The following is a 202589-nucleotide window of genomic DNA, read 5'->3' as shown; positions in this document are numbered from 1 at the left end:
GAATCATTTCCTCCCGTTAAAAATCTTTAGTAATTTTACCATTAAAAAAAAAAGTTTTCCACAAGCACATTTACTTGTGTATAATTGTTTCACACCCTGTTGATTTCATTTTCCACACCCTGTTGATAAGTCGATTAAAATTATCTCATTTTTTAGTTTTCCACAGAAAATTGTTAATAATCCACAGGTAAGTATAACTGATATATCAATAAAAATAAAAAGTTATGCACAACTTGTGAATAATTCTAATAACAGGCTGTTTACTTGTGGAAAACTTGTGGAAAAGCCTGTTGATTGCAAAATTTTAATCAACAAGAAAAATCTAAAAATGTGTATGAAACAAATTAAAATGTGGATAAAAAATGGATCCCTTTAGGGAAAGAATTTGATTTTTATGTTTCATCATTAATTTTTTTATGGTATTATGTTTAGGAAATGTATTTGACATAGAAAAGAAACATACAAAATATATAAGGGAGGGTTAGTAATGAAGAGAACTTACCAACCAAAGAAACGTAAGCACGCACGTACTCACGGTTTCCGTAGTCGTATGAGCACTAGCAACGGTCGTAAAGTTTTAGCTCGCCGTCGTAAAAAAGGTAGAAAGTCATTGACTGTATAGACCACTGACCATTCAGTGGTCTTTTTCATTATATTGAACAAAATTTAATGGAGATGGATTATGCGTAAGTCATATCGCGTCAAAAAAGAAGCAGAATTCCAAAATGTTTTTGAAAAACATAATTCAGTTGCTAATCGGACTTTTGTCATTTATCAAATGGAAAAGCCTGATCAACCCCATTTTAGAGTTGGTATCTCAGTTGGTAAGAAGATTGGGAATGCCGTTCACAGAAATTGGGTAAAAAGACGAGTTAGACAAAGTTTGACTGAATTAAAGCCATATCTAAGACAAGATGTTGATTTCTTGGTTATCGCTCGTCCAAGAGCAGACCAACTATCAATGGAAGAAGTTAAGAAGAATATGGTGCATGTTTTAAAATTAGCAAACTTGCTTGATTCTGATTATGTTGAGGGAGAAGACTAATGAAAAAATTTAAAAAGTATCTTTCACTTACTTCAATTTTAGGATTGGTATTTTTCTTGACTGCATGTAGTAATAAACCAATTACTTCACACAGTACCGGTCTATGGGATGGAGTTATCGTACTTAATTTCTCAAGAGCCATCATTTGGTTAGCCAAATTCTTCGGTTCTAACTATGGAATGGGTATCGTTGCTTTCACCATCATCGTTCGTATCATTATCTTGCCTTTGATGATTTATCAAACCAAGAGTATGAAGAAGACCCAAGAACTACAACCTAAGTTAAAGGAACTTCAAAAGAAGTATTCATCAAAGGATACTGAAACTGTTAAGTTACTTCGTGAAGAACAACAAAAGCTATACGCTGAAGCAGGTGTTAACCCAGTTGCTGGTTGTTTGCCACTATTAGTTCAATTACCAATCTTGTGGGCCTTATACCAAGCTATCTGGCGTACAGATGTTTTGAAGTCAGGTCATTTCCTATGGTTACAATTAGGACACAAAGACCCATACTTTATTATGCCGGTTCTAGCCGCCGTATTTACTTTCATTAGTTCATGGCTAGCAATGAAGTCACAACCTGAGCAAAATGGGATGACAAAGGGAATGATGTTCGGGATGCCCGTTATCATTTTCTTCATGGCACTAAATATTCCTGCTGCGATCTCAATTTATTGGGTAGTAACAAATGCCTTCCAAGCTGTACAAACATTGTTTATTCAAAATCCTTGGAAGATTCAAAGAGAACGAGAAGAAAAGCTACGTGCTGAAAAACAACACAAGCGTAATGTTGAAAAAGCAATTCGCAAAGCTAAAAAATCTCGTCGTAAATAATAAAAAGCGTCTGATTTTATAATCAGACGCTTTTTTTGTGTATCATTGGACCGCTAGTTTGTGATATTATTAATAATATAGTTTATTTTTAAAAGGAGTCCCAACATGTCAACATTTACTGCTAAAACAGTCAGTGAAGCGATCGAGGAAGGACTAAAGTCACTAAACGTTGATAAGAACAATGCTGATATCAACATTGTTCAAACAAACCGTAAAGGCTTTTTTGGAATCGGAAAACGTGATGCAATCGTCGAAATCGACGTTAAAAACAATGAAAATGCATCAAAATCTCAAGAAATCGCAGCATCACCAACAAAAAACATTAAGATTAACAACCAACCAGAAGAAACATCAGAAACAAAGAAACGTCATCATTCAAATGAACAAGCCATGGAAGATCTAGTGGCTTATTTGAAGCCAATTATCGAAGAATTGGGCGTTTCAGCCGAACTACAACCTAAGATTATTAACCGTAAGTTCGCGCGTATTAACTTTAAGACCGAACAAGAAGGCTTATTAATCGGTAAGCATGGTCTAACCATCAATGCTTTACAAAACTTGGCACAAATCTACTTGAACCACATCGGATACAGCCGTTTATCAATTCAACTAGATACAGCCGATTACCGTCACCGCCGTACTGAAATTTTGAAGAAGTTAGCTGAAAAAACAGCCAGAGAAGCGGTTGCAACAGGACAACCGGTATACCTAGATCCAATGCCTTCCTTCGAAAGAAAGGTTATTCATAACCAACTAGAAGACAGTCTATACGTCAACACATTCTCATCAGGTCGCGAACCTTACCGTGCTGTCGTTGTAGAACCACAAGGATAGTCATATAAATTGACAAAACCGGATAAAGTTTTTATTATATAAAGTATCATTCTTATCAGAGATAGATGAAGTAGTCAAAGTGCTTTATCCATGCTGAGTTTTTTTGGCGTGGAGTGGGCACTTTTTTTGTGCGCTAGGCCACAAAACGGATTTTGATAATTAAGAAAGGAAGAGGAACATGGCAACGACTACAGATTTTGATACAATCGCAGCGATTTCAACACCACCTGGTGAAGGGGGAATCTCCATCGTTCGAATCAGTGGGGATGACGCTTTAAAGGTGATCAGTAAAATTTATCGAGGCAAGGACTTAAACAAGGTTGCCTCACACACCATTAACTATGGACACGTCTTTGATCCAGACACTAACGAAGACGTCGACGAAGTAATGGTATCAGTAATGAGAGCACCAAAGACTTACACATGTGAAGACGTGATTGAGGTTAACTGTCACGGTGGTATCTTGGCCACTAACACTATTCTTCAATTGATTTTAAGTTATGGTGCCCGTCTTGCTGAACCGGGTGAATTTACTAAACGTGCCTTCTTGAATGGACGAATTGACCTTTCACAATCAGAAGCAGTCATGGATGTTATTGACGCTAAAACTACCCGCTCTATGAAGGCTGCTGAAAGCCAACTTGAAGGAAACCTTTCAAGACTAATTAGAACGCTTAGACAACAAATTTTGGACGTTTTAGCAAATGTCGAAGTTAACATCGATTACCCTGAATACGACGATGCCGAAGTAATGACTTCTAAGTTATTGAAGGAAAATGCGGTTAATTTAAAAGCTAAGGTTGAAAAACTACTAGAAACTGCCAAGCAAGGACAAGTTCTAAGGGATGGACTTGCTACTTCTATCGTTGGACGTCCAAATGTTGGAAAATCAAGTATCTTAAACCACTTGTTACACCAAGATAAGGCCATCGTTACAGATGTTCCAGGAACCACACGTGACGTGTTGGAAGAATACGTTAACGTTAAGGGGGTTCCTTTGAAATTAGTTGATACTGCCGGAATCCGTGAAACCGAAGATAAGGTTGAAAAAATCGGTGTGGAACGTTCAAGAAAGGCCATCGCTAGTTCTGATTTAGTGCTACTGGTATTGAACTACTCGGAAAAACTTTCTGACGAAGATCGTCAGTTAATCGAACTAACTAACGATTCCAAACGAATCGTGATCTTGAACAAGACCGACTTACCTCAACAAATCGATGTTGATGAAGTTAAGAACCTAGTCGGTGCAGAAAACGTGATTACTACTTCTGCAATTCAAGACAACGGAACTGAACCACTTGAGGAAATGATTGCTAAGCTATTCTTTACCCAAGGAATTCAAAGTTCACAAAACGACGTTATGGTTACCAACGCCAGACACGTTAGTTTGTTACACAATGCAAAAGAATCACTAAACAGCGTAATTAACGGATTGGATGAAGGTCTACCGGTTGATTTAGTTCAAATGGACATGCACGCATGTTGGGAATCACTTGGTGAAATTACCGGTGATAGCTACAACGGTGAGCTATTAGATCAACTATTTAGCCAATTCTGTCTAGGAAAATAGTCAATTGTTTCATGTGAAACATTTTTAATGGAGGAAAACAAATGAGCCAAATCGTAAGCGAAGAAAATATCCAATACGATGCCGGTGAATACGACGTTATCGTCGTTGGTGCCGGTCATGCTGGTAGTGAAGCTGCGCTTGCTTCAGCCAGAATGGGAAACAAAACAATGCTAATCACAATTAACTTAGACATGGTTGCATTTATGCCATGTAACCCATCACTTGGTGGACCAGCCAAGGGAACTGTGGTTAGAGAAATCGATGCACTAGGTGGGGAAATGGGTAGAAATATCGATAAGACCTACGTGCAAATGAGAATGCTAAATACTGGTAAGGGTCCAGCCGTTCGTGCATTACGTGCGCAAGCTGACAAGCACGCTTACCACCGTGCGATGAAGGAAACTATCGAAAACCAACCTAACTTGGATTTAAAACAAGGAATTGTTGATTCACTAATTGTTGAAGACGGTGTCTGTAAGGGTATCGTGACTTTCACAGGTGCTAAGTACTACTCAAAGACAACTGTTATTTGTGCCGGTACAGCAGCTCGTGGAAGAATCATCATTGGTGAACTAAGATATTCTTCAGGTCCAAACAACTCTCAACCTGCATTGAAGTTGTCAGAAAACCTAGAAGAATTAGGTTTCGAATTGAAACGTTTCAAGACCGGTACACCTCCACGTGTTAACGGTCGTACAATTGACTTCTCTAAGACAGAAGAACAACCAGGGGATGAAGAAGTTAACCACTTCAGTTTTGAAACTCCTGATGACAAGTACATTCCAGTTAAGGATCAACTATCATGCTGGTTAACTTACACTAACGAACACACTCACCAAATCATCCGTGACAACCTAGACCGTGCACCTATGTTTACCGGTGTTATCGAAGGGGTTGGACCTCGTTACTGTCCATCAATTGAAGATAAGATTGTTCGTTTTGCCGACAAGAACAGACACCAAGTCTTCTTGGAACCTGAAGGTCGTGAAACAAATGAATATTACTGTGATAGTCTTTCAACTTCTCTTCCAGAAGAAGTACAACAAAAGATGTTACACAGTGTTGCTGGACTAGAACACGCTGAAATGATGAGACCTGGTTACGCCATCGAATACGATGTCGTAGCACCTTACCAATTAAAGCCAACATTTGAAACTAAGATTGTGAAGAACCTATACACTGCCGGTCAAACTAACGGTACTTCAGGATACGAAGAAGCCGCTGGACAAGGACTATACGCCGGAATCAACGCTGCATTACGCGCTCAAGGCAAGGACCCAATGGTTCTAAAACGTAACGAAGCATACATCGGTGTGTTAGTTGATGATTTGGTAACTAAGGGAACTAACGAACCTTACCGTTTACTAACTAGTCGTGCTGAATACCGTCTACTTCTAAGAAACGACAATGCCGACTTCCGTCTAACTGAAAAGGGTCACGAATTAGGCCTAATCTCAGACGAAAGATACAACAAATTCTTAGAAAAGAAAGAAGCTGTTATCAAGGAATTAGACCGTCTAGATCACACTCGTATCAAACCAAGTGATGAAGTAAACGAATTCGTTGAAGCTCACGGTGATAAGCCACTGAAGGATGGTATCTTGGCATCTGTATTCCTACGTCGTCCATACGTAACTTACAACACATTGTTGAAGTTCATCGAACCATCTGAAAAGCCATTAGGTCGTCGTGTGGTAGAACAAGTTGAAATCAGAACTAAGTACGCCGGATACATCAAGAAGGCCGAAGAAAACGTTGCTCGTATGAAGAAAATGGAAGCTAAGAAGATTCCAGATGACATTGATTACGATGCAATTGACAGTTTAGCTACCGAAGCTCGTCAAAAACTAGAAAAGATTAGACCACGTACTGTGGCTCAAGCTTCTAGAATTTCAGGGGTTAACCCTTCAGATGTTGCCATCTTAGGTGTTTACATCCAACAAGGTAAAATCGCTAAAATCAAAAAATAGGTAAAACAAAAAGCCGTCTAAACATTGTTTAGGCGGCTTTTTTATTATCGAATACAGCTATTTAAAATGGTATATAGGAATGATGAAACGATTCCCGGAATCAAGACATTTTTAAGTAGTGTGAATTGATATTTAAAGTATTCTGATGATTTTTGACGCTGAATTTTAACTGATCTATGTTTTAAAATCGAGTGATTTGCTGATACTGTGAAGCAAATGATTGATATTGTCAGTAGAACCCACATAATCGCCCAAAAAATGGCGTAGAAGTAGTTTCCATCAATTATGTATACAATTACAGTAGACAAATTTAAAGCGTCGATATAGACGGTATAAATGGATAAAAATGCTAAGAAGATTCTGGTCCTTAGCATAGAAATGATTGCATATAGGATTGCAACTTCGATAAAAATTATCATTTGTGGGATTGCGGTTACAAAGTTTGCTTTTAAAATCACATGTAACGACATTGCTTCCTTATCAATGTTGAATATTCCCCATAGGACTGATAGTAAAAACCATACGAAGAAGGCCCCAAGGATGTTCTTATGTATGTTGAGATTTCCGATTTTATTGATACCCGGTCATTCCTTTTATCATGTAATTAAAATATGAACAATTAAATTATACTTATAAGTGCGAATTATCACAAGGAAATTATTTAAAACAATTTGTGAAATAATGATACAATGGGATTATCAAAATTAGGAGCAACGAAAAAATGGAAAAATCTACCAAAAATACTAAAAACAAATTTTTAAGAGAATGCCTTAGCTGGCTAATCTACCTAGTTGTATTAGGTGGTGTTTACCTAACTGTTGTCCATTTCATTACAATGGCAACCGTTGATGGTCATTCAATGGATCCAAACTTATACAATGGAGAAAAGATGTTGGTATTAAAGCAAGCCGACATTAAACGTAACGGTGTTATTATCTTTGATGCCCACGGCGAAGACCCTACCGCAACTGCCAAGGACTACTACGTAAAACGTGTTATCGGTCTACCAGGTGACACCGTTTCATACAAAGATGGTAAGTTATACGTTAACAACAAGGTTGTTGATCAAAGTTTCATCAGTAAAAAGGAACTAAGTGTTGGTACTAGATACTTCGATACTAACAATCAAATCAAAAACTGGAGCATCTCAAGCCTATCCAGCACTAAATGGGTATACAACCAAAACGTAAAGGTTGTACCAAAGGGTGAATACTTCGTATTGGGTGATAACAGAAGCATCTCAAACGACAGTCGTTACTGGGGATTCGTAAAGAAATCTAAGGTATTAGGAGTTGCTAAGTTATTCCCATGGTCAGGTACTGCTAAGCACCGTCATAACGTTAATGATTTAGCTAAGTAGAGGGGAATTTAATCCATGAAATTAACTGCCAAACAAAAAAATTTATTATCATGGGTTATCTACCTATTATTCTTGGTACTGGCCTGGTTTGCTATCAAGAGTTTTGCGACCGTAGTTAAGGTTGATGGTCATTCAATGGACCCCAACTTACATACGGGACAACGAGTCTTAGTGATGAAACAAGCAGCGATTAAACGTAATAGCGTGATTGTGTTTGACGCTTTCGGCGAGGACCCTACCAAACTCGCCACTACATATTACGTAAAGCGTGTAGTTGGGATGCCTGGCGATAAAATTGTCTATAAAAACGGCAAGATATACATCAATAACAAGCTCTACAAGCAAGACTATATTAGTAAGCAACAAGTGATCGTGGGAACACGCTACAAATTTCAAAATGATGTCATTAAGAACTGGGATATTACCAAGTTATCCAGAGAAAAATGGGTAGATGACCAAGATGAAAAGGTTGTCCCTAAAGGGATGTACTTCGTTTTAGGTGATAATCGATCAATCTCAAATGACAGCCGTTATTGGGGATTTGTTGAACAAAGAAAGGTATTAGGTGTTGTGTATTCATTCCCATGGTCTGGAAATGCCACACAGCGTTACAATATTAATGATTTACAAAATAAAAAAGCGTTGAACTAAATTCAACGCTTTTTTTTGTTGGTTATTTATTTGTTGATTGATGCGGTACTAGTTGCACCGTCACTTACTGATGAAGTGGTAGTAGCTGCTGCACTGTTATTGCTTAGAGCAGCACCTGAACCATCTGTGGTATTGTTTTGAGTTACCTTTTGATCGTTTACACGAGATTGATTCAAATCATCGTGATGATCGCTGAATGGACGACTTGATTCTTCAGGTTTTACAGCGTCTTGATTTGCTTGTTGTTTAGTAGCAGTAACGATTTGCTTTGGTTGAGCAACTGCTGAATCGTCAAGCATACGGTTGTTTAGACTGAAACCTGAAGCGCTAGTATCAGTGATAACCATGTTCTTAACTTCTTTTTTAGCTTTCTTCTTCTTTGTAGTCTTCTTATGTTTTACAACGACCTTCTTAGCTTTTTTAACCTTTTTAACGGGCTTTACAAGCTTTAATTGGTATTCAGGAACATAACCACCTAATTTTGGTAGGAATAGGAAGTTTGATCCGTTGAAACGAACGCGGTTACCCACGTGCATATGACCAATTCTCTTGAAATAACGGTATCTCATCATTGTGTGACGACCGTGATGTAACTTTCCATATTTGTAGACGTTAACGAATTCGCTTCGGTTAGTGTATGTTTGTTTAGCGGATGCATTGACGGTAGTACCGATTAAAAATACGGCACCGACAGCTGCAAATGCAGCGGCGACTTTCTTTTTCATATCGTTTCCTCCTGGGAATGTAAAAATATTCTCATATATATATAATAATTTACCAGTAAATACAGAAATATCAAGCCAAATCGACCGATTTAACTTAAATGTAACCTTCAGTTCACTTATCCACATGTTGACAACTTTAATCAGTCGGCTATAATTAATGACAATTAAATTAGAATACGATTAGAAATTAATCGTTTTCTAATAAATATATGGAATGAGGTGTTCAATATGAAAAATCAAGAAATTTTGCATGACGAAGACGAAAGTTTCGCATCAGCTTCACGTATCAAATATTTTGATATGGTAATTGAATCGGGTGAAGGTGCGATTTTAAATGACGTCGAAGGAAACGAATACATTGATTTATTAGCGAGCGCATCCTCAACCAATACTGGTCATAGCCATCCACACGTGGTTGATGCAATCACAAAACAGGCTCAAAAGTTAATCCAATATACTCCGGCATACTTTGCTAACTTATCGGCCGCCCAACTGGCCAAACGATTGACCGATTTAGCACCAATCGATGGTCCGGCTGAATTATCATGGGGAAATTCTGGATCAGACGCCAATGACGCGCTAATCAAGTTTGCCCGCGGTTACACCGGTCGCCAAGACGTTGTTAGTTTCACTGGAGCATATCACGGTTCTACATACGGTTCAATGAGTGCTTCTGGAGTTAGTTTGAACATGAATCGTAAGATGGGGCCATTAATGAGTGGATTCTACAAGGTTCCATTTCCAAGTCCATGGTACCGCGAATCATATGAAACAGAAGATGAGTTCGTAGATCGCATGTTTGAGGAATTTAAGCTACCATTTGATACATATTTACCTGCTGACGAAGTTGCGGTCATCTTGATTGAACCAATTCAAGGTGATGGTGGAATCGTTAAAGCACCAGAAAAGTACCTAAAGAAAGTATACGAATTTGCCCACGAACATGGCATCCTATTTGCGATTGATGAAGTCAATCAAGGGATGGGCCGTACCGGAAAATGGTGGTCAATTCAACAATTTGACGGCATTTATCCAGACCTTATGACCGTTGGAAAGTCACTAGCTTCCGGTTTGCCACTAAGTGCGGTCATCGGTAAAAAAGAAATTATCGAATCTCTAGATGCACCTGCAAACGTGTACACCACCGCCGGGAACCCTGTTACCACAGCGGCTGCCATGGCCACAATCGACGTCATCGAAGACGAGCATCTACTAGAACGTAGTGAGCGTTTAGGCGTTAAATCCAAAGTATTCTTTGATAGAATGAAAGAGAAGTACGATTTTGTCGGCGACGTTAGAATGTACGGACTAGACGGTGGAATTGATATCGTCGATCCTAAGACCGGAAAAGCTGACGTTAAAGTAGCGACAAAACTAATCTATCGTATGTTCGAACTTGGGGTAATCATGATTACCGTTAGGGGAAATGTGCTTAGATTCCAACCACCTTTGGTAATTACCGAAGAACAACTAGAAAAGGCCTTTGACGTTATCGACCAAGCTATGGATGACGAAGCAAACGGTCGTATTCAATTCGATAAGACTATCGGTTGGAGTACTGATTAATAAGCTAATTAGGGGTGTAATTAATGGCTCATACTAAGTTAACGCAAGCCGACTTTGACGCAATGCGCGAAAAATATGACAGCGATCCAAAAAACAAGGTATTACAACGTTCCGTTATGAAAAACGGTATTAACAATACCGCCAAAGATAACCGAGTAGTGGCCAAATTAAACCACACATACTCTGTAGAAATCGATACTGGTAAGGTATCAAACCAAAAACGTTCAGGACGTTGCTGGCTATTCTCATTGTTAAACGTTTTAAAACACGACTTTGCGAAACGCTACGACGTAAAGGACTTCGAACTATCACAAAGCTACCTATTCTTCTGGGATAAGGTAGAACGTGCCAACATCTTCTACGACCGCATTATCGATACTGCTGATAAGCCTTTCGATGATCGCGAACTTCGCTGCTATTTAGCTGCACCGGGTGCAGATGGTGGTGAATGGGGGATGGCCGTTGCATTGGTACAAAAGTACGGTGTAATGCCAACTTCTGCCTTTCCTGAAAGCAACGTAACCGAAGATACATCCGATTTAAAGGAAGTATTGAACCGTAAGTTACGCCGTGATGCAATGGTGTTACGTGACATGATTCATGCTGGAAATAGTGATGCCGAAATCGCTGAAAAGCGTAAGGAAATGCTAAAAGAAGTTTACAAAATTGCTGGTTTCGCATGTGGTGTTCCACGTGAAACATTCACCTTTGAATACCGTGATGACAAGCAAAACTACCATGTAGATGCAGACATCACACCTAAACAATTCTTCGATAAATACTTCGAAATTGATTTAGATGATTACGTTGTTTTAGGTAACTATCCTAACCGTAAAATGGAACAATTATTCCGTAACAAGGCCGGTCAAAACGTCGTTGGTGGTCGCCAAGTTGAATTCTTAAATATGCCAATGGATGTGTTAAAGGATGCTGCGATTGCGCAACTAAAAGATGGCGAAACTGTCTGGTTTGCTAACACCGTGACCGAACAATCAGACCGCCAAAACGGTCTATTAGACGACGATTTATACCGTCGTGCTGAATTGTTCGATATCGACATGAACATGGACAAGGCCCAACGTTTGGATTACTACGACAACATTCCTAACCACGCGATGACACTTACTGGTGTCGACATTGTCGACGACAAACCAACTAAGTGGAAGGTCGAAAACTCTTGGGGTGAAAAGGTCGGCGAAAAGGGTTACTTCGTAATGGCCGATAACTGGATGGACAATAATGTTTTTGAAGTTATCGTCAACAAGAAGTACCTAACCAATTCACAAAGACAATTACTAGAACAAACCCCAGTCGATTTAGACCCTTGGGCAGCGGTATAAGGAGGACGTAGATAATGACTGAAACAAAAATTACCGAACAAGATCTAAAAGAATTACGTGCGGCCTACGAAGAAAATCCTACCAATGCGATTTTGGAAAGAACCGTAACACAAAATGGAATTGGCAATGTTTCATACGATGAAACAGCCACTGAAAAACTAAATCCTGTCTTTTCTGTTGAAGTGAAGACTGGTAAGGTGTCCAACCAAAAACAATCCGGTCGTTGCTGGATGTTTGCGTTATTAAACACCTTAAAGCACCAATTTGGCACTAAGTACAACGTTAAAGACTTCGAATTATCACAAAACTATATATTCTTCTGGGATAAGATTGAACGTGCTAATATCTTTTACGATCGCATCATAAATACAGCGGACAAGCCGCTAGACGACCGTACCGTTCAATACTTCCTAGAAGTCGGACCAGGAGCAGATGGTGGCCAATGGGCAATGGCCGTAGCATTAGTTCAAAAATACGGAGTTGTGCCAACCACTGCGTTTAGTGAAACCAACGTTTCCGAAAGTACTGGTGATTTGAAATCAATTTTGAATTACAAACTAAGAAACGATGCGTTCAAACTACGTAACATGGTAAGCGACGGGGTGTCTGAAGAAGACATCCATGACGCTAGAGAACAAATGCTAGCCGAAGTTTACAAGATTGCCGCGTACTCACTTGGCGTGCCGCCAAAGACTTTTGACTTTGAATACAGGGATGATAACGACAATTACCACATTGATCGTGACTTAACCCCTAAGGCATTCTACGAAAAGTACCTATCGGATGCTGATTTAGACGATTACGTCGTCCTAAGTAACTCTCCTGACAAGGAATACGACAAGATGTATCGCTTATCAGCGCAAGAAAACGTGGTCGATGGTAGAAAGATTGAATTCTTGAACCTACCAATGGAAGACCTAAAAAATGCCGCAATTGCGCAATTAAAAGACGGTCAAGCCGTGTGGTTTGCTAACGACATTGCGCGTCAATCTGACCGTAAAAAAGGCTTCCTAGCTGAAAATCTATACCATTACGACGAACTTTTTGACGTTGATTTATCCATGAGCAAAAAAGAACGTCTACAATACCATGAAGCTAACGTTTCACACGCGACTGCATTAACCGGAGTCGATTTAGTCGATGACAAACCAACTAAATGGAAAGTTGAAAATTCATGGGGATCAAAGAATGGTGTCAATGGATACTTCATCATGGATGATGGTTGGATGAACGAATATGTATACGAAATTGTAATAAATAAAAAATATTTATCTAATGATAAAACCGCGCTACTAAGCCAATCTCCGGTCGAATTAGCCCCTTGGGATTCATTAGAATAAAATTAAAGTGTTGCAATTTTTCTAAGAAGGTATTAATATAAGTGACAATCAAATAAGACGTTGAACAGGAATTTTAATTATTGAGTGTTTCACAGGAAGCTCACGGTTATGAGAGTGGGTAGCACGGTAGTTAAATCGTACCTGAGAGTCATTTTTCGAAATGAGTAGAAAAAATCGTTGGCGGCGTTAACGCTGAAGTTATTATAACTTCTCGAGCTAGTATTCGTGAGAATGCTAGGAATTGAGGTGGCACCGCGATTTATTCGTCCTCTTGGATATCTTATCCAAGAGGATTTTTTTATACCCAAAAATAAATATTAATTTTAAAAACAGTGATTAGGAATTTTAGTTAATTCAGTCATTTACAGAGAACTTAGCAAAGCCGGGTGAGAGCTAAGGATGACATTAATTAAATCGTACCTATGAGTTTGAATTCGAAATGAGTAGAATTCACCGTTAACGCGTTATCGTTAAAGTTTGAAAGAACTTTATGAGCTGATGTTCGTGAGAATGTCAGAAACTGAGGTGGAACCACGATTAGTCGTCCTCTAGGATTTATTCCTAGGGGACTTTTTTTATATAAATATTTGCATGATGATCAAGAATTTAATCAAACAAATCATTTACAGAGAAATTAACGTTGATGAGAGTTAATAATGACATTTGATTAATCGTACTTGTGAGTGAGCTTCGAAACGAGTAGAAGCAAACGTCGGCGGCGTTAACGCGGAAGTCATTGACTTTATGAGCTAGCATTCGCGAGGGTGTTAGAAAGTGAGGTGGTACCGCGAATACATCGTCCTCTATCGAAATTAAAATTTCATTGTTTATATACAAAAAGGAGGATGTTTCACATGAAACAATCAAAGAAAATCGTTTTAGCATATTCCGGAGGATTAGATACATCAGTTTCAATCGCATGGTTAATCGAACAAGGTTTTGACGTAATTGCCTGCTGCATTAACGTAGGTGAAGATTACGGGGAACATAAAGATTTAAACCAAATTAAAGAAAAAGCATTAAAGGTTGGTGCCATCAAATCATACGTTGTTGATGCACTAGACGAATTCGCTGAAGACTTCCTACTAACTGCATTAGACGCTAACGCGATGTATGAAGGCGAATACCCATTGAGCTCAGCACTATCTCGTCCTTTAATGAGTCAAAAGCTAGTTGAAATTGCTCACCAGGAAGGTGCCGAATACATCTGTCACGGATGTACCGGTAAAGGAAACGACCAAGTTCGTTTCGATGTCGCTATCCATTCTCTAGATCCAAAATTGACAGTGGTTACTCCAGTTCGTCAATGGCATTGGAACAGAGAGGAAGAAATCGAATTTGCTAAGAAACACAACATCGATATTCCAATTGATTTAGATTCTCCATACTCAATCGACGCCAACATCTGGGGACGTGCTAATGAATGTGGTGTCCTAGAAAATCCATGGAACCAAGCTCCAGAAGATGCCTTTGATATTACTAAACCAATCGAAGAAACTCCTGACCAACCAGAATTCATGGACATTACCTTTAAACAAGGTAAGCCAGTCGCCGTTAACGGCGTTGAAATGAGCTTCGTCGACGTTATCAAAAAGGTAAATATCGCAGCCGGCGAACACGGTGTCGGTCGTATCGATCACATCGAAAACCGTTTAGTAGGAATCAAATCCAGAGAAGTTTACGAAGCACCGGGTGCTACCGTATTACTAAAGGCCCATAAGGCAATGGAAAACCTAACTATGGAAAGAGATTTAGCTCACTTCAAGCCAATGATTGAACAACAAATCGCTAACCTTACTTATAACGGTTTATGGTTCTCACCATTGATGAAGTCACTAAAGGCATTTATCCAATCATCACAAGATACAGTTAGTGGAACAGTTAAAGTGAAGTTGTTCAAGGGTAACGTTTACGTAGTCGCTTCTAAGTCAGAAGAATCACTATACGACGAAGACCTAGCTACTTACACTGCTGCTGATTCATTTGATCAAAATGCTTCAGTTGGTTTCATTAAACTATGGGGATTACCTACGCAAGTCGCATCACAAGTAAAACAAAAAAACTTACAAAAGAACTTCATGAAAGACGTTATGAAGACTCAAACAAAGGAAAAGGTACTAGTTGAAAACAAGTTAGAAGGTGAATCTGATGAGTGAGAAACTATGGGGCGGTCGTTTTAATAGCGACGCCAACGATTTATTCTTGAGGCTCGGTGCCTCAATCAATGTTGATATCAAGATGGCAAACGAAGACATCGAGGGTTCAATCGCTCATGCCACCATGTTAAGCCACGTTGGTATCATCACAGAGGCCGAAAAAGACCAAATCGTAAATGGTTTAAAAGAGATTAAGGAAGAGTTCAATGAAGGAAAACTTCATTTTAGTTACCAAAACGAAGACATTCATATGAATGTCGAAACAGTGCTAACCGAAAAAATCGGCGCGGTCGCTGGAAAACTACACACCGCTCGTTCAAGAAACGATCAAGTGGCATTAGACTTTCATTTATATCTAAAGAAACGTCTACCACAAATCATGGCACTAATTAGGAGTTTTCAAAGTGAATTGGTTAACCTAGCCGATGAAAACTTAGAAACCATCATGCCGGGATACACCCATTTACAACACGCTCAACCAATCTCATTTGCCCATTACCTAATGGCCTACTACGAAATGTTAGACAGAGACTACGACAGGTTCGAATTCAACCAAAAGCACACCAACATGTCACCAATTGGTGCTGCGGCTCTTGCGGGAACCACTTTCCCAATTGATCCTCATTTCACCGCCAACGAGTTAGGTTTAGATGCACCTTACAACAACTCCATCGATGCAGTCTCAGATAGGGATTTCGCCATTGAATTTCTAAGCAATGCTTCCATTCTAATGATGCACTTATCAAGACTATGCGAAGAAATTTGCTTATGGTCTAGCTACGAATTCAAATACGTCGAACTATCAGACGCATTCAGTACTGGAAGCTCAATCATGCCACAAAAGAAGAACCCTGATATGTGTGAACTAATTAGGGGTAAAACCGGAGTGGTATACGGTCACCTAAACGCCTTACTAGCAACTATGAAATCATTGCCGCTGGCATACAACAAGGATTTACAAGAAGACAAGGCTGGTGTGTTTGACACAGTCGAAAACATCGAACCAATCCTACAATTAATGACCGAAATGATTGCGACAATGCAGGTCAATAAGGACCTGATGCTATAAGCGGTCGAAAAGGACTTTTCAAACGCAACTGAATTAGCTGATTACCTATCAGCCAAAGGATTACCATTTAGACAAGCTCACCGTATCGCCGGTGAATTAGTCGCCAAATGCATAAACGAAAATTGTTACTTACAGGATCTATCATTAGAACAACTACATAACTATTCAGACTTGTTTGAAGAGGATATCTACGAAGATTTGAAACCACACGTAGCAATTCAAAGAAGAAAGAGTTATGGGTCAACCGGTTTTAATGAAGTCCATAAACAGATTGAAAAAGCGAAAGAAAAACTAAAGGGAGAAATGAATCATGAAGAATAAAATGAAACATTCCGTGTTAATTACCATGTTGCTAATGATTGCAACACTATTCGTGACAGCATTCACTGTTCCAAGTGTTCAAGCATCAGCTTCCGATAACTCACTACAACAAATTAAGCAAAAAGGTTACATCGTAATGGGAACCGCTCCAGATTATCCTCCATACGAATTTATTGGAAAAGATAACGGTGGTTCAAAGGTCTACGGTGCCGATATCGAATTAGGTAAGGCCATCGCCAAAGACTTAGGAGTAAAACTAAAGGTTAAATCAATGGGATTTGACTCATTACTAGTTGCGCTTCAAACCAAAAAGGTTGATATGGTTATTGCAGGGATGAACGAAACCCCTGAAAGAGCCAAGAGTGTCGACTTCAGTAAGACTTACTACTCATCTGGATTGAGTTTGGTATTAAACAGTGCCGACGACAAGAAAATCAAGTCATACAAGGACCTACAAGGTAAGACCATCGGTGCTCAAATCGGATCAGTACAATACGATGCTGTGAAGAAGGGTATCAAGAACATTAATCTAAAGGGAATGGAAAACATCAACGATTTAATTCTTGCTTTGAAGTCAGGAAAAATTGAAGCCATTCCGCTAGACACTGCCGTAGCTCAAGCCTACGCAGCCCACAACCCAGGTCTAAAGATTATTGACGCTAAGATGCCTGGTCAAGAAAGCTCAAACAAGATTGCCTTCTTCAAGGGTGCTACTAGCTTAGAAAACGCTGCTAACAAGACAATTGATAAGGTTAACAAGTATAACCTATACACCAAGAAATTCGTTCCAGCAGCTGCAAAACACATCACTAACAATAAGTCACAATCACAATTTGAAACAATGTGGCAATACAAGAACTTCTTTATCTCAGGAATCGAATACACAATGATCATCTCAGTGGTATCAGTATTCTTCGGTATCATCTTAGGAATTATCTTTGCGCTAATGAGATTAAGTCACAACTGGCTATTGCACTCAATCGCCGTTTGCTACATCGAATTCATTCGTGGAACACCTCAATTAGTACAAATTATGTTCATCTACTTTGGTCTAGGTACCATCGTTAACGTTCCAGCCTTAACTTCAGGAATTATCGCTATTTCCATCAATTCTGGAGCCTATGTCGCCGAAATCATTAGAGGGGGAATTAATTCTATCTCTGATGGTCAAAGCGAAGCCGCATTATCACTTGGTCTATCCAAGAAACAATCAATGCAATACATCGTGTTACCACAAGCCTTCAAGAACATCTGGCCTGCACTTGGTAACGAACTAGTAACCTTGATCAAGGATAGTTCACTAGCATCCGTAATTGGGGTTGGAGAACTAATGTATCAAATGAGAGCTGTTCAAGCTGATACTTACTTAGGTGTCGCACCAATTGCTGTCATTATGGTCATTTACTTTGTAATCACATTTACAATTTCTAGAATCATGAAACACTTAGAAGGGAAGATTAGCCATGGAACCAATGATTAAAATTGAAAATTTAACCAAAAAATTCAAAAATAATACCATCTTTTCTGACATCAACGCTGAAGTCCACAAGGGTGAAGTAATCTCACTTTTAGGTCCTTCTGGTGCCGGTAAGAGTACTTTCCTTCGTTGCATTAACATGCTAGGTGAACCAACTTCTGGAAAGATTCTATTGGATGGTAAAGACCTAGTAAGCAGTTCTGAAAAGGAACTAATTCAATTAAGAACCCACATCGGAATGGTGTTCCAAAGCTTTAACTTGTTTGAAAACAAGACAGTTATCGATAACATCACACTAGCACCCATCAAGGTGAAAGGCATGAGTAAGGAAGACGCCGAAGCAAAGGCGCACGAATTACTTAAGACCGTTGGCCTAGATGACAAGGCAAACGTTTACCCAGACAGCCTATCTGGTGGACAAGCCCAACGTATCGCAATCGTACGTGCACTAGCCATGGATCCAGAAGTAATTCTATTCGATGAACCAACTTCAGCATTGGACCCTGAAAAAGTCGGTGAAGTACTAAGTGTTATGCAAGACTTAGCTAAGAAGGACATGACCATGATTATTGTTACTCATGAAATGGAATTCGCTAAGAATGTTTCAGACGAAATTTGGTTTATGGATGAAGGAAAGATTCAAGAAAAACAAGCACCTAAAGACTTTTTTGAAAATCCAAAAACCCCTAACGCCCAACGTTTTTTAAGTAAAATGATTTAATCTGTTTATAAATACGTCAAAAGACCAACATAAATGTTGGTCTTTTTGATTATTCTCATTTTATTTTGTACAATAAAGCTAAACATGACACATTTTGAATTAATCCGAGGAGGAAATCAATTGTCTAAACGTTTTAAACTAGTAGAAGAATCATTTACAGGAGTATCCATTTACATCGATCAAAGAACCGGTGTTGAATACGGTGGATACGGCAGTACATTAACTCCACTACGCAACCCTGACGGAACTTTGTTTGTTGATGAATCTGAAATTGATCAAGATTACGAACACAAAGAAAAATAAACGGGGGAATATGAAACCATGTTTTTATGGATTCACTTAATTTTTGCGGTACTACTAATCGCTTTGGTGATTACCGCGCTATGCAAAAAGAATAACTTTAAGCCTTACATGATGGCCACTAGAGTGTCTTATCTAGTCTTCATCGTGACGGGAATTGTACTATTTAGCAAAGCCTTTGAACGCGATGCCATGTTCACGATTTTGAAGGTTTTATCAGCCATCTTCTTAATTGGCTTGATTGAAATGGCCTATGCCCAAAAGACTAAAAAGTCGTTAACTGTTGGATTGGTGATGAGCCTCATCCTAGTTTTCGCATTAGTGATTGTGATTGGATTAATCGTCGCTGGCGGTCGTCCTTTCATTCATTTTATTTAAATATTATTATCGCAGATTCTGCGTATCTAAAAAGAGAGTGAACAAATATGTTCACTCTCTTTTTTATTGATTGTCGCTGCCAGATAGGGATGGATGTTGGAGTTGATAGCTGGTTGCTTCAAATAAGGAATGGGTTGCTTCCCAAATCTTTTTAGCGACGTAGGTGTTATTCATGGTGTATAGGTGAATGCCATCGACGCCATTGGCGACCAAATCAACGATTTGATCGACCGCATAGGCGATTCCGGCGTCACGCATTGCCTCTTTGTTGTTGGCGTATTTGTTCATGATGTCAACGAATTTTCTGGGCATTTCTAGTCCTGATAATTCTGTAATGTGTTTAATCTGATTGCAGTTAGTACAGGGCATGATGCCGACTTCGACCGGTACGTTAATTCCGGCCAGTTTCAAACGTTGACGAAAGTCATAGAACGCTTGGTTATCAAAGACCATTTGGGTGATCAAATGACCGACGCCGTTGTCTACTTTTTTCTTCAAATGAAGGGTGTCATCGACCAAATCGATAGATTCGGGATGCTTTTGAGGGTAGCAGGCGCCCGTGATGTCAAAGTTACCTTGGGTCTTGATGAATTCTGCCAATTCTGAAGCGTGGTTAAAGTCACCAACCGGTGTTTCGTCAGGATTAATGTCACCACGAAGTGCTAATACGTTATTAATGTTGTGTTGCTTTAATTGTTTTAAGAAATCGGCAACGTCTTTTTTGGAACGATAGATTCCTGGAATGTGGGCCATCGCAGGGATGTTCAAATCGTTTTGAATCATGCTGGATAGCTCCAAAGCATTGTTATTTTGTGATCCACCGGCACCTAGGGTAATGGAAATGAAATCTGGTTTGATTCGTTTAATCCCGGTAAGGGCGTTCACTAATTTTTTGGTGCCTTCCGGTGTCTTGGGTGGATAGACCTCAAGTGAGAACACCGTTTTGTTCTTAAATGTATCTTTTAAACTCATGTTATCCCAACTCTCCGCGTTTTTGTTGAACAGCGGCGATGAAGTTTTTTAGACTAGCGAATGATTCTGATTCACCACGGGTCTTTAGACCACAGTCCGGGTTGATCCAAACTTTACTTTCGTGAAGCTTAGCTAGGATGTCACTGATAACGTTATAGATTTCAGATTGACTAGGGACACGTGGAGAGTGAATATCGTAAACTCCAGGGCCGACTTCTGTTTCAAAGTTATTTGCTTTTAATTTATCGATGATTGATAAATCAGAACGTGATGCTTCGAATGAAATAACATCGGCATCCATGTTATCGATGGCTTTGATGATGTCGTTAAATTCGCTGTAGCACATATGAGTGTGGATTTGAGTAGTTGGTTGGACCTTGCTGTGAACCAATTTGAATGCTGGGATTGCCCAGTCTAGGTATTCCTTGTACCAGTCACTCTTACGTAGTGGAAGCTTTTCACGTAGGGCGGCTTCATCGATTTGAATAATCTTGATGCCGTGTTTTTCAAGATCTAGTACTTCGTCTTGGATTGCTAAGGCGATTTGGGTTACTGATTCCTTTGCAGGGATATCTTCACGTGGGAATGACCAGTTGAAGATAGTAACGGGACCTGTAAGCATTCCTTTAACCGGTTTGTCGGTCAAACTTTGGGCATAGGTAGAAGCGGCAACTGTAATTGGGTTCTTACGACTAACGTCACCCCAGATGATTGGTGGTTTAACAGCACGAGTACCGTATGATTGAACCCAAGCTTTCTTGGTAAATGCGAAACCAGCTAGGTTTTCACCGAAGTATTCCACCATGTCGTTTCGTTCGTATTCACCGTGGACTAAGACATCAAAACCAGCTTCCTCTTGCCATTCAATGATGCGCTTAATCTTATCTTTGTTGAATTGATCGTATTGATCCTTATCGATTTCATGATGCTTGTATAGTGAACGGTTCTTTCTAACATCCTTGGTTTGTGGGAATGAACCGATAGTAGTAGTTGGAAGATCTGGTAAGTGGAATTCTTCTTTTTGGATGATTTCACGTTCAGCACGCTTTGGTAATCTGGTGTAATCAGCATCTGATAAATCAGCGATACGCTTTGTTACAGCTGGATCCTTTGGATGGTTAACGTTCTTGAACAATGCTTCGTTTGCCTCCAATAGTTCAGTGTTACCGTTGAAGAAGATTTCGTCTAAATCGTGTAATTCGTCTAGCTTTTGGTATGCGAAGGCTAAGTGTTGCTTTAATTCGGGGTCTAAATCAGTTTCGTTATCAACGGTGTATGGAACATGTAGTAGAGAACAAGAAGTTGAAATTACGATGTTTTTAACCGGTAGGCTCTCTAGTAATTCGATGGTCTTCTTGTATTCGTTACGCCAGATGTTCTTACCATTAACTACCCCGGCGAATAAGACCTTGTTGTCGTCAAAACCGTGCTTAGCAATTAAATTAGCGGTTTGTTTACCTTCTAGGAAGTCTAAACCAATACCGTCGAATGGTAATTTAACTAAATCTTCATAGATATCACGAACATCACCGAAGTATGTTTGAAGATTAATCTTGAAGTCATGAGGAATAGCTAGGATGCGAGTGTATAGGTCATCGAATAGCTTCTTATCGTCAGCACTTAAATCAAATACTAGTGATGGTTCATCAATTTGAAGCCACTTGATGTCGATTTCATTTAGGCGAGCAAAGATATCCTTGTATGCTTCAACGATTGGTTCAATAAAGTCTTCGGCTGATTTTTTACCAACGTAGCGGCTTAGTTTTAGTATGGTGAACGGACCGATTAATGAAGCCTTAACGTTACTGTGCTTGGCAGCTGCCTTTTTTACATCGTCGAAGAATCTAGTTTCCACTAGTTTAATTTCTGTATCATCGTCGATTTCTGGGACGATGTAGTGGTAGTTGGTGTTGTACCATTTCTTCATTGGTAGCGCCTTAACGGAATGGTTATCGTCTTGGTAACCACGGGCTTGGGCGAAGTATTCGTCTAATTGGTTTAAACCTAAATCGGCATAACGTTTAGGAGTGATGTTCAATAGGGTAGCGGCGTCTAAGACATTATCAAAGAATGAGAAGTCACCGGCACTGATTAGGCCTAACTTGGCGTCTTCTTGAATTTGCCAATTCTTTTCTTTTAGTTCATCAGAAATCTTTAGTAGTTCGTCTTGATCGATTTCCTTCTTCCAATATTTTTCTGTAGCGCGTTTTAATTCGCGGTTTTCTCCAATTCGTGGGAATCCAATAATGCTTGTACTCATAATGTTACCTCCTCAGGTAAATAAAAATTTATTTAGCGGGTGAATAAAAAAATCCCGCAGTCTATGTAGACTACGGGACGAAATCTTCGTGTTACCACCCTGATTTTGTAATACATCGCTGCATTACACTCAATAAGTACTTCATAAGAAATACTTCTACGCGATAACGGGCGTACCCGAACATCGTTTGTCAAAGACTCACGGTGATAGATAATTCCTAGACCATTTTCAGTTTCCTTGCGTGCTTTGTCTCATCGTAATCAAAGCTCTCTGTGAACGTTTGTAAAACTTACTTATCTGCTCAATATCTACTTATTTAGATGATGTAAATTGGTTTAACCAATTGATGTAAAAGGTGGTGGCATCCGTATGCCAGGAGTTGATGGGATGATCCTGATTGTCAAAGTAGTTACTTGGTTTTTTAGTAGCCAAACCTTTTTTGACATCGCGGAAATACTCATCAGCTAAAGTTTTCGTCCCGTATTCAAGATGACCAGTGACGTAGTATGAATTAGTGTTTGAATCGAAAATTAAGGTGGCGCCGATGGTGTCGTTACCGGCTAACACGGTTGCCTTAACGTTACCTTTTGGAATCGTGAAGTAACGTGATTGAGGCATTGTAATGCCATCGGTTGTATAGACCCCGTAAATCTTTTGGTCCAACTGTTTTCCGGTTAAAATTCCGTCGATTGTTCCGGCAGCCCAGGCGGCCCAGCAGCTGAATAGGCAGGTGTCAACATGGGTCTTACGCCAGTTGATAAAATCAACGAATTCATTCCAGTAATCAACATCATTGAAGTGCTTTCTGTCTAGTGGGGCGCCAGTCACGATTAATGCGTCAAAGTGATTGTCTAAAACATCTTTGGTTGTGACGTATTTTTCGAATATTTCTGGATCAAAATGTTTGATGTGGTGACTGTCCATGCGACAAAAGTTCAAATTAATGTTTAGGTCGGTTTGTTGAAGCAAATCGATAATTTGGTGTTCAGTCTCAAGCCGATTGGGCATTAGGTTTAGCACCAAAATACTTAGGGAATCATCAATTTTTTGATGACTATTTTGTGAATAGCCAGATAGGATGTTGATACAACCCATAGGCCTTACCTCCTTTAAATTTTCGCGAAAGCTTGTTTCAAATCGTCAATAATATCGTCAGCGTTTTCAATTCCAATTGAAATTCTGATTAAATCAGGTGTAATACCGGCTTCTTTTAATTCCGCTTCGTTTAGTTGAGCATGAGTGGTTGAAGCGGGGTGAATGATTAGTGATTTGGCGTCACCAACGTTGGCTAGTAGTGAGAATAGGTTTAGGTTTTCAATTAACTTCTTAGCAGCTTCTTCGCCTCCGGTTAGACCAATTGTGAAGATTGATCCGACACCCTTAGGGAAACTCTTCTTGGCTTGTTCGTAGTACTTGCTGGATGGTAGTTCAGGGTACTTAATCCAAGCGACCTTATCGTTGTTAGATAAGAAGTCGATGACCTTACGGGTGTTTTCAACGTGTCTTGATACTCTAAGTGACAATGTTTCTAGACTTTGAATTAATAAGAATGAGTTGAATGGACTAATTGCACCACCGGTATCACGAAGAATTTCGGCTCTCACCTTGGTGGTGAATGCACCTGGTTTTAAGTCGGCAAATACTAATCCGTTGTAGTGGGTATCTGGGGTTGTGAAACCAGGATAGCGACCGCTTGTACGATAGTCGAACTTACCATTTTCAACGATAATGCCACCCATTGTGGTACCGTGACCACCGATGAACTTAGTTGCGGATTCAACGACGACGTCGGCACCGTGATCTAGTGGACGGTATAGGTAAGGGGATGCGAATGTGTTATCGACAATCAATAACAGGTCATGTTTATGAGCGATATCTGCAATTGCTTCGATATCACTTAGGTTGATATCCGGATTACCGATTGTTTCTAGGTATAACGCCTTGGTATGGTCGTTAATTTCCTTTTCGAAGTTTTCTGGATTATCAGAATCAACGAAGTGAGTGGTAATTCCTAACTTAGGTAATGTGGCGTTAAATAGGTTGTATGTTCCACCGTATAATGTTCCGGCTGAAACGATTTCGTCACCTTGGCCAGCAATGTTGGTGATGGCGGCGTGAATTGCTGCGGCACCAGATGCTAAGGCAACGGCACTAGTTCCATTTTCCAGTGCAGCCACACGTTTTTCGAAAACGTCGGTGGTTGGATTGGTTAAACGAGTGTAGATGTTACCTGGATCGGTTAAGGCAAAACGACCAGCAGCTTGATCTGCATCTTTAAAGATATATGAACTGGTTTGATAAATTGGTACCGCACTGGCACCAGTCTCATCAATGTGTTGACCTGCGTGAATCTGTAAAGTTTCAAATTTATCTGTACTCATAAAACATTCCTCCTAAATTTTGGTAACAAAAAAAGCTCTCGCTCCATGTATAGCTAAATACATGGGACGAAAGCTTCCGCGGTACCACCCAACTTCGCTTTATTATTGCTAATAAAGCCTCAACGACACTAACATGTCTGGGAAGGTATCGGTTCCTACCGGATTTCTAGCTTGCACTATCGATCATGACTCAGAGCTCATCTGTGACTCACAATCAATTGCACCTTTTCACTATCTGATGCTCACTTTGAATCGATTGTCTTGAGTTACTCTTCTCTTCAACGTCTGAACTATTTAAGTTGTTTTGAATGATAGTCCTAGTTTTTTCTAATGTCAACAGATAAATTAAAATTTTATTAGAAAAAGATTAATAAAAATATTTTTCAAAAAGTTTATATACTATCTTTTAGACCGTTTTTATGTACCAAAAATTAAAATATTTGGTTTGACAAACAAATTTTAACGAGTAAACTTCGAGACAATCAAAACAACCAAAAAACTTTGCAGAGATGAGTAAGGTTTATAAGCCTCAATAAGAGAGCCGATGAATGGTGAAATTCGGTGTGGCGGAGAATCTGAAAATGGTCTTTGATTACAGTAATTAGGCGATCTTTGGTAAGTCTAATTCGGGTGCGCCCGTTACCGCGTCAGAGTATCTTAATCATCTGACCTCTATGATTAACGTACTTGTTGAGAAGTAGCCAGTGATGGCTGCTTGAAATCAGGGTGGTAACACGTGCCGACGTCCCGTAGTCTCTTTGAGACTGCGGGATTTTTTATTTCTCAAATTTAGAAAGGATGATTGATTATGACAGGATTTAACACCAAATTAGTCTACGGAAAAGGGCTAAATAAGCTTCACGATAACTGTACGGGCGCAGTGAATGTTCCATTATACCAATCCACTACATATGCCTTTAAAGATATCGACGGGGAAAATAAATATGACTATTCACGTTCTTTGAACCCCACAAGAGAGTACTTAGAAGATCAAATTGCATGCTTGGAAGATGCCAAACATGGCTTTGCTTATGCATCCGGAAGTGCCGCCATTCATGCGGTTTTCACCTTGTTTAAACCGGGTGATCACATCGTCGTTAGCAAGAATATCTACGGTGGAACTTTCCGTTTGATTAACGACTATTTGAAAAACTTGGATATCGAATTTACCCAAGTGGATACACAGGATTTATCCGACGTCGAAAGTGCGATTAAGCCTAACACTAAGGCGATTTATTTCGAAACTATCGATAATCCATTCATGAAGGTTACCAGTGTGAAACATATTGCGGAAATTGCCCACAAACACGGCGTTTTCACCATTGTTGATAACACATTTTTAACCCCATACTTACAACAAGCATTGAATTTGGGTGCAGACATTGTCATCCATTCAGCTACTAAATATCTGGGTGGTCACTCCGACGTGATTGCCGGCCTCGTTGTTACCAATAACGATGAAGTAGCCGATAAATTATATTTTTGTCAAAACGCAGTCGGTGGCATCCTAGCACCAGAGGACTGTATGTTGGTAATTCGTGGCATTAAGACATTATCAGTTCGTTTGGACAGACACATTCAAAACGCACAAAAAGTTTTGCAATATTTAGACTCAAAAAGTGACGAAATCAAACACATTTATTACCCAGGTCGTGCCGGTGACGAAACCGATGAAATCGCTAGAAACGAACTAAAAGGATACGGTGGTGTTATCACGTTTGAACTAAACGATAACGTTGATCCAAAGTCGTTCGTCAACAGTCCAGAATTAATCTGGTTAGCCGTTAGTCTAGGTTCCGTTGAAAGCCTAATCGAACTTCCATACTACATGACCCATGCCGAATTGCCTGTCGAAGAAAGAAACAAAGTCGGCATTACTCCGCAACTAGTTCGTTTGTCAGTTGGACTAGAAGATCCAGAGGACTTGATTGCTGATTTAGAGCAAGCATTTGCTAAGGCGAAGAAATTAACCGCGGTAGAATCTGCGAAATAAGATATAATAAAGCCAAAGCAAAAAAAGGAGGCTTGCACTATGAAAATTGCAATCTTAGGTCACGGTACCGTCGGAAGTGGAGTCTTAAAGATTATTCAAGACAGCGCGTTGCATCCATTTGAAAAAGATTTATCAGTCAAATATGTATTTGTTCGTCCAGAAAAAGTTGATCAAAACGAATTATTTGTGGATGATTACGCAACGATTTTAAATGATGAAGAAGTCGATGTAGTCGTGGAAGTATTGGGTGGACTAGAACCCGCTAAGACAATGATCATCGATGCATTAAAACATGGCAAGAACGTTGTGACAGCTAACAAAGCAGTCGTGGCGAGAAACTTGAAAGAATTTGATGAAATCGCTGAAGAAAATGGTGTAAAGTTCTACTTTGAATCAGCCGTTGGTGGTGGAATTCCTTGGATTATTAATTTGGAAAGAGCACTTCGTATCGACCAAATCGATTCAATTCATGGAATCCTAAACGGAACTAGTAACTATATTTTGGATACTATGACTAAGACTGGTCAAAGTTTCAATAAGGTCCTAAAAGATGCTCAAGACTTAGGATACGCAGAAGCCGATCCGAGTGCAGATATCGATGGATACGACATCGAAAATAAATTATGTATTAGTGTGGACATTGCCTATAACACCTTTGTGAAACCAGGTGACCACCTATTAAAATTTGGAATTAGAAACATTACCGATGAGGATATTAAGTACTTTAAAAAGCACAATTTAATCGTGAAATTACTAGGTCGAAGTTTCAAGAAAAACAACAGTTTTAACTTTGTGGTTGAACCAACTTTATATACTCCCGGACAAATTGAAGCCGGAATCCATGATAACTACAATTTCGTCGGTTTACGTGGAACTACCATTGGTAAACTAACCTTTAATGGCCAAGGTGCGGGTGAATTTCCAACCGCCCACGCGTTAGTGCAAGATATCTTAGATTTAAAGGCCAACAATGTGCACTTAAAACGTGATTTTAACGAAGAATTTTCTTTGGATAATACTACCAAGAAAAAGAATTACGTCGTTAGAACCGGTGCAGATTTAGAATCAAAATTACCAGAATACGACATTCAAAAAGACGGTAATTACTACCATATTGCCGCAATTGATACACAAAAAATTCATGATGTTGTTAACGAATTATCCAGTGATGATAAGGGCATTTTCTTTGCCTGTATCAGTGGTGGAGCATACAATCCATGGATTGTAAAATAAAAAGAGCGCCTATTATATTAGGCGCTCTTATTTGTTTTCTTATTCAAAATCTTGTAATGCAAGTTCTGCATATGTTAGACGGGCGAAAGTATCATCAGTTGATACACCAGCGTTTTCAAACATGTTTGCGAATAAAACATATTTTGGTTGATCGCTGTATTCACCAGTAATTTCAATCAAACGTTGTAGTTGATTGGTACGGTTTGCTAAATCATCTATGTGGTTTAGTTCCAAATCGTTCTTAGCTGCATCGTAAATAATCTTGTAAGCTTCGGTATTAGTTAATAAATCTAATGCCTTAACTTGTTTCATAAAGTTATCAAATTGTGCATCTGATAATTGTTCTTTAACGTAATGTAAATCAACGATTTCATCGCTAAAGTCTTTTGCCCATTCGTTAATAATAGGTCTTAGTTGTATGTCTGACATTGTTAAAAAATCCTCTCCTAATTCAGATAATGCGTTTAGATTATTCTAGTACAAACATCTAAAAACGTGTGTAGTTTTTTCATTTATAATGTCATTAAATGGGGGTTACAGAAAAAATTTCATGTAACACCTATGATAGTATCTCACATAAGGGATACTAATTGCAAAAATATAGAAATATTTACGAAAAATTAGACATTTAGTTTGACAATCATTATAAAAGGATTAGAATACGATTAAAGATAAATACAAAAGCGAAGAATAGAAAGAGTAATTTCGGACCACGTTTTAAGAGAGATTCCGTTTGGTGAAAGGGATTAACAATGTTTGAAATGAAAATCATCTATGAGCTGCCAGGCAAATAAAGTAGTCTCGGCTGGGAATTCCCATTACAGAATCTGCAAATCAACGGGTTTGTTTGAGATATATCGTTTATCTTTATGAAATTAATTTTGAATCGGTATAACAAAAAGGTGGTACCGCGCGCAAGCGCCCTTTATTTCGTGTATGCGAAATTGGGGCGCTTTTTTATTTGCTCAATTTAAGGAGGTGATGGAAATGAAATCAGACATTAGTGGCATTTTAAATGCGAATCGTAACTAGTTTAAATTTTTACAATAACGCCAATATTAGGCGGTAAACATACATAGTTTTAAGAAAACTGCAGTTGCTATCTATGATTTATCCCTTGAGGCGTTAACTTTAGGAGGATTTAATCATGAAAAATAAACATAAATTATTATTAGGTTCAATGTTCTCATTACTTGCATTAGGTTTAGCTGCCTGTACTTCAGGCAAGGCCCGCACAAAGGCGTTAAAGTTCTCTGAACCAACTACTTTAATGACTTTGGATCAATCAAAATTAGTTGATCAAGTCAGCGATGTTACTTTAAATAATACTAACGAAGGACTTTTAGTAATGACTAAAAATGGAAAAGTGGTTCCAGGGGTCGCTAAGAGTTATTCAGTTTCAAAAGATGGTAAGACATATACATTTAAACTTCGTCATTCTAAATGGAGTGATGGTTCAGAAGTAACAGCTGCGGATTTTGTTAATGGTTTCCAAAGAACCGAAAATCCTAAAACTGCTGCGGCATATCAATATCTACTAGAAGATGTCAAAAATGCTGATGCTGTTGCTAAGGGGAAGAAACCAGTATCTGCATTGGGAGTTAGTGCAGAAGGTAAGTACGAATTTAAGGTCCAACTAGATAAGCCAGAATCATATTTCAAATATGTTGTTACAATGGCTCCTACATACCCTCAAAGTGCCAAAGAAGAAAAGAAGTTTGGATCAGGATATGCAACTAGCAGTGACAAGCAATTATATAACGGTCCATACAAAGTTACCGGATGGACAGGAACTAACGATACTTGGAAGCTAGTTAAAAACAATGAATACTGGAACAAAGATAACGTCAAAGTTAGACAACTAGACTTCTCTGTTTCAAAGGATCCATCAACAACGATGTATCAATTCGAACAAGGTAACTTAGATTCAATGGTATTAAGTGGCAAGAACCAAGTTAATAATTACAAGAACAGTAAGCAATACCATGCTCGTAAAGAAGCGGGAACTTACTACCTAGAAATGAACCAAACTAAGAACAAACTATTGAAGAATGTAAACGTTAGAAAGGCTCTTTCTTTAGCTGTTGATAGAAACCAATTAATCAAGAGTGTCTTGGGTAATGGTTCAGTACCTGCTAAGGGATTTGTTGCCTCAGATATGTCATCATACAAGGGTAAAGACTTTGCTGATCAAGCCGCAGTTCCAGGAGCGGTTAGCTATAACTTGACCGAAGCAAAGAAGTTATTTGCTAAAGGTTTGAAACAATTAGGTATGAAATCTGCAAGTCTATCATTACTAGCAGATGATTCATCTGATTCAAAGACTGTTACAGAATATCTTCAAAACCAATTCCAAAAACTACCAGGATTAAAGATTAGCTTAGAAAACCTACCAAGTAAGGTTGCCACTGATAGAACCGAAAAAGGTCAATTTGATGTGACATTAGATGCTTGGATTGCTGACTTCCCAGATCCAGTTAGTTTTATGAGTCTAGAAATGACAGGAAATGGATACAACCACGGTGATTGGAGCAACAAACAATATGACAGCCTAATGAACAAGGCAAACGGACAAGATGCTAATAATTTTGGTAAGAGATGGGATGATATGGTCGCTGCACATAAAGTATTGTTAAATCAACAAGGTGTAGTTCCTCTATACCAATTAGTAAGTCCACAATTACTTAGCAAGAATGTTAAGGGCCTAAGTTACTATCCAAGTGGCGGTAACTTTGACTTTAGAACTCTTAAATAACCAAACAAAAAAGACCTAAAAATCTAGGTCTTTTTTTATTGCATTAAAACTTCAATGTGATTGCAGCGTAGTCCAAGTTCATTGGCATTTGGCTCTTTGGAAGTAGTAGAACGTTTCCGGCGAAACCAATGGTAGTGATTGCTAAATCATTTAAAGTCTTGTTATAGATTTCTTCGCTAATGTATAGAGTATCAATCTTACCGGATAGTGCGTTTGAAATAATATCGCGTAAATCGGTTGCAACTAAACGGTGATCACTGGCTTTTTCGTATTTAATTTTGTTGTCGTTTGCTAACTTATCGAAGAATTGTTGGTTCAATTCATCAATCATTTCAGAAATCTTGTCGGGACCAAGATCGTCCACATCAACCTTGCTTACGATGTCCTTCGCAAATGTCTTTTGGTCAGCTAACTCGTTGAATAACTTACGGTTTTCTTCGCTGGCAACGACCACAGTTTGTAGGTAGTCATCGTCATCAAATAAATCGCTTAGGTATTCTTTAACCAACATGAAGTACTTGTTTTTATCGTTGTTTACAAGGACTGGAATTGGCTTGTTCACAAGGTTTAAGATGCTAAAGTGACCGTTATCAACTCTTAGTAGCTTAAAGTCGTTATCGCGTAGGATTAAAACGCGGTAGTGAAGTTGGCTTTCGATTTCCTTGATTAGTTGCGCCACGTTCATGGTGTCATCGATTGAGATTTGGGTCTTAACTGGTTGAGTTAAGTCAAATGAATGGATGGCTTTAAAACTAACGTATAGTGCAACACCAGAACCGTTTCCGATGTGTTTTGCGCGATCAAAGTTGAATCTTCTTAATTTTCGTTCGTATCTTGGCCAGATATTTTCGTCGTGTTTTTGAATGAATTCTTCTTTAACAGTTTCGATTAAATTTAAATAATCATTTTTGTTACTAATTTCGTTAAATGAAACAATTAGTGAGATGAATGGCCCTACTTCGTAATCCAAAGTTAGGGTATTTCTAAGCTCGATTGTCGACGTCATAGTCTAACCTCCTTAGATTTATATGTTTATAGTATATCATGATGAGCTAAAAGCGAAATATATTGTGCTATAATTATGCTATATTAAGCTTAAAGGAGGGATAATTATGCTTTTAAACATCCTGTATTACATTATTATAATTAATGAAATTTTGGCATTGATTACAGTCTTTAGAGAAGAACGTGATATTGCTGCAACATGGGCATGGTTATTAGTGCTTTCATTCCTACCTGTGCTGGGATTTTTGATTTATGCATTCGTCGGAAGAAAATTACCTAAAAAACGTTTATTCCGTTTCCAATACAAAGACAATAAATTGATGTATGACATCTTAAAAGAACAGAGCAAGATACATAACAATCCGAAAAAAATCAGGGCTGATGAGGTCTCGTACTCATACAGAACGCTTGTTAAGTTGTTCAAAACATCAGACGTTACCGATTTATCTAGAAGAAACCACGTTAAGGTCTTCACCGAAGGTAATCACTTATTTGATTGCATTATTTCTGATATTAAAAACGCCAAAAGTTCAATTAACATCGAATTTTATACCTTCTACGATGACAGAATTGGTCATCGCGTCTTAAAAGAATTAATTAAAAAGGCCAAAGAAGGAGTTAAAATCCACGTTATCTACGATAGTTGGGGTTCAATGGGAAACAAGCACCATTTCTTCGACCCATTGCGTGAAGCCGGTGGATTTGTAGAACCATTCCTACACACCCACTCAGCTGTAATGGACTTCCGTTTGAACTTTAGAGATCACAGAAAAATTGTGGTTATCGACGGTAAGTACGGATACATCGGTGGTTTTAACATCGGTGACCAATACCTAGGTCGTAAGAAGAAATTTGGTAACTGGCGTGATACTCATTTGAGAATTGCCGGGTCAGCCGTTCATCATTTACAAGCCCAATTCATCTTGGACTGGAATGTTACCGACATGGAACACAAGATTGATGTTGAAGAAACTAAGGGCTTCTACTTCCCTAAGGTATATCAAGAAGGTTCTACCAATATCCAAGTGGTCTCAAGTGGTCCTAACTCTGATTTACAACAAATTAAATTGGGTTACATCAAGATGATACAAAATGCCAAGAACTACTGCTGGATTCAATCACCATATTTGATTCCAGACGATAGTGCCTTAGACGCCATTAGAACAGCTGCTATGTCAGGTGTCGATATCAGAATCATGGTGCCATGCATGCCCGATCATCCATTTGTATACCGTGCAACTCAGTATTATGCAAAACAATTATCAAAATATGGTGTCAAAATTTACTTCTACGAAGATGGATTTATTCACGCCAAGACCGTCTTGGTCGATGGTAAAATTGCGTCCGTTGGTTCCGCCAACATGGACTTTAGAAGTTTCAAATTAAACTTCGAAATTAACGCGTTTATCTACGACGAAGGTTTGGCTGAACAATTACACTCAATCTACGTTAACGACATTAGAAGCAGTAAATTAATGACCTATGCGGACTTTGAAAAACAATCACGTTGGTTGAAATTCAAACAAGTATTCAGTCGTTTATTCTCACCAATTCTATAAACTAAAAAAATCCCACATTTCGTGGGATTTTTTGTTTACATCCAGTTCCATGGATTGTCACGCCACTTACGTAGCACGACTAATTCATCGTCTGAAATGCTGTTTTCTGCTTTGGCTTGTTCAATAATTGTGGAGTAGTTGGTTAGTGTATCGAATTCGATACCAGCTTCCTTGAAGTTCTTGGTGCTGTCGGGAAGTTCGTATGAGAAGATGGCCACGACACCAATCACGTTGTAACCTTCGTTCTTAAGTGCTTGCGCAGCGTTTAAAACGCTCTTTCCGGTAGAAAGTAAGTCATCAATTAAAACGATTGGGGCGTTTTCGTCGATGCTTCCTTCCATTTGTTTACCACGACCGTGATCCTTTGGTTTTGAACGCACATAAATCATTGGGAGGTCCATCTTGTCGGAGACGATGGCAGCATGGGGGATTCCGGCGGTTGCGACACCACCGATTACTTTGACTTCGGGAAACTTGTTGCGGATTAATTCGGCTAAACCGTCCGCGATGTGGGTACGGACTTCTGGGAAACTAATTGTGATTCTGTTGTCGGTGTAGATTGGTGCCTTGATACCAGATGCCCATGTGAATGGTTCATTGGGTGATAGGGTGACTGCGTTAATTTTTAAAAGGTCTGAAGCGATTAATTGGTTAGTATTCATTATTTGATTCCTCCATTAACTGCGTTGTAGATGTCTTTATATGTTTGAACCGGATTGTCTGATTGGGTGATGCTTCTACCCACAACGATTCCGCTGGTGTTTAATTCAAAAGCCATTGTTGGTGTCACGACTCTCTTTTGGTCATCAACACCGTTGTTGGGAAGGCGAATTCCGGGATTGATGCATTTGAAGTCTTCAGAAACCACTTGATGAATCAGGTCGTTTTCTAGTGCCGAGGAGATAACGCCGTCGGCACCGCTTTGACTGGCCATTTTAGCTAAGTGGGATACCGATTTGGCCATTGAAACGGGGACTAATTCTTCATCATGGAGTTGTTCTTCCGATGTCGATGTTAGTTGCGTCACTGCCAGTAGTTGTGGTGCGTCGACTCCGGCTTGTTTAGCACCTTCGTTTAAACCACGTCTGGCAGCCTTAATCATTTCGCTTCCGCCAAGTGAATGAACAGTAGTGAATTGAACATTCAATTGGCCGATTTGTTTGGCAGCTTGTAGTACGGTGTGTGGAATATCATGTAGTTTTAAATCCAAAAAGACATCGATATCTTGATCGCGAAGCGCTTCGATAATGCTTGAACCCTCACGGTAGAATAGCTCCATTCCTACCTTTACCGCCAATGGTTTAACGTCCTTAAATGGCTCTAAAAATTTTAAAGCAGTGGGTGCATCGACAAAATCTAGTGCAATGAATACTGGTTTCATACGTTTCCCTCCAACAAAAAAGTCGTATAGCCTTAGAGACTATACGACAAATTAGGTTTCATTTATTCCGTTCGTCGATTTACTAGCCTCTCTGGACTAATTTAAAATCATATGTTGATTACAATATACGCCTTTCTTTAAATAAAGCAACCTAAAAATGGAACTTGCATTAGAAAAAATTAAAGAGTATAGTTTTATAAAATATCTAAAACAGATATTTCAAAAAAATAAGGAACGACAGTGAGCGTTCATTTTGGAGGAATTGAATAATGGAAAACACGCAAGACCACACTTCAACGACTAAGGCTCAAAAATGGGTTTTAGCATCGACATCGATTGGACAAATGCTAGAAAGCATGGATATCTCATTCATCTCATTTGCAATGTCTTCAATCATTATCGGTTTACACATTAGTACTGCAGCTGCTGGAATGCTTTCAACAGTTACTACTTTTGGATCGTTGTTGGGTGGTATTTTATTTGGTCTTTTAGCTGACCGTTTCGGTCGAGTACGTATTTTGACCTATACCATCTTCATTTTCGCCATCTCAACTGCCGGAATTATGTTCGCCCAGAATTTTATTACTTTTGCTATTTTACGTTTTTGTGTCGGCCTAGGTGCCGGGGGTGAATATGGTTCAGGTGTTGCCATGGTGGCTGAATCATTCAAGAAAAAGCAATTAGGGAAATCAGTGTCAATCACCACAATCGGTGGTCAAGTTGGATCAATGATGGCAGCCGTATTAGCCGCAATCATGATTCCAGCATTCGGTTGGCGTTCACTTTTCCTAATCGGAATTATTCCAATCTTCTTTGCCTTCATCATTAGAAAGAACCTAAACGAAAGCCAGGATTTCATTGATACAATGGAAACAGGCAAGCGTCCTAAGGTTTCTGTAAAGAAATTATTCGCAACACCAAGATTGGCATACCAAACTATCGCATTAATCGTGATGGTAATTGTGCAAATCGCCGGATACTACGGTCTAATTAACTGGTTACCTTCAATCATGCAAAAGAAACTTGGTTTAAGTGTTGCCGGTTCATCACTATGGACAATCGTTACGATCATCGGTATGAGTGCCGGGATGTTAACTTTCGGGACCATCCTAGATAAGATTGGACCTAGAAAGGCCTTTGGATTATTCCTATTAGTTGCTTCTGTAGCGGTATACGGAATTACATTCTCATTCAATGGTTTCACATTGCTACTAGCATCAACCGTACTAGGTTTCTTCTCAAACGGTATGTATGGTGGATACGGTGCCATCATCAGTCGTCTATACCCAACCGAAGTTCGTTCCACTGCAAACAACTTCATCATGGGATTCGGACGTGCAATCGGTGGATTCTCACCAGCCATTATCGGTTTATTGATGGAAAGCCATTCATTACTAGTAATCATGGCAATGCTATCAGTACTATACCTAATCAGTTTTATCACTATGATGACTATTCCTGCATTGAAGGGTCTAGCAACGCAAGACTAAGCTTTTAGTCTGACGAATTAGGTTTTACATGTAATAATAATATATAAACTAAAAACCTCCCGTGCCGGGAGGTTTTATTGTACATAATTAAGGGGGAATTTTAATGTTATACGGACTTGGTATTTTAGCCGGATTGGTCTTACCCATTCAGACCTCGGTCAATACAAACTTGAAGAATCGAGCTGGTGGATCACCATTTCTAGCTTCAATGCTATCGTTTACGATTGGAACCATCGCGTTACTTTTCGCAACTTTGTTGAGTGGTCAATCACTATTCTTTTCTAGTCACTTGTTTACAAGCCAGCCGGCATGGATTTGGTTGGGCGGATTGTTTGGTGTCATCGGTTTAACCACTAACGTTTTAATTTTCCCTTACCTAGGGGCGGTGCAAACGGTGATTATGCCACTTACCGGTCAAATCATCATGGGGATGATTATCGATAACTTCTCATTATTTGACGCTAGCCACCATGCGTTTACCATCATTAGATTAGTGGGAGTAATCCTACTAGTTGTTGGTATCTTGATGGTTGTTCTAGATAAAAAGAGCAGTGATGGTGCCGATAAGGCCAAACAATTACCTTGGCAGATTCTAGGAATCGTGGCAGGGATGTTTCAAGCATCTCAAGCGCCGGTTAATGGTCACTTGGGAGTGGTGCTTCACTCACCAATCCATGCGGCCTTTATCTCATTTTTAGTCGGTACCATCATCTTATTTGTGATTACCGGACTAGTTGATCGTTCTTACGTTCATGCCAAAGATGCGATTGGAAAGGGCAATCCTTGGTGGATTTGGCTCGGTGGTATCTTGGGTGCCATCTTCGTTTTATCAAACGCATTCCTAAGTCCACAAATCGGAGCCGGAACTACCGTTGTTTTAGTCCTATTGGGTAACTTATTCGGAAGTGTAATGGTCGACAAATACGGCCTATTGAATTCACCGAAAAAACCGGTTGGCATTCTGAAATACATTGGTTTAGTCGTGATGTTGATTGCTGTTGCGATTATCAAATTGTATTAAAAAAAGAGACCTCCCCCGAGGTCTCTTTTTTATATGAATAAATCAATGATTATTTTCGCAATGAATATACCTACGAAAAAGGAAACTTCAAACACGAGAAGGTTTCCCTGATATTGCCAATCCGTTAATGGATAGAATTTTTTATTAGATTCGTAGAAAATGATTAGTGACAATATGACCGCAATTACACCATATATGATTTCAAATAGGTTTGCGCCTTCAGGATCAAGTAACACGTATTGGGTTAAATCACCCAGTAATAATAAAATGGCCCCAGTTTCGAAGCCGATTAAAGCCATGTTGATTAACTGAGATAAACGTTGCTTTTTCATTTAAACATAGAACTCCCATAAATTATTATTTTAGGCTATTGATAACTTGCGTCAGTATAACCTTACCCAGAGATCCGCCTATTAATATTGATACATCGTAGACTGCGAAATGTAGTAGGTAGTGAAAGTTAGATCCTAATGGGTAGACCATAATTATTCTAAGGAACATGTATATGATTAGAAGGCCAATTGCAACCATTAATATAATGGATAGGCCAAAGTATATATATGAAGATTTGATAAAATCAATCTGCCATGAATAGAGAATTGTTAAGGCTAGTTCGGACATAAAACCAAGAACAATCCCAGTGATAGCTATGTTGATTAATCGTTTCTTTGTCTTTTTATCCACTATATTCCCCCCCTTATTAGAACCTTTATGTAACGGGTCTAATTATAGTTTAAGAGAAATACATTTATATCTCATTATTTGAAAATTATATAAAATTTTAAAATAGTAAAGAGAAATTAATAAAACAAGACATTTTTGCGATGGTTATAGTCAATTATTATTATGATTGAGTGAACGTTAATATGAATAATCTGCAAAGTTCACCGCCAAATACGATCATAACGTCATACAAAATAAACGTTGTGAAATAAGCTCTAATAGGCCATTTTTCGTCATTTTTTACGATTCCTAAATAAGAAAACACAAAAATGACACAACAAATAGAAAGACCCAATAGAGAAAAGAATACGTTTATAGTAGATGATGTAATCATCTTAGTTGTCCATTGAGAAAAAATGGTTAAAAACATTTCCGATAAAAAACCTAATAATATGCCAACTAAAATTAGAGATACTAGTCGTATCTTAGTTGATTTCTTCATGAATTACATTTTCCTCCAAGTTTTTATTTAATATGTATTTTCTAACTAAAAATTATTATAACTAAAAAAAGAAAAAAAGTTATAAATGTTGTCTTATAAACGTTTTGAGCACAAAAAAAGTGCCTAAATTTAGACACAATGTATATTTTTTATCTAATTAAAATACTTATCGAGTGATTTTGCGACATCTTTTGCAACGTGTTCTTGGTAAGTAGAACTTTGAATATATGGAAGATCGTGTGAGCTATCCATGAATCCCATTTCGCATAAGATTGCCGGACGTTTGTTTTCACGTAAGACGTAGTAGTCACCAAATGAGACCCCGCGATTTGAGACGGGGAGGTTGTCTAAACCGTCTGCGACTTGGTTGGCTACCTTGACCGCATTCTTGTGGTAGTTGTAGATACCATAACCGTTGGCTTTTCCGTATCCGTTATCGGAATTGAAGTGGAAACTGACGAAGAGGTCGGCATGATAATCACTGGCCATATCTGTTCGTTTTTTCAATGTCACGTAAGTATCGTCGGTACGAGTCATAACGACATTCACGTGTTTTTTTCTCAATTCTGCTGCGACTTTTTTAGCAGTTTGTAAGGTATATGTCTTTTCCATGTACTTTTGGTTGGCTGAAAGGGTACCAGAATCGCCACCTCCGTGGCCAGGATCGATAATGATTGTCTTTTGGGCTAACTTGTCGCCGGTTTTGACGTCGTAGTCATCGACACTGACCAACCATGATGGTACCCAACCCTTTTGGCCGTTATATTTGGTGTACCACCAGTTATTTTTCGACTTGATGATACTCAAATGACGACCATGTGGAATTGTTTCGACAACTTTTGATTCGTCATTGGGTTGTTCACGTAGATATAAAGTAGTGGCATCAACCTTAGGTAATGATAAAAATCTGGCTAATTCGATTATTAAAATTACTAAGAGGATAAAAGTTACGACACCGCGGTAAATCAGCTTGCTGTTTGGTGTTTCCCTGAATCTAGTTATAAAACGATTAACCAAATTATCACCCCGATTGTATTATGTATGTTAAAATCAGTTATATAACAAAAATTAATATATATCAGATGTTTGATTGTTTTCATAATCCGACTACAATGATATATAAATAATTGAGACAGTGAGGATTAATGATGAGTACAGAATCCAATTTAATCTTATCAGTACGCGATTTAGACGTATCTGTTAAGAACCGTAAATTAATTAACGATTTGTCTTTTGATATCTTCGCCAAGACCTTAACCTGCGTTACCGGTGAAAATGGTGTTGGGAAAACAACATTAATAAAGACTATTTTAAAACAATTTAATAAAAATGAACACGTTCAATCCAAAATCAAACGATCAGATATGCAATACATTCCGCAATTGAGAAATATTGATGATGACTATCCATTGACCGTCTTTGATTTTATCGGATTAGGTTTACAACATTCAATATTGCCATGGTTGAGCAAAAAAGAAAAACAAAGTGTCCAAAAAGTTATCGAAATGACCAAGTTACAAGATTTGGCCAACACACCTTTGGGTAGCTGTTCCGGTGGGGAACAACAACGTGTCTACTTGGCTCAAGCATTGGTATCACAACCCAAGTTACTAATCTTGGATGAAAGTACTGCCAGTTTGGATAAGGAAGCCAAATTCATGCTATTAGACGTGGTTAAAAGCGTCATCAATGAAACTGGCGCTGCCGTATTATTCATCACCCACGATCCGGTTTTAGTACAACAATATGGTGACTATGACCTAAATATTGCCAATCAAACCGGCACCATTAAACCAGTGAAGGAGGCCCAATAATGTTAGAAATGTTAAGTTATCCATTCATGCAATATGCCTTCGTCGCTAGTTTCTTCATTTCCATTCTATGTGGATTGATGGGAGTATTTGTGGTTGCTAGAAAGACTGCTTTCTTCACTCACACACTTTCCGAAATTAGTTTCTCAGGGGCATCATTTGGTGTCTTCTTGGGAACCAACCCAATCTTAGGGATGCTATTATTCACCGTATTAAGTTCATTGATGATTGGTACCGTTGGTTCAAGGGTAAGCCGTCGTGAATCATCAATCAGTGTCTTCTCGGTATTCTTCATTGGGCTAGGAATTTTATTCCTATCATTGGCTGATACCCAATCCAGTTATGCTACCAACATCCTATTCGGTAGTATCGTCGGAATTAGTTACGGCAATGTACAAACCTTGGTGGGATTAAGTATCGCCATCATCGTAATCACCACTTTGATTTACAGAAAACTAAAATATAACTCATTTGATAATGTTGGTGCTAGTTTTAACTCCCGTGCCAACACCTTAGTATCAGTGATTTTCTTGATTCTACTTGCATGTACTGTCAGTGTGACAGCACAAATCGTCGGATCACTTTTAATCTTTGCGCTATTGACCATTCCAGCCTCATCAGCACGCTACTTCGTGCATAGTATCTGGTCAATGACCATTTTGACATTTATCTTTTCTTTAATTGGAACTTGGTTTGGTCTATACTTAAGCTTTGTAACGAACCTACCAGTGAGTTTCTTTATCGCTACGATTGAAACAATCATTTATATTATTGCGGTAATCTATGATAAAGTAACAAGAATTTAATACAAACTTTATTAACGTAACACTAATGTTTTGTTATACTGTTCTCAAATAGTTTTTTAAGGAGATGTCCTACATTATGAAAGCATGGAAGAAGATTTTACCTGCAGTTGCAGTTTTAGGATTAGTTTTAACTGCTTGTGGACAAAAGAAAAGCGACAATAGTGATGCATCAAGTTCAACTTCAACTACTCAAACTAGCAAGATGAGCTCATCATCATCAAGCAATGACAAAATTGCAAACAAATTAGGCAATGAAAAGCTACCACAAAGCAATGGTTTGGACTCAAACCAAAGCGTAAATGCTAAGTTGGACGGAAACAAGACCAACTTTACAATTAGCTACTTAAACAATGGGTCAACATACGCTACCTACACTAAGCATACTTATGAAAGTGATTCAGCTGCAATGCAACAAGTTGGCTACCAAGCTGCTGCAAATGTTGCTGGTCTACCATCAGTTAACTTAGGTTACAACGTTGTTGGTCACTCAGATAAGGGTGCCGGACAAGAATACATTCAAGCAAACTTTGGTAACTGGTCACTACTAACACACGGTAGTAACTTCGGTAAGTACAAGGGTGCCGCAACTACTAAGGGTAAGACCGTAGTAAACTACATCCAAAACCACAACCTACCAGTTCCAGAAAGCAAGGGTAGCATTACCGCTGAAATCGATGGTTCAGCAACTATTACTTGGCAAATGGGTAATGACGTTTACTCAATTAAAGCTAACTCTCTAAACACAGCATTAGAAATGGTAACTTCACTTAAGTAAATGCATTAAAAAAACCAGGTTATTTTGACCTGGTTTTATTGTGACAAAAAATATTCGAAATGAAGGTATTGGAAAATGTATGATTCTAAAAAAATAAAACATTTATTATTTTCCGCGGCGTTAGGATCAACAATGGCCTTATCTTTGAATGGTATCAAGTCTCACGCTGATACAACTCAATCATTTAAACCATACACACCAGTGGCCTATGATATTTCTGAATTTCAGGGGCAATTAAATGATCAACAAGTAATGAATTTAAAGAATGAAGTTAAATTCGTTGTTTTAAGAATTCAAGATGGTCAATATCATGATCAACAGGTAAATAATAATATCAGCTTGATGGACAAGTATGGCATTCCATACGGTGTATACAGCTACAGTAGATACACCAATTCCGCTCAAGCCCAAGAAGAAGCACAACGTCTACATTTACTAGCCCCAAACGCTAGATTCTATGTGAACGACTTTGAAACTGGTTTTACCAACACATCCGATCAAAATGCGGTAAGTTGGGCAAACGCAATGAAACAACTCACCAAACAACCGGTTATCTTGTACAGTTCACAATCAATCTTGGATCAATTCCAACAAAGTACTTTGAATGCTTACAGTGCGGTATGGTTGGCTAATTACACCAACTACACTCCAAATCCAAAGTACAACTATGATTTGTGGCAATACACTGACAAATACCAAAGTAAGGCGCTAGGTGAAGCCCTAGATGCCGACACTATTCCGGTTGGTGGTCGTAAGTTGGCATTCTGGACTACCGAAAAGACTGCTAACGGTCACAAGCGTACTGTTGCCAAGACAGGAACCGCTAGACACATCAAAAAACATGCTACAGCCAATGTTTTACATAAGGCCGCTAAGATACAAGTGATTACTAAGACTACCTCTGCAAAGGCTAAAAAGGTCCAATATACACCACTTGTTAATAAAGTGAGTCATCATACTAGGAAGCATGTAAAACGTGCATATCGCATAAAAAAACAAGCTACAAAGAAGATTGCAACTACTAACAATGCTTACCAATATTCCGGTGCCACTACCAAAAAGGTGAACCACAAGAAGGTTTACAAGAAGCACGCTAAAAAGCATAGTAAGTACACTTACAAGCTAAACCATGCTACAAAGAAACGTATTGCAAAAAAACATGCTAAGAAGTACAAGAAGCATACTAAGAAGAAATATACTTACAAGTTAGCTAAGAAGAAGATTCGTAAGCATGCTAAGTACACTTACGCAAAGAAGCTTAGTTACCACGTTAAGAAGAACCTAAAGCACAAGAAGCTACATCATTCTTATAAAACTAAGAAGCATAACAAGGCTAAACGACACTACAAATACAGTGTGAAGAAAATTCATCATAAACATACCAAGAAAATGGTTTATCGTGCAGCCTAAAATAAAAACGTCTGATCGAAACGATTAGGCGTTTTTTTGTTGTATTAATTTTCTTCTTCGTATACAATGATGACCAATGGTCAATTTAGAAAAAGGAGACAATCATGAATATTAAAACTGCTGATGAAAAGCTACAAAAACAAGCATTGATTGCAGAAACTGCACTCAAGATGTTTGAAGAAAATGATTTTTATGATATCTCCATCAACGCGATTGCGCAAAGAAGCCACGTCGCGAAGGGAACGGTTTTTAACTACTTCAAGACCAAGGAAAATATATTCATGCACCTACTTTTGGTGGGATATCAGGATTTCTTTTTACAAACACTAAACCAATTACAACAAGCCAAGTTAACAACCTTAGATGAACTAAAATCGTTTCTACTAACTAACACCAAGGATTTAATCGAAAACCATTTAACATTAATTAAGTTAAACGCATTGCGCGGACCCGTTTTAGAGGGGAAGGCATCTAGGGAAGAGACGATTGAAGGTCGCAAGAAGCTATATGAAGTCCATGAACAACTAGCGCAATTCATTCACGATGCATTTCCATCAATCGATGTCAAAACTGCCAATAAAATCTTCATTATTCAAAGCAGCATTGCCAGTGGATTGATTAATTTATCGAATTTGGATTCGTTCAATCAAGAACCAATTCCTGGAAATATGGATGACTTCAAGGTTAGTATCCTAAACGACTCAATGGAAACTTTCGACTTTTATCTAACAGGGTTACTTGGTAAATAAAGGAGTAACTATGATGAAACAAGCAAATATTCGCAACTTCTCGATTGTTGCCCACATCGACCATGGAAAATCGACGTTGTCAGATCAAATCATGAAGATGACTGACACCTTTAGTTTTCGTGGTAATGAAGAACAGGTCTTAGACGACATGAAGGTTGAACAAGACCACGGGGTAACCGTTCGCTCAAGAACCGTCCGTAATATTTATCGTGCCAATGACGGTCAAGAATACGAATTAAACTTAATTGATACACCGGGGCACGTCGACTTTAACTACGAGGTTGAAAAGAGTGTGTCAGCCAGTGACGGGGTTATTTTGTTGGTGGATGCGACCAAGGGTGTCCAAGCTCAGACGGTTGCCAACTATCGGATTGCTAAAAACAACAACCTAGTGATTATTCCGGTTATCAATAAGGTCGACAACCAAAGCGCCCAAGTCGATATGTGTGAACAACAACTTTACGAACTAGACGAATCATTTTTAGAACACGACATTATCCATATCTCAGCCAAAACCGGTTTGAATGTCGATCAAGTCCTAGAGGCAATCGTCAACCGCATTCCAAGCCCCAAGGGTGACGAAACCAAACCATTAAAGGCGATGATATTTGATTCTCACTACGATTCATATCAAGGAGTCGTCGCATACGTGAAAATCATTGATGGTGTGATTAAGGTAAACGATAAACTAATGTCGATGAACCAAAAGGTGAAGTTTGAAACCCCAGAATTGGGAATCTTCAGCCCACAATTACTACCATTAAAGGAATTGAAGTCGGGTGACATCGGTTATGTCATCACAGGAATCAAGGACCCAGCCGATGTGCGTGTGGGTGACACCATCACCAGTCAATCTCGTCAAACCAAGCAGGCGGTGGCTGGATATCAACCGGCTCATAGTGTTGTCTTTGCGGGAATTTATCCCAAGGATGCCGATTTTGATGATTTAAAAGTAGCGATGGAAAAGTTGAAACTAAACGATTCCTCGATTGAATTCGTTGAACACGTCTCAAATTCACTGGGTCCGGGTTATCGATGTGGATTTTTGGGGATGTTTCATCTTCAAATTGTCCGCGAACGATTAATTAATGAGTTTGGGATGTCCGTGATTATCACTTCACCAAACGTTAACTATCGCTATACTACTAATAATGATGCGACATTGAAGACGATTAATAATCCGTCTGATTTACCGGACTTTTCGGTCTTAAAGACAATTGAAGAACCCTTCAATAAGGTTGTCATTGAAACACCGAGCGAGACGGTTAACGACGTGATGACACTACTAAGTAAGAGTCGTGGAGTCCTATTGGACATGGATAACACGGATCAATTGGTGAAGATGACTTATAGTGTTCCGTTAGCCGAAATCGCGTTTAACTTCTTCAATCAATTGAAGTCAATTACCCACGGTTTTGCGACCTACGATAGTCAATTCATGGAGTATGTCGAATCTGATATCGTTAAAATCACAATTGATGTGAACTATGCGCCGGTGGATGAACTAACCTTTATCGTTCACCGCTTGAGTGCTGAAAAATTGGCTCAAGAAATCGTTCATAAACTAAAATATGTAATTCCCCGCAAACTATATCCAATGCCTGTACAGGGATATATTGAGGGAAGAGTGGTGGCCAGAGTCGATGTACCACCATTGAGAAAAAATGCGGCAGTTAGTGGCGACAAGAAGAGTGTTTCAAAGAAACAAGCGCTATTGCGTCGTCAAAGTTTGAATAAACGAAAGAGTGCTAGTGAAGCCATTCAACTACCACAATCGGTATTCGATTCCATCTTAAATATTGAATAAAAAAAGCACCCAAGCATAAGCTTGGGTGCTTTTTATGATCGAAAGATATTATTTTACAATTTGGCAAAATTCGATCTTTTCGTGATTAGGACCTTGAATGTTGAAGAAACGGATTCCGTTGTCCCAGAAAGTTGGGATTGATTGGATTTCGTCGTCTAAAACATCGAAGCCTTGTTCTTTAGCGGCTGCGAATGCTTTATCAACATCAGTACAGTTCATTGAAATATGGTTGATAGCACCATTTTCCATTGCAACTGGATCGCCTTCCCATGTTTCAACGGTTAGGTTACCGTATCTCATGAAGGCACAACGGTTTTCACCATTGTGGAATAAACCAGCTTGGTCAAAACCAAGTGATTTGTAGAATTCGATTGTTTTATCTAAGTCTTTTGATGGGATACCTACGTGTTGTAGACCATCAAAGTAATCGTATAAAGCCATAATTTAAGCCTCCAAAAAATTAGTCAGAAACTTTAACAACACACTTACCAGTTAGGTTTGAAGTACCGTTTAGGACACTTTCAACGTCTTCTAGAGAGATGATGTTGTCGATAATCTTTTCAACATTAACTTTACCACTTTGTAGTAGGGCAATAGCATCTTCGAATGAGTTAGGGTTGATGAATGCACCTTGGATAGTTAATTGTTTCTTGAATACTTCGTAAGTGTTCATGCTGAATTTTTGATCTGGAGCACCAACACCGAACATCAATACTTGAGCACCCTTAACAGTTGCTTCGATTGCTTGTTCTTGAGTAGCTGGTTGACCAACGGCTTCAATAACAACGTCGTATTCGGCTGGAATTTCTTCCTTAGTAGTGTTGATAACACGGTCGATGTTTAGCTTTTCTTTTTCAGCAGCTAATTTGTCATCATGACGACCAGTTAAGTCAACTTCTTTAACACCGTATGAACGTAGTAATTGTGCAAAGATTAGACCCATGTAACCATCACCAATAACTAGAGCTTTTTGGTAAGGCTTGATGTTTAATAAGTCCATACCGTGAACGGCACATGAGATTGGTTCACAAGTAGCAGCTGACTTCAAGTCAACGTTGTCTGGTAACTTGTAAACAACTTGAGTTGGGGCAGTGAAGTATTCTTCTAGACCACCATTTCTAGTAACACCAACGGCTGATAGGTTGTCACATAGTTCTGGACGAGCTGTACGACAGTAGTCACACTTACCACAGTAGATGTTAGGGTCAACAGTTACACGGTCACCAACTTTAAGATCAGTAACGTCTGAACCTACAGCTGAGATAACACCTGAGTTTTCGTGACCTAATACGATTGGAGGAACAGCGTCAGCTGAACCTGGTAGACCATTGTATAGTGCGTAGTCAGTACCACAGATACCAGCGTATTTTGCGTTGATAACAACTTCGTTTGCCTTTGGTTCTGGCATTTCAGTGTTTTGGATTTCTAATTGTTTCTTGCCTGTTAAAACTAATGCTTTCATAATTCAAGATCCTTTCCAAATTGAATTTTAAGTATTATTTTTTATGCAGCTGTGAATTAATTAAGACTTTCACAAACTTACAAGTATTATAATAACTCATTTTTAAAAAAATGAAAGTGTTTTGATGAAATTTAATTCTTAAGTTTATTTAAAAGTCATGAAAAAACGGCGTATAACGTTGATGTAATAACGTTTTACGCCGTGTAACTTTTTTTATAAAAATATTTGATCAATTCAATTTTAGATTGTGTAAAACTGAACTTATTTAACTTGGTGCTTAATCAAAGCATCTGCCAAAGCAAAGTTTCCGTAGGTTGCAGAGCCGTTTCCATCAAGGGTTGGAGTTGAAATGTATTCTTCTAGGTTCTTAATGTCAATATAGCCATTTAATAGCTTAGAAAATTCAAATCTAACCTTTTTGAGAAATTTTTCACTAACTACGCCACCACCAAAAATAATCTTGGCAGGTCTGAAAGTTAGTGTAGTTTGCAACGCAGCTTGTGCTACGTAGTAGGCCATGATGTCCCAAACGTGGTTAGTTTGCGCAACTTCTTGACCCTTCATACCTAGACGAGCTTCGAATGTAGGTCCACAGACTAGTCCTTCAAGACAGTCCTTGTGGTATGGACAGATTCCATCGAAATCTAGATCGTCTTCGTGACGTTTTAACTTCACGTGACCCATTTCAGGGTGACCCATGTCTCCTACAAATTGTCCATTAATGATGATTCCAGCACCGACACCGGTACCGATAGTGTAATAAACCAAAGAATCTAATCTTTGGCCGCTATTTTTTAGATTAACGTATTCTCCGAACACTGATCCGTTAACGTCAGTTGTCCAATACATTGGAATATCGAATTCTTCTTTAAATACTCCCAAAAAGTTTTCATTTGACCAACCAGGCTTGGGAGTTTCGGTAATGTAACCGTACTTGGTGGAATCTTTTCTAATTTCAATTGGGCCGAATGATGAAATACTTAGTGCGGCTAAATCTTCAAATTGCTTGAAGAAGTCGATAGCTTTGCTAAAAGTTTCAGCAGGGGTAGTGGTAGGAATTACCAAACTATCTAACACTTGGTAGTCAGTGTTACCCACAGCACAAACGAACTTTGTGCCTCCAGCCTCTATGCTTCCCAGTAACATAAAGTTATTGCTCCTTATTTATATCTTCTTATCTTATCTATAAATCGGTTTTAAAATGGTTTTAAAAATTTTTTATCTAAGATTTTAAGTTTTGTTTTTAATGTTTTTTAATTTTAGTTATCACTCTCTAATTATGATAAGTTTTCATAGACTAAATGTCAAAGTAAAAATGCTAATTGGTATAGTAAATATCTGACGTATGATAAGATTTATTATTATGAATGTTTATAAATAGAAAGGATAATTTTAGATGAGAAGAGTACTATACATATTTCTTCTAGCCTTTATTGGCGGTATTTTGCGTGGATACTTCACGCTTTTAGCTGGCGATGATCACTTTATCGCAACCATCATAATTAACTTAATTGGTGCGTTTGTCTTAGCGTTTATCACTGGTGCACTTCCTTATTTAATTGAGATATCTAATGATTTAATGACAGGACTAAGTGTTGGCTTAGTTGGTGGGTTTACCACTTTTTCAACATTTTCATTCGACAGTGTCAATTTGTTTTTGAACCATAAAATTGGTATAGGTCTTTTATACGTATTAGTGAGTCTAATCGGAGGTTTAATATTAGCTCAGATTGGAACTAAATTAGGCCAAAGCTTTGAAAATAAGGAGGATCAACTATGATTGAGAGTGTTTTAATCGTTGGTTTGGGTGCCGCAGTTGGTTCTCTAATCCGTTATGGTGTCACCAACGGACTAAAAAAGATGTTTTCTAAAAACGCCTTTCCGGTAGCGACTTTCTTCATCAATATCACCGGATCATTTCTGTTAGGATTGGTTAATGGACAACTACCTAAGAATACTTTTATTCTTGCTTTCTCCATTGCAGTTCTTGGTGGATACACCACTTTTTCTACCTATATGAACGAAACAGTACAATTAAGCACCAAGAAAAAAGAGGTTGCATGTTTTTATTATGTATTAAGTGCTTTGATTGGAATTACCATGGCATTCTTAGGATATGTTATTTAAAACATATAAGCCATAAAGCAAAAGCTTTATGGCTTTTTATGTCTTATCTATTAGTTAGTCTTTTAAGAATAAATGATAATTTGTTATATGCAAAATCATCATGTAAAGGATCCCAAGTGCATTGTAAGTTGTCGAATTGTTTCATTAAACATTGCAGTCGCATCATAAGCTCTATTTTTTCGATTTTGTTTCCATCTTTTGTTTTCCATCCGTTATTTTCCCAAGATGATAACCACCCCAAACGAATTGTTTTAGCGAGATGTTCTTCCATAATGTGAACATGTATGTGTTCATGTTGCCATCCTTTGAATAGTAGATCCTCTAAACCATCTATTATTCCGAGAAGTTCAAGTCGATTATCTGTGAGAACATCCTGTTTGGTAGAAACGTGATAGAAAGTATCGTTCTTAAGGATAAGGAATACCCACACGGCGGTACTAGTTAGTGGAGGATCTTTAATACAATCGTTATCATAGTAAACGCCATTAGCATATAACCTAATGTTGTAATCAGCTTCATTGAATTCCGACATAAAGCATCACCTCGATAGATAATAAATAACACCGATATGACATCGGTGTTATTGTTCTTATTGTTGATAAAATAGAGAGGAGTGTTCATAAATGGTGTTATATTCATAGACTTAGGGTTTGTTGTTTTATCAACAATTGAATTCTAACACCGTTACCAAGAATTAGTTCTAAATGTTATATAAACAAATTGATGAAAAGTTATACTTTTATTATATAATCAAAGTTGAAATTTCCTTATTATTAGCATTTTGGTTTTTTATTTTATAAAAAAATATAATCAAAAAAATAAATAAAAAATGAAATATATATGAAATTTATTATTTGGGTTTTGTTGATATATCAGTGTTTAGATAATTATTTCAAAATATTAAGGTTATTAAGCTTTTAATGAGTTTGTTAAATTCCCTTAAGATATGTGGATTACAATTTGCAATGTAGATGATTATTTATCTACATTATTTTTTTGAAAGAGATGATTTAATGCAAAATATTATTGATGTTCTTTCCTCGATGGAACCATATGAGCAAAACGTTGAGGATAATTATGAAAAATATAGAGATTATGTTGTTACACAAAAATATGTTCCAGATGTAAATAATCAAAGTAATTTGATTTGTTTGGCTAATGTTATTCAAAATATTTTAAAAACTATCCAAATAAAATTGCCCGATGCCGATGATGTAAAGATATATTGTCGAAATAATATCAATGTTTTAATTTCGTTTAGTTATAAAGAGGTCCAATTTGACTTTTCTTTGAATAAAACAAATGAAATTAGTTTTAGATCATACTCGCTTCCTCTTCACAAGCATCGAAGAGGTCATAAACTCTTAACAAAAGAAGTTGATTCAATTAACTCTAGTAATTTTAAAGAAATCGGATTATTTATTGGTCCTATAATAAAGTATATAAATTATCGAAATGAATTATGAATGAATATAAAAAAGAGACCTCCACAGAGGTCTCTTTTTATTTGTCTTATTATTCGTTTAATAGCCAGAAGAAGATGATGAAGATTACACCTAGCACGTACATTAGTGGGTGAACTTCTTTTCCTCGTTTAGCAGCCAACATTGAGATTGGGTATACGATGAAACCTAAAGCAATACCATCTGAGATACTGTAAGTAAGTGGCATACCTAATACAATCAAGAATGATGGAGCAGCTAATTCGAACTTGTCCCAGTGAATGTCACGTAGGGCGTTAGCCATTAGAATACCGATAACGATTAATGCAGGAGCAGTAACTTGATCGGTAATTACACCAAGAAGTGGTGAGAAGAATGTTCCTAGTAAGAAGAAGATACCAGTAACGATTACTGTGAAACCAGAACGACCACCAACGGCGATACCTGCTGATGATTCAACGAAGGCACCCATTGGAGATGAACCTAGTAGAGAACCACCAACCATGGCTAATGAGTCAGAACCTAGGGCACGACCGATACGTGGAATCTTGTTGTCTTTGATGAAACCAGCTTGTTTAGCTAAACCAACTAGAGTACCAGTGGTATCGAAGAAGGTAACTAATAAGAATGTAAATACAACAATCCATAGTTGTAATGTGTTGATGTCAGTAACGTGTGAAATTGCAGTTAAGAAGATTGGTTTGATACTTGGAACGCTTGAAACAACGTGAGTTGGTAAAGCGATTAATCCAGTAACCATACCTAAAATAGTAGTAGCAACCATACTAATGAAGATAGCCGCAGGAACGCGGGCACTCATTAAGACAACGGTTAGGATTAAACCAAAGATGGTTAACCAAGTACTACCAACGTGAAGTGATCCAAGAGTTACTAGAGTTGATTTGTCAGCAACAACTAGGCCACCTTGGTTTAAACCAAGAAAGGCAATGAATAGACCAATACCACCGGCAATGGCACTTTTTAAATCAGCAGGAATAGCATCGATGATTGTTTCTCTTAGCTTGAACGCTGTTAAAAGCATGAAAATAATAGCTGCGATAAATGTACCGGCTAGCGCTGTTTGCCAAGGAACCTTCATACCCACACAGACTGAGTAGGCGAAGAAAGCGTTAGTACCCAAACTGGTAGATAAAGCGATTGGGTAGTTAGCGATGATCCCCATTAAGAAACATCCAAGAGCAGTTGCAAGAGCAGTTGCAGTGAACATGGCACCCTTATCGATACCTGAAGCACTCATAACGTTTGGGTTTACGAATAGAATGTAAACCATTGAAACGAAGGTAGTTAAACCAGCGATGAATTCAGTACGGTAGTTAGTACCTAGTTCATCAAAATGAAAGAAATTAGCAATTCCCTTTAACATGAAACATTCTCCTTTAATGTTCGTATTTATTAATATTATACGTATATATTACCATAATTAGAACTTAAGTCCACTAAAAAGCGAACTATTTTAGACAAATTTAAACGAAAATTGACGTTTTATGATAAAAAAACTCCAATGTTGGAGTAAAATCCGAACATTGGAGTTAAAATCGATTAGATGTTTCTAAAGTCATTATCAATTTGTGCATATTCTTCGTCACTTAGTGAAACGTTCAATGCTTTTGCATTGCTTTCAACTTGTTCTGGACGCTTTGCACCAGGGATAACAACAGTAACGTCTGGGTTCTTGATGTACCATGCTAATACTAATTGAGCAGTGGTAATGCCATGCTTGTCAGCAAGTGGCTTTAGGTTGTTAACTTTTTCAACAATCTTTTCGAAACGTTCACCGGTGAAGTCAGGGTTTCCGTGTCTGATATCATTTTCAGGGAAGTCGACAACTTCTGAGTATTTACCAGTTAATAGACCAGATGCTAATGGGAAGAATGGTACGAATGAAATGTTGTTTTCGCGTAAGTAATCGAACATTTCAGTTTCGGCATCACGGTGTAATAGACTGTATTGATCTTCAACAACATCAACTAAGCCGTCTTTGTTAGCTTCCTTGATTTGATCTAGTGAGAAGTTTGAAACACCGATAGCCTTAATCTTACCTTCTTGCTTCATTTCGTTTAATGCAGCAACCGCTTCATCCTTTGGAGTTTGGTCGTCTGGGAAGTGAATGTAGAAGATATCGATGCAGTCAGTTTGTAGACGTTTCAATGCATCATCTACTGATTTCTTTAAGAATTGTGGGTTATTGTTAATTTTTACATCGCCGTCTGATGTGTCTTGAGCGGCCTTTGTAGCAATAACGAACTTGCTTCTGTCGTAGCCTTTAATTGCTTGACCAATTAGTTCTTCTGAATGACCCATACCATATGCAAATGCAGTATCTAATAGGGTGATTCCAGAATCTAGACCGGTCTTTACGATTTGAATACCAGTTTCATCTTTTAAGTTTGGGAATAAGTTGTTACCACCAACCGCATTGGTTCCTAAACCAAGTGGGGTTGATTCTACGTTTGATTTACCAATTTTTACCATGTAAAAAGGCCTCCTCAAATTTTTTATACGTACATACTAATTATGAACCCTAATCGCTGATTTTTAAACCATTTGGCGTTAACTTAGGCATTAATTTTTGATAAAATAAATTTAATGAATGAAGGAGGGTTAACCATGAAGAAGGTTTTGATTATTGGTAATTTTCATCAATTAGGTCAAAAGGTCTACGATAAATTGTCAAATCAATATGAAGTAAACTTACTAGACGGCATCGATTTCGAGGATGTTAATGCTTATGCCGACAATTTGGAAGGTGTAAACGTTATCTATACATTCTTGGGACCACTTGATGTCGATTTACAAATCGGTGCGGTCATCCAAGCATTGGACCGCGTTAACCCACCACTTGAACAGTTTATTATGTTATCAACAGCCGGTATCGATAATGAATTAACCGAAGAAGTGACTTATCCAGATGTGGATAATAATAAGGAATACTTGAATCAACAAAGATACGCCGTTAAGTTGGTGGACGAATACGAAATTCCATACACCATCCTAAGACCGGTCGAAATTGTTGATGAACAAACTGGTGAATTGGACGTAATTGATGAAGGAATCTCAATGCAATACGGTCGTGTTTCTGCCGATAATGTTGCAAACACTGCCGTGAAAGTAGTAGAATATCAACAATTTATCAATCAATCCATTGGATTAATCGAAAGATAAGTGAGGTGCTTAAAATGGCATTACAATTGAACAAAGAACAATTGAAACAAATTAAACAACAACTAACTGACACTCAAAAGGAATCACACTTGGTAATCTTCAAGAGTGTTTCACCAAAATCAGGCGGTGAAATTCACATGATTACCAACTATGGAACTTTTGAAACTCTACAAAAGCAACGTCCAGAATTAAAGATGGAAATTGTTAGAGATATCGTTCCAGTTACCGATAGTTTGGCTTACTGGGCAGTTGCACAAGACACTGCTAGTCATTTACAACCAAACGATCCAAACGCTGCTGAAGTGGCATTACAAGTGGAACAATACACTAACGATGTTTTAGCAGATAACAAGTTGCCACAAAATAAATAAAGATGTTTCACATGAAACGAAGCCACACCAATAAATGGTGTGGCTTTTTTGTATGATTCTACAAGTCGTATGTATAATGTTACAAATTCATCCAGATTTGCTTATTAAAAGGGCGATAAATGCTAGTATTATCAACAATTACATGGGATAAATTTAAATTATGAATAATGGAAAAGCCATATTGGAGGCATTTCTATGCATGATAAAAATAAGAAAAACGCCGATGGAACGGTGCGTTCACTAAGTAATCGTCATGTTCAAATGATTGCGATTGGTGGAACCATCGGAACAGGGCTATTTTTAGGTTCAGGTAGTACCATTTCAAAGACCGGTCCTTCTGTACTATTGGTATATCTAGTGATTGGTTGTCTATTCTTCTTGATGATGAGAGGAATCGGAGAAATGTTTTACTCTGATCCAAACCAACATACATTCGTTGCATTTATTACTAAATATCTAGGTCACACCGCCGGATACTTCACCGGATGGAGTTACTGGATTGGTTTGCTATTTGCCAGCATGGCCGAATTATCAGCAATCGCTACTTATGTGAACTTTTGGTTCCCACACATTCAGGCATGGTTAATCGAAGTAGTCTTTTTAGCCGTCTTAGCCACATTGAATATCATTGCCGTTAAGGTCTTCGGTGAAGCCGAATTCTGGTTTGCCATGATTAAGGTGATTGCCATTGTTGCGTTGATTGTGACCGGGATTTTCATGGCGTTCTTCCACGCCACAACTCCAGTTGGTCACGCATCATTTGGTAACATTTTTGACCACTTTACTATGTTCCCGCACGGATTCTTTAACTTCTTCGCCGCATTCCCAATGGTATTCTTTGCTTTCCAAGGAATTGAATTCGTCAGCATCACGCTTGGTGAATCCAAGGATCCAAAGACCGTCGTTAAGAAGGCCGTTAATGAAACTTTATGGAGAATTTTGATTTTCTACATTGGAGCACTATCAGTAATTATGGTGGTAATTCCATGGACAAAACTATCTCCAACTAACAGTCCATTCGTGGAGGTATTTTCAATTGCAGGGTTACCTGCCGCCGCTGCTGTTATTAACTTTGTGGTATTAACATCAGCTGCTTCTTCATTGAACAGTATTATCTTCTCAGCTGGTCGTCATTTGTACCAACTAGCTAAGGATACTCATACTGATGGATTTATTCATAAAAACCTAACTCACGTTTCAAAAAACGGGATTCCAATCTCAAGTATTGGTCTAACCGCTGCTTTAATCTTGATTAACCCAATCCTAACGGTTACTCATAGCGTTTCATTCATGTTCACCTTAGTTGCCGGTGCAACCAGTGACATGTGTATTATCGTTTACCTATTTACCATGTTTGCGCATCGTAAATACAGAAAGTCAGCCGACTTCTTGGATCATGGATTCAAGATGCCAGCTTACCAATTTACCAGTCCACTAACCATTGCATTTTTCGTCTTCATTTTCGTTAGTTTGTTCTTCATTCCAGGGGATGAAGTCGGCGCAATTAGTGCAGTAATTTGGACAGTTGCATTTTATGCAGGTATCGGTATAAAACGTCTTATTTCCCGTTCTAAAGCATAATTGAGAGCTTTTGTAAGATATTACAACCGCATTGTGACATTTACCAAAACTCCTTTAAAGCTATTGTCATCTAGAAAAATGATGATAATATTTTCAACAATCAAAGTTAAGTTGATTAGCTAATAAATCAATAAGCTTAAAAGGGGGAATCTTTATGCAAGAAAAGATAACGAAAAATGCGGATGGTACACTTCGCTCACTAAGCAACCGTCACGTTCAGATGATTGCGATTGGTGGAACCATCGGAACCGGGTTATTCTTAGGTTCCGGAAGTACCATTTCAAAGACTGGACCGTCAGTAATGCTAGTGTACCTAGTATTAGGATGTTTCTTCTTTCTAATGATGAGAGCCATCGGTGAAATGTTTTACGCCGATCCTTCTCAACACACCTTCGTATCATTTATCTCTAAATATCTCGGGCCAACTGCTGGATACTTCACCGGTTGGAGTTACTGGTTAGGACTTTTGTTTGCCAGCATGGCCGAACTAACCGCCATTGCTACATACTTTGCCTTCTGGTTCCCAAACATTCCATCGTGGATTGTCGAAGTTGCCTTCTTGGTTGTACTAGCATCAATTAACTTAATTGCCGCCAAACTATTTGGTGAAGCTGAATTCTGGTTTGCAATGATCAAAATTGTGGCAATCGTCGCATTGATTGTAACTGGAATTATCATGGTATTTTCACACACATCAACACCTTTGGGACACGCATCAATTAGCAATATTACTAATCATTTTACTTTATTCCCACATGGTTCATTTAACTTCATCTCAGCTTTCCCAATGGTATTCTTCGCATTCCAAGGTATTGAATTCGTAAGTATTACCCTAGGTGAATCAAAGAACCCACACAAAGTTGTTAAGAAGGCTGTTAACGAAACTTTATGGAGAATCATGATCTTCTACATTGGAGCACTAGCCGTTATCATGGCAGTTATTCCATGGACATCAATCACTCCAGATAAGAGTCCATTTGTTCAAGTATTTACACTTGCTGGACTACCTGCCGCCGCTGCTATTATTAACTTCGTTGTATTAACATCAGCTGCATCTTCTCTAAACAGTATTATCTTCTCTGCCGGACGTCACTTCTACCAACTAGCTACTGAAGGACGTAATGAAGGGTTCATGAACAGACACTTCGGTAAGGTTTCTAAAAACGGAATCCCTAGTGCCGCAATTCTAATCTCGGCTGCTCTAATCTTCATTACTCCAATCATGAGTGTAAGTAACAGTATCAGTTCTGTATTTACAATCGTGGCTGGATCATCAAGTGACATGTACATCATTGTTTACCTACTAACAATGGTTGCTCACAGAAAGTACCGCGCATCAAACGACTTCCTAAGCGATGGTTTCAAGATGCCTGGATACACAATTACCAGTCCTTTAACAATCCTATTCTTCTTCGTCATTTTCGCGATTCTATTCTTTATCCCAGGTGACGTGGTTGGAGCAATTGGTGCGATTATTTGGTCAATCGTCTTCTGTGGATTGCTTTACTTAAAGGAAAGAAACTCAAAAGCATAAATCTAAATAAAAAAGAGTTAACCATTTTGGTTAGCTCTTTTTTTAGTGGTTATTTAAATATTCCTCGTATAGTTTATTTTCTTTACTTAACAAGTCAAAAGCAGTTATAGTATCTAATTTTATTAAATTATTTTTTTCTTGTATTTCACTTTCAAAAGTTTGTTGATACCTTTCTTCATCTAAAACGATGTGATTCTTGTCATATGCGATTATGTTTCCTTTATGGAAGTTTTCATCAACACTTGTACAAAGTGATATAACTTTTCTGTTACTCAAGAAAGTTTGGATCATATCATCCAGGTTTTTATTACGGATACTGCTCATTTCTTTTTTTAATTCAAAAGGATCGTATATATTATTCTTTTTATTAATATTGACGTAATGGGTAAATACGTTTGTATAGTTGGTGTCTGAAGATATTTTAGAAATATCGCTTTTTAGTAGTAATGTATATGAATCTAAGAGTCCGGAATCATCTATTGTTTCAATCAATAGGTAATTATCTTTTTCTGACACAATAAATCCCAGAATAAAATCTTCAAACTCAAAGTTATCTCTTGATTTTGAGTATATCTCTAAAACATTATTATTATCGATATACTTGTTTATATTGCTATCAATCAAAAAATTAGCCCTCCTTAATGGTGAATTAAGTATAATTTGGTAGCCATTCTGAGTTGTTCACTATCTGAAACATCGTTTAGGCTCATGTTAAGTAATTTTTCTAGCTTCTTTAATCGATACACGGCGGTATTTCTATGAATAAATAGATCGTTGGCCGCCATTGAAATCGATTGATTATCAGCATAGTAGTAGGAAAGCAATTCGATTAGTTCATCTTTTTCGTCATCCTTTAAGTTTAAAACGGGACCTAAGATGGCGTCGACAAACATGTCGGCTTCTTTCTTTGGTACTAGGCTCAAAATATCTTCAACTTGTTGCGGGATGAACTTATTTGGCTTCAATATGTTTTCACGTTTAGCTACATCCAAGGCTTCATCGGCTTCACGAAGTAACTTCTTGAATTGAATCAGTGGTTTGGCATCGTCGGTGTATCCGATTTGCGTCTTTGATCCAACAAAGTTTTCGTGGATAAACATACTTAGTTCGTTTAATAATGTCAATAAACTCTTTTTAGTTTCGACCAAAATGAATGGCTTGAAATGCCATGATATCAATATAATTGGAATTTGTAGTTTTTCAAAATACCAGTAGATATAGTCGTTAACACGGTGCATATCTTCTTGGTGGTGTCCGGTGTCGACGGAATTGATTTCATCGATTTCAAACGCCTTATACATTGAATTGGAGTCTAGTCCGTTTAGCTTCAAAGTATCTTCGAAAGCATTTTCCGGTAGATTTTGTGCCAAAATGGTGTCGAACAATTCGTTGCGACGTTGTCTAACTTGGTTTACGTTAATGCTGACCTGCATGCTTTCTAGACTTAGGAGGTTGACCATGTTTTCAATCAATAATTGAGAACTTAAATCTTCTGGCATTTTCATCGAAAAGACCACAAATCTGCGGGTCAACTTGTCCATTGTCTTTAGTGGATAGATGCTGTACTTGTCTAAAAGAGTGACCGGTTCGGTTAGTTCGATGAGTTTTAGATCATGAGTTACGGATTCGAAGAGGGATGCATTCATTTTTGCGTTTTCACTGTATGAACGAAGGCGACCGAAAACATCCATAATATATGCATCACAATTTATTAATTTGGCAATATGGGTAAGAATTTCGTCATCGTCTTTGCTGGCTAATATGTATTTTGATATGTCTAAAGTATCGTTCATGATTTTCTTTAACTGTTCAGCTTCATTATTTGATGGCATGGGCATTCCTCCTGATTTACGTTTTTATTGTGCCTAATATTACCACAATGAATTTGATATTAAACAAAAGATACTCCATATTAAAGTTATTTACATAGATGTGTGAAAGTGATACGGTTAAGGCTAACATTAATTTTGGATTAGAGAGAGGTTATATAAGATGAAAAAAGCAGTTCTCATAATTGTGGCAGCGATTGGCGTCTTGGTAGTGGCAGTTCTTGCCTTTAATATTTACAAGCAATCTGATTTCAGTGTGCAAAATGAATATTACGGTATCGTTCAAAACGATAAAAGTTTGAAGAAATATTGTAAGGAACCAGCAGTTATTAAGTTCATTCAAAAACATCGTAAAGAACATCCGGAATTTACTGATAACCAGGGGTCGGGAAACCTTTTATACTACGTTGTTACATATAGAAACAAATCTTTATCAATCGGTGTTGACGGAAGAGTCGATGGTAGCGGAACAAAAATCACTAAAATTTTTAATGATAATGATTTAAGCAAATAAACAAAAGACACTCCTAAACAGGAGTGCCTTTTTGATCTATCTAATAAAGTTAACGATTGATTGAATAATGTGGGGAAGCTTCAAAAAGATGTCTGAAGGTTCAATATGTAATAGGGTTAAGTGAAAAGCGATTGAGTTTGAAATCATTTCGGCGATTCCATGAAGTAAAGCGAAAATAAATTGCACGACAAACACTCCTATGAATTTTATTAATATAATTCTAATTCTATTATGAAAAAATAACAAGTTAAGAAAATATAAAAAAACTCCAACCGAAGTTGGAGTTTTTGTTTGGATTAATAAGTTTAATTGTCGTATTTCGAAAATTGTAGGATAAAAGACAGAAATTAGCCTTGGTCGTTGTGTAGACGAGGGTCAGCTGGTTTAACTTCTGGAATACCACCCATAGCTTCTGGGTTTTCTTGGAAGGTGAACTTTTGACCGTCTTTAGCAACTTGGCCATCGAATGCACGTGAGCCGTCACCATCAGAGAAGTTCATTAGAACGTGAGCGTATTCGCTGTGTTCGATATCGTGCATGTTACCAGGAACGATAACACCGTATTTTTCTTCTAGTTCTTCTTGAGCCTTCATGAATTGTAGTTGGTGTTGAGTTTCACGAGCTAATAGGAACTTCAACATGTCACGAACACCTTCGTCATCAGTCATGTCGTATAGACGGCTAACTTGTAGACGAGCTTGTGATTCACGAACAACGTTGAAACGCATGTCAGCAACTAGGTTACCTGATGAAGTAACGTAACCAGCGTTCCATGCAGCACCGTTAGGGTTGTTTAGACCAGCATTTAGACCATGAACTAATGCATGTTCTGGGTCCATACCTGAAAGTAGGGCAGCCTTAGCTGGGTCATTCTTCATTTCTTCAGTAGTCATAGTAGTTGGTGCACCTTCTAATAGGTAACCAATCATAGTTGAAATCATTTCAACGTGACCAATTTCTTCAGTACCAGTGTCTAATAGTAAGTCTTTGTACTTTTCATCACCAGTTGATGACCAACCTTGTGATAGGTATGACATCATACCAGTAGTTTCACCCCATTGACCACCTAGGGCTTCTTGTAGACGACGAGCCATAATTGGATCTGGACGATCTGGCTTAGCGTTGTATTGTAATTTACGAGTATGTCTGAACATAAACTGTACCTCTTTCTTTGATGCTCAAGGCGGTAGACGATTTTTAAAACCCAAGTTAGGGCTTTATCCCAATAAATAAAAAATCGATCCTATATTACATCATAATTATTTTTTATTTGCCAAAATATCCATACGTTTTGTATTAATATTTTGTGTACGATTTAATATACCACAACCAAATAACTGCACCAAAGATTATGACTCGAAAAATCCAAATTTTTTTCGATTAAAAAATTATCGTTTGCATAAACGCCGACTTAATCATCTTTTGGGAGAATAATTAAATGTTTGAAAAGTCTGACACATGTTTTCACGTATTATATAATTAGACTATTAATTCATGAAAAAGGGGTAATGAAATGTCTTTACAATTTATTTTGGGAACCGCCAGCTATGATCATGAAGCAGTCATCGTTGATTCGCTAAAAGAATCAATCAATAATCACCCTAACGATGAATTCTTCTATCTAGTTCCTAACCACATTAAGTTCGAATCCGAAGTGCAAGCTTTAAAGGATTTAAACACCGACAACGAACCAATTTATGCCGAAAGTAAGTTCCAGACTTTCTCCATTACCCGACTTGTCTGGTATTACATGAAGAATAACCAAGAATACCAAAAGACAAGACTAAGCGACTCCGGTATCAGTATGCTAATCTACCAAATCTTAATCGACCACCAGGATGAATTGACCGTCTTTAGGGGTGAAACCGGCCAACCGGGGTTTATTCAAAAATTAGCTCAACAAATCAGTGAAATGCAAGCCGGCCAAATTTCTGCCGACAATCTTGAAAAAATTGTCGACAATAACGATAAACTAAACGCTGGATTACGCGATAAAATGCATGACTTCATCATCATTTACCGCGCTTTTGAGGAACAAACTCAAGGAATCTACCTATATAAATCAGACGTTTTAAACCTTTTCTGTCGTTTTATCGAAAATGACGAACTAGACCTATCCCACAGTTATTTTTACTTCAATGGATTTAACCAATTTACCGCTCAAGAAGCCAAGCTAGTCGAATTACTAATCAAGCGTTCCGCTGGTGTTACCATTGGTCTGAACTTGGATCGTAAGTACCCCGACGAACTACCACAAGGACCAAACTTATTCTTCCAATCAGCCAAGTGGTACAACCGTTTTTACAACATTGCTCGTTCCAATAACGTTCCCGTGTTGGTCGATAAAATGGCCAAGAATCTTCGCGTGTCAGATGATTTACACAAACTAGATACATATTGGGCGCAATCGACAGGACTAGGCAATATCGACAAGAGTGCACTAAGCAATCCTGACAGCATTCAGGTATATCGTGCCGACAGTCCGTTTGCTGAAGTGGAAAATATCGCGGTCAAGATTCGCCAAATGGTTGCTCATGGTGGTTACAAATACTCCGACTTCTTAATTTTGACTCGTCACTTGGACAAGTACCAAAACGTGATCAAACCGGTGTTTAAACTACTCGATATTCCCGCATTTAACGACGTTACCAAATCAATGGAAGACCATCCATTGGTGGAATTAATCGATGCGCTTTTCAGTCTAGAAAACGGCTCTCGTAAGTATCAATACCAAGACGTCATGCGTTTACTAAAGACCGAATTAATGGTCCCAGGTGATGGTAATGGTAACTTTATTGAAGGTGATGATTACCGTCAATACGTGGCCTTAACCGAAAACTTGGTACTAAAGAATGGGTATGAAGGCTCTCGATGGACTCAAAAGGAAGACTGGCAATACGCATGGTTATCCGACAGTGATTTTGGTGTTCAAGCAGATAGAATGCGTAACATTTCCGGTAAAATTAATGTGATTAGACACTTTATTGGTGATAACTTCCCACCATTCTTCAAGAAGATGCGAAACGCCAAGACCGGTCAAGAAGCCGCTGCCATATTATTCCAATTCCTAGTGGACATGGGAGTGGTTAGAAGACTAAAAGAATGGCGTAACGAATCCATCTTAAAGGACAACCTATTGGATGCGGCGCAACCAGAACAGGTATGGCAAACATTCTGTAATTTGTTAGATGACTACGTTTCAATCTTGGGGAACCGTGAATTTGTTGCGGACGACTTTTTGAGTCTTCTTCAAAGTGGATTCTCAGGTGCCAACTACTCACAAATTCCATCAACATTGGACCAAGTTGCCATTTCTGAAAGTGGAATCGTTCAAATGAACAACCGTAAAGTGGTCTTCATGATGGGTGCAACCGACGAAGTAATGCCAGACAAGATTACCAACGAAGCATTATTTAGTGACGCTGACCGTGATGATTTGCGTGACTTCTTTGACGATGATCAATACTTGCGTGAAACATCTGAAAACCAAATGGCTAACGATCCATTTCTAAACTATCTAGCATTCCTATCAGGTAGTGAAAAGCTAATCTTTTCTTACAGTTTAGGCGATAGTGACGAATCATCAGTCGCCATTTCACCATACGTTTCCAGAATTGCGGAACACTTCGGCATTGATATCCAACATATTTCAAGTCATCCAACCGCTGATGCCAAGGATATCTACGAATATGTTGGAACTTATCGTTCCACTCTTCGTCACCTGGTTCAAGCCAGCCAAGACGCCAAACTAAACAACTCTAATTTGGCCCCAGCATGGCAATATGTATATAACAAACTAGATCAAAACCTAAACTACCGTGACTTAACCAACAAACTATTGGGTGGTTTGGACTACAACAACACACCAACGCAATTGTTGCCAGAAATCGTTACTGGTTTATACGGTGATAAAATCAACACTTCCATCTCTAAGTTAGAACAATTCTACAGCAACCCATACGAATACTTCTTGCGCTATGGTTTGAAGCTAAAAGAACGTGATGTCTTTGACCTATCTCCAGCAAGTACCGGTCAGTTCTACCACGAATCAATGGACCACTTGATGCGCATCGTGAACTCAGAACATATCGACTTGGAAAACTTGGACAAACAAGCAATCAACGAATTGGTTGATACCGTTGTGGCCAAGATGTTAGAAGATCCAAACGACTTCCAATACACCATTTTGAGCAGTTCTAGTCGAATGAATTACATCAAGAACCAATTGATTAAGACCGTTAAACACACAATCGAAACCATTCAAAAACAAAGCAAATACACACCAATGCGTGCGAAAAAGACCGAAATCTCATTCGGTCAAGTTGGTCACAAGGATGACTTAAAACCACTTAGTTTTGAATTGCCTAAGAGCAATGAACTAACCACCGCAAAGTTAGTTAACGTCCGTGGTCGAATCGATAGAATCGATTCAATGAACGTCGACGGCAAGAATTACCTAGGAATTGTCGACTACAAGTCCAGTGAACGTAAGTTGGACTTCTCCCGTGTATACGACGGCACTTCCATGCAAATGATGACCTACATTGACGTGTTAGCGCACAACCTAGGCATCATTGACGAAGAAGAAAAGGCTGCCTTGGCCGGTGCCGTATACATGCACATCTACAATCCTAAGTACACCAAGGATGATTTGAAGAAATCATTCGAAGAAGCGGTATTAAGCAAACAAAAATACCAAGGAATTCTAGTCAACGATGGTGAACTACTGGATAAGATTGATAAGACCATCGCCGATGACAAGTACGGTTCATCCAATGTTTACCCATTGAGAAAGAAAAAGGACGGTAGTTTCTACAAGTCCAGTCCAATCGTGCAACCGGAAGACTTAGACCTATTGCTATCTCACAATGAGGACCTAATCAAGAAGGCCGGATTGGAAATCTTTACTGGAAACATCGATTTGAAACCAGCACGCTTTGGTCAAAACCAAGACGCAATGCAATTTACACCTTATCGTTCAATCATGCAGTTCGATCCGCTATTGAATGAAAACAACTACAGAGACGTACCTAACTATTCGTTAGAAGATGTCTTGAAAATGCTAAGGGGGGACAATCAATAATGGAATATACAAAGCCACAAAAAGAAGCCGTTACGGGACATTTTGATGAAAACGTCCTCGTTTCCGCCTCAGCCGGTTCTGGTAAGACCCGTGTCTTGGTTGACCGTGTTATCAACAAGTTATTAAAAGACCGCGTCAACATTGATGAAATGCTAATTGTTACCTTTACCAAGGCCGCTGCCAAAGAAATGCGTGACCGTATTCAAAAGGCGTTACAACAAGAATTGAAAAAAGCCACTGACTCTGACGTTAAGGCGTTTTTAGTACGACAATTACGTCGTTTGCCAGTCGCTGATATTTCAACAATGGACTCATTTTGTCAAAAAATCGTCCAAAGTTACTACTACATTATTGATTTGGATCCTAACTTCAGACTGTTAGCGGACCAAACTGAAAGCCAAATGCTAAAGGAACAGGTATGGGATTCAGTTCGAGAAGACCTATATGCCAACGATAGTGATGGGCTATTTGCGCAATTGACTGAAAACTTCTCCAATGACCGTTCCGACGATGGCCTAACCGATTTAGTATTTAGAATTTACGATTACGCCAACGTAAACCGTGACCCGGTTGATTGGTTGAAGAACACTACCAATATTTACGACATCGATGGGGATGACCTGGTTCATTCCGACTTTTACCAAAATAACCTTTTACCATTCATTCAAAATGATTTGACCCAACAACGTCTATCTTTTGAATCTGCTAAACGCATTGCTGACGAAAACTTGATGGAAAAAGAAGCAGCTGCCGTTCAAGTTGATATCGATAATATCAATGGACTATATGACATGTTGCCTGATTCTGATTGGAACGACATCAAGCAAGCCTTTGAAGACGTTAAGTTCAAGGCATTCCCACGTGTTACCAAGGACTATGACGACATTGCCAAGGGACTTCATGACCGAATCAAAGACATTCGTGATAACGCCAAGAAGGCGGTTCAAAAACTACCCGATAAGTACTTTGCTTTAAACGAAGAAGAAAACCTTTCAGTGATGAAGGCTTCTAAACAATTAATCGAAAAATTGATTCAAGTTGTCCTAGCATTCACCGATAGCTATCAAAAGGCTAAATTAAAACGTCACTGTCTAGAATTCATTGATGTGGAACATTATGCCTACGATATTCTATCTGGCTCAGACGGCGAATCTAAGGCTGTCAGAGTGAACCTCCAAAATCAATATAATGAAATCATGGTCGATGAATACCAAGATAATAACCGTCTACAAGACGCAATTTTATCGACATTGGCTAATCCAGAACACAGCAACATGTTCATGGTGGGAGATGTTAAGCAATCCATCTACCGTTTCCGTTTAGCCGATCCATCTATGTTTATCGAGCGTATGGATAGCGATGATGGCCACACCATCGTTTTACCCGATAACTTCCGTTCCGCAGAAAACATCGATGACTTCATCAACTTAGTTTTCACCCAAACAATGGACAAACGAGTTGGTGAAATTGATTACACTGGTGATGCCAAACTAAAGGCAGGTGCGAAATACTATCCAGATGAATTACAATCCAATGTCGATGTGATGATTTACGAAAGTAAGGACGATGAAGAAGAACCAATCGATGACAAATTCCAAGTCCAAGACAGTGCTCATGGCCAAGTGGAAATGGTTGCCCAAAAGATTAACGAAATGGTTGAAAAGCAGTTACCAGTATTTGACCGTGATAAACAAGTGATGCGTCCAATTCAATATTCTGATATCTCAATTATTTCCTCGACTAGAAATAACAACTTAATCATTTCCGATATCTTTGGTTCATACAACATTCCAGTCCTAATCAATGGAGCGCAAAGTTACTTTAAGACCACTGAAATTCAAATTATGATGTCGATGTTATCAATCATTGATAATCCATACCAAGACATTCCATTGGTTGCGGTATTGCGTTCACCAATGGTAGGTCTAAACGAAAACCAATTGGCATACTTGAGAATTAACCAAAAGACCGGTGATTACTTCAATGCCGTGATTAACTTCTACGATAATTACGAAAACATGGATCATTCCGAATTTGGTGACCAAGTATTCTCACGTGTAAAGACATTTGTTGAACAATTAAAACACTTCAGAGACGTTGCCCAACAGCATGCGATTGTTGATTTAATCTGGGACATCTACGAAACCACCGGATTCTTGGATTACGTCGGAGGGATGCCTGCCGGAAGACAACGCCAAGCTAACCTACATGCCCTATACGAACGTGCATATGACTACGAACAAACTAGTTTTAAAGGATTATTCCAATTCGTTCGTTTCGTGCGTCGCATGCAAGAAAGAAACGAAGACTTGGATGAAGCCAACGCTGATGACAACCAAGATGCAGTATCAGTAATGACCATTCACGGAAGTAAGGGACTGGAATTCCCTGTCGTCTTCCTAATGGATGCCTCACATGGTTTTAATAGACAAGACAGCAATAAGGCCTACATCCTAAATGACCACCTAGGATTAGGAATTACCTACACCGACCCAGAAACTAGAATCAAACAGGATTCATTGCAACGCCAAGTGGTTGGTGCAATCGAAAACCAAGGCTTATTGGCCGAAGAAATGCGTAAGCTATACGTTGCGCTAACCCGTGCCGAACAACAACTATTCATCGTTGGTGCCAGCAAGAACGAAAACGACAGAACCAAGGTCATCGATGCCTGGAACAAGGCTGCCAGTGGTGACACCTTGCTAGTCAATGCCGCCTTAAGAAGTGGTGCCAAGAGTTACCTAGACTGGATTGGTCCTGCATTGGTTCGTCATCCTAACTTTAGAAACAAGTTCGGTGACGACGTTACCTACAAAGGTTTAGATGATGATCAGACTAACTTTGATGTCGAATTCGTGAATGCCAACGACTTAGCTCAACATAGTCCATCAGGCGACGGTGCAGTTAGTGCCAAGTGGTTAAATCACATCGTTGAAAGTGCCAAGAAGATGGTGCCAAAAGACATCAATGTTGATGATGTTGACCAAGTCTTGGACTTCACTTATCAAAATCAAGTTGCGACTCATACCACTGCTTATCAATCAGTTTCTGAAATAAAACGACTATTTGAAGATCCAGATAGCATTCAATTGGGTAACTACGATGAGCATTGGCAAGAAAATAATAAGCAAAAGAACATGTATGTCAGCTCTAACTTCACGGTGCCTAAGTTCATGCAATCAGTTGTGAAACCAAGTGCCGCCGAAGTTGGTACTGCCACCCACTTGTTGCTACAAGAGGTGCCATTGGACCACAAGCCAGAAGTAGGTGACGTGGTAGGGATGCTACAACGTTTAGTTGCCGATAAGGTCGTTACTCCAGAAATCGCTAACTTAATTCAAACTCAAGAAGTTATCAATGTGTTTGATAGTGAATTAGGACTACAAATGCTGGCTCATCCAGAACGAATTCATCGTGAAGCACCATTCTCGATGCTAATGGATGCCAACCTTGTATTCCCAGGTTTTAATGCGGATTCACCAGAAAAAATCCTAATTCATGGGATTTTTGATGGTTATATCGAACTAGACGATGAAGTTATCTTGTTTGATTACAAGACTGACTATGTGCCAAATGATAGTGATAAAAGTATTGAAAAGGCCGTTAAGAAGTACAAGGGTCAAATTAACCTATATGCCAAGGCATTGGAAAACATCTTGCATAAACCGGTTACCGATAAATTTATCTACCTACTATCAATTAATAAACCAGTCAAAATTAAGTAAAAAAATAACCCTGAACATAATCGTTCAGGGTTATTTTTTATGGGTTTATTTATTGTTTAAAGCTGATTTAATTCGTTTGAAGAAGCTTCCTTCTTCACTGTTTAGCATGAATAGCTTGTAAACATTTGAGAACTTGTAAGTCACGAAGGCAATGAAGGCAATCGCAATCAATAGTGAAATGATTCCTTCAAAGAAGTTTGCATTATGATTAATTAATCTAATTGGCATCAAGAATGATGAGAATAGTGGGATATATGATCCAACTTGTGAAAAGATTGAATCGGAAGCGCCATTATTAACAAAATTAAATGAAAGTACGAAGATAAATAAAATCAAGAATACAAGTGGTTGTGATGATTTTGATGCTCCCTCAACATTGGCTGAAAGAGAACCACAAATCGCCGCAAGCACAATTGCGATTACAAAGCCAACGAAGATGAATAGCAGGTTAATACTAAAGATATTACCGATAAATGTACTAATTAATACGTGTTGGGATGAGAATAATGAGTTGAAGAATGGATACATATTCAAGATGAAGTATGCAACCACTCCGACACCGCTATAAATTACCATTTGAGTTGCCATTAAAGCAATCACTGCGCCAACTTTACCACTGAAGTAAGTGCTAGGTGAAACACTACTGAAGATAACTTCTGAAATCTTGGTGCCTTTTTCCTTGGCAATAGTGGTGGACATGATGGAAGCATAAATTAAGGTAAAGAAGTAGGAAATAAAGATTAATACGTAAATTGATGCTGTATTAGCATTGGATGTTTGCTCAGATTTTTGCTTCTTTTCCTTATCAGTGATTGATGACTTAAACGCTGGTTTTACAGACAATTGCTTGTATTGTTCACTAGTAACGTTACTGGTCTTAACGTTAATGGCAGCTTGCTTTTGGTTCACAATTGATAATAAATCGGCCTTAACGTCGCTATCCAAAGAGCTACTTCCGACAAAGTTAACCTTGTATTGATTGTTTTCCTTGGAAACCTTGATATAACCATCAATATTGTCCTTCTTAAGTTCCTTTTTGGCGGTACTTTCGGATTTGATGCTGGTATCAATGGAATCTTTATCCTTGAATACTAGTTCGCTTTTAACGTTTGAATCCCCGACAACGGCGACTTGATAGTTGTCAAAGTTGCTGGTTGAACTGGCAACTAATCCACCGATTCCAGCACTAATTAAGACTGAAATAATTGGTGTGACTAGCAAAGCGATGAAACTCTTTGATTTTAAGTGGAGTAGGTAGTTTCTCATGAAGACAATATTGAACTTATGCATGTTTTGCCACCGCCTTTTCTCTAAAGATTTCATCTAATGTAGGTGGTTGTTGGCTGAATTCTTCGATGTATTCACCACGACTCACGGCGTTGAAGAGGGCCTTACCATATTCTTCATCGGTAAGGGTAATCTTGTAACGGTTATGACCACGTGCAACCACTTCACTGACACCATCAAGTGCAGCTAGTTCGTTTACGGACATGTCGGTTGTCACAAAGACGTGCTTCTTGCCAAATTGGTTTCTGATTTCGTCAACGCTACCGTTTAAAACGACGTTTCCGTTTCTAAGCATGACGACGTGATCACAAAGTTCTTCAACGTTGTTCATGTCGTGACTTGAGAAGATGATGGCAGCGCCATTTTCCTTAGTTTTGATGATTTCTTTCTTTAAAAGATCGGCATTAACTGGGTCCAAACCACTAAATGGTTCATCTAAGATTACCAACTTTGGTTCATGAATTAAGGTACAGATTAATTGGACCTTTTGTTGGTTACCTTTAGATAGTGATTTGATTTTGTCCTTTGCTTCTCCCTTAACCTCGAAACGTTTTAACCATGAGTCGATACGTTCTTTGACCCATTTTTTATCGCGGCCCTTTAGTTCCGCAAAATATGTAATTTGACTTTCAATTGTTAGGTCTTCGAATAGACTCCGTTCTTCTGGAAGATATCCCACTTCGTTGAAGTCCTTAACAGTGATTTCGTGATTGTTTAATGTAATTTTCCCATCAAATTCGATAAAACGAAGAATGCTATGAAAAGTTGTTGATTTACCAGCTCCGTTTTGTCCGATTAGACCTAGAATTTGGCCATCTTTCGCCTCAAATGAAACGTTGTTTAAAGCTTGGACTTTGGAAAATGATTTCGAAATATTCTCAATCTTTAAGATAAGCTCATCTCCTCTACTTTGATAAGCCTAATAATATCATAATGATATTCAAATTAAAATTTAATTTTTAACGAGTAAAACTATACATTGAGTATGGATACCATTACCGGATTTACGGAAATGGAAACACTTAATTATAGTGCTTTTGGTTTGTGATTAGGTGAACAAAGTTGACCTATTTTTTAATTAAAAATTGATATTTTATGTAAAAAAACATAGTGAAAATTAATTATTTTCTAGCTGCCAATGGGTTGAAACCCTTTATTGACACTGATACAATCGAATTGGAAACGTTAATAGTATCTAAATTAAAGGAGGGCGTTTTTGATGGTTCAAGTTGATGAAATGATTAACAATTTAGTAAGTAATGCACATACTGCATTAACTGAATTAGAAGGTTTAGATCAATCACAGGTAGACTCAATTGTAGATGCAATGGTCCAAGCTGGTTTGGATAACAGTGCGGAATTGGCAAAATTGGCTCATGAAGAAACTGGTCGTGGAAACACTCATGACAAGACTATGAAGAACATTTTTGCCAGTGGTCAAATTGGTAACTTCGTTAAGAATCATAAGACTGTTGGAATTATCGATGAAGACGATGAAGCCAAAACAGTTACAATTGCAGAACCATTAGGGGTTCTAGCTGGTGTTACTCCAGTTACCAACCCAACTTCAACTACTTTATTTAAGGCAATCATAGCGATGAAGACTAGAAACCCAATTGTATTTAGTTTCCATCCACAAGCTTTGAAGTCCTCAATAAAAGCAGCTGAAATTGTATTAGATGCAGCCGTTAAAGCAGGGGCACCAATGAATTCAATTCAATGGATTAGTGAACCAAGTATTGACGCAACCAATGCTTTGATTCACCACCCTGGTGTTGCAACGATTTTAGCGACTGGTGGACCTGCCATGGTCAAAGCCGCTTACTCAAGTGGTAAACCCGCATTAGGTGTGGGTCCTGGTAACGCACCATTATATGTTGAAAAGTCCGCAGATTTAGATGCAGCAGTTAAAGACATCGTATTATCAAAGACCTTTGATAATGGTATGATTTGTGCCACTGAAAACAGTCTGGTAATCGATTCATCCATCTATGATGACATGAAGAAACGCCTAAGTGACGCTGGTGTATACTTCATTGCTGAATCAGATCAAGACAAGTTAGCACAAACTATGTTTAACCCTGAAACTGGTGGCGTTAACGGACCAATCGCTGGTCGTTCAGCTAAGCAAATTGCTGACATGGCCGGAATTGAAGTTCCAGAAGGTACTAAGGTATTGGCCGCAGAACTAACTGAAGTTGGTCTTGACCACTTACTTTCAGGTGAAAAGCTTTCACCAGTTGTATCAGTATACAAGGTAGCTGATTCAGACCATGCATACGATACTCTAGAATCAATCCTAAACTATGGTGGATTAGGTCACACTGCCGGAATTAGATCAAATGATTCTGATGTGATTACCCAATTCGGTATCAAGATGAAAGCCTGCCGTATCCTAGTCAATACTCCTTGCTGTCTAGGTGGTGTTGGTAGCATCGTTAATGGATTGGAACCTTCACTAACCCTAGGGACTGGTTCATGGGGATTTAACTCTATTTCACATAACGTTACAGACTTTGATTTACTCAACCTTAAGAAAATTGCTTACCCACGTAAGAATAGTAACTTTGAAGAACTTATTAAAAAGTATATTTAATTAAAAAAGACTAGGCATTTGCCTAGTCTTTTTATTATGCGTGAATTAATAGTTTGATTAAGATTAGTGCCACGATGGTTTGAATTAGCCCAACTGAAACACTGTAGATAGCAAAACGCTTTCCGGCTTTTAGGAACGCTTTTAAGTTTAAACGTAAACCGATAGCGGCTAGCGCGATGATTTCACACCATGAGCTCAATAGGTGAGCGGTGTTTCCGATGAAAGCTGGAAGGTGGAAGAAACTATTTAGGATACAGAAGATTAAGAACCATAGAACGTACCATGGTAGGAAATCAATCTTACCTTTCTTCACTTCTGCCTCAACTTCTTTTTCGGCGTTAGCTAATGCTTCGTTTTTAGCATGAATGCGTGCAAACACAGTTACCACAACTACTAACATGATGATTCGCATAATCTTGAATAGAGTTGCGAATTGGACGGTAGTTTGGTTAACCATTGTGGCACTGGCGATAACTTGTCCAACTGATTGAACGGTACCACCAATCAAGGCACCACGTAGCATGTCAACGTGACCAAATACCATGGTACCGATGACTGGAAGAGCTAGCATCATTACTGTTCCCATTAGGTTAACCAGTGTGATACTCATACCGGCATCTTCATCAGAAGCGTTAATGACTGGCTTGATGGAAGCAATTGCGGATGATCCACAAACCGCGTTACCACCGGCCATGCAAAGGTAAATTCCTTCACCGAAGTGAAGCCACTTACCAATCATGATGGCTGCGATAATGGTGATGGCCATTTGGATGATGATGAATAGTAATCCAGACCAGTGTAACTGAATAATGGTTTGGAAAGTGATGGTAAGACCAAGTAGCATTACAGAGTATTCTAGTAATCGTTTTTCAGCAAACTTGGTACCAGCACTTAGAACTGGTTGCTTTAAAACGGTGTTACCCAACACAATTCCAATTAGGATTGCGATGGTGGCTCCACCGATGTTTGGAATAATAGCTGTAAGAAATTGACTAATAATTGCAATAATAGTTGCAGCTAGAAATCCAATGGTACGTTTTTTAATCGTATCAATCATATGAATTTCTCCTTTATTTATAATATTTAAATTATATCACGTGAGGCAAGGCTTCTAAACCGTTGAATTATTAAGCTTTAGTTAACATGATTTTGATAATATCGACATATCACGTATAATTATAAGTAATAGGAGTGATAATTTAATATATGGGTACTATAATTTCGATTCTTATTTTACTTATCGTTACAGTTTATGATGTGGTTAGAAACATTAGAAACAATCGTGTCATTAGAGATACCTTGAACAATTATGACAACGTTGTGAAAGTACGTGCCATGATTGAAGAATATGATGAAGATAGCGAGATTGTTAAAGCTATCAAGGATGAATTCAATGTTAGTTTTTATCCTGCAACTAAAATTTTTATTAGCGTCAAAAAAATGAAGTAAAACAAAAAGCCTAACGTTTTAAACGTTAGGCTTTTTTATTTTTTATTTGCGTTTTACAACGGCGTTTAAGATTAGACTAGCAATCACGATTAATACTAGTAATAAAATCAACGCGTGAAGTGATCCAACAGCAGTTCCGGTTTCTTCATTACCGCTACTCAATTGACTGATAGTAATGATAGCTGACACGATTGAAGTGGCAATGGCACCTGAGATTTGTTGGATGGTGTTGAAGACCGCGTTTCCATCGGTTCTTTGTTCACCATTTAGTTGGCTTAATCCACTTGTCATGATGTTACCAAATGATAATCCCATGCATAGCATGTAGATTACGTAGAAGATTAAAATCATGGCGTTACTCAAGTGAGTACCAAAGATAGTGAATAATACCAAACCAATTAGTCCGAATAACATTCCCAATGCTAGTGGCTTGAAAGCACCGAAGCGGTCGTACAAACTACCGGATAGTGGGGCGAAGATTGCACCAATTGCTGCACCAGGTAATACCAATAAACCAGCGATGAATGCTGATGAGTGGTTTACGATTTGCACGTAGTTAGGCAAGATGAATGATAAACCTAGTGTAATGAATTGTAGGATAAAGAATCCAGCAATGTGACCAGCGAACTTGTGGTTTTGAAGAACTGAAAGATCCAAGATGGCATTCTTACTTCTAATGCAGTGAATGTAAAGGGTAATTAAAGCAATCACGCCAATGATGATTGGAAGAATGACAACGGCACTTAGGATATTGCCAGCACCCATGTTTGAGAAACCATAAACTAGGCCGGTGAAGGTAATCACGATTAGGATTAGGCCGACAAAGTCTAAGCTAGTCTTTTCAATTACACGTTTTTGTTCGATGTTCAAAACACCCAAGATTAAAGAAATCACTAGGATTGGTAATAGGATGGCGAAGATGTAACGCCAACCGATTGAAGATACCACAATTCCACCGAAAGTAGGACCAACGGCAGGGGCAATGGCGGTAATCAAGTTACCAACCCCCATCATCACACCGATTTTTTCGGCAGGAACTTGATCCAAGATGATGTTAAACATCAATGGTAGTGCAATCCCGGTTCCAAAACCTTGGATCACACGACCTAGTAATAATACTGAAAATGTTGGGGCGCATAGGTCGCACATAACCCCTAGAATAAATAGTAAATTGGCAACGATAAATAATTGCTTGGTTTTAAAATTACGGTTCAATATTGCGGAAAGTGGTACAACGATTGAAACGATTAGTAAATAGATTGTAGTCATCCATTGAACAGTACTGGTTCCGACGTTAAAGTCGTGCATCAAAGTCGGAAATGTGATGTTCATTGAAGTTTCAATGACAACACCACTAAAGGACATGATTCCAGCTGCGATGACTGATAGTAATGTCTTTAATGAAATTTTGCTATCCATTATTAATCCCCCATGTGTTTAATGATTTTATCTAAGCTACTCTCTAGGGCATCGTACTCTTCATCAGACAAGAAACTATGGATTTGTTGTTGCGTTTCAACCATGAACTTTTGAATGTCGTCCTCATATTGAACGGCTAAATCGGTTAGGATAACCTGTTTTTGACGAGCGTCCTTGTTCGATTCAACACGTCGCACTAATCCCTTATCTTCCATTCGCTTCAATAGCGTTGAAGCGGTGGAACGACGGATGTTGAATTCGTGTTCGATGTCCTTTTGAAACATTTCTTGATCGTAAAACAGGGTCAAGAAGTCGATTACGGACATCTGCATACTTGTTAAATCGTATTGAATCGCAAACTTATCAAATTGCTTGGTAAGTTGGGTCGATGCAATCTTTAGTTGTCTTCCAATATTTTCTGTCATGAGTATCACTTCCTAGATTTTGTTAGCGTGCTAACAATTATAAAAGGGAAAAAATAAAAATGCAAGCAAAAAATGCACAAAAAAAGAACCCCGCATAAGCGAGGTTCTTTAAGACTAGACTTCCAAAATCTTTGATAAGAATGATTTTAGACGATCGTTCTTAGGGTGGTTGAAGATTTCATCTGGAGTACCTTCTTCTTGGATGATACCGTCATCAACGAATACCACACGGTCAGCAACTTCTTTAGCAAAGCCCATTTCGTGGGTAACAACAACCATTGTCATACCTTTTTCCTTAGCTAACTTCTTCATAACGTTTAAAACGTCACCGACCATTTCAGGGTCAAGGGCAGAAGTAGGTTCATCGAATAGCATGATGTCTGGGTTCATTGCTAAAGCACGGGCGATAGCAACACGTTGTTTTTGACCACCGGATAGTGAACTTACTGAAGCGTCAAATTTGTTTTCCAAACCAACAACTTCTAGTAACTTCTTAGCTTGTTTTACAGCATCTTCTTTTGATAGCTTACCTAATTCAACAGGGGCTAACATGATGTTTTTACCAACAGATAGGTTGTTAAATAGGTTAAAGTGTTGGAACACCATTCCGATTTGTTCACGAACCTTATCAATGTTTACGCCCTTTTTGGCGATATCAGTGCCGTGAACGACAACTGAACCTGAAGTTGGTTCTTCTAACTTGTTTAATGTTCTTAATAAAGTTGACTTACCAGAACCAGAAGGGCCGATAATAACAACTACTTCGTTATCTTTAACTTCAAGATCTACACCACGTAAGACATGATTGTCAGCGTATTGCTTGTGTAAATCAGTTACTTTAATTTTGCTCATATCTTAGCTCTCCTTTTTACCCAGTTTGATAGCCAAGTTAATAGGGTAATTACAACTAGGTAGATAATTGCAACCATTGCCCAAACTTTGAATCCTTCAAGGTTTCTAGCGATAATAATCTTACCAGTTTGAGTAAGTTCTAGAATCCCGATGATTGATAAGATTGAAGTATCCTTCAATGTAATGATGAATTGGTTAATGAATGATGGAACCATTAACTTCACACCTTGAGGTAGGATAACCTTTCTCATTGACTTACCGAATGGCAAACCAAGTGATCGAGCGGCTTCCATTTGACCCTTATCAACTGATTCGATACCACCCTTAACGAAGGCAGCAATGTATGCACCTTCGTCTAGCATCAATGTGATAACTCCAGCGACGAAAGCAGGAATTCTAGTACCAGTTAATGTGGGAATACCAGTGTAAATGAATAATGCTAGAACCAATAGAGGCATACCTCTAAATAGGTAGATAACAGTTGCTGATAACCAACGGAAGAATCGGATTGGTAGAACTCCGAATAGTCCAAAGATTACACCAAAGATAGTAGCAAAGATGATTGAAACGATGGTTAACCATAGTGTTTGTAGAAAACCTTGCCATAGGAAAGTCTTGTTTTGCTTCAAGATACCAAAGAATGAATGAGTATCTTCAGTATTCTTTTTAGCGTTTAAGTACTTGTCCATAATCTTTTTGTATTCGCCAGTTTTCTTTAAGTGAGTAAGACCAGCGTTGAATTTCTTTAGTAGTTCTTGGTTAGTACCTTTTTTAACACCAAAGGCAATTGGAGTACCAGCTGCCGGTTTAGTAACGATCTTTAGCTTAGTACCTTGGTTGATACCATATCTTAATACTGGTTCGTCATCAAAACATGCAACAGAGTTACCAGTCAAAACATCTTCGTAAACGTTACTGGAGTCATCGAAAGTACTGATTTTAAATCCATATTTCTTTTGGATTGATTGTGCGTATTGAGCACCGGTTGTACCAGTCTTAACGGCAATTGTTTTACCTTTAAGATCCTTTAGGCTTTTAATATCTTTGTTGTTTTGAGATACAGCCATAACAACACCTGAGTTGTAGTATGGTGTAGAGAAATCAAAAGTTCCTTTACGTTCTGGAGTAACAGACATACCAGCAATCATACCATTTAATTGACCAGATTGAACGGCTTGAATTGCACCGTTAAAGCTAGTTGGCTTAAGGTTAATCTTAAATCCTTGATCTTTGGCAATTGCTTTCATTAAGTCAATGTCAATTCCGACGTATTTATTGTTGTCATTTGCATATTCAAATGGAGGGAAGGTAACGTCCGTACCAATTTGATAAGTTTTTTCAGCAGCATGTGACTTGGCAGGTGCTGCGAATAAACCAAATGCAACGACGAATCCAACAGTTAATGCCATTAACCATCGGATCACTGATGAATGTCGCTTCATTAGTAAAACCCCTTTTCAAGTAAATTCTTTTCCACGTTATGTTTCATAACATTGTATGTTCTTATCATATCAGAAGCGGTAAGGATTGTATATCTGAAAACAATATTTTTTTAAAAAAGTTAAGTTTTGATGTCATAAGATATAACATATTGATGGATGTATAAGTCAAAAGTCAAAACTTTATAAAAATTTTACCTTTGATCAAATTCATATGTATCAAGGGTTTTCGGATGTTATGTAAGAAAAAGGTCAAAAAAGGTCAAATTTAGTATTGAATTATGTAATTTAGGTGGTATTATATTCTTTAGATAAGGAAATAGGAGAATAACTAAAAGCCTTATCTAATACATGCCGTGTTTGGCTAATGTATTTTAAAATAAAATATTATATGAAATGTGAGGGATGTACTATGGCAAGAAGTCCATTTGATCCATTTAACGATGATTTTGACAGAATTTTTAACCAATTTTTAGGCGACTCAGGTAACTCAAATGCCCAACGTCGATACATGATTAATGGTCAAGAAGTTACCCCAGAACAATTAGAAGAACTAAGAAGAAGTGGCCAATTACAAGGTGGCCAACCTAATACCCAACAAAAAGCTGCATCTAATAAGGGAGGAATTCTTGAAAAGCTAGGTCGAAACTTAACTCAAGAAGCAAGAGATAATAAGTTAGACCCAGTAATTGGAAGAGACAAGGAAATCCAAGAAACTGCTGAAGTATTATCAAGAAGAATCAAGAATAACCCAGTATTAGTTGGTGACGCCGGTGTCGGTAAGACTGCCGTTGTTGAAGGTTTAGCTCAAGCAATTGTTAAGGGTGACGTACCTGCATCAATTAAGAATAAGGAAGTTATTAGTATTGATATCTCTGGTCTAGAAGCCGGAACTCAATACCGTGGTAGTTTTGAAGAAAACATTCAAAACTTAATCAAGGAAGTTCAAGAAAAGGGTAATGTTATCCTATTCTTCGACGAAATCCACCAAATTCTAGGTGCTGGTAATGCCGGCGACGAAAGTGGATCCAAGGGATTAGCAGACATTATCAAGCCTGCATTATCTCGTGGTGAAATTACCGTTATCGGTGCTACTACCCAAGATGAATACAGAAACACAATTCTAAAGGACGCTGCTTTGTCACGTCGTTTCAACGAAGTGCAAATTAAGGCGCCAAGTGAAGAAACTACTTTAGAAATCTTGAAGGGTATTCGTCCATTATACGAAGAACACCACAATGTGATTTTACCTGACGAAGTATTGAAGGCTGCAGTTGACTACTCAGTTCAATACATTCCACAAAGAAGTCTACCTGATAAGGCCATCGACTTAGTAGATATGACTGCTGCGCACTTGGCTGCGCAACACCCAGTCTTAGATCAAAAGCAAATCGAAGACGAAATTGAAGCTGAAAAGAAAGCTCAAGAAGATGCTGCAGCTAAGGAAGATTACGAATCAGCTTTAAACCACAAGAACAAGATTGAAGAACTACAAAAGCAAATTGATAACAAGAGTGACGAAAAGAAAGTCACTGCTACTGTCAACGATGTTGCTAAGTCAGTTGAAAGATTGACTGGTGTTCCTGTTGCTAAGATGAGCAGCACTGACATCGAAAGATTAAAGACTATGGGTGACCGTCTAAAGGGCAAGGTAATTGGCCAAGACGAAGCTGTTGCCGCAGTCGCTCGTGCTATTCGTAGAAACCGTGCTGGTTTTGACGAAGGTAACCGTCCAATTGGTTCATTCTTATTCGTAGGTCCTACTGGTGTAGGTAAGACTGAACTTGCTAAGCAATTAGCTAAGGACATGTTTGGTAACAAGAACAACATTATCCGTCTAGATATGTCAGAATACTCCGACCCAACTGCTGTTTCCAAGTTAATCGGTGCTTCAGCTGGATACGTTGGATACAACGACAACAACAATACTTTGACTGAAAAGGTTCGTAGAAACCCATACTCAATCGTATTACTAGATGAAATCGAAAAGGCTAACCCACAAGTGCTAACACTTCTATTACAAGTATTAGACGATGGTCGTTTAACAGACGGTCAAGGAAATGTGGTTAACTTCAAGAACACCGTTGTAATTGCTACTTCAAATGCCGGATTCGGTAACGAAGCGCTTACTGGTGATGACGACAAGGACAAGAAGTTAATGGATCGTTTAGCTCCATACTTCCGCCCAGAATTCTTAAACAGATTCAATGCAATCGTTGAATTCTCCCACTTAACAAAGGATGACTTGAAGGAAATTGTCGACTTAATGTTAGCAGACGTAAATGCTACATTAGCTAAGAAAGACATGGATGTTGTCGTATCAGATGACGTTAAGAATCACTTAATCGAACAAGGATACGACGAAGCCATGGGAGCTCGTCCACTACGTCGTGTAGTTGAACAAGAAATTAGAGACAAGATTACTGACTTCTACCTAGACCATGAAGACATTAAGCACTTAAAGGCTGAAATGGAAGATGGTACTGTCGTAATTAGTGAAAACAAGTAATCTGAATAATAAAAAAGAGACCGTTTTGTAGGAACGGCCTCTTTTTTTGTACATTAAAGCTCCCGGTGAAAATATTATTAATTTTCTAACAATGATATAATTAAATAAATTAAAGATATGATTTTAGGGATTGGGAGGAATTATAACATTGAATAATAAATTTTTATCTTTTTTATCAATTTTATTAATCATTTTTACGGGATCAATATTGATCATCAGTCATGATTATCAATCAAAGGTTAATAACGCTGAAAAATCATTTGATATAAGTTCTAAATTTACTCCTTTTAACGTTCCGGTGGAAATGAATTCTGATAAGAAATACAACGAAGTGATAAGCTCTGTTAATTCTACCGCCAAAGAGCTTAATTTAAACTACTTAAAAAGAGTTAGGTATTCAGGATATTTGAAATCTAACGGCAAACTAAATTATTCTAAACCAATTCAATCTGTTGTCTTTCAAACTTATACAACCCATCCTACATCTTTATGGGAAAATTTTGGTTTAAAACCCAAAATCGTAAGTAAAAAATCTGATAATTTTAATAATGGCCTTAGTCAATATTCGGTACATATTGCTCCAATATCATTTTCAGAAAAATACCCTCAAAATAGAGAAGGAACTTTTTTCCTAGAGACAAAAAAAGCAAAAAAGTTTAGTGAATTTAGAAAAATATTGTCTAAAAAATTAAGTGCAATAAATAAAACAAAAATCTCTTCTGATGATTTATTGATTAATGATTCTGATAGCATACCATCGATAAGTTTCGATTCTCCGGAACGGTTAAATGATGTCTTTCAAACTTCGTTATTATTTTTATTTTTATTTGTAGTTATATTTATAATTTCGAATTCAAAATCATTTTCGATATATAAATTAAATGGATTCACAACGTTTAAAATAATTAAAATTAGTATGGGGAAAATATTTATTTTTAGTGCATTAGGCCTCAGTGTAGTAGATGGGCTGGCTTATTATGTATTTAATTTAAATATTGACCAAATAATAATTATTAAAGAATTATTGATGATGATTATTTTTTACATTATTTCTACTATTTTGGTATCGTTCTTTCAATATTTCAATTTTAGCAATCAAATAAATGGAAAGAATTACAACCGGTTAAATTTTATTGCTTTATATCTAGCCAAGGGTGTTTCCATAACAATTTGCCTGTTCACACTAGTTCCATTAGCTGAGGTTTCTATTTCATCATACATTAGTATTAATCATCCCAATCAATATGATAGGCAAAAAGACTTTGGCGTATTCTATCCAGTTATTACTGGAAACAATCCTAATGAGTTTTCGTTAGAACAAGGTAAAGTTTTAGATGATAATATGTATAGTTATCTAAACTCACGTGGAGCTATCATTTATGACGATAGTTATTTAAAACAACCAATTGCAGATTACCTTAAGTTCATAAAAGTAAATCCAAATTATTTAAATAAATTTCCTCTGTATGATACCAGTGGTTATTCTATCCACTTGGATAATAATTCAAGAGACGTATTGCTCGCCATACCTGTAAGCAAAGCTAAATCAACAAAAGCTCTAGTATCTGATATTAAACAAATATCCAAGGAAGAAATAGGAAGGATTCCTAAAATTAAAATAGTTTATATCTCTAACAGATATAATAATAGATTTAAAAGCATAAATAATGGTGAAAATATAAGTAAGTATGTTGTATTTGTAACCACAAAAAACAACTCATCCTTTGTGGAAAGAAACATAATGGATGGCGGTGGTTTTAGCGATGGATTAAAGATGTCAATTGGTTCATCAGTAGAATCAACATACAATCGAGTTAAAAAGAGGCTTATACAATATAACTATTATGATAACTATCCTCAGTTAATAAAACTGAGTGATTATTATCATGAAGATCTGTTAATAAGTATTGGAGATGTTATCTCCCAATCATTAACAGTTTTAGTTGGATTTATAATTACGCTAATTCTCGTTATTTATGTTGCTTTCTTATACTTTAAAAACTTCAAAAGAAGTATATTTATAAAGAAATTAAACGGATATAGCAATATGAAAGCATATTTATATTTTTGGATACTAATGGCAATGCAATATCTTTTAATAGCCTTAATAATGTACTTAAATGATTTATTTAGCATGATAACGGTAATGACAGTATCTATTGTTTTGATAATAGAATTATTGATTAGTCTATGCGTTGTTAAAAAGCTTAATTCTGGAAGCTGGGGAGATGTAATTAATGAACAATGAGATTGCAATAAAAGTTGATAATTTAAATAAAAAATTCAAAGACCACGTAATTTTTGAAAACTTTTCATTAAGCATACCCAAAGATAAGATAACTACAATATTTGGAACTAGTGGAAGTGGAAAGTCGACTCTTCTTAATATAATTGGTCTCTTAGAAAAATATGATTCTGGAAAAATAAAAATTTTTGGAAAAGAAACCCCTAAAATGAATAGTCGTAAAGCGATGAAAATAAGAAGAAGTACAATTAGTTATTTGTTCCAAAACTTCGGTTTAATCGAAAGTGGAACCATATATGATAATTTAGCGATTGCACTTGAATATGTAAAACCTGAAGATAAAATATTGGAAATGGAAAAATCACTAAGTGAAGTAGGACTTCATAAGCCATTGAATATTAAAGTATATAATCTTTCGGGTGGAGAAAAACAAAGGCTAGCAATTGCTATGATTATGTTAAAACAGTCTGACATCATCTTAGCCGATGAACCTACGGGATCGCTTGATCATGAAAATAGAGATTATATAATGAGTAAGTTAGTAGAGTTAAATAAAAAGGGAAAAACAATTGTTATTGTTTCTCATGATTTAAAATTTAAAGAGATTAGTGATAAGTGCGTAGAGATAAAAAACTAAATACGTGCGTATAATAAAAAGAGACCGTTTGGTAGGAACGGCCTCTTTTTTATTTGAATACCCATAGTTTACTTAGTATAAAGTTAACTGGAACGGTCACAATTAATGTTAATACTGGGACAATTTGTTCGTTAATAGATGTATAGACAGACAATAGGTATGTTAATAGTACTGTTAAACACCAAGTGAACACGTAGGTAGAATAATATTTAATCGCGGTTTTAGTAACGTTTCCGCTAGTTTTGAATACCCACTTTTTATTAATGGTTAAACCAATTAAAGTAGTTGTCCCATACCCGATTGCCATGGCAATGGTAGGAGATGTAATCTTCCATAGGCATGTATAAATTAAATAGGTTAGTATTGTGTTAATGAATCCAACGATACCAAATTTGAAAAATTGCTTAATTATATTAATCATTTATCTTCTCCGTGTGAAATCATTTGAACTTATATAGTAGTATATACCAAAATTATTTTCGGTTATTGGAATCTTTGATGTTGAATATATAAATAAAAATTATCTGTTATTCCTTGTTCTCCTTTATTTTTTCTACCATTTCTTTTAAATCATCAATACTATTAAAAGAATATCCTTCATAAGGGTCAACGGGCATTTCTTTAATACTGTGTATGTTAAATTCTTTCGGAATGTCAATTTTTTCCTTAATATAATGAAGATTTCCTTTTGGATCCCTAAGCCATCTTTTTCCTCTGCTATCCTTGAAATAAATTAACGCTTCAGGTCTTACTCCTCCCATGCTTGGTCCATCAGTTCCAATTATTTTATAGATTATTTGAGGGGTAAGTATGCGTAAAAATAAATATTTATAATTTTCTTCATCAAACTGAATTTTACTTTCTCTAAATGAGTACCTATTTATAGCTGATATAATCCAAACTTGATAAATAGGTTCAGATGATGAATTGCCAATCATTATTGGGCGATATATTGTATGATTGTTAATTGGTTTTAGAGGCAGATTATCATTCAATGTGTGAACATAGATTTTTGATGCTTGATCAGACATTTGCTTTATTTGCTCATCTTCCTGGATTTTAAGTGCCTTGTTTGATATGGAAAATGATTCATAAAGCAAGAAAATATTCATTAAGGTTGTCACTACTGTAAATAAAGTGCTTTGATTATAAAATAAGATAAAGAATATTGATACGATAATTACTAATGCAATAATTATCATTTTAATTGAAATTTTCTTAAGTAATTTTACAACAAATTTAATTGTCACCATCTCCCATAAAATGATTGTGATATGATATATAATATCATATAGAACAAAAGGAGATTCGCATGCCCTTACAATATTCTTTTGAGATTACACCCAACATTGATCAAGTTAACCTGGATGGTTTATTAAAACTACATCCAGAATTCATCTCGATTACTGATAGAAATCATGACATGGATAACCTGCTACAAAGCATTCAAATCGCTGACTACATCCATGCTAATTCATCTGTTGATGTCGTCATTCATCTGACCGGAATCGACAAGGATGAAAAGGGAGTTCAAGAGATGGTTGATTTGATGCAACAACACAATATCCACAGTGTGCTGGCGTTGCGTGGTGATAAGTTGTCTCAAAATGATACGGCGGAGACATTTCCACATGCGGATCGACTAATTGAATTTATCAAACAACAATATCCACATGTGAATATCTCTGGAACTTGCTATCTAAATAGTAGTGACGAAGAAATGAAATGGTTGAGACAAAAGATTGAAAAGGGATGCACGAATCTAATTTCACAATTTAGCTTTGACGCGAATGATTACGTTGATTATTTAAATCAAAACCAAATTGATACGCCAATCTGGTTTGGGATTATGCCACTGATTTCGAGATCTCAAGCAGAAAAGATGCTGAGTTTAACCCATTCGACTGCTCCAGATGAACTAAATGCTTTGATGAATCAATATAAAGATGAGTTCGGCGAAGGTGGTGTTCGATACACTGCTAGGATGATTAATAAAATCAAACAAGCCGGTGCTAACCACATTCATTTGTATTCATTAAATAATGCGGAAAATACTGAAAAGATTATTAATATAATTTAGCGCACAAAAAAAGACGCCCTTCGGCGTCTTTTTTATACACACATCATCTAAAAGAGAGATTAATACTTAGGTTCCCACTTAGTGTCTTCGATAGCTTTGTCAACATCTTTGATGTCTTCACGTGTAAGACCACGTTTTACAGCGCTATCGGCAACGGCCTTAGCTACAGTAGTTGAGAATTGATCCAACTTAGAAACTGGAGGTAAGACAGCAGCACCTGGTTTGTCAGTGTCGACAATACCACCAAGTGAGTGGGCAGCTGCGGAAATCATTTCGTCATCTAGAACAGTTGCTGTAGCAGCAATTGCACCTAGACCTAGACCTGGGTATACAAGGGCGTTGTTAGCTTGACCGATTTGGTAAGTAGTACCGTTGTATTCAATATCGTTAACTGGGATACCAGTACCGATAAGAGCTTTACCGTCAGTCCATTTTAGTAGGTCTTCAGCCTTAGCTTCAGCCAACTTAGTTGGGTTTGAAATAGGGAAGATAATTGGACGTTCAGTGTGAGCAGCCATTTCCTTAACGATTTCTTCAGTGAAAGTGTTTGGTTGAGTTGAAGTACCAACTAAAATAGTTGGGTGAACTTCTTTAACAACTGCTTCTAGACTAGTTAGTGAATCTGCGTTATCAAATTCGCTACGGCTTCTAGCAAATGGTTTTTGTTGAGGAGTCAAAGTATCGTCGTCATCGAACAATAGACCTTGCTTATCAACTAGGTAGAAGTGTTTCTTAGCTTCTTCTGGGTCCATACCTTGTTGTACGAACTCATCGTATACACGAGAAACGATACCAGTACCAGCTGAACCTGCACCAAATGATACGTAAGTTTGGTCCTTCATTTCTTCACCAGAAATGTTTAAAGCACCTAAGATACCTGCTAGAACGATGATACCAGTACCTTGGATATCATCATTGAATACAGTGTACTTGTCTTTGTATCTGTCTAGAATTTCAGCAGCGTTGCTACGACCGAAGTCTTCGAAATGTAAGTACATTTCTGGGAACATTTCTTCAGCATCTTCTACGAAAGTATCAACGAACTTGTGGTATTTTTCACCGTAAACACGTTCGTGTCTGTTACCTAAGTACATTGGGTCCTTAAGTAATTCTTCGTTGTTAGTACCAGCATCTAGCACAACAGGTAGAACTTGACTAGGATCGATACCAGCAGCGGCAGTGTAAACCATTAGTTTACCAACAGCAATATCAACACCGTTAGTAGCCCAGTCACCAATACCTAAGATACCTTCAGCATCAGTAACTACGATTAGACGGATGTCTCTGCCTTCAGCAGCATTCTTTAATGAAGTCTTGATTGAATCTAAATCATCATCGATTGATAAGAACGTAGCGTTTTGTGGTTGAACAAATAGTTCACTGTAGTTTTCAATAGTTTCAGCGATTGTTGGATCGTATACGATTGGCATAAATTCAACAACGTGTTGTGAAAATAACTTGTAGAATAGAACACGGTTTTCGTTAAATAGAGTCATTAAGAAAACACGTTTTTCTAAATCTGATGGTTTGCTTTGGAATTGAGCGTAAGCTTGATCCACTTGTTCTTGTAAAGTTTGAACGTATGGTGGAAGCATTCCTTCTAAACCAAGTTCTTTTCTTTCTTCTTTAGTAAATGCAGTACCCTTATTCTTGAAAGGATTGTTTAAAATATCATATCCAAAAGACATAGTACTTACCTCTTTTCATAATTTATATATAGATAATAATACATGGGTATTTAGATAGTCAAAACTTAGTGTTATAATAAATATAATTTATATCTAAAAAATAAACCTTTTTATATCAACGCTGGGAGGCGTTTTTTATGAACACCAGAGACCTTGAATATTTTATAAGCTTAACAGAATTAAAAGTTTTTTCGAAAGTTGCTGAAGAATTTAAAGTAAGTCAACCTACCATTACTTTTGCTCTGCAACGATTAGAAAAAGAGATGGACGCTAAGTTGATTATCAGACATCGTACCCATGGCGAACTCATTGTAACCGATAGTGGGAAACAATTGTTAAATCATGCTCGCGCAATCATCCGTCATTTTGACGTTGCCAAGCGAAACATCGCCAACTTGAAAGCTAAAAAAGTTTCAATTGGGCTACCACCAATTATTGAAACGAGATACTTTCCTACAATTGCTCAACATTTGAAGGAAAGAAAATTATTAAATAGTATTATTACCTATGAATATGGATCAGAAACGACCAAATCTGCATTGAAAAATGGTGAGTTAGATTTAGCTTTGCTAGGTTCTAACAATCCGTTGGACGACCCCGACATCGAAACAGAAGAAATCGAAAGAATTCCATTCTGTGCGTACGTTTCAAAGGACCATCCACTAGCTAATGAAGGTAAGATTCATTTTGCTGACCTAGCCAAGGAAGACTTTGTGCTATTTAAACAAGGTTTTACCCAAAACGAATCCTTTAACCAATTGGCTAAACGAAATTCATTCCATCCAAACGTGATTTTTAGATCGAATGAAACCAACAATATTATGAGTTTGATTTCTAACAACGTTGGTGTCGGATTCTTTAACTCATTGGTGCAAGTACCCGACGGGGTAGTCAAATTGGACTTCTTAGATGAAGACATGCCAATGTTTGTTACCAATCTGGTTTACTTAAAGTCCCATTACTTCAATGATTTCCAAAAGGAAGTCTTGGATGTTATCAGGGATTCACTTAAGAGATAAATAAAAAAAGCCCAAGCGAAAGCTTAGGCTTTTTTGCATGTTATTTTTATTTAAATGTATAATATATACATGCAATAATTGATGCTAATAATCCTATATCGACCATAGCAAATGACCAATAAATCATTTTTTGATAATCTTTATATATATTTGGATTAATCCCTTTTTTTCTACCAAATATCATATATAGATATTCATTAATAATTGCGGATGTTGTTATTAATATCATTATTATAAAAGTTTTTTTAGATATTAGAATCATATTTAATAATGCTAACAGCAATAGCGCAAAATTAATCTTGAAGTAAATATTATTATATTTCTCTTTTATCTTTTCTCCTTTTGAAGACATATTATCTTCATAATTAAGTTTCTGTTTAAAGGATTTTCTACTTTTTACAAATTTAACTGTTGGGAATATGCATATAATACAGAGTATAAGTTCAATTAGATTAAAAATAAAACGAATATTTCCAGCTCCTATCCTTATAATTAATTATGTAGTAATTGTTATTTTAACATAATTTATTATTATGAAAAAGGCCGAATAGCCGGTGGAATGCTCTTTTGGAGTGCTTGGGTATTCACTCACAATGCATCAAAAAAAGACACAATTAAAACTTTTTACCCAATTTAATTTTTATTCAATTCCAGTAATTAGATAAATTTTTTGAAATACGGCCATTTTGAACATAAAATCTTTCTATACTTATTCTTTGTAAAAAAATTTTTTTATTTCTTAAAAATGTTGCTATGACAGTGATTCTAGACTTTTGCACATTGACTTGATTAATTCGTTTATTGCAAAAATTTTAATAAGATAAGATAATAGATATTGTGGTATTGAGGAGAACAGAAATGTTTCCTATACTACATCTTGAAAATAAAATAAAAAAGCCTTGAACTAATTGGCGTTAGATCAAGACTCGTTAATATTTAGTTTGATATTGTTTTTTTAAATATGGGCATATTTAGGCAATTCCAAACTAATTCTCTATGGAATTAATCAAGGGGTAAAGTGTATACTTTTTATTCAAAATATCTTAACTTTATTCAACTTGACTAATTCCTTACAATTTTTATTATAGTATCTTAAATTCAGTATTACAAACAAATTTGTTATTTTTTTGTGCCATTTGTTGTAATTTCGGAACGCCTTATAGCGTAAAAACCTATATTTATAGGGGATATTGTATACATTTCGGAACTCTGAAAAAATTGTATTTTTTATCACATTAGGGACGAGTCTAGCTAATTTCAGTTATTCTCGTCTTTTTTATTTCGTTAAATTTTTAGTGAAAGGAATGTGATACATGATGATTACAAAATTTAAATTGATTTGCACTATTATTTTATGTTGATTTTGATCAACTATATAAATCATATTTTTGTTATTAATTTTAAGAGGTGACGTTATGGATATTAAAGTATTAGAGGTTCAACAATGGTTGAACAAGACATATTCTGATGTATCAGGATATGAAAGAATTCGTGAAAATGGTCAAAGTAATTGGGAAACCATTTATGGACTAACTATGGGATTACAACATGAGTTAGGAATTAGTCCAGTTAGTGAAGGATTTGGAAATAAAACCAAATCAGCATTGTCTAATGTTGTTGATGAATTAGCTCCAGGGTATAAAGGAAATATTGCTAAGCTAATTCAAGGTGCATTCTGGTGTAAGGGAATCTCCCCAGTAACTTTTGATGATAAATTTAGTGATAATACTAGAACTGCATTTAAAAAGCTAGAACGTAATGCAGGTTTAGATGGTGACGGTAAAGTTTCCGTTATGTTAATGGCTGCATTGTTTGATATGAGTGCTTTTACATTAATCCCTACTGAGAATTGGGAGGATGAATCAGTAAGGAATTATCATGAAAAAATTAGGGAAATGCAACAAGATTTAAACAGAAGATTTGCAGTAGAAAGAGAGCTATTGTTACCGTGTGATGGCATCTACCAAAGAGACACTAACGAGGAATTAATTTATTATTTGCAAAAAGCTGAAGGGCTATCAAATGCTAACGGTGTTTACGGTCCATATACAATGCAAAATACTCCTACATTATCAATTGGTAGCAGTGGTGATATTGTAAAGATTATTTGTTAATAGTTTTTATGATGGTGACTTTACCGGAGTATTTGATGATAACCTTGCAGAAGGTATCGTTAAATTTAGGAAATTTATGAAATTAGATCCACAGTCTAGCAATTTAGCAGATAAATCATTAATTAAAAGTTTATTAACAAGCAACGGTGATACCGAAAGAGATTCTATAGCTGCTGACACATCAGCTCAATTAACAGAGCATGATGTTTATTTATTAAAAAAATATGGTTTCAGTGTCGTAGGGCGTTATTTAACAGGTAGCGTAGGTGTTGGTAGTAATAAAAAAGATAAGAATTTAACTACTGAAGAAATCAATTTAATTACCAAAGAAGGTATTAAAATTTTCCCAATTTATCAAGATGGTGGATGGGATGAGGACTATTTTACCTACGAACAAGGCGTAATGGATGCTAAAAAAGCTAAAAGTGCTGCTTTGGAATTAGGTTTTCCTAAAGGGACTAATATTTATTTTGCAGTTGATGTAGATATTCAAGACGGTGACATTAATAGTACAGTTGTTAGATACTTTAAAGGTATTAATAATCAAATGTCATTCTATAATACCTGTGTTTATGGAACTAGAAATGTTGCCTTGCATGTTATTAATCATAACTATGCAAAATATGCATTTGTTTCAGATATGTCTAGTGGTTATAGCGGAAATTTAGCTTTTCCTATGCCTAAAGAATGGTCTTTTGATCAATTTGTTGAATATTCAATTGGTAACTTAGACATTGATCAAGTAGCATCTTCAGGTAAAGACGAAGCTGTATCTAAATTTGGAATTACTGAAGAAGAGTATGCTACTGATTGGGCAGCGAATATTTGTAATATTTTTGCACCGTTCAAGTATGGAAACGTTAGTTTATCAAGTGACGTGTCAAAAGACTTGCAATTAAACGAAAACGTAGAAATGATTTTAAAGTTAGCTTATGGCGCATCCGTGGGAAATACAAAAGGAATCAATATCTTTAAACTTGGCGTTAAAGACGGAAAAATTAATAGTACCGAAGAAATTTTTGATAAAGCTAACGATATAATCATTGGAAGTATGAATGAAAAAATTAGTTCAGCTTTAAACTATTTTGCTAGCAAAATAGAGAATGGTTATATAAAAGTTTTACTTGCTACTAAAGGAGAAAAAGTAGGATTAACTTTATCTTTAGCAAATAGTGTAAATTTAAATTCTCAAGAAGATTTTAATATGGGGCTAGATATAACTTTTCTTATCGATCCGATGAATTTGGCCAAAGAAATTTTGGATAGAATTTTTGAGAGTGTAAGCACGTCTGCGGTAACTATATTGCGTGGAGTATCTAGTACGCTTGATGGAATTATTTCAGGGGCTGTAGATGGAATTGAAAGTGGTGGTCTATACGGGATTATTTTTGGAATTGTTGTTATTTCAATTATTATTGCGACTTGTTTACCTCTAACTGTGTGATTTTTCCACATAATAAAATAATTAATCATTAAAAAAGTGCACCTTCAAATTTACTTAATTGAAGGTGCACTTTTTTATATTATTTTAAATTAGATGTCCTACATATATGCAATAATTATCATTAGCAATTCTATATCAACCATAGCAAAAAACCAGTAAAATATTTTTTTATAATCTATATATATATTTGGATCAATACCTCTTTTTTTCATAAATATCATATATAGGCACTCATCTATAATTGCAGATATTGCTATTAATATTATCATTACAAAATTTTTATCATATTCGACAACAACATTAAACATAGTAAACAGTATTAATGCGAAAAATGCTCCTAAAAGCATGTAGGAAAAATTGGTAAATTCTGTTTCCGTCTTTGTTTTGTGAGAAAATGTATTATTTTTGTCTTTAATTTTCTTAAGTTGTTTTGAACCCTTTACAGTTTTGTACGCCGTGAAAAGAAATGAAATTAATAGTATAAGTTCAGTTAGATTTAAAATAAAACGAATAGTTTTCAGCTCCTATCCTTATAATTAATTATGTAGTAATTGTTATTTTAACATAATTTTTTGTTATGAAAAAGGATGAATAGCCGGTGGAATGCTCTTTTGGAGTGCTTGGATATTCACTCACAACGCATCAACAAAACAATTAAAACTTTTTACCCAATTGAATTCTTATCCAATATTTTTCAATTTAAAAATTGTCAACGTCGTCACCTGATTGAACATAGAGTCTACCATAATTTTCACAAACTTATTGCATAAAGTGCATTAATAAACATATTGGAATTGTTATATAATATCTTATTTTAAAGAAAATCATACATAATAAAAAAATACCAATCTATAAATGATGCCAATTTTTTATATTTTAGTGACAAATAGTTTAAAATAATCAAAAAATAATTAAACATTTCAATAAATACTTAAATTTATCATAGCTAATTTAATCTTATAAATACTGTTTTCACAATCCTTTTGTCCTAAAATACATTATGAATTTTAGAAAAAAGGAGTGAATATTATGAACAAAGAAGTAAAAGCAAAAAAGATCTTACACAAGGTTAAAAAGAACTGGGTCGTAATTGGAATGACCTCAGTTGCTTTATTAGGTACCGGATTTGTGGTATCTCAAACTTCAAACGTACTACCAACTGGAATTGTTGCGCATGCGGATGAATCTAACGGAGCAAGTGATGCACCATCATCAGCAAGCACAACCAGTTCAGCTGCGGATAACAACAATAGTTCATCAGCTTCACAAAGCAATGACTCAAGCCAATCAAGCAGTGCAAGCCAAACTACAAACAATAATTCAGATAAATCAGGTGACTACACAGCACCACAAAGTGCCGTAAGTGCCACTATTAGTAACTTGGGTTCACAAACTACCAACATTAAGAAGAACTCATCAATCAACTATGGTATTGCATTGAATAACAATGACAATCTAGGACGAGTTGTTCCTAAGGGAACTCAAATCAAGATTAATGTGAATACCCCAGAACAAACTAGTTTGAAAGGTGTATTCTCATACTCAGTATATTCAAAGTATTCAAGTCAAAATAACTTTGATGACAGTGTCTCAGGTAATACCATCACATTAACTACTAAGAAGGATTTCTATCCTGGAACAGTTAATATGAACCTTTCATTTGTAGTAGATGGTCCTAAGTACAACTGGGATGGTGATACTGAAGAACATGAAACTAACCCAGATTTAGTTAACGTAAATATCACCTCAACACTTCAACTACCAGGTCAAAGTGATCAAAGCGTTTCTGTTGAAGGTGGCCAATTATCCATCCTTCCAAATACCAAGAAGGAAGACGAAGAGGTTACCTATAATACTGCTGAAACTCCAGGATACGTTCAACCATATCTTTCAAAAGATTATCCAGATGATGTAGCTGATTATCCAAAGAGCAACACTAAGGGTAACTATTTTACTACTGATAATAACAACGTGGCTCACTACGCACCTGTATACACTAACGCAGAAGGTAAACCATACTTCGTAGCAACTGGTGAATTCAACAAGGGTAACATTCCTGGATACTCCGGTGCTAGAATTTCATTTACCGATGGAAATAGCTTTGACTTTAAGAGCTTAAGACTATATGCATCAAAGGATGGTAAGACTTTCGAAGATGTTTCTGAAAAACCAGGGGTATCATTCGGTATTGACGGCAATGGAGCTGTATTCGCAGACTTCTCTAAGTCAGCATATAATAGAGACTTTGTTGATTTTGTAGCATACAGACCATACACTGATTTATCATCAAAATACTTCGTTAGAGGTTACGGTAGCTACTATAAGGAAGGTACTTACGAAGAACTAAGTTTACCAATCGGTGACTTGAACTACCAAATCGTTCCTGTAACTGGTGACATTGGTAGTTCATGGGTAGTTGCTCCAAACCAAACAGTTTACACTCAACCAGATGGAAACTATGTATACTCAGCAAACAACTTAAAAGATGGTGTTAATGTTTACAAAACTGTTGATGGACAACCAGCTGGATACGAAAAAGTAGACAACGCTACTGTTAATATTACAAACGATGGTAATGTTAGCGAAGGTGGAATTATCAATGTTGCTCAACAATCATCAAAGCAACTACGCCTAACTTATACATCTGCTGATTCACACAGTGCACAAGCAACACTAACTGTGATTAACCCTTACGTTTCAGTACCTGACCAAAAGGTTACTAGAACCGCAACAGTTAACTATGTAGATGCAACCAATAACAGAGTATTAAAAACTGACAGTAGTTCAGTTGAATTTACTTCAACTGGTGTGAAGGATACCAGAGATAACTCAATCATCTGGGACCCATGGAAAGTTACAAGTGGGGATGCTTCATATAAATTCACAGTTCCTACTATTGATGGATACGTTGCAGAAGATAAAAGTGATATCACGGGTACCCTAAAACCCCTTGGTGATGACTTCGTTAAGACTGTCTACATGGATCCAGCAGAAAATGTTACTCGTAGTGAAAACGTAGTGGTAACTGTCGTGGCTAAGGACTCAACCAAACAAGTTAAAATTGAAACACCTACGGGAACTTACTCTGGAACAGCTAAGATTGAAGGATATGACCAATTAATTAATGTTCCATTTACTCAAAATGGTGTTAAAAACTTGAAGACTGGCGAAATCCAATGGAATAATTTTGAACCTGCTAAGCAAACTATTGTTGCCAAGGCAATCGAAATTCCAAATTACACATTAGTTAGCAAGCCATCTAGAAGTGTAAATATTACCGCACCTGACAATTCTGGTAAAACTAGATATTTTGAAGTTCCTTTCTCCTATACCCCAGATTCAATGTCTGATGTTACTCGTAGTACTAAGAATAATGTAAAAATCAATTACATTGATGAAGATACTAAACAAGCAGTGCATGCTCCATACTCACAAGATTTTGAATATATTCAAACTGGTAAGAAGAATGACAAGACAGGTGTAGTAACTTGGACAGATGGATATACTCCAAGTTCTCAATCATACTCCGTAGAAAGCCCAGTGGTTGAAGGATATGAACTTGTATACCCATCACAAGCAACTGTTAAGAATGACATTGATGCTGATGATGATGGAATTGTTGAAACTGTTCTATACAAGAAAGTTGCAACTCCTAGTTCAAGTGCCGCTGAAAGCAGTGCAGCGAGTTCAGCTGAAAGTAGCGCAGTAAGTTCTGCCGAAAGTTCAGCTCAAAGTAGCAGTGCGCAAAGCAGTGCCCAAAGCTCAACTGAAAGTAGTGCAGCAAGTTCTGCATCAAGCTCAGTACCAGCAAGTCATGGTAACAATGGTGGAACACCACAAAGCAGCGTAGAAAGCTCAGCTCCAAGTTCATCAGCTAGCTCAAGTCAAAGCTTTGCACCAAGTTCTGCTACCCCAGAACATGTTAACAATGCCGGTAAGCCATCAAATGATCATCATGATACTCCAGTAGTTCCAACTCATGTAAACAACGCTGGACATCCATCCTCAAATGATCAAAAACGTTTACCACAAACAGGTGATCAAACTCACGAAAACATTCTTGTAGCAATTGGTATGGCCTTAGTCGCAATGGCATTAGGACTATTCTTCATGGCAACAAGAAGAAAACGTAAATAATTAATTAAAAAGAACCTCGGGTTAACCGAGGTTCTTTTTTTGTTTTTATTTAGATGATATTTAAATAACTTTAAAAAAACTTAAACAAATACATACGGAATAAAATTTATTTTTATTTTAGAATACTTGTATAAATATAATTAGGGGGGAATAAATATGAACAAAGAAGTAAAGGAAAGAAAGATTTTACATAAGGTTAAGAAAAATTGGGTCGTTATTGGAATGGCAACTATATCTTTGTTAGGTACAGGTTATGTCGTTTCTCAAGGAATTGACGTAGCACCTACAGCAGTTGTCGCACATGCTGATGAATCATCCAGCAATTACAGTGCACCAGAAAGTGCAGTTACTGCAAGCATCAGTAATTTAGGATCACAAACCAGTAACGTTAAAAAGAATGACACTATCAACTATGGCATTTCTTTAACCAATAACGATAATTTGGGAAGAGTAATTCCTAGAGGGACTCAAATCAAGATTAACATTAACACACCATCACAAACTAGTTTCAGTGATGTGTTTAACTATTCCATCTATTCTAAGTATAGTAACCAAAATGTTTTTGATTCCAGCGTAAGTGGGAATACTATCACATTAACTACCAATAGTGATGTTTACCCAGGAACTGTTAATGCTAACCTATCACTAGTTGTTAAAGGACCTAAATACAACTGGGATGGCGATAATGCTAATCACGAAACTAATCCAAGTTTAGTAAACGTTTCATTATCATCAACAGTTTCTCTACCAAATGGAAATGAACAAACTGTTAATACAGATGGTACTCAAATCTCTGTATTACCAAATACTAAGGCAGAAGATGAAAATACTAATAACCATGATGATATTGGTATTCCAGGATACTTAACTCCAAAGTTGTCCAAGAATTATCCTGATGATGTTCCTGGATATAGTACAGATAATACCAAGGGCAACTATGTTAGTGATGGCAATGGAAATGCTAATTATGCCCCTGTGTACACTAATAAAGATGGTAAGCCATACTATGTAGTAACAGGTGAATTTAACCGTGGGAACATTCCTGGATACTATGGAACTAGAATTTCATTTAGTGATGGAAAAAACTACGACTTAAATAATTTAAAGTTGTACGCTTCTAAAGATGGTAATAATTTCGAAGATATTTCCAACAAACCCGGAGTAACCTTTGGTATCGATTCAAACGGATTTGTATACGCCGATTTTTCTAAATCAGCATACTCAAGATACTATGTTGACTTTGTGGCCTACCGACCATACACCGACTTAACAGCTCAATACTACGTTGTAGGATATGGTGGTTTCTACAGAGAAGATACAGGCCAAGAAGGTTCTCAATTAATCGGACAATACAGCTACAAAATTGTTCCAGCTGAAAGTAACATTGGTAAGTCATGGATTATTGCCCCAGACACAACTGTTTATACTGACAAAGATGGTAACTACACTTATAATTTAGCATCATTAACTAATGACGTTAGTGTATACAAGGCGGTTAATGGAACACCTTCTAAGTATGAAACTGTTGATAACCCACGCTTAAATGTTACTAATGACGACAATGTAAACGATGGTCAAGTTATCAACGTTGCTCAACAATCAACAAAGGATGTTAACTTAACTTACAGTGCTGACGGTGCTGTTAACAGTCAAGCTAAGTTACACGTTATCAACCCATACGTTTCAGTTCCAGATCAACAAGTAACTAGAAGCGTAAAGGTAAACTACGTTGATTCAATAACTGGTAATGTTCTAAAGACCGACACTGGTTCATCAGTATTCAAGGCCACCGGTGTTAAGGATACTAGAGATAACCTAATCACATGGGAAAACTGGTCAAACGTAAGCGGTGATGGTACTTATAACTTCACTGTTCCAACTATAAACGGTTATGTCCCAGAAGACAGCAGCAACGTTTCCGGAACACTAGCTCCATTAGGTAACGATGTAACTAGAACTGTTTTAATGGATCCAACTGAACAAGTGACAAGCACTAACACTGTGCCAGTTACTGCTGTTCCAAGAGATCAAACTAAGAAGGTTACTACAACTGGAAACGTTGGAACTGTTACTGAATCAGCTCCAATTGATGGATACCAAGAAAATAAGAGTGTGACATTTACTAGAACTGGTACTAAGAACCAAAAGACCGGTGATGTCACATGGGGTAAATTCACTCCAGATACTCAAACAGTTTCATTTACAGCTCCAAATATTCCAGGTTACTACCTAACAAGTAAGGGTCAAAAAGACGTTAAAGTTACTGCTCCAATAAATGATGGACCAAGATTACTTACTTTATCATTCTTATACAAGCCAATGTCAGATGTAACCAGAACCACTAAGGGTAACGTTACAATTAACTACATCGACGAAGATACTAAGCAAGCAATTCATGATCCATACAGTAATGACTTTGAATTCACCCAAGCTGGTAAGAAGAATGACCAAACTGGTGAAACTGTTTGGGATGACAATGGATACACACCAGCTTCTCAATCATATTCAGTAGACAGTCCAAATATTGATGGATATGAACTAGTAAACCCATCTCAATCAACTGTTTCTGGAACAATTGATGGTGGTGATGATGGTATCGTGGATAATGTTGCATACAAGAAGATTGCTACATCAAGCTCAAGTGCTTCCGATAGCTCTGCAGCTTCAAGTGAAGCATCACAAAGCAGTAGTGCTGCAAGTTCAGCCCAAAGCAGCAGTGCAGAGAGCTCAGCTTCAAGCCATGTAGTTGTACCAAGTTCATCATCAAGTCATGGTAACAACAATGGTAATCCATCTGCTGATAAGCATGAAACTTCAACACCAACTGCTGGAAAACACAAGAATAACAGTGGAAGTGCTTCAGAAGGAAACAAAGAAGTAAGCCGTTTGCCACAAACTGGTGATCAAACACATGAAAATATCCTTGTTGCCGTTGGTACAGCACTAATTGCAATGGCACTAGGATTGGTACTCTTCGGATCAAGAAGAAGACGCAAGTAATAAAAAAAGACTCCGCTAGGCGGGGACTTTTTTATTGCCTTAAAACATTTAAACCAATAAAAAAGCACTCAATAGTGAGTGCTTTTTTCGTATCTATATTAAGACTAGTTGTTCTTAGTAGTGATGTCTGAACCGAAGTACTTCATTGAAAGTTTCTTCATAGTACCATCTTTACGTAGTTCAGCTAGTGCTTGGTTAATCTTCTTAGTTAGAGCTTTTGAGTTCTTGTTTAACATGATTGAAGTTTCAGCTGGAGCTTGTAGCTTAGTTGGAACATCAATTTCTTTTAGACCCTTAGTTGAGTTGTGCTTTGCAAAGTACTTCCATGCAGGAACTGAGTTAACAGTACCATCAGCACGACCTTGTTGGATTAATTGGTAACCTGTTGAGTTGTCAGGAGTTGATGAAACCATTGCACCAAACTTCTTAGCAACAACAGCATTATCAGTACCAGCACCGTCAACAATGTTCATACCCTTAATGTCTTTGATGCTCATCATCTTGCTGTCACTCTTAGTGATCAATGTGTAGTATGAGTAAGCGTATGGGTCAGAGAATGAGTATAACTTTTCTCTTTGTGGAGTAACAGTCATGTTGTTCATAACAGCATCGTATCTGTTACTACCTAGACCAGCAATTAAACTATCCCACTTAGTTTCAACAAAGTTAGCTTTTAGACCTAATTTCTTAGCAACATCTTTAGCTAAATCAACTTCGAAACCTTGTAGCTTACCATCTTTTCTGTATGAGTAAGGTGCGTAAGTACCTTCTAGACCGATAGTTAACTTACCACTGTTAGTTACTTCTGATTTGTAGTTCTTTGAGCTTGAGCTGTTACCACATGAAGCTAAGATAGCACCAGTACCGAATACGGCTAAAGTAACTGCTAGAGACTTGAATAATTTGTTAAATTTCATGATATTGAATCTCCTTAAATGTTTTGTAGGGTCATTGCTGCAAGAAAATCTTTGATTCTTTGATCATCTGATTCAAAGAATTCCTTTGTGTCACCATCGAAACCGACTTTACCATCTTCAATGAAGACAATCTTGTCGGCAACGCGTTGAGCAAAAGTAAGATTATGGGTAACAATAACTAATGATTGTTTTTCTTTGGCTAAATCTAATAACACTTTTAAAACTTCTAGTTCAATTTCAGGATCCAAGGCGCTGGTTGGTTCATCCAATAGGATGTATTCGGGATGCATTGCTAACGATCTAGCAATCGCAACACGTTGAGCTTGTCCACCTGATAGTTGACTTGGGTATGAGTCGGCTTTGTCTAGCATTCCAACCTTATCCAAAAGTTTTTCGGCAACTTCCTTGGCTTCTTCTTTACTCTTGTTTAGAACTTGTACTTGTCCTTCCATAACGTTTTTTAGAACTGTTAGGTGAGGGAATAGGTTAAAGCTTTGGAACACCATACTAGTCTTTCTACGAATGTTTAGAATGGTTTTTGAACTTAATTTCTTTGAGAAATCAATCTTTTCATCATTGAATTCGTATTCACCAGTTTCTGGTGTTTCCAAAAGGTTTAAAGATCTAAGTAGAGTTGATTTACCAGAACCAGAAGGTCCGACAATCACTGATGTCTTGTTCTTAGGAAATTGAAGGGAGATATTATCTAATGCATGTTGTTTGCCAAATGTTTTAGATACGTTTTTTAAATTAATCATTAACGTACTCCTTTCTAGTTGCTTACAGAATAACGAGAAACTCGTTTTTCTAGGTAACTTTGTAAGATTGTAAGAACACTACAGATGACTGCATAGATTGCAGCTACCAGAATGTACATAATTAATGGTTGATAGTTTTCAGCCGCAATTTGTTGACTGACTTCAAACATTTCAACGATAGTAATTGAAGCAGCTAGTGAAGTATCCTTAACCAAACCAATAAACTCATTGGATAAAGGTGGTAGTGACACACGACTAGCTTGTGGCAAGATAATTCTCCATAATACCTTGCGTTTGGTCATGCCTAGTGAATAGGCAGCTTCCCATTGACCATCTGGAATTGATAGGATGGCACCACGAATGGTTTCTGAAGCGTAAGCACCAGTGTTCAATGAGAAAGTAATAATACCAGCAACAACTGGTGTTAATCTGATCCCATCTGGTAGAATTCCAGCGATTCTTAGGTATGGAAGACCAAAGAATACGATGAATAATTGAACCAATAGTGGTGTACTTCTGAATAGCCATACGTAGAAGTAAAAGAATGCTTTTACAATATTGAATAGGCCACCACGATGTGAGATTTTAACTAAAGCAGTAATAACGGCAATAGTTAAACCGATGATAAATGATACGATTGCAATTGGAATCGTGTAAGCAATACATGCCGAGACCAATTGAGGAGTCGCATCACGAATGATATCCCATGCGCTCATATCTCTTCTCCTTTATTTTTTAACTATAATTATGGAAATACGTAATTTAATCCAACCACCATTTTACACTATTTACATTTAGTTACAAATAATTAGTACACAAATTAATCTAAAATAGGTATGTTTTATAAAAAAATTAAAAAACGTACCTATATAGTGACTATTTTTGTGGAATTGGGGTGATTAATTTGTTGTTTGGAAGAATGATTCCAGCGTCTTTAATTGCCTCAAGATATAATTGTAGGAACTTGAATTGAACGTTGAATTTTTCGGTATCGGTACATGGAATCCATTCCTTTACGGCGATGGTTCCGTCACCTAGATCGACAGTTCCTAGTAATTGAGGTTCGTCGATAATTCCTTGGGTGTTTGGAATGTTCTTAGCGTTGACATCCTTTACAATATCGATGATTTGTTGAATTGGACTGTCAGGGTTAACACGAATGTTAATTTCAGCCTTTAGACGATCCTTGGACATGTTACAGATGTTAGTGATGTATCTGTTAGGAACGAAGTTAAGTGAGTCATCGACACCACGAATTTGAGTTGAACGAAGGCCGATTTCAGATACTGTACCTGTGATGGTGTCTAATACGACGAAGTCGCCGATATCAATTTGGTGTTCGAATAGGATGAAGAAACCGGTGATGATATCGTTTGCTAATCCTTGGGCGCCCAAACCTAAAGCAACGGTTACCAGACCAGCACCGGCTAGAAGTGAACCAACAGGGATGCCGATGATACTTAGAATTGAGTATAACCAGAAGAAAATTAGGATGTAGTTGTATGTGTTGGATGAAATAGATTTCAAAGTACCTTCACGTTTGGGACTAATCTTCTTTTGTTTTTGTAGGTATCGACCAAATAAACGATTGATGATGATTTGACCGATAATCTTAATAATAAGGAAGAAAATAGAAATTAAAAGAATATCAATAACGGCAAAAGTTAGATTATGAAGCATGTCGCTCCACTTAAAACTATCTACATATTGCTTTAGAATACTTGGATTTTTTGCAGCTAAACTAAACATAATAATGACTTCCTTTCGTATTTATATATGATAGTAAAAAACGCCCCGAAACGGGCGTTGAAACTCTATTTTGAAATGTCGGCGATTACCTTGTTGTTTGGTAACTTAATACCAGCTGCGGTAATGGCTTCAAGGTATAGCTGTAAGAACTTGAATTGAACATCAAATCTTGCTTCATCCGTGGTTGGGATGAATTCCTTAACGGCAATGGTTCCATCACCCATATCAACAGTACCTAGGATATCTGGATCACCAATGATTCCTTCAGTACTTGGAATGTTCTTAGCATTAATGTCTTTCATAATGTTAATAACTTCAGTGATAGGGGTATCTGGGTTCACGCGGATGTCGATATCAGCCTTCATGCGTTCCTTAGACATGTTACAGATGTTAGTAATATATCTGTTAGGGATGAAGTTTAAAGCATCGTTGTTACTTCTAATCTTAGTGGTTCTAAGACCGATTTCAGATACTGTACCGGTGACGTCTCCGATGGTAACATAGTCTCCAATGCTAATTTGTTTTTCAAATAGAATGAAGAAACCATTGATGATATCACTGGCTAATCCTTGGGCACCTAAACCAATGGCAACTGAGAATAGACCAGCACCAGCAAGTAGTGTTCCGATTGGTACACCGATAAAAGTTAGCACAGAATAGATCCAGAAGAATACCAGGATGTACATGTATGAGTTAACTGATAATGAGTGTAAAGTCTTCAATCTATTTTCAGGGATACCACGTTCTCTCTTAGCGTAGTTCTTAAATAGATGGTTAATGATTCTTTTACCAATTCCCTTTAAGATTAAGAAAAAGATTGAAATCAATACGATATCGATCACAATGTTTGTTAAATTATGTAGGATTTCGTCCCAATTAAAGCTTTGAAAATATCTGGCTATGAAACTAGGGTTGGTTGCAACCTTTAGCATATAGTTCACTCCTTAAACAATTATCACATATAATATCGTAACATCAGATTTATTAAGATGACAGTTAAACCGTCTAACTTAAGAAAATGTTAACCTATTGCGGCTTACATCGGTGTTAGAATAAAATTGATGAACGATTTGTCCATGTCGTATGTGGCGATGCTAACCACAAGAGCCAAGATGAAAAATAACAGGTTTATTTTGATTGTTCTGTGCAAATAAACTTTGCGACCGATAACAAATACGAGTGTGATAGCAGCCAATACAGCTATCAAGAAGACAATAAGTCCACTCATTAGACCAAATTTGTACATATTATGCATCTCTTTTCTATTTAATAAGTTAATCATAACACCAACCATACATATTTAAGTGAACAATAACTTTATGGAGGAATTAACAGTGAAATATGAACACAAGCGCCAACTTACCAGAGATAAAATTGAGGGCGCGTTAATCAAAGTCGCAAAGACCAAGGGAATCGCTGACGTAACGGTGAGTGATATCATCAAGGCCGCAAACATTAATAGAAGTACTTTTTATCGTCATTATATTGATAAACCAGATTTGATTGAGAAAATGGAAGATCGCGTTATTAATGATATCAGGGAGGCTAATGTTAGTTTAAAGAATAGCGATGCTAAATATATCGATACAGCGGCGGGAAAATTCGTTTATCAATTTTTAACTGTTATTGAGGATAATCAACCTATCCTAGAATTGTTATTAAGTGGAAAAGGTGATATTCAATTTACGATGAAATTGATTGTCTTTTTTAACGAATTAGTTGATTCAACTACTGAGGTTTTCACCGAGTCAATGGATGAAAAAAAGCGCAAACTATTTGCCGCTTATAATTCATCAACAGCACTAGGAATAGTAGCTTTTTGGGTTCATCATTTTGATGAGTACGATAAGGAATATGTCTATGATTTCTTAATGCATCGACAATACTAAAAAAACACGCTATGAATTTCATAGCGTGTTTTTTGTTAGGGGGGAAGGATAATTACTAGCTATTCAGCACTTAAACTTTCGATTGGATCTAGTTTAGCACCCTTGTTTGAAGGAAGAATTGAAGCTAGTAGGTTGATGATAACGGCAACTACGATACCGAAGATGGCGTTACCAACAGAAATTTGGATGATTGAGTAGTCAATCATTCCGTGAACAGCTGAGTTAATTCCTAATTGAATTAGGTATGAAATAACGACAGCTGATACTGATGAGAAAATTCCTAGGAATAGTGCTTGGCTAACGAATAGCATTCTGATGTTACCCTTAGTAGCACCTAGGGCACGTAGAATACCAATTTCCTTAGTTCTTTCAGCAACACTAATGTATAGGACAACGATAATCATGATTGCTGATACTAATAGTGAAATACCAGCAATGGCAGCTAATACGTATACAGCAAGGTTAATGTAAGTGTTTAGAGTTGATACAATCGCACCTGCACCTTGAATGCTGTATGCTTTCTTACCATTAACTTCGATGGTCTTGATTCTGTTTTGAACAGGATCAACATTGTTTACGCCACCTTTGATGTTTACGTTTAAGAAGTTTGGTTCAATCTTGATGCCGTTGTCGGATAGAACTTCTTTAACAGTAGCGTAGTTAATGATAGTAAGTGGGCTTTGTGAGTCGATAATTCCAGAAATCTTGAGTTTCTTGGTTACTGGGTATGGAGTGCCGTTCTTCATGGCAGTGAATGAAACTTGAATTTCTTTTCCTACCATTGAGTTAGGGTTCTTCTTGTTTAATGCTTTAGCAGCGGCAGTGTTAATTAGGATTTCGCCATCCTTAGGAGTATTACCGTGCTTGATGTTTTCCTTGTTGATAGTAGCCAAACTAGTAGTCATATATGAAGATTGGGCAGTCTTATTGCCATCCTTCATTTGAATGCCAGTTGAAGCGTAAGCTTTTTCAACTGATTTAACACCCTTAACGTTTTCTAAACGGCTAACGTCAGCATCCTTAAATGATGAATGATCATTAGTGTTTTTATGGGAAACTTGGACACTGTTTGGATTTACTTGAGAGTAAATTTCATGGTTAATGTATCCTCTAACACCATTTCCAAGTCCTAGCATGAATACAACTGAGAAGATACCAATCAATCCACCAAAGATAATTAGTAGATTACGTTTGGAGTTGTACTTGATGTTATCCCAAGTCATCTTAACGATTGATTTTAATGATAGAGATTTTGATTCTAGTGCTGGTTCATCACTTTCGGAGTACTTGTCACGAAGAGTTCTGTCTTCGTCGATACGACCGTCAGTCATGTGAACGATACGAGTACCGTAATCAGCAACCTTTTGAGAGTGGGTAACAGTTAGGACTAGTTTTCCTTCCTTAGCAATGTTATCCAATATTTGTAGGATTTCAGTTGTGTTTTCTGGGTCCAATGCACCGGTTGGTTCATCGGCAATTAGCATTTCTGGGTCACCAGCCAGAGCACGGGCGATAGAAACACGTTGCTTTTGACCACCAGATAATTGGTTAGGGTACTTGTTGATGTGATCGCTTAGTCCAACTTTAGCAAGTAATTCCTTAGCACGGGCAACTTGTTCCTTCTTTGAAAGGGTAGTCATTTCAAGTGGAACCAATACATTATCTAAAATAGTTAAATGACTAATTAGATTAAAACTTTGGAAGATAAAACCAATGGTTTTACGACGGTATTCATCTAATTGCTTATCGGTATCATGCTTTAATGAGCTACCGTTTAATAAAACGTCACCTTCATATTTACTGTCCAATCCACCAATGATGTTCATTAGTGTAGATTTACCACCACCGGATTCACCAAGGATTGATACCATTTCGCCTTTTTCAAATGATAAATCAATTCCTTTTAAGACTTTGAATTCGTCTTTGCCTAGGTAGTATGATTTTTGAATGTTTTTTAATTCTAAGAATGACATTATTTTCACTCCTTGTTGTTATTTAATTTGTAATGACTATTATAGGCGGAAATTTATGCAAAACAATCATCAAAATGAAAGAAAGTGTTGCATTTTGAGAGGGAAATTGCAAAAAAATGAAAAATTGTCACATTTTGTAATATTACTATATCATTCCTGCAATATTCGGCGTCTATAATGCAAGTCAAAGATTCATTTAGAGAAATAGGAGTGAGTATATTGATTAAGTTCAGATTTAAATCAATATTGATGACAATGGTCGCTTCTCTTGCTTTAACAACGGGGGTTGGAGCAATTGGAAGCTTTAATACACATGCAAACGCAAGTAGTAAAACTGTATATGACTTGTCGGAATGGCAAGGCCGTTTAACTAATAAGAAGGCAAAGAACTTAAGTAAAGAAGTTCCATTCGCAATTCTTAGAGTGCAATACGGATCAAGTTACAGCGATAAAACATTTAAACACAATAAAGCGCTATTAGATAAGTACCAAGTACCATATGGTGTGTACTCATTTAGTAGATATAATTCTTCAGCTGCGGCTGCTAGAGAAGCTCGTGACTTATACAACAGAGCACCAAATGCTAAGTTCTATGTAAACGACTTCGAATCAGCTTCAATCAGTCGTCGTCATTCAAACGATGCGACTGCAAAATGGGTAGATACTTTACGTCCACTAGTAGGATCTCGAAAGATTCTATTCTACTCATACTTAAGTTTTATGAAGACTTACGCTTCTCAAGCATTGAGTAAGTACGATGGATACTGGTTAGCTTCATACACTAAGAACGAACCATCAATTGCCCATGTATTATGGCAATACACTGATCGTCACTACTCATCTGCACTACACAAAAAGGTAGATGCAAGTAAGTTACGTGAACAAAAATCTTGGTTTTTAGGTACTGTTGCCAAGACAGTAAACAATAATGACGCCAACAAGGGTCAAAAGGTGGCAAACAAGCAAGGTAACACTGAAGTGAAATCAGCCGCTGCATCAAGTGCCAAGACTGCTAAAGTTGTTAAACTAGCTGCTAAGAAGGCGAAGGCCAAGAAAGCAACTGTTAAGAAGACAACAGCTAAAAAGCACGTTAAAAAAGCCAAGAAACATGTTAAAAAGGTGACTCACCACAAAAAGAAACATGTAAAAAAGTCAGTTAAGAAACACCACAAGAAGAAACATCATAAGAAACATGTAGCATAAAGAAAAAGGCGATAGTCAAATGACTATCGCCTTTTTTGAATCTGGAAACAAATAAAAAAACCTAGTCAAAGGGCTAAGTCTTCTTATTATGTGGAATTATAGATAATTATGAATAAAAATATGGAAAAGCAATTTGCTTTATTAGTTAACATTGGGATAAAGCTAACTTGGGATTTCTCCCAACTGCTCCGGCTGGACTCGAACCAGCAACCATCGCATTAACAGTGCGCTATTCTACCATTGAACCACGGAGCAAAAATGAGGTGAAAAATTATCTTTTTAATGAGTAGGGTTCCACTCAACTGCTCTAACTGGACTCGAACCAGTAACCTTCGCATTAACAGTGCGCCGTTCTACCATTGAACCATAGAGCAATAATATGTAGTTTGATAAAAGATCTAAGTCTTTTTGATGAGTAGGGATGCTACTCGACTGCTCTAACTGGACTCGAACCAGTAACCTTCGCATTAACAGTGCGCCGTTCTACCATTGAACCATAGAGCAAGAATGAAATATGTGCTTGGAATTTAATCCAACTACTCAAACGAGCATAAATATGTCTGCATGTGATATTTAAATGAGAGAAAAATGTGAAAGATTTTTCTATTAAATATATCCAATAACGACGATAATTTTTAACCTAAACACCTTACAAACCCAATAAAGACGGTAATCTTATGTTTTGTTTATGTAGTTATCATATCTCTGTCGTTGTTTATAATAATACACCATTATTAAGAGAATGCAACTGTTTTTTCATTGAAAATTAATATAAAGAAAAAGCCACCAGTAAAATGTTGATACAACAGCGTTTTTTTATCGGTGGCTTTTTAATTATTCTAACATTTGGTCTAATTCTTTGACGAAAATAGGGGTCCAACCGTAACGGTATCCGGCGCAGGTTGGATGGGTGTCGTCTAGCATAAAACAAGGGTTTTCTTCGTTCATTTTCTTTAGTGCCTTGTTGTTCCAAATGTCGATAATGGCAAAATGCCATTTTCTTTGTAATTCGAATAGCTTTTCTCTTAGGAATTCATACTCAGGTTCTGGCTTTCTTAGACAAGTATAAAATACCAATGGACAATCCCAAGTATCTTGAACGGTAGCGGCTATGTATTCAATCGCACCGATAGTAGTTTGGGTATCAAAATCTTCAGCATCGTATGACTTACTGATTCTGCCCATTTCGACACCGTTTCTTTGATCGTTAGTAGATAGTTGGCAAGCAAACAAATCATAATGAGAATCAAAGTTTAAATTCTTCTTCATTCTACTAATGTAGGATTTTTCATTAATATCTGCCAATGTGGTTCCACTAACTGCTTCCTTGATGGCATGAACACCATGTTCCACTCTTAAGAAGTCGACAAATGAGATGCCCTTAGCAGCAAGACCTGCTGTGACAGAGGAGCCAAGGAAGACGATTTTTTTACCGTTTAGGTTGTCATCTACAAAGAAATCTCTAGATGGTTGATATATTTCGCTGTTAGCTCTTCTAATATCAATGCTTTTCTTTGATAACTTTACAAGCGCAGCGCCGGCTGCAGTAAATAGTGCAGTTTTAATCAACCCGTATTTCATTGTAATTAACCCCTCATAGTATTTTTATTATTGTCTTTAATTTTACTAGCATTTAATGATCACTACAATTAATAGCGGGAAACTTAATCAATATTTAAACATTTGTACAGATACTTTGTGATGAAAATATCATGTGTTTAACTAAATGATCGTCATTTTTTTCATTAATATTAGAGAAAACATTAAAGAGTGGCTATTTTAAAGTGATTAGGTTCACGAATGTGATTAATTCTTAATTTTTATCAAAGTTATTTCATCTTTTTTTCACTTTTTTACTAATATTGCTTGCTATATAATCGCACAAAAGGTAAAATAACTCTTGTAAATTAAATGTGATATTTATCACAAAGTAAAGTTATAAAAATATTAATTAAAAATTATTAGGAGGCCACACACTAATGAAAGTTATCGTAGTTGGTTCTTCACACGGTGGATATGAAGCCGTTCGTGGAATGCTTTTAGAAAACCCTGACGCAGAAATCCAATGGTATGAAAGAGGAAACTTCATCTCATTTTTATCATGTGGTATGGAATTATACCTAGAAGGTACTGTTAAGGATGTAAACACAGTTGCTTACGAAACTGTAGACAACGCTGAAAAAGATGGTGTACATGTATTTGTACAACAAGAAATCGCAAGTATTGATGAAAAGAACAAGTCAGTTCATGTTAAGAACTTAGCTGATGGTTCAGAACGTGATGAAAGCTACGATAAGCTAATCTTAGCTATTGGTGCTACTCCTCGTCGTTTAGACGTTCCTGGTAAGGACTTAGAAAACCTATACGCAATGCGTGGCCGTGACTGGGCAATCAAACTAAAACAAAAAATGGTAGATCCTGACCTAAAACATGTTTTTGTTATCGGTTCAGGTTACATTGGAATCGAAGCTGCTGAAGCATTTGCTAAAGCAGGTAAGGAAGTTACTATCGTAGACCACAACCCTCGTCTATTAGGTAACTACCTAGATTCAGAATTCACTGAAAAATTAACTCAAGAATTCAAGGAAAACGGCGTTAACTTCGTTGGTAGCGTAAACGTTGCTGAATTCGTTGGAAAAGACGGTAAGGTTTCGGGCGTTAAGACTGATCAAGGTACTTTCGATGCTGAATTAGTTGTTGAAACTGCCGGTGTTATTCCAAACACTTCATTAGTAGATGGTCTATTAGACCTAGACGAACGTGGCCGTATCAAGATTGACGAACACCAAGAAACTAGCGTTAAAGATATTTACGCAGTAGGTGACGCAACTAAGGTTCCATACGCACCAACTGGTGAATTATCATCAATCGCTTTAGCATCAAACGCTCGTCGTCAAGGACGTACTGCCGCTGCTAACGCTGCTGGAAGAGAATTAAAGATGACTGCCGTTTCAGGTTCATCAGCACTATCAGTATTCAACTACCACTTTGCTTCAACTGGTGTTAAACAAGACACCCAAGAAAAATGTGGTGTTAATGGTGCTGAATCAGTACTAATTGAAGACTGGGCAGTTCCTCCATTCGTATCAGAAGAAGCTGGAAACGCTAAGGTTTACTTCAAGATTACTTTTGACCCAACTGATGGTCGTATCTTAGGTGGCCAAATCATGTCAACTAGAGATGTTACTGCAAACATCAACACTATCTCATTTGCTATTCAACAACATGCAACTGTATACGACTTAGCTTACGCTGACTTCTTCTTCCAACCTGGATTTGATCGTCCTTGGAACATCATGAACGAAGCTGCACAAGCTGCTGTAAGAAAGATCAACAAGTAACAATAAAAAAGACGCTGAAATTTTTCAGTGTTTTTTAATACTAATTAGTTGACACGGTGTCACTATAAAAGTAATATATTCAAAAATGACACAATGTCACCATAAAAAAGGAGTAGTTACAAATGCCTACACAAACTTTTTTAAATTTAAATGAAGACAAGCAAAACCAAATTTTTAATGCATTGATTAACGAATTCTCAAATCATCGTTTAATGGATGCACAAGTAGCGAGAATTATTAAAGATTGTTCAATCGCGCGCGGTTCTTTCTACAAGTACTTCGATGATATTAATGATAGTTATCAATACGCTTTAAAGAGAGTTTTAAGAGAAATTCATTTTGATGTATTCGCACAGTTGAAGGCAGAACCAACTGATTCACTTCATGCTTTTTATGTGGCAACTGAGTCTTTTATCAATGAATTGGAAAATTCTGATTACGAACAGTTTTATCGTCAATACGTCCTATTTAACCAATACGAATTAAAGCACGTCGAATATGATTACAATAATCTACCTGATGACAAACTAATTTTGATGGTTAACGGTCAAAAGATTGCTGATAGAAAAACAATCGTTTTGACATACAAGTGGGCGAGTCGAGCAGCTCATCAAACCATTCGAACTGTATTGAACGGTGGCGACGATAAACAAGCGCTATCAGATTTTTCCGATTTGTTAAAACTAATTAATAAGGGTTTAGTTAACTAGGAGGGACCATCGTGTTTTTATCACTTCGCGAAATTAAGAAGAGCAAATTTAGATACAGTCTAATTTGTTTAGTAATCGTGATGATTGCATACTTGATTTTCATTTTAACCGCATTAGCTAACGGTCTAAGCGAAGCTAATCGTCAAGCAATCGATTCATGGAATGCTGAAAAAATTGTTTTAAATTCTGATGCCAATGGTTCATTGGATCAATCTACCATTACCGCACAACAAGCCAAGAAGGCCAGTGCGGACAAGCGCGCCGACATCACTCAAATGCGTGCCAACGTGCAAACTGTTTCCGAAGGCGACAAGGTGGGCTCACAAGTAATTGGTTTGAATAAGAATCAATTCATCTACCGTGACTTAAAAATCGTCAGTGGTCACAAGTTGACCAAGGATAATGAAGTCGTAGTCGACCAAAGTCTATTAGAAACAGACGGCTATCACTTGGGTGAAAAGGTGAAGTTCAGCAGAAACGGTCACGTCTTTAAGATTGTCGGAACCGTTAAGAATAACCAATTGAATGTGGCACCTGTAATTTATGCTACTAACGATGCCGTGCAAACCGAAAAATTTGGTACTGACGTGAACCATACCATTAGTGCCATGATTTATCGAAGCGACGTCAAAAAGGCGGTTGCTGGAACTCAAATCATGAACATCGAAGACTTTATCCAAGATATTCCTGGATACAGTGCCCAAAACAGCACCTTTGAATTCATGATTGCGTTTCTACTATTAATTACCTTAGTGGTAATCTCAATCTTCTTATACGTCTTAACCATGCAAAAGATTCCATACTTTGCCGTATTAAAGGTGCAAGGGGTATCAAATGGATATCTAGCCATGAACGTGGTTTCGAACGCGTTAATCCTAGCGATTGTCGGAGTGGCAGTCAGTGGATTATTAACTTTCTTAACTGCCATTTCAATGCCGGCAGCAGTACCAATGACCTTCGATATGACATTGATGGGTGCGGTTGCTGTGATGGTAATTGTGATGTCGATTATTGGTGGATTAATTCCAATGCGCACAGTCGCAAAGATTGATCCAGCCAAAGCAATGGGAGGTTCATAATGGGAAAAATTGAATTAACTAACATCAACAAAGTTTTTGGCGACAAGATGGCCGCCACTACTGCTCTTGAAGATATCAATTTCGCCGCCAACTCAGGTGAAGTGATTGCCATTACCGGACCTTCTGGTTCAGGGAAGAGTACCTTCATGAAGATTTTGGGTGGCATTCTTTCAGCCACATCCGGAGATATTAATATCGACGGTAGTGACTACGGTAATATGAGTAAAAAAGAACAAAGTAAGTTTAGATTGGAACACATCGGTTTCATTCTTCAAGCCTATAATCTATTACCTTACCTAAAGGTATCAGATCAGTTCAGACTAGCCGATAAGGTGAAGAAGAGTGCAAATATTGACACACAAACATTCTCAAAGTGGGCTCAAGCACTAAAAATTGATGACCTAATGAATAACTATCCTGATGAATTATCTGGTGGACAACAACAACGTGTCGCAATTTTGCGTGCGCTATACACCAATCCAGATATCATCTTGGCAGATGAACCAACCGCTGCCTTGGATGGAAACATGGCCGTTAAGTCGATGCAAATGCTACAAGACTTAGCACACCGTGAAAACAAGACGGTTATCATCATTACCCACGATGCCAGACTATTGAAGTATGTAGATAAGAACTATCGCATCGTCGATGGTAAGGGTCAATTTATTGATGTAAATAATGCAGAATTAGTATAGAAAAAAGCAGCTAAGAAATATTCTTAGCTGCTTTTTTGATTATTTTTGATGTTTCTTTTCAACGTGGTTAGTGATGTCGCTGTAGAAACGTTGTTCTAGTTTGGAAGAACCAGAACTCTTGAATGCTTGCCAACTACCGACTAAATCGATACTAAACAAGCTAATCTTGTCTTCGATTAAGAATTCTTTTTCAAGGGTTTGCTTTAAGTCTTTCACAATTTCCTTGGTACGATCTAGAACTTCGAATTCCTTTTCGTTGATGAATGATGATTCGAATTCCTTTTGGTACTTGTTCAAGAAGTTGCTCATCACTTCTTGTAATTCTTCGTCATATTTGGGAATGAATTTGCGCTTACCATCTTCGAACTTGTGGTAACCGTCATCCACTAGAAATGATAATTTAAACCATTCAGTGTATCCATCTCTGGAATCCTTGTAACTTAAGTCAGGATCGTTAAATTCGTTAAACATTTCATTTACTAGTGCAATTGCCATAATGGTTCAAACTCCTTCGTCCAAATATATTTTCTAACTATATTATATACTAATATTTTCTGTTTTTTACTTCAAATTATTTAGTTTTTTGGATTGCTTGAATTTCTTTGTATTGGTTTTGCATCCATGAAATGTAGTTAGGTTCATTACTTGGCTTAGTTTCAGTCACGTAGACGATTGGTAGGTTGTTTTCCTTAGCTAGTTTTACAAGGTTGTTAACGGTCTTGCTGTTAACTTGCTTGTTAACAACGAAGAATGAAAGCTTGTGGTTCTTGATGTCTTCTTGAAGTGAACGAATTGATTTTGGACTTGGATCGTTGTCCTTTTCAGTTGCTTCTTCAAATGAAGTGTCAGATACCTTGTAACCCATGTTTGCTAGTGAGTAATCGAAAACGGGTTCTGAAACTGCGACTGGTTTGCTCATCTTGTTCTTCTTGATGTCATCAAGTTGATTGTTTAAAACCTTTAGTTTTGCAATGTATGCCTTAGCGTTAGCTTCGAATTGTTTCTTGTGTTTTGGTTGTAGTTTTGAGAACTTGTCAGCTAGGGTGTTAGCTAGTTTTTCCATTGTGGCAACGTTGTACCAGATGTGTGGATTGTCACCAGTCTTTTTACCCATTAGGCTACCGACGTTGATTGAATCAACATCGTTGTTGCTGCTGGCTAGTTTTTGTGCCCATGAATCGTAACCTAGACCGTTGTAAATTACTAGGTTAGCCTTATAAACGTTTTTGGCATCTGAACTAGAAGGGTTGAAATCATGTGGATCAATATTTGGGTTGTTGATAATTGATGTTACCTTACCGTATTTACCTAATACGTTCTTAGCTACTTCACCGTAGAAGTTGACTGAAGAAGTAACGTTGATGCTTTTCTTGGGGTCGTTTGCCTTGGTAGAAGAACAACCAGCAAGAACAACCAAGAACATGCTGATAAAAGCAATTAGACCGACTACTTTAAATTTTTTCATTGTTTGCCTCCAAATAAAAATATACCGAATTCTGTTATATAACAAATATAGTTATATATCTAAATTCGGCATATGTCAAGAATGATGTTTTTTAATCATTAATATGGGTTTTCAAAGTTCCTAATAGTTGAGAAACGTGGTTATCGCTTAATTGATAGATTCTTTCCTGGCCATCCTTTTCACTGTAGACTAGGTTAGCATCCGCTAATATCTTCAAATGACGAGAGATGTTTGGTTGGGAAGTTTCAAAGTAATTCATTAAGTTGGACACATTACTTTGGTTGTTGGCTTCTAAATAATACAAAATCTTAATTCGAAGTGAATTATCCAAAGCTTTGGTAATCATATGTAGTTTTTTGTCGTTTATGATCATAATTTCCTCCGCGAGTTGTGATATTTAAATTATAACGTTAAATGGCATAAAAACAAAACGACATCAAGCAATTATTGCTTTTTTAGTCGATTAATTTTGGCCCCGATTTTTTCCTTACGATCGTCGGATACGCGATACATGACTTGTGCATATCCAACGATGATAATAAGCAGTGATAAAAGGATGAAGACTGGAATTGATAGGTGCCATCTAAAAGCATCGAATAGTGTCTTAATCGAAACAATCGAGTCTAGCATGCAGGCAAATGAGATATAGGCCCAGGCAGTCGATTGGTTGGAAACGTTGTAAAACGCCCTGAATTTTTTGATGTCTGTATCTGATTTCGCGTTTAACAAAATCTTTTTTAAACGGTTGCGTTCCAGCATGATTTTGAGCGGTGGAATCATCCATAGACCGGCTCTCATCGGATGATATTTTTTCGCAGAGTGTTCTGCTTTATGTAGTTCGTTAATTTGGCCGGACATGTCTAAAACGCCTTGAAATAGGCAAAAGACAAACATTATGTAACTGGCTGAGAAACTGATGATTGCGTAAATCATGGCACACCTCTTATCTTTGGATAAGTTTATTGTAACATTTATATAAACTTTGGTTGCAAAATAAAAAAATAGCATTATTATTGATTAGGGAAAAGAAAAATGAGGGGGGCTTTCAAATGAAAACTATAATTTATGGTCATCGTGGTGTACCAGATTTATATCCAGAAAATTCGCTTCAAGGATTTCGTTATGCACTGCATAACCATATTGAAGGGTTAGAATTTGATGTTCATTTAACCAAGGATAATGTCCCCGTCGTGATTCATGATGAACGAATTGATCGCACAACTGATGGTAGAGGATATGTAAAGGATTATACATATGAAGAATTATCACGTTTTTCATTGTCTAATTACGAACCAATTCCAAAGCTACAGGAGGTCTTAGAATTAATCGAGGGCAGAGACGTCTACGTTAATTTAGAATTCAAGACCAATAAGATTCACTACAAGAATATTGAAGAAATCGTTATTAAGATGGTGGATGAATACGAACTACTTCATCCAATCATTTACTCGTCTTTTAATTTGTCCTCAATTAAGATTGCTCAAACCATTACCCATGATGCCAAGTTTGCATTCTTGACCGGTAATCGGATCGACAATCCAAGGGAATTCATGGCTGCTAATCACCTAGATGCATTACACCTTCGTTTTTACCAACCAGATATTGAAGACGTTGAACGAATCTGGACCGTTAACGGCAATCTTCGATTACGTTTCATTATTAAACGTAACGTCGCTGGTGTGTTCACCAATAATTTTGAACGAGCGATTAAGATTAGAAACGAAGTCGAAAGAAAAAAAGGTAACAAAAAAGACAAATAAGTGTTAGAATACTTTTATTCTACTCATGGAGGCTATATTATGGCACTTACAACTGCTGAAATGTATTTTTTAATTACTAGTAAGTCCAAAGATAGCCGCGTAATGCTAAAAAATGTTCGTCTACGTGCTTATTTAGTAGACAGCTGTTTGTTAGACTTAGCGGCTGCAGGTGTAATTAAATTAGGTGAAGATAAACGAATCGAGATAATCGACAATTTACCACACAAGTTATACTTCTTGAACTCTTTTATGGATTTAATCATCCGTAACAAGAACGAAGACGTGGATACAATCATGGCAAAACTTTTGCAAAACATCGATGTAATGAAACACACTTACATGGCGTTAGGCGAACAGTTCTATGAAGGTGGCCATGTCTTGGAAAAAAAGAAGGGCTTAGTGCACAAGGTGAGAACCTTTGTACCAAAGAACCAAACTAACCAAGAAATCATCGATGCCATTTATGATCAAATGATGGGTTCAGCTCCAATGACAGTTAACGTATACTGCTTAGCCAAGATGCTAACAGTTAGCCGTCAATTAAAGCTATGCTTTAAGAGTCGTGAACGTCGTGTGATTTGCACAAGACTAAAGCGACTATCTGAACATCCTGAATATAATCATATTCAAGAATTAATCGATACCTTTGGTGAACATATGAGAAACGTTGCTGCTTTGGTAGCCAAAGAACAACCAGCCTCATACATGACCAAGACCAAGACAAGCACAATCTAAAAAAGACTCAGCACTTGCTGAGCCTTTTTTTATTATCATTTGAAGTCTAAAATGAATTGTTTATTGTTAGTTTGTTTGATTTTGATGTTCCAAAGCGGTGTAAATACGATACCGTCATCATATTCAACTGTTAATTGGGCATCATCGTAGGCCCTGCCACCATCGTTTTCAGCCAAATATTTTACAAATAAGATGGCGTCTCTTTTTTGATCGAAGAAGGGTAGCATATGGTCTTGGTAGAAAAAGGTGTAATCATGAAAAGTTATTTGAGGCATTGCAGTCTCCTATTTTAAAAGTCAGATTTTAGTTCATAGTGGGTAGCATCGATTTCTTCAATTGAAACGTAGTCGCCACCATTGGGATGAAACGTTAATTGGTCGCTATCGACATCAACGACTAGTAATAGGTCTCTTCCGGCAGTAAATGCCAGTCTTTCGTTATTTTCGTCGAAATAACCGTCGATTTGATTGTCGTCGTATCTCAGATGATACTGTCTGATTTGAACTTCTCTCATTTAAATCTCCTTGCCCTATACGGGTTGGTATTCGTTGGCGATGATGCGGTAGGTCTTATCATCGACTTTTTTAATGGTAACGCCTAATTGTGGTAGCAATACTAGGCGTTCTTTTTTGAATCTGATCTTGATTCTGACTTCACCATCTAAATTAAAAAAGGTTAACCCTTCTTCGTTGTTGGTGTAAGTAGAATGGTCAGGATTAAACATGAAAGTGTAATCCATAAATTGCAATTTATCCATTGTAATTTCCTTTCTATGTATTAGACAGAATGTTAGCATTTAATGTCTAATTACTCAACAGCGACTAGGTTAACCTTGTTTGTGCCATCAATTGCACTGATGTCTGCGATTAATTCATCGATTGTGCCATCCATTTGACTCAAGTCCAGTGAAATCACGACACTGGCTGAATCGTTGATGGGAATGTTTTGGTTGATTGTTAAGATATTGGCATCGCGGTTTGAAATGGAATTCAAAACCTTAGATAAGATACCACTTTTATGACTTAGTAAAAATGAAATAACGGCTTTTCGTTGCCATGATGATTGTTGGGCTTCGTAAACGTAGTCCTTGTACTTGTAGTAGCTAGCACGACTGATGCCGACTTTTTTCACGGCTTCACTGACGTTTTTAACTTCCCCGTTATCAATCATTTTTCTTGCTTCAATGACCTTCCCGAATGCTTCTGGTAGAAGCGAGTCATCGACAATATAATACTTACTGATTGTTCTCACCACCGTTAGTTCATAATTTCAACATTTTTGATGCTGAATTTTTCGAATCGTTTTTGCAACGCTTCTATTATTTTATCACGTCTATCAGATGAATTACTAATGATTATTAGTGTCGATCCACTTCCACTGATATATACGACGGAATCGTTTGCTTCAACGATTTTTTTGACCTCATCAAAGCCATTGATTAGTTTTTTACGGTAGGGTTCATGCAAACGGTCGTCGATGGCGTCTTTTAGTTGTTTAATGTCACCCGTTGATAGGGCGTTTAACATCGCTAAACAATGTGATAGTTGATGGGCTACCGTTGTTGTTTTGACTTCCTTTGGAACAATCTTTCTGGCTTCGTTGGTTGAGACCTTGAAGTCCGGAATGACGGCAGTGAAGTAGTAAGAATCATCTACCGGGTACTTGATGACGTCGTAGTGACCATTACTATCTTCAAAGGCCATACATAATCCACCGTAGATGGCAGGAGAGACGTTGTCGGGATGACCTTCCATGGCAGTGGCAATTTGAAGGATGACATCCTTATCGACGTCTTCTTTGAAGTATTCAAACGCACCGATGATTCCAGCGATGATACAAGCGGATGAACTACCGAGACCGCGGGATTCAGGAATTTCACTTTGAACATCGATTGAGATGGTAGGAACTTCTCGTTTTAAATGGTTACATCCTTGGATGAAACCTTGATAGACCAGATTGTCTTCATTTTGAAAGGCTTCGTCACAACCGGTGATGCTAAATTTGTCAGAATTTTCAATTTTGACAGATGTAAACAGGTTGACGGCCATACCCAGACAGTCGTAACCCATCGCGATATTGGCGCTAGTTGCGGGCACTATTACTTTTATCATTTTCAAACACATCCTTTATTGTGTCGACTACCAAGTCTTCCATTTCGTTAGGATTGATTTTGGCAGGGGCAACAGCTTCATCATGCCAGATTTGTCTTAGTTGTTCGGGCATTTCAATACCAGTCTTTTCAACTAATAAATCACTAGTTTCAATTGGGCTTTGACGATGTTCGCCGATGATGGCATCGGCAACTGCATCGACAAACTTGTATGGACTAGCGGTACTTAGCATTACGACAGGAGTATCTGGATACTTGACTTGTGTTTCACGTGTAACACGGTATCCAGAAGCAGTATGCGGATCCATTAGGTAATGATATTTTTCAAAGACTTCCTTGATGGATGCTTTGATTTCATCGTCATCGCTGTAGCCACAAATGAAGTCTTCTTTGATTGATTCTAGAATTTCAGGAAGGACTTCGTATTTACCGTCGTGTTCCAAATCATCCATTAATGATTTGACGTAGTCGACGTTTTCACCGCTCTTGTAGTACAAAAGACGTTCGAAGTTACTTGAAATTTGGATATCCATACTTGGTGCAATTGTCTTAAAGAATGGACGGTTTCTGTCATAGACGCCGTTTTTGAAAAAGTCTGCTAACACCTTGTTGGAGTTACATGCAATCACTAGCTTCTTCACTGGTAGGCCTAATAATTTAGCGTAGTATCCGGCTAAAACATCACCGAAGTTTCCGGTAGGGACAGTGAAGATGATTTCATCGCCGACGTTAATTTTGCCGTTTTTCACCATTTGCTTATAAGCATCGAAGTAGTAAACGATTTGTGGCACCAAACGACCAATGTTAATCGAGTTGGCACTTGATAGTGAGTTGTCGTTACCTAGTTTTGCTTTTAATGCTCGGTTATTAAAGATTTTTTTGACGTTAGTTTGCGCGTCGTCGAAATTACCATTGATAGCAGCAACTTTAGTGTTGTAACCCTTAGTAGTTAGCATTTGTTGTTGTTGCACCATGCTGACCCCGTTTTGAGGGTAGAAGACCATTGCACCCATCTTATCGACATCTTTGAAACCAGCAAGGGCAGCGGTACCGGTATCACCACTGGTAGCCGCTAGCACCATCACGTGCTTGTTTTCAGGGAGACATTGTTGCATTAGCTTTGGTAATAATTGAAGACCGACGTCTTTGAATGCACAGGTAGGGCCATGGAATAATTCTAGAACTGAGAAATTATCGACATCTTTGATGGGTGTGACTTCGTAATCATCGAAACCATCATCATATGCTTCATGGATGCTGTTAGCGATTTGGAAATCCGAGAAATCAGGTAGCAATGTTTTAACAACATCGAAAGCAATTTCTTGATAACTTTGGTCGATAACTTTATCGATATTAATATTATGATCAGCTAAATCTGGTAAAACGAATAAGCCGCCGTCGTCTGAAAATCCTTTGATGATCGCATCAAATGAACTAATTTCGACGTCTTTATCTCTTGTACTAGTATATTTTTCCATAATTTATATCCTCCTGTGTGGTTGAAAAAGATTTGATTACATGATAATCTGTTTAGTAATAAAAAACAAGTGTTTATTATATACATACAAAAAGAAAAGATGTGATCAGATTGGATATCGCAATTTTAGGACTTGGAACTGTCGGTGGTGGGGTCAAAGACATCATCGATGAAAGTCCACGCCTAAAGGAAAAGTTAAACGTAGCAGCCATCTGGGTGAGAAAAGAAAAGGTGGACGCAACACAAAATAAGACGAATGATTATCAAACAATTTTGGATAATGATGACATTAAGGTCATTGTCGAAACCTTGGGTGGCATTCATCCAGCCTACGAGATGATTATGGATGCATTTAAGGCGGGTAAGAATGTGGTTACTGCCAATAAGGCGGTCGTCGCAAAATATATGGAAGAATTTATCCATGAGTCCAAACAAAATCACGTGTCATTCCGTTTTGAACCCAGCGTTGCTGGTGGCATTCCATGGATTCAAAACCTAAAACGGGTTCTTAGAATTGACGATGTTCAATCAATCGGTGGAATCTTAAACGGGACCAGTAACTTCATTATCGATGCGATTGTAAACCAACACGTCAGTTTTGCCGAAGCACTGAAACAGGCGCAAGATTTAGGATACGCCGAAGCTGATCCGACAGCCGATATCGATGGTTATGATGTTGAAAATAAGTTATGTATTTCGACTGATTTAGCGTTTAATACACTTGTTAAACCGGGGGATGCAATTAATAAGGTCGGTATCAGAAACCTATTAAAGGAAGATGTAGATTTCTTCTTGGGTCGTAACATGAACATTAAGTTGATTGGTCAGGCTAGATTGTACAATCAAGACAAACTTGCGATTTCAATCGAGCCAACATTATTACCGGTCGATAACACCATTGCGACCGTCAACGGTAACTTAAACTACGTCCAACTAACCGGGGATACCATCGGACCACTTGGTTTTCTAGGTCAGGGGGCCGGAAGAAAGCCGACTGCCAACGCCTTGTTACAAGACGTCGTCGATATTTTAGAAAACAATCCGTACTACGACATTGATGGTAGTCATCGTTTAGTAATCGATAATCATAACTTTGCGGCGGAATACATCCTAAGAACAGAACTTGATCTTAGTGATTTACAAGATGTTAGCAGACTAGAAGGTCGTTATTGGCACCTAGCTAACCAAACTATAGAATCCTCCCACATGATATACCAAGAAGTCCTTCAAAGAGATAATAAAGCAATCATGTATAGACAATAAAAAAGCAGCTTAGCGATTAGCTAGGCTGCTTTTTATTTTAGTACCAGTGGTGTCTTTGCCAGAATTTCTTGGCGTTAACCCATGAACCGTAACGACTAGCAACATATCTGTTGGCAGTTAATTCTTGGTTCTTCTTTGATTTGTCACCGTGTAGGTAGCTGATATCTAATTGGAACTTACCGTAACAAACACCGTTTCTTGCGTGGTATCTGTTAGTTGATTCGTGAAATGAAATCCAACGTCTTGCGGCAATGTTCTTCTTGCTTAGGTGCTTTTCAGCAACATGTTGCCAGTTAACTGAAGCATCAGCATGAACGTCGTTTTTAGCGAAGTTGATTGCAAATAAAATTAATAGTGATGTAAATGCGATTACTGTGAATTTGATAAAAGATTTTGTAACGTTATTCAAGAAACATAACTCCTTTATATAAACCTTAAAAATTTTTTCTTTCGATTTCTTATGATGTTTAATACTATATCGGAGTTATATATCAGTAACGTTATTACATGGTTACAGTTATATTATTAATTGTTACAAACTGAAACAAAACTACAAAAAACGCCGCCATGACAACAATCATAGCGACGTAATTTTTATCAATTATTCAGTAATTTCATCCATATTTAAGCCTAAAGCGTCGGCAACTCGCTTACCATAGTCATGATCTGCACGATAGAATAACTTAGTTTGACGTACTTTGGTGTCATGGCTCTTAACGCTACCTAAGTGCTTCTTGATAGCTTGGATTAAGCGGTCTTTTTCATCGTCTGAGTAGACGTGGTATAAGGCACCTGCTTGTGAGTATGGGTCTTCGTCATAGGTCTTGTAGCTGTTGGCTTCGCCTTCAACTGCAAATGGCTTAATCTTCGCATGAGGATCTTCGCGTGGAGCATCTTCATATTGGTTTGGTTCGTAGTTAACGTCACCATTTTGACCTTGTGACATGTAACCGTCACGAGCGTAGTTGTGAACTTCAGTCTTTGGACTATTAACAGGAAGGTGTTCGTAGTTGGCACCTAAACGGTATCTAGCGGCGTCCTTGTACGCAAATAAACGACCTTGTAATAGTTTATCCATTGAAGGTTCTATTCCTGGAACTAGGTTTGCAGGAGAGAATGATGCTTCTTCAACATCATTGAAGTAGTTTTCAGGATTTTCGTTTAATACGAATTCACCGATTTCTTGTAGTGGGTAGTCCTTGTGAGAAACGGTCTTGGTAACATCAAAGATATCGTACTTGTAGTTTAATCCTTCTTCGTAAGGGATTAATTGAACGCATACTTTCCACTTTGGATAGTCACCATTCTTAATGCGATCGTATAGATCTTGAATTAAGTAGTCAGTGTTTTCAGAAGCAACCTTGGCTGCTTGGTCTTCGGTCATGTTCTTAACACCTTGTTCTGAGATGAAGTGGTACTTTACCCAGTATACTTCTCCCTTGGCGTTAACCCACTTGAATGTGTGTGAACCGTAACCGTTCATGTTAGCGTAGCTAGATGGGTTACCACGGTCACCCATTAAATAGGTAACTTGGTGAAGTGATTCAGGTGAGTGTGACCAGAAGTCCCATTGCATATCTTCTGAACGAAGATGGGTAGCAGGGTCACGTTTTTGTGAGTGAATGAAGTCTGGGAACTTCAAAGGATCGTTAACAAAGAAGATAGGTGTGTTGTTACCAACAATGTCGTAGTTTCCTTCATTAGTGTAGAACTTAATTGAGAAGCCACGAACATCTCTGATGGTATCAGGGTAACCTAATTCACCAGCAACTTCTGAGAAACGAATAGTAAGTGGTGTTTGCTTACCCTTACCATTAAATAAGTCGGCTTTGGTGTAGTCGCTCATATCGCGGGTAAGAGTGAAGACACCCTTAGCACCGGCACCCTTAGCGTGAACAACTCTTTCTGGAATACGTTCACGGTTGAAGTGAGCTAATTTTTCGATTAATTGGTAGTCTTGTAATAAAACAGGGCCACGATTTCCAGCAGTTAATGAATGATTATTATCTGCCCATGGTTGACCTTCGTCAGTAGTTAATTTGGTCATGAATAATTCCCCCTTTATGTTTATACAACAACATTGTAATGCTAAATAAAAACTTATGATAATATATGCTCAAGATTTTAACAATTTTTTAAAAATTTTATCGTTCATGATGGGTCAAAAAGGGTTATAATAAGATTGATTATTAGTTTATAATCGTTATAAATAACGAAAGAAGGTACTACCATGCCATTCGATCCTACTGACGCACAAGATGTTTATAAAGATGCGGGAAAAAATGTATTATTTACAACCCTAACGATTAATAGAAGTAATGCTGACGATGACCGTGAGAAAGTCGCAGAACTAGTATCTAGAGAACAAGCCATTTTACGCTCAATGAATATCAGATACCCAGAAGAACATTTAAAGGTTGCTTTTGGTTTTTCAAACTCCATTTGGGACTACTTATTCGCTGATGCTAAGAAACCACAAGAATTAGAAGATTTTAAACCAGTGAAGGGACCTAAATACACTTCACCAGCAACTCCAGCCGATTTATTTATTCACATTCGTGCTGATTCAGAAGCCGTTGTGTATGAAGTAGCCAGTCAAATCAGAAACTACTACCGAGACTTTGCTACCGTTGAAGATGAAACTAAGGGATTCAGATACTTTGAAGGACGTGCCATCATTGGTTTCGTTGATGGGACCGAAAACCCTGAAATCCAAAAGGCTTCAGGATACGCCATTATAGGGGATGAAGACCCCGATTTTGAAAATGGTTCATACGCATTCGCGCAAAAATACATCCATAATATGGATGCTTGGAATGCATTAAAGACCGAAGACCAAGAAAAGGCAATCGGTAGAAAGAAATACTCCGACTTGGAACTAGAAGATGACGAAAAACTTGAAAACTCACACAACGTCGCTTCTCAAGATAACGACGATGGTGTGGAACACAAGATTGTCAGAATGAATGTCCCATTCTCAGATCCTAGTTCAGGCAATACTGGAACATACTTCATTGGATATGCTAGACATTGGACAGTTACTAAACGCATGTTAGAAAACATGTTTGGCCAATCAGACCGCTTACTAGATTTCTCTGATCCAGTGACTGGGAACATGTTCTTTATCCCTTCTATGACGACGTTAGACCAAATTGTGGAAGGCGAACTACCAACTAAATAACTACCATCTATTTATGAGAGCGTTGATTAAATTCAACGCTTTTTTTATATAAAATTTTACGAACGATTACTTAATTTTGTATAATAATCTTTGTGAAATTTTAATCCAAAACTTTTCACAAAGAAAAAAACATACATTCGGTGTATAACTAGAAAAAATAAAATTTTTTAGATCTATATATATGCCCGAAAAATCAACAATTATCGCTATTTTTTAGTTTTCCACCTCATGTGGATAACTCTGTGGATAACATTGTGGAAAAGAAAGTTACACGGAAAATACACTATTGTGAAACGCCTGTGTGACAGTATTTCTTGAGTGTTACACGGGTCAAAATGACATATACACAGATGTGGATAACTCGTGAAAAACCTTGACAATCTGTGGACAATATTAGTAGTAGTTAACAACATTTCCACATACTAAATATAGTGGTTCAAAATTTCAAAAAGGAGATTTCACAAATGAATATTAAACTAGTTGTGGTCGGAAAATTAAAAGAAAAATATTTTAAAGCCGGAATTGATGAGTATAGCAAGCGTTTATCACGTTTTTGTAAGTTTCGGATTATCGAAGTTCCAGATGAGAAAGCACCTGAATCCCTTAGTGAATCAGAGATGCAAGACGTTATGGATAAAGAAGGAACTAGAATTCTAGATAAGATTGCCGACAAGGAATATGTATATGCATTAGCTATTCTTGGAAAAGAACGTGCATCCGAAGAATTCGCCAAAGAAATCGATAAGTTGGCCACATATGGTCATTCAGACATTACTTTTGTGATTGGTGGATCCCTTGGTCTAGCACCAAAGGTATTAAAACGTGCCGATACCCAAATTTCCTTTGGTCGTTTTACCTTGCCACATCAATTGATTCGTTTGGTATTAACTGAACAAATTTACCGTGCTTTCATGATCAATGAAGGTAGTCCATATCATAAATAAGATACGTAAAAAGGCGCCAGAAATTGGCGCCTTTTTTATTTTAAATAATTGCTTGTTTTTTAATTCTATGTAATATATAGTTTACATATGGAATATATATATTACCTAAATTAATATAAAAATCACATGATAATCAGGGGAGTAACATTTTGGAAAATCGTGTTAGAGAAATACGCACAAAGGAAAATGTGCAACAAAAGGATTTGGCTAAATCTGTTGGTATCTCCCGCCAAACGTTAAGTTTGATTGAAAAGGGAGAATACAATCCGAGCTTGAAGCTATGTTTCAACATTGCCAAAGCGCTAAAAACAGATTTAAATACTTTATTTTGGAATGAAGGAGTGGAATAGCCGATGAAAGAATCATTGTTTATAAAACTAGTTAAATATTTTTATGGAATTAGCAAACCGTTTGATGAGTTTGCCAGGGAGGTTATTAACGACGCTGGAAATAAAATCGCGATTTGGTTGATGGAATACCTTCTTATTTCAGCATATGCATTGATGGTACTGATAAGTTGGTTCAGTCCTATGAATGTAGTAAGTGGTGTAATCATTGCTGACATCTTTGTGTATTTGATAGCAAGTGCATATATGGGTAGAATCATTAAAAAAATAAATTGGATCGCTATGAATTTGATAACGAAGAAGAACGAAAGATTTATGGTAAAAGATTTATTATCAGCAGATTATTAACGACGGTAGTGACTTTGTCACTTGCTATGTATCCAATTTCGGTTTGGTTTAGATATTTGGGAATGTCCGAAAGTATTTGGCCACCGTTTATCGGTTCTTTTATTGGTATTTTGGTGGCAATCTATACTCAGTATTGTCGTCAATTTAAAAAATGAGGTGAATGAATATGAATGAATCTTTGTTCATAAGACTAGTTAAATATTTTTACGGTATTAATAAGCCATTTGATGAATTTACCAATAAGGTAATTTCTGAGGCGGTCAACAAGGTGGCATTCGGGCTTATTATCTTTCTGTTTGCTTCGATCTTTGTATCACTTGGAATAGGGAACTTTGACGATACTTCCGATATTGCGATCGGGATGATTTTTGCAGATGCAATAGCCGTTTTAATTGCATTAACATATATGGATATCGTCGTGAAACGACATGGATTAGATGAATATGATTATAGTAACGACAGTGAACGAAAAATAGCTATCAGAAGTTTTATCATTCAAAATTTAATTACATTAGTAGCTATAATGACGCTTCTTATTTGTTTCAACTTAATTTTGGGCGGCGGATTCGACTTTATTTTCTTTGTTATATATCCAATAGGATTTGTTTTCTCAATGTATTTAGGATACCGTCGTAAATTTAAATAATAAAAAAGCTTAGAGCAATCGCTCTAAGCTTTTTTAGTCTTATCCACAATGTAATTAAATAGGTTAATCAATTGACCAACGAATAGCACTGCTAAAACAGTTCCGATACCAATTGAAGTAATGTGATGTAGGAATACTAATCCTAAAAGGATTGTGATGACGATCATTGATGCATCGAAACAAAACTTCATTTGGCCAAAAGGTTTATGTAGCTTTTCACTGATAACGTTAACGAAACCATCTGCTGGAATTAACACGAATGATGCCTTTACCATCATAAAGATACCAAGTGCGGTACATAAAATGGCTAATAAGGTGACCGGAATTCTTTCTGCGTATCCGTTTAATGGGATGCGCTTTAATCCGACAGTCAAACCGTAGAAATCAACCAGCCAGCCGAATACAAATGCAAGGACCAACTGTAGGACGATTTTTAATTCAAATCTTCTAACGATAATCAGTTGGATTAATACCAAGATGATGAAGAACATGGTCGTGGCATGACCCAGTGTGGTGTGAATAATAAATGACAATGTTTGTGGAACAGAGACTAATGAACTTACCCCGAGTTTTCCGCAAGCAAATAGTGTTGTACCAAGGGCTAAAACGTTCAGTCCAATTATGTACAAGATGATTCTAAACAACATCTTTGCTTTCAATATAAACATCTCCTAAAATAAAACAATATTAAGTAATATTTCATTTATCAGCGGATTAAGCAAGAAAAAAGCTCTTTTGTGGTAAAATTAACATCATAATATGAAACTGGGAGTGCTTATAATGAAAAAAGGACAGCTGAGTTTCTTACGTAAAAAATTACTACTTTCGATTGCGACATGCGCGGTTGTAGTAGCGACTTTATTTGGAATTGGATTGATTCTATCTATCTCTAATTCTAAGGCGGAAACTTCAGGGATTGTAAAACCAGCGTATAATCCTAACAACGACTATGCTGCTAAAAATTCGTTTTACAAGATTGATAAACAAAACATCTCCACTGTAGATGGATATTTAACGTTTAACACCTGGTATCGACCAAAGATGATTCTAAGAAACGGTCAAAAGTGGGAAAAGTCCACCGAACATGATCGTCGACCAATCTTGATGTCATGGTGGCCAAGCAAACGTTTAGAAACCCAATACATCAATTTTATGAACGAATATTTTGATTACGGCGATGATACATACGATATCACTAGTTCACAAAGTGATTTAAATGCTGCGACTCAGGTTATTCAAAAAGAAATCGAAATGCGCATTACTCAAACTAAGAGTACTAAATGGTTAAAAGCAATTATTCAAGAATTTATTCAAGATCAATCTCAATATAGTTTGGTAAAACGTGACGAAAAGAGTAATAAACTAGTCGACGGACAACATAATCATTTTAAGATTGATGATATTAAACGTCTAAATAAAATATTCTAAACAAAAAGACCTCGAAATCATTTCGAGGTCTTTTTGTTGTTATTGATTATTTGTTCTTACGACGTAATGCGAATGCAGCTAGGCCTAATGCGGTAACGATTGCTACGGCACCAAGAGAAATTAGTACGTTTTGTTCAGTTCTGTCACCAGTTTGAGGTAACTTGTTTTTGCTTTCAGTATCAGGGTGTGAGGCGTTGTTCTTGTGACCAGGAACGACAGGATCTACATTCTTGATAGTAACTTCCTTCTTTGTCTTACCAGAGTTGTTACCAGTTGATGGCTTAGTTGCTGGTGTAGTAGGAGTAGCACTGTTTTCTGAAGTAGGTGTTCCGGCATTGTTACCTTTGTTGCTTACTGCAGAAGATTGAGCGCTTGAACTTTGAGTTGGATTACTTGCGTTGTTGCTGTGTTCGTTAGTTACTGATGATTGAGCACTTGAGCTAGTAGCTTGTGAGCTTTGAGCAGAAGATTGGGTGCTTGAGCTAGCAGCTTCTGAACTTGAAGCAGAGCTTTGAGCGCTTGAGTCAGCTGGTTTTGAAGCGTTGCTGTCAGCACTTGAACTAGCAGCGACGGTCTTGTAAACAACGTTTTCAGTGATGTCACTTGAGTCGTTGCTTACGTTTCCACTTACAGTTGATTGAGCATTGTTTGCTAACTCGTATCCCTTAACTTCAGGGCTTGAGAATGAGTAACTGTTATCGCCTAAAACTTTCCAGTCGTTGTTCCAAATTTGTTGACCGGTTGCGTCGACTTTTTTACCAGTTTCAACAAAGTTGACTGTTTTAGTTTGAGGTGCGCTAATTTGCTTACCGTCTTGATCAACGTAGTTAACTGTTACCTTAACAGTCTTACTTTGGCTGTTAGCAGTTGCCCAGTTAACGTTAAGAGTGTATTGACCATCAAAGTATCCGCGTTGATCGATTCCAAAGTTGGAACCAAAGTTAAAGGATACGGTTGATGTGTTATCGCCAGTGTACTTTAATTGGATCCCTTTAATTCCGTTTGAGTGTGTGTTTTGTCCTTCTTCGTTAGGTTTTACTAATTTGAAAGGAAGACCATCATTTCCGATGATTGTTGCATTAGGATCAGAAATATTTGAAGCTTCTAGATTGGATCCTGCATTATCGTCAGCAGCAAGGTATGTCCAGTTGACACCGTCTTTTAGAGTAACGTCCTTAATAGTTACCGGAACTAGAATGCTTTGTCCGTTTTCAGGTCTCAAAATTACTTGATTATCAACAATGTTTTGACCACTTGCGCTTGAATCTGAGTTGAATTTAAATCCACTCATCCATGAAATATCATTGATGTTGTTGTTATCAACTTTGAATGTTTGTAATGCTTGATAGTTAGAAGCTTTTCCAGCTAAAGAATTAACATCTTTGATTTTGTTGTTAGAAGCAGAAATAACCCTTAGATTATGCCAATTTGTATTAGCAAATGCATTAATATTACTGATGTTGTTATTGTCAGCGATTAAAGTTTGTAGGCTTGGCCAGTTTGCAGATGAGATTACTGAGATGTCAGAAATCTTGTTACTTTCTACGTTTAGGTTTTGAAGGCTGATCCAGTTAACGTTAGCGATTGGAGAAATATCTTCAATGTCATTAAAACCAGCATTTAGGTCGGTTAACTTAGTCCAGCTTTGGGTAACTACGGGAGAAAAGTCACTGACATGGTTGTGGCTGATATCAATGCTTTGAACGTTTGGCATTGAAATGTTTTGTAAGAAGTCTATTTTTCCAATGTTGTTGTGTGAAAAGTTTAAGTTAGTTAATGCTGAATCTGACCATTGGCCCAATGATGCTACTTGACTACTGCTAATTTGGTCGCCAGATAGGTTAAGGGATGATAGGTTGTTCCATTTAGTAAATGGAGATAAATCTTTAAGGGGACTGGCATCCACATTAGTTATGGAAACTGAAGTAATGTTAGGAAGAATGTTTGTGTTAAATCCATCTAATGATGAAATTTTTTCAGATTGATTTCCATTGTAACTGATGGTAGTTAGTTTGCTTAAGTCATCATTAGTAATTTGACTAGCATCGGAGTAGTTTGTGTGTTCTTGGCTGTTAACCGAACTCAATAAAATGTTTTTAATTGTGTCATCTTTAATTGTTGCAATGTTAGTGGTAGAAGTATCAACATTGCTACTGTCGGCATGAGCTACAACAGAGTATTTATTTGGTTGATTAATTAAAGAATTAGCTTGAACTGTACCTAATACTAGGGAAGAGAATAGTACGGCGGTTTTTAATGATGTTCTTTTCATAGATGTATTCTTCTTTCTTTATATATTTGATAATAAAGATGATAAACTAACCGTATAAAAATCTCTATAAATATAAGTTTAAGTTTTTGCAAAGGATATAAAGCTTTTATAAAGAAAATCACATAAACATTAACATGTGCACAAAACCGTTTTAACTACTACAATATATTTGTAGCATTTTATATTTAGATAGCGTACAATTAAAAACTAATGAGAAAATGATGATAAAGAAGGAGTGTTATTGATGGCTGAATTAGTTAGATTATTTAATCGATTTCAACCAGATCACTACGACATCTATTTAGATGTTAGCCGTAGTGAAAAGAAATTTAGTGGAAAGACCACAATTTACGGTAATGCAAGTGAAGCAGAAATCGGCATTCACGAAAAAGACTTTGATGTTACCAGCGTTTCGGTAGACGGAACTTCCGTTGACTTTAACGTTGATAACGACAACGAAGTAATTAACGTATCTTTAGGTAAGACCGGTGAAGTGGCCGTAACTATTGAATACTCCGCCAAGTTAACAGATACTATGATGGGAATTTACCCTTCATACTACCAAGTTAATGGTGAACAAAAACAATTAGTGGGAACTCAATTTGAAACCAACTTTGCTAGACAAGCTTTCCCATGTATTGATGAACCAGAAGCAAAGGCTAAGTTTAAGCTAGCGCTTAAGTTTGACGAACAACCTGGCGAAACTGCTTTAGCAAATATGCCAGAAGTAAAAGTCGAAAATGGTGTTCATTATTTCGACGAAACTGTAAAAATGTCTACTTATCTAGTTGCATTTGCCTTTGGTGACATGCAAAGTAAGATGACTGAAACCAAGAGTGGTGTCAAAGTCGGTGTCTTCGGTACTAAAGCCCACGACGCCAAAGAACTAGATTTTGCCTTAGATATTGCTAAGCGCTCAATCGAATTCTTCGAAGACTTTTACCAAACTCCATACCCACTTCCACATTCATGGCAATTAGCGCTACCTGACTTCTCAGCAGGTGCGATGGAAAACTGGGGACTAGTAACTTATCGTGAAGCATACCTATTAATAGATCCTGACAACACTTCATTTGAAGTAAAACAACGTGTTGCAACAGTTATTGCCCATGAATTAGCTCACCAATGGTTTGGGGACTTAGTAACCATGAGATGGTGGGATGACCTATGGTTGAACGAAAGTTTTGCCAACATGATGGAATACGTTGCTATCGATGCAATCGAACCTTCATGGAACATTTGGGAAGTATTCCAAACTACTGATGTTCCCGCAGCACTAAAACGTGATGCCGTTGACGGTGTTCAATCAGTTCACGTTGAAGTTCATCACCCAGCTGAAATCGATGCTTTATTTGATGGAGCTATCGTTTACGCCAAGGGTGCCAGAATGTTAGTAATGGTTCGTGCCTTAATTGGTGACGACGCATTACGTGAAGGCCTAAAGAACTACTTTGCCGCTCACAAGTACGGTAACGCCGCTGGTGCTGACCTATGGGATGCACTTGGTAAGGCCGCCGGCATGGACCTAGGCAAGATTATGGAATCATGGCTAGAACAACCAGGTTACCCAGTTGTAAATGCATACGTTGAAGACAACCGTTTGAAGTTAGCTCAAAAGCAATTCTTCACCGGTGAAGGTAAGGATGAAGGCCGTCGTTGGCAAATTCCTCTAAATGCCAACTATGACCAAGCACCTGACATCTTCAGTGAAGAAACTGTCGATTTGGGTGACTACCAAGAATTACGTAAACTAAATGGCAAACCATTTAGAGTAAACGTTGGTAACAACTCACACTTTATCGTTAAATACGATGACACATTACAAGAAGACATTCTAAACGATGCAGATAACCTATCTCCAATCGATAAGATGCAACTACTACAAGACCTTCGTTTACTAGCCGAAGCAAAACAAGTATCATACGCTGACGTCGTTCCGGTATTAAAACAATTTGCTGATAGCGAATCTAATGTGATTAACGACTCCGTTTACACACTAGCCAACAACTTGAAGAAGTTCGTTGAACCAGGAACAGAAGACGAAGATAACTTGAAGAACCTATTCAGACAACTAAGTGACAAACAACTAGAACGTCTAGGTCTAGTAAGTGTCGATGGCGAAAGTAACAACGATAAGTTGACTCGTCCATACATCTTAGGTGCTGCACTATACGATGACAACAAGGACTTCGCAGAAGCTGCTCACGCAATCTTTCAAGATCACCAATCAAACTTGTTATCATTACCTGCTGATACCCGTGTTTATATCTTAGCTAATGAAATGAAGAACTACTCAAACGCTGAAGAATTCGATTCATTAGTTGAAGAATACAAACAATCAACTGACCCAAGTTACAAGCAAGATATCTGCGCTGCGGTAACTCTAACCAAGGATGCTAAGTTACTAGGTAAGCTAGTTGCTAACTTTGAAGATAGTAGCGTTGTAAAACCTCAAGACTTACGTGCTTGGTTCTCAGGTGTATTGAGAAACCCAGCTGGTCAACAATTCGCATGGGACTGGATCAGAAACGAATGGCAATGGCTAGAAGATACTGTCGGTGGTGACATGGAATTCGCTACATTTATTACAGTTATCGCAAACATCTTCCATACCAGAACTCGTCTAGATGAATTCAAAGCATTCTTTGAACCAAAACTAGACACTCCAGGTTTAACCCGTGAAATTAAGATGGATACTAGAGCAATCACAAGTACCGTTGAATTGGTTGAATCAGAAAAAGACGCTGTTAGATTAGTAATTAAATAACAATAAAGAAAAGGGACCTAATTATTAGGTCCTTTTTTTAATATTCATAATATAAATGTAATAATTTGTAAACTAAAATTCCTTCAAAACGTTGTAATATATAGCTATTAATTTCGTTAAGGGGGATAAATTTAAATGAGTAAAATCAAAAACATGATGGTAGCATTTCTAGCTATCTTTATGCTTGGATCATCATTTGTTACTGTGAGTGCAAGTGCCGATGCCAAAAGTAAGTACACCAAGTCCATGGATAAGTACAATAAGACAAGTAGTGCTACTTATGCGATGAACATGGATACTAATCAGGTTTACTACCAAAAGAATGCTACATCCAAACGTGCCGTTGCTTCGACCGCTAAGATTATGACATTATACTTAGCGATTCAAAAGGCACAAACTACCAAAAATGGATGGAAGCAAAAGGTTAAAATCTCACCTAGCTTGGTAAGAATGAGTAGACATCATTCTCTAGGTAGCTACGTATTAAAGGCTAACAAGAAATACACCGTTAGAAACCTATACAAAGCTTCATTGATTGCATCATCCAATAGTGCAACCATTGCGTTAGGTCAATGGGTATCTGGAACTAACAACAAGTTTATCAAGAAGATGAATAGGCAAGTTAAGGCGTGGGGGATTGCTTCTCAAGCGCGTTTCGTTTCTTCATCTGGTTTGGAAAACTCCGACTTATATCCATACTACATTCGTTATGGATCACATTATGACTACAACCGCGTATCTGCTAAGGCGTTGGCTGTGATTGCTTCACATCTATTGAAACTATATCCAGCAATCGTCAACGATGCCAAGATGTATCGTTACCACCAAAGTGGTCAAACCCTAAAGAATGCTAATGAACTATTAGCAGGTGGATTAAGATACGATGCATCATTACACGTGGATGGTCTAAAGACTGGATACACACCATTAGCAGGTAACTGTCTGGTAAGTACTAGTCAATTGCCAAACAAGAAACGTGTGATTATCGTGTCATTGCACGACAGATTTAACGCCTACGATCAATATCGCATGTACAAAATGATTTATAAGACATTTCCTGAATTTAAATAGTTAAAAATGGCCAACTTTTGCGAAGTTGGTCTTTTTTGTGCCATTATTTGTGTTTTTACGAACTATAATATATAATATTAAAATATTGTTCGTTTTCTAGTTGACGAATGTTAAATCGATTGTTATGATGAATTTAACCATTTAGAGGGGAGATTGTAAAAATGGATGTAGCAGTTATAATGGGTTCTATCTCTGATTCCCCTAAAATAAAGGGGACTATTGATGTTTTAGATAGTTTAAGTATTAGTTATGACACTAAAATTATCTCAGCTCATCGGATGCCAAACGAATTACAAGCTTTTGGTCGTTCGGCAAAATACGAACAATATAAGGTGATTATTGCTGCGGCGGGTGGTGCAGCACATTTGCCAGGGATGTTAGCGGCAAACACAACCTTACCGGTCATCGGAATTCCGGTTAAGACCAGCACCTTAAATGGAGTCGATTCACTACTATCAATCGTTCAAATGCCTTCAGGAGTACCAGTTGCGACCGTCGCAATTGGCGACGCTGGTGCTAAGAACGCTGCATTGTTAGCAGCTCAGATTCTAGCAATTAGCGATGACAAAATCGCCCAAAGCCTAGATGGCTTCCGTCAAAGACAAACAAAGGAGGCAATTGATAGTAATGAACAATTACACTAAGCCAATTTTGCCACCAGCTACCATCGGAATTTTGGGTGGTGGTCAACTAGGTCAGATGATGGCACTAGTTGCCAAGGAAATGGGCTACAAGGTTGGGGTGTTAGATCCAACACCCGACGCTCCAGCAGCACAGGTTGCTGACTTTCAAATTATCGCTGACTACGATGATGAAGCGGCCATGAAACAGTTAGCTGAAAAGTCAGATGTTTTAACCTACGAGTTTGAAAACGTCGATCAAAAAGCAATTAAAAAGGTTTCGGATACTACATATATCCCGCAGCCAATTAGTGAACTAGAAATCACTAGCAACCGAAACAAGGAAAAAGGCTTTTTACAAAGCATTGGAGCACCGGTTACTGACTACGCGCCAGTAAATAACGCCGATGATTTATTAAAGGCGTACCAACAAATCTCTACTCCTGCGATTTTAAAAACCGCTGAGGGTGGCTATGATGGCCACGGTCAATTCGACATTAATAACGAAGATAACCTAAAGGAAGCCATTAAACACTTAGACGGCATTGAGTGGATCTACGAAAGAAAGCAACCTTTTATACAGGAAGTTTCCATAATGGTAGACCGAGATGTTTCCGGCAAGGTGATTGTCTTCCCACTTAGCGAAAATATTCATAAGGACCACATCTTACACACTAGCATCGTGCCAGCCAGAACCAGTGATAGCGTTCATAAGAACGCTGAACAGATTGCTGAAAACATCGCCTCAGAAATGAAACTAATAGGTGTCTTAGGAATCGAATTCTTCTTGATGGAAGATGGCAGACTACTGGTTAACGAGCTAGCACCAAGACCACATAATTCGGGCCATTACACCGTTGAGGCCTGCAATGTTTCTCAATTTAAAGCACATATTTTAAGTATTTGTAATCTATCCTTACCAGATATCAAGTTAATTGATAACGCCGTTATGGTGAACCTATTGGGTGATAATTTAACGCTCGGTCGAAACGAGTTAGTGAATCATCCAAACTGGAACTTCCATGATTATGGTAAGGCTGAAATTAAGCATCAAAGAAAAATGGGTCACATCACAGTGACCGGTTCATCAATCGATCAATTATTGCAAGACGTTAAATTATTTAGATGAGGAGAATTAAAATGACTACATTAGTTGCATCAGGTAAGACTAAGGAACTATACACCACCGATGATTCAAGCGTATTGCTTGTTCACTACACAGACCACACCACTGCGGGGGATGGTTTGCGTAATGAATTAATCGCAAACAAGGGTGCGGTTAACAACGAAATTTCAAGTATGATTTTCACATACCTAAACGAAAATGATGTTGCTACGCACTTTATTGAACGTGTTAACGAAACAGATCAATTAAATAAAAAAGTTGAAATGATTCCGCTGGAAGTTGTGATTAGAAACTTTGCGGCCGGACATTTCCAAAAAAGATTCGGCACTGATTATCTTCAAACATTGAAAGAACCAGTTGTCGAATTTTTTTATAAAGACAATGATTTACACGATCCAATCGTTACTGAGTCTGATGCAATTGGTTTGGATTTAATCGAAGCAGACAAGTTGACTCAATTAGAAGAAGACGGTCTAAAGGTGAACCAAATCCTAAAAGAATTATTCGACAAGATGAACGTTACCTTAGTCGATTTCAAACTTGAATTCGGCATTAACGAAGACGGTGAAATCATCCTAGCTGATGAAATCTCACCTGATTCATGTCGTTTATTAGATAAAGACACTAACGAATCACTAGATAAGGATGTCTTTAGAAAAGAAGCCGGCGACATGATGCCAGGTTACCTAGAAATTCTAAAACGTTTACGAGCAGCCATTTAGGGAGGAAGAAAACATGTATTTAGCACAAATTTATGTCCATCACAAAGCATCAATTTTAGATCCTCAAGGTGAAGCAGTATTGAACGCCTTGCAACGTTTGGGTTACGACAAGGTCGACTCAGTCAAACAAGGTAAGTACTTTGAAGTTAACATCAAAGCCGACAGCGAAGATGAAGCATCAAAGGTAGTTAACGACATTGCCAAAGATTTATTGGTGAACCACAACATGGAATCATACGAATTTGAACTAAAGGAAGTGGCGAAATGAAATTTGCAGTAATTAGTTTTCCCGGCTCCAACTGTGACATGGATATGTATTATGCAGTGCGCGACTCACTAAATGAAGACGTTGACCTAGTTACTTCAGATGCTACCAACCTAGACGGATACGATGGTGTCTTAATCCCTGGTGGTTTCTCATACGGAGATTACCTAAGAAGTGGCGCCGTTGCTCGTTTTGCTCCGGTGATGGAATCAGTTAAGGAAATGGCTGCTGAAGGCAAACCAGTATTGGGTGTCTGCAATGGTTTTCAAATCCTAACAGAAGCTAACCTATTACCTGGTTCACTTCAACACAACACCAGCATGGAATTCATCTCAGATTGGTCCAAGCTACGTATCCAAAATAACGACACAATGTTTACCGACCAATACGAAGAATCAGAAGTCATCGATATTCCAATCGCCCACGGTGAAGGTAACTACTACTGTGACGACGAAACCTTAGCTCAATTAAAAGTTAACGATCAAATCGTCTTCACTTACGAAGACAACCCTAATGGTAGTTGCGACAACATCGCTGGTGTCGTGAACGAACAAGGTAATGTTTTAGGGATGATGCCTCATCCAGAACGTGCCGTTGAAAGTATTTTAGGTGGAACCGACGGCTTGAAACTATTCAAGTCATTATTAAATCACGTTAGGAGCTAACAAGATGGAAAAGCCAAAGACAATTACACCCCAAGACATTAAAGATCAAAAGATTTATCAAGACTGGGGTTTAACTGATTTTGAATATAACTTAATCTCAAATGACATTTTGCACCGCTTACCTAACTACACCGAAACTGGTTTGTACTCAGGAATGTGGAGCGAACACTGTTCATACAAGAACTCAAAGCCAGTGCTTAGAAAGTTCTGGTCAGACGGTTCTCGCGTCCTACAAGGACCTGGTGAAGGTGCCGGAGTTCTAGACATCGGTGATGGCCAAGCGGTCGTATTCAAAGCCGAAAGTCACAACCATCCAAGTTACGTTGAACCATACGAAGGTGCTGCTACCGGTGTCGGTGGAATCATCAGAGATATCTTCTCAATGGGTGCTAAACCAGTGGCTTCACTCGATAGCCTTCGTTTCGGTGAACTAACTAATGACAAGAATCGTTTCCTATTAGACAAGGTCGTTGCCGGAATCGCTGGTTACGGTAACTGTATCGGGGTGCCAACAGTCGGTGGTGAAATTAGTTTTGACCCATGCTACGACGGAAACCCATTGGTCAACGTTATGTGTGTCGGTTTGATGGATCAAGCAGACATCGAAGCCGGACGTGCCTCCGGTGCCGGAAACTCAATCATCTATGTGGGTGCTAAGACCGGACGTGACGGAATTAACGGTGCGACTTTCGCATCAAGTCAATTCAGTACCGAAGAAGAATCAGACCGTTCAGCCGTTCAAGTTGGTGATCCATTTATGGAAAAACTACTTGTCGATGCCTGTCTAGAAGTTACTCACAACCACAAGGACATCCTAGTCGGAATTCAAGACATGGGTGCCGCTGGTCTAGTATCCTCATCCGCTGAAATGGCCGACAAGGCTAACAGTGGGGTCGATTTAGACTTAGACCTAGTTCCACAAAGAGAAATTGGCATGACTCCATATGAAATCATGCTTTCAGAATCCCAAGAAAGAATGTTGCTATGTGTTAAGGCTGGCCACGAAGATGAAGTCCTAGAAGTGTTTGAAAAACATCATCTAGACGCTGTCGTAATTGGTCACGTTAATGACGACAAACAATACCGTTTATACCAACACGGTGAACTTGTTTGTGACATTCCAACTTCAAGTTTGGTTAATGACGTTCCTGAATACCAACACGATGTTATTGAACCTGACCGTTTGAAGAACGTCGACGAAGCCAAAACACCCGTTATCAGCGATGTTAACGACATGGTGAAGACAATCATCGGTCAACCTACAATCGCTTCTAAAGAGTCCGTTTACCGCCAATACGACTGCCGTGTTCAAGCCAACACCGTTGTTCAACCCGGTAGTGACTCAGGGGTAATCCGTGTTCGTGGCACTAACAAGTCACTTGCCATGACAACCGATGCTAACGGTCGTTACATCTACCTAGATCCAAAGCTAGGTGGTCAAATTGCCGTATCAGAAGCCGCTAGAAACATCGTCGCAAGTGGTGCCGTGCCTATCGGAATTACCGATTGTTTGAACTTCGGTAACCCTGACGATTCAGAAAGTTACTTTGAAATGGATCAATCAGTTGAAGGAATTTCAAAGGCCTGTGAAAAATTCGATACACCAGTTATCGCCGGAAATGTTTCCCTATACAACGAAACTGACAACAAGGCGATTTATCCAACTCCAATGATTGGAATGGTTGGTCTAATCGAAGATAACCAATACATTACTCGATCAGATATCAAGGAAGCTGGTGAATTGGTTTACGTTATCGGAGATACAAATGATGACTTTGCCGGTTCAGAAATTCAAAAACACCTAGAAGGTCAAATCTCTGGAAAAATCCATTTTGACCTAGAAGAAGAATTTAGCAACCAACGCTTGGTACTAGATTTAATTCACAACCACCTAATCGAATCAGCTCATGATGTTAGTGAAGGTGGAATTATCGTTTCAATCCTTGAATCACTATTCGAACACAACCTTGGTTTAAAGGGTGAAATCGATATTACTAAAGCACAACTATTCTCAGAAACTCAATCAAGATACGTCGTATCAGTTAGTAAAGAAGACCAAGCTGCCTTCGAAAAACTAGCCGGTAAGAAAGCGCATTTGATTGGTGTAACTGACGACAGCCAACAAATCAACTTACAACTACAAGATGGTCAATACGTTGATGACGTGACTGCTCTAAAAACCATCTGGAAGGAAAGTTTATCATGCCAAATGAAGTCAAAAGCTTAAACGATGAATGTGGTGTCTTTGGTGTCTGGGGCGTTGAAGGTCCAGCCGCTAAGGTCGCTTACAGTGGTCTCCACGCTTTACAACATCGTGGTCAAGAAGGTGCTGGAATTCTTGCCATTGATGCTAATAAACGACTAAACCGATATCGCGGACAAGGTTTACTTGGAGCCATTTTTGATGACCCGCATGCCTTTGATCGACTACATGGGAATGCTGCACTAGGTCACATTCGTTACGCAACTGCTGGAAGCCATACCATCAACAATGTGCAACCATTTATGTTTGAAAACACCGAAACTCATTTCGCACTATCACACAACGGAAACCTAACTAATGCCGACACTCTAAAAGAAATGCTTAGAAAGACTGGAACCATCTTCCAATCCGATTCAGATAGTGAAATCTTCGGTGACTTAATCGAAATCAGTAACCAAGACACCTTCCTAGGTCGTATCAAGGAAGCTGCCAACCAAATGCACGGTGGGTTTGCCTACGTCCTACTTACTCCTGACGCAATGTATGCGGTATGTGACCCCAACGGATTACGTCCGTTGGTTGTTGGAAGAAGAAAAGACGGTGCCGTGGTTATCTGTAGTGAAACCTGTGCGATGGATCAAGTCCAAGCTAAATATGTAAGGGATGTTCAACCGGGAGAAGTTGTCATTGTCGATGACTCCGGTATCAAGATTGACCATTTCACTGAAGATACTGAACTAACCATCTGTTCAATGGAATACGTCTACTTCGCTCGTCCCGACTCAGTTATTCATGGTGTTTCGGTTCATGAAGCTAGAAAACGCATGGGTGCTTTGGTTGCCCGTGAAAACCCAACTAAGGCTGACGTCGTAATCGGGGTGCCTAACTCATCACTATCTGCCGCAATGGGATATGCGATTGAAAGTGGCATTCCATACGAAATGGGCTTAATCAAGAACCAATACGTTGCCAGAACTTTTATCGAACCAACGCAGGAACGACGTGAACGTGGGGTATCAATGAAACTTTCCGTTGTGAAATCAGTGATCAAGGACAAGGACGTCATCCTAGTTGATGACTCAATCGTCCGCGGAACCACCAGTCGTTTTATCGTCAAAATGCTAAAGGATGCTGGTGCTAAATCAGTTCACGTCAGAATTGCTTCACCTGACTTAAAGTATCCATGTTTCTACGGCATTGATATTCAAAAACCAAGTGAACTAATCGGTGCCAACCACAGCATTGAAGAAATCAAAGACATCATCGAAGCAGATTCATTGAAGTACCTAAGTGTTGAAGGTTTAATCGAAGCCATCGATTTAGATTGTGACAACCAATACCACGGTCTATGTACAGCATACTTCGATGGTAAGTACCCAACACCTTTGTATGACTACCAAGAAACATATGATGCGGAAGCAAAGAGATTACACCTATACGAGGAGGACGAAGTGAATGGCTAACCAATATAAAGAAGCTGGTGTCGATGTTGAAAGCGGAGAAAAAGCGGTAAATTCAATCAAAGATATGGTCGCTTCTACCTATGACCAAAACGTTGTTGATGGTCTGGGTGGATTCGGCGCAATGTATTCACTTCAATCTCATTTTGCAAAATACGACAATCCGGTTTTAATTTCTGGAACCGATGGTGTCGGCACTAAATTGATGTTGGCTATTCAGGCGAAACGTCATACCACAATCGGTATTGATTTGGTCGCAATGTGTGCCAACGACATTCTAGCGCAAGGTGCGAAACCACTATTCTTTCTAGACTACATCGGAATCGGAAAGTTACTTCCAGAAGAAGTGAAGGAAATCGTTTCAGGTGTTGTGATGGGATGTAAGCAAGCCGGTCTTTCATTAATTGGTGGTGAAATGGCCGAAATGCCCGGCATCTACAAGCGAGACGATTACGACTTAAGTGGGTTTGCGGTTGGAATTGCTGACAAGAAACGTTTACTAGGGGCACAAAACGTTAAGGAGGGTGACAAACTAATTGGTTTGAAATCATCCGGAATTCATTCCAATGGTTACTCGTTGGTTCGAAAGATTATCAAGGATGCCAAACTTGATTTGAACGCAACATACCAAGGTTTATCACAACCATTGATTGACGAACTACTAACCTCAACGCGTTTGTACTACCACTATGTTAAGGGCATCGTCGAATCCGGTGCGCTTCATGCGATTGCCAACATTACCGGTGGTGGAATTGCCGATAACCTATCACGATTGATTCCAAACGATTTAACCGCCAAGATTGACCGTTCATCATGGACGGTGCCTAACATCTTCAAGTGCCTACAAGACTGGGGAAACTTGGACCAAAGTGATATGGATCTTGTGTTTAACCAGGGAATCGGCATGGTGTTAGTCGCTCCAGAAGAATACGTTCAAGCAGTGACCAATTACCTTTCTGATAATGGCCTAGAATATTTTGAGATTGGTGAGGTGGTAAAACGTGAGCGACAAGCAGTTGAAATCAGATAAACTCCCCGTTGCAATTTTTGCATCGGGAAAAGGAACTAACTTCGACGCGATTGCTGAAGCTGACTTACCAATCGATATTAAATTGTTGGTATGTGATCACCATGATGCGTTTGTGGTGCAAAGAGCTCAAAGAAAGAACGTTGAGGTCTTGATTGCGGAACTGCATAAGGGTGAAAAAAGAGCGATTCGTGAGGGCCGTATTCTAGAAGAACTCAAGAAAAGAGGTGTCCAAGTCATTATCTTGGCCGGCTACATGCGAATTGTTGGGGAAACGTTACTAAATGCTTATCCCAACAAGATCATCAACATCCATCCAGCGCTCTTGCCGAGTTTTCCCGGCAAACAGGGCATCCTAGATGCCTATAACGCTGGAGTTGATAAGACGGGAGTCACAATTCACTTTGTGGATTCGGGGATTGACTCCGGTCAGATTATTGCTCAAGAGGAAGTCTTTAGAAAAGAAGGTGATTCGTTAGCGGATTTGGAAAATCGAATTCATGATGTTGAACATCAGTTGTACCCACGCACGATTTTACAATTAATTGAAAAGGGAGTTATTTAAATTGAAAAAGTTAGCATTGTTAAGCGTCTCAGATAAGAATGGAATTGTTGAATTTGCCAAGCAACTAGAACAACGTGATTACGATATTGTCTCAACCGGTGGAACATTAAAGACAATATTAGACAACGGTGTTGACGCGATTGCCGTTGAAGAAATTACTAATTTCTCTGAAATGTTAGACGGTCGTGTGAAGACACTACATCCACGCATCCACGCTGGAATCCTTGCTCGTCGCGACAATGAAGAACACATGCAACAACTAAAGGAACAAAACATTGGTTTAATCGATCTAGTCTGCGTGAACCTATATCCATTTAAAGAAACCATTGAAAAGCCGGACGTTACATATGCCGATGCAATTGAAAACATTGATATCGGTGGTCCTTCAATGCTAAGAGCCGCTGCTAAAAACAGTCAAGACGTGATCGTAATTACCGATGTATCAGACTATGACGACTACATCCAAAGATACGATGCCAACGAAATCGACGCTGAATATAGAAGTGGTTTGGCAGCGAAGGTGTTTAGACATACTGCAGCTTACGACGCATTAATCGCCAACTACCTAACCAAAGAAGAATTCCCTGAAAAGCTAACTTTCACATATGAAAAGGTAGAAGCAATGCGTTACGGTGAAAACAGTCACCAAAAGGCTGCATACTACAAGGAACCAATTCCTGAAACATACTCATTAGCTAATGCCAAACAACTACATGGTAAGAAGCTATCATACAACAACGTAAGGGATGCTGACGCCGCACTTCGTATCGTTGCAGAATTCCCAGACCAAGCTACTGTCGTGGCATTAAAACACATGAACCCATGTGGTATTGGTACTGCAGACGACCTACTAACTGCTTGGAACCTAGCTTATGAATCAGATTCAACTTCAATCTTTGGCGGAATCATCGCCTTAAACCGTGAAGTTGACTTAGCAACCGCCGAAAAGATGCACGCCATCTTCTTGGAAATCGTAATCGCTCCATCATTCACCGACGAAGCTTACGACGTCTTAGCTAAGAAGAAAAACATCCGTTTACTAACAGTTGACTTCGACAAGATTAACCAAGACAAGTTGGATATAGTTTCCGTCTTAGGTGGAATGTTGGTTCAAGAACGTGACCTCCTTCATGAAGAACCAACTGAATACAAGGTTGTTTCAAAGAAACAACCAACTGAAAAACAAATGAAGGCTTTAGCGTTCGCCCAAAATGCTGTTAAACACGTTAAGAGTAATGCGATTGTTGTTACCACCGACCATCAAACATTAGGGGTTGGTTCTGGTCAACCAAACCGTATCGACTCAACTAAGATTGCTATCAAGAAGGCTGAAACTAAGTCAGACTATGCAAACGCCGTATTAGGCTCAGATGCGTACTTCCCAATGGACGACTGTGTGGAATTCGCTGCTAAACACGGTATCACAGCAATCGTTGAACCCGGTGGAAGTATCCGTGATCAAGATTCAATTGATAAAGCTGACGAATTAGGCATTGCCCTTGTATTTAGTGGCAACCGTCATTTCAAACACTAGAGTGAGGTTACGATGAAGATGGAAAAATGGTTATTGATTGGTTCAGGTGGTCGTGAATATGCGATGGCCCAAAGTTTAGCAAAGAATTTCAACCGAGAAGTTTTTGTAGCACCTGGGAATCCAATGATGAATATGATTGACATGGTTCAAACTGTCAATATCGAAGAACTGGATTTCGATGGTCTAATCGAGTTTGCCTTGGACAATCAGATTGATTGGACAGTGGTTGGTCCCGAAAAGCCCCTTAGTGACGGCATCGTTGATCGTTTTACGAATGCTGGTTTGAAGGTCTTTGGCCCTAATAAGGAAGCTGCTCAATTGGAAAGCTCCAAAGAGTTTGCCAAAGAAGTGATGCAATCAGCTAATGTTCCAACTGCCTCTTATGCTACCTTTAGCAATCACGATGACGCTCTTTCATACATGGAAGAACACGATTTTCCAATCGTTGTGAAACTAAATGGTTTGGCTGGCGGAAAAGGGGTTTTCATCATTAAATATCTAGCAGAGGCCAAGGAAACTTTGGCTAAAATCTTTGATAGTGATGCCAACCAGGAAATTCTGATTGAAGAATACCTGGACGGCCAAGAATTCTCGATGATTGTGATGGTAAACGACTTGGATGTCATAACCATGCCATTAGCGCAAGATCACAAACGCATCTATGACGGTGATAAGGGTCCCAATACCGGTGGAATGGGGGCTTACAGTCCGCTTCCTCAATTCGGTAATGACGTCTTAAACGAGGGGTTAGTGAAGGTGATTAGACCCGTGTTGGCTGAAATGCACAAACGAGGCATTTTATTCCAAGGTTTTCTATACGCTGGATTAATCCTGACTAAAGACGGTGTCAAAGTCATCGAATTCAACGTTCGAATGGGTGACCCGGAAACTCAAGTCATCTTGCCACAGTTACAAGGTGATTTGGGGGATGTGATTGTCAAACTAATGAATCATCAAGACCAAACCGTTGATTGGCAAACCGACCGATACTTCCTGGGCAACGTCCTAGCTGCTAAGGGCTATCCTGGTAACCATAAAGACGGTTTAACACTTCCTCAGTTTAGCGATGAGAAACTCTCATTGGCTTACGCGGGAGTCGAAGAACAAGACGAAAAATTAGTCAGCTCTGGTGGACGCATCATGATGGTGATTTCATCAGACAAGGACTTAAAGGCTGCTCAAGCAAACGTTAATCAAGCAATTAAAGATAACGTTAACTCAAACGACTACGCTTATCGAACCGACATCGGTGACAAGGCGTTTAGATAAAACAAGAAGCTATGGTGAATGCCATAGCTTTTTTGCTGCAAGTTTTTATCTTTGTATATTAGATTGATAAAGTATAGACTTTTGTTTATACATATTTTAGGGAGTTGAAACAATGGAAAATTACGCACAACAATATGCTGATATTAAAAAAGCGATGCGCAAAGACGAGGCGGCTTTTAACAAGATTGACCGTCGTTTAACCCAAAAAATTAACAACGAAGACTTTAAGGTAATCGATGCCGATAAGGCCCTACAAGAAAATTACACATTTGGTAAACGCCTAGCTGATAAGGTTGCCAAGGTTGGTGGATCATGGGGATTCGTAATCTCTTTCGTCGTCTTTTTGATTGGTTGGATGATTATTAACGTCATGCAACTATTTGGTTGGCATTTTGATCCATATCCATTCATTCTTTTGAACTTGGCACTTTCATGTATTTCCGCCATTCAAGCACCCATCATCATGATGAGTCAAAACCGTGCCGGTGAAAAAGATGATTTAGACCGTCGAAACGACTACCACGTTAACTTACGTTCTGAAGAAGAATTGAAGCTATTGCACGCCAAGGTTGATTTACAAACTAAGTACAACAAGCACCAAAGTCAGTTGAATCAATTACAAATGGAAATGTTAATCCGTATCGAAGCTTCCCAACGTGAGAAAAATATTGAAGATAACTTACAAAACAAAAAGGATGATTAATTAGTTAATCATCCTTTTTTGTTTCCCGAACATTATTAAGAGGAAGTAGTGTTTTTATCAGTAAATATTGACGATAAACAGAAAAATGTTGAAATTTTCTCGATGTAATAGCATAATATACGTATATTATAAAAATGAAATAAATTAATGTTCGTGATTAGACGAAAAGAGGAACTTATAGATGGATGTCATTAACGAATCAAAGCACTTTAGTTTTGATCAAAAAAAGACGCTTGCCTCCACTACGGTTGGTTTTGCACTAGAAAATATGGATAGCATGTTCTTATCGTTTGCGCTATCATCAATGATTTTGAGTTTACATATCAGTCCCGCAGCGGCAGGACTTACTTCAACAATTACCAATTTAGGAAAACTATTTGGTGGATTGTTATTCGGAATTTTGGCTGACCGATTCGGTCGTGTCAAAATCTTCTCACATACAATTTTCTTGTTCGCGATTGCGACAGGATTACTATTCTTTGCTCATAACATTTATGAAATCTACCTACTAAGATTTTTAGCCGGAGTCGGTTCTGGTGGTGAATTCGGAGCAGGGGTGTCACTTATTTCTGAACACTTCCAAGGTTTTAAGGTCGGAAAGATTATCTCCTTCTCAGCCGCCGGTGGTCAAATGGGCGGAATCATGGCTGCGATTATCGCTTCAATCGTGTTACCAATGTTTGGTTGGAACACACTATTCCTATTCGGTTTAATTCCAGTTGCCTTGGCATACTTCATTCGTCGTCATCTAAAGGAAAGTCCGGTTTACGAAGCGGAAGTAAAGAAGAACAACAAGCTTCCACATGTTTCATTCTCCGAACTATTTAAGACTCCACAATTGGCATGGCAAACCATCGTCATCACCATCATGGTGATTGTTGAAAACGCCGGTTACTACGGCCTAATGATCTGGTTACCAACCATCATGCAAAAGCAACTTCATGTCTCAATTTCAAAGTCATCGCTATGGATGATTGCCACAATCGTTGGTATCAGTTTGGGAATGATTAGCTTTGGTTACATCATGGACAAGATTGGCCCTAGGGTGGCATTCGCATTCTTCATGCTATCAGCTGCCGTTGCCATATATGGAATTGCGATTGCGCACAGTGCAATGATGTTATTGGTATTTAGTGCACTAGCAGGATTCTTTGCCGCTGGTTTCTACGGTGGCTTTGGTGCCATCATCAGTCGCCTATATCCTACCAATATTAGAACCACAGCCAACAACATGATCATGGCAATTGGTAAGTCAGTCGGTGGTTTCTCACCCGTATTGATGGGATTATTGATGGCGAAGTTCTCATTGATTCAAATCATGGTCTTCATGTCACTAATGTATCTAGTCGCTGTTATCGCAATGTTGACACTAAAGAAACTTAGAAACTTTAACCACGGCTACATGTAAAATAAATAAAAAGTGAATTTGATATAAGTAAAAATTGACCTTGTGTCTATTTTTAGTTATTATTAAGTTAAGAAATAATTATAAAATGATTAGATGTAATTATTTTCATTCATATTTAGGGGGATTTTCATAATGGATAACGGTTCGAACAACCAACAACCAGATTTTCAACAACAAAATGGTCAACCAAACAGTGGTAACCAATCAATTTACATCAACCAAGCTAAGACTAATGGTATCGGTACTGCCGGTTTCGTTCTATCATTAATCGCTTTATTGGTTACTTCATGGATTCCATTTGTTGACTTCGTAGTATGGTTACTAGGTGCCATCTTCTCAATTATTGGTTTATTCAAGCAACCTAAGGGTCTTGCTATTGCAGGTACTATCATTTCATTTATTGGTATTATCTTCATCTTATTCGTTGTAACTGTTCTATTTGGTGCAGCATTAGCTTAATACTAGTAAGATAAAGGTGCTTGATTTGATTGATGATTAAAACAAGTACATAAATAAAAAAAGCACTATCCATTAGGATAGTGCTTTTTTATTGCCGTCAACGACATCTTTGACGATATCTGCGAGGGTGATTTTGCTCATTTCGACTTCGGCTTGTTGTTGCACTTCATTGTATGCCTTATGCAAAGCGGATTGAATGTTGGCCCCGATTGGACATTGTTGATTAGTTTCTTCATCAACGTGGAACAAGTCGGGTTCTTCGATCGCCTTGTAGATATCGAGAAGGGTGATTTCATCAGTTGGTTTGCTTAATGACACTGCAGCACGGCCGGGTTCGCTCGTGATTAAGCCAGCATTTTTGAGTGACGACATTAAACGACGAACAAGGCTGGGATTGGAATTGATACTTCCGGCAATTGCACGGCTCGATAGATCATCTTCGACGATTTCGGCGGCACCAATGTAGGTCAAAATATGAACAGCATCACTCAAACGGTGTGAATACTTCATTATTTGATAACCTTCTTGATGGCGTCTTCGATTGGAGTAAGTGAATGACTAATTACGGCAGTTAAGTCATTTGTTTCTTCATCCAATTGACCATCAGCAATTAAAGCTTGAATGTCTGAAACGATTCCAACAGTGGCATCATCTAATCCAGCTTCCTTTAGACCGTTCTTGTAGTCTTCAGCAGATGCTGAGATAACGGGGAAGTCCTTGCCAGTTGCCTTCTTCAAGGCTTCTGCTAGGTCAAAGTAGGTACGACGTTCACCAGCAAATTCGTAGATTTCTTTTGGTGACTTGCTTAATAGGACACGAACTGCACCTTCAGCGTATTCTGCTTCTAGTGCCCAACCGACGTGACCGTCGCCGGCACCGTATACAAATGGTTTGCCTTCACTGGCAGGCTGTAGAACAGTGGCTTCGTTTTCTAAATACCAGTTGTTACGAACGAATGCGTGAGCAATACCACTTTCCTTGATAGCTGCTTCTGTTTTTGTGTGATCATGTGATAGGAAGTTATCAGCAGTTTCAGCGTGTGGGAAACTAGTGTAAACGATGAATTCAACGCCGGCTTTCTTAGCAGCGTCAATTACGTTTTGGTGTTGAGTCATACGAGGTAGGACAGGGCTTGGTTGTGATGAGACAAATAATAACTTGCCGATTCCTTCAAGTGATTCTGCCATTTGATCAGGGTTACCATAATCGAATGGACGAACGTCTAGACCAGCTGGAAGTTGTTTTTCAGCTTTTTCAACGTTTCTTGCTAATGCGACGATATCTGTTCTGTGGACGTTTTTCATTAAAACTTTGATTGCTTCTTTACCGAAATTACCGGTAACAGCGCTAATTGCGTATTTCATATTTTCATCAACCTTTCTAGTTGTTACTTTATAATTAACATGTTACATATAAGATAACAGGTAGTTGAAAATAATGCAACCAAAAAAGCTCCCAAATTTTTGGAAGCTTTCAAAATGTTATTCTTTTGGTTTACTGAAATCAGTAAAGTCACCATCTGTATCATTTACTGATTGAGCGCTTGATGAATCACTACTTTGTTGTGGTTCAACGTTTGCTGAAGATGGTTGATTGTTTACTGGTTGGTTGTTGATAGGTTGAGCTGGTTGTTGAGGTTGGTTGCTGTAGTTTACAAATGAGGCACCATTGAATGAAGCATAGTTAATACCACTTAATTCTTCAACTGATTTACCAGTGATTTGAGTGATTCCTTTGTATGCAGCTTTGAGACGGCTTTCCTTTATCCATGATTGGATTGAGAAGGCATCGACAATCCACCAGATCCATACGGCACTTAGAAAACCAAGACCGATAATAAAGAAGATTGTAACCCATCCAATAATTTCTAGGGTTAACATTAAAGCAGCATATGGCTTCTTAAATAGGAAACGGTGGGCACCAAATTGTCCTAAAAATACCCATAGTAACCATGCAGCAACCGGGCTAACGGCATTATTTTCGACGTAATCATTTACCATTAGTTGTTCTTGGGTAGATAATTTCTTACGTGCAGCGAAAACTTGTTGTTCTAAAATATCGACATTGTTCATATGAAAATCCCCCTAAATATCTTGTGCACTTTCAATTATACCATTATTAGATAATTCAAAGCGTTCTTAATAATTTCTTAAATTGATTTTTTGTAAGCGATTAATTAATATGTACATAGAATATGAAAAGGGGAAATATAATTATGATTAAAGCATACAAACAATTTTGGAAAAACTACATTAACTTTACTGGAGTAAGTACCAGATCAGAATTCTGGTGGGTATTCTTAATTAACTCCATTATCTACGCAGTCTTTGCACTAGCATTCGGTGGTGTAGCAGTGGCTACATCATTCGTAACTGGACATGCCGACAAGTCATTCGGTATTGCTGCATTAATTGGTATCGCAGTATGTATCCTATACTGGATTGCATCAGTAATTCCTACCATTTCACTATACTTCCGTCGTTACCGTGACGCAGGTGTAACTCCATGGTTCCTACTAATTACCTACGGTGTTCCAGCTGTATTAACTGGATCAAACTTATACGAAAAGCACGTACTAGTTCAAACCCTAGTTCTAATTATCTCAATCATTGGTTTCATTATTTTAGTAATGCCAAGCAAAGATAGAAAATAATTAAACATCAAAAAGGGCGGGTAACCGCTTTTTTTTTGTGTCAAAAATGAAAGAGTTATTGGTACAATATTTTTCGAATGTAACATTAAATAGAAATAAATTTGGATGTGATAAGATGCTAAGATTTATTGAAGGATTCTCAATGTATTGGACTCGATACTTCGATTTTAAAGGCCGTAGCACTAGATCAGAATTTTGGTGGAGTTTTTTTGGATTAACACTTATCACTGGAATTATTGCTGGGATTGAAAAAATTGATAGCAGACTTGGTCTAACAATCTATTTAATTTTTTCGATTGTCACGGTTGTTCCAAATATTTCACAATACGTAAGACGTTTTAGAGACATTGGGGTAAACCCATATTGGGTTATCATTACATTTATCATACCGTCATTACTTGTGTATACAGTTAAAAAATTACCATGGTATCTACAAGTCCTTGATATTTTATTGATATTATCTGATATTGTTTTATCAATTCTACCAAGCAAAGAAGACTAAAAAAGAGCTAGATTTTTCTAGCTCTTTTTTGATTTAATTCAATTCGTTTGGAATTAGTTTAGTCTTTAGCTCAATGTTGTCTTTATAATCAACTGGGATCTCAATAATCACGGGGCCTTGGATGTCTTTAGCGCGGTTTAAAGCACTGTTTAAATCGTCAACGCTGTTGGCACGAATACCGATAGCCCCAAAACTTTCTGCGTATTTAACGTAGTCGACGTAGCCGAATTTAACTCCGGCATCGTGACCGTATTTGGCGACTTCTTGGAACTTAACCATGTCGTAGTATCCATCGACCCAAATCAATTGAATGATGTTGAGGTTTAAACGAACGGCGGTTTCTAATTCTTGTCCTGAGAATAGGAATCCACCATCTCCTGAAATTGAGATAACCGGTTCGTTGGGATGAGTTAGGGCAGCACCGATGGCCCATGGAAGTGATACCCCAAGGGTTTGCATACCGTTACTGAATAGTAAATGACGTGGCTTATAAGTCTTGAAGTAACGGCCCATCCAGATGTAGTGGCTTCCAATATCGACAGTTACAATGGTATCTTCACTGACGAATTTTTGAAGAGATTGAATCACTGAGATAGGGTGCAAACCATTTTCGGTGGTTTCGTGCACTTCTTCGATGGTTTCGGTGAAGTGATCACGTAATTTATGAAGATGATCGGTAACTTCCTTGGAAAGTTCCATTGAATCATCGATGTATTCGGTTAATGCATCGATACTTTCGGCAATGTCGGCATTAACGATGATACTTGGTTGGTATTCAGCAGTGATTTCAGGTGAAACTGTATCGATGTTAATTACTTGGGTGTGAGATTGGTTCCAGTTTCTAGCTTCATATTCGACTGGATCGTAACCAACGGCAATTACCAAGTCACTATTTTTCAAGATGGTATCACCGATTTGGTTATCAAACAAACTGACACGACCGTAGTAATTATCAACAAGTTCTTTTGAAATCACACCAGCACCTTGGTAGGTTTCAACGACTGGAATGGAGAACTTATGTAGCAATTTGTGGAGAGCTGCACTGACTTCAGGAGTTGACGCACGCATACCTGCTAGGATAACTGGTTGTTTGGAGTTTTCAATTAAGTGAGCGATTTCTTTCATGCGAGTTTTATCAACGCTACCGTTGGTAATCTTAGGTAGTTTATCGATTACTGGACGGGATACTTCGTCGCCTAAAACATCTTGAGGAACTGAGATGAATGCAGCACCTTTCTTAGGTGATTGAGCGGTGATGTAGGCGTTTGAGAAGGTTTCTGAGATGTTGTTGGCATCTTGGACTTCTACGCTAGACTTGGAAGCGCTCTTTAGTAAGTCAGCAGAGTTAATGCTTTGGTGGGTAAGGCGCAATAAATCATCTCGTTTTACTTGGCCACCAATGGCAATAATCGGATCACCTTCAGAGGTAGCGGTGATTAATCCGGTTGCTAGGTTGGAAACTCCTGGTCCGGAAGTAACGGCAACAACGCCAGGTTCGCCTGTTAAACGACCGATGGCACCAGCAATAAACGCGGCATTTTGTTCATGGCGAGTAATGATTAGTTTAGGCGTTCTTTCGTCATCGAAATCTTGTAGGTCTTCGAATAGTTGATCGACTTTGGCGCCGGGAATACCGAAGACGTATTTGATGTTTTGATTGATCATGCTTTGAATCAAAGCTTTTGATCCGGTAGTGGGTTTATCCATAATGTCACCTCAAATATGATAAATAATTCTGACAGATTGAATGAATTCTGATACTCTAGAATAGTAAATAATATTATAGGTCAATCTAATTGACCTTTCTATAATAATAGCACTATTCTATATAAGGTCAACTTAATTGACCTAAAGGAGAATAAAATGATCGATAAAAAGAAATTAATGGTCTTTTACTTTGCGTACCAAGAAATCAATCGAATTGTCGATTTATCAAAGTATAATCTAACTTCAAATCAACAAAAAATGTTATTCTCAATTGATACAATTGATGAGATTACCATCAAACAATTACTTCAAATCTTAGATATTTCCAAACAGGCGTTAAACGTGGCGTGCCGCGATTTAAGAGAACGTAACCTCGTATATACCGGACCAGCCAAATCTGATAAGAGAAAAAAAGTCGTGTATTTAACAGATGATGGACGAAAATTAATCGAACAGATTGAAGCTGAACAGTTGAACTTTATCAACGCCATTTGTAATAGTACTAACTACAATTGGGAAGATACGATGAAGAAGTTAACCAATAGCTATCTAGAAGACATTCAAAAATAAAAAACGTTGCATATTAGCAACGTTTTTTATTTTGTCTCGATAACGACATAGTAGTTATTTGATTGGTTGGTTTGACCATTTAAAATGGTGGTATTCTTGGCAGAAACACCAATCTTTGAGATATTTCCATCGGTTAATAACTTGGTGTAGTTTGCATCGGAACTATTTGAAATGTCAGAGTAAAGAATCCAACTTAGTGAGGTTCCACGATAATTGTTTTCATCACTGAATTGCCAGTATGAAACGCTATCGGAGTTAGCTGGCACCGGAGAGTTTTCAATTGAAGTAATCTTGTTGTTGGCGTCTTTTTCCAAATCAAAGTCTAATTGAAGTGGGGCTAGTCCATTGTAACTTCTAGCGATATTAATGACCCCGATTGTATTAACCGCCATTTGATGGTTAAATGATGCGGTCTTATTCAATTGAATGGCACCATGCCAAGCGTAGCCGATTAGTTGATGATTTTGGTATAGGGCTTGGTAGATTGCTTGGAATTTCTTGCCGTGTTTGTATTTTTGCACGTGGTAACTGGTACCAACGGTCACTGGCTGATCTTGTAGTTTGTATAATCGTTTTGCATGCTTAGTAAACGTTAAGTCAGTGTATAAATATTCATAGTGCTTTGAATTGATGACCCCGACACCATGATTATTCTCGTCGGACACACTGTAGATATATGGTTTGGTATTTTTAGCCTTAGCGAAAGCTTCATAACCATTTGTCGATATTGCCAGGGTAGAGAAAATGGTTAATAACATTAAGAATTTTTTCATTGTTACACCTTCTTTGTTGATATTAGTATAGCAGTAATAATAACGAATAAATGTTAAACTAAGGTTACAAAAAGAGGTAGAAATATGAAACAAGATAAACTATTGGTAGCCGCAATGGTCGTCGTGGGAATCGTCCTGCTCGCCTGTATCGTGGCTTACGTGGCCTAAATAATAAAAAGCATCGGAAAAACCGATGCTTTTTATTATAGTTTTTCGACTACCGAAATTACAATAAACAATAAAATGATTAATAGGTTAGCCAATTTGTGTTTCATTAAAATAGCGATAAATTCTCGGATAATCGCGTTTGGTAGAAAAAATCCACTGGTCTTGGAACCAATACCGCTGATTTTCATACCGGCATTCTTAGCGTAAGCTGTGGCACGGTAAATGTGGTAGTTGTTCGAAACAAAAATACCGTTATTTGGATCCAGTTTGTATCTATCGACAATCTTCTTGGAAAAAGCGAAGTTTTGGATTGTGTTGACCGACTTATCTTCTGCGACGACATCATCTGGATTTATTCCCCTTTGTATCACGTAGTCTCTCATGGCAACACCTTCTGGAATCTTTTCGTCGCCACCTTGACCACCAGAACAGATGATTAGGGGATGCTTGTCAGAAACACTGATTTGGCTTTGATAGAAATCAATGGCGCGGTCAATTCGAGATGCAAGAAGTGGTGAGACCTCATTTCCGTTTAGCAAACCGGCCCCTAATACAATGATGAAGTCCTTATCTGGTTTGGGACGATAGAAGTTACAAATCCAGACTGAAAGGGAGAAAATCAAGAAGATACTGATCATGTAGAATGAACTCATTTCGGTGAAATGTTCAATCATTAGGTTATATGGCTTTGGAATCAGTTTGCGCAAGAATAGGAAACTCAAAAGCGGGTAAATTAACAAGAAAACACCGATAATTAGTGTTAATAAGTTAGCTAATGAATGACTTTCTCGTCTCCACACAATAATTCCATTCCAAATTAATAAAACTGCGTGTAAGGCGTAAATTAAAGTTAGGATAATCATGATTGCCAATGCAAGGACTAAGAAAACGACGTGTAAAATACTGATACTACTGATTAGTGAGAAAAACATCACGTTTCCTGTCAATGCAAAAACAGATAGTAAGAATAGGAATCCGTTCCAAAATGATGCCTTATTTTTATGAAAAGACCAACATAAAAGGCCAATACAAATTATTAATGTTAAAGGTATAAAGTACATATATATCATCCTTAATCTGTTAGGATAAAAAAGCTCACAAATCATTGTGAGCTTTTGTTTATCTCCATTTTACACTATACAAGTGCTCCGGGAACATATTTCTTATTAACTAATTTGTTATGTGGAACCATTACGAAGTGAATACCACCAAATTTATCAAATGCTACTGCAAAGTAGTTTGGTTGGTATTTCTTGTGGATGTCTAAGTTCATTAAAGCAGTGGCGTGTCCCCAATATGATGGACCGTCTTCAAATAATTGAAGAGCAATTGAGTTGTAAACGGCATGCTTTAAAGCTGCCATAGTCACAACACGCTTTTTAATCTTAGTGCTAGTTAAGGCAAATGATGGGTTATCACTGTAGTTTTCTTCAGCAACGTCTGAAATTTTGTATTTCTTAGAAGCAACTGCCTTAGTTCTCAAGTCATGACCAGTCTTTTTACCGGTGTTGTTCCAGTTATCTTTGCTGTAAACATTGGCAAATGTTTGAGCAACAGCAATGGTGTTCTTAGAAGACTTGTATTGAATTCCCTTAGCTTGTTTGATGGCTGGGTTTAAGATGCTTAGGGCAAATTTAGTAAGTTCTTTTCTTTGACTGTAAGTCATCTTGTTTAGGTTAACGTTTCGGCTTAGATCTTTCTTACTTGGTGTAAAGGAGTTCATTGCTAGACCCTTTAGACCAATCTTACCCATTGCTACTTGAACCTTGTAGTTACCGATTGATTTTTCACTAGCTGCTTTTTTCAAAGCTGCGTTAGTGTATCCTTTAGGTAACTTAATTACGTTTTTAGGGTTCTTCTTAGCTTTGTAGTTAATTTTAGTTACGAAATTAGCGTCAGAACCAGGATCGGTAACTTGGTTACCGTGAACCTTCATCGCTTGAGTAGGAATAAAGTTATTTAAGTCAGCAGTAGTTAATTTACTGATTGATTTGGTAGTTGCGATAATAGCATCATCAGTGGTTTGTTGTTTAAATTTTTTAATTAATGAAGATTCCTTTTTAGTGGAACTTGCATGAGTAGTCACAGCTGGTGCTGAAGAAGCAATCACAGAACCGATTAAAGCAGCAGCGGCAATCATTTTAATTGTTTTTTTCATATTATTTCACCTATCTACTTCCTAATAAATATACAGCTAATCCAACTAGGATTACCCCGATTACAACAATGAATAAACCAAATTTAATTAATTTTCCACCAATTCCGTCCCAAGCAGGTTGATTGGACATCGCGCGAAGCTTGAAAAAGAACCAGCCAATTCCCATACAAATGGCACCAAATAAAAATACACCGTATGAGAAAAGCATAAAGAAACTTTGAGTTTGTTGCATGGTATTTCACTCCTTATTGAAAGTTTTGTTTAAATAATATTATCACAATTGGTATTTACCTCAAATATATAGTTGTAATCTTAAAAATTACTTAATAATTACAGAAACTTTGCTTAAGTGTTATAATGCTTAATTATGTGTCAAAGAATTCAAAAAAATAAGGAGATGAGTTCACCCTTGGGTGATCGAGCGATAAACTGGAAACAAAACCTAAACGTTTTATGGTTTGGGACATTCGTAGCTGGAATCGGATTTAGTAGTATCAGTCCATTCATTGCATTATTTATAGGTCAACTGGGCGATTACAACGCCACGCAAACATCAATTTACAGTGGGATGGCATTTGCAGCGCCATTTCTTGTGAAGATGATTGTTTCACCATTGTGGGGAATCTTAGCTGATAAGTATGGTCGAAAGCCAATGTTACTTAGAGCATCCTTGGGGATGGCCGTCGTAATTGGTGCAATGAGTCTGGTAACTAGCGCATGGCAATTAATTGTCCTTCGTCTTTTACAAGGGGTCTTTTCTGGATTCATCAGTAACGCCAACGCCTTGGTGGCTGCTGAAACGCCAAAGAGTCATGTGGGACATGCTTCTGGAAAACTAGCGACAGGAAACGTATCTGGAACACTAATCGGACCAATGATTGGGGGATTAATCGCCGATACATTTGGCTACCGTTATACATTCTTGATTACCGGTCTAGCAATGTTGGTAGCATTTATCCTAAGTATCTTTTTCGTTCATGAAAACTTTAAACCAGTTCCACATGAAAAAGGGGAAAAACAACCCCATTTCTTATCTGGAATTCCAACTAAGCAAATCTTATTTGGAATGTTTTTAACCACCTTATTTATTCAAGCAACTAACAACTCAATTTCACCAATCTTGAGTTTGTACGTTAAACAATTAGATCCTACATCGACTAACATTGCGTTGACTGCTGGAATTATCCAAGCCATCAACGGGGTGGCGATGATATCAGTCGCTCCATTCTTTGGCCGTTTGGGTGATAAGATTGGTTCGCATCAAATATTGAAATTTGGGCTAATATTTTCAATGGGAGTCTTTTTCCTAACAACATTCGTGCAAAACGTCTGGCAATTAGGGACCTTGCGTTTTCTGATTGGGATTTCCGATGCGGCATTGTTGCCAACGGTTCAGGCAATCCTAGCTAAGTACAGTCCACATGACCGAATCAGTCAGGTCTTTAGTTGGAACCAAAGCTTCCAAGCAGCAGGAAACGTGACTGGACCAATGATTGGTTCAGCGGTCGTATTAATCGGTGGCTACCGTGGAGTATTCATCGCTACCACCATTTTAGCCGGAATTAACTTATTCCTAGTTCGTAAGAATATCAAGTCAATTGAAACCGACAAGAACTAAATATTTGTTAATTGATGAAACATCATTATAATTAATAGGATAATATTTGGAGGTGGATTGCGATGACTAGAGAAGAAATTGACAACAATTTACTAACATTAAAGAGAACGCGTTCACACATCATAAACGCACTAGATGGTACCAACCGTGACAGTAATGTCATCCGAGATATTGACCATTTAGTGGAATATTTAAATGAAACAGATGAACGTGAAATAACACAAGAATATGTTAATCGTAAGTTTAGAATCATCAAAGGTGAAATTAACTGTTCACTTGACTGTTTCAATAATGCGATGAGAGCATTGACTAAGTAGGCATCCGAGAGGGTGTCTTTTTCTTTTATTTTAATAATTATACGAGTATAATGGCTTACATTAAGTAAGCGAAAGGAAGATGAATATGTCAAAATTACTTGCACCCGCAAATGTTGGTGGACTAGATCTTAAGAATCGAGTTGTGATGTCACCAATGTGTACCTATGAAGTGATTCGTGAAAATGGAATCACGACACCATTTCACTTTGCGCACTATGGAATGCGTGCAATTAGTGGCGTTGGATTGATCATTACCGAATCCACAGCCGTTGATCCAAGAGGTCGTATCAGTAACAACGACCTTGGATTATGGAATGACGAACAAGTGGGTGAATTCAGTCGTTTGGTCGACTCACTTCACTACCTAGGCTCAAAGGTAGGGTTACAATTGAACCATGCCGGTAGAAAGGCTGCCGATGAAGATGTTCCGGTTGCCCCAAGTGCAATTGCGTTTAGCGATGACAGCAACACACCAGTTGAACTAAGCAAGGAAGATATCGCAAATATCGTTGCCAAATTTGGTCAAGCTGCCAAACGTGCTAGCGACGCTGGAGTGGACATGATTGAAATTCATGGTGCCCACGGGTACTTGTTGAATCAATTCTTATCAGCCGTTTCAAACAAGCGTGATGACGAATATGGTGGTAGCCTAGAAAACCGTTTCAGAATTGTTTCTGAAGTCATCGATGCCGTGAAGGCTAACTTCGCAGGCCCAGTCTGGATTCGTTTATCACTAACCGATTACGATGATAGTGGACTACAAAACACTATGGAAGATTGGCAACAAGTCGGCAAATGGTTAGAAGAAGCTGGCATTCAACTAATTGATGTTTCAACCGGTGGCTTATTACCAAAGGGACCTAACTTCCCAGTTCATGACGGATATCAAACTCCATTTGCCACTGAACTTAAAAAAGCGGTAAATATTGATGTCTCAACTGTTGGTTTGTTAGACAACCCAGGGTTAGCCGAATACATCTTACAAAACAATCAAGCCGATTTGATTATGGAAGGACGAGCATTGCTAAGAAACACTAACTGGTTGGCAGATGCTGCTAAAGAACTACATGATCATGACTTCAAGGTCTTTGATGCATCATATGAACGTGGTCAAAAGTAAAAAATAAAAAGATATCCATTTGGATATCTTTTTTTATTGGTAAAATTTTGTCATCTAATTTTAATTTGTTATATAATTATTCTATTACAGCGAATAAAATGAGGTGATTATATGTATTGGACAGACGAAAGAATTATGACATATCGTGCGAAGATTAAAGGGGCATGGTACGTTCAAAAATTCCAACAATACTATCAATTCGACCTTCGTAAACCAGAAGATAAGATGAGAATGTATCGTCAATTGGAACCCAAAACAATTAAGTCCTATTTTGATGATTTAATCGACACCTACGAAAAACAATTCTTAGAACAACTAGATAACATGAGTACCGATGATCTATTGGAAACACTAGATTCATTAAGGGATGAAGGATATATTGATATCATGTAAAAAAGAACCGATATAATATCGGTTCTTTTTTATTAGTTATTAGTATTTAGACTAACTGATTGCTTTGCGCTAAGCTTTTTATCCTTAAAGGTTAGGTTGTAGGCATGTGAATTGTCATATTGGTAGGTCATAAATGACATTCCATCAGCTTCTTGTTGTGAAAGTGGCGAACCTAAAGTTGCTTGAACATCTGAGAATGAAGTGTTCTTAGAAATCTTTTCAATCTTAGCCTTCTTGATGATTTTAGCAGCGGTATTTTGCTGGTAACCCTTGCTTAAAACCTTGTCCTTGTAAACAATTACAAATATGTATTGTAGTTGTGCATTGCCACCCATTTGCCAAGTGTATTGCTTTGCTTTAGCATTGTTGGTAAGGGTAGTGTCAGTAGTTTTAGATGGATTTCCTAGTAGACTGACAACCTTCTTGTAACTTGAACCACCGTGTAATTGTTGATCGGTGTATTTGATTTGTTGGTATTTTTCCAATGAGATGCCTGATGTGTTCAAAGCATCTGATAGGGAAGGCTTTGGACCAGAAATTGTTTGGTTGGTATCTTCATCCTTCTTCTTACCACAAGCACTTAATACTAGTAGGCAGGTAAAAAGCGCTAGGAAAATCTTAAAAAATTTATTCATACTATATCTCCTCAATATGTTCTATTAGTATTTTAATCAAACTAGTGGCTAAATATCAATAATTTAAATTATTTATTCATAATTTAATCATGAATTTTTACAAACTAAAAACTTGTAATCAGTGCTTTTCCCTAATACCATGGACTGTGAAGAAAGAAAAAGGAGGTTGTATCTATGAGTAAGATTGCTGCAATTGTTACCAGCGGATACGAAGATTCTGAATTAACTTCACCTATGAAGGCATTAAAGGATGCGGGTCATGAAGTGGAAATTATCGAAGACATGGCCGGAAACACAATTACCGGTGAACATGGTGATACACAAAAGGTTGATTTAGGTATCGACGACGCCAACTTCGATGATTACGATGCATTGCTATTACCCGGAGGAGGCTCTCCAGATGCATTGAGAGCAGATGATCGTTTCAATGATTTTGTAAAACGTTTTCTATTGGCTAATAAGCCAGTGTTTGCTATTTGTCACGGTCCTCAATTCTTTATTCAAACTGGTTTAGCCAGTGAATTGAAGTTGACGGCATACACAACAATCAGATATGACCTATTCTATGCCGGTGCTGAAGTTCATGACGAACCAGTTGTAGTAGATGAAAAACACAAACTAGTCACAAGTAGAACTCCTGACGATTTAGATGCATTCAATGCTGAAATCGTTAAGTTCGTAAAATAATATGTAAAAAAAGAAGCCTTTTGGGCTTCTTTTTTATCTTCTGATGACAATTCCACAAATTTCAGTCATTGAAGTGTTGATTAGACGGTAGAATACCTTCTTAAATTCTTCAACTGACAATGGAATTGGTTGTGAAATCCATGACATTATCGCGTCTAAAATGACTCTGAAGAAGAAAGTTAACACATAGTACTTAGGGATGCCATATTTCTTTTCATCGTAGTTCTCGAAGTATGGAACTAGGAATTTTGAATAATGACTGCTTAAAAATGCGAATAGTTGTGGTTCATAGAATTCGTATAGAACCTTGATGTATTCACGATCATCGTAGACGATTGGGAATACCTTTTCGCTTAGAATATAGAAAAAGTTATCATAGTTTTTATCAACGTTAACGAATTGTTCATCTAAAGAATGGCTGATACTGGTTTCGATGAAGTTAACGATGTCGATTTTATTCTTGAAGTGATTGTAAAAAGTACCACGAGAAATATTTGCGTTTTCGATGATGTCGTTTGTACTAATTGTGTTAATATCTTGGTGAGCCGATAAATTTAGAAAAGACATTACGATTCTTTTCTTGGATTTGCTTTTAATAAACATTATGATTAAATCCCCCTTATAAATTTTTACTATTCAGGGCTGAGTAATGTGAATTACATTAAATCTTTGCCATGCTTATAATTATAATCTTATCTAGCGAGATAAATACTTAAGTTTTTGCAAATTTAATTAAGTTTATACAAAAAAGTTTAAAATATATTTTAATTAAGATTGATATAAAAAGTTTTTATAAAAATGGTACTTTTTATAAGATAAACTTAACTTAAAATCGTTGAATTATAAGTAACTATTAAATGTTTATAAAAAGTGGTTAAATAATCTTTATTAGTTATTGAAAAACGTCCGTGTGGGTCATATAATTATTTTTGCTGAGCTGTTAGCAAAAAGTTGACTTGATTATTCAAAATCTTAAGGAAATAACAATAATCAAAAAGTTATACACGATGTCTAAAAAGCTCGTTTCAACAAGATTATCGATATACTGTTATGGTTTAACATACTATCAACAAATTACTACATATGAATTTGGAAAAGAAATTATGGCGAGAGTTATAAAGTCGATTCAGATTTTACAACTCTTTTTTTATGCCACCAGGTTGGTTTGTAGAAGCGTTGCCGTTTATCAAACGGATGGAAGAACTTGAGCAAGATAAAGATGATGGAGTAAATACTGTGTAGTTTATATTAAAGGGGAAGAAAATTTTGGATCATTACACGCTATTAACTAGATGCATCGCTGAATTTATTGGAACAGCCATCATGGTCGCATTGGGTAACGGATCGGTTGCCAATGTTGAATTAAAGGGAACTAAAGGCTTCCATGGTGGATGGGTATTAATTGGTTTTGGATACGGAATCGGGGTTATGATTCCCGCAATGATGTTTGCGACAATTTCCGGAGCCCAAATTAATCCAGCAATGACACTTGCTTTGGCTTTTACAAACCAATTCCCATGGCATGAAGTACTACCATATATTGTTGCTCAATTGTTAGGGGCAACAGTTGGTCAAATTGCGGTGGTACTTACTTACAAGCCATATTATGACAAGACCACTAACTGTGAATGTGTTTTAGGAACTTTTGCAACCATTGACTCAGCTCACAGTTACCTAAATGGATTTATTAACGAATTAATCGGAACCTTCCTATTAGTATTAGGTGCTTTGGCAATGACTGCTGACAAACTAGATCCACGTGCTGATTTTATTGCGCTAGGTTTTCTAGTAATGTGTTTGGTTGTTTCATTCGGTGGACCAACCGGACCAGCATTGAACCCAGCCAGAGATATCATGCCAAGAATTGTGCACGCCTTTTGTCCATTTAAGAACAAGGGTGACTCACACTGGAAGTACAGTTGGGTGCCAATCGTAGCGCCAATCATAGGAGCTACCCTTGCTGCAATCCTATACAAGGCCGTATTTTAATCATTAAAAAAGAAAAGAGAGGAAAATGTTAAGATTTTCTTCTCTTTTTTATTTTTGGTTAAGTTTTAAGCATGTCAAATATACTGAGCGTCTAATTAAAAAACAAAAACCCCATTTTATAGCGGATTTAGCAAAAAATAATTTGATAAAAGTCTAGAGATTGCCGTTTTGACAGTGTTTTACCAAAATTATATTATTGTCTTCGAAGAGTTGGATAACAGCTTAATCGTTATTGCAACTGTTAAGATTGTTATTCTTCCCTTTGTTTAATCTTTGCGATTAAACTCTAGATGTTTATTTATTAGAATATGATTGCTTGATTTAGATGCCCCTGAATTTGTCTAACAAGTGATTTATGCACCTTCAGAATTGCTTAAAAATCGTGGAATTGTAGCATAACATAACACCAATAATAATAAATTTTGGTGGTGCATCGACTCACTAGGAACCACAACAAATTACTATCATGAAATCGTGTAACCTTAGTCTAACTTTCTTTGAGAACTTTATTCATACACTTTCTTATAAAACTATCTCTAGTTCTGTTTCTTATCAAGTCGCGCTGGTAGGTGATAGACAAAATCCGTTAATTTATGAATTTCCCCGAGTTTATAAATTAATTCTCTCGTCCATAAGTAGATAAATAAAGTTAAAACATTTATTACGTTTGCATGTGTTCATATAAATATTATTATGCACTTTCATGGTATGCTCACTCCAGAAAAACGATTATGAATTCTTCCCTGAATATAATTAGTAAACAAAGAGCAAACCAGTTCTTACGTGAATCGATATTCCATAAATAAGCTGATCGTAAATTAAAATTATTCAAGGCACTGGGTGATTTTAATTTTTCCATCAATAACCGATACTGTCGTAGGTATCGGTTATTTTTTTATCCATTTTTAAGCGGTTGTGATAAACTTGAATAAATTAATTAGGAGATGAAAAGTAATGAATAATGCTAATACCTTGTACCAATACGGTACATTAGCAATGTTAGTTCCCGGATTATTCGAAGGAACTCTACCACTAAAAGAACTATTAAAACACGGTGACACTGGTATAGGTACTGGTGACGGTTTAGATGGTGAATTAGTTATCTTAAACGGTGTTGCTTATCAAATCGATGGTGACGGTAAGGTCAACGAATTAGACGATGACTTTATGGTCCCATTCAGTGACGTTCATTTTGCTAGCTTTGAACATCTAGCTAATGTTCACGCATTAGTAAAGATGGAAGATTTAGAAGAAAAGGTATCTTCTAAGCTAGACTGGAACAACGTTTTTTATTCAGTTAGGGCGCACGGAACTTTCAAGTCTGTAAAGACTAGATCAGTTCATAAGCAAGACAAACCATACCCAACACTTGTTGAATGTGCTCACAAACAAAACGAATTCGAAGCTGAAGACGTTGAAGGAACTGTGATTGGATACTTCTCGCCACAACTCTTCAATGGTGCAGCTGTTGGTGGATTTCACCTTCACTTCTTAGCTGACGATAAATCAGTAGGGGGCCATTTACTAGATTTTGAAATGGTCTCTGGTGATATTAAGGTTCAAAAACTTGATGAATTAGTTCAAAAACTACCATCCTCAAATGATGACTTTATGAAACACGATTTCTCAAATGATGACATTGCCGGTGCCATCGGAGAAGCTGAATAAAAATAAAAAGGACTGACATGTTGTCAGTCCTTTTTTGTTACTTAGTAGTAGTGGTATTAGTGTTGGTAGTACCAGTTGATTGGTTTGTGTTAGTTGTGTTTGAAGTAGTTTGTTTTTGTGTCAATTTTTGGCGGAATAACCATCCGTTTAATGAACTAGCATAAACATAAACATTGTAGCTACCATCTTTTTGGTTGTATTGGTACCATTGATCACCGTTTGATGGCGTATAAGTCTTTGGAAGAATTACACGACTGTCACCAGGATTATATATAGATTGTAGTCCAGTAATTCCATTAGCTAGTTTCAATACCAATGTGTTTGATGCAATGGCGTAATGTTGGTTGTTGTTTACTGTAACCTTGTAGTTCTTACCATCGACTACAAGAATGTCGTTTGAATCGTCGACCTTCATTGCCTTAACAGGATCGCCGAAGTTAAGAACTGTCTTACCAGTACTGATTGGTGCGTTCAATGCATAGTAAGCGTTTTGAGCTTCCTTAGTGCTTAAATCATTACTAGGAACAGTCTTCTTGCTGGTAGTGTAAACTGGAATACTCTTAATCCAGTTTGATTTAGTGGTCTTAGTAATCCAGACACCGTTCTTGATTTCAGGAACGCTTCCACCAATGAGCATCCATTGGCCATTATTTAATTTTCTGACTAGAATAACTTGGTTTTTAGCGATGGTGCTCTTTTTGATAATTTTCTTGGATTGGATGGTGTTGTTCTTAACAGCGTATCCGTAAACAGTGGTCTTCTTGGTAACCGCGTATAGAGGAACGTTCTTGTTAGTGTTAACAGTTCCCTTGGTAGCTTTCTTAGCTGTAGTCTTTTTAGCAACTCGTTTCATCCAAGTAGTCTTGGATTGTCTAGTTGTTAAAACAGTGTTCTTAGGCGTCTTAACACCGGTAATCTTCCAAGTGTTTCCTTTCACGTGAGTGACAGAGATTTTGGCTCCTTTTTTGATATTAACCTTTTTTAGAACTTTCTTAGAGATATTCTTCTTAACTACCTTGTGTTCAGTTGCCACAATTTTCTTAGTAGTGGTAACGACACGTGCTTGGTTCCAGTATCTGGAAGATTTGCTTGGTAGTGAGCTAGCGTTGGCAGCAACAGCTGGTGTGGCGATTAGGACAGCACCGGCTAAAGCGGTCATGATGCATTTTTGAAACTTCATGTATGAATCCTTCTTTCAAAATAAATATTATGACTATCTTAACTTATAATTAGATGTTTTTCTACATTTTCAGAAGATTGTAATCTTTTTAATTATTTCGGGTTACATTTGTAGACAAAGACAAGTCGATTTGATATATTCTTATCAAGCAAGATTATTTAATGTAAAACATATTTTATAAGGGGTGCCAAATAATGAAGAAAAGAAACATTATGACTTCACTTTCAGTTGCTGCTTTATCACTTTCACTACTATCAGGAGTGGCTGTAAGTGCTGACTCAATGGGTCACATGCACGACATGTCATCAATGAAGATGGAAAAGAAGACTACTAAGAAGTCTACCAAGAAATCTACCAAGAAATCATCAATGAAGATGGCTAAGAAGTCGGCAAAGAAGACTACTGTCAAGAAATCAACTATGAAGATGACTAAAAAATCTTCAAATAAGATGAACATGAAACACTCAATGATGAGTGGCATGATGATGGATGGTTTAGAAATGAACATGAACTCTAAACTACCAAAAGGCTTGAAGAAAGCTACTCATGCTAAATTCCATGTTGGCCAAAAGGTAACACTAAAGGCTAAGCACATGGAAGGTATGTACAACGCTAAGGCAACTGTTGCCGGTGTATACAAGACCGACCTATATGAAATTGACTTTATGCCAACAAACGGTGGCAAGATGGTTAAGAATCACAAGTGGGTAGTATCTAGCGAACTAAAAGCAAAGGGTGCCCTAAAAGCTGGTAAGAAGGTTACTGTTTTAGCTGATCACATGTACGATATGAAGGGTGCGAAGGGTAAGATTGTTAAGGTTCATAAAGGACCTGCTTACGTAGTAACTTTCAAGGATACTAAGACTAAGATGGTTATGAAGAACCACAAGTGGTTAACTCAACAAGAACTAAAAGCAATTAAGTAACAATCAAAAAAGACCTGACAAACGTCAGGTCTTTTTATTTTATAGTAAAGATTTAATGCCAAGTAGGACTAACATGATTCCGATAAATGGTTTTAGGTACTTACTGATTGATCTCTTGGCAAGACCACTTGCTAGCATTGGGGCGACAATTGCACCGACGATTGCTCCGGCGGTTAGTGGCAAACCGGCATGCCAGTCGATTGATCCACCTGCTAAATGGAATAACATACCAACGGTGGACATGAATGCCAATACGTATGTTGATGTGGCAGTTGCGTTGAAGGTTTCAAGCCCTAGGATGAATAGTCCGGCGGTGATAACCGCGCCACCACTCATTCCGGCAACTCCGACCATTAGACCGGCTAAACATCCGTATAGTGATGCTTTTATTCGGTCATTTCCGTTATTATCGATGGCTGCTTCAGAAACCGTTTTGGCCTTTTTTAGCATGTTAACACCTAGGATAATCATGATTAAACCGATAATCCATTTATAGAAAGAATCAGGGATGAAGTGAGATAAGATGGAACCAACGACTACTGATGGTAGTGCGGCAATTAGCATTTGGTTTCCGATTTTGACATCAATTTTTCCTTGTCTGTAGTAACTAATTGCTCCGATGATTAATGGTGGCAAACTAGTTACCAAGGATGTAGATGCTGCGTTGGCTGCGTTTAGACCGATGACACCAGTTAGAATTCCTAGATAGATGGCACCGCCACCACCACCTAATAGGATAGTTAGCATTCCAACAACGACCCCGAAGACGACTAAAAAGATAATGCTAGACATAATAATAATCCTCTCTAATTTACGTTATTTGCTTTTTTATCATTCATTAATTACAATATGTAATTATAGCATTCAATATGTAATTATCAATTTATATGCTTGGGGGCATCGATGTGAGAACAGCAACGATTTCAAAAAAAGACATTATCAAGACCGCAATCATCATGATTGAAAGAGGAGATAAAATCACGTTTTCCACCATTTCTAGGAAGATGAAGATTACTTCTCAATCGTTATATAACTATTTTAAGAACCAAAAGGAATTAGAGTACGCGATTGTTGGGACCGTCATTTCATCAGCTTCTACAATTGCCCAAGAAAAGACGTTTGGCAAGAGTGGTCATGATGGCGTCATCGCACTAGCACTAACGTTTAGAAAGATGGGAGTAAGACACATCAACTTGGCTCAATTTGTGATTTCACATCACCGTACTAATCAATATAAGATTGTTACAGATGCCTTTAAAGAGTTGAAAATATTGATTGATCGCATGCTTGAAAGTTACATTGAATCAGATAAGTTACTAAAGGCCAGTCGACTAATCAGAAGCTTGGTGGTCGGTGACATTTTAAACGTCGGAACCGGTTGGTTTAAGAGTCCTGAAGTGAGGTCGGAATCCAGCTTTACTGAAATGCTCAATATTAGTTTAAATGCTCTAAAGAATTCTTAATTCTACGATTTAATTTGAAAAATCAATTTATTTTTTAAGTAATTTGGATTATATTTGTTATTATATATTCAGAGTGTTTTTTAGAAAGGATACATAATAATGAAAAAATTTACCGGTTGGGTAAAACATTGGTACAGATATAAGACTGATGAACCATACATTATTGCTACTGCAATTATTGGTGCATTATGTCTTTTAGGATCAATTGCTTTAGACCACAAAAAAAGATTTTACATGTACGTTTTAATCCTAATTTTAATTGCGATTTGGGCACTATTTAGAAGTGTTACCTTTAAGAAGAACTTTGTTCGTCAATTCGTTGATGAAAACAAGTTCGAAGGTAAGGATAAGGGATTAGATTTAGGTACAGGAACTGGTTACGCTTTAATCAAGCTAGCCCGTGATACTAAGCTAAACAAAGTTTATGGTGTCGAAGATAAGTATCAATACACCATTAAACGCCTTGAAAAAAATGCATACTTAGAAAACGTTAAAGACCGTATTGAAATTACCACTGCAGATATCGAAAACCTACCATTCGATGACAAGGAATTCGACGTTATCACTGCTATCTCTGCAAATGGTAACCAATTGAGTACTCCTAAGAAGTCAGTTTACACTGATATTGCTTTTGAAATCGCCCGAGTAATTGCTGATAAGGGAACTATCTTTATGGTAAACACTCCTCGTATGACAAAGAAATATGCTAACGAGTTCGAAAACAGAGGACTAAAAGTTGAATACATGCACAGAAGATTCGAACGTTTCTTCTTCCTACGTGCGATCAAAGTTACCAACAAATAAAAAAAGCCGACCTGCTTAGGTCGACTTTTTTATTTTGTCTAGAAGTGGTGAACACGGTTGAAGAAGTCAACGAATAGTTGGTTTTCTTCATCGTATTGATCCCACATGTTTTCTGGGTGCCATTGTACACATTGAATTGACTTGTCGTCATTTTCTAGTCCTTCAATCATACCATCGTCGGCACGGGCTACGACGTGAAGTCCTTCGGCTACATCCTTAGCGGCTTCGTGGTGGAATGAGTTAACGAACGCACGCGTACCAAATGTCTTGGCTAGCAATGAATCTTCATCAATACTAATGTGGTGTACTGGTGAGTATCCGATTGCTTTTTGTTCGTGTTGCAATTGTGGTAATCCGTTTTGTGGGGTGAATTGAGCACCAATGTCTTGGTATAAAGTTCCGCCCATTGCAACGTTTACGATTTGTAATCCACGGCAAATTGCTAGGATTGGTTTGTGCATTCTAATTGCTTGTTTAACTAACACTAATTCGAATTCATCTCTGGTTTCAAATGTACGACCAATTTGGGCAATTGGTTCTTCGCCATAATACTTAGGTAATACATCTGGACCACCGGTGAAGATAACTCCGTCGACAGTTTCTAATAATTCAGCAGCCATGCTTGGCTTTCCAACTGGAAAAATAACTGGAGTGATGTTGTTGTCTAGTAAACAGTTCATCAAAGTCCTTTGGGCAAAATGACCTTCTCTTTGACGGAAGGGTTCATCTTGGCTAAAGATGATGTCTGATGTAACTCCAATACGCATATGAATCAGTCCCTTTTTAATTATAGTGATAATATAGCTATTCTATCATTTTATTTAATAATTGCCACTGATAATAATTAGCGTACGATATTTTCAATTGCATTGGTTTTTTAGATGTGCTATTTTTGATTACATATTGTGAAAAATTATGATGGAATAATTTTCAAACAGGGGGATGAAGTTTTATGAATTTCAAGTCAATTGCTAAACTAGGTGTAGTGGCGTTTGCCGCAACAATGGTGCTTGCCGCTTGTGGTAAATCATCAGATAAAACGTCTAGAACAGATTCATTGAATTGGATGAGTAATACAACATTGACCACCCTAGATCCTTCTAAGGCCGTCGATGTTACTAGTGATCAAGTGCTATATAACGCAATGCGTGGTTTGGTAACTCCTGATAAGGGAAATAAAATCGACCTAGCAATCGCTAAGAACTACAAGATTACTAACGGTGGAAAGACTTACACTTTCACCTTAAGAAACACAAAGTGGAGCAATGGTAAGAAGGTTACTGCTGGTGATTTCGAATACGGAATCAAACGTAGTGCCGACCCTAAGACCGCTTCACAAATGGCATATTACATGGCCAACATTATGAACTACGATAAGGTTAAGACCGGTTCAATGTCAGCTGATAAGTTGGGCGTTAAGGCAATGGGCGACAATAAGTTGCAAATTACATTGACCAAACCCCAAGCAGATTTCCTAAATGTTTTAGCATTACCTGTCTTTTACCCACAACAAAAATCATTCGTAGAAAAGTACGGAACGGCTTACGGAACAACATCCGACAAGATGGTATACGATGGACCATTTGCCGTTACCAACTGGAAGGGTAGTAATGACGCTTGGACATTATCCAAGAATAACGAATACTACGACAATCAAAGTGTGAAATTAAAGGCTATCAACTACACAGTGATTAAGGACCCACAAACCGCATTGGATGAATATCAATCAGGTAAGTTGGATCAAACACTATTAGCTGGTAAACAACAAGTTAACACTTACAAAAACAACAAGGACTTTGTGAACCACAAGCAATTTATGGTTCAATACCTTTCAATCAATCAAAAGAAGGTTCCGGCACTAAAGAACAAGAACCTAAGAAAGGCATTATCATTAGCGATTAATCGCGAAGAATTAACTCAAAACGTCCTAGGAGACGGTTCATTCGCAGCTAGAGGATTGGTTCCAGATACTTTAGCCTACATGAACGGTAAGGACTTCAACGACTACGCTACTGTTAAGGATGCCACTACTGGTGACATAACTAAGGCTAAGCAATTATGGGCCAAGGGATTAAAGGAAATTGGCAAGAAGTCAGTATCAATTTCAATCATGAACAACAACGACCAAACTAGCCGTGCCGTGACTGAATTCTTACAAACTGAATTAGACAAGCTTCCAGGACTAAAGGTAACTGCACAAATCTTACCTAACAACGTTGCTTCTGGTCGTTCACTAAAATCTGATTACGAACTATCAGTTTCAGGTTGGGACCCATCAATTAGTGACCCAATCTCACCACTACAAACTAAGGTATCAACTAGTCCAATTAACACTTCTAAGTGGGGTAACTCAATGTATGACATGTACATTGACCGTTCCAACAACGAAGATGCCAACAACCAAAACAAGCGTTTCTTTGACCTAGTTAATGCGCAAAAGGTAATCCTAAACGATCAAGGAATTATTCCGTTGATTCAAAAGGCACAACCTGAACTAATGAAGACAAACATTCATGGTGTTAAGTACCTAGGAAACGGTCCGGTTTGGGATTTCTCCCACGCTTACATTAAATAAATCATAAAAACCACCAAACCTTTTGGTGGTTTTTTATTTGGTCCCAAAGACTGCTGTCATGGGATTTTGTTATACTTTAGTGAATGAAGTTCGGCTTTTTTGGTAAAAAAAGCAGAGACATTAGGGTTGCCAAAAAATTCATTCGGATGTATTATGCTTATAAATTACAAGGAGGGGTTCATGATGAAAATGTTTAACAAAGAACAAATGTGTTGTTGTCAATATCGAAGCATGAACTCTATTCTTATTTTCTAATCAAGAAAACGTTTTTTAATTAGATCATAACAGGGTGTCATGGTTCGGCTTTTTAGCGTAGAATCATGACACCCTTTTTCTTTTTTAGATGGCCATCTATGTAAAGAAGTACTTATTGAACAAAGGAGTATGGATATGAAGAAGTCACGGATATTATCAATTGTTTTAACTACAGCGTTATTAGGTTTGGTATTAACTGCTTGTGGTAAGAGTCAATCAAGCAACAAGAAACATTTAAATTGGACAACCAACGCATCAATTTCCTCACTTGATCCATCAAAGGCTGTTGATACTAACACTCAACAAGCTGTTTATAATGCTTTTTCTGGTTTAGTATCTCCAGATGGTAGTAACAAGGTGCGTCTAGCAACTGCCAAGAGCTACCACGTTTCAAAGGATGGTAAGACATACACATTCGAATTGAAACACACCAAGTGGAGTAACGGCCAAGAATTAACTGCTAAGGATTTCGAATACGGAATCAAACGTAGTGCTGATCCAAAGACCGCCTCACAAGAAGCTTACTACATGGCAGATATTGAAAATTACACAGCCATCTCTAAGTCACAACTATCACCAGACAAGTTGGGGGTAAAGGCAACTGGCAAGTACACACTACAAATTAAGTTAATCAAACCACAACCATACTTCTTGAACCTGTTAGTATTACCAGTGTTCTACCCACAATCAGAAAGCGTTGTTAAGAAATACGGTAAGAGCTATGGTACTACAAGTAGCAAAATGCTATACAATGGTGCATTTAAGATTACTAACTGGACCGGTACTAATGATTCATGGACTTTAACTAAGAACAAGGAATACTACAATGCTGACAAGACAAAACTAGACAGCATCAAGTACACAGTAATTAAGGACCCACAAACTGCTCTAAACGAATACCAAAGCGGTAAGTTAGATCAAACTACTTTAGTTGGTAAGCAACAATACAGCAGCTACAAGAACTCAAAGGACTTCCATTTGAGAAAGATTTACAGTGTCAGATACCTATCACTAAGTAACAAGAACGAGCCAGCGTTTAGAAACGTTAACATCAGAAAGGCGCTATCGTTAATCATCAATAGAAAAGAACTACTAAATGATGTTTTAGGTAACGGTTCAACTCAAGCACGTGGAATTGTTCCGGATACTTTGGCGTCACGTAATGGTAAGGACTTTAACGACTACGCTAGCGTTTCCGATGCAGTCAACGGTAACGTTGAACAAGCTAAGAAGCTATGGAAGAAGGGCCTAAGTGAAATCGGTAAGAAGAACTTAACCATCTCAATCAACAGTAACAACGGTGAAGATGCTAAGCCAATTGTTGAATTCATTCAAAACCAATTCTCCAAGTTACCTGGTCTAAAGGTTAACCTAACATTACTTCCAAACACAGTTGCGACTGCTCGTTTCTTAAGTGGTCAATACCAAGTTGCAGTGACAGGTTGGAGTCCATCAATCAGTGATCCAATCTCACCTCTAAACATTAGATACTCAACTAATGCAATGAACACAGCTAAGTGGAGCAATGCTGAATACGACAAGTTGATTGATAAGTCAAATGACGACGACGCCTTGAACCCAGCAAAACGCTGGAATGATTTAGTCGACGCCCAAAAGGTATTATTAAATGACCAAGGTCTAATTCCACTATTCCAACCAGCACAAGCTGAACTAATTAAGAGTGATATTCACAATGTGCGTTTCTACGGAAATGGTCCAATCTGGGACTTTTCTGAAACTTACGTTAAATAATTAATAAAAGGTCATCTTATATTGGATGACCTTTTATATTCTTTTAATCTCTTAGATGATTGCAATAATGGTATAATTATCGATATTAAAAAACGATTAGAGGAATTGAACGATAATGAATCTTAAAAGTAAACTGCATGCTTTTTGTCGTAATCATGCGATTTTTATCTTGATGTTTATGGTCATGTCTTTTGTGAGTGTCGCAATCATGTGGCACAGCAAGTCTATTATGGTTGGATCTGACTTGATTTTTCATTGGGAACGTATTTGGGACTTACGTGAATCATTAGTGAACAAGAGTCCATTTCCGCTTGTAGCATTAAACGGGTATAACCAAACTGGTTCTGCTGTGATGGCTTTGTATCCACAGTTAGGGATGCTACCAATTGCTTTACTGTCATTAGTAATCAAATCATTTATACCATTGGTTTATACCGTCTTGATGCTAAGAAACTTCTTTGCATTGATTGTGGCATACTTCGCCAGTTACAGTTATAACCGCAGCCGTAAGATTAGCTTCGTCTTCGCCTCTGGATACACATTGGCTACGACAATCTTATTCCACGCGGTGCTTAGTTATGACATTGGCCGTTCATCATCCATTATTTATTTACCACTAGTTTTATTTGGTTTTCTAAATTTACTAGAGAAAAACGACTGGATTGAATTAACTCTTGGAATGAGTGCCATTATCATGTGTCACGTGGTGAATACCGCGATTACCATCTTATTCTTAATCGTGATGGCGTTGATTAACATTGTAAAGATACTAAAAAAAGATAAGATAATTGCACTAAGTAAAGCGGTGGGAGTAACCGTCTTGTTAACGGCACTATACTGGATTCCGTTTGTTATTATTGTCGGAAATAACTCGATTACTTTGCCGCCATCGTATTGGAAACTTTCTGGAGCTAGCCTTAATACTTGGTATTTCTCAATTATTCATAATAGTGTGAATCCATACTTCAGTGTGATCAATCTATTAGGACTGGTATTTGGGATTCTCTTCTTTACCCGTCTGGATAAATATTCCAAGCAGTTATTGTTTGTTGGTATTGGCTTCTTGGTTCTATGCAGCAAGCTGTTCCCATGGGATTTAGTGGCCAAGACAGGCATTAACGACTCGCTTCAATTCACATGGCGTTTAAATATCATTCCACAACTAATCTTCTGCTATATTTTTGCCGAAATTGTCGTGAAGTTGTTTAAAACAGCATCATTTACATGGATTGCCATTGTTGTTTCAACGTTGATAATTTTGTTACTTCAATTGAATGCACAACAAACAGTAGTTAATGAAACAAAAGGTTATGTTGAGTTGAGTCACAAATTCGTAGCTGACGGTAGAAATTATCGTTTGGATAATAACCATGATTTCAAAGATATGCTTTTCAGCAATTATGGATTTGTTGATTACTTCCCAAGTGCGGCCGTTAGTTCTTTTGATAATACTAATAATCACATTGCGACATATAACGGTAACCAACAGCTAAAAGTGAAGCTATTAGGTGACGGTAAGTACTCGTTTAAAGCACCAGTGGCAGTTAAGAAAATGGCCTTGCCATTCTTACACTACAAGGGCATTGCTTACGAAGTACGTGTCGATGGAAAGACCGTTAAGACAACTGCCAACAAGCATTCATTACTAACGATTTCTCATCTTGCAGCTGGCCGTCATCACGTCCAAATCATCGTTCATAGAACCAAGAAAGAATTACTTTCATACTTGTTTGCGATTATCGGAATTGTTTTATTGATTGCCGCAATTGTTAAGAAATATTTATTAAGAAGAATTTAAAAAAAGCAGCCGATAATGGCTGCTTTTATTTTGTTTTAACTTAGTATGATAGAATGAACCTATAATTAATTTAACGGATGTGATTAAATGTTAAACCAAAATATTAAAGATAATTGGAAATGGATTTTAATTCCAATCATCTTGATTGCAGAATTGTTAATCGATGATTATGTGATGCCATACGTTTATAAATTTGTGTTTCATCTATTTGCCTTTAACCCAGTTCAACACTTCTATACTTATTTAAACATCTACAAGATTGTCTCAATTTTGGTGATTTGTTTATTGAACTACTGGATTATCAAACAAAAGATATTCTTCAAACCCAGCGAGACCAAGGTAGGTTGGTTAGTATTTCTAGTAATCTGCTTTACCATCGTTCTTACATGTTTTACACGCAAGAACTTCTGGATTGCTTTAGACGTCGGCACAATTGCTGCATTGCCCGAAGAATTAATGTTTAGAGGAATCATTTTAGCGTTTGTATTAAAACTAATGACCAGAAAATCTACTGATCAATGGCGAGTTATCACTAGTTTGGTTGTCTCTGCGTTAATTTTTGGAGGTTTCCACTACATTAACCTTACTAGCCAATCATTTGGCTTTACCTCACTTCAAGTAGTTAATGCGGCCGCATTAGGGATGTTATTGGGTGCCGTATACATTAAGAGTGGGACTATCATCGTTCCAATGGCACTTCATTTTATCTATGACTTCTTGGTGACATTGATTAAGGGGATGTCAGCAACCAATTATACAAATGTTCAAACCAATCAATGGTGGGGCCTATCTATGTATGTCTTGATATATTCAATCGTAGCTGTCTCAATCATTAATCACAACCCATCTGATAACAAGCTTTTATCAAAGATTAATAAATTTTAGGGTGTTTTATGAGATTGAACGATTAAACGTAAATAAAGAGTTAAGAATATTAAGAATGATTTAAAAAAGCCGCTTTTAGCGGTTTTTTTAATTTAGAAGTAAATTATTATGATACAATTTGAAAGTTCTATTATTCTATAAAATAAACGGAAGTGGTTAAATGTTAAATCAAAAAATTGAAGAAAAATGGAAATGGATCTTAATTCCAATGTTTATTATTTTTGAAGTGGTTATTGATGATTATGTGTTGCAACGTATTTATAGATTGTTTTTTAATCCTACTGATCATTTTTTACTTTATATTAATGTGTACAAAATTGTATCAATTATTGTAATCTGCTTGTTGAACTATTGGATTATCCAACAAAAAGTATTCTTTAAACCCGGCGAGAGAAAACGAGGGTGGTTATCTTTCTTAATAGTCTGTTTGATTATCGTAGCTTTTTGTATACCCAGTCAAAATTTCTGGTCAGCTTTGGATGTTGGATTACTAGCTAGTTTATCTGAAGAGTTGATGTTTAGGGGAATTATCTTAGGATTTCTCTTAAAACTAATGACAAATAAATCAGATAGTCGATGGAGAGTGATGCTTTGTTTAACCATTTCATCTTTGTTGTTTGGGGGAATACACTATGTTAATCTTTCAATGCAATCGTTTAGTGGTACCACATATCAAGTAATTAATGCGGTAGCATTTGGAATGATTCTAGGAGCTTTATATATCAAGAGTGGAACCATTATTGTCCCAATGGCACTTCATTTTATTTCCGATTTTCTTTTCGGAATCATTGGTGGTTTACCAAAAAATAATTATACACCCGTTCAAAACAGTGAATGGATTGGACTGGTTGTATACGTCTTGATATATCTAGTTATTGCCTTAATAATCGTTAATTACAAGGCGTCTAATAACAAAGTTTTACCAAAACTTAAGAATTTATAGCACCGTTCAATGGTAAAATACCTCTTGAGTATTATATAAGAGTATAAAAATTAAGAGTTTAAAAATGTTTTTCATTGATAACATCTAGAAAGAAGGGTGAACGGTGCGTAACAGTGACACTTGGAGATCGGACCACCTCTTAAAACGTGGTTTCATTGGTTTTTGCCTAATCTGCATGGTTGCTAGTTCAATTCAGTTTATTCCCGTTCAATATATTAAATCTAATCAGGTCAACGTTAATAATGTGGCGTTGACTATTGAATTCTTTGGTGCCTACATCATTATGCTAAACTTTGCGGTTTACGCGTACAGACGATATGGTAACGGGAATATATTTAAGATGCTAAGTCTAAAGGACTATCAACTAACAGCTTTCGCAACTGTGATGGCATTTTTAATTGCCCAAGCTTATATTTTCATGTTCGATATTTTCTTCCAAAACCGTTTTCAGATTGAAGCAATTCACTTCTCAAAAGACCTGTATAACAATACATGGTCGATGATTTTATTGGTTCTTGGGTTCGTCTTCTTGTCGCCAATTCTAGAAGAACTGGTATTTAGAGCCTACATCCTAGACGTGGCGTTCTCCGACAGGTGGCGATGGTTAGGCGAGATTGTTTCCGCATTATTCTATGGTTTATTCCATATGAGATATCATAATCTATTCTCGTTTATCTTCTTTGCCCAATATGGTTTTTGGATGGCATGGTTATATAACCAGACTAGAAACGTAAGAGCCGCAATTTTGATGCACATGGTATTAAATGCCGTGACAATATCGATTGTTGGTTATTATTATTATCACTAAAAAAGCAATGCCTAAATCAGGTATTGCTTTTTGTGTACATAAAATTATTTGTTGGGATGAGTCATGTTTGAAACGTTGACCCACTTGTCGAAATCGGATTCATCAATATCAAAGTGTTGAGCGGATTTCTTTAGTGTCGTGTTATTTTGTTCAGCCCATTGAGCGATTTTGGCACTCTTTTCGTAACCGATGTGAGGGCTTAAGGCTGTCACTAGCATCAATGAATTGTTCAATAGTTCGTTGATACGATTGACGTTGACAGTTAGACCATCGACTAATTTTTCGGTGAATGATTTGATTGATTCGTTCAACAATTCGGTACTTTCCAAGAAACTATCGATAATGATTGGTTTGTAGACGTTCATTTCGAAGTTCCCTTGACTATTAGCGAAGGTGATGGTGGCGTCGTTTCCAAAGACCTTCGCTGAGACCATCGTCAATGCTTCGATTTGAGTGGGGTTGACCTTACCGGGCATGATTGATGATCCCGGTTCGTTGCTTGGGATTGATAGTTCGTTGTATCCAGCACGAGGACCGGAAGATAGAAAACGGATGTCGTTTCCAATCTTGATTAAATCTGATGCCAAGGTCTTAAAAATACCGTGAACTGAGGTGATTTCGGAATGGTCTGCTAGACCGTGGAATTTGTTTTCCGCCACCTTGTAGTTGGTGTTTTCGTTATGGTTGATAGTATCGACGACTTCTTGGTCAAAACCATTCTTGGTGTTAAGACCAGTTCCGACGGCGGTTCCACCAATTGGTAATTCTAGTAGTAATTGTTTGATGGCGTTTAGCGTCACAACGTCGTGTTCTAAAGTTGATTTCCATCCACTGATTTCTTGTCCGACAGTGATAGGGGTAGCATCTTGTAGGTGGGTACGACCAATCTTGATGATTGATGCAAACTCGTTTTGCTTCTTATCAAACGATGCGATTAAGTTTTCGACGGTCTTAATGACACTGTTGGTGGCTTGATATGCTGCCATCATCATGGCAGTAGGGAAAGTGTCATTTGAGCTTTGTGATTGATTGACGTGATCGTTTGGATGAACGTGGGCGTTCGGATGTAGTTGGTTGGCAAGATTTGCGACTACTTCGTTGACGTTCATGTTGGTCTGAGTTCCACTCCCGGTTTGATAAACGTGAAGAGGGAAGGCATCCTTATAGTCACCATCGATGAGCTTGTCGATTGCTTCGTTGATGGCGATATACTTTTCATCATCTAGTGTCTGATTATTGTGGTTAACAAAAGCGACGGCTTTTTTAATCTTCAAAAGAGCATCGATGACTTCTATTGGCATGGTGCGACCAATGTTAAAATTAAGTAGACTACGTTGCGTTTGGGGGCCAAATAAAGCGTCTTTAGGGACTTTAACCTCACCTAATGAATCGTGTTCAATTCGAAATTCCATCATACCAAGTCCTTTTATTAGAATATACGATAATTATAGCCATTTTCCTCAGCTCTTACTACCGAAAACATTACCCGAATGATACAATAGAATATACATATAATGTAGGAGTGGCAATATATCATGCATATTGACTTAAGATTTTTTATCGCAGAACTACTTGTCTTATGGGTGCCACTATCCATTGTAGTTTTGGTATCAGAATTGCTGAAATTCAACTGGTTGCTCACTGGATTGTTATTGTTATTGGTATACTTCCTGATAGTCATGTTTAACAGGACCAACAGGGTGATTTATTTTCTTTTTCACGTTCAAAAGCAATCAAGTAACCAGTTGTTAGAATCAATTGTTTTCTTTTTGGTGTTGTTGATTTCAGTGATTTTGTCAGTAAAACTGTTTGACGATTCCGCGGTCGGAATTATTGTGTTTATGTTGATCAGTATTCTAGCTGGTTCAGTTGTAATTGATGCTAAATAACCACAAATGGTTTCGAAAATAAAAATAAAAAAATTTAATATTTAATTATTACCGTAATTTCGGTAATTAGACCCTTATCACGACTTCTATGACCCTTGCAAAAAATATTGAGCATGGTAGTATATATAGTGTTATTTTAAAGAACGAACACTATATATTGTATGCATACATATTTTAGGTTCCAAATATAGAGATAGGGGTTTTTCATTGTGTCAGCTTATTTTAAATTTTTGGCCCACCAACTAAAGGGTTGGCCACAACAAAATTACTACTTATTCTTCTTTAGTTTAGGTGCTCAAGTTATGACATTGGTAAATGCACCAATTACATGGCTTTCAATTTTAACTTTCATCGGTACTACTTTAGGGGTGCTATGTGTTCTTGCAATTAACGCTGCTAAGTCAGTTAACGGGGTGTTGGGAATTCTATCAGCAATTTGTTTCATCATTGTTGGTTTCTCAGCAAAGAACTACTTAAGTATCGGTGAACAATTAGCATACGTTATTACACTAGACATTCCAGTGCTATTGAGTACAGACTGGAACGTTAACATGGTTTCAAAGATTAGAAAGTTCACTGCTAAGAGTTGGGCAATTTCAATTATCTTCACTCTAGCCGTTTACCTAATTTCTGGTTTCGCAATCAAAGCACTTACTAACGAACCACGTCCATTCTATGATGCCTTTAGTTTTGCCGTTTGTTTAACTGCCGGAATCATCTGTTTCCTACGTTACAACAACCAATACTTCTGGTGGTTAGCTTCAGGTCTAGCCCAAGTCGTTCTATGGTTCATCACTTTCAGAGAAGGATCAGCAACTCTTGCTATGTTTGTTAACTCAGCAATTTACGTTGCCAACGATATCTTAGCGTTCACTGTTTCACCATGGTTTAACGAACGCGAAAAGAAACGTTTAATGAAGGAAGAACAAGCTTACGCTGAAAAAGTGGAAGCTGACGCTTAATAATCACATAAAAAAGCTACCAATAATTGGTAGCTTTTTTATTATACTTTGATATCTGTATCGATTATGATTCGGACACGTGAATCGTTGATATTGAAGTCATCATGGATTTCTAGTAATTGGTTAAATGTTTCATCATTAACACCGCTGATGGACTTGTTTTCGATATTATCCAATGTAATATCATCGTTAAAGTAGTCCTTAGCTAGTGCAAGGGAGAACTTAATCATATTGTCTGAATCAAAGAAGATTTTGTTCTTGTAGACGTCAAAAATACGGGTGTCGTATTCAAAATTGCCGTTTGAACTTAGTTGTCTGTCCTTTAATTCCAATGGGCTCTTACCGGCTAATAACAGGTATGAGTAGCAGTTTGTTTCATTATTAATTAGTTTGTAGAAGGTAAACGTCAATTGAGGTTCGATGTTTAGACCACAAACGTCATAAATTTCTGCTCCCATATCAATTAGGGTATAGCCTTCACCTAGAATCAATGATAGTTGATTGTGTTCTTCAAACAATGGTAGGTGAGCGGGTAGGAATTCTTCGAAACTGGTTTGTTCAAAACCATGGTTAGAGTTGAATTCACGAATGCCATTTAACTTTTTACTAGTGGCATCAGTTGGAAACATTTGTACATTGGCATCGTACTTGTTTTCAATCTTATCGAAGCTCATCTTCTTAAAAGTTCCAATGGGACTATCGATGAGGGCATGGGACATTGATTGGCCGATTAGGTAGTCGATAGCGAAGATTGGATCCTTACTGTCGGTCATATCGGTCATTTCTTCGATTGCCTTTTGAGCTGGACCGTAGAAACGGTCGCCTTCGACACTGTTGTGCAAAGCGCGTTCCATTAGTTCGTTGGCTTCTGCAATGTTGCCGTTATTCATTAGGATTTTACCTAGATAGTAATTGGCGGCAACGTATTTACAATCATTTAAGATTGCTTGTTGAAATAGATGTACTCCGGTAGGGTCTAATGATGAGCCGGATTCTGTAAAAATAATTCCTAGTTTAGTTAAAATTTCAGAACGACTTGGAATTTTTCCTTCGATTTCTTCAGTAGTCATAACCCCTGCTGGGTATTGTGAAATAGCAGAGCTTAGTAAAGAAATGGCGTCGTCTCTTTTATTGTCATCGATACATTGAGTAGCTAATTCGATGAATTTATTTAATTGTTGGGCTTTATCTTTTCCCAATTCAATAGCGTCCATTTGAAAACTCCTGACTTGAATTTATATATATATTATAATCATTTTTGCAAAAATAAAAAACTTTACTATTAATATGGATTTATGTAATATTGAAGCTAATCAAGAGGGGAAGCGAGGAGATAGATTGAAAAGACTGAAATGGCTGGCTTCGATTGTCTTGCCATTGGTTGTTTTAATGTGGTTTGTGCCAATTACAACCCACGCGGAAAGCACCAATCCAACACCTACCAAAGAGTATGTTGTTGATGATTATGCCAATATATTGACTGATAAGACAAAACAATTGGTGATTAATAAAGAAAAAGAATATCAAAAAACTAAAACCCAACCTCAGATCGTCATGATGACCGTGAAAAGTACCGGGAATCAAGATATCGACGGTTACACCGATAGCTTGCTAGACAATGCTAGATGGAAGTTTGGTAAGAAGGGCTTGGACAATGGGGTATTAATTCTATTTGCCCAAAACGGTGGTAAGAACAATGTCCGTATCTCCACCGGATACGGGGTCGAAGACATCCTACCAGATGCTACCACCAACCAAATCCTACAGGCTAATAAGTCGTTATTGAAATCAAGTAATAACGACGAAATTAACCAAGGATTGCAAAATACCTTTAACCAAGTCGCATCGATTTTAGATAAACGCTACGCCAATAAGTCCCTAAGCGATGCCAAGGCAGAGGCTGAAAAAAATAATAATAATTCATTGGCTGGTATTTTATTGATGATCGTTATTATCGTTATCGTTGGTACAGCTATTTGGATTTTAAAAAGTAATGGTGATGACGACGATAACCACCGAAATGGTGGTGGAGGCGGTCACTATGATTCCGGAGATGCCTTCTTATTAGGAGCGTTGCTCGGTGGCTTAGGCGGCTCCGGTAGAGGAGGTTCATTTGGTGGTGGTTCATCAGGTGGATTTAGCTCGTCTGGAGGCGGCGGAAACTTTGGGGGCGGAGGTTCCTCAATTTAAATTAAGGAGATAAATTATGATTGAAAATAAACCATTTTACAAAAAATGCTGGTTCATATCACTAGCAGTTGTTGTCGTTTTACTATTCGCTTTAATTGGTGGATTCATCAAGTCTGCTAACAGCATGGCTACCAGCGAACAAGGCGTTGAAGAACAATTAGGACAAGTCCAAACTGTACTACAACGTCGTGCTGATTTAATCCCTAACTTGGTTAACGCTGTTAAGGGTCAACAAAAACAAGAAAAATCAGTGTACAGTGACATCACAAAAGCACGTACTCAATACTACAACGCTAAGAACCAATACAATAACGCTAATTCAACTTCAGATAAGGTGAACGCCTTAAACACTCAAGAACGTTCATTGAACATCTTGGTGGGATCAATCAAGGAAGCATATCCAAACCTTGCATCTAACTCAAACATGCAAACATTGATGGTTCAACTTGAAGGTAGTGAAAACCGTATCAGTGTTGAAAGAAACAGATACAACCAAGCAGCTAGAGCTTACAATGACAAGATTGTTAAGTTCCCAGGTTCAATCGTTGCTGGTATGACTGGTCACAAGAAGGTTAACTACTTTACAGCTGATTCAAACGCTCAAAACGCACCATCAGTTAACTTCTAATTATATATACGCAAAAATAAAAAACGTTGAGATTAATTTCTCAACGTTTTTTTATTACTTCACGATGTCGATAGCTTTATTAACTTTCTTGGCGTGAATTTGTGATAGTGATAGTTTGTTGTGTTTTTGACTGATAACGGATTTATTAGTGTAGTTATCTTGGGTAACTACCAATAAGTCTTCGTTGTTACCGTTATCGACTAATTGAAAGGCGTCTGGACTAGTTACAATGATTGTTTGGTGTGGGCGAATTGGTTCGTTTTCCCAACTTTGTTCATAGCGATTCAATTTAGCTTGTTCGTTAGCATTTTTGTTGGTGTAAGCAGATGAGTAGGCAAGTGGTTGATCTAGTTTCTTGTCCTTACCATCGACCTTAGCAGAAGCTAGTAGTTTAGTGTTGTTTACGATTTGGCCAGCGGTTAGCATCTTGTCTGAATTGTTAGTGGCTTTGAAACTGTATAGAGCCATGTCGAAACGTTTCTTACCATTGTTATCATAGCTAGTACCACGGTAGGTCTTGTAGAAAGTAATGCTACCTTTTTTAGTGACCAATTTGGTTTGATTGTTTTCGTTTATTAGTTTGACATACTTAGTGGGTTTAGTTGATTGATCCGCTTTTTGCTTAGTCTTGGAATTTGAACATGCGCTAAGTGTTACAACTGCTAATAAAGCAAATCCAATAATTGATAATTTTTTCATATTGCGCCTCCACGTAATTTATACAACTTTATTTTAGCACTTTTCACCACAAATAAAACGGCTACCCCCAGTGGATAGCCGTTAAGTTTTTATTAAATTTTCGCTTCCTTATGACTAGAAGTCTTGTAAATAGTTAATCCGATGATGGCACCAACGATAGCTGGAATTACCCAGTCCATACCAATTGAGGCAAACGGTAAAATCTTTTGTTCCGCATTGATTAAAGCACGGATGAAAGAGATGTTTGAGATAACTGGTGGAAAGGCTGCCAACATATCGAAGAATGCTGGGATTAGAGTAAAGATAATGGTGAATAGGTAAACGTTTCTATCCTTTTTAAATAGTGGTGAGCATAGTGCTAGGATGATCAATACAATCGCAAATGGGTATAGGAACATCAATACTGGAGTGGACCAAGTAATGATAAGTGATAGTCCTTCGTTTGCAATGGTAAATGATACGAAACAGTTAAAGGCTAACCATTGATGGTATGAGAAACGAGGGAAATGTTCGTGGAAGTCTTGAGCAAATGCAGCAACTAAACCTACGGCTGTGGTAACACAGGTTAGAGTCATTAGTGTTGCTAGTAAAGCGTGGCCAGTGATTCCTAAGTAGTGACCCATGAATTGGTTAAAAGTAGTTCCACCATCATCGGTACTAATCTTAAATAGGTTCAATGAAGTAGCACCAATCCAGATTAGGATGATGTAGATGATTCCAACTAATGCTTCTGAAATTAGTCCAGCTCTGGCGGTTACCTTGGCGTTTGATTTAGGGGATGTCTTTCCTAGTTGGTTAACAGCGGAAACAACGGTAACCCCAAATGCTAATCCGGCCAATGCATCCATGGTGTTGTAACCTTGCAAGAAACCATTGAAGAATGATTGGTGTTGGTATGCTTGAGTAACTGGTTGTGCTGAAGCAGCACCCATTGGATGTAAGAATGCCAATAGGAATGCTAGAAATAATAGCGCCAAGAATAATGGGTTTAAAATCTTACCTAGGTTATCGATAATACTTGATGTTCGATATGATAGGTAGAATGTAGCAATGAAGAATAGCGCGGTAAAGATAAACATTGCTACTTTGATGTAGTGATCGGGGATGAATGGTTGAATTCCAACGGTAAAGTTAACACTGGCAGTTCTAGGTGTGGCAAATAATGGTCCCAATGTTGAATGGACTAATACCAAGAAAATAATTGCAAAGGCTGGTCCCAGTGGCTTGGCGATGTCGTATACTCCCTTGGCACGAGAGATACTGATTGATAGAACTGAAAGTAGTGGTAATAATACTCCAGATGCTAGAAAACCTAGCATGGCAGGTACCCAGTTGGAACCTGATAGTTGTCCCAAGTGAATGGGGAAGATTAGGTTACCCGCACCGAAGAATAGTGCGAATAACATTGAACCGATGATTAGATATTGTTTAATCGACAATGGTTGTGTATTAATGTCTTTGATTTCGTCTTGCATAATAAGTGCTCCTTTAATAATTGTGTTTTTGATTTGTTACTTGTGCTAACTACTCACAACGTTTTTCATAACCATCATCTCCTTTTTTAAAGCAATAAAAAAGCACCCTTAGTTCGTATTGAACCAAGGGTGCTTTGTGCACGGTACCACCTTTAATTGCTAGACAAATAGTCTAGCCTCTTCACGTACTAACATACGCTAACACTGTAATGGGTGTACCCAATATACGTTACTCTCCAACGGATTTCGGTATATAGCTCCAAAGATACTTTCGCAATTTAGTAGTTATCCCGTTTCCAGAAAGTAGGGACTCTCTTGAACTAGCCGAATTGTTACTCTGCTTTTTCATCGCTTTTTTAAACTGATTTATTGAATATAAAAAATATATCAGCAAAATTTATGAAAGTCAAATTTTATTTTAGAGAATCTAATTCATCGGTAGAAATGAATTTCTTGTCTACTAATTCAGGATGACTTTGTTTAAAGACATATTCCTTAATTGGTTGCTTGGTAGGAACTGATGTGTAAATCTTGAAATCAGTGAACTTGTCGGCGTTACTTGTGACCATCACGTTGTAACTTTCGTCGCCGTTGACCTTAAGTGTAGCAGGCCAGTATGTGTTAATTTCGTATAATGATCTGATGTACACGGCGTTAGTTGTACGATATCTTTCCATTACCAATGGACCTGGACCAGATACTGGGTCGGTAGGATGATCACCTCTAAAGATGTAGTCGCCAACTTCAATTTTTGCTTGGTTACCGTAGTACCAGTTACCATAGAAATCATGGGTGATTGGTTTGTAGACTGGATTAGCGGGAATTGGAATAGTGTATTGCTTTGGTTTTTCTTTTTGCTTAGCAGTTTCCTTTTTGCTGCTTGAGCTATATGACATAGAAGATGAACTACTGCTAGTTGATACAGTAGAGCTTGTTGCCTTTGAGCTGCTTGATTCAGCAGCTTTATGGGTTTGATCGTTATGCTTAACGGATGCAAACGCCACTGTTCCTAAGATTAAAACAGCAACAATTGATATAACAGAAATGATTACTTTTTTACTTTTCAAAATAGCACTTCCTTTCTTACTTAAGTATGTTATCACTCTTGGGCAATAAAAAAAGAGTTGAACATTTCGCTCAACTCTGATTGTTTGTTTAAACGTTAGTCTGTAACGGTTTGTAAATATTTTTTATTTTTGTACCAGTGACACATTAGGCCAAGTAGTAAACCAACGACCGCAAATGGAACCCAATCCATTCCGATTGATGCTAACGGAAGATAGCTTTGTTGGAAGTTTCCGACCATTTTGGCAAAGGCACTTTGTGATACGACTGGTGGAAATGATGCTAACATGTCCATTAATGCGGGTACAGTGGTTAATAATACTACCCAGAAGTAGACAACTGAATCACGTTTGAATAGTGGTGAGAATACTGATAGTAGTATTAAGACCATTGCGAATGGGTATAAAAACATTAGCATTGGAGTTGACCATTGGATGATGGTATCTAGTCCGAAGTTAGCAGTTAGAAATGATGCAACACACATTAATGCTAACCATTGAACGTAGCTTAATGCTGGGAAATGTTTGTGGAAATCTTGGGCGAATGCGGCCACTAATCCCATGGCAGTAGTTAGACATGTAAGGGTTAGTAATGTCGCTAGTAGGGCATGTCCGGTTGCACCTAGGTAGTAAGTCATTAGTTGGTTAAAGGCGACACCACCATCTGCTGATGCCTTGAATTGACCTAGGGTAGTGGCACCCAACCAGATTAGGACAACGTAGATTAATCCAACCAATGCTTCGGCTAGGAAACCAGCTTTGGCAGTGACCTTGGCGTTGCTAAATGGGTTAGTCTTACCAAGTTGGTTAACGGCGGTTACGACGGTGACACCAAAGGCAAGTCCGGCTAGGGCATCCATGGTGTTGTAACCTTCCAAGAAGCCGTTGAAAAATGATCCGTTTTGATAAGCGTCAGTGACCGGTTGGCTACCTGCTGAACTCATTGGGTGTAGGAATGCCAAGAAGAATACGACGAATAGTAATACTAAAAAGATGGGATTCAATAGTTTACCAACACTAGCCATGATTGATGATTCCTTGTATGAAAGAAGGAACGCGGCTAGGAAGAATAGAAATGAGAATACTAGCAAACCATAGTGCATAAAGTTACTTGGTAGTAATGGTTGAACGCCGACTGCAAAAGGAACGGTAGCGGTACGAGGAGTACCAAAGAGTGGTCCGATGGTGGCGTGGATTAATACCATGAATGCTAGTGCGAATGTTGATCCCAGTGGAGTTCCGATGTCATAGACACCCTTTGAACGAGTCACACTGATGGCTAGAACTGATAGTAAGGGCAATACCACTCCTGTACATAAGAAACCAAGCATGGCGGTGAACCAATGAGAACCAGCTAGTTGGCCTAAGTGAAGTGGGAAAATTAAGTTACCAGCACCAAAGAATAGTGCGAATAACAGTGAGCTGACGACTAAATATTGTTTTACTGATAATGGCTTTTTGTTTAAGTCTTCCATAATAAATCTCCTTTAAAAATAGTATGTGTTTGAATTGAATCGCTATGTGTAAAATATCAATCGGACTATCCATGCCATCATCTCCTTTTTTTATGTATTGATTAACCGATTGCGGGGCACAAAAAAACGCCCTTAATCTAACTTTACAATTAGACTAAGGGCGTCATTCGACACGGTACCACCTTACATTCGTAGCTTAAAAAAGCTACCTTGACGTACTAACATACGCTGACGCTGTAAGGGGCGCTCCCCATGCACTTTACTTTTGTTCAGTACATCGCTCGAAAGGGATTTTCGTAACCTGATCAATGCTTCCTTTCACCAGACGAAGCTCGCTTTGGTTGATGGCAGTTATTACTCAACTTTCTCATCGCAATCGTTTATTTGTCATTATATTAAAACTGGATTAGAGAAAAGTCAAATTAAATTGGTAAAGAAGTTTAACCAATTTTATACTTTTCTTAATAAACCTCTTGAAACGACAGTGATATAATATTAATATACTATAAACCAAATAATAGCTGTCAATTTTTCAGTATGCATAGAGGAGATATATACAATGAAGATTGATAATTATGTTCCAAAGAATCAACGAAGAGAAGTTTCTGACAAACGAATTCGTAATCTAAAAATTATGAGTAAAGTGGCTATCTTTACTTCATCACTAATGTACATTGCTTACATTCCAGAAATTATGCAAAACTTTTCTGGTAACCCAGTTAGCCCAATTCAACCATTCGTTGCCACTGTTAACGCTACCTTGTGGACACTATATGGTTGGTTTAAGACCTACAAAGATTGGCCTTTAATTATTTCAAATGTTCCGGGAGTTATTTTTGGTTTAATAACACTTGTTACGGTGTTTATTCATTAAAAAGGCTTATGACAACAGATCGAAAAACGGTCTGTTTTTTTGTTTGCAAAAAAGAACGTTTGTTCGTATAATATATTTTACTGAAAGGAGGAACCCAAAATGGATTATTCAAATGAACCCAAAGGGGTCTTTATGGTCATTGATAATAAGTCGTTTTATGCCAGTGTTGAGTGCGTTCAACTAGGTTTGAACCCACTAACTGCTAGCCTCGTAGTGATGTCTGATCAAGACAATACGAACGGTGGATTAATCTTAGCATCGTCTCCGACAGCTAAGAAACGATTTCAAATTACGAACGTGACTAGGAAACGTGATTTGCCCTGGGACGATTCATTAATTGTGGTTCCTCCAAGGATGAATTTGTACATTCGAAAAAATATGGCAATCAATAAAATTTTTCATGAGTTCGCCGATGAAAAACACTGTTTTCCTTACTCAATCGACGAGACCATCCTGGATTTGACCCACACATGGCAATTGTTCGGGGATAGTCCCGCACAGGTCGCCAGAAAAATCCAAAAGACGGTTAGACAACGCCTTGGTCTATATACGACTGTGGGAATTGGTGACAATCCGGTGCAGGCTAAGCTAGCATTGGATTTGTTCGCTAAACACAATAAGGACCTGGTCGGCCAATTAAGCTATGACACTTTTACCAATAATGTTTGGCCAATTGAACCCATCGATAAGATTTGGAGTATCGGTAAGCATACCGCTGAAAACCTAGCCAAACTAGGTATTCATAACTTAGGTGAATTGGCGAGAACCGACCCATATCAATTAAAGGCACACTTAGGTGTGATGGGATACCAATTGTTTGCGATTGCGTGGGGAATTGACCGTGCTCAATTAGATCAAAAGGTGCCAATTAAGGACAAGGGATTATCCAATTCGCAGGTGCTACCAAGGGACTACAAGGACCAACACGAACTAGAAGTCGTTATTACTGAAATCGCCGAACAGGTGGCATCTCGTTTGCGTCACAGAAAGAAACAAACCAGCTGTGTTCATCTATACCTTGGCTTTTCGTACGCGGAAAGTGAAGGGAGCGATCGGACCAGTATTTCACACGAACAAAAGATCACCACGACCTCGGACAACCGTGAATTGGTAGGAGCAGTTATGGATTTATTCCATAAGTATTGGCATGGTGAAAGAATCAGAAATGTCGGGGTTTCATACACCAGATTAAGCAGCAGTAATGCCCAACAATTAGACATTTTTGACGACCCAGAAGTGCAAATCAAAAAATCGAAAGTCGATAAAGTAGCAGATGAAATCAGGGACAAGTTCGGCGCCACGGCTATCTTTAAAGGTCACAGCCTCGAAAAGGGTGGCACAATGTTAAAACGTTCCGGATTAGTAGGTGGTCACAATGGAGGAAATGCATATGACTAATCAACAAACAGCAAAGTTAATACTAGATAGAGCAAAACCATTATTTAAGCGTGAATATAACGTTCAATACAGAATTAAGGTTGTTTTTGATCACTACGACCATCAATTTAATTTCTACATGATTAGATACAAACCAGGTCACATCACTCGAGTAACGCCACTTCATCACGTGGAAAGCACCTGGATTGCTGACTTGGAAGAAATCTTAAACTTAATCGAAAAAGACCTAAAGTTAACCATTGTTTTCGCTGGATTTGAAGGTATTAAATGGGACAGCCGTAATTCCTACATTCAACGTCCCAAAAGAAAGGTTGGATAAAGTTGTTAAATCACCATATTGACGACAAGACGGTTCAAAACTTCTTTGACTATTACTATCACGACAGAGGGATGCTAAAGTGGCAGGGATTCATGCTTTCTGATCACGTTAGTGCCCTTAGAAAAGAGCACAAGGAAGCCTTCGATGATAGCTTTATGTATATGGATTTTCAAAGTGTTCACGAGGAACTAGAGCACAAGGGTGAAAACCACGCCAAAACTGAGGTTACCTATGTTAATGATGATGGAAATAAGAGCGTAATAAATGGGATTGTAATGAACTTGCAGCCCAACCAGGTCACGATTATGACCGAAGATGACGAAATGGTATTATCCATTCAACAGATTTTGATTGTGCAATAATTCTGTAGCAAAAAAAGACACACCTTCTAAGCTCTGATATAATTAGTAGTAATAAATAAAGAGGTGTGATCGTCTGATGAATAAGAAGGCCAAACTTACATTGGGTCTATTTTTAATTTCAATTGCATATATGTTATTTTTCATGCACCCAACAATTTGGCGTGACGAAAGTTTCACGATGGCATTGGTAGGACATAACTACGGGGATATAATCAGACTTGATTCGATGGATGTGCATCCACCGTTTTACTATATAGCATTAAGATTCTTCTTGAGTATCACCGCTTTTTGGACGAATTCGTTATTCACTAAGGTCATTATTGCGCGATTATTTTCATACATATTAGCTATCTTAACGTTTTTAACACTGTCCAAGACGGTGAAGAACTTGGGCGTACCAGGGGCTAACGCCATCCAATGGGCGGGCTTCTTTTTAGCGCCAAGTATTATGAGATATTCTACCCAGATTAGAATGTACGCATTAGCTGCACTGTTTTTAGCGTTGGTATTGAACCAATTGCAGCACTACGATAATTCGCAGAAGATTGGCCACATTTTCCTAGCGGTCATCTTTGCCTCGTTTGCATCGTATACCCATTACTTTGCGGCCGTTGCAGCGGGATGGATGCTGTTCTTATACTTCGTTAAATTCCAATTTAATAGATACGACGGAAACGCCATCTTACGAGGAATTGTCGTATTTTTAGTGATGTTTGTTCCGTGGGGAGTTGTCGCATTTGCACAAGCCCAACAGGTGTCATCTTCCTATTGGATTCCACCGGTCAACGTCGACAACATTATCAATAATTTTGTAAACTTATTTGCGGATGTCTTTACCGACAACGGTGGTCAATACTATGCGATTGCCTTTATGGTATTACTGATTTATCCAACGATTTGGGCATATTTAAACATGTCCAAGAAGTTCAAATCTACGCTAACTATTGTGCTGCTGGTCTTCGTATTAACCACTTTGACTGGGATTGCAATTTCTGTAGCGGTAAGACCAATTTACATTGCTAGATACGCTTATCCAGCATACGCAGTGGTCATCTTCTTCATGATGACGATTGTTTCTCAAATGATGAAAAAACCACTGAGTCGTTTGTCGAATTACTTTATGACATCGATATTGGCGGTGGGACTAACCATCATTATTGGAATGAACGTTGGGTTCCTAGGCAGTAATCAGTTCAATAATTACATCATGCCAAGCTATAATTTAGCGGATTCAGTTGAACAATATAAGGAAAATCCAAATAATGTGATTCACCTAAATCCAAACCAAAGTCCAAATTCAATTGTTGAAAAAACAGTCTACATTAAATCCATTAATAAACGGGTTTATATAAAAAATTTCAATGTTGCCAGAATCCTTGGAAAAGATAATCAAAAGCTATTCTACGGGTTGTTTGATAACGTTGATCAAAGTTCAAGTAAATAGATAAAGGGGTTGTTATGAAAAATAACAACCCTTTTTTATTGGAAAATTTTTTTGTACAATTGAATACCCTGACTGTTGAGAGAGATAAATAAATTGAAAGGATACTTATTGATGAAAGAAAGAATAGATTCAGAAATTAACGACACTTCGAGCAACCGTTTGAAACGGTTCTGGTTGGAGTTGAAAAAGTGGTTAATTGTGATTGGCCCAGGGTTGATTGTTATGCTCGCCGATACCGATGCAGGGTGCTTAATTACGGCGGCACAGTCCGGTGCTAGTTATGGTTATTCCATGATTTTACCTCAGCTGTTGTTAATTCCAATTCTATTTATGGTGCAAGAAATGACGGTTCGCTTAGGAATCGTCACAAAGAAGGGTCACGGTGAATTGATCCGCGAATACTTTGGTAAATTCTGGGCATATGTCTCAGCGATTACTCTAATGATTTCAACGATTGGAGCGCTGTTGACCGAGTTTATCGGAATTGCTGGAGTCGGTGAATTATTTGGAATTTCCAAATGGATTACCGTCCCCATAAGTACGTTTGTCCTAATTTTAATTGCCTTTTTAGGTAGTTACCGACGTGTTGAAAAGATTGGGATTATCTTTGGTTTGTTCGAATTAACATTTATCATCGGGATTTTCATGGTGCATCCAAACATGAATTCTATCATGACCGGAATTCAATCGATACCAATCCATGATGATGGATATGTATATTTGGTAGCTGCAAACGTTGGTGCGGTGATTATGCCATGGATGATTTTTTACCAACAAAGTGCGGTGGTTGATAAGGGTCTAAAGCGTCACATGATTAAAAAGGAACAGACAGATACGATGGTGGGAACATTCATTACCCAGGGGATCATGATTGGTTTCATCGTATTGTTTGCTGCAACCGTGTTTCATAGTAAACTCCATGCCACCGAAGAAACTGTTGGTGACTTGGTAACCTCAATCGGTAGCTATATCGGGATGTCTCCAGCCAAGGCGATTATGGGATCAAGTATCCTAGGTGGGGCACTGGTTGCTGCCATCGTGGTTGTTCTAGCCGGAACATGGGGCATGACTGAAGTGTTGGACTGGAAACACAGTTTAAACGAACGCATTAATCGTTCCAACTTAGGTTTTTATTCAATGTATTCATTGGTATTAATCGTTAGTGCCTTGTTGGTATTGTTCAATGAAGACTTAGTTTCAATCGCAATTACCGTCGAAGTAATTAACGCCTTGATGGTACCAATTGTGCTAGGATTTCTATTAATGCTTGAGACCAAAGCGTTGCCAGATCGATACAAAATGAAGGGGATCTACAAAAGAATCGTAATTATTCTTTCATTAATTGTCATGGCTTTTGGTATCTACATGATTTTTCCAGTCTTGAATTTGTAATTATAGGTATATAGAATTAGGAGTAAAGTGGATTATGCAAAAATTATTGATGTATAATTGTTCACGGAATTATGAATATTAATTATGAAAGAAAAGGGTGAGTGTTTTGAATAACGACGAAAACATGAGTCGAAGAAACAACAAAAACACTTCCAAGAAACATATGAAGACTTGGAAAAAAGTTGTTTTATGGATTATTGCGTTATTGATTGTATTAGTGGGAGTGGGTGCATTTGCTGCTTACCATAACGTGAAAAAAACTGCCGATGCAGTATATCAACCTTCTGGAGCGAAAACGGTTAGGGATGCCGATTCACTTTTGAAGTCTGAAAAACCAGTATCATTACTATTTATGGGTACCGATACCGATTTTGATGGTAGAAGTGATAAGGGTCGTACAGATAGTATGATGATTGTGACCTTAAATCCAAAGACCAATACAACTACAATGGTAAGTATCCCACGTGATATGAAGGTTAATTTACCTGATTTCCCACAATACTCACCATCAAAAATCAACGCTGCTTACACTTACGGTGGTTCCAAAGAAGCAATTAATGCCATCGAAAGTCACTTCAGCATTCCAGTCGACTACTACGTTACTTTGAGTCTGGGTGGACTTAAGAAAGCCATTGATCAAGTCGGCGGAGTCGATGTTGTTTCTCCATTAACATTTAGTTATGAAGGTCAACACTATACTAAGGGTAAGTTAGAACACATGGATGGAAACAAAGCAATGTGGTTCTCCAACATGAGATACCAAGATCCACAAGGTGATTACGGTCGTCAATACAGACAAAGATTAGTATTGGAAGCCTTAATGAAGAAGGCCATCTCATACAAAACTGTGATTAATTCTGACTTTTTGAACTCAATTTCTCATAACTTGAAAACTAATTTGACCATGAGCGACATGCTTCAATTAGCATTGCATTACAGAGGTACTAATAAAAACATTAAGAGTGATTACGCACACGGAACTGGTGAAATGCTAGACGGTGTATCATTCCAAGATGTTTCTGGCACCGAACAAAACCGAATTTCTAGCCTAATCAACGAAAGTTTGAAAGATTAAATAAAAAATAAAAAAGATACGACATTTTTGTCGTATCTTTTTTTATACATCTGTTCAAAAAGGGAAAATTTGAATTGAGTTATAAGACGTTTAAATCTTAATTAGACTACAGTTATATTTGTCTCGTTCCCTTTTCTAGCGTTTTTAAGATGATATAATGAACAGTTGTTTATAGTTTAATTAATGCAGCTATTTAAAATAACTAATAGAAGGGTGCTTTACAGTGGAGAAACAAGAAACTAATTCTTTAGAAGAATTAAACAAAATCTTTCGCATTTTGTCTAAACATATCAAATTGATAATTGCTACGGTTGTAATTACAGTATTGGTTTTTGCAATCGGAGTATTTTTTGTCGTAAAACCAAAATACCAAGCGACATCAGAAATTATCGTTAGTCAAAGATTGGATCGTGACGCGCAAGCAGCTGAGCAACAACAAATTCAATCTACCGACTTGCAACTAGTTAATACATATAAAAGTATTTTAAGCAGTCAAACAGTTGGTAATTCAGTAAAGCATAAGGTTGGTAACAAGGTTTATAAGGACAGTGAATTAAATGTTTCAACTGACACAAATTCACAAGTTATTAACATCAATGTTACTTCCCACGATGCAAAGCAAGCAGCTAGAATCGCTAACATTACTGCTTCTACCTTTAAATCAAAAATCAAGAACATTATGAATGTAAATAACGTTTCAATTATTTCAAAGGCTAGAGAAATTAAGAAACCAATCTTTCCTAAGAAAGGGATTAGCCTACTAGCCGGTACACTGGTTGGTATTATCTTAGGAATGTTCTTAGCACTATTAAGCGAATTCAACGATAAGACAATATCTACCACTGACTTTATCGAAAAGGACTTAGGCCTAATTAACCTAGGAACAATCAGTGATATTGATATGCAAACCATCAGTAAACAAATTAAGAAATAAAGGAAGAGTGTAATGGGATTATTTAATAAGAGTCCAAAGAAAAAATTAAATGATGACAGTTCCAAATTTGGGGTTAATTTGGTCGCTGAATTGTATCCAACATCATCAGTATCTGAACAATTCAGAACTGTAATGACTAACATTTCATTCGCCAACATCAATGGTAATCTAAAGAGCATTATGGTGACCTCAAGTGATCCTTCAGAAGGTAAGTCTACTTTCAGTGCCAACCTAGCCGTTACTTATGCTAAACAGGGAAGAAACGTTGTTTTAGTTGATGCTGATATGAGAAGACCTACTGTTCACAAGAGCTTTAACGTCAGCAATCAAAAGGGGTTATCAACCATCTTATCCGGTAACTCAACAATTGAAGACGCTATCAAATACACCTCAATCGATAACCTAAACGTAATTACCAGTGGACCAATTCCACCAAATGCATCTGCATTATTAGGAAACCGCAAGATTATTGATATTATCAATAAGTTCAACAAGCCAAACGACTTGGTAATCGTTGATGTTCCACCAGTTAACACAATGACTGATGCATCAATCGTATCTACTACAGTTGACGGTACCATTTTCGTATTACCACAAGGTGTGGCAGAAAAGAAGCGTGTCAAGATGGCCGTAGAACAATTAAAGAAGGTTAATGCCAATATCCTAGGTGGTGTGATGAACATGTCTAAGGACAACATCACCAACGATTACTATTACTATTATTCAAAGTAGGAGTTATTAAATGATTGATTTACATTGTCACATGTTGCCATCTGTAGATGATGGGGCAAAGACTATTAGTATGGCTCTGGATATGGCTCGAGAAGCTGAAGCAGAGAGAATCAATAAAATCCTACTAACTCCCCATCACATGGATGGCGAATATATAAATCACAGAAAAGACATCGAAATAGCGGTCGAAAACTTACAAAAGACATTTAATGATAATAATATCAATATTCAACTACGCCCGGGACAAGAAGTTCACATCAATGGGGAGCTTTTAAAAGATATTGATGAAGACGATGTGTTGTATGCGGACGGTGCTAACAAGAAGTATATGATGATTGAATTCCCACATAGTGGGGTTCCTGAATATGCGGAAGATATGATTTTTGAATTAAAGGTAAAGGGAATTGTACCAATTATTGTTCATCCAGAACGTAATCACGGTATTCAACAAGATCCAGACATCCTATTTGATTTAGTCAGTCAGGGATGTTTAACCCAAATCACGGCCACCAGTTATGTTGGTGGATTTGGTTCAACCATTCAACGTTTTACAGACAAAATCGTTGACGCAGGTCTTGGCTTCATGTTCTCATCCGATGCCCATAACATGGAGGGCCGTCGTTTTAGAATGAAGGAAGCCTTTGACCGCTTGGCAGAAAAGAAGGGAAAAGACGTTGCTTTGCAATATGAACAAAACGCCGAAAAGGTATGGAACGGCGAAACAATTGAAATTGGAAATATAGATAGAGTTAAGAAAGAAAGCACAGCTTCTAAATTCTTTAAGAAGCTTTTGGGGAAATAGAGAAGGTAGGTTAAATAGAAATGGAAAAGCATTCAAATATTTATAGTAATTTTTACCTTACTGTTAAAAGATTATTTGATATTGCTGCTAGTTTATTTGCGTTACTAATTACGTTACCACTGACTTTGGTGGTATCACTTTGTATTTATTTAGATGATAGAGGTCCCATTTTTTACACCCAAGAAAGAATTGGTAAGGATGGCCAACCTTTTAGAATCTATAAATTCAGATCAATGTGTCAGAATGCTGACGATAAGAAAAAAGAATTAACCAAACAAAACGAAGTTAAAGGAGCTATGTTTAAGATGAGCAACGACCCTCGAGTGACTAGGGTAGGTTGTTTCATTAGACGTCATAGTATCGATGAATTACCACAATTAATCAACGTGTTATTGGGTAGTATGACTGTCGTTGGTCCCAGACCACCTTTGCCAGAAGAAGTCGATCAATACAGTCAACGCGATAAGGAACGTCTAAAGGTCAAACCGGGTTGTACCGGTCTATGGCAAGTTAGCGGAAGAAATTCCTTAAACTTCGATGAAATGGTAGAACTAGATATTGATTACATTGAACATGCAAGTCTTTTGTTAGACATGAAGATTTGTTTTAAGACGGTTTGGATTATGATTTATCCAAACGAAGCGTATTAGTAACAGGGAGATTTTATGCCAAGAGATAAAGAAAAACTGAAAATTATGTATGTTGTAGAGTCACTCGGAGGAGGAGTGCTCTCCTACCTACTACTTTTATGCAATGAACTAGCTAAAAAGGGCAATGATATTACCTTGCTTTATGGGGTTAGAAAACAAACTCCTAATAACTTGAGAGAACTATTTGATAATAGAGTCAACTTAATCGAAGTAAATAATTTCCAACGTGCTGTTAGTCCAAGTGCCGATTACAGGGCATACTGCGAAGTTAAACAGCAGATAATGGATATCAAACCAGATATCGTGCACTTGAATTCATCAAAAGCAGGGGCCATTGGTAGAATGATCAAACTATTTAATTCCCGTAGTTTGAAGAACACCCAATTTTTCTATACACCTCATGGTTACTCATTTTTGATGGGAAACGAATCGCCTGTAAAAAGAAATATATACTACGCTATTGAAGCAATACTAAGTAAACTCAATACCACAACAATTGCGTGCGGTATTGGTGAATACAAATATGCCAAAAAGATCGATAAGGATTCTAAATATGTAAATAACTGTGTTGATTTGGATTACATTGATTCATTCGTGAACAATGATACAAATACTTTAACAAATGTTTTCTACACTGTCGGTAGAATTAATGAACAAAAGAATCCAAAATTGTTTAATCAAATCGCTTTAAGACACCCTGAATGGCAATTTATTTGGATTGGTGATGGACCAATGAGGGATGAACTATCAGCATCCAACATCAAGGTAACGGGATGGCTTACCAATCAAGAAGTGATGAAAAACATTCAAGAATATGCCAACTTTATTTTGACATCTAAGTGGGAAGGCCTTCCAATCGTATTATTGGAAGCGATGGCCTTACGAAAGAAGTGTTTCGTCACCGATGTTAGCGGCAATTCAGAAGTGATTAATGACACTAATGGATTTAAATTTAACACCGTTGATGAGTTTGATGAACAATACTCAAGCATCAAAAGGGATGAAAACTTGTGTAAGGGTGTAATGGCACGTAAAGACGTTGAATGTCTATATTCAAAGGATTCATTCGTGCAAGGATACAGCAGAATTTATGAGGGATAGTTTTAAGGAGAACGAAATGATTTCAGTAATTATGTCTACCTATAATCGTGGTAAGAAGATTAGTCGATCAGTTGAATCAATCTTGCAACAAACAGTCAGAGATATCGAATTTATCATTTGTGATGATTGTTCAACCGATGACACCTACTCCACATTACAAAAAATTGCCAAGTCAGATAACCGTGTAAAGTTAATCAAAAACGAACACAACATGGGACTACAAAAGTCTCTAAACAGATGTCTTAGCCAATGTAATGGTGATTATATCGCTAGAATGGACGATGATGATTTTTCATTGCCAGATAGATTTGAAACTCAACTGAAGTTCTTACAAGACAACCCAGAATATAGTTTTGTTGGTTCAAATGCCGATGAAGTATTTGATGACCACAGCTTAGTCACTGATTTACCAGGTCATCCAGATAAATTTGACTTGATTAAGAGAAATCCCTATGTTCATCCATCCATTATGATGCGAGCATCAGTAATCAAAGCCGTTGGTGGTTATTCTGAAGCTATCAATCACCTAAGAGTGGAAGATTATGAACTATGGATGCGTCTATACAAGAATGGCTATAAGGGTGCCAACATCAAGAGACCGTTAGTGGAATACAGTAAGTCATTTACTAACACTAAATTTTTAGATCGCAAGAATACCATTAGATTAGTACATCAATATATTTTTGCTTTTAACCTACCAGTTTTCTATGAATACATTAATGTACTAACAGCCGCCAAGTTATTGGTGCCAGCTAAATTGAAGAGATTAATAAGACTTATATAGTAAGAGGGATTTGATTAAGAAATGAGACAAGCAATTCTCGTTATGAACAATGGTGGATTTGATACTTTACAACAAACAATCAATCTACTGGATGATAAAGATATCGATTTTTATATTTACGCTAAAGATGACGGTAGTTTAACCGCCAAGAACTCAAAATTAAACTTTGTGGGATGCAATAAGAAGGTACATGCCCAAACCTTTGCTGAACTAGTAGAAGAAAAACTACTAATTAACCAAGCATTGAAGGGTGATTATGAATACTTCCATTTGATTTCATCCAACGATTTTCCATTGATGACCAAACAATACTTCAAGGATTACTTCGCAAGTAAACCAGTTAAATTAGGATTTGTAGAATTCTCCGATTCTCAAGATCAACATTCATTGGCTTTCTACTACCCATTTAACAACTTTAA

General features: G+C 37.6%; 192 protein-coding genes, 3 tRNA genes, 1 pseudogene and 7 other annotated features (1 of these 203 cut by a window edge). Of the genes and pseudogenes, 118 read left to right on the top strand and 78 right to left on the bottom strand.

From position 1 onward, the window contains the following. Window positions 1–487 precede the first annotated feature (487 nt). From rpmH to mnmG, 6 genes are all read left to right on the top strand, one after another. On the top strand, window positions 488–622 hold the full coding sequence (gene rpmH, locus RZ55_RS06920; protein ID WP_034530627.1) for a 50S ribosomal protein L34: 135 nt from the start codon (window positions 488–490) through the stop codon (window positions 620–622). A 60-nt stretch (window positions 623–682) separates the two neighbouring features. After that, window positions 683–1045 carry a ribonuclease P protein component gene (rnpA, locus tag RZ55_RS06915; protein ID WP_034530615.1) on the top strand — a complete coding sequence of 121 codons (363 nt, stop codon included), beginning with the start codon at window positions 683–685 and terminating at the stop codon, window positions 1043–1045. Continuing rightward, on the top strand, window positions 1045–1878 hold the full coding sequence (yidC, locus tag RZ55_RS06910) for a membrane protein insertase YidC (protein WP_054450956.1): 834 nt from the start codon (window positions 1045–1047) through the stop codon (window positions 1876–1878). The genes rnpA and yidC overlap by 1 nt, the downstream gene beginning before the upstream one ends. A 105-nt stretch (window positions 1879–1983) precedes the next feature. Continuing rightward, entirely contained in the window at window positions 1984–2712 is a 729-nt protein-coding gene (gene jag, locus RZ55_RS06905; RefSeq protein ID WP_053793142.1) for an RNA-binding cell elongation regulator Jag/EloR, read from the top strand. Between the two features lie 178 nt (window positions 2713–2890). Further along, window positions 2891–4282 (top strand): tRNA uridine-5-carboxymethylaminomethyl(34) synthesis GTPase MnmE, encoded by a 1392-nt coding sequence (gene mnmE / locus RZ55_RS06900; RefSeq protein ID WP_057176093.1) that lies wholly within the window; start codon window positions 2891–2893, stop codon window positions 4280–4282. Between the two features lie 41 nt (window positions 4283–4323). Next, complete coding sequence (gene mnmG / locus RZ55_RS06895; protein WP_057176092.1) at window positions 4324–6252, top strand: tRNA uridine-5-carboxymethylaminomethyl(34) synthesis enzyme MnmG; 1929 nt, start codon at window positions 4324–4326, stop codon at window positions 6250–6252. A gap of 44 nt (window positions 6253–6296) precedes the next feature. Here mnmG and RZ55_RS07280 read toward each other — a convergent pair whose 3' ends face one another. Next, window positions 6297–6710 carry a hypothetical protein gene (locus RZ55_RS07280; RefSeq protein ID WP_171823267.1) on the bottom strand — a complete coding sequence of 138 codons (414 nt, stop codon included), beginning with the start codon at window positions 6708–6710 and terminating at the stop codon, window positions 6297–6299. 263 nt (window positions 6711–6973) lie between these two features. Between RZ55_RS07280 and lepB (RZ55_RS06885) the strand changes: the two genes are divergently transcribed. Together lepB (RZ55_RS06885) and lepB (RZ55_RS06880) are read left to right on the top strand one after the other, a co-directional pair. Beyond that, window positions 6974–7612 (top strand): signal peptidase I, encoded by a 639-nt coding sequence (lepB, locus tag RZ55_RS06885; protein WP_057176091.1) that lies wholly within the window; start codon window positions 6974–6976, stop codon window positions 7610–7612. A 15-nt stretch (window positions 7613–7627) separates the two neighbouring features. Further along, entirely contained in the window at window positions 7628–8263 is a 636-nt protein-coding gene (lepB, locus tag RZ55_RS06880) for a signal peptidase I (RefSeq protein ID WP_057176090.1), read from the top strand. Between the two features lie 26 nt (window positions 8264–8289). On the opposite strand, the gene RZ55_RS06875 is transcribed toward lepB (RZ55_RS06880), so the two are convergent. Beyond that, window positions 8290–8988, bottom strand: a complete 699-nt coding sequence (locus tag RZ55_RS06875; protein ID WP_057176089.1) for a hypothetical protein — start codon at window positions 8986–8988, stop codon at window positions 8290–8292. A gap of 228 nt (window positions 8989–9216) precedes the next feature. On the opposite strand from RZ55_RS06875, the gene RZ55_RS06870 reads away from it, so the two are divergent. From RZ55_RS06870 to RZ55_RS06830, 9 genes and pseudogenes are all read left to right on the top strand, one after another. Beyond that, complete coding sequence (locus RZ55_RS06870) at window positions 9217–10554, top strand: aspartate aminotransferase family protein (RefSeq protein ID WP_057176088.1); 1338 nt, start codon at window positions 9217–9219, stop codon at window positions 10552–10554. A gap of 23 nt (window positions 10555–10577) precedes the next feature. After that, on the top strand, window positions 10578–11894 hold the full coding sequence (locus RZ55_RS06865) for a C1 family peptidase (RefSeq protein WP_057176087.1): 1317 nt from the start codon (window positions 10578–10580) through the stop codon (window positions 11892–11894). 14 nt (window positions 11895–11908) lie between these two features. Further along, window positions 11909–13234, top strand: coding sequence for a C1 family peptidase (locus tag RZ55_RS06860; RefSeq protein ID WP_057176086.1), 1326 nt, complete (start codon window positions 11909–11911; stop codon window positions 13232–13234). Window positions 13235–13285: 51 nt separating this feature from the next. After that, window positions 13286–13508: a binding site (T-box leader), on the top strand. Between the two features lie 49 nt (window positions 13509–13557). Continuing rightward, window positions 13558–13786, top strand: a binding site (T-box leader). A 33-nt stretch (window positions 13787–13819) separates the two neighbouring features. After that, window positions 13820–14041 (top strand) — a binding site (T-box leader). Between the two features lie 47 nt (window positions 14042–14088). Beyond that, window positions 14089–15390 carry an argininosuccinate synthase gene (locus tag RZ55_RS06855; RefSeq protein ID WP_034530601.1) on the top strand — a complete coding sequence of 434 codons (1302 nt, stop codon included), beginning with the start codon at window positions 14089–14091 and terminating at the stop codon, window positions 15388–15390. Then, window positions 15374–16780, top strand: a pseudogene (argH, locus tag RZ55_RS06850) (argininosuccinate lyase). Before RZ55_RS06855 ends, argH begins: the two are co-directional and overlap by 17 nt. Next, window positions 16770–18260, top strand: coding sequence for an ABC transporter substrate-binding protein/permease (locus RZ55_RS06845; protein ID WP_241772098.1), 1491 nt, complete (start codon window positions 16770–16772; stop codon window positions 18258–18260). The pseudogene argH and the gene RZ55_RS06845 overlap by 11 nt, the downstream one beginning before the upstream one ends. Then, the gene (locus tag RZ55_RS06840) at window positions 18244–18978 is read left to right on the top strand and encodes an amino acid ABC transporter ATP-binding protein (RefSeq protein ID WP_034530595.1); all 735 of its coding nucleotides are present in this window, start codon (window positions 18244–18246) and stop codon (window positions 18976–18978) included. The genes RZ55_RS06845 and RZ55_RS06840 overlap by 17 nt, the downstream gene beginning before the upstream one ends. Before the next feature lie 120 nt (window positions 18979–19098). Further along, window positions 19099–19281, top strand: a complete 183-nt coding sequence (locus RZ55_RS06835; protein ID WP_034530593.1) for a DUF6440 family protein — start codon at window positions 19099–19101, stop codon at window positions 19279–19281. An 18-nt stretch (window positions 19282–19299) separates the two neighbouring features. Further along, window positions 19300–19656: a YisL family protein gene (locus RZ55_RS06830; protein ID WP_041152689.1), complete on the top strand. Its 357-nt coding sequence runs from the start codon at window positions 19300–19302 to the stop codon at window positions 19654–19656. A 63-nt stretch (window positions 19657–19719) separates the two neighbouring features. Here the strand turns inward: RZ55_RS06830 and metF are convergent, their stop codons facing one another. The 4 genes from metF to RZ55_RS06810 all read right to left on the bottom strand — a co-directional run bounded on the left by metF (window position 19720) and on the right by RZ55_RS06810 (window position 25269). After that, window positions 19720–20628, bottom strand: a complete 909-nt coding sequence (gene metF, locus RZ55_RS06825; RefSeq protein WP_057176085.1) for a methylenetetrahydrofolate reductase [NAD(P)H] — start codon at window positions 20626–20628, stop codon at window positions 19720–19722. Window position 20629: 1 nt separating this feature from the next. Beyond that, window positions 20630–22888 (bottom strand): 5-methyltetrahydropteroyltriglutamate--homocysteine S-methyltransferase, encoded by a 2259-nt coding sequence (gene metE, locus RZ55_RS06820; protein WP_057176084.1) that lies wholly within the window; start codon window positions 22886–22888, stop codon window positions 20630–20632. A gap of 70 nt (window positions 22889–22958) precedes the next feature. Continuing rightward, window positions 22959–23202 (bottom strand) — a binding site (T-box leader). Then, window positions 23201–23983 carry a homoserine O-acetyltransferase/O-succinyltransferase family protein gene (locus RZ55_RS06815; protein ID WP_057176083.1) on the bottom strand — a complete coding sequence of 261 codons (783 nt, stop codon included), beginning with the start codon at window positions 23981–23983 and terminating at the stop codon, window positions 23201–23203. Its footprint overlaps the feature before it by 2 nt. A 14-nt stretch (window positions 23984–23997) precedes the next feature. Further along, entirely contained in the window at window positions 23998–25269 is a 1272-nt protein-coding gene (locus RZ55_RS06810; RefSeq protein ID WP_057176082.1) for an O-acetylhomoserine aminocarboxypropyltransferase/cysteine synthase family protein, read from the bottom strand. Window positions 25270–26077: 808 nt separating this feature from the next. On the opposite strand from RZ55_RS06810, the gene RZ55_RS06805 reads away from it, so the two are divergent. Together RZ55_RS06805 and RZ55_RS06800 are read left to right on the top strand one after the other, a co-directional pair. Further along, complete coding sequence (locus RZ55_RS06805; RefSeq protein ID WP_057176081.1) at window positions 26078–27262, top strand: trans-sulfuration enzyme family protein; 1185 nt, start codon at window positions 26078–26080, stop codon at window positions 27260–27262. A gap of 39 nt (window positions 27263–27301) precedes the next feature. Then, the gene (locus tag RZ55_RS06800) at window positions 27302–28495 is read left to right on the top strand and encodes a homoserine dehydrogenase (RefSeq protein ID WP_057176080.1); all 1194 of its coding nucleotides are present in this window, start codon (window positions 27302–27304) and stop codon (window positions 28493–28495) included. 39 nt (window positions 28496–28534) lie between these two features. Here RZ55_RS06800 and RZ55_RS06795 read toward each other — a convergent pair whose 3' ends face one another. After that, window positions 28535–28924 (bottom strand): hypothetical protein, encoded by a 390-nt coding sequence (locus RZ55_RS06795; protein ID WP_034530580.1) that lies wholly within the window; start codon window positions 28922–28924, stop codon window positions 28535–28537. Window positions 28925–29172: 248 nt separating this feature from the next. Then, window positions 29173–29424: a binding site (T-box leader), on the top strand. 218 nt (window positions 29425–29642) lie between these two features. Here RZ55_RS06795 and RZ55_RS06790 point away from each other — a divergent pair. Next, window positions 29643–31250, top strand: coding sequence for a peptide ABC transporter substrate-binding protein (locus RZ55_RS06790; protein WP_057176079.1), 1608 nt, complete (start codon window positions 29643–29645; stop codon window positions 31248–31250). A gap of 43 nt (window positions 31251–31293) precedes the next feature. On the opposite strand, the gene RZ55_RS06785 is transcribed toward RZ55_RS06790, so the two are convergent. Further along, window positions 31294–32256: a hypothetical protein gene (locus RZ55_RS06785; RefSeq protein ID WP_057176078.1), complete on the bottom strand. Its 963-nt coding sequence runs from the start codon at window positions 32254–32256 to the stop codon at window positions 31294–31296. A gap of 106 nt (window positions 32257–32362) precedes the next feature. Here RZ55_RS06785 and cls point away from each other — a divergent pair, with 106 nt between their 5' ends. Further along, window positions 32363–33814, top strand: a complete 1452-nt coding sequence (cls, locus tag RZ55_RS06780) for a cardiolipin synthase (RefSeq protein ID WP_034530920.1) — start codon at window positions 32363–32365, stop codon at window positions 33812–33814. 35 nt (window positions 33815–33849) lie between these two features. On the opposite strand, the gene pyrE is transcribed toward cls, so the two are convergent. Then, window positions 33850–34476 (bottom strand): orotate phosphoribosyltransferase, encoded by a 627-nt coding sequence (pyrE, locus tag RZ55_RS06775; RefSeq protein ID WP_057176077.1) that lies wholly within the window; start codon window positions 34474–34476, stop codon window positions 33850–33852. Then, the gene (gene pyrF, locus RZ55_RS06770) at window positions 34476–35195 is read right to left on the bottom strand and encodes an orotidine-5'-phosphate decarboxylase (RefSeq protein WP_057176076.1); all 720 of its coding nucleotides are present in this window, start codon (window positions 35193–35195) and stop codon (window positions 34476–34478) included. Before pyrF ends, pyrE begins: the two co-directional genes overlap by 1 nt. A gap of 269 nt (window positions 35196–35464) precedes the next feature. Between pyrF and RZ55_RS06765 the strand changes: the two genes are divergently transcribed. Beyond that, window positions 35465–36685: an MFS transporter gene (locus RZ55_RS06765; RefSeq protein WP_057176075.1), complete on the top strand. Its 1221-nt coding sequence runs from the start codon at window positions 35465–35467 to the stop codon at window positions 36683–36685. Between the two features lie 103 nt (window positions 36686–36788). Then, on the top strand, window positions 36789–37706 hold the full coding sequence (locus RZ55_RS06760) for a DMT family transporter (RefSeq protein ID WP_057176074.1): 918 nt from the start codon (window positions 36789–36791) through the stop codon (window positions 37704–37706). A gap of 29 nt (window positions 37707–37735) precedes the next feature. Here the strand turns inward: RZ55_RS06760 and RZ55_RS06755 are convergent, their stop codons facing one another. The 3 genes from RZ55_RS06755 to RZ55_RS06740 all read right to left on the bottom strand — a co-directional run bounded on the left by RZ55_RS06755 (window position 37736) and on the right by RZ55_RS06740 (window position 39888). After that, complete coding sequence (locus tag RZ55_RS06755; RefSeq protein ID WP_034532367.1) at window positions 37736–38038, bottom strand: hypothetical protein; 303 nt, start codon at window positions 38036–38038, stop codon at window positions 37736–37738. A 512-nt stretch (window positions 38039–38550) separates the two neighbouring features. Next, window positions 38551–38871 (bottom strand): hypothetical protein, encoded by a 321-nt coding sequence (locus RZ55_RS06745; RefSeq protein ID WP_034532363.1) that lies wholly within the window; start codon window positions 38869–38871, stop codon window positions 38551–38553. A 153-nt stretch (window positions 38872–39024) separates the two neighbouring features. After that, a complete protein-coding gene (locus tag RZ55_RS06740; protein ID WP_081034540.1) occupies window positions 39025–39888 on the bottom strand; it encodes an N-acetylmuramoyl-L-alanine amidase in 864 nt (287 codons plus the stop codon). A gap of 131 nt (window positions 39889–40019) precedes the next feature. On the opposite strand from RZ55_RS06740, the gene RZ55_RS06735 reads away from it, so the two are divergent. From RZ55_RS06735 to lepA, 6 genes are all read left to right on the top strand, one after another. After that, window positions 40020–40685, top strand: coding sequence for a metal ABC transporter ATP-binding protein (locus RZ55_RS06735; RefSeq protein WP_057176073.1), 666 nt, complete (start codon window positions 40020–40022; stop codon window positions 40683–40685). A gap of 8 nt (window positions 40686–40693) precedes the next feature. Then, window positions 40694–41488 carry a metal ABC transporter permease gene (locus tag RZ55_RS06730; RefSeq protein WP_057176105.1) on the top strand — a complete coding sequence of 265 codons (795 nt, stop codon included), beginning with the start codon at window positions 40694–40696 and terminating at the stop codon, window positions 41486–41488. 76 nt (window positions 41489–41564) lie between these two features. Further along, complete coding sequence (locus RZ55_RS06725) at window positions 41565–42263, top strand: hypothetical protein (RefSeq protein ID WP_053793120.1); 699 nt, start codon at window positions 41565–41567, stop codon at window positions 42261–42263. Between the two features lie 132 nt (window positions 42264–42395). After that, on the top strand, window positions 42396–43673 hold the full coding sequence (locus tag RZ55_RS06720) for a GH25 family lysozyme (protein ID WP_171823266.1): 1278 nt from the start codon (window positions 42396–42398) through the stop codon (window positions 43671–43673). 104 nt (window positions 43674–43777) lie between these two features. Further along, window positions 43778–44422 carry a TetR/AcrR family transcriptional regulator gene (locus tag RZ55_RS06715; RefSeq protein ID WP_057176071.1) on the top strand — a complete coding sequence of 215 codons (645 nt, stop codon included), beginning with the start codon at window positions 43778–43780 and terminating at the stop codon, window positions 44420–44422. A gap of 13 nt (window positions 44423–44435) precedes the next feature. Further along, the gene (gene lepA / locus RZ55_RS06710; protein ID WP_057176070.1) at window positions 44436–46229 is read left to right on the top strand and encodes a translation elongation factor 4; all 1794 of its coding nucleotides are present in this window, start codon (window positions 44436–44438) and stop codon (window positions 46227–46229) included. A 48-nt stretch (window positions 46230–46277) separates the two neighbouring features. Here lepA and RZ55_RS06705 read toward each other — a convergent pair whose 3' ends face one another. The 3 genes from RZ55_RS06705 to scrK form a co-directional block, all read right to left on the bottom strand. Then, entirely contained in the window at window positions 46278–46670 is a 393-nt protein-coding gene (locus tag RZ55_RS06705) for a VOC family protein (protein WP_057176069.1), read from the bottom strand. A gap of 19 nt (window positions 46671–46689) precedes the next feature. Further along, window positions 46690–47691 carry a zinc-dependent alcohol dehydrogenase family protein gene (locus tag RZ55_RS06700; RefSeq protein ID WP_034532357.1) on the bottom strand — a complete coding sequence of 334 codons (1002 nt, stop codon included), beginning with the start codon at window positions 47689–47691 and terminating at the stop codon, window positions 46690–46692. 261 nt (window positions 47692–47952) lie between these two features. Continuing rightward, window positions 47953–48837: a fructokinase ScrK gene (scrK, locus tag RZ55_RS06695; protein WP_034534175.1), complete on the bottom strand. Its 885-nt coding sequence runs from the start codon at window positions 48835–48837 to the stop codon at window positions 47953–47955. 250 nt (window positions 48838–49087) lie between these two features. Between scrK and RZ55_RS06690 the strand changes: the two genes are divergently transcribed. Further along, a complete protein-coding gene (locus RZ55_RS06690; protein WP_057176068.1) occupies window positions 49088–49471 on the top strand; it encodes a fluoride efflux transporter FluC in 384 nt (127 codons plus the stop codon). Then, window positions 49468–49818, top strand: coding sequence for a fluoride efflux transporter FluC (locus tag RZ55_RS06685; protein ID WP_034534179.1), 351 nt, complete (start codon window positions 49468–49470; stop codon window positions 49816–49818). The genes RZ55_RS06690 and RZ55_RS06685 overlap by 4 nt, the downstream gene beginning before the upstream one ends. 43 nt (window positions 49819–49861) lie before the next feature. On the opposite strand, the gene RZ55_RS06680 is transcribed toward RZ55_RS06685, so the two are convergent. Next, a complete protein-coding gene (locus RZ55_RS06680) occupies window positions 49862–50350 on the bottom strand; it encodes a hypothetical protein (protein WP_034532351.1) in 489 nt (162 codons plus the stop codon). Between the two features lie 481 nt (window positions 50351–50831). Between RZ55_RS06680 and RZ55_RS06675 the strand changes: the two genes are divergently transcribed. After that, window positions 50832–51284: a hypothetical protein gene (locus tag RZ55_RS06675; protein WP_034532350.1), complete on the top strand. Its 453-nt coding sequence runs from the start codon at window positions 50832–50834 to the stop codon at window positions 51282–51284. Between the two features lie 49 nt (window positions 51285–51333). On the opposite strand, the gene RZ55_RS06670 is transcribed toward RZ55_RS06675, so the two are convergent. Both RZ55_RS06670 and RZ55_RS06665 read right to left on the bottom strand, forming a co-directional pair. Next, the gene (locus tag RZ55_RS06670; RefSeq protein ID WP_034534185.1) at window positions 51334–52644 is read right to left on the bottom strand and encodes an NCS2 family permease; all 1311 of its coding nucleotides are present in this window, start codon (window positions 52642–52644) and stop codon (window positions 51334–51336) included. Window positions 52645–52820: 176 nt separating this feature from the next. After that, window positions 52821–53753 (bottom strand): aldo/keto reductase, encoded by a 933-nt coding sequence (locus tag RZ55_RS06665; RefSeq protein WP_057176067.1) that lies wholly within the window; start codon window positions 53751–53753, stop codon window positions 52821–52823. Window positions 53754–53888: 135 nt separating this feature from the next. Between RZ55_RS06665 and RZ55_RS06660 the strand changes: the two genes are divergently transcribed. The 4 genes from RZ55_RS06660 to RZ55_RS06645 all read left to right on the top strand — a co-directional run bounded on the left by RZ55_RS06660 (window position 53889) and on the right by RZ55_RS06645 (window position 57929). Continuing rightward, the gene (locus RZ55_RS06660; protein WP_053793112.1) at window positions 53889–54443 is read left to right on the top strand and encodes an NAD(P)-binding oxidoreductase; all 555 of its coding nucleotides are present in this window, start codon (window positions 53889–53891) and stop codon (window positions 54441–54443) included. A gap of 14 nt (window positions 54444–54457) precedes the next feature. Next, window positions 54458–54814, top strand: coding sequence for a hypothetical protein (locus RZ55_RS06655; RefSeq protein ID WP_034532328.1), 357 nt, complete (start codon window positions 54458–54460; stop codon window positions 54812–54814). A gap of 195 nt (window positions 54815–55009) precedes the next feature. After that, the gene (locus RZ55_RS06650) at window positions 55010–56395 is read left to right on the top strand and encodes an amino acid permease (protein ID WP_057176066.1); all 1386 of its coding nucleotides are present in this window, start codon (window positions 55010–55012) and stop codon (window positions 56393–56395) included. A gap of 154 nt (window positions 56396–56549) precedes the next feature. Further along, window positions 56550–57929 (top strand): amino acid permease, encoded by a 1380-nt coding sequence (locus RZ55_RS06645; protein ID WP_057176065.1) that lies wholly within the window; start codon window positions 56550–56552, stop codon window positions 57927–57929. Between the two features lie 42 nt (window positions 57930–57971). On the opposite strand, the gene RZ55_RS06640 is transcribed toward RZ55_RS06645, so the two are convergent. Both RZ55_RS06640 and RZ55_RS06635 read right to left on the bottom strand, forming a co-directional pair. After that, on the bottom strand, window positions 57972–58553 hold the full coding sequence (locus RZ55_RS06640; protein WP_057176064.1) for a hypothetical protein: 582 nt from the start codon (window positions 58551–58553) through the stop codon (window positions 57972–57974). A gap of 14 nt (window positions 58554–58567) precedes the next feature. After that, window positions 58568–59761, bottom strand: a complete 1194-nt coding sequence (locus RZ55_RS06635) for a PucR family transcriptional regulator (protein WP_057176063.1) — start codon at window positions 59759–59761, stop codon at window positions 58568–58570. A gap of 160 nt (window positions 59762–59921) precedes the next feature. On the opposite strand from RZ55_RS06635, the gene RZ55_RS06630 reads away from it, so the two are divergent. After that, window positions 59922–60272 carry a hypothetical protein gene (locus RZ55_RS06630; RefSeq protein WP_057176062.1) on the top strand — a complete coding sequence of 117 codons (351 nt, stop codon included), beginning with the start codon at window positions 59922–59924 and terminating at the stop codon, window positions 60270–60272. 36 nt (window positions 60273–60308) lie between these two features. On the opposite strand, the gene RZ55_RS07275 is transcribed toward RZ55_RS06630, so the two are convergent. Next, on the bottom strand, window positions 60309–60458 hold the full coding sequence (locus RZ55_RS07275) for a hypothetical protein (protein WP_155453936.1): 150 nt from the start codon (window positions 60456–60458) through the stop codon (window positions 60309–60311). A gap of 161 nt (window positions 60459–60619) precedes the next feature. Continuing rightward, complete coding sequence (locus tag RZ55_RS06625; RefSeq protein WP_034532316.1) at window positions 60620–61426, bottom strand: manganese catalase family protein; 807 nt, start codon at window positions 61424–61426, stop codon at window positions 60620–60622. 359 nt (window positions 61427–61785) lie between these two features. Here RZ55_RS06625 and RZ55_RS06620 point away from each other — a divergent pair, with 359 nt between their 5' ends. Then, a complete protein-coding gene (locus RZ55_RS06620) occupies window positions 61786–65355 on the top strand; it encodes a PD-(D/E)XK nuclease family protein (protein ID WP_057176061.1) in 3570 nt (1189 codons plus the stop codon). Then, entirely contained in the window at window positions 65355–69080 is a 3726-nt protein-coding gene (gene addA / locus RZ55_RS06615) for a helicase-exonuclease AddAB subunit AddA (RefSeq protein WP_057176060.1), read from the top strand. Before RZ55_RS06620 ends, addA begins: the two co-directional genes overlap by 1 nt. Window positions 69081–69125: 45 nt before the next feature. Here the strand turns inward: addA and RZ55_RS06610 are convergent, their stop codons facing one another. After that, window positions 69126–70370 carry an ABC transporter permease gene (locus RZ55_RS06610; RefSeq protein ID WP_057176059.1) on the bottom strand — a complete coding sequence of 415 codons (1245 nt, stop codon included), beginning with the start codon at window positions 70368–70370 and terminating at the stop codon, window positions 69126–69128. Then, window positions 70363–71259 (bottom strand): ABC transporter ATP-binding protein, encoded by an 897-nt coding sequence (locus RZ55_RS06605; protein WP_057176058.1) that lies wholly within the window; start codon window positions 71257–71259, stop codon window positions 70363–70365. Before RZ55_RS06605 ends, RZ55_RS06610 begins: the two co-directional genes overlap by 8 nt. Window positions 71260–71586: 327 nt before the next feature. Here RZ55_RS06605 and RZ55_RS06600 point away from each other — a divergent pair, with 327 nt between their 5' ends. Next, entirely contained in the window at window positions 71587–72963 is a 1377-nt protein-coding gene (locus RZ55_RS06600) for an aldehyde dehydrogenase family protein (RefSeq protein WP_057176057.1), read from the top strand. A gap of 34 nt (window positions 72964–72997) precedes the next feature. Here RZ55_RS06600 and RZ55_RS06595 read toward each other — a convergent pair whose 3' ends face one another. Next, window positions 72998–74020 carry a YeiH family protein gene (locus tag RZ55_RS06595; RefSeq protein WP_057176056.1) on the bottom strand — a complete coding sequence of 341 codons (1023 nt, stop codon included), beginning with the start codon at window positions 74018–74020 and terminating at the stop codon, window positions 72998–73000. Between the two features lie 149 nt (window positions 74021–74169). Between RZ55_RS06595 and RZ55_RS06590 the strand changes: the two genes are divergently transcribed. Continuing rightward, window positions 74170–74412, top strand: a complete 243-nt coding sequence (locus RZ55_RS06590; protein WP_057176055.1) for a hypothetical protein — start codon at window positions 74170–74172, stop codon at window positions 74410–74412. A gap of 42 nt (window positions 74413–74454) precedes the next feature. Here RZ55_RS06590 and RZ55_RS06585 read toward each other — a convergent pair whose 3' ends face one another. The 4 genes from RZ55_RS06585 to RZ55_RS06570 form a co-directional block, all read right to left on the bottom strand. Continuing rightward, window positions 74455–75831 carry a DHA2 family efflux MFS transporter permease subunit gene (locus tag RZ55_RS06585; protein ID WP_057176054.1) on the bottom strand — a complete coding sequence of 459 codons (1377 nt, stop codon included), beginning with the start codon at window positions 75829–75831 and terminating at the stop codon, window positions 74455–74457. Between the two features lie 2 nt (window positions 75832–75833). Continuing rightward, complete coding sequence (locus tag RZ55_RS06580; RefSeq protein WP_057176053.1) at window positions 75834–76256, bottom strand: MarR family winged helix-turn-helix transcriptional regulator; 423 nt, start codon at window positions 76254–76256, stop codon at window positions 75834–75836. A gap of 114 nt (window positions 76257–76370) precedes the next feature. Further along, a complete protein-coding gene (locus tag RZ55_RS06575; protein WP_057176052.1) occupies window positions 76371–77108 on the bottom strand; it encodes an amino acid ABC transporter ATP-binding protein in 738 nt (245 codons plus the stop codon). Next, the gene (locus tag RZ55_RS06570) at window positions 77105–78517 is read right to left on the bottom strand and encodes an amino acid ABC transporter substrate-binding protein/permease (RefSeq protein ID WP_241772101.1); all 1413 of its coding nucleotides are present in this window, start codon (window positions 78515–78517) and stop codon (window positions 77105–77107) included. The genes RZ55_RS06575 and RZ55_RS06570 overlap by 4 nt, the downstream gene beginning before the upstream one ends. Before the next feature lie 442 nt (window positions 78518–78959). Between RZ55_RS06570 and RZ55_RS06565 the strand changes: the two genes are divergently transcribed. From RZ55_RS06565 to RZ55_RS06555, 3 genes are all read left to right on the top strand, one after another. Continuing rightward, window positions 78960–81056 carry an AAA family ATPase gene (locus tag RZ55_RS06565; RefSeq protein WP_057176050.1) on the top strand — a complete coding sequence of 699 codons (2097 nt, stop codon included), beginning with the start codon at window positions 78960–78962 and terminating at the stop codon, window positions 81054–81056. Between the two features lie 148 nt (window positions 81057–81204). Beyond that, window positions 81205–83304: a DUF1430 domain-containing protein gene (locus RZ55_RS06560; protein WP_057176049.1), complete on the top strand. Its 2100-nt coding sequence runs from the start codon at window positions 81205–81207 to the stop codon at window positions 83302–83304. Beyond that, entirely contained in the window at window positions 83294–83938 is a 645-nt protein-coding gene (locus tag RZ55_RS06555) for an ATP-binding cassette domain-containing protein (protein ID WP_057176048.1), read from the top strand. Before RZ55_RS06560 ends, RZ55_RS06555 begins: the two co-directional genes overlap by 11 nt. Window positions 83939–83987: 49 nt before the next feature. On the opposite strand, the gene RZ55_RS06550 is transcribed toward RZ55_RS06555, so the two are convergent. Beyond that, a complete protein-coding gene (locus RZ55_RS06550) occupies window positions 83988–84359 on the bottom strand; it encodes a GtrA family protein (protein ID WP_057176047.1) in 372 nt (123 codons plus the stop codon). 106 nt (window positions 84360–84465) lie between these two features. After that, window positions 84466–85050, bottom strand: a complete 585-nt coding sequence (locus tag RZ55_RS06545) for a hypothetical protein (protein WP_171823265.1) — start codon at window positions 85048–85050, stop codon at window positions 84466–84468. A gap of 200 nt (window positions 85051–85250) precedes the next feature. Here RZ55_RS06545 and RZ55_RS06540 point away from each other — a divergent pair, with 200 nt between their 5' ends. Next, a complete protein-coding gene (locus RZ55_RS06540; RefSeq protein ID WP_057176045.1) occupies window positions 85251–86018 on the top strand; it encodes a methylenetetrahydrofolate reductase in 768 nt (255 codons plus the stop codon). Between the two features lie 59 nt (window positions 86019–86077). Here the strand turns inward: RZ55_RS06540 and RZ55_RS06535 are convergent, their stop codons facing one another. After that, window positions 86078–87706, bottom strand: a complete 1629-nt coding sequence (locus tag RZ55_RS06535) for a malolactic enzyme (protein WP_057176044.1) — start codon at window positions 87704–87706, stop codon at window positions 86078–86080. Window positions 87707–87843: 137 nt separating this feature from the next. Between RZ55_RS06535 and RZ55_RS06530 the strand changes: the two genes are divergently transcribed. After that, a complete protein-coding gene (locus tag RZ55_RS06530) occupies window positions 87844–88725 on the top strand; it encodes a LysR substrate-binding domain-containing protein (protein ID WP_057176043.1) in 882 nt (293 codons plus the stop codon). 46 nt (window positions 88726–88771) lie between these two features. Here RZ55_RS06530 and RZ55_RS06525 read toward each other — a convergent pair whose 3' ends face one another. Continuing rightward, window positions 88772–89077 (bottom strand): hypothetical protein, encoded by a 306-nt coding sequence (locus RZ55_RS06525; RefSeq protein ID WP_053797038.1) that lies wholly within the window; start codon window positions 89075–89077, stop codon window positions 88772–88774. A gap of 1063 nt (window positions 89078–90140) precedes the next feature. On the opposite strand from RZ55_RS06525, the gene RZ55_RS07315 reads away from it, so the two are divergent. Together RZ55_RS07315 and RZ55_RS07310 are read left to right on the top strand one after the other, a co-directional pair. Continuing rightward, window positions 90141–90839 carry a hypothetical protein gene (locus RZ55_RS07315; protein ID WP_057176042.1) on the top strand — a complete coding sequence of 233 codons (699 nt, stop codon included), beginning with the start codon at window positions 90141–90143 and terminating at the stop codon, window positions 90837–90839. A gap of 76 nt (window positions 90840–90915) precedes the next feature. Further along, on the top strand, window positions 90916–92283 hold the full coding sequence (locus RZ55_RS07310; protein ID WP_057176041.1) for a glycoside hydrolase domain-containing protein: 1368 nt from the start codon (window positions 90916–90918) through the stop codon (window positions 92281–92283). A 98-nt stretch (window positions 92284–92381) separates the two neighbouring features. Here RZ55_RS07310 and RZ55_RS06510 read toward each other — a convergent pair whose 3' ends face one another. Then, window positions 92382–92630 (bottom strand): hypothetical protein, encoded by a 249-nt coding sequence (locus tag RZ55_RS06510; protein WP_057176040.1) that lies wholly within the window; start codon window positions 92628–92630, stop codon window positions 92382–92384. Between the two features lie 682 nt (window positions 92631–93312). Between RZ55_RS06510 and RZ55_RS06505 the strand changes: the two genes are divergently transcribed. Then, entirely contained in the window at window positions 93313–96420 is a 3108-nt protein-coding gene (locus RZ55_RS06505) for a mucin-binding protein (protein ID WP_057176039.1), read from the top strand. 156 nt (window positions 96421–96576) lie between these two features. Further along, window positions 96577–99420 carry a mucin-binding protein gene (locus RZ55_RS06500; protein ID WP_057176038.1) on the top strand — a complete coding sequence of 948 codons (2844 nt, stop codon included), beginning with the start codon at window positions 96577–96579 and terminating at the stop codon, window positions 99418–99420. A gap of 104 nt (window positions 99421–99524) precedes the next feature. Here the strand turns inward: RZ55_RS06500 and RZ55_RS06495 are convergent, their stop codons facing one another. The 5 genes from RZ55_RS06495 to RZ55_RS06475 all read right to left on the bottom strand — a co-directional run bounded on the left by RZ55_RS06495 (window position 99525) and on the right by RZ55_RS06475 (window position 103776). Continuing rightward, entirely contained in the window at window positions 99525–100337 is an 813-nt protein-coding gene (locus tag RZ55_RS06495) for a transporter substrate-binding domain-containing protein (RefSeq protein WP_034531331.1), read from the bottom strand. Window positions 100338–100351: 14 nt separating this feature from the next. Further along, window positions 100352–101095, bottom strand: coding sequence for an amino acid ABC transporter ATP-binding protein (locus tag RZ55_RS06490; protein WP_053793084.1), 744 nt, complete (start codon window positions 101093–101095; stop codon window positions 100352–100354). A gap of 14 nt (window positions 101096–101109) precedes the next feature. Continuing rightward, the gene (locus tag RZ55_RS06485; protein ID WP_034531334.1) at window positions 101110–101811 is read right to left on the bottom strand and encodes an amino acid ABC transporter permease; all 702 of its coding nucleotides are present in this window, start codon (window positions 101809–101811) and stop codon (window positions 101110–101112) included. A gap of 160 nt (window positions 101812–101971) precedes the next feature. Then, complete coding sequence (locus tag RZ55_RS06480) at window positions 101972–102844, bottom strand: mechanosensitive ion channel family protein (RefSeq protein ID WP_057176037.1); 873 nt, start codon at window positions 102842–102844, stop codon at window positions 101972–101974. Window positions 102845–102909: 65 nt separating this feature from the next. Further along, entirely contained in the window at window positions 102910–103776 is an 867-nt protein-coding gene (locus tag RZ55_RS06475) for a mechanosensitive ion channel family protein (RefSeq protein ID WP_034531337.1), read from the bottom strand. A gap of 402 nt (window positions 103777–104178) precedes the next feature. Between RZ55_RS06475 and RZ55_RS06465 the strand changes: the two genes are divergently transcribed. Further along, on the top strand, window positions 104179–104733 hold the full coding sequence (locus RZ55_RS06465; RefSeq protein WP_054483937.1) for a TetR/AcrR family transcriptional regulator: 555 nt from the start codon (window positions 104179–104181) through the stop codon (window positions 104731–104733). A 59-nt stretch (window positions 104734–104792) separates the two neighbouring features. On the opposite strand, the gene RZ55_RS06460 is transcribed toward RZ55_RS06465, so the two are convergent. Continuing rightward, complete coding sequence (locus tag RZ55_RS06460) at window positions 104793–106706, bottom strand: ABC transporter ATP-binding protein/permease (RefSeq protein ID WP_057176036.1); 1914 nt, start codon at window positions 106704–106706, stop codon at window positions 104793–104795. 219 nt (window positions 106707–106925) lie between these two features. Between RZ55_RS06460 and RZ55_RS06455 the strand changes: the two genes are divergently transcribed. Then, entirely contained in the window at window positions 106926–107909 is a 984-nt protein-coding gene (locus RZ55_RS06455; RefSeq protein WP_057176035.1) for a GH25 family lysozyme, read from the top strand. 183 nt (window positions 107910–108092) lie between these two features. Here RZ55_RS06455 and RZ55_RS06450 read toward each other — a convergent pair. From RZ55_RS06450 to RZ55_RS06435, 4 genes are all read right to left on the bottom strand, one after another. Then, window positions 108093–108164: transfer RNA gene (locus RZ55_RS06450), tRNA-Asn, on the bottom strand. A gap of 47 nt (window positions 108165–108211) precedes the next feature. After that, window positions 108212–108283 (bottom strand) — tRNA-Asn (locus tag RZ55_RS06445). A 58-nt stretch (window positions 108284–108341) separates the two neighbouring features. Next, window positions 108342–108413: transfer RNA gene (locus RZ55_RS06440), tRNA-Asn, on the bottom strand. 330 nt (window positions 108414–108743) lie between these two features. Further along, on the bottom strand, window positions 108744–109490 hold the full coding sequence (locus RZ55_RS06435; RefSeq protein WP_053792167.1) for an SGNH/GDSL hydrolase family protein: 747 nt from the start codon (window positions 109488–109490) through the stop codon (window positions 108744–108746). A gap of 398 nt (window positions 109491–109888) precedes the next feature. Between RZ55_RS06435 and RZ55_RS06430 the strand changes: the two genes are divergently transcribed. The 4 genes from RZ55_RS06430 (at window position 109889) to RZ55_RS06415 (ending at window position 113734) form a co-directional block, all read left to right on the top strand. Then, entirely contained in the window at window positions 109889–111250 is a 1362-nt protein-coding gene (locus RZ55_RS06430) for an FAD-dependent oxidoreductase (RefSeq protein WP_057176034.1), read from the top strand. 122 nt (window positions 111251–111372) lie between these two features. Next, window positions 111373–111960 carry a TetR/AcrR family transcriptional regulator gene (locus tag RZ55_RS06425; RefSeq protein ID WP_054483934.1) on the top strand — a complete coding sequence of 196 codons (588 nt, stop codon included), beginning with the start codon at window positions 111373–111375 and terminating at the stop codon, window positions 111958–111960. 11 nt (window positions 111961–111971) lie between these two features. Next, window positions 111972–113039, top strand: coding sequence for an ABC transporter permease (locus RZ55_RS06420; protein WP_057176033.1), 1068 nt, complete (start codon window positions 111972–111974; stop codon window positions 113037–113039). Next, window positions 113039–113734 (top strand): ABC transporter ATP-binding protein, encoded by a 696-nt coding sequence (locus RZ55_RS06415; RefSeq protein WP_054483932.1) that lies wholly within the window; start codon window positions 113039–113041, stop codon window positions 113732–113734. The genes RZ55_RS06420 and RZ55_RS06415 overlap by 1 nt, the downstream gene beginning before the upstream one ends. Before the next feature lie 39 nt (window positions 113735–113773). Here the strand turns inward: RZ55_RS06415 and RZ55_RS06410 are convergent, their stop codons facing one another. From RZ55_RS06410 to RZ55_RS06395, 4 genes are all read right to left on the bottom strand, one after another. Beyond that, window positions 113774–114229, bottom strand: coding sequence for a hypothetical protein (locus tag RZ55_RS06410; protein WP_034534941.1), 456 nt, complete (start codon window positions 114227–114229; stop codon window positions 113774–113776). 76 nt (window positions 114230–114305) lie between these two features. Then, window positions 114306–115199, bottom strand: a complete 894-nt coding sequence (locus RZ55_RS06405; protein WP_081034536.1) for a metal ABC transporter solute-binding protein, Zn/Mn family — start codon at window positions 115197–115199, stop codon at window positions 114306–114308. Window positions 115200–115290: 91 nt separating this feature from the next. Then, entirely contained in the window at window positions 115291–115572 is a 282-nt protein-coding gene (locus tag RZ55_RS06400; RefSeq protein WP_176589783.1) for an ArsR/SmtB family transcription factor, read from the bottom strand. Between the two features lie 71 nt (window positions 115573–115643). Then, the gene (locus RZ55_RS06395; protein WP_041153170.1) at window positions 115644–116132 is read right to left on the bottom strand and encodes a hypothetical protein; all 489 of its coding nucleotides are present in this window, start codon (window positions 116130–116132) and stop codon (window positions 115644–115646) included. A gap of 116 nt (window positions 116133–116248) precedes the next feature. Between RZ55_RS06395 and RZ55_RS06390 the strand changes: the two genes are divergently transcribed. Together RZ55_RS06390 and RZ55_RS06385 are read left to right on the top strand one after the other, a co-directional pair. Then, the gene (locus RZ55_RS06390) at window positions 116249–116959 is read left to right on the top strand and encodes a glycerophosphodiester phosphodiesterase family protein (RefSeq protein WP_057176032.1); all 711 of its coding nucleotides are present in this window, start codon (window positions 116249–116251) and stop codon (window positions 116957–116959) included. A gap of 39 nt (window positions 116960–116998) precedes the next feature. Then, a complete protein-coding gene (locus tag RZ55_RS06385; RefSeq protein ID WP_034531357.1) occupies window positions 116999–117694 on the top strand; it encodes a GPP34 family phosphoprotein in 696 nt (231 codons plus the stop codon). 35 nt (window positions 117695–117729) lie between these two features. Here RZ55_RS06385 and RZ55_RS06380 read toward each other — a convergent pair whose 3' ends face one another. From RZ55_RS06380 to thrC, 6 genes are read right to left on the bottom strand one after another with little or no spacing between them, the layout of a single operon-like run. Continuing rightward, a complete protein-coding gene (locus RZ55_RS06380; protein WP_057176031.1) occupies window positions 117730–117969 on the bottom strand; it encodes a hypothetical protein in 240 nt (79 codons plus the stop codon). A gap of 14 nt (window positions 117970–117983) precedes the next feature. Continuing rightward, window positions 117984–118208 carry a hypothetical protein gene (locus RZ55_RS06375; RefSeq protein ID WP_057176030.1) on the bottom strand — a complete coding sequence of 75 codons (225 nt, stop codon included), beginning with the start codon at window positions 118206–118208 and terminating at the stop codon, window positions 117984–117986. Between the two features lie 15 nt (window positions 118209–118223). Beyond that, window positions 118224–118451, bottom strand: coding sequence for a hypothetical protein (locus tag RZ55_RS06370; RefSeq protein WP_057176029.1), 228 nt, complete (start codon window positions 118449–118451; stop codon window positions 118224–118226). A 50-nt stretch (window positions 118452–118501) separates the two neighbouring features. Continuing rightward, window positions 118502–118936, bottom strand: coding sequence for an ACT domain-containing protein (locus tag RZ55_RS06365; protein WP_034530904.1), 435 nt, complete (start codon window positions 118934–118936; stop codon window positions 118502–118504). A 14-nt stretch (window positions 118937–118950) separates the two neighbouring features. Beyond that, the gene (gene thrB, locus RZ55_RS06360; protein WP_057176028.1) at window positions 118951–119805 is read right to left on the bottom strand and encodes a homoserine kinase; all 855 of its coding nucleotides are present in this window, start codon (window positions 119803–119805) and stop codon (window positions 118951–118953) included. After that, window positions 119777–121282 carry a threonine synthase gene (gene thrC, locus RZ55_RS06355; RefSeq protein WP_241772097.1) on the bottom strand — a complete coding sequence of 502 codons (1506 nt, stop codon included), beginning with the start codon at window positions 121280–121282 and terminating at the stop codon, window positions 119777–119779. Before thrC ends, thrB begins: the two co-directional genes overlap by 29 nt. A gap of 110 nt (window positions 121283–121392) precedes the next feature. Here thrC and RZ55_RS06350 point away from each other — a divergent pair, with 110 nt between their 5' ends. Next, the gene (locus tag RZ55_RS06350; protein WP_171823264.1) at window positions 121393–122544 is read left to right on the top strand and encodes a homoserine dehydrogenase; all 1152 of its coding nucleotides are present in this window, start codon (window positions 121393–121395) and stop codon (window positions 122542–122544) included. 37 nt (window positions 122545–122581) lie between these two features. Here the strand turns inward: RZ55_RS06350 and RZ55_RS06345 are convergent, their stop codons facing one another. Further along, entirely contained in the window at window positions 122582–122953 is a 372-nt protein-coding gene (locus tag RZ55_RS06345) for a hypothetical protein (RefSeq protein WP_094750698.1), read from the bottom strand. A 192-nt stretch (window positions 122954–123145) separates the two neighbouring features. Then, window positions 123146–124591 carry a catalase gene (locus RZ55_RS06340; RefSeq protein WP_057176025.1) on the bottom strand — a complete coding sequence of 482 codons (1446 nt, stop codon included), beginning with the start codon at window positions 124589–124591 and terminating at the stop codon, window positions 123146–123148. Window positions 124592–124774: 183 nt separating this feature from the next. On the opposite strand from RZ55_RS06340, the gene RZ55_RS06335 reads away from it, so the two are divergent. The 5 genes from RZ55_RS06335 to RZ55_RS06315 all read left to right on the top strand — a co-directional run bounded on the left by RZ55_RS06335 (window position 124775) and on the right by RZ55_RS06315 (window position 128010). Continuing rightward, a complete protein-coding gene (locus RZ55_RS06335) occupies window positions 124775–125725 on the top strand; it encodes a Dyp-type peroxidase (RefSeq protein ID WP_054483923.1) in 951 nt (316 codons plus the stop codon). Window positions 125726–126189: 464 nt separating this feature from the next. After that, a complete protein-coding gene (rlmH, locus tag RZ55_RS06330; protein ID WP_054483922.1) occupies window positions 126190–126669 on the top strand; it encodes a 23S rRNA (pseudouridine(1915)-N(3))-methyltransferase RlmH in 480 nt (159 codons plus the stop codon). Between the two features lie 146 nt (window positions 126670–126815). After that, window positions 126816–127019, top strand: a complete 204-nt coding sequence (locus RZ55_RS06325; RefSeq protein ID WP_080719854.1) for a helix-turn-helix transcriptional regulator — start codon at window positions 126816–126818, stop codon at window positions 127017–127019. A gap of 3 nt (window positions 127020–127022) precedes the next feature. Beyond that, on the top strand, window positions 127023–127364 hold the full coding sequence (locus RZ55_RS06320; RefSeq protein WP_057176024.1) for a DUF3278 domain-containing protein: 342 nt from the start codon (window positions 127023–127025) through the stop codon (window positions 127362–127364). A 166-nt stretch (window positions 127365–127530) separates the two neighbouring features. Further along, complete coding sequence (locus RZ55_RS06315; protein WP_057176023.1) at window positions 127531–128010, top strand: DUF3278 domain-containing protein; 480 nt, start codon at window positions 127531–127533, stop codon at window positions 128008–128010. A 23-nt stretch (window positions 128011–128033) separates the two neighbouring features. Here RZ55_RS06315 and RZ55_RS06310 read toward each other — a convergent pair whose 3' ends face one another. Further along, window positions 128034–128669 carry a YczE/YyaS/YitT family protein gene (locus tag RZ55_RS06310; RefSeq protein ID WP_057176022.1) on the bottom strand — a complete coding sequence of 212 codons (636 nt, stop codon included), beginning with the start codon at window positions 128667–128669 and terminating at the stop codon, window positions 128034–128036. Window positions 128670–128790: 121 nt separating this feature from the next. Between RZ55_RS06310 and RZ55_RS06305 the strand changes: the two genes are divergently transcribed. Then, a complete protein-coding gene (locus RZ55_RS06305) occupies window positions 128791–129438 on the top strand; it encodes a glycoside hydrolase family 70 protein (protein WP_057176021.1) in 648 nt (215 codons plus the stop codon). Window positions 129439–129484: 46 nt separating this feature from the next. Here RZ55_RS06305 and RZ55_RS06300 read toward each other — a convergent pair whose 3' ends face one another. Next, complete coding sequence (locus tag RZ55_RS06300; RefSeq protein WP_057176020.1) at window positions 129485–131710, bottom strand: leucine-rich repeat domain-containing protein; 2226 nt, start codon at window positions 131708–131710, stop codon at window positions 129485–129487. 244 nt (window positions 131711–131954) lie between these two features. Between RZ55_RS06300 and RZ55_RS06295 the strand changes: the two genes are divergently transcribed. From RZ55_RS06295 to RZ55_RS06220, 16 genes are all read left to right on the top strand, one after another. Further along, a complete protein-coding gene (locus RZ55_RS06295; protein WP_057176019.1) occupies window positions 131955–134477 on the top strand; it encodes a M1 family metallopeptidase in 2523 nt (840 codons plus the stop codon). A 135-nt stretch (window positions 134478–134612) separates the two neighbouring features. Then, the gene (locus RZ55_RS06290) at window positions 134613–135548 is read left to right on the top strand and encodes a D-alanyl-D-alanine carboxypeptidase family protein (protein ID WP_057176018.1); all 936 of its coding nucleotides are present in this window, start codon (window positions 134613–134615) and stop codon (window positions 135546–135548) included. Window positions 135549–135709: 161 nt separating this feature from the next. Further along, entirely contained in the window at window positions 135710–136192 is a 483-nt protein-coding gene (gene purE, locus RZ55_RS06285; protein ID WP_057176017.1) for a 5-(carboxyamino)imidazole ribonucleotide mutase, read from the top strand. After that, window positions 136176–137297, top strand: a complete 1122-nt coding sequence (gene purK / locus RZ55_RS06280) for a 5-(carboxyamino)imidazole ribonucleotide synthase (RefSeq protein WP_057176016.1) — start codon at window positions 136176–136178, stop codon at window positions 137295–137297. Before purE ends, purK begins: the two co-directional genes overlap by 17 nt. An 11-nt stretch (window positions 137298–137308) precedes the next feature. Then, window positions 137309–138016 (top strand): phosphoribosylaminoimidazolesuccinocarboxamide synthase, encoded by a 708-nt coding sequence (gene purC, locus RZ55_RS06275; protein WP_197599730.1) that lies wholly within the window; start codon window positions 137309–137311, stop codon window positions 138014–138016. Window positions 138017–138029: 13 nt separating this feature from the next. Then, on the top strand, window positions 138030–138284 hold the full coding sequence (purS, locus tag RZ55_RS06270) for a phosphoribosylformylglycinamidine synthase subunit PurS (RefSeq protein ID WP_053792141.1): 255 nt from the start codon (window positions 138030–138032) through the stop codon (window positions 138282–138284). Continuing rightward, the gene (gene purQ / locus RZ55_RS06265; protein ID WP_057176015.1) at window positions 138281–138946 is read left to right on the top strand and encodes a phosphoribosylformylglycinamidine synthase subunit PurQ; all 666 of its coding nucleotides are present in this window, start codon (window positions 138281–138283) and stop codon (window positions 138944–138946) included. Before purS ends, purQ begins: the two co-directional genes overlap by 4 nt. Before the next feature lie 4 nt (window positions 138947–138950). Beyond that, a complete protein-coding gene (gene purL / locus RZ55_RS06260; protein ID WP_057176014.1) occupies window positions 138951–141173 on the top strand; it encodes a phosphoribosylformylglycinamidine synthase subunit PurL in 2223 nt (740 codons plus the stop codon). Next, window positions 141149–142612 carry an amidophosphoribosyltransferase gene (gene purF / locus RZ55_RS06255; protein WP_057176013.1) on the top strand — a complete coding sequence of 488 codons (1464 nt, stop codon included), beginning with the start codon at window positions 141149–141151 and terminating at the stop codon, window positions 142610–142612. Before purL ends, purF begins: the two co-directional genes overlap by 25 nt. Beyond that, the gene (gene purM, locus RZ55_RS06250) at window positions 142605–143639 is read left to right on the top strand and encodes a phosphoribosylformylglycinamidine cyclo-ligase (protein WP_057176012.1); all 1035 of its coding nucleotides are present in this window, start codon (window positions 142605–142607) and stop codon (window positions 143637–143639) included. Before purF ends, purM begins: the two co-directional genes overlap by 8 nt. Further along, window positions 143626–144201, top strand: coding sequence for a phosphoribosylglycinamide formyltransferase (gene purN, locus RZ55_RS06245; RefSeq protein WP_057176102.1), 576 nt, complete (start codon window positions 143626–143628; stop codon window positions 144199–144201). The genes purM and purN overlap by 14 nt, the downstream gene beginning before the upstream one ends. Window position 144202: 1 nt before the next feature. Beyond that, the gene (gene purH / locus RZ55_RS06240) at window positions 144203–145735 is read left to right on the top strand and encodes a bifunctional phosphoribosylaminoimidazolecarboxamide formyltransferase/IMP cyclohydrolase (protein ID WP_057176011.1); all 1533 of its coding nucleotides are present in this window, start codon (window positions 144203–144205) and stop codon (window positions 145733–145735) included. A 12-nt stretch (window positions 145736–145747) separates the two neighbouring features. Beyond that, entirely contained in the window at window positions 145748–147004 is a 1257-nt protein-coding gene (gene purD, locus RZ55_RS06235) for a phosphoribosylamine--glycine ligase (protein WP_057176010.1), read from the top strand. A gap of 112 nt (window positions 147005–147116) precedes the next feature. Further along, window positions 147117–147707, top strand: coding sequence for a DUF1003 domain-containing protein (locus RZ55_RS06230; RefSeq protein ID WP_053793047.1), 591 nt, complete (start codon window positions 147117–147119; stop codon window positions 147705–147707). A gap of 181 nt (window positions 147708–147888) precedes the next feature. Beyond that, complete coding sequence (locus tag RZ55_RS06225; protein WP_053793046.1) at window positions 147889–149115, top strand: MFS transporter; 1227 nt, start codon at window positions 147889–147891, stop codon at window positions 149113–149115. Between the two features lie 132 nt (window positions 149116–149247). Then, the gene (locus RZ55_RS06220; protein WP_053793045.1) at window positions 149248–149574 is read left to right on the top strand and encodes a hypothetical protein; all 327 of its coding nucleotides are present in this window, start codon (window positions 149248–149250) and stop codon (window positions 149572–149574) included. 72 nt (window positions 149575–149646) lie between these two features. Here the strand turns inward: RZ55_RS06220 and RZ55_RS06215 are convergent, their stop codons facing one another. The 3 genes from RZ55_RS06215 to RZ55_RS06205 form a co-directional block, all read right to left on the bottom strand. Next, window positions 149647–150084 (bottom strand): Rrf2 family transcriptional regulator, encoded by a 438-nt coding sequence (locus RZ55_RS06215; RefSeq protein ID WP_053793044.1) that lies wholly within the window; start codon window positions 150082–150084, stop codon window positions 149647–149649. After that, window positions 150084–150938 (bottom strand): NAD(P)H-binding protein, encoded by an 855-nt coding sequence (locus RZ55_RS06210; protein WP_057176009.1) that lies wholly within the window; start codon window positions 150936–150938, stop codon window positions 150084–150086. The genes RZ55_RS06215 and RZ55_RS06210 overlap by 1 nt, the downstream gene beginning before the upstream one ends. Window positions 150939–151055: 117 nt before the next feature. Next, complete coding sequence (locus RZ55_RS06205) at window positions 151056–151646, bottom strand: TM2 domain-containing protein (protein ID WP_057176008.1); 591 nt, start codon at window positions 151644–151646, stop codon at window positions 151056–151058. Between the two features lie 143 nt (window positions 151647–151789). On the opposite strand from RZ55_RS06205, the gene RZ55_RS06200 reads away from it, so the two are divergent. Together RZ55_RS06200 and RZ55_RS06195 are read left to right on the top strand one after the other, a co-directional pair. Beyond that, window positions 151790–152227 carry a DUF805 domain-containing protein gene (locus tag RZ55_RS06200; RefSeq protein WP_054483883.1) on the top strand — a complete coding sequence of 146 codons (438 nt, stop codon included), beginning with the start codon at window positions 151790–151792 and terminating at the stop codon, window positions 152225–152227. A gap of 115 nt (window positions 152228–152342) precedes the next feature. Then, window positions 152343–152729: a DUF805 domain-containing protein gene (locus tag RZ55_RS06195; RefSeq protein WP_054483882.1), complete on the top strand. Its 387-nt coding sequence runs from the start codon at window positions 152343–152345 to the stop codon at window positions 152727–152729. 33 nt (window positions 152730–152762) lie between these two features. On the opposite strand, the gene alsS is transcribed toward RZ55_RS06195, so the two are convergent. Beyond that, entirely contained in the window at window positions 152763–154436 is a 1674-nt protein-coding gene (alsS, locus tag RZ55_RS06190) for an acetolactate synthase AlsS (RefSeq protein WP_057176007.1), read from the bottom strand. Window positions 154437–154592: 156 nt separating this feature from the next. Here alsS and RZ55_RS06185 point away from each other — a divergent pair, with 156 nt between their 5' ends. Then, window positions 154593–155006, top strand: coding sequence for a MarR family winged helix-turn-helix transcriptional regulator (locus RZ55_RS06185; protein ID WP_034534793.1), 414 nt, complete (start codon window positions 154593–154595; stop codon window positions 155004–155006). 26 nt (window positions 155007–155032) lie between these two features. On the opposite strand, the gene RZ55_RS06180 is transcribed toward RZ55_RS06185, so the two are convergent. From RZ55_RS06180 to RZ55_RS06165, 4 genes are all read right to left on the bottom strand, one after another. Further along, window positions 155033–155779, bottom strand: a complete 747-nt coding sequence (locus RZ55_RS06180; RefSeq protein WP_057176006.1) for a hypothetical protein — start codon at window positions 155777–155779, stop codon at window positions 155033–155035. 203 nt (window positions 155780–155982) lie between these two features. Next, window positions 155983–156894 (bottom strand): YdcF family protein, encoded by a 912-nt coding sequence (locus tag RZ55_RS06175; RefSeq protein WP_160184964.1) that lies wholly within the window; start codon window positions 156892–156894, stop codon window positions 155983–155985. Between the two features lie 188 nt (window positions 156895–157082). Next, entirely contained in the window at window positions 157083–158105 is a 1023-nt protein-coding gene (locus RZ55_RS06170) for an SEC10/PgrA surface exclusion domain-containing protein (protein ID WP_057176004.1), read from the bottom strand. 10 nt (window positions 158106–158115) lie between these two features. Further along, entirely contained in the window at window positions 158116–158337 is a 222-nt protein-coding gene (locus RZ55_RS06165; RefSeq protein WP_034534807.1) for a hypothetical protein, read from the bottom strand. Between the two features lie 177 nt (window positions 158338–158514). On the opposite strand from RZ55_RS06165, the gene RZ55_RS06160 reads away from it, so the two are divergent. The 4 genes from RZ55_RS06160 (at window position 158515) to RZ55_RS06145 (ending at window position 161553) form a co-directional block, all read left to right on the top strand. Then, window positions 158515–159723, top strand: coding sequence for an MFS transporter (locus tag RZ55_RS06160; protein WP_431354845.1), 1209 nt, complete (start codon window positions 158515–158517; stop codon window positions 159721–159723). Window positions 159724–159785: 62 nt separating this feature from the next. Then, window positions 159786–160040, top strand: coding sequence for a hypothetical protein (locus RZ55_RS06155; RefSeq protein ID WP_057176003.1), 255 nt, complete (start codon window positions 159786–159788; stop codon window positions 160038–160040). Window positions 160041–160125: 85 nt separating this feature from the next. After that, entirely contained in the window at window positions 160126–161160 is a 1035-nt protein-coding gene (locus RZ55_RS06150; RefSeq protein ID WP_057176002.1) for an NADH:flavin oxidoreductase/NADH oxidase, read from the top strand. A gap of 111 nt (window positions 161161–161271) precedes the next feature. Next, window positions 161272–161553 (top strand): hypothetical protein, encoded by a 282-nt coding sequence (locus RZ55_RS06145; RefSeq protein WP_041153129.1) that lies wholly within the window; start codon window positions 161272–161274, stop codon window positions 161551–161553. A gap of 32 nt (window positions 161554–161585) precedes the next feature. Here RZ55_RS06145 and RZ55_RS06140 read toward each other — a convergent pair whose 3' ends face one another. Then, window positions 161586–162188, bottom strand: a complete 603-nt coding sequence (locus RZ55_RS06140) for a DUF3862 domain-containing protein (protein ID WP_057176001.1) — start codon at window positions 162186–162188, stop codon at window positions 161586–161588. Window positions 162189–162362: 174 nt separating this feature from the next. On the opposite strand from RZ55_RS06140, the gene RZ55_RS06135 reads away from it, so the two are divergent. Next, a complete protein-coding gene (locus RZ55_RS06135; protein ID WP_053792116.1) occupies window positions 162363–162875 on the top strand; it encodes a type 1 glutamine amidotransferase domain-containing protein in 513 nt (170 codons plus the stop codon). Window positions 162876–162908: 33 nt separating this feature from the next. Here RZ55_RS06135 and RZ55_RS06130 read toward each other — a convergent pair whose 3' ends face one another. Beyond that, window positions 162909–163478 (bottom strand): TetR/AcrR family transcriptional regulator, encoded by a 570-nt coding sequence (locus tag RZ55_RS06130; RefSeq protein ID WP_057176000.1) that lies wholly within the window; start codon window positions 163476–163478, stop codon window positions 162909–162911. A 663-nt stretch (window positions 163479–164141) separates the two neighbouring features. Between RZ55_RS06130 and RZ55_RS06125 the strand changes: the two genes are divergently transcribed. Both RZ55_RS06125 and budA read left to right on the top strand, forming a co-directional pair. Then, complete coding sequence (locus tag RZ55_RS06125; RefSeq protein WP_081034531.1) at window positions 164142–164864, top strand: MIP/aquaporin family protein; 723 nt, start codon at window positions 164142–164144, stop codon at window positions 164862–164864. A 954-nt stretch (window positions 164865–165818) separates the two neighbouring features. Continuing rightward, window positions 165819–166532, top strand: a complete 714-nt coding sequence (budA, locus tag RZ55_RS06120) for an acetolactate decarboxylase (protein ID WP_057175999.1) — start codon at window positions 165819–165821, stop codon at window positions 166530–166532. A 37-nt stretch (window positions 166533–166569) separates the two neighbouring features. Here budA and RZ55_RS06115 read toward each other — a convergent pair whose 3' ends face one another. Further along, complete coding sequence (locus RZ55_RS06115; RefSeq protein ID WP_057175998.1) at window positions 166570–167712, bottom strand: hypothetical protein; 1143 nt, start codon at window positions 167710–167712, stop codon at window positions 166570–166572. Between the two features lie 194 nt (window positions 167713–167906). Between RZ55_RS06115 and RZ55_RS07305 the strand changes: the two genes are divergently transcribed. Continuing rightward, window positions 167907–168638, top strand: a complete 732-nt coding sequence (locus tag RZ55_RS07305) for a YdhK family protein (RefSeq protein ID WP_241772095.1) — start codon at window positions 167907–167909, stop codon at window positions 168636–168638. Between the two features lie 39 nt (window positions 168639–168677). Here the strand turns inward: RZ55_RS07305 and RZ55_RS06105 are convergent, their stop codons facing one another. Then, window positions 168678–169430 (bottom strand): sulfite exporter TauE/SafE family protein, encoded by a 753-nt coding sequence (locus tag RZ55_RS06105; RefSeq protein WP_057175997.1) that lies wholly within the window; start codon window positions 169428–169430, stop codon window positions 168678–168680. A 113-nt stretch (window positions 169431–169543) separates the two neighbouring features. On the opposite strand from RZ55_RS06105, the gene RZ55_RS06100 reads away from it, so the two are divergent. Both RZ55_RS06100 and RZ55_RS06095 read left to right on the top strand, forming a co-directional pair. Beyond that, window positions 169544–170101, top strand: a complete 558-nt coding sequence (locus tag RZ55_RS06100; RefSeq protein ID WP_057175996.1) for a TetR/AcrR family transcriptional regulator — start codon at window positions 169544–169546, stop codon at window positions 170099–170101. Window positions 170102–170200: 99 nt separating this feature from the next. Continuing rightward, complete coding sequence (locus tag RZ55_RS06095) at window positions 170201–170905, top strand: class I SAM-dependent methyltransferase (RefSeq protein ID WP_034535306.1); 705 nt, start codon at window positions 170201–170203, stop codon at window positions 170903–170905. 38 nt (window positions 170906–170943) lie between these two features. Here the strand turns inward: RZ55_RS06095 and RZ55_RS06090 are convergent, their stop codons facing one another. Next, window positions 170944–171672 carry a gamma-glutamyl-gamma-aminobutyrate hydrolase family protein gene (locus RZ55_RS06090; RefSeq protein ID WP_057175995.1) on the bottom strand — a complete coding sequence of 243 codons (729 nt, stop codon included), beginning with the start codon at window positions 171670–171672 and terminating at the stop codon, window positions 170944–170946. Window positions 171673–171857: 185 nt separating this feature from the next. Here RZ55_RS06090 and RZ55_RS06085 point away from each other — a divergent pair, with 185 nt between their 5' ends. The 6 genes from RZ55_RS06085 to RZ55_RS06060 all read left to right on the top strand — a co-directional run bounded on the left by RZ55_RS06085 (window position 171858) and on the right by RZ55_RS06060 (window position 179921). Then, on the top strand, window positions 171858–173480 hold the full coding sequence (locus RZ55_RS06085; protein WP_057175994.1) for a peptide ABC transporter substrate-binding protein: 1623 nt from the start codon (window positions 171858–171860) through the stop codon (window positions 173478–173480). A gap of 390 nt (window positions 173481–173870) precedes the next feature. Next, a complete protein-coding gene (locus RZ55_RS06080) occupies window positions 173871–175487 on the top strand; it encodes a peptide ABC transporter substrate-binding protein (protein ID WP_057175993.1) in 1617 nt (538 codons plus the stop codon). A 115-nt stretch (window positions 175488–175602) separates the two neighbouring features. Further along, entirely contained in the window at window positions 175603–177285 is a 1683-nt protein-coding gene (locus RZ55_RS06075; RefSeq protein WP_171823263.1) for a hypothetical protein, read from the top strand. An 87-nt stretch (window positions 177286–177372) separates the two neighbouring features. Then, window positions 177373–178170: a CPBP family intramembrane glutamic endopeptidase gene (locus tag RZ55_RS06070; protein ID WP_057175991.1), complete on the top strand. Its 798-nt coding sequence runs from the start codon at window positions 177373–177375 to the stop codon at window positions 178168–178170. Between the two features lie 160 nt (window positions 178171–178330). Then, window positions 178331–179113: a CPBP family intramembrane glutamic endopeptidase gene (locus RZ55_RS06065; protein WP_057175990.1), complete on the top strand. Its 783-nt coding sequence runs from the start codon at window positions 178331–178333 to the stop codon at window positions 179111–179113. A gap of 103 nt (window positions 179114–179216) precedes the next feature. Then, window positions 179217–179921, top strand: coding sequence for a CPBP family intramembrane glutamic endopeptidase (locus RZ55_RS06060; protein ID WP_057175989.1), 705 nt, complete (start codon window positions 179217–179219; stop codon window positions 179919–179921). Window positions 179922–179965: 44 nt separating this feature from the next. Here RZ55_RS06060 and RZ55_RS06055 read toward each other — a convergent pair whose 3' ends face one another. Next, window positions 179966–181336, bottom strand: coding sequence for a class II fumarate hydratase (locus RZ55_RS06055; RefSeq protein WP_057175988.1), 1371 nt, complete (start codon window positions 181334–181336; stop codon window positions 179966–179968). Window positions 181337–181666: 330 nt separating this feature from the next. Between RZ55_RS06055 and RZ55_RS07270 the strand changes: the two genes are divergently transcribed. Further along, entirely contained in the window at window positions 181667–181810 is a 144-nt protein-coding gene (locus RZ55_RS07270) for a hypothetical protein (protein ID WP_171823262.1), read from the top strand. Window positions 181811–182019: 209 nt separating this feature from the next. Continuing rightward, the gene (pnuC, locus tag RZ55_RS06045) at window positions 182020–182772 is read left to right on the top strand and encodes a nicotinamide riboside transporter PnuC (RefSeq protein ID WP_034532248.1); all 753 of its coding nucleotides are present in this window, start codon (window positions 182020–182022) and stop codon (window positions 182770–182772) included. 41 nt (window positions 182773–182813) lie between these two features. Here pnuC and RZ55_RS06040 read toward each other — a convergent pair whose 3' ends face one another. Then, window positions 182814–183986 carry a tetratricopeptide repeat protein gene (locus tag RZ55_RS06040; protein WP_057175987.1) on the bottom strand — a complete coding sequence of 391 codons (1173 nt, stop codon included), beginning with the start codon at window positions 183984–183986 and terminating at the stop codon, window positions 182814–182816. A gap of 124 nt (window positions 183987–184110) precedes the next feature. On the opposite strand from RZ55_RS06040, the gene RZ55_RS06035 reads away from it, so the two are divergent. Next, window positions 184111–184962: a TPM domain-containing protein gene (locus tag RZ55_RS06035; RefSeq protein ID WP_057175986.1), complete on the top strand. Its 852-nt coding sequence runs from the start codon at window positions 184111–184113 to the stop codon at window positions 184960–184962. Between the two features lie 16 nt (window positions 184963–184978). Beyond that, on the top strand, window positions 184979–185590 hold the full coding sequence (locus RZ55_RS06030) for a LemA family protein (protein WP_057175985.1): 612 nt from the start codon (window positions 184979–184981) through the stop codon (window positions 185588–185590). Window positions 185591–185644: 54 nt separating this feature from the next. Here the strand turns inward: RZ55_RS06030 and RZ55_RS06025 are convergent, their stop codons facing one another. The 4 genes from RZ55_RS06025 to brnQ (RZ55_RS06010) all read right to left on the bottom strand — a co-directional run bounded on the left by RZ55_RS06025 (window position 185645) and on the right by brnQ (RZ55_RS06010) (window position 190303). Further along, on the bottom strand, window positions 185645–186289 hold the full coding sequence (locus RZ55_RS06025) for a hypothetical protein (RefSeq protein WP_034532244.1): 645 nt from the start codon (window positions 186287–186289) through the stop codon (window positions 185645–185647). A 92-nt stretch (window positions 186290–186381) separates the two neighbouring features. Continuing rightward, complete coding sequence (gene brnQ, locus RZ55_RS06020) at window positions 186382–187764, bottom strand: branched-chain amino acid transport system II carrier protein (RefSeq protein WP_143444211.1); 1383 nt, start codon at window positions 187762–187764, stop codon at window positions 186382–186384. A 122-nt stretch (window positions 187765–187886) separates the two neighbouring features. Then, window positions 187887–188122, bottom strand: a binding site (T-box leader). A 55-nt stretch (window positions 188123–188177) separates the two neighbouring features. Continuing rightward, entirely contained in the window at window positions 188178–188831 is a 654-nt protein-coding gene (locus tag RZ55_RS06015; protein ID WP_057175984.1) for a hypothetical protein, read from the bottom strand. Window positions 188832–188926: 95 nt separating this feature from the next. Beyond that, complete coding sequence (gene brnQ, locus RZ55_RS06010; RefSeq protein WP_057175983.1) at window positions 188927–190303, bottom strand: branched-chain amino acid transport system II carrier protein; 1377 nt, start codon at window positions 190301–190303, stop codon at window positions 188927–188929. A 153-nt stretch (window positions 190304–190456) separates the two neighbouring features. Continuing rightward, window positions 190457–190683 (bottom strand) — a binding site (T-box leader). Between the two features lie 254 nt (window positions 190684–190937). On the opposite strand from brnQ (RZ55_RS06010), the gene RZ55_RS06005 reads away from it, so the two are divergent. From RZ55_RS06005 to RZ55_RS05940, 14 genes are all read left to right on the top strand, one after another. Beyond that, on the top strand, window positions 190938–191177 hold the full coding sequence (locus RZ55_RS06005) for a SemiSWEET family transporter (RefSeq protein ID WP_412052646.1): 240 nt from the start codon (window positions 190938–190940) through the stop codon (window positions 191175–191177). A gap of 99 nt (window positions 191178–191276) precedes the next feature. Then, window positions 191277–192575 carry a Y-family DNA polymerase gene (locus RZ55_RS06000; protein WP_057175982.1) on the top strand — a complete coding sequence of 433 codons (1299 nt, stop codon included), beginning with the start codon at window positions 191277–191279 and terminating at the stop codon, window positions 192573–192575. Further along, complete coding sequence (locus tag RZ55_RS05995) at window positions 192568–192894, top strand: hypothetical protein (protein ID WP_053792095.1); 327 nt, start codon at window positions 192568–192570, stop codon at window positions 192892–192894. Before RZ55_RS06000 ends, RZ55_RS05995 begins: the two co-directional genes overlap by 8 nt. A gap of 2 nt (window positions 192895–192896) precedes the next feature. Then, window positions 192897–193256 (top strand): hypothetical protein, encoded by a 360-nt coding sequence (locus RZ55_RS05990; protein WP_057175981.1) that lies wholly within the window; start codon window positions 192897–192899, stop codon window positions 193254–193256. 76 nt (window positions 193257–193332) lie between these two features. Continuing rightward, window positions 193333–194700, top strand: coding sequence for a hypothetical protein (locus tag RZ55_RS05985; protein WP_054450675.1), 1368 nt, complete (start codon window positions 193333–193335; stop codon window positions 194698–194700). Between the two features lie 111 nt (window positions 194701–194811). Continuing rightward, window positions 194812–196092 (top strand): NRAMP family divalent metal transporter, encoded by a 1281-nt coding sequence (locus RZ55_RS05980; protein WP_057175980.1) that lies wholly within the window; start codon window positions 194812–194814, stop codon window positions 196090–196092. A gap of 124 nt (window positions 196093–196216) precedes the next feature. Next, entirely contained in the window at window positions 196217–197167 is a 951-nt protein-coding gene (locus tag RZ55_RS05975; RefSeq protein WP_051592224.1) for an LCP family protein, read from the top strand. A 223-nt stretch (window positions 197168–197390) separates the two neighbouring features. Then, a complete protein-coding gene (locus tag RZ55_RS05970; protein ID WP_057175979.1) occupies window positions 197391–198101 on the top strand; it encodes a YveK family protein in 711 nt (236 codons plus the stop codon). A 12-nt stretch (window positions 198102–198113) separates the two neighbouring features. Beyond that, on the top strand, window positions 198114–198833 hold the full coding sequence (locus tag RZ55_RS05965) for a CpsD/CapB family tyrosine-protein kinase (RefSeq protein WP_057175978.1): 720 nt from the start codon (window positions 198114–198116) through the stop codon (window positions 198831–198833). A gap of 10 nt (window positions 198834–198843) precedes the next feature. Next, window positions 198844–199635: a tyrosine-protein phosphatase gene (locus RZ55_RS05960; RefSeq protein WP_057175977.1), complete on the top strand. Its 792-nt coding sequence runs from the start codon at window positions 198844–198846 to the stop codon at window positions 199633–199635. 20 nt (window positions 199636–199655) lie between these two features. Continuing rightward, window positions 199656–200285, top strand: a complete 630-nt coding sequence (locus RZ55_RS05955; protein WP_057175976.1) for a sugar transferase — start codon at window positions 199656–199658, stop codon at window positions 200283–200285. Window positions 200286–200300: 15 nt separating this feature from the next. Next, a complete protein-coding gene (locus RZ55_RS05950) occupies window positions 200301–201386 on the top strand; it encodes a glycosyltransferase (RefSeq protein ID WP_081034527.1) in 1086 nt (361 codons plus the stop codon). A 16-nt stretch (window positions 201387–201402) separates the two neighbouring features. Next, window positions 201403–202170, top strand: a complete 768-nt coding sequence (locus RZ55_RS05945; protein WP_057175974.1) for a glycosyltransferase — start codon at window positions 201403–201405, stop codon at window positions 202168–202170. 21 nt (window positions 202171–202191) lie between these two features. After that, a protein-coding gene (locus tag RZ55_RS05940; protein WP_057175973.1) for a hypothetical protein crosses the window boundary here: on the top strand, window positions 202192–202589 show its start. 463 nt of this gene lie beyond the right edge of the window; the window shows 398 of its 861 coding nt (coding positions 1–398); it begins with the start codon at window positions 202192–202194; the stop codon falls past the right edge of the window.

Source organism: Apilactobacillus kunkeei (assembly GCF_001421115.1).
Classification (GTDB): Bacteria; Bacillota; Bacilli; order Lactobacillales; family Lactobacillaceae; genus Apilactobacillus; species Apilactobacillus kunkeei_F.
Note: the sequence above shows the minus strand (reverse complement) of the source record. Positions and strands in the feature narration are given on the sequence as shown.

Excerpts from the sequence above, each read along its gene's own strand:
- rpmH (WP_034530627.1), top strand. The coding sequence starts at position 488 with ATGAAGAGAACTTACCAACCAAAGAAACGTAAGCACGCACGTACTCAC.
- rnpA (WP_034530615.1), top strand. The coding sequence starts at position 683 with ATGCGTAAGTCATATCGCGTCAAAAAAGAAGCAGAATTCCAAAATGTT.
- yidC (WP_054450956.1), top strand. The coding sequence starts at position 1,045 with ATGAAAAAATTTAAAAAGTATCTTTCACTTACTTCAATTTTAGGATTG.
- jag (WP_053793142.1), top strand. The coding sequence starts at position 1,984 with ATGTCAACATTTACTGCTAAAACAGTCAGTGAAGCGATCGAGGAAGGA.
- mnmE (WP_057176093.1), top strand. The coding sequence starts at position 2,891 with ATGGCAACGACTACAGATTTTGATACAATCGCAGCGATTTCAACACCA.
- mnmG (WP_057176092.1), top strand. The coding sequence starts at position 4,324 with ATGAGCCAAATCGTAAGCGAAGAAAATATCCAATACGATGCCGGTGAA.
- lepB (WP_057176091.1), top strand. The coding sequence starts at position 6,974 with ATGGAAAAATCTACCAAAAATACTAAAAACAAATTTTTAAGAGAATGC.
- lepB (WP_057176090.1), top strand. The coding sequence starts at position 7,628 with ATGAAATTAACTGCCAAACAAAAAAATTTATTATCATGGGTTATCTAC.
- RZ55_RS06875 (WP_057176089.1), bottom strand. The coding sequence starts at position 8,988 with ATGAAAAAGAAAGTCGCCGCTGCATTTGCAGCTGTCGGTGCCGTATTT.
- RZ55_RS06870 (WP_057176088.1), top strand. The coding sequence starts at position 9,217 with ATGAAAAATCAAGAAATTTTGCATGACGAAGACGAAAGTTTCGCATCA.
- RZ55_RS06865 (WP_057176087.1), top strand. The coding sequence starts at position 10,578 with ATGGCTCATACTAAGTTAACGCAAGCCGACTTTGACGCAATGCGCGAA.
- RZ55_RS06860 (WP_057176086.1), top strand. The coding sequence starts at position 11,909 with ATGACTGAAACAAAAATTACCGAACAAGATCTAAAAGAATTACGTGCG.
- RZ55_RS06855 (WP_034530601.1), top strand. The coding sequence starts at position 14,089 with ATGAAACAATCAAAGAAAATCGTTTTAGCATATTCCGGAGGATTAGAT.
- RZ55_RS06845 (WP_241772098.1), top strand. The coding sequence starts at position 16,770 with ATGAAGAATAAAATGAAACATTCCGTGTTAATTACCATGTTGCTAATG.
- RZ55_RS06840 (WP_034530595.1), top strand. The coding sequence starts at position 18,244 with ATGGAACCAATGATTAAAATTGAAAATTTAACCAAAAAATTCAAAAAT.
- RZ55_RS06830 (WP_041152689.1), top strand. The coding sequence starts at position 19,300 with ATGTTTTTATGGATTCACTTAATTTTTGCGGTACTACTAATCGCTTTG.
- metF (WP_057176085.1), bottom strand. The coding sequence starts at position 20,628 with ATGAGTTTAAAAGATACATTTAAGAACAAAACGGTGTTCTCACTTGAG.
- metE (WP_057176084.1), bottom strand. The coding sequence starts at position 22,888 with ATGAGTACAAGCATTATTGGATTCCCACGAATTGGAGAAAACCGCGAA.
- RZ55_RS06815 (WP_057176083.1), bottom strand. The coding sequence starts at position 23,983 with ATGGGTTGTATCAACATCCTATCTGGCTATTCACAAAATAGTCATCAA.
- RZ55_RS06810 (WP_057176082.1), bottom strand. The coding sequence starts at position 25,269 with ATGAGTACAGATAAATTTGAAACTTTACAGATTCACGCAGGTCAACAC.
- RZ55_RS06805 (WP_057176081.1), top strand. The coding sequence starts at position 26,078 with ATGACAGGATTTAACACCAAATTAGTCTACGGAAAAGGGCTAAATAAG.
- RZ55_RS06800 (WP_057176080.1), top strand. The coding sequence starts at position 27,302 with ATGAAAATTGCAATCTTAGGTCACGGTACCGTCGGAAGTGGAGTCTTA.
- RZ55_RS06795 (WP_034530580.1), bottom strand. The coding sequence starts at position 28,924 with ATGTCAGACATACAACTAAGACCTATTATTAACGAATGGGCAAAAGAC.
- RZ55_RS06790 (WP_057176079.1), top strand. The coding sequence starts at position 29,643 with ATGAAAAATAAACATAAATTATTATTAGGTTCAATGTTCTCATTACTT.
- RZ55_RS06785 (WP_057176078.1), bottom strand. The coding sequence starts at position 32,256 with ATGACGTCGACAATCGAGCTTAGAAATACCCTAACTTTGGATTACGAA.
- cls (WP_034530920.1), top strand. The coding sequence starts at position 32,363 with ATGCTTTTAAACATCCTGTATTACATTATTATAATTAATGAAATTTTG.
- pyrE (WP_057176077.1), bottom strand. The coding sequence starts at position 34,476 with ATGAATACTAACCAATTAATCGCTTCAGACCTTTTAAAAATTAACGCA.
- pyrF (WP_057176076.1), bottom strand. The coding sequence starts at position 35,195 with ATGAAACCAGTATTCATTGCACTAGATTTTGTCGATGCACCCACTGCT.
- RZ55_RS06765 (WP_057176075.1), top strand. The coding sequence starts at position 35,465 with ATGGAAAACACGCAAGACCACACTTCAACGACTAAGGCTCAAAAATGG.
- RZ55_RS06760 (WP_057176074.1), top strand. The coding sequence starts at position 36,789 with ATGTTATACGGACTTGGTATTTTAGCCGGATTGGTCTTACCCATTCAG.
- RZ55_RS06755 (WP_034532367.1), bottom strand. The coding sequence starts at position 38,038 with ATGAAAAAGCAACGTTTATCTCAGTTAATCAACATGGCTTTAATCGGC.
- RZ55_RS06745 (WP_034532363.1), bottom strand. The coding sequence starts at position 38,871 with ATGAAGAAATCAACTAAGATACGACTAGTATCTCTAATTTTAGTTGGC.
- RZ55_RS06735 (WP_057176073.1), top strand. The coding sequence starts at position 40,020 with ATGAGTACAGAATCCAATTTAATCTTATCAGTACGCGATTTAGACGTA.
- RZ55_RS06730 (WP_057176105.1), top strand. The coding sequence starts at position 40,694 with ATGTTAAGTTATCCATTCATGCAATATGCCTTCGTCGCTAGTTTCTTC.
- RZ55_RS06725 (WP_053793120.1), top strand. The coding sequence starts at position 41,565 with ATGAAAGCATGGAAGAAGATTTTACCTGCAGTTGCAGTTTTAGGATTA.
- RZ55_RS06720 (WP_171823266.1), top strand. The coding sequence starts at position 42,396 with ATGGCCTTATCTTTGAATGGTATCAAGTCTCACGCTGATACAACTCAA.
- RZ55_RS06715 (WP_057176071.1), top strand. The coding sequence starts at position 43,778 with ATGAATATTAAAACTGCTGATGAAAAGCTACAAAAACAAGCATTGATT.
- lepA (WP_057176070.1), top strand. The coding sequence starts at position 44,436 with ATGAAACAAGCAAATATTCGCAACTTCTCGATTGTTGCCCACATCGAC.
- RZ55_RS06705 (WP_057176069.1), bottom strand. The coding sequence starts at position 46,670 with ATGGCTTTATACGATTACTTTGATGGTCTACAACACGTAGGTATCCCA.
- RZ55_RS06700 (WP_034532357.1), bottom strand. The coding sequence starts at position 47,691 with ATGAAAGCATTAGTTTTAACAGGCAAGAAACAATTAGAAATCCAAAAC.
- scrK (WP_034534175.1), bottom strand. The coding sequence starts at position 48,837 with ATGTTACTGGGAAGCATAGAGGCTGGAGGCACAAAGTTCGTTTGTGCT.
- RZ55_RS06690 (WP_057176068.1), top strand. The coding sequence starts at position 49,088 with ATGAGAAGAGTACTATACATATTTCTTCTAGCCTTTATTGGCGGTATT.
- RZ55_RS06685 (WP_034534179.1), top strand. The coding sequence starts at position 49,468 with ATGATTGAGAGTGTTTTAATCGTTGGTTTGGGTGCCGCAGTTGGTTCT.
- RZ55_RS06680 (WP_034532351.1), bottom strand. The coding sequence starts at position 50,350 with ATGTCGGAATTCAATGAAGCTGATTACAACATTAGGTTATATGCTAAT.
- RZ55_RS06675 (WP_034532350.1), top strand. The coding sequence starts at position 50,832 with ATGCAAAATATTATTGATGTTCTTTCCTCGATGGAACCATATGAGCAA.
- RZ55_RS06670 (WP_034534185.1), bottom strand. The coding sequence starts at position 52,644 with ATGTTAAAGGGAATTGCTAATTTCTTTCATTTTGATGAACTAGGTACT.
- RZ55_RS06665 (WP_057176067.1), bottom strand. The coding sequence starts at position 53,753 with ATGGTAAAAATTGGTAAATCAAACGTAGAATCAACCCCACTTGGTTTA.
- RZ55_RS06660 (WP_053793112.1), top strand. The coding sequence starts at position 53,889 with ATGAAGAAGGTTTTGATTATTGGTAATTTTCATCAATTAGGTCAAAAG.
- RZ55_RS06655 (WP_034532328.1), top strand. The coding sequence starts at position 54,458 with ATGGCATTACAATTGAACAAAGAACAATTGAAACAAATTAAACAACAA.
- RZ55_RS06650 (WP_057176066.1), top strand. The coding sequence starts at position 55,010 with ATGCATGATAAAAATAAGAAAAACGCCGATGGAACGGTGCGTTCACTA.
- RZ55_RS06645 (WP_057176065.1), top strand. The coding sequence starts at position 56,550 with ATGCAAGAAAAGATAACGAAAAATGCGGATGGTACACTTCGCTCACTA.
- RZ55_RS06635 (WP_057176063.1), bottom strand. The coding sequence starts at position 59,761 with ATGCCATCAAATAATGAAGCTGAACAGTTAAAGAAAATCATGAACGAT.
- RZ55_RS06630 (WP_057176062.1), top strand. The coding sequence starts at position 59,922 with ATGAAAAAAGCAGTTCTCATAATTGTGGCAGCGATTGGCGTCTTGGTA.
- RZ55_RS06625 (WP_034532316.1), bottom strand. The coding sequence starts at position 61,426 with ATGTTCAGACATACTCGTAAATTACAATACAACGCTAAGCCAGATCGT.
- RZ55_RS06620 (WP_057176061.1), top strand. The coding sequence starts at position 61,786 with ATGTCTTTACAATTTATTTTGGGAACCGCCAGCTATGATCATGAAGCA.
- addA (WP_057176060.1), top strand. The coding sequence starts at position 65,355 with ATGGAATATACAAAGCCACAAAAAGAAGCCGTTACGGGACATTTTGAT.
- RZ55_RS06610 (WP_057176059.1), bottom strand. The coding sequence starts at position 70,370 with ATGCATAAGTTCAATATTGTCTTCATGAGAAACTACCTACTCCACTTA.
- RZ55_RS06600 (WP_057176057.1), top strand. The coding sequence starts at position 71,587 with ATGGTTCAAGTTGATGAAATGATTAACAATTTAGTAAGTAATGCACAT.
- RZ55_RS06595 (WP_057176056.1), bottom strand. The coding sequence starts at position 74,020 with ATGATTGATACGATTAAAAAACGTACCATTGGATTTCTAGCTGCAACT.
- RZ55_RS06590 (WP_057176055.1), top strand. The coding sequence starts at position 74,170 with ATGGGTACTATAATTTCGATTCTTATTTTACTTATCGTTACAGTTTAT.
- RZ55_RS06585 (WP_057176054.1), bottom strand. The coding sequence starts at position 75,831 with ATGGATAGCAAAATTTCATTAAAGACATTACTATCAGTCATCGCAGCT.
- RZ55_RS06580 (WP_057176053.1), bottom strand. The coding sequence starts at position 76,256 with ATGACAGAAAATATTGGAAGACAACTAAAGATTGCATCGACCCAACTT.
- RZ55_RS06575 (WP_057176052.1), bottom strand. The coding sequence starts at position 77,108 with ATGAGCAAAATTAAAGTAACTGATTTACACAAGCAATACGCTGACAAT.
- RZ55_RS06570 (WP_241772101.1), bottom strand. The coding sequence starts at position 78,517 with ATGGCATTAACTGTTGGATTCGTCGTTGCATTTGGTTTATTCGCAGCA.
- RZ55_RS06565 (WP_057176050.1), top strand. The coding sequence starts at position 78,960 with ATGGCAAGAAGTCCATTTGATCCATTTAACGATGATTTTGACAGAATT.
- RZ55_RS06555 (WP_057176048.1), top strand. The coding sequence starts at position 83,294 with ATGAACAATGAGATTGCAATAAAAGTTGATAATTTAAATAAAAAATTC.
- RZ55_RS06550 (WP_057176047.1), bottom strand. The coding sequence starts at position 84,359 with ATGATTAATATAATTAAGCAATTTTTCAAATTTGGTATCGTTGGATTC.
- RZ55_RS06545 (WP_171823265.1), bottom strand. The coding sequence starts at position 85,050 with ATGAATATTTTCTTGCTTTATGAATCATTTTCCATATCAAACAAGGCA.
- RZ55_RS06540 (WP_057176045.1), top strand. The coding sequence starts at position 85,251 with ATGCCCTTACAATATTCTTTTGAGATTACACCCAACATTGATCAAGTT.
- RZ55_RS06535 (WP_057176044.1), bottom strand. The coding sequence starts at position 87,706 with ATGTCTTTTGGATATGATATTTTAAACAATCCTTTCAAGAATAAGGGT.
- RZ55_RS06530 (WP_057176043.1), top strand. The coding sequence starts at position 87,844 with ATGAACACCAGAGACCTTGAATATTTTATAAGCTTAACAGAATTAAAA.
- RZ55_RS06525 (WP_053797038.1), bottom strand. The coding sequence starts at position 89,077 with ATGTCTTCAAAAGGAGAAAAGATAAAAGAGAAATATAATAATATTTAC.
- RZ55_RS07315 (WP_057176042.1), top strand. The coding sequence starts at position 90,141 with ATGGATATTAAAGTATTAGAGGTTCAACAATGGTTGAACAAGACATAT.
- RZ55_RS07310 (WP_057176041.1), top strand. The coding sequence starts at position 90,916 with ATGAAATTAGATCCACAGTCTAGCAATTTAGCAGATAAATCATTAATT.
- RZ55_RS06510 (WP_057176040.1), bottom strand. The coding sequence starts at position 92,630 with ATGCTTTTAGGAGCATTTTTCGCATTAATACTGTTTACTATGTTTAAT.
- RZ55_RS06505 (WP_057176039.1), top strand. The coding sequence starts at position 93,313 with ATGAACAAAGAAGTAAAAGCAAAAAAGATCTTACACAAGGTTAAAAAG.
- RZ55_RS06500 (WP_057176038.1), top strand. The coding sequence starts at position 96,577 with ATGAACAAAGAAGTAAAGGAAAGAAAGATTTTACATAAGGTTAAGAAA.
- RZ55_RS06495 (WP_034531331.1), bottom strand. The coding sequence starts at position 100,337 with ATGAAATTTAACAAATTATTCAAGTCTCTAGCAGTTACTTTAGCCGTA.
- RZ55_RS06490 (WP_053793084.1), bottom strand. The coding sequence starts at position 101,095 with ATGATTAATTTAAAAAACGTATCTAAAACATTTGGCAAACAACATGCA.
- RZ55_RS06485 (WP_034531334.1), bottom strand. The coding sequence starts at position 101,811 with ATGAGCGCATGGGATATCATTCGTGATGCGACTCCTCAATTGGTCTCG.
- RZ55_RS06480 (WP_057176037.1), bottom strand. The coding sequence starts at position 102,844 with ATGTTTAGTTTAGCTGCAAAAAATCCAAGTATTCTAAAGCAATATGTA.
- RZ55_RS06475 (WP_034531337.1), bottom strand. The coding sequence starts at position 103,776 with ATGCTAAAGGTTGCAACCAACCCTAGTTTCATAGCCAGATATTTTCAA.
- RZ55_RS06460 (WP_057176036.1), bottom strand. The coding sequence starts at position 106,706 with ATGTCATTCTTAGAATTAAAAAACATTCAAAAATCATACTACCTAGGC.
- RZ55_RS06435 (WP_053792167.1), bottom strand. The coding sequence starts at position 109,490 with ATGAAATACGGGTTGATTAAAACTGCACTATTTACTGCAGCCGGCGCT.
- RZ55_RS06430 (WP_057176034.1), top strand. The coding sequence starts at position 109,889 with ATGAAAGTTATCGTAGTTGGTTCTTCACACGGTGGATATGAAGCCGTT.
- RZ55_RS06425 (WP_054483934.1), top strand. The coding sequence starts at position 111,373 with ATGCCTACACAAACTTTTTTAAATTTAAATGAAGACAAGCAAAACCAA.
- RZ55_RS06415 (WP_054483932.1), top strand. The coding sequence starts at position 113,039 with ATGGGAAAAATTGAATTAACTAACATCAACAAAGTTTTTGGCGACAAG.
- RZ55_RS06410 (WP_034534941.1), bottom strand. The coding sequence starts at position 114,229 with ATGGCAATTGCACTAGTAAATGAAATGTTTAACGAATTTAACGATCCT.
- RZ55_RS06405 (WP_081034536.1), bottom strand. The coding sequence starts at position 115,199 with ATGAAAAAATTTAAAGTAGTCGGTCTAATTGCTTTTATCAGCATGTTC.
- RZ55_RS06400 (WP_176589783.1), bottom strand. The coding sequence starts at position 115,572 with ATGATCATAAACGACAAAAAACTACATATGATTACCAAAGCTTTGGAT.
- RZ55_RS06395 (WP_041153170.1), bottom strand. The coding sequence starts at position 116,132 with ATGATTTACGCAATCATCAGTTTCTCAGCCAGTTACATAATGTTTGTC.
- RZ55_RS06390 (WP_057176032.1), top strand. The coding sequence starts at position 116,249 with ATGAAAACTATAATTTATGGTCATCGTGGTGTACCAGATTTATATCCA.
- RZ55_RS06385 (WP_034531357.1), top strand. The coding sequence starts at position 116,999 with ATGGCACTTACAACTGCTGAAATGTATTTTTTAATTACTAGTAAGTCC.
- RZ55_RS06380 (WP_057176031.1), bottom strand. The coding sequence starts at position 117,969 with ATGCCTCAAATAACTTTTCATGATTACACCTTTTTCTACCAAGACCAT.
- RZ55_RS06375 (WP_057176030.1), bottom strand. The coding sequence starts at position 118,208 with ATGAGAGAAGTTCAAATCAGACAGTATCATCTGAGATACGACGACAAT.
- RZ55_RS06370 (WP_057176029.1), bottom strand. The coding sequence starts at position 118,451 with ATGGATAAATTGCAATTTATGGATTACACTTTCATGTTTAATCCTGAC.
- thrB (WP_057176028.1), bottom strand. The coding sequence starts at position 119,805 with ATGATAAAAGTAATAGTGCCCGCAACTAGCGCCAATATCGCGATGGGT.
- thrC (WP_241772097.1), bottom strand. The coding sequence starts at position 121,282 with ATGGAAAAATATACTAGTACAAGAGATAAAGACGTCGAAATTAGTTCA.
- RZ55_RS06340 (WP_057176025.1), bottom strand. The coding sequence starts at position 124,591 with ATGACCAAATTAACTACTGACGAAGGTCAACCATGGGCAGATAATAAT.
- RZ55_RS06335 (WP_054483923.1), top strand. The coding sequence starts at position 124,775 with ATGCCATTCGATCCTACTGACGCACAAGATGTTTATAAAGATGCGGGA.
- rlmH (WP_054483922.1), top strand. The coding sequence starts at position 126,190 with ATGAATATTAAACTAGTTGTGGTCGGAAAATTAAAAGAAAAATATTTT.
- RZ55_RS06320 (WP_057176024.1), top strand. The coding sequence starts at position 127,023 with ATGAAAGAATCATTGTTTATAAAACTAGTTAAATATTTTTATGGAATT.
- RZ55_RS06315 (WP_057176023.1), top strand. The coding sequence starts at position 127,531 with ATGAATGAATCTTTGTTCATAAGACTAGTTAAATATTTTTACGGTATT.
- RZ55_RS06305 (WP_057176021.1), top strand. The coding sequence starts at position 128,791 with ATGAAAAAAGGACAGCTGAGTTTCTTACGTAAAAAATTACTACTTTCG.
- RZ55_RS06300 (WP_057176020.1), bottom strand. The coding sequence starts at position 131,710 with ATGAAAAGAACATCATTAAAAACCGCCGTACTATTCTCTTCCCTAGTA.
- RZ55_RS06295 (WP_057176019.1), top strand. The coding sequence starts at position 131,955 with ATGGCTGAATTAGTTAGATTATTTAATCGATTTCAACCAGATCACTAC.
- RZ55_RS06290 (WP_057176018.1), top strand. The coding sequence starts at position 134,613 with ATGAGTAAAATCAAAAACATGATGGTAGCATTTCTAGCTATCTTTATG.
- purE (WP_057176017.1), top strand. The coding sequence starts at position 135,710 with ATGGATGTAGCAGTTATAATGGGTTCTATCTCTGATTCCCCTAAAATA.
- purK (WP_057176016.1), top strand. The coding sequence starts at position 136,176 with ATGAACAATTACACTAAGCCAATTTTGCCACCAGCTACCATCGGAATT.
- purC (WP_197599730.1), top strand. The coding sequence starts at position 137,309 with ATGACTACATTAGTTGCATCAGGTAAGACTAAGGAACTATACACCACC.
- purS (WP_053792141.1), top strand. The coding sequence starts at position 138,030 with ATGTATTTAGCACAAATTTATGTCCATCACAAAGCATCAATTTTAGAT.
- purQ (WP_057176015.1), top strand. The coding sequence starts at position 138,281 with ATGAAATTTGCAGTAATTAGTTTTCCCGGCTCCAACTGTGACATGGAT.
- purL (WP_057176014.1), top strand. The coding sequence starts at position 138,951 with ATGGAAAAGCCAAAGACAATTACACCCCAAGACATTAAAGATCAAAAG.
- purF (WP_057176013.1), top strand. The coding sequence starts at position 141,149 with ATGCCAAATGAAGTCAAAAGCTTAAACGATGAATGTGGTGTCTTTGGT.
- purM (WP_057176012.1), top strand. The coding sequence starts at position 142,605 with ATGGCTAACCAATATAAAGAAGCTGGTGTCGATGTTGAAAGCGGAGAA.
- purD (WP_057176010.1), top strand. The coding sequence starts at position 145,748 with ATGAAGATGGAAAAATGGTTATTGATTGGTTCAGGTGGTCGTGAATAT.
- RZ55_RS06230 (WP_053793047.1), top strand. The coding sequence starts at position 147,117 with ATGGAAAATTACGCACAACAATATGCTGATATTAAAAAAGCGATGCGC.
- RZ55_RS06225 (WP_053793046.1), top strand. The coding sequence starts at position 147,889 with ATGGATGTCATTAACGAATCAAAGCACTTTAGTTTTGATCAAAAAAAG.
- RZ55_RS06220 (WP_053793045.1), top strand. The coding sequence starts at position 149,248 with ATGGATAACGGTTCGAACAACCAACAACCAGATTTTCAACAACAAAAT.
- RZ55_RS06215 (WP_053793044.1), bottom strand. The coding sequence starts at position 150,084 with ATGAAGTATTCACACCGTTTGAGTGATGCTGTTCATATTTTGACCTAC.
- RZ55_RS06210 (WP_057176009.1), bottom strand. The coding sequence starts at position 150,938 with ATGAAATACGCAATTAGCGCTGTTACCGGTAATTTCGGTAAAGAAGCA.
- RZ55_RS06205 (WP_057176008.1), bottom strand. The coding sequence starts at position 151,646 with ATGAACAATGTCGATATTTTAGAACAACAAGTTTTCGCTGCACGTAAG.
- RZ55_RS06200 (WP_054483883.1), top strand. The coding sequence starts at position 151,790 with ATGATTAAAGCATACAAACAATTTTGGAAAAACTACATTAACTTTACT.
- RZ55_RS06195 (WP_054483882.1), top strand. The coding sequence starts at position 152,343 with ATGCTAAGATTTATTGAAGGATTCTCAATGTATTGGACTCGATACTTC.
- alsS (WP_057176007.1), bottom strand. The coding sequence starts at position 154,436 with ATGGATAAACCCACTACCGGATCAAAAGCTTTGATTCAAAGCATGATC.
- RZ55_RS06185 (WP_034534793.1), top strand. The coding sequence starts at position 154,593 with ATGATCGATAAAAAGAAATTAATGGTCTTTTACTTTGCGTACCAAGAA.
- RZ55_RS06180 (WP_057176006.1), bottom strand. The coding sequence starts at position 155,779 with ATGAAAAAATTCTTAATGTTATTAACCATTTTCTCTACCCTGGCAATA.
- RZ55_RS06170 (WP_057176004.1), bottom strand. The coding sequence starts at position 158,105 with ATGAAAAAAACAATTAAAATGATTGCCGCTGCTGCTTTAATCGGTTCT.
- RZ55_RS06165 (WP_034534807.1), bottom strand. The coding sequence starts at position 158,337 with ATGCAACAAACTCAAAGTTTCTTTATGCTTTTCTCATACGGTGTATTT.
- RZ55_RS06155 (WP_057176003.1), top strand. The coding sequence starts at position 159,786 with ATGACTAGAGAAGAAATTGACAACAATTTACTAACATTAAAGAGAACG.
- RZ55_RS06150 (WP_057176002.1), top strand. The coding sequence starts at position 160,126 with ATGTCAAAATTACTTGCACCCGCAAATGTTGGTGGACTAGATCTTAAG.
- RZ55_RS06145 (WP_041153129.1), top strand. The coding sequence starts at position 161,272 with ATGTATTGGACAGACGAAAGAATTATGACATATCGTGCGAAGATTAAA.
- RZ55_RS06140 (WP_057176001.1), bottom strand. The coding sequence starts at position 162,188 with ATGAATAAATTTTTTAAGATTTTCCTAGCGCTTTTTACCTGCCTACTA.
- RZ55_RS06135 (WP_053792116.1), top strand. The coding sequence starts at position 162,363 with ATGAGTAAGATTGCTGCAATTGTTACCAGCGGATACGAAGATTCTGAA.
- RZ55_RS06130 (WP_057176000.1), bottom strand. The coding sequence starts at position 163,478 with ATGTTTATTAAAAGCAAATCCAAGAAAAGAATCGTAATGTCTTTTCTA.
- budA (WP_057175999.1), top strand. The coding sequence starts at position 165,819 with ATGAATAATGCTAATACCTTGTACCAATACGGTACATTAGCAATGTTA.
- RZ55_RS06115 (WP_057175998.1), bottom strand. The coding sequence starts at position 167,712 with ATGAAGTTTCAAAAATGCATCATGACCGCTTTAGCCGGTGCTGTCCTA.
- RZ55_RS07305 (WP_241772095.1), top strand. The coding sequence starts at position 167,907 with ATGAAGAAAAGAAACATTATGACTTCACTTTCAGTTGCTGCTTTATCA.
- RZ55_RS06105 (WP_057175997.1), bottom strand. The coding sequence starts at position 169,430 with ATGTCTAGCATTATCTTTTTAGTCGTCTTCGGGGTCGTTGTTGGAATG.
- RZ55_RS06095 (WP_034535306.1), top strand. The coding sequence starts at position 170,201 with ATGAAAAAATTTACCGGTTGGGTAAAACATTGGTACAGATATAAGACT.
- RZ55_RS06090 (WP_057175995.1), bottom strand. The coding sequence starts at position 171,672 with ATGCGTATTGGAGTTACATCAGACATCATCTTTAGCCAAGATGAACCC.
- RZ55_RS06085 (WP_057175994.1), top strand. The coding sequence starts at position 171,858 with ATGAATTTCAAGTCAATTGCTAAACTAGGTGTAGTGGCGTTTGCCGCA.
- RZ55_RS06080 (WP_057175993.1), top strand. The coding sequence starts at position 173,871 with ATGAAGAAGTCACGGATATTATCAATTGTTTTAACTACAGCGTTATTA.
- RZ55_RS06075 (WP_171823263.1), top strand. The coding sequence starts at position 175,603 with ATGAATCTTAAAAGTAAACTGCATGCTTTTTGTCGTAATCATGCGATT.
- RZ55_RS06070 (WP_057175991.1), top strand. The coding sequence starts at position 177,373 with ATGTTAAACCAAAATATTAAAGATAATTGGAAATGGATTTTAATTCCA.
- RZ55_RS06065 (WP_057175990.1), top strand. The coding sequence starts at position 178,331 with ATGTTAAATCAAAAAATTGAAGAAAAATGGAAATGGATCTTAATTCCA.
- RZ55_RS06055 (WP_057175988.1), bottom strand. The coding sequence starts at position 181,336 with ATGATGGAATTTCGAATTGAACACGATTCATTAGGTGAGGTTAAAGTC.
- RZ55_RS06040 (WP_057175987.1), bottom strand. The coding sequence starts at position 183,986 with ATGGACGCTATTGAATTGGGAAAAGATAAAGCCCAACAATTAAATAAA.
- RZ55_RS06030 (WP_057175985.1), top strand. The coding sequence starts at position 184,979 with ATGATTGAAAATAAACCATTTTACAAAAAATGCTGGTTCATATCACTA.
- RZ55_RS06025 (WP_034532244.1), bottom strand. The coding sequence starts at position 186,289 with ATGAAAAAATTATCAATTATTGGATTTGCTTTATTAGCAGTTGTAACA.
- brnQ (WP_143444211.1), bottom strand. The coding sequence starts at position 187,764 with ATGCAAGACGAAATCAAAGACATTAATACACAACCATTGTCGATTAAA.
- brnQ (WP_057175983.1), bottom strand. The coding sequence starts at position 190,303 with ATGGAAGACTTAAACAAAAAGCCATTATCAGTAAAACAATATTTAGTC.
- RZ55_RS06005 (WP_412052646.1), top strand. The coding sequence starts at position 190,938 with ATGAGTAAAGTGGCTATCTTTACTTCATCACTAATGTACATTGCTTAC.
- RZ55_RS06000 (WP_057175982.1), top strand. The coding sequence starts at position 191,277 with ATGGATTATTCAAATGAACCCAAAGGGGTCTTTATGGTCATTGATAAT.
- RZ55_RS05995 (WP_053792095.1), top strand. The coding sequence starts at position 192,568 with ATGACTAATCAACAAACAGCAAAGTTAATACTAGATAGAGCAAAACCA.
- RZ55_RS05985 (WP_054450675.1), top strand. The coding sequence starts at position 193,333 with ATGAATAAGAAGGCCAAACTTACATTGGGTCTATTTTTAATTTCAATT.
- RZ55_RS05980 (WP_057175980.1), top strand. The coding sequence starts at position 194,812 with ATGAAAGAAAGAATAGATTCAGAAATTAACGACACTTCGAGCAACCGT.
- RZ55_RS05975 (WP_051592224.1), top strand. The coding sequence starts at position 196,217 with ATGAGTCGAAGAAACAACAAAAACACTTCCAAGAAACATATGAAGACT.
- RZ55_RS05965 (WP_057175978.1), top strand. The coding sequence starts at position 198,114 with ATGGGATTATTTAATAAGAGTCCAAAGAAAAAATTAAATGATGACAGT.
- RZ55_RS05960 (WP_057175977.1), top strand. The coding sequence starts at position 198,844 with ATGATTGATTTACATTGTCACATGTTGCCATCTGTAGATGATGGGGCA.
- RZ55_RS05955 (WP_057175976.1), top strand. The coding sequence starts at position 199,656 with ATGGAAAAGCATTCAAATATTTATAGTAATTTTTACCTTACTGTTAAA.
- RZ55_RS05950 (WP_081034527.1), top strand. The coding sequence starts at position 200,301 with ATGCCAAGAGATAAAGAAAAACTGAAAATTATGTATGTTGTAGAGTCA.
- RZ55_RS05945 (WP_057175974.1), top strand. The coding sequence starts at position 201,403 with ATGATTTCAGTAATTATGTCTACCTATAATCGTGGTAAGAAGATTAGT.